The organism is Methanohalophilus mahii DSM 5219, from assembly GCF_000025865.1.
Lineage (GTDB): Archaea > Halobacteriota > Methanosarcinia > Methanosarcinales > Methanosarcinaceae > Methanohalophilus > Methanohalophilus mahii.
Window position 1 is genome coordinate 1,440,348 of the sequence record NC_014002.1, and the last position, 230,686, is coordinate 1,671,033.

Genomic DNA, 230,686 nt, shown 5'->3' on the forward strand with positions numbered 1-230,686 from the left:
AAATGAAATCAAATAGGTATATCACCTTTGTTGAACAAAATATCACAACTAATAGAACCGTATGTTGTTTATTTAACGGTTCATATATAGTGGAAGAAGATATATATACTTTACTGACTGGTTCCGATCAATTATTTCATCAGATATTCAAGTACTCTGAAATCCTGAAATAAATGATAAGATAACCAAATACCAGCATCATAAGGGATATTAACCATGCCCAGCGCAAAATACGCGCAAGGTTATTGGGTTGGGTGATTTTTAAAAAAAGTCTGTCGGCCATCCCTGGCCGATCAGGTTCTGTGTTAGGCATTATGCCTTAATCCTCTTTAAGCGGAAGGTATTTTCACGTTCCATCTCATCCAGCCGGAAACGGATGAAATCCATTGCTTCCTGCATTTCGGGAATTACTTTGAATTCAAGGGCATTTACACGTCTTTTTGTTTTCTCGATGTCTTCAAGTAACCTTTTCATAGTGGTCTCGATCTCTGCTGCAAGAATAATCTTGTCAACAAGAATCTCATATGAATCGACAGCTTCATCGATATAGGAGCTTGTCCCGAGAATACCGTATCCCCTTTTGTTGATGGGTTTATGCACACTGGATGCTTCAATCTTAGGGACCACCACACCCATAATGTTGTGGCTTTCGAGACTTATTTCAGGTCCATCTTTGAGAGCAAGAGCAGTGGATTTTATTACCATTCTGCCCTCGACCGCCTCAGCAATCCCTATTTTTTCAGTGGCATTGTTATAGGCGTCATCCAGTTCGTTCCTTACACCCTTGGCCTGGTTCAAAATCTCAAAGAATTCCAGGATAAGACCATCCCTTTTCATTTTCAGCAGTTTATGACCGCTCTGGGACAGTTTTATCTTTTTCTTCAGTTCAATGAGTTCGGAACGAGTTGGTTTAACATCCTTTGTGCCCATAGTGGATCACTCTTTGTTCATTCTGCATTTTGATGTGCAGGATGGTATTTATCGATATACTTGTTGTCTATCCTGGTGAGCTGTGCTTCCGGAAGTTCGGAAAGGATTTCCCATGCTATATTCAGGGTATCTTCGATATTCCTATCTTCATCTTTTGCCTGTCTTACAAAGCGATCTTCGAAAAGATCGGCAAATTCCAGGATTCTCTGGTCTCTTTCGGAAAGGGATTCCTTACCGACAATTGCAACCAATCCACGAAGGTCACGTCCTTCTGCATACCCGGCATACAACTGGTCAGATACTGCTTTGTGGTCTTCCCTTGTTTTTCCTTCTCCGATACCGGAGTTCATTAGGCGGGAAAGGGATGGGAGCACATTGATTGGTGGATAGATACCCTTCCTGTGAAGTTCACGGGATACTACAATCTGGCCTTCGGTAATATAACCGGAAAGATCAGGGATTGGGTGGGTAATATCGTCACCTGGCATGGTCAGGATAGAGAACTGGGTCACAGATCCCTTGTTACCCTTGATGACACCGGCACGTTCATAGAGGGATGCAAGGTCAGTATACATATAACCGGGATATCCACGTCTACCGGGCACTTCTTCACGGGCTGCACCCATCTGACGGAGTGCTTCACAGTAGTTTGTGATATCAGTCAGGATTACAAGTACATGCATATCGTGTTCGTATGCAAGATACTCTGCTGCTGTCAGTGCCATCCTCGGGGTAATGATACGCTCGACTGCAGGGTCATCTGCAAGATTAAGGAAAACTGTCGCTCTTTCAAGAGCACCTGTCTTCTCAAAGTCTTCCATGAATGACTGGGCTTCCTCATTGGTAATACCCATTGCAGCAAATACCACAGCAAAATCTTCTTCAGAACCGGGTACTTTTGCCTGTCTTGCAATCTGAAGAGCAATCTCATTGTGTGGCAGACCTGATCCAGAGAAGATAGGAAGTTTCTGTCCTCTTACAAGAGTATTTGTACCGTCAATAGTGGATATTCCTGTCTGGATAAATTCATCAGGTGGTCTCCTGGAAAAAGGGTTCATTGAAGCTCCATTCACATCTACCCTTTTTTCGGGGATAATTCTTGGACCACCGTCAAGGGGTTCTCCAGAACCGGAAAGGATACGACCAAGAAGATCTTTTGCAACAGGAAGTTTGATGGTTTCTCCACTGAATACTACACCGGATTCATCATTAAGTCCCTGTGTACCTTCGAAAACCTGGATGACAACCATGTCTGCAGAGGTATCAAGAACCTGACCTCTCTTGGTGGTCCCATCAGGAAGGTTTACCTGAACAAGTTCCCCATATCCTACAGGCTCGGTTTTTTCAAGAAATATGAGTGGTCCTGCAATATCTACAATGGTTTTGTATTCTTTGGTCATTTTCAGTTGCCTCCAATCTGTGTGAACTCTTCATCCATCTTTGCCATGATTGCTTCAAGGGCTGCATCAAAGTCTTCTTCATATTTGACCTTGGCAAGTTCATCCTTGGACTTCATTTCCATGATCTTGGTGATGGGGACACCATTTTCCATCTTCTCGGTTGCTTTTTCCCCAAACGTGGATACGGATTTCAGAAGTTTGTATTGCCTATCAAATGGGCAGAATGTGTCCACAGGATGGAAAGCGTTCTGCTGCAGGAAGTATTCACGAAGCATCCTGGCAATTTCAAGAGTAAGCTGCTGGTCCTCAGGGAGTGCATCCGAACCCACGAGTTGCACGATTTCCTGAAGTTCAGCTTCTTCCTGAAGAATATCCATTGCATTATCCCTTAGTTCATTCCAGTCACTTCCGACATTTTCTGTAAACCAGCCTGCAAGCCTGTCATTGTAAAGACTGTAACTGGTAAGCCAGTTAATTGCAGGGAAGTGTCTCTTCTGGGAGAGTTTTGCATCCAGTGCCCAGAATACCTTTACGATACGCAGGGTATTCTGTGTAACTGGTTCGGAGAAGTCACCACCAGGAGGTGAAACTGCACCTATGACAGTAATGGAACCATCAAGGCCTGCAAGGGAATGAACTGCACCTGCACGTTCATAGAATTCAGAAAGCCTGGCGGACAGATATGCCGGATATCCTTCCTCACCAGGCATCTCTTCAAGCCTGGAGGAAATTTCCCTCATTGCTTCTGCCCATCTGGAGGTTGAATCTGCCATGAGGGAGACATCATATCCCATGTCACGGTAATACTCCGCGATGGTAATTCCTGTATAAACAGATGCTTCACGGGCAGCCACAGGCATATTGGATGTATTTGCGATAAGAACTGTCCGTTCCATCAGTGGCCTTCCGGTCTTTGGGTCTTCCAGTTCCGGGAATTCATTCAGTACATCGGCCATTTCGTTTCCACGTTCCCCACATCCGATGTAAACCACAATATCAGTGTCACTCCACTTTGCAAGTTGCTGCTGGGTAACAGTTTTTCCTGATCCGAAAGGACCGGGGATCGCTGCTGTACCACCTTTTGCCACAGGGAACATCCCATCAAGGATCCTCTGTCCTGTTACAAGGGGTCTTGTTGGAGAGAGTTTCTTGCCCACCGGCCTGGGACCTCTTACAGGCCATTTCTGCATCAGAGATAGTTCAGAGCCGTCAGAAAGTACACAAACCGTTTCATCCACTACAAATTTACCACTTTTGATATCTTCTACAGTTCCTGACTTTCTTGGGGGGACCATTATCTTGTGTTCGAGGTTGGGTGTTTCCTGTACAACACCGATTATATCTCCACCTTTAACACTGTCTCCTTTGGATACTGTAGGGGTAAATTCCCACTTCTTCTCCCTGGTAAGACCGTTTGCTGTTACTCCTCTTTCAATGAAATCTCCCATCTTTTGCTGGAGAACTTCCAGAGGTCTCTGTATACCATCGTAAATACTTTCCAGGAGGCCTGGACCCAGTTCTACTGAAAGAGGCATTCCCGTATTTTCTACAGGCTCTCCCGGTTTTATGCCGGATGTGTCTTCGTATACCTGAACTGTAGCTTTTTCACCCTCGATACGGATTACTTCACCCATCAGTCCTTCATGACCTACTTTTACCACATCATACATCTTCGGCTTGATACCGGTGACTGTGACAACAGGTCCTGCCACTCGATAAATTTCACCATTCATTTCCACAAATCTACACCTACCGCTTGTTTTATTTTATCCCGTAAGTTAGAGCTTTGTCCGGTTCCGCCCAGGGTTACCAATGTTGGTTCGACGGATTCACTCAGAGTATCTCTCAAGGTCTCCGGTAGCTTATCAAAATCATTACTATGCATTACAAGGATACCTATGGAGGAATCGTTGAAGATCTCTTTTACTGTTTCCTCCAGCTTAGGTTCATCATTAACCTCATACACTTTCTGCACACCGGCTAATCGAAAGCCGGTAACAAATTCGCCATCTCCTACAACTGCCAGATCCATCAGATCACCAACTGGTTTTTGATAATATCTTCTCCCAGATTAGCTGCCTTTCCTCTCGCAATTATCCTCAGGTTGTTGACCTCGTTTTTTTTGCTGATCATGTAATCCATGATCGGAACAATTGAAAGGGGATACACATGTGAAAAACTGGAAGCAGACTTTATTGTGTACTTGGTGAGGCTTGTTTCCAGATCAACAAGAGATTCCATTTCAGGATCAGCAAAATCTGATATCGAGTCCCAGTATGGATACTTTTCAAGTGAATTTATAAAATCTGCAAAAGGCAGAGGAACCAATGAATTTATTTCCTTCAGACTAAGCCGGAGCCCACCGTCCAGAACCAGATCTTCAAGTTCATCACCTTCGACACCTTCTTTCTTCATCCTGAACATTGTTTTAATATTCTTTATGTCAATCTCAGTACGAATAAGCTTGGAGAAAAGTTTACGATCACTTGACTTTGGTGTACCAATAGCATTGAACAGCCTCTGATAATATAACTTATCAAGCTGATTTTCTATATCTGGAAGGTTTGTACCGTCATAATTCATAAGAATTGGATAATAATCAGTATTGCTGAGTGCATCTATAACATATTCATAAGATTGTTTTTCAGCAATTTCAGACAGGAAATTGTACTTGAATTGACCTGCAGAAACAAGATTATCCTTTATCTCTTCGAGAGTTGCATTGTAGTACTTGCCCCTGAGAATTGTTTTGATATTCCAGATATCATAATTCTTCAGATATTCCGTGATGAGATAGTTAAGTTCACCCTCTGAAATATCAATCAATTTAGAGAATGTGACTGCAAGGTTCCTGTTCAATGCATGCTCTATAAGATCTACTCCGCTAAATTTCCGCGCAAGTTCATCTACATCCTGCTGATACTGGGTTTCTCCGATAAAACGAGTGATTTCGTCGAGATCCATGTTCATAAGCCGTGAATATGTCTCTTTTGGAAGCAGATTGCTCTTCATTGCACGTACACGCGCAGTGACATAAGCATAATTTGAGCCCCCGCTACTTGTTGAAGAGGAACTCTTATTCCGGAGTCTCTGGAAAAGCCTCATTTTGATATCACCCGAATAAGATATCTGAAATCTGTTTCAGGTTCTGCTCATACACGCTGTCAAGAATTCCTTCATAAGTATAGTCAAGCCTGATACTTCCATCCTCATTCTCTATAACAACGCCTCCAATACAATCGATGTTACCTGCATACTCTAAAGAGGACAGTTTTTTCACAATATCTTCTGATTCCTTATTGGAATAGATACGGCTACCTTTAGATTCATGACTTTCTATGATGTTCTTAAGAAGTGATTCCTGCTTATCCGCAGATAACCCTGCAATCTCATCGAATGCCCGGTTATAGGCCTTTTCAAGCACTTCTTTGCGCGCATTGAGCATTGTCCTTTTGACTTCGAGATTTGCACTGGATAATTCTTGCCTTTGCATACGCTGAATTTCATCTTCCGCTTTGGCAAGACGTTTCCCTTTGATTTCTTTGGCGGATTGCTTTGCATCCTCTATAATACGGGACGCTTCGGCATCTGCCTCTGCATTGATTTCAGAGACCGTCGCCTGCGCAACATCCATGACGTCTTTGATTACTGTTTCGAGTCCCATGCTCTCACACCTTAAAAAGAATTTAAGAGCATTTCTTTAATGCTCTTATACCGCGCTTAGCTTATCAACAGTGCAACCACAAGTCCGAAAATGACAATGGTTTCAGGAATTACAGTCATAATCAGACCCTTACCGAAAAGTCCTTCATTTTCAGCCATTGCTCCGATAGCTGCAGCACCAATGTCCTTTTCAGCAATACCGGATGCAAGTCCTGTAAGTCCTACTGCAAGTCCTGCTCCTATTGCTTTAAGTCCTGCCGGATCCATCATTGTTATTGCTTCTTCTCCTACCATATTATTATTCCTCCGTGTATTTTCTTATATATCCAAATGGACTGTACTTTTTGCCCCCACCTTCATAGAATTTATTGAAGAATTCGACATACTGAAGCCTTAAAGCATGTAAACCGGGGGCAATTATGCTTAAGACTGAATTTAATGCATGTCCGAATATGAATACTATCAGCGCAAAGATCGCCATTATGCCAAGAGAATCTGGCATCAACATCTCAAACGCTATCTGGTTTACGGTGTAGCCAATATATATTGATGACAATCCTACTGCACCTATACGTGTGTATGATAACACATTACTGAGAAGGGATGGAAGTTCAATAGGGCCTTTGATCCCTTCCCCTTTCACCAGCATTAAGACGCCAATCAGGAATATTGCTGCACCAATTGCTATCGGAAGGTAGTCGAGATATCCAAGTACTGTAAGTACAATACCGATTTCTATAACTATCCAGCTACCTTTTTCCAATAACGCAGCCATAAACCCGTGCTTATTATTCTCATTAATAAATCCAAGAATGTATCCCAGATTTATATGCATGACACCTATGATTGAACTAATCACCAAAAGTGTCATTACCGCATCAGGTCTATGGTATGGGAATGTAACCATTTCTCCACTTATAGGCGATTCGAAAAGATGTATCGTTTCAAATCCTGGTATTAAACCTGGTGCGTATCCCGGGTCTAAATGTACAGTGTTTGCTAGAGATATACCAAACACGTCATTTAATAGCGGCTCTGGTGACCATGGTGGGACGCCTATATGAGTGGTTGCAAGTGAAATTGCAAAAGCTTCCCCATACAATATACCAAATATAAGAGCTGATATCTGACAATATATTAAGATATCCATCAGGGGCCTTAATGACTCTATATTCACGTATTTCTTTATTCCAAGTGCTAATGCAAGAAGCACCAATGCATATCCTACATCACCTAGTATCATTCCATAGAAGAGGGGGAAAAAGATAAAAATTAATGAAGTGGGATCGAGCTCTTTATAATTTGGCCTTGTGTACAAATTCATTATTGATTCGAAAGGCTTTGTGGTCCCTGAGTTATTATACTCTACCGGGACGTCCTCTTCCTCCTCTTCTGATACTTCCTGCTTGGAAACAAATACTCTTCCACCAGTAGAGGATTCGAGTGTCCGGGTCAATTTGTTATACTCATCAGATGGAACCCATCCGTCGATTACAAAAGTATGCTCTGATGTGGCAATCCTCAGAGGTACTTCGGATTTCTGAGATTCGATGGACAGAATTTCATCACTTGCAAGTATGAAATCAGAATAACGTTCTTTTATGTCAGAAATACTCTTTTCAAGTGAGGAAATTTTCTCATTGATAGTGTTTTTTTCACTTTCTAAATCAGCGATTATTTCCGAAGATATGCCATCCATATCGGGAACACGGATCTCACGGAACTCGTTATCAGCCAACATCTCAGCCACGATATCTTCTTTGTCTTTCCTGACAAACAGGGCAATGGCGAGTGTATCTGGATCAAATTCGAGTTCATAATCATTTGTAATTGCAGATAGTTCAGAACTAATATCTCCCTTTACAGTACCTGCAAAAACAGATAGATTCTCGTAACCTCTGTAATTTTTAAGGTCTATGGGGATTGAAACAAATGGTTTGAGATCTTTTATGAGGGAATCCAGTTCCTTTAATCTTGTTTCATAGCTGTTCTTCTCTTCGGTCTTTTCATCAATCTCATTTTCCAGGGTAGCCAGTTTTTCATCGAGTTCAGCCCACAGAACTTTTGTGTCCTGTTTTGGTACTTCTTTTGGCTTGATACCAAGAAAACTGGAAATTGACCTCAGTTGAACAAGTTTTTTGGAAACATCCCCTGCATTCTCAAAGGGCTTCCCTATCTTAAAAGTAGAATCTTCTTCATTATATTCTTCAATATGGAAGATATTGATATCGTGAAGTGTCTCTACTGTTTCATCCAGGACTTCTTTGTGTCCGACGATAACAGCACGGGTCATACTTTTTGGCTTAAGCATAGATCGCCCTCTCGAATTCCTCCACAAGCATTGCAACAGCTTTATCGACATTGGATTCTGCGTTGCTTATCAGCTCTTCTGCATCCTTCTTGCCTTTATTGACGATTTCTTCGTGCTCTTTCTGGAGGTCTTCCTGTGCAGATTTGAGTGCATTATTTGCAGATTTCTCTGCATCTAATTCTGCCTCTTTAATTATTTCTCTGGCTTCTGCACGAGCCCTGGCGATTTTGTCCTCCTTCTCCTTCAGGCCTGCTTCCACCTTTTTGGCAGCACTTTGTTCTGCTTCTTTTATCTCGGATAAGATTTTGTCCTTGGCCATATGAATCCTCATCGCGTCTGTGAATTATTAAGCAGCGTGATTTTATGCCCCTTATAGCAACCTCGCATATAAGTTATTCGGTTTCAGGCGATTGCTATTGAATAACCATAATGAATAATCATTCGGATAGGGGTTCAAGTTACCAGCAGGTACTCATAAACAACTTTACATATAAGCCATTCGGTTCTTATCGGTTCGCAATCTGTCGATTATAATAATTATTCATGAAAAATACGATCGCTTTTAGGAATATGACACAAATTTATTCATTTCTTACTCTATATGGTAATATCTCATCTTTGGGTATCGTATGGATGTATTTTTCCCTGAATTCAGGATTCCTCATCATGCAATAATCGGAATTGGACCGATATGCCTGATGTTTGCCCATATTATCCCATATCGACGAAAGTCTTTCTTCCTTTATATTCCCAAAGGACAGCGGTGTATATGCACAGGGCATGACCTCACCTGCAGGTGTGACATGCATCCATCGTCTTCCGGCAAAGCAACCAAACATATCCGGACCCATGAAATACGGGAATGAAGTAACACGTGGTCCGTCCCCTCCACTGTTCATTCTTTTTTGGAAACGTGCCGTGGCCTTCACATCCTTTTGAGTGATGACTTCATCTTCATGTTCAAGCCAGCGACCCACAGCAACTATCTCATAAATAGACATTTCCTGCATACCCATATCTGCAGCAAGACCATAGAAATCTTCAAGGTCATCTATATTATCAGGAGAGACAACCACAAACATATCTGCCAGTATATCAGCTCCCAGGGTGTTCTTAATACCCTCAATAGCATCCCTGTATGCCCCATCCCTGCCACGAATGCGGTCATGTTCCTTTTCGAAAGGACTGTCTACACTTATTCTCATGGCATACATGCCCGCATCCTTCAACTGTGCAGCCCTTTCAGGTGTAAGCCCAAAGCCAGAAGTAAAACAGGTTGTAATGCACCTTTCTTTATCGACCTCCCTTACCATTTCGGGGAGATCTTTTCGAAGCATTGTTTCCCCGCCATCGAAAGAAATTAGATAGGCTCCAAGGTCAAGGGACTGCTCGATAGCATTGTTGATTTGCTCGGTAGTTAGTTCTTCCTCAGTAAGGAAACCCGCAGCTCCGCAGTGGATACAATTATTCGGACATCTATCGGTAATAGCTATTGAGAATTGATCAGGTACACGTTTTTTCATGATGGCTGCGATCTGGGAACTGATCATCCTGTTGAATGCATTGCTGGGAATCGGGGGTGTCCATGTCGAAAATATGATCTCTTCTTCATTAAATGCAATAGGTTTTTCTTCCTGAAAAATCCGGTTAATACGTTTCAGAATTGGTTTTGCAATGGTGGAAAATGGACCCTCACTGGTGAGTACAACTTTATCATCTTCCACATTTGCATCAACTTTTATCATAGGTTTTTCATATACTCTCATAAATTCACCTTTTTAGCATTTCCTTGTTCCAACTTCAGGAAGGAGGTCACTTGTGGCATGGTTGGTAATCTCATGTAATTTATTTCTGGATTGGGAAGAAGGGAATTGATTGATGATTTCATGTGCCTCAGAAACAAGTTGTTCAACAACTCCCCTGGTTTTTTCTATTGCTTTTGCATCCGCCATGTCCTGTCTGTATATGTCTACCAGCGAAGGGGATATGTGTATTGATTCCTTGTTGTTTACCTTAGTGGTGTATTCCAGCATATCATCAACGATTTGATAGGCAGTTCCGAGTTTATTGCCAAATAGTCTGAACTTAGAAACTGTATCCTCGTCTGCTCCTGCAACATAGGCCCCCATTACTGCCGAAGCAGCAAAAAGTGAAGCGGTCTTCTTTTCAATACAGTTAAAATACTCGACACGGTTGTTGATGTTCTTTTCCAGCAAATCTACATCCATAGCCTCGCCTTCGGCCATTTCCATACCTGCCCTGCCAAATTCCGTGCCTATTTCTTTGCCATATGAAGATATTAGTTCAATGGACTTGGATATCAGGTAATCTCCCGCAAGCATTGCTGCAGCGGTGCCATATACCTCATGGGCAGTCTTAACTCCCCTTCTCAACACTCCCCTGTCAAGCAGGTCATCGTGTATAAGGGATGCAGAGTGGATAAGTTCAATTGCCAGGGCAGCATCAAGGGCATTTTCAATTTCGCTGCCGCATATACGGGATGACAGCAGGAGGATCACAGGACGTGTTTTTTTCCCGCCGGATTGACATATGTGGGCAACTACTTTTTTCATATTGGAACCGTTGTCAATTTCTTCCACAAAGTCAATTAATGCTTTGTTTATACTCCGGCATTCATCCCATTTTTCAAAATCCATCGATGGCCTCTTTGAGATAGACATAGGTCATTCGGAGTATTTGGAAGGGCAACCCATAACAATTTTTTCCGCTTTGAGATTGCCCTGTCTATCTATTTTTCCTTCAATACTCAGTTCTTTACCTTCTTCAAGATTGGGTGGCAGGTCACCGGTATATTCAACTTCAATGTACTTTTCAGGTTGCTCTATGTCCTGAAGCATGAAAGTTATATTACCGGGTTTTACATCCAATGTTCCTTGCTTGATAGCACCCATTGTGTTGATATCATTCCCTTCAAAATCATCTATATTTTCCTTAATTTCAGATACCATGTAATAATTCTGGCCGGTATCTATGCCCCACAGGCCCAGGATAGCAAAGGAAAGTATTGTAATAACTGCAAGAATTTGTTTTTGTTTTTTATCCATCAATGTCCCTTCATTCAGGATTTAACCTTTTAAATTCACGAAGAAGCTGTGAACGTTTTCGAATCAGGAATATTGTATATGAAACTATTGCCATGATCACAATCAAAAATGCTGTATTCAGTGGATCCATATTTCACACCACAACTCATTTACAAATAACTAAATTGCCCATCTCTTATATGTGTCATGTGGTCCTTACAAATTATCTATATATTTGATTTATGGTACAATCAGTATACCATTACTTAAATAAATTGAAATGACTGTGATATGACTATGTCAGAAAAACCCAACCCACCAAGATTAATTGCATGGGAGTTGACATCCAGATGCAACCTTTCCTGTGTGCATTGCAGAGGTGCATCCACCGATGAAGAAGCTATTGGTGAACTTGACACATTCGAGGCAAAAACATTCATTGACCAGGTCGCTTCCCTCGGGTCACCAATATTAATTCTCAGTGGAGGCGAACCACTTGTTCGCCCTGATGTATATGAACTTGCCCACTATGGCACAAATAAAGGCCTCAGAGTGGTACTTGCTACCAATGGAACACTGCTTGAAAGGGAAACTGTAAGAAAACTCAAAGAAGTGGGAATAAAAAGAGTAAGTATAAGTCTTGATGGGGCAGACTCTGCAACCCATGATGGATTTAGAGGAGTTGAAGGTGCCTTTGACAAAGCCATGGAAGGAATTGAAGCTCTCAAGGCAGAAGGCATGGATTTTCAGATCAATACTACGATAACCAAAAGAAACCTGGGAGAGATTCCACGTATCCTTAAAATGGCTACTTCCCTGAAAGCCGATGCCCTACATATTTTTTTGCTTGTACCTACAGGCAGAGGGGAAAACCTTGCAGATGAGGAGATACCTCCGGCAGAGTATGAAAGGATACTGCACTGGTTCTATGAACAGAAAAAGCATACTTCCCTTGAACTCAAAGCTACCTGTGCACCACATTATTTCAGGATCATGCGCCAGTGTGCGGAAAAAGAAGGCATGGAAGTTTCAATCAACACCCATGGTTTTGATGCTGTAAGCAGAGGATGTCTGGGCGGGACTGCCTTTTGTTTTGTTTCAAGTACTGGTGATGTGCAGCCCTGCGGCTATCTTCCTGTGATTGCCGGCAATATAAGAAACCAGTCATTCGGGGAAATCTGGAACAATTCAACTTTGTTCAATGAACTCAGAGATTTCAGTCTCCTAAAGGGAAAATGCGGCAAATGTGAATACAAGAACGTGTGCGGTGGCTGCCGTGCCCGTGCATATGCAGCGACCGGGGATTATCTGGAAGAAGAGCCTTATTGTATCTACCACCCGAGATAAACTTTAATCCGTTAGTATGACTTTTCCATACCTCTTTTTTATATTTTATGCCGGCCAATATACCCTTTTTTTCTAAAAGCATAATCGTAAATATTTGCTCAATCCCAAAAGAAAACATTATAATCCATGATTACATCTCGTAACCTATTCTATTCTCAGTAATGAATGTGATTGCCTATGATTGATCTTGATGAAACGGACAAAAGGATATTGAACGAAATCCAGCTTGGATTTCCCCTCTCGATACATCCCTATGCTGCTCTGGCTGAAAGGCTGGGTATTCCTGAAGAAGAATTACTGAAACGTCTCGAGAGGCTTAACAGGCAGGGGGCTGTAAGGCGCATAGGTCCTGTGATAAATACGCGCAAAGCCGGAGGCACAAGTACTCTCATAGCCCTGAAAGCTCCTGACTCAAGGATTCATGAAATAGGAGAAATCATTAGCAGGCATCCGGAAGTCTCTCACAATTATTTGCGCCCGGCGGAGTATAACATATGGTTTACCATCTCAGCAGCAGATCGTGAGCGCCTTGATACCATAATCAAACAGATTGTTGATGAAACCGATTGTCCCATCCTGGACCTGCCCACAAAACGTCTTTTCAAGATTGGGGTGAAATTCGATGTACGATAAACTTGATCCACTTTCTCGCAAAATCCTGGAATTGACACAGCAGGGGATTGAATTTACACATTCTCCGTTCAAGAAAATAGCAGAAGAAACGGATTTAAGTGAACAGGAAATTGTAGATCGGCTAAAGGAGATGCAAAGACAGGGAATCATACGTCGTTTTGGTGCATCAATAGGCCATCGTACCATCGGCATAACTGCCAATGCCATGTGTATCTGGAATGTACCGGATGAGCAGGTCGAAGACGCAGGCAAAATTATGTCCGGTTTTAACGAAGTAACTCATTGTTACGAGCGACCCAGATATCCCGATTGGCCGTACAATCTTTTTACAATGGTCCATTCTTACAGTAAAAAAGAGTGTGAGGAAATTGCCGGAAAAATTGCAGATGCAACCGGGATATATGACTATCGTCTTTTGTTCAGTGAGCACGAGTTCAAGAAAACAGGTGTAAGGCTGTAAATGTAATAAGAGGTTCCTATAATGTATGATCGCCGATATATGCCACTTTTTCTTGATTTATCTTCCCAGAAGGTGGTAATTTTTGGAGCAGGGAATGTAGGACAACGCAAAGCATCACTGTTTTACAAGTTTGCTGAAGTGACCATTATAAGCGAAGAATTTTCCGAAGACATCCTTGCTATGTATGAATCCAATAAAATCGATATTGTGCAAATAAATATAAGGGAAATATCTTCTGATATGATTCGCAATTATCTGGATGGAGCATTTTTGGCCATACCTGCCACCAGCGACCGAGACCTGAACCTGAAGATACACCTGATAGCCTCTGATATGGATATATTCGTTAATTCTGTAGATTCGAGAGGGGATGTTATAGTTCCTTCTGTAATAAAACGCGGACCGGTTACAATAGGCATTTCCACACTAGGGCACAGTCCAGCTCTCTCAAAATACACCCGCATAAAGCTTGAGCATACCATTACCCCGGAATACGGGAAAATGGCCTATCTACAGGATGAATTGCGCACTGAATTGAAAAAGCATATTGCCGACCAGTCACTTCGTAGACAGATCTTATGGAAAGTACTGGACAGGAGAGAAATATGGGATGCTTTTGAGGAATCCTACGAAAAAGCGTATAATATAGCATACGATATAATGTTGGAGCAGATTGAGAATAGCGCAGATGAAGATTCAAAAGAACAGCGGGATCACTGCTCGAATAATGGAGGATAACATTGACTGAAATATCTAGCATGGTTATTTCCCATGCAAAGGCAACAGTGGAGGAAATGGAAGATGCCTGGCAGGGTGAAATCGAGGATATACTTTCCCAGCTAAGTTCCCATGAGCTCGTATACGAATGTGCAGTCCTCAAGACATGCAACCGACTGGAAATGTATGTGGTATCCCCCAGAGGAAGCAGTGTCCTTTTTCATTTTGCAAAAAGCATGGGTGTTTCTTCCCGAATTGTCGAATTTTATGACCATGAAGAATCCTTATATCACCTTTTAAAACTCTCCTGCGGCCTTGAATCCATGATCATAGGAGAAGACCAGATCCTGGGACAGATAAAGGACCTGTTCACTTTCTCCCGGAATGCAGGTACCATGGGCAAAATCCTGGAGACCGCTTTTAGCAAGGCAATCCAGGTAGGTAAAAGGGCCCGTACGGAAACAAACATCAATAGGGGTTCCGTATCGATTGCGTCTGCCGCAGTGGATCTTGCCGATGAAATGTTAAAAGGTCTGCAAGGACGTAATATACTTGTAATTGGCACCGGTGAGATGGGCACTCTTGTGACCCGGGCATTATCGCACAGGGACATGAATGTTGTGTATCTGGCAAACCGCACATATGAAAAGGCAAAGGTACTTGCAGACGAGTTGGGAGGCGAGGCCGTGGATTTCATGAGCCTTGATCGCTATACACAACAGGCCGATGTCATAATCAGTGCTACATCTGCTCCGCATTATGTCCTGAAGAAAGCAACAGTGGAAAGATCCTTAAAGAACAGGAGCGATAATCTTCTGCTGATAGATATCGCCAGCCCCCGGGACATAGACCCCGAGGTTGAAATCCTTCCCGGAGTTATCCTGCGTAACATCGATAACCTCAGGGTTATTAATGAGCGCAATCTCCAGATGAGAATGGAAGAGGCAAAGAAAGTTGAAACTATAATTGATGAAGAATATAAAATGCTGATTAACCAGTATAAGAGACAGAAAGCAGATGCTCTTTTATCCGAACTTTACAGCCAAATATATACCCTCCGAAAACAAGAGATGGATAGGGCTGTGAACAGGCTGGGAACTTATCACACGATCGGGGATGTGGAATGCAAGGTCCTTGATGACCTGACAAGGGCCATAGCAAACAAGGTCCTGGCGGAACCTACCAAGGTGTTGCGTAATGCAGCTGAATACAATGATGAGGCTTTCCTTGATTCGGCCTGCAAACTTTTTAACATCAAACCCTATGCTAAAAAAGAAAAGGAAAATTGCAAATAAGGACTTGTGATACCAATGTACCCAAATACTCGAATGCGCAGGCTCAGGAACGGAAAGATAGGTAATCTTATACGTGAAACTTCCCTGGGGCTAGATGACCTCATATACCCCATGTTTGTTGACGAAACCGCAGAATCCACAGTCGAAGTACCATCCATGGAAGGTGTCCTGAGGTTGCCCCTTTCCGAGGTTGTCAATGAGGCCAGGAATGTGGCGGACCTGGGCATCAGTTCATTGATCCTTTTTGGAATTCCTTCAAACAAGGACGAAAAGGGAAGCAGTGCTTGTGGGGACGAGGATATTGTCCAGCAGGCCACGCGTGCTATCAAGGAGGAACTTGGTGACGATATGGTTGTGATTACGGATGTCTGCATGTGTGAATACACATCCCACGGCCATTGCGGCATTATTGATAATGAAACCCATGATGTGATTAATGATGAGACCCTGCCCCTTTTGGGTGAGATTGCGGCAAGCCATGCCAGGGCAGGCGCAGATATGGTAGCCCCCTCGGGTATGATGGACGGCATGGTGGGTGCAATCAGGCAATCCCTGGATCAGGAAAATTTCAGTGATGTGCCCATTATGTCCTATGCTGCAAAATACTGTTCCGCATTTTACGGCCCCTTCAGGGATGCTGCTGATTCATGCTATTGTTTCGGAGATCGCTCTACATACCAGATGGACCCTGCAAATTCGGATGAGGCCCTGAGGGAAGTAGAACTGGATATCATGGAAGGTGCCGACATCGTCATGGTAAAACCGGCTCTTCCCTACCTTGATATCATCTACCGGATAAAACAGGAGTTTGGTATGCCAACTGCAGCTTACAATGTCAGCGGGGAATACTCCATGTTAAAGGCAGCCGCCCAGCAGGGTTGGCTGGATGAGAAAAAGGTCATGTACGAATCCCTTATGTCAATAAAAAGAGCTGGAGCGGATATGATAATTACTTACTTTGCCAAGGAAATGGCACAATTACTGAATGAATAAATTTTATTGGTGTGATTACATGGTCAATCTGGAAAAATCAAAATCAATGTTTGAAAAGGCCAGGGAATATCTCCCTGGTGGTGTTAGCAGTCCGGTACGAGCAATCAAACCCCATCCATTCTACACCGAGAAAGCTTCCGGATGCCGTATTACAGACGTTGACGGTAATGAATACATCGATTACTGCCTCGGTTACGGCCCAAATATGCTGGGTCATGCAAATCCCGTGGTCAAGCAAGCAATAAGTGATCAACTTGAAAAGGGATGGCTCTATGGAACCCCTACCGAATCCGAATTCAAACTGGCCGAAAGGATTGCAGCCGCATATCCAGGCATCGATATGCTTCGCTTTGTATCCACAGGTACCGAGGCCACAATGAGTGCCCTGCGGGCAGCACGTGGTTACACAGGAAAGAACAAATTCGTTAAGATAGAAGGTGGTTTTCACGGTGCTCACGATTCGGTACTTGTCAAGGCTGGTTCAGGTGCTTCCACATTAGGTAAACCCGATTCCCTGGGTGTACCACAGGATTTCACCAAGCACACTCTCCAGACACCCTATAATGATATCGAGGCCATGACAGAACTGCTTGAATCAAGCGATGATATAGCAGCTGTCATCATGGAACCGGTAATGGGTAATGTCGGACCGGTATTGCCACAGGAAGGTTACCTGGAAGAGGTCAGGAAACTTACAAAGGAATACGACACCCTGCTCATATTCGATGAAGTAATTACCGGCTTCAGACTTGCAATGGGCGGCGCACAGGAGTATTATGGTGTGACACCTGACCTGACAACGCTGGGTAAAATTATCGGTGGAGGAATGCCCATAGGGGTTTTCGGAGGCAGGAAGGATATTATCGAAATGATTGCACCTTCCGGTTCGGTATACCAGGCAGGGACTTTTAGTGGCCATCCGGCATCTGTTGCTGCAGGGCATGCAGTGCTTGATGTACTTGAGAAGGAAAATGCCCATGATAAACTCAATGCCATGGGACAAAATGTACGCAGCAGACTTTCCGAGATTGTCACGGATAAGGGACTGGATTACAGTGTTTCAGGCGTTGGTTCAATGTTCAAGATCTTCTTTGGGGATATGCCAGCAAATTATCAGGATGTTCTCAAATGTGACAAGGAAGGCTATTTTAACTTCTTCCATAAAATGCTGGATCAGGGAATTTTCATACCGCCTTCCCAGTTTGAGACGAATTTCCTCTCTCTGGCACATACCGAAGATGATCTGGAAGCGACCTTTGAAACTTATGAAGCCTGCCTGTAATAGGATGTGTTGATTTGATAATTGGTACAAGGGGAAGTGACCTGGCTCTTGCACAGGCAAAAACCGTAGAGGGCCTTCTGGATAGCCGGGGTTTCCCCACTACCCGCAAGATCATAAAGACAAGCGGTGATACCTTCACTGACCGCCCCCTCCACGAGGTAGAGGGTGTGGGTGCCTTTGTGCGGGAACTGGATGACCGGATGCTTTCCGGGGAGATCGATATTGCAGTCCATTCGATGAAGGATCTGCCCACTGAAAGACCCGCAGAACTTTCCATCGCAGCAGTAATTGAACGTGATTCCCCTCATGACTTACTTCTTACGAATGATGGTTCAACCCTTGACGAATTGCCTGAAGGGGCGATTGTAGGGACAACATCCATGCGCAGGCGGGCTCAGTTCTTGCGCTATCGTCCGGATCTGGATGTCCAGGACCTGCGTGGCAACATAAATACCCGTCTTAAAAAACTTGAATCCGGGATGTATGACGCAATTATACTGGCAGAAGCGGGCTTGCAGCGAATGGGATGGGACATTGAATGCCACAGGCTGGATGGCGATAACTTCTGTCCGTCGGCAAATCAGGGAACCATTGCCGTAGTCACTCTGGCAGGCGGGGAAGCGGAATTGCTCTGCTCTCAGATCGATCATACAGAATCCCGCATCGCTACAGAGGTAGAGAGACTGGTGATCAGGGATGTGGAAGGTGGATGTATAGTACCGGTTGGCTCCTTTGCAGAATTTGTGGATAACGGCAACAAGATACACATACGTGCCGAGATATTATCCCTCGATGGAAAAAGGGACATCCGTCTGGACGAGATTATTCCGGTGGATAATTATCGGGAGCATGCTGAGAAACTGGGCAAGAAACTTGTTGCCATGGGTGGAAAAGAACTGGTAAAAGAAGCCGTTTCACAATTATCTCCCAAAAATAACTGATCATACATGAAGATAGCAGGCATAGAACTAAAAAATCCTACAATCCTGGCTTCAGGTATAATGGGAACCACAGGAGCAGCCCTTGCAAGAATGAGCCGCAACGGTGCCGGTGCAGTGGTTACCAAGTCAATTGGGCCCGTTCCCAACAAAGGCCATAATAACCCTTCAATGGTGGAGCTGGAATGCGGATACATTAACGCGATGGGACTCCCCAATCCTTCCTACTCAGGTTTCTGTGAGGAAATCGGAATTGCGAAAAGCAAAACGGATGCACCGTTAATTGCCAGCATATTCGGCGGAGATGCTGCAGAATTCACCGAAGTTGCGAATGGGTTGCTTTCCTCAAAACCTGATTGCTTTGAACTTAATGTAAGCTGTCCCCATGCTGAAGGTTATGGGGCTTCGGTGGGAACTGATCCTGATCTTGTACATGAAATCACAGCCTCGGTAGTTGATGCTGTGGATGTACCCGTATGGGTGAAACTCACACCCAATGTTACGGATATCACTTCCATCGGCAGAGCAGCAGAATCCGCAGGTGCCTCGGCAGTAGTTGCTATCAATACGGTCCGGGGAATGGCTATTGACATCCATTCCGGGTATCCCATACTAGGCAACCGTTTTGGAGGGCTGTCCGGTCCTGCAGTAAAACCTGTGGCCGTAAAATGTGTTTATGACCTGTATGAAGCACTTGATATACCCGTGATTGGCGTGGGAGGTATTACCTGCCCACAAGACGCAATTGAAATGATACTTGCCGGGGCAAGTGCTGTTGAGATCGGATCTGCCGTACATGATGATACGCAAATTTTTGAAACAATAAGCAAAGGTATCGATACATACCTGCAAAAATACGGTTATTCAAAAACTGAAGATATAACAGGCCTATCACACGAGATGATCTGATGCGCCCCATTCATTCAAAAATCACTGAAATTACCGAAGAATCACCCAATGTGCGTACTTTTTTCTTTGACACACAATTCAATGAAGCCACTCCCGGCCAATTCGTAATGGTCTGGGTACATGGCACCGATGAAGTCCCTATGACCCTGTCCGGGAAAAACTCGATTACCGTCCAGAAAGTAGGGGATGCCACATCCCGTATGTTCGAACTTGGAATAGGTGACCATATGGGGCTCAGGGGACCTTTTGGCAGAGGTTTCACCATACCCAGAAATGATGAAAACGTGCTTTTCATTGCAGGAGGAGTAGGAGCCGCGCCGATTGCCCCCCTTGCAGATATTGTTAAGGCAAGAGGAATTGAAGGCCGCACAATACTGGGCTCCAGATGTTGTGATGAAATTTTGTTCAGGGAACGGTTTGCCTGTGGCAGGGTGGATATTACCACTGATGATGGTTCCGAAGGCAGGGGCGGTTTTGTGACCGACCAGCTTGCAGAAACGGACACCTCTGATTATGACAGGATATATGTGTGTGGCCCGGAGATTATGATGTATAAGGTCTTTGAAATTTTGAAAGCACGCGACGGTCATGTGAAGACAGAGTTCAGTCTGCACCGCTATTTCAAATGCGGTATCGGAGTTTGCGGAGCCTGCAGTATGGATCCTGAAGGCCTGTGTGTCTGCAGGGACGGCCCCGTATTCAATGGCGGTGAACTTGAAGGATCTGAGTTTGGACATTATGAACGTGATTCTTCAGGTTGCAAGTGCCGTTTTTAATATTCAGGCAGCAGGAATTTGTGCCTTTACCTTTTCATAGAGCAGGTTAAACAGAAACAGCAATTCCCCCTCCAGAAAAATAATTCCTGAATTGGTCCTGTCTTCTTTTTTGGCAAAAAGGATTGTTAGTTCAAGATCCCTTTCCGCTGCCTGTTTTACCGACATATCAGATACATCGTTTGTACTTGAAAGGCGTTTTTCAACATTTTCTTCATCAAGATAAGTATTTATCCATCGTACCAGTTCGGTCCGATATCTACCCGAAATCGGAATGTTATTCACATACCTGAGTACATGACTTTTTTCTTCTATGCAGTAAATATCGTTCATATCCACTCCCCAATAAAGTATTCTTTCCAAACAGTAAAATAAGTTTTCCCTATTGGTCATAATCTGGCAAACCGGCGCTCATTTGCCGGAATTGATAAGAAAAAGGATTTATATTTATACCATATCTTCATAATTTGTCTGCTAGGACAATGCATCTCCTTATTATCAGCAAGTGGATAACATGATCGGAAAATTCAAACACGGTACTGAGATATTTGAGGGTAATGTGCAGGATGAAAGAGTAATATCTCCCGGGGGAGATGTTTATGATGTTAATTCACTTGATATACTTCCGCCCTCAAGTCCTTCCAAAATTATCTGTGTGGGACTTAATTATATTGATCACGCCAAAGAACTGGATATGGACATCCCGGATGAACCGATAATTTTCATGAAGCCCCCATCTTCTGTAACCGGTCATGGAACTAAAATAATCTATCCTTCCTGCAGCAACCGTGTTGATTATGAAGCAGAACTTGCTGTTATCATAGGAAAGCAATGCCATGGCATTCATGCCGAAAGTGCACAAAGTGTCATTGAAGGGTACACATGTTTTAATGATGTAACAGCCCGTGATATTCAGCAAAAAGATGGACAGTGGACCAGGGCAAAGAGTTTTGATACTTTTTCTCCGATTGGCCCTTTCATATCTCCTGCAGATGATTTCGATGCCTCTGCAGCAAATATTAAGTGCAGTATTAATGGCATGAGCAGACAGAATTCATCAACTTCCAGATTGATATTCGATGTTGATTTTCTGATAGAATTCATATCCTCCGTCATGACCCTTGAAAAAGGGGACGTAATTGCCACAGGTACCCCTCCGGGTGTGGGTGAACTTAATTGCGGTGATTGCGTAGATGTAACCATTGAGGGCATAGGCACATTATCCAATGAGGTTTCATAATGCTTTTTGATCAAATTTACAGGGAACTTGAACTAACTGAGAGACATCTCATCGTTCTCAGGAAGGTTCTTGAAGAAGGGCCGATTGGTATCCTTAAACTTTCAGATGAAACCGGGATGCCAACCCATAAAGTGAGGTATTCATTGCGGGTACTTGAACAGGAACATCTCATCAAGCCTTCATCACACGGAGCGGTTGCCGGTGAGAATACAGAAAAGTTCCTTGAAGAATTTGACGGGCAAATATCCGACATCATTGCAAAAGCATCTCACATCCAGCAGATAAGAAATTCAATTTAATTGTATTTGTGTATTTGTATCAGTTTTACTTTTATAGAGGTCAGCCAGATGACATTAGAGGATGAAGACATAAAAACGATTGAAAAGTTTGCATTGCAGAATGCTGTAAAATATGGACAACCCCCCCAGGTTGGAGCTGTCATGGGTCGAGTGATGGGACAGTGTCCCCATCTGCGTCCCAAAGCCAAAGACGTTACGGCAGAAGTACAGAAAATCATAGACCAGGTTGCAGAAGGCAAGCCGGATGTATGGCAGCAGAGACTTGAGGAGATCGCACCTGAACTTATTGAAGAACTAAATACAAAGAAGGAACCTGAAAAAGGTCTCAAACCCCTTGATGTTACAGAAGGGGAAAGGGTTGTTATGCGTTTTGCCCCAAATCCCAACGGGCCCGCTACCCTGGGTAGTGCAAGAGGTATGGTAATCAACTCCGAATATGTCAAAATGTATGGAGGGGATTTCATAATACGTTTTGACGATACCGATCCCCAGACCAAGCGCCCCCTCCTTGAAGCCTATGAATGGTACCTGGATGACTGTAAGTGGCTGGGTATCGAGCCTGACAGGGTGGTAAAGGCCTCAGACAGAATAACCCTTTACTACGAGTATGCCCGCAAACTTATCGAAATGGGGCATGCTTATGTCTGTTTCTGTGAAGGGGCTGATTTCAAGAAGTATAAAGACTCATGTACCCCATGTCCTGATCGTGATAGGAACCCTGCTGAGAATCTGGAACACTGGCACAAGATGATTGAGGGTGCTTACGAAGAAAAATCTGCTGTATTGCGTATCAAGACAGATATCAACCATAAAGACCCTGCACTGAGGGATTTCGGTGCTTTCAGGATAGTAAAAGCCACACATCCCAGACCGGAAGTGGGTGATAAATACGTAGTATGGCCGCTTCTTGACTTTGAAGGTGCCATCGAGGACCATGAACTTGGCATGACCCATATCATCCGGGGCAAAGACCTGATGGACAGTGAAAAGCGCCAGAAGTATATCTATGATTACCTGGGCTGGGAATATCCAAAGACCACCCACTGGGGCCGCATTAAAATGCACGAATTCGGCAAATTCAGCACCAGTGCACTCAGGAAGTCTATAGAAGAAGGCGAATACACCGGCTGGGATGACCCACGGCTTCCAACAATAAGGGCAATTCGCAGACGTGGCATCAAACCACAGGCCCTGCGTAAATTTATGGTAGACATGGGTGTTGGGGAAACCGATGTCAGTATAAGCATGGATTCCCTTTATTCTGAAAACCGTAAACTCATTGACTCAAAGGCAAAGCGTTTCTTCTTTGTTCCCGACCCTCAAAAGATTGAGATTATAGACGGAAAACACACTGTTGCCAACCCACCTCTGCATCCCGTGGAAAATATGGGAAACAGGAGTATAAAGGTGGACAATATCGTATATATTAGTCGTGAGGATGCAAAGGAACTATCTATAGGGTCTCTATTAAGACTCAAGGACCTGTACAACATTGAAATTGTGTCAACCCAACCTCTCCGGGCAAAACATATTGGTGATTCAATGGATGAAGCCAGGGAAAAACGTCCTCCTATTGTCCAGTGGGTAGCAGAAGACAACCTGCATGTGGAAGTCCTGTCTCCTGAAGGTGTATTCACAGGAATAGGGGAGTTACAAATTGCAGATGAGATTGATAAAGTTGTGCAGTTTGAACGCTTTGGCTTCTGCAGGATAGATAATGTAAAAGAAAAGGAAGTAGTAGCCTATTTCACTCATAAGTGAAAGGCTACTTTTTTATTTTTAATTTCAGGCTGCTGCGGAAGCATTAGCCTTTACAGGAAGAACTTCGGTCTTGCGTATTTCTACCCTTCTTATTGGATAGATGGTTTTTGCATTCCTGTAAATATTGGCTGCAAGTTTACCGGTTACGATTTCCTCGACAATGTGTTCAAAGTCAAGTTCTGCAGCTCTTTCAAGGACGATTTTTGCCATGATTTCCCGGATTGCTCTTATCTGGCTGCTTCTTGCCCTCTTTACAGTAAATGCAATGGGCTTGATGCGGAGCTTACGTCCGTCCTTGGTAGTTACTTCAAGATTGTTATCAATACGGGATGTCTGGCGTTTTACAATGGAACGCAGGTAATCTGTAGTGATCTCGTGACCAATGAAAGCAGTGTTTGCAGTGTCGCCGGTTACGCTGTCGATAGCCAGACGCAGTTTGATGTTCTGTTTTGAGAAATCATTGGTAATGTCCCCTACAGTAGTCTCAATCGTCCTTCCAACCAGTTTCTCACTTTCATCAGTAGTGGTAGTTCCAATAACGGTCCTGCCAATAAATTCAGGGGTCTCAATGTTATACCAGGTTTTGTTCTTCCATTTATCCAGTTTTCTCTGTACTTTTCTTGCCAATAAATTTCCTCCAGTGTGAGTGTGATATTTCTCTGTCGGTGATCAATGTAATTAATAAATTCTATAGTATAGGCTATTAGTGGCCCTCTATACTATACATGTCCATATATAAACAAATCGGTTACCCATTTTAGAAGAAACTTATTCCATCGGGCATTTCTCCAAAACGCTTACGGAATTCTTCCGGCCAGTTTTCCGGGTCCAGGCCTTTCTGGGCAAGGAAAGCCGAGGTCCATCTTTCCAGTCCAACACCCGAACATCCGGACCAGAGCTCCTCTCCTGACTGATTTTTCACATTAAAACCGGAAGGATATTTATTCCCGTTGACACTCACGTTCTGGAACTCAAGCCATTCGCCGTCCTCTCCCCTGTATGGCAGGGGCGCCTCATAGTCTGTAGTGCCGGCACTTTGTTCATCCGATACACCTGCAAGCCCCTCCTGTGCCATGAACCATGGTGTGACCCAGGCTTTTCTCCATTCAAGGTCCAGGATCTCATTGAAGATATGCATATAACGTTCATGGAGCTCTTCTGAGGCTTTGACTACCTGTTCCTTTGTACCCAGCCAGACAATCTCGATACGATGGAATTCATCAACACGCTCCATGCCGTGGATGCCGCCACTTTCATACCTGTGGGATGTCCCGGAGCGGTCAAAGACTTTCAGGGGGAATGATTCTGTAGGTATGGTTTCGCCCTGTAAATACATCCAGAATGGAGGGCACTGGGCATAGCACAGGCCACCTATAGGATCACCGATCTTTTCCTTGATTAGTTCAGTAGGTACTTCTTTTGTAACCTTGTAGTGGTCAGCGACCTCTTCCCAGTATTCAGGATCGCGGGTCTTCGGGGGACATACATAGTATATTTCGGGATAGACCCCTTTGGCATGGCCGGATTTCTTCCATACATCCCAGGGAACAAGTTTCGGGAAAATCATTTCCTGGTATCCCAGCGGTTCAAGAAGTTCTTCAAGAACTATCTTTTCAAAAGTGCGGAACAATTTCGTAGACTGTGGACCGTGAATCCACTGGCCTCTGCTGGCTCCTCTTTTGATCCAGCCTTTTTCTAACATTTCCTGGGTAGGGTCCTTCTCAAATGGGTGTGCTTTTTTTTCACTCTGCCATAGAAGGTTCCAGTGTTCGGTCTTGCCGCCATAGACCTTTTCCCTTATCTTATCCTCCATAAGGGTCAGTATTCTGTCAGGAACACGGTTTTCAAGTTCTGCCTCTCCAACATCCAGATTGAGTGTGATGCATTCGCCGTCATAATCCATTGAACGGACATGAGGTAACTTCAGATCTCCGACTGATTTTTCGGAAGGCATTTTTATGACAAACTCATCAACATCAATACCCCGGATACCCAGATGGTATTCCTTTCCAATTTTGCCAGCAAGAGGTTTACGCAGCCGGATAAGTGCATCGTGGGATCGAACATACCTGCCGGAGACAATCTCAATGTCTATCCGGTTATCCTTTACATTCCAGCTCTTAATTTTTGCCTCTTCGCCTTCCGGTGCCCCCTTGGCAAGTACCTTTAAGGCTTGTCCCTCAAGAAACTCCTGAATAGCATCCATGGCGGGTGTGGGGTCCCCGCTTGTCCTGAAGGCAGCTTTTAACCTGAATTCCAAATCCATTGTATTTCCTCGAAATGATTAAATAATGATTAATAAAGTCCTTACAGCGACTCAGTTATTGTTACTAATTATTATAAGTTTTACCTGATGGCACAAACCAACGTGTTGGAAGGAATAATTGTCTTACCATAGTGCACTGTTTTTTTCTATAAACTCTTGCTGTTCAGGCTGGCGGCTTTTGGTATATATAAGGGCTGCTGGGTGATAGAATTTTACCACATTTTTCCCATCTATATCCCTGCATTCCCCCCACTGAAGTTGCCTGTTTCCCAAAAAAGCTTCCTCAGCAGTATTTCCGAGCAGGATTATCACATCAGGCTCAAGCATTTCTATTTGCTGCTCAAAAAAAGCCCGGCATGCAGCAAGTTCTTCTTTACGGGGCCTGCGATTATTGGGAGGTCTGCATTTGACTGTATTAATCACAGCCCAATCGCTCTGCTGGAGATCCATATCTTCTATCATACCATCCAGGATTTTGCCGGCCCTGCCACAGAAAGGTATTCCGCTTGCATCCTCTTTCTTGCCGGGGGCTTCACCTATGAAAAGTACTTTTGGATTTTGCCCCCCTTTCATGATTACTTTGTGAATTGCGGAATCATGGAGCTGGCATGCAGTACAGGAATTTATTTCCTCCTCTAAATCTTCGAATGAATCAACCATTTCTTGCTCCTTTGATATCCAGGTCTTCGGCAATTTTGGCATTCATAAGAAGATCGTCCATAACAGATATCAGGGAAGAAAGTTTTTCTGTCCTCAAAGTTATGGAATTTTCATCGGAGAGGGTTTTACTTTCCATATTCGCAAGATTGTCCGGTCTTAATGACTCAATAATTGTTTTGCCCCTTTGGTCGGCAGGCAGGTTAAGTGTACTTTTAATTTTCATCTGCATTGTTTCCCATCTGTTTTGCGATAATAGTATCCAGGGCTTCCAGGAACTCTTCTTCACTTCCCGGAGGTATAGCTGCACCTGATGCTATGTTATGTCCCCCTCCGTTACCTCCTACTCCGGATGCTGCCTCTCTTAAGGCAACTGCAAGATCCAGTCCGCTGTCTACAAGTTTGCGGGTTCCTCTTCCTGAAATTTTAACAACATCGTCAACTTTGTTCAGGGCAATGAAAGGCAGATCAGGGTGTATGTACCTGATAACAACACCTGCGATCATACCTGTGGCTTCCATGTCTTCTCCCTGAATATACCTGAGATGCTGCCGTTTTTGAACCTTTTTCTCTGCCTTTTTGATTTGTCCCATCAAAACTTTTTGGTATTGTTCCGCAAGTTTCCAGCCTTCTTCTGCAGCCTTTTTGTCCCTCAGACAGGCAGTAAGGGCAAGACCGCCACGTTCAAGTTTGCCACAACAATTGAGGAGAGTTACCATATCGTAAACATTCGGTATTGCCTCATGATTGAGGATGCAGACTTCACCGATGCTGGCATCAATGGCTTCAGGACTGGCTTTTTTTGTCAGCTTAAGTGCAACTGCAGAAGTCAGTTTTTTCATCTGGTTTTCATCAAGTTCTTCGATTGGGCCACTGATACCCAGGATATTAAGGAAGTTTGCGATCTTTTCTTTTTCACCTGTTATGTCGAGGTAGGGTTCAGGTGTTCTTTCCAGCACTTCTGCCAGCTCACCATCTCCGATCTTTAACCCTTTCCTTATGGAAACAGAGCCGCTTTCAATTCCTTCTTTCAGAATCAGGCCATTTTCCCTGTCAAAAAGTTGTTTATCCCCTATAGCACCTGCAATTGCAAGTCCTGCAAGCTCTTTATTTTCGGGATTCATTTCTGTTGCGACCACATAAGCAGTTGTTGAGGCGCACATATAATAAGCACCATCTATGTCTGCAAGATGAGGGTTTACCATTACATATGCCGTTGTTTCACCCACGGGTGCGTGATGGTCTATTATAATGGTGTCATTTTTGACTTTTTCAATCAATTCAGGCTGGCCGCTCCCCATGTCACAGAAAAGTACGAGATCACCATTATCAGTGCTGTTGTTAACTGTTTCCACAACATTTTCATCCAGCCGGCTTACAATGCTTGCATGGAAAACTATGTCTTCTCTCAGCAGGGCATGGCACATTACAGCTGCTGCGGTAATCCCGTCTGCATCATTATGGGATATGAGTCTTACACGTGAGTATTCACTGATTTTTTCAGATGCCATTTTTGCAATGGGTCGCAATTTTTCCAAAAACTTTCACCTGCCAGTACACATATGCTAATTATAGATGGAGTGATTTTGATATTAAAGGATTCATTATGTAGCACACATTTATACTTCTATTGATTTGTGTGAGTTTGTTTTCATATTGCCTTAAGTAAATGGCAATAAACAAAGATATACAGCAGGAAAAAAGAACTAAATTAAAAAAGTTGGGGAATTATGCAAATCCCCGTTTACTTAGTAATAAGCATTTCTGCGGTTTCTGGTTTATATTTCCATTCGGCTGGAAGGACTTTGTTTGCCTTATAATATTTAACCAGTCTGCGAATTTTGGATTCGGTAAGCTGAAGAGGGCGCTTGTTATGTACATCCTTGTTATTGGCTGCAACATGTTTTCTCAGGCCAATAGCTTTTACGATAAGATTGTACAGGTCTTCAGGAACACCAGGTGATACTTCATTTTCTTTCAGGATAGCAGTGAGCTTCTTTCCTGTCGCGAGTTTGACATCAGGAACTCCATAGTTATCCCTCAACTTCATTCCGATGACACAGGTGGGATTGCCTTGCTTCCACAAGTCAAGGACCACCTTTTCGATCTCTTCTGCATCCTGCAAAGACCATGCGGGTACTTCTGTACGAATGGGTTTTGTGGACCCTGCCTGGCCTTTTCTGCGAGTGTGCATTTTTGCCATTATGATTACTCCTTATTATTTTAATTTGAATTTAAAGTGGCGATAAAGTTACAGGTATGAACGTTTGGGAGATTTCCTGTATTGGCGAATTGATGCTAATTAAAGGCACATGGGTTATATATTTTGTGCCATTACGGCCGTATGCATGGAAAAATAGGGGCAATAGATTACCCATTTTGTGGTCTTACCCTGGCAACTTCACATGAACTGTTGTCCCCACGTTTTCTTCACTTTCTACCCAAATATTCCCATTATGAGCATCAACAATTGTCTTGCAGATATACAGCCCCAGTCCGGTTCCTCCATATTTGCGCCTTATTGACGGGTCTACCTGGTAGAACTTCTGGAACAGCTTTGGGATCACATCTCTGGCAACACCTATTCCAGTGTCTGAAACTTTTATGTGTATTCCATCCTCCACTTCATGGGCTTCAACAGTTATTACACCAGAGGGAGTGAACTTGACCGCATTATCGATAAGATGAGTGAAAAGATCGGTCAGTTTATCTCTGTCTCCTTTTATATCAGGCAGACCATCAGGCACATCTTTCCTAATAGTCAGATTCTTCTCATTTACCAATGGAATCATGTCTGTGATCGCATCATCTATGATCTCTGCGATCTGAACGGGTTTAAATACATATTCAATAGCCCCTACTTGCGCAAGGCTCATGTGCAAAAGGGAGTCAACAAGACGTCTTAACCGCTTAGAATTTCGCAGGACCGTCTCCAGAGCCAGCTTCTGCTAATCATTCACCCCTCCAAGCGTGCCTTCGTTAACAAGTTCACTGTAACCTATAATGGACACAAGAGGTGTCTTAAGTTCATGGCTCACATTTGAAATGATATCATCTTTCATCTTATCAAGGGATTTTAGCTCTTCATTTGCCCGGGTAAGTTCCGTGTTTATCCTTGAAAGCTCATTTGAGTACTCTTTAAGTGAATCAGCTGCCAACTTGCGCTGGATATGTGACCACATGCCCTGCATCAACAATGTCAATTGGCGCACATCAGATTCGTCGTACTCCTCTTCCTTGTTCCCGACCCCTGCAACAGCAACAATCCGATCACCATCAAATACCGGAACATTCATGTGTCTTGTCAACTTCACGTGCCCTCGTGGATACCCTTTTTTAAGAGGATTTGCTTCCTGATAATTGTTGGTTATTATTGGTTTTCTCTGCCTTACGGCTTCTCCCCAGAGACCTGTAGTCTCCAGAGGATATTCTATGGGTTTGTCCCTGATCTTGCACCCTTCCATTGCAACTTTGGACCAGGAATGCATAGTAAGAACCGTTTCGTCCTCATTTAAAAATGAAAGATAGCCCACCTTGCTCCGGGTGAGTCTAACACCCTCTTCACGGGCAAAATCTGTAATCTCAAGCATTGATGCATCCATCATCTGATTGAGTTTCAAAAGCCCTTCGAGTCGGGATTCATCAAGAAGAAGGGTCTCTTTTTCCATCTTGAGTCCGGTTATGTCCTCAACAATACCAATGCCACCAAGAAGAGAACCGTTTTCAGTGATCTCTGGTTCCAGATCAACTTTTATCGGAATAAGCTTGTCATTTAAAACAGAGAGGTACTCACCCTCATAATGAACAGACCGGCCAGAGAGGGTTGCCTCAACAGCAGCCTTCATTTTTTCATCCCTGATAGAGACAAGAACATTCGAACCGATGATTTCCCTTTTTGTTGACCCTATGATGTCAAGAAAATTATCATTACAACAGGTTATGGTCCCATTCTGGTCAAAATGAAACATCCCTATCTCCGAATTTTCAAATATGGGACAATTCTCGTTCTCAGAACAATTCCCAATCCCATGATCGGTCTTCTTAATAGCTATCCCCCCAATCCAATATAATATATGTAATCATTGATCGCTTATGTAAATTTTGAATCATGCAGAGACCACAAACCCACACAGCAAATATTCAAATATCCTTGTAAGCCGGTGAATCAAAATGATGATTCTATGTTGTTGGCCCATGAATCCTTTTAGACGCATCTTCAACCAGCTTACGCTTAATATGGGTCCAAACCCCCTGCATGAGCAGGACCAATTGACGGACATCTGAATCATCATAATCTTCCTTTTTGTTCCCGACCTCTGCCAAAATAACGATCCTGTAAATGCCAATAATCGGAAAGTAGAGTAATCATTGGTAATCACTGGCCTCTCTAAATTTGGTCAGTATTCTGTAATCCAAGGTGAAAACTTTGTGTCCTTTTCCTTCAAAATATCTGTCAAACTTTGCCCGAACACGTTCAAGATCATCTGGATGTATGATACCAACATAGTAAACATTTCATAACCTACGATGCCCAAAGTACAATATGAACCCCTTATATTCAGATAAAAGATATTTATACTGGATTTTCTAATTAGAGTTTTAAAGTCTATGGGTTTCCGGAGCTGGTTTTGATCTCAATCAGATATTTCCCATTACGCCCTCATTTACAATCCTTATTCATAATTTTCTTAAATTTTTCGAAAGGTTACCCTGAAAAGCTTTCTTGGAAGCTCTCCTTCTTCAAATTCCTCCATATCAACGATATCATACCCTTGTGAAATGCGCTCCACCTTTTCCATGCTCAGGAAATGAACAATGAATCCACCCTGTATCTGCCACATGTCCTCTCCTCTGTGAACTCCTGTTCGATATTGAGGATCGTCTGTGTGTCGTGTAGTGAATATGTTCAGACCGCCTGGTTTCAGGACCCTCCTGATCTCTTTTGAAATGAATGCAAGTTCAGATGTTTTTAGGGGCATACAGTAGAGCATATGAGAATAACAGGCATCAAAATAACCATCATCAAAAGGCAGAGGTTCCCTAACATCATGCTGCAAGGGTGTTATCGATCCAGATAGTCCCATATCCCGGGACCTCTGATCTATACATTCAATTCCCTGTCTGGAGTAATCAAGAGAATATACCTCGAAACCATTATTTGCAAAGAACAAAGTGTCCCTTCCCTGACCTGCTCCAAGTTCAAGAATCTTTGTTCTACCCTCTTCCTTGAAGAGTTCTGCTGCTTTCATGGCAGGACCACTGCATCTTTCACCGAACATCGAATTGTTCTTTAAAAATACATTTTCCCAATGACACTGCTGCTTATTCAATATTTCTTCGTCCATACATGCTTCTTCATGATTCATGGGACCATTTCTCCAATAATGTTCAATTCATTGCGAGATTGAATTTGAATATAGATCGTCCATATGACCCTTTTCACAAGCGAGAACTTATCGATCTCCAGAGGGTTTCCATTTCCTCGATCGGTGTGCTAAGAGGGATTTCACAGCCTGTAGAGAGTATAAAACCTTTTTCAGGTGCGGCGTCCATACAGCTTTTTACCTCGTGCTCAATATCATCTAACGAATCCCTGCAGAAGGCATTGGGATTGATGTTACCCATAAGGCAGATACCATGCTTTTCAAGTTCCTTAAAGCAGTATCTTGGGCTGCATCCGGCCTTTTTATGGATCTTTGTACATTCAACACCATATTTCTTGCCCAGGGCTTCAACATCACCTAAAGCGAAGTTAAGGGCATCTGGTTTTAGAGATGCTTCCATCTCATGGAATGCATGTTCAGCACAGTTATGGGATATCACATAAATGCCATTATCTTGGATGTGGTCGTAGAGCTGTTTTGTATAAGGGAGCATGAATTCCTCAGCCATATCAGGACTGAAAAGATCTGCCGTGTTCTCCCCGTTCTCAACAAAGATACCGTCAACCCCTTCTTCAATAAGCCGGTCAGCATAAAGGATACAACTTTGTGTGAGTCTTTCAAGTAACTCATGAACATTCTCTTTTTCAGTGAGCATTTCTATGCAAAGACTGCTGGCCTCAAGTACCTGGGAAGCAAGCATCAAAGGGGAGAGCATGGCACCTTTGATGAAGACCTCGTCCTTGAGCTCCTTTTTTAGTATCCCGATAGAATTTGCAACAGTCTCTATCCTGTGGGACCTTTCAATGTCCAGGGGATCAATCCGATCATATTCATTGGCAGAACTTAGTTGATAACCGGCTATCGTGGGATACCGATCGTCCTTGATGTTCAGCCGGGTGCCAAGTGCTTCTGCCTCAACTAGCAGACATCCCCAAGGAGACATAACATTGTCATGATGATACATCTGCCTTGCAAGTATCTGTGCCCTGGCGATCCCTTCTGCAGAATAGTAGACATCGCTCATGCAGGCATCCATGCGCCCCAGGACGCCGTTGCCTGCCCCAAACCAGAGATACCCATAAGGCATCCTATCCACATCCTTCATCTCAAGAGCATTAACAAACCGCTCCTTGGATGTCATTTCCTCTGAAAATATATCGCCCCCTCGGATCCAAAAATCATTCAAATTCTATACGAACATCCCCTGTCTTCTGGACCAAGGATTCCGACATCATACCTGCTTCCAGACAGCATACATGGAGGACAGCACAGGGAACAAGGCATGTAACACTGCATTTTGCTTCCTGGGCCTTTTGCATGACACAGTTGTCCTTTATATCGAAAAGGTCCATCATAGGAACTTCTAGATGGGACATCTTCTTGATCTTTTCACAGGGTGTATCGATATCGACGATGATCTTGTCACCATCCAATTTCCCATTTATTTTATGTGTAAAATTACATACATTCGAATACACAGTTAATTCTGTCATTTGCTTTCCTCCTTACAAATAGAGTAATGAAATTTTACAAAAAAATATTATTAGTAAAGGCCATAAATTGTTGTAATTGCATTGTTGGTCTATTTTTTGAAACGGATTGTTTACATTTTTGTAGAATTGAGTTTTTTGGCATAGTACTCGTCTCTTGCTCGAACAAGTGCCTTTACGTTCTCAAAAGGAGTTTTGGGATTTATTTCACTTCTTGGAGAAAGCACATCGATTCCATCTGCCAGATATTTTTTCGCCTCCTTTTTCACCTGATTATAACTTCCATTCTACATTGTCGTAGAAGTTGAGATATTTCCAATAAGACAGGACTTGTTTCCAACCATTTTTTTAATCGCCTGGAAATCTTTGACTTTTTCTTCAATACTTATGCCTTGAAATCCGCATTCTGCCAAAGAGTCTAACATTGGGTTTGCATTTCCACACATATGTACAATTTTTATACCTGTTGTGTTTTCACAAAATCTATGATATTGTGGTTTTACGAAGAATTCAAACATGTCTGAATTTAGTAAATCAGAACAAACATTACCTTCTGAAACACAAATTACATCAGCTCCATGTTTGATTAGCTCATTCGCATACTCAATACATGCGGTTGTGGCAATATTCAAACATTGTGTAGCATAATCAGGGTTTAGTGTGGACCATTTAATGTAGCTGTCCACACCCGTAAGATGAGAAAAAAGGGTTAATGGTCCTTCAATTCCTGCTATTATAGGCACATTTTCACCCACCTTTTCCTTCAATAAACCTGTAGCTTTTAAAACAGCAGGAATTCTCGCTTTTTCAACAAGATTCTTTGGAGCCTCTATATTATCGGTGTCTTCTGAAAAAGGATGAGATATTACATGGGGCTGAATGAATTTTGAACCGAGGTTAACTTTACAGCCCATTGCTTCAGCAAGAACTGTTGAGCAATATGGATATCTCACAGCTTCTAATCTTGTGAGGTCGTAAGCTGCAAAGGCTAATTCTGCCATCTTCTCAGGATCACTATGTGCTTCTGGCCATGAAGCACCTGTTGCATCCATTAGTTCAATAATACCTGTTTGTGTTATGGAAATCACCGGAACTCTATCCACAGGTTTGCCTTTTAAGGTATTCAACAACCTTTCTTTAAATCCTAAACCACTCATGATGAATCCTCACTTTTAGAATCATTTTCAATTTACCACCCTGCTATATCGTAATTTTTATTTTACTAGACTTATATTAATCCATGATTTCACATGTTACCATAACTTTTATAATGTCATTTCTTCAACAATATTTTATCGATTCTCAGCACACTGGTTGCGGTTTCAGTAGCAGAGATGACCGCTAATTTTTTGATGCTAGCTGAATCATAGACTAAAGGATTATTTTCTGTGACAGATCTGGAAGTATCAATTCTTGGATTCAATCCTTTTTTATAAAAATTTGACATTTTTACCATTGAATCTATAACATTCATTCCTTCATTACTTGCCAGTATTCTGGGAATTTCTTCAAGTGCATTGGCATACTCGATAACCGCAAGCTGCTCCTTTCCTTTTATTGTGGTTGCATAGTTCTTCAGCATCTGCGATAATACAAATTCGATTCCGCCTCCTCCGGTAACTAACTTTTTATTCTTGAGGATAAATGCTGCAGTGTTCAGTGCGTCATCTGCAGCTTCTTCTACCTTTTCAAGAGCATATTTGAAAGGTTCCCATATCAAGATCGTCGAAATCATTTGATTTTCGACATTTATAAAAGCAAAATGTTCACCACATTTCTTTGTAACTTCAACGTCATTTGCTTTTCCAAGATGATCTGGCTCCAGATTGTCCTTTATGGACATAATTTGGGCACCTGTTGCCTTAGAAATATTTTCCAGGTCCTTATTTTTAAGTTTCTTGAACATTAGTATGTTTTGTTCCACAAGGCGTGATTCTATCTGGGAGTCTACATCACCTTCACAAAACACAACATTAGCATTACAATTTATTATTTTATCAGCAAACCCGTCAAGTATTCTTTTATTCTCTTCATTGAACATATGAGCGGTTTCAATGCTATCCATACTGATGTTACGTTTTGAATTTATAAATTCACTTTTGACTTTCAAATCATAATTTAGAATGAGAATATTTGGATGGGATACTGATTCTGGCATATCAAATCTTGCGGGTGTTTCATCAAGAATGACACCATTAAGATGCAATATATCAGGCCCGCCAACTTTCTTCATTATTTTTACATTTTCATCGAGATCCAGATAACCATCAGGAGATATTGTTGCCAAATGCTCGATCACATTAACAACCATTGTTGAAAGCTTCTTTGCTTGATCAAGTTCTATACCTTTGGCAAATGAAGCACTGAGGATTGCAGCGTAGGTCTCATCATATGATTTAGCAGTTATACTGTTGAATTCGATAAGTTCATATGCCTTATTAAGAGCAATTTTATAACCCTTTATGATGGTGGTAGGGTGCACACCCATTTTTATAAGTTTAACTGCATTTACAATAAGGCTAGATGCCAGTATAACTGCGGTTTTTGTACCATCACCACATGATCTATCCATTGATTTTGAAAGATCATTCAAAGAAGTAACTATAGGATGTAATACATCCATCTCTTTTATTATGGTTTTTCCATCGTTAGTTAAATACACGTCACCAACATGATTTGTAATTAATTTATTTAGTCCCCAGGGGCCAAATGAAGTACTCAACAATTCTTTTATCTCAACAGATGCTTTTTCAAGGTGGTCGATAAGTTCTTTGTTCTCTACATCATTTTTCAGACCGATTTTTCTGTAAACGTTCTGCATAAGCTGATACATGTCATCTGCATTGTTCTGTTGTTGTCCTATATTATTTACCGCTGAGTTCATCTAAATTATCTCCTTGGACTTCCAATTCCTGTTGCCACGATTTTAGTTTCAAGCCTTGCACCATATCCGTTTTTCATGTCATTTCTGGCTATATCTAAATTTATTTTAGACATGTCCAGACCATACCCTGCCATATATCCTTCAATAAGTTTTTTACTTATACTATAAGCATAATTTACAGAGTCCTCATACTCATCAAAAATGTTTCTTCCGTTTTCAGAAAAAACAACATACTGGTTAGTCCCAGTCCTGTCTATCCTTACAATGGATTCAGTTCTGTAGATAACATCTCCAAGGAGAGCACCAACCGCATTTCCAACTTCATGATACTCAGGAACTATTATGTCAGCATTGAGTATTTTGCAAATATCTTCCTGATATGCTTTTACAGGTCCTCCAACAAGAACTATGGGTTGATTTACTTTGAAATTCAAAGAAGATGGGGATTCAATCATCTTTTCTATGTCTGATTTTTTGATATCCTCTACTAAATAAGACACTATATTTACGGACATATTCTTTACTACTTGTGCTTTTATATGTGAGCAAAAACTATCTTTATCCATACCCACGTATTCACCTAGTAGCTGAGCTCCAATATCTGATGCCTCTGCATTATATCCGGTATAATCCCTCAAAACGTGAAGGGCATCTGTAGGAGTAAAACCAATTTGCTGAACATATTTTTTCTTGACAAGAGATTCAAGGTGACCGGAAAACATCAAAATGTGTTCATCTAATTTATTCGATATCTCATACAGGGATAGCGGTTTAGAATCTAACACATCGAAGATTCGTTTCTCATTAGAGTTCAATTTAAAGTTATCTGATTCATATTTATTCAAATCACTTTTTATAAAGAAGGTTGTAGGCTGTATTATATTATCCATAAGGCGTACGTTAGGTTTGTCAACGTTGCCAAGTTTTTCTATCAATTCAGGATGATTATATGCTGCAAGACACAGGGGTATGACCCTATTCGATCCTATTGTTGTACGTGTCTGAACCCATACATGACTATCACCGCCAAGAGCAGACGTGTCCATCTTTATGGCTTTTACCATCGTGCTCCATCCCCCAACTTTAGCACCACTTTCACTTATCTCGGGAATTCCATTGGATATCATTGACACATCAGTGCTTGTGCCACCAACATCCATAGTCAGGCAGGTCTCAAGATTTGAAAGATGAGACGCACCAACAAGGCTGGCTGCAGGCCCTGAAAATATTGACTCAACAGGTTTTTTCAGTGCATCTTCTATTCTTACAAGGGAACCATCACATTTCATCATCATTAGATCTGCATCAATTCCCTTTCTTTCCATTACCGAAAGAATAGATCTTATAAATTGATCAGTTACCGGGATTAATTGTGCATTTAATAATGCTGTGACAGCTCTTTCATAAGCTCCAAGATTCATTGAAAGTTCATGTCCACATACAACTGGTTTGTCGGTCAATTTTCCAATAATATCTTTTACTGTCATCTCATGTTCAGGGTTCCTTACTCCAAAATAAGATGATACTGCAAAAGAGGAGACTTTATCTTTATTTTGCATTACAAAATTTTCAATCAATTCAGGGTCATCGAGATTTTCTGCAACATTGCCATCAGCATCATGACCACCTTTTATGGATAGGATTTGATCGGTTGAAAGGGGTCCATTAATTGAATGGCCGATAAGGATAAGTGCAGCAGGATGCCCATTTTTTTCAAGCGTGGTATTGGTTGCAAGAGTGGTTGAAACGGATACAAATTCTATACTTTCCAGGTAACTATCATTGAGTCCTTCAAGAGAATTCTCTATTCCCTGTATTAGATTGGAATGAGTAGTTAACGATTTATAAGCGTCCACTACATTTCCGGACGAGATGTCCATTATAATAGAATCAGTATATGTGCCTCCTGTATCAATTCCAAGTCCAAGGTACATCTTATAACCTCCTGTGTTATAATTTAATTTGAAAGTATATTTTCATAATTTGCACGAATCAACCGTCTCAAAAAAAATAGGGTTTAATATCACCCTATTATGTCTTTTTGAAACTGTGGGCCAAGTTCCTTGACCTTGTCCACCATTGCCTTGATAGGTGTCATTGGGCCTCCTGGTGGCGTCTCACATCCAGTAGACATGACATACTTAGACTGCATACCATTTTCCTTCAGGCTTTCATGAACTCCCTTCAGTAGCACTTCTGTATCGTTTTCAATTTTCTGTATGCCTTCTGGGGAGTTGTCCATCATATCAATAGGATTTATTTCTCCCATCATACAGCACATGTCACCATACTTTGGAATAAGGTCTGCATAGTTTTGTGAGCCTTTTTCCCTTTCACTTTCATAGTATGCATAGCTGAACAGAGCTGTTCCGAATTTCTTGATCTGAGTATCGAAATGAACAGCATCTGCACAATTGTGGATGATGTATGGTTGATCATATTTTTTGAAAACTGGAATGTGTTGATCATATACAAACTTCCCATCAAACTTCCAATAGTCTTCTTCATCCATAATTATATTATTTGACCACAGGTTGTCAACACAAAGAGCATCACAGGCATCTTCTTCAAAGAAGGCCTCTGAAACCTGGCAGACGTAGTCGGTACATTTCTGAAGTGCTTCAAGAACAACATCCGGGTTGGTTTTCATGTCCATAAGCACACGATCTGCACCCATAAGTTGTGTCAAAGTCAGGAGAGGACCTTCATGGAACCCAACAAATGGTGTACCAAGTTCCTTGTTTAACTTATCTTTGGCAAGTTTTGAAGCCTCAATCAATTCATAGGCACGTGTGCCTTCTTTGACTTCTGGGGTCTCAATATCTTCATAGTCCTCAAGGTGTCCTTCTGAGGAAGGTGTATCTTCTTCAGGATATTTGATAGTACATCCAAAGTCAGCTGAAGTAGCTGAAAGATCAATCAAACCTACAAACATGTCAAGGTCCATGTATTTACAACCAAGGAAAGCGCTTTCTGCAAACTTATTGGGATCTATGGCATATTCCTTGTAAGTCGCGTCTGCAAATTTTCTCAGAGCACCACATGCAAGTGGATATACTGGAAGACGGTCAACTTTCTTGTCAGCCATAGCCGCAAGAGTCCTGTCAGCATGACTCATTTCTTCCTTAGACTTGACACCAACACTTTCGAATTCTTCCATGATCTGCTTTGCAGTTTCACGCCCGATGTCTTTCTTTGATTTCACCTGTTTCTTTGCCAGAATTTCCCGATATTTCACCTTAGCAAGGTTGATTTTCTCGTCACTCCATCTTTCCTTTGAAGGTGAAAGTTTACTTACGGCATCTATTGCCCAGTTTGAGGCATGCAAAGCATCAGGTGCTGTTTTATCTGCACCGATATTCTCGGCAAAATCTTCAGATATGGGTGCTCCTCCTACCATTACGATAAGGGAATCCCTGAGTCCTTCTTCCTGAAGCATTTCGATGACTTTTTCCATTCCGGACATTGTAGTTGTCATCAGTGCACTCATAGAGATGACATCGGCCTGGTTTTCTCTTGCTGTTTCAATGAATTTGTCCAGAGGAACGTCATTTCCAAGATCTATAGTATCAATTCCTCCTGCTGACATCATTGTTTTGACAAGGTTTTTACCGATGTCATGCACATCACCTTCTACAGTACCGATTACCATGGTTGCGGGTTTGGATGATTCTTCTGTTTCAATGTGGGGTGTTAGCACATCCATTCCAGCATACATTGCCTGTGAAGCGATCAACAGATGTGGAACGAAAGCTGTTCCTTTCTCATAGTTATCGCTAACAATTACCATTCCTTTGGCCAATCCATCAATAATAGCTTTATGTGGATCCAATCCTTCCTTTAACGCCTTTTCGGACAATTCTGCTGTTAGGTCTTTGTTTCCAGAAACCACAGCTTCCGCTAATTCTTTTAATATGTCTTGCGCCATCTAATGTTTCCTCCAACATTATGTTGCTGTATATTTTTAGAGGAAATGGACAAATTATGTCCATTTCTCAATTTGCACATATATAGATGGAAGTCAGAAACATATAACATAACCTGTGAAATCAGATTTACAAAAATGATATCAATAGAGATCTATTATTATATCATACACATCAATTATAGGAGAAGGTGCTGCTAAGTTAACATCGTTAACCGTGAATGAATGTGTTATTGTGTTAACGCTGTTATCATGAAATATTGCATATCTGAATATCAAAAGATTTGATCAAATCAAAGCCTCTGATTACATTTGCACTATTCAGAATCTAACTGTAAGTTACATTCATAACTAGTAAAAAATAAAATATTTAATCCACAAATTAAGTGTATGTATATATGAGAATTATTTATGACAGTCTGGTCCTTTATATGTCTTTGTCTGTGATTGGAGTTGAATTATTAAGATAATATCTAAATAAATCCTCCCCCCATTTCAAAGCACTATTATCAAAACTCATGATTACATGGTTGTGATAAATTCCTGTATTATAAAAGAGTGAGATTGCTGTGAATTTATCCGTTACAGTACCTGATGCAATTTCAATCTTGTCTCCAAAAACAAAAAGATTTCCACACTCCATATTCACAAATTCTCTTGTTTCTTCTTGATAGTCATTTTGAAGTCTTTCAAATACTGGTTTTGTTATTATTACTGAAACGTCAACGCCTTTTTTCGCAAGTTCAATATAGACTTTTGGGTATGCTGGACTGAAATATGAAGAAACTTCATGTACGTAAGTCGATTGATTAAGATATTCTACCATTTTTTCTGGTAACTCATACATCCTATTAAGGCTAGGTTCGAGCAATTCACAGTTTCCCATTTCTTCTATTCTTTCTAAAAGACAAGAAGGTATTGCATTGAGGTTGTGGTTTTCCCAATAATTTTTATTATCCGTATATACGGATAATACATCCAGTAGTGGTTGCATCTTTTTTACAATTACTCTGCCCATGCCTGATAATTTATATACATCATCGTCATAAACGATTAACCCATGACTTAAAAGTATCTTAATTTGGGTCATTATTGCACTTGAATTCACATCAAGTATATCTTTTATCTCATCAATGTCCCTGGGTTTTTTTACCAGCAAAAGAAGGAGATCTTTTCTTTTTTCTGATAGGAAGAGGGTTCCTAATAACTCAGATTTCATACTCTTCACCCAATTGTTTTTTTGAGGAGAAATCTATTTTTGGAATCCAAATGTGGACTTCTGTCCCCACATCTATTTTGCTCTCAATCTTTATGCTGCCTTTATGAGCATCAGCTATCTGTTTACATATATAGAGGCCGGATTCTATACCTTCCGAATTGTTTTTTGTTTGGGAATCAATCTCATAAAAACGCTGGAACATATGGGGAATTATATTTTCTGGGATACCGGCCCCATTATCTTTCAATATAACATGAATATAATTCATTTCTTCATCAACAATTATTGTCACTTTTCCTCTATAAGGAGTAAACCGAATGGCACTATCCATCAAAACTGTAAACATATCAGTCAGCTTTTCTTCATCTCCATTGATTAAAGGAAGAGATTTTGGTATTGTTTTTTCCAATACTATTTCTTTTTCTTCTATCATGAAAATGGTGTCTACAAGGGAATGTTCCAGTGGCACAGAAATATCAATTGGCTTAAAATTGTATTCTATCTTGCCTGCTTCTTCCATACTCGTATAAATGAAAGAATTTACTATACGCCTTAATCTTTGAGAATGATGTATTACATTTTCAATGGCTTTTTTTTCAAGGTCATTGATAATCTCAAGAGTTTCATCATCGATCATCTTTCCTTGTTCATTTGCAGGTTTAGTCCCCTTATTGTCTGATAGGATTTCGGCTTTCATTCTATCAAAAGATTTAAGTTCCATTTCTGCCATTGAAAGCTCAGTTGAACTTTTCTGAAGAGCATCTTCCATTTGCTTACGTTGGATTAGCCTCCACATTTCCTGTATGAGTAGAATCAATTGTCTCAAATCTGCTTCATCATAATCTTCTTCTTTATTACCAACCCCCGCTACAGCCACAATCCTGTTCCCATCAAATATTGGAACATTCATGTGTCTTGTCAACTTCACATGTCCTCGAGGATACCCTTTTTTAAGAGGATTTGCCTCCTGATAATTGTTGGTTATTATTGGTTTTCTCTGCCTTACAGCTTCTCCCCAGAGACCGGTGGTCTCGATAGGATATATGAATTTTCTATCTTTTACATTACATTCTTTCATCGCATGATTTGACCACGAATACATGATAAGGGAACCCTCATCTGGACTCATAAAAGCAAGATAACCCAATTTGCTTTTAGTTAGTTTGACTGCCTCTTCATGAGCAAAATCTGTAATTTCCTGTAATGATGAACCCGTCATTTGATTGAGTTTCAAAAGGGCCTCAAGCCGAGATTCGTCAAGATACAAATTTTCTTCTGCCTTTTTGCGTTCTGTAATATCTATTATGATTCCCTGGTAATGCGTAATCTTATTGTTATTATCACGCCGGATAAATGTCCTGTCATCTACCCACCGGACATCACCAGATTTTGTTAGTACTCTATACTCCTAGGTATATTCTGTATTTCCTTCTTCTGAATTCCTCGAAACCTCGGAGCGTACATAGTTTAAATCCTGTGGATGTACAATATCAGCATATTTTATCGATCCCGACTCAAAATCTTCTACAGTGTAACCTAACTTTACAACATTATCTGATACAAATTCCACAGGCCAATCCTGTTCAGTTTTGCAGAGAAATACTATGGCAGGACTGTTGTTGATGACTTTTTCTAATTCTGCCTTATCCTCGAATTGTGCCATAAATCCTCTTTCCTGCGTTTTTTAGTAAAGTATAAATATTATTTATGCCCGTTTTCCATACATAAAATTCATTTAGATAGTAAACAGCGTGAAAAATAGCTTGGGACTTCAAGCTATTTATTATTTTGCTTTTTTACTATCGGTTTTGCGTAATATTTAATTGGTCACCATTACTGCTTTTCTATGAATTACAAATATTCCAAAAGGTAATTTGCAGTATTTACAACTTATGATACTATATTTCAAAGTTAATGGAATTAGTATTATCAATACAATACATAATCAGTATTTGTTATCATATATTAGGTGATAGCAGTTACCATCCACTTTTGAGAATGTGCTCTCTGGCCTCTTCAACGGTCAACTGGTGTTGTTCGCCGGATCCCATATCCTTCAGAGTGACTTTGCCAGCCTCCATTTCCCTCTTGCCCACTATTACCACATACCTGGCACCGATGTTATTGGCGTGAGACAGCTGGCCCTTGAAGTTTCTCTTCATTATATCGAGATATACCGGCACTTTCCGACGTAACTCACGCGCAATCCCTATTGCATCCAGACGGGTGTCATCTGTTGCCACAAGCACAACTTCCTTTTTTTGTTCAGGTTCAAGTTCGCATATTTCCATTATACGATCAAAACCAAGTCCAAACCCAGTTGAAGGAACATCCCCTCCACCGAAAAGATGTATCAACTGGTAGGAGCCACCGCCACATATCTGGTTCTGGGCACCGAGATTGCTGGCATATATCTCAAAAACCATGCCTGTGTAATAGTCAAGACCCCTGGCAATGCCAAAGTCCATGGAATACTCCACATTATAGGCATCCAGTATTTGAGTCAGTTCTTCAAATTTATGGAGTTCTTCAATATCCCCCACAATTTGCCTTGCCTTTTCTATTGCATCTTCTCCGGTGATGCTGACAAGTTCAAACAGCTCATTGCGAAGCTCTATTGATGCATTGATCTGTTCAAGATAATCATCAAGCCCGGTGTCATCCTTTTTATCCACAAGCCTCATGATTTTTGTCTGCTGCTCTGCCTCGAGTTCTTTTAGAATATGACGAATTATCCCCAGATGCCCTACACGCAAATCTCCCTTAATCCCCACAGATTCGATCATTTCTTCTGCAAGAGCTATTACTTCGGCATCAGCATCAGGACGGCTGCTACCAATGGTCTCAACCCCAAATTGCCAGAATTCCCTGAAACGCCCTTTTTGGGGTCTTTCATAACGGAAACAATTCTCGAAATAGAAGAGTTTTAACGGACGAGGGGTTGCCTGCATTTCGTTTACATACATCCGCATGACAGGTGCGGTGAGTTCCGGACGCAGGGCAAGCTCCCTGTCACCCTTATCGGAAAAATTGTATATCTCACCGGTAACTCCCTCTCCGGACTTGAGGGTGAAAAGTTCGAGATTTTCGAAGGTAGGAGTGATTATTTCATGATAACCCCATCTGGAAACTACATCTCTCATTCTGTTTTCAACAAAACGTCTCAATCGCGTATTCTCAGGAAGGAAATCCCTGGTTCCTCTTGGTCTGCTGATTTTCATCGTATCTAACCTGATATGAATTAATGATTGTAATGAATAGATTGAGTAGGTTACATCATTGTTAAATATATTTTTTGTTTTAGATGCCTGAATAACAGATTGTTAATTTCAAATAAGAAAAAAGCCAATCTATCTCACATGAGAATATGGGATTTACCACCATCTGACCTTTGCAGACAGCATCTTCTGGGAGAACACAGGGAATTGCATGCTCTCTGGTCCATTCTAACTAATAACAAGAAGGCTTATTCCAATCATCCTGAAACACTTCGCTGGAAGGGCAAATTACACGCCCTGTACCTGCGACATGAAGCCCTTGTCAGGGAAATGCAGACGCGGGGATATAAATCACCACAGCCCCCTTGACCCTGTCCTTGCAGATGGTGAGTCCAGACAGGACACTCTTGTAACATCCATTGATGGGCAAAAAGACGCTCTCAGGAAAAAGGGCTGTAACTGCAAAATTTAAATAAGATATATCCAGCGTTAATTTTTTAATTATTAATACATATGGATAAAGGATTATGTCCTCAATGGCCCATGAACAGGTTATTTATGGCAACATCCTCTACGGTGAGGATTTGTCATTGGTTAAAGGTTATGTATGTATCCGGGATGGTATAATACATGAAGTGTGTGAGGAGCCGACATCTTCTGAAAACATTATTGCTCCCTGTTTTACCAACTGTCACACCCATATCGGTGACTCGGTTTGTAAAGACCCCTGCATAGGCCCGGCCGAGGATTTTGTGGTAAAAAGAGACCTGAACAGTCTGGTCAGGCCGCCTGACGGTCTGAAACACCGCATTCTTGCAAAAACTTCTGACAGGGAACTTGTAGAATACATGAGAACTTCCATCAGGGACATGCTTGCCACAGGAACCACCGGTTTTGCAGATTTCCGGGAGGGGGGATACAGAGGTGTGTTGGCACTGAAGGATGCATTAAAAGCTATGGATATTGATTCCAGAATATTTGCAAGACCTGACAGCAGGGAATACAATATGCCTGTGCATGAGGGAATTTCCTTACTCCTTTCCCAGGCCGATGGTATAGGAATGAGCGGTGCACATGATATCGATTTGAATCTATTGACACAGATTGCTGATAGCTGTCACAAATCCGGACGCCCTTTTTGTATACATGCCGGTGAAAAATCCCGCCACGATATCAAAGATGCACTATCTCTGCAGCCGGATATGCTTGTCCATCTGACACAGGCAGTACAGTCAGACCTCAAAAACGTTGCCGATGCATCTATCCCGGTGGTTGTCTGCCCCAGATCCAATTTCCTTACAGGGGTGGGGATTGCACCTGTTGCTGAAATGTTGAAAGCCGGTATAAATGTGGGCGTAGGTACTGACAATGTTATGCTGAATTCTGTAAATATGTTCTCTGAGATGGAGTTCCTTTCAAAGGTATTTGGACTTGAGGATAGACAAGTATTTAAAATGTGCACACTTAATGGGGCATCAATATTGGAGATGGAGGGAAAAGGCCCTCTGCTGGAAGGGGATAAGGCAAACCTGATGGTATTGGATGGCACGTCAAATAATCTAAAAGGAATACAGGATGTATTAAGTGGTCTTGTTCGTCGGGCAAGGCCAGACGATATTTTATCAATAATCCATTAATCTATTCATTTATTCGAGAGATCAAATATGGCAAGTGAAATCTACAAAAAGATACTGATCGCTACCGATGGTTCCACAGAGAACAAAAAAGCGGTCTCTTACGGAATTGAACTGGCAAAACTCAGTGGTGCCAGAGTATACGTGACCTATGTCGTGGATACCGCATCATTTGATTCCATTCCCATGGATGGCGGATGGGAAATGATGTATGAGCTTCTTGAAAAGGAAGGGAAAGAAATAACCGATAAAGTGATATCTGACACCGGAGAAGATATCGAAATAGAATCAAAATTGCTTGAAGGCCATCCAGGTCATGAGATAATTGATTTTGCTGAAAACAATGGAATTGACCTTATAGTCATGGGTACCCACGGTAAAAGTGGACTTGACAGATTCCTTCTTGGAAGCGTTGCAGAAAAGGTCACCCGCAACTCACATGTTCCTGTTATGGTAGTAAGGGGAAATGGAGAAGAATAAAAATCAATAAAAGATTTTATTGAGGTTATTTAAAAATGCCAGAAAAAACCCTTATAAAGGACATCATGGTGACTGATGTCGCCGCAGCCACTCTGCCCGGTTCACGAGATGAAGTGCTGAATATCCTGAAAGATAAAAAGGTATCCGGTGTGCCGGTGCTCAAAGATAATCGGGTGGTTGGTATCGTTAGTAGAAGTAATCTTCTGAGCAATCCTGAAGAAGAACAGATTGCTTTGCTCATGACACGGGACCCTCTAAAGATTAAACCTGAAGATAACATCAAAAAAGCCGCGCAATACCTGATGGAATATGGTTTCAGAAGGTTGCCGGTTGTGGATGATGACGATAAACTTGAAGGTATGATAACAGTTGCCGATATTGTTGCAAGTATGGCCTCCCTACAACTCGATGACCCAATAAGTAAATATCTGGGCAGGAAAGGCATTGGTCCGGTATGGTGTGAAACACCTTTGCCATTAGTTGCCAGGAATATGGAACTTGCACACATAAAAGCAGTTCCGATTCTGAATTCTGAACTTGATCTGGTAGGTATAATATCCGACCGTGACATTATCAGTGCAAGTGTCATAGAAGATTCCCTTGAAATGTCTGATATGTCTGCTGGTTCTGGCGATGACGAATGGACCTGGGAATCCATGCGAGATACTCTCAGCATATATTATAGTGTGTCCAGAATAAAAGTTCCGGATGTGCCTGTAAAAGAAGTGATGGTCACCGATCTGATCAAGGCGTCCAGTAATATGAGTGTTAGTGAATGTGCTCTTAAAATGAAAAGAAACAGGGTCGATCAGGTTCCTGTGGTGGATGCAAACGGTACATTCATTGGTCTGTTGAGAGACCGTTATCTCATGAAAGCACTGATAGATAGCTGATCTTATAATTGAAACTGAAGGGATTTCATGCCCACTCCCTTTACATTTATAAATGCTGCAATGTCCATTGACGGGAAAATATCCACCCGACAGAGGCGCCAGGTAAGGATATCAGGTGATGTGGATTTTGAAAGAATGGACGAGTTACGAGCAAGTTCTGATGCAGTAATGGTAGGTATTGGAACTGTTCTTGCTGATGACCCCAGCCTCACTGTCAAATCCGATGAAAGGCGGGCTAAAAGGCTTGCAAAAGGACTTGATGAAAATCCCGTACGAATCGTGGTAGACAGTAAAGCACGTATTCCAACAAATGCTGACATATTCAGGAAGGGTGCTGGCAAAATAATAATTGCAGTTTCTGAAAGTGCAGCTTTTGACAGGGTCGAATCACTGAGAAAAAAGGCTATGGTCATAATGGCTGGCGGAAATCAGGTGGACCTTCCTGAATTGTTATCCATACTTGATGAAATGGGTATACACAGGCTTATGGTTGAAGGTGGTGCAGGCCTCAACTGGGGACTTGTCAAAAACGGGCTTGTGGATGAAATATATTCTTTTATAGGAAATCTCATAATAGGAGGGGGAACCGCTCCTACTCTTATTGATGGAGAAGGTTTTGATGAAGCAAACATGCCCACATGTTCTCTTATAAGTGCCGAAAAGATGGAGGGTGGGGTGCTGTTGAAGTGGAAACTCAAAAATGCCTGATTTTTTACATCTGGGTTTTGTATAAATTTGGGGATACCATGCATAACACTTATATTTTAATGTACCACTCTCTTAATGGATGATAGCAGGTAACAGAATTATGTATGGATTTGTGCTGATTGTGATGTTACTGGCATTTATGGCTGCTGGCTGCACGACTCCTGAAGTTAACCAGCAACAGGAAACTATTGTACAGGAATCAAACACTAAAGATATCGAGCAACTGAACACCATATTGGAAGAGGAACCTGTGCTAATCAAGTTCGGTTCACCGACATGTGCCCCTTGTAGGGACCAGGATATTATTCTGGATAGCATTGCAGATGATTATGAAGGAAAGGCCTCTGTGATCATGGTCAACATTAATGAAGAGCGTGATGCAGCCTCGTTTTTCGGAGTGTATTCAATACCCGATATGAGTGTCATTGCAGGAATCAAGGATGACAGGTACCTGTTCATGGGACCTGATGGCAATGTTTCCTTTGACCGGAGATCCACGCGCTATGTGGGGTTGACGGATGGTAATATCCTCAGGCAGACACTGGACAATGCTATAGCCTACAGGCAGAATAATACATCATAATATAAAGGCGGTTTACAGGTGATTACCGATAACATAACTCCCATTGCAATCTTTGTTGCAGGTATTGTTAGCATTGCCTCCCCCTGCATCTTTCCCCTGCTACCCGCCCTCTTCGCCTCCTCCACAGACAGAGGTCGTTTCAGGCCCCTTGTCATTGTTCTGGGATTGTGCATATCCTTTGTATTGATGGGGATTGTAACTTCTGCATTTGGTTATGCTCTGCGCGACTACCTTACCTACCTGAATATCCTGGCTGCTGCTGTCATTATTGGTTTTGGCATCGTTATGGTAAGCAATGTAGAAATATTCAATATCTTTTCAAAGATTCCTGTACCCGCCATTGCAAATAGGGGAGTAGCCGGGGGATTGCTCCTGGGACTATCCCTGGGGGTTTTGTGGCTTCCCTGTATCGGCCCGATTCTCGGCGCAGTGCTCACCAGGATAGCAGTTGAAGGCAATATATACTATGGGGCAGCGATGCTTTCCATTTATTCCCTGGGCTTTGCGATACCGATGTTATTGGTTGCCTATTCCGCCCATTTTACGGGTAGCCTTGGCAACGTTGCAAAATATCAGAATTATATAAAAAAAGGAGCAGGATTGGTGCTGATTATCGCAGGTATCTGGATGCTCAGCATCAACCCTTTTGTGACCTTCTGATCAGTCACAGTTTTCTTCATCCCTTTTGATTGCCACAATTTCATTCACACAGGCCACAGCTATAGGCGTCCCACCCCGTGTACCTACACAGGTTATTGAGGGAACATCCCGTTTACGCACTTCTTCCTTGGATTCGGCGGAATTGACAAATCCCACAGGCGTTCCAATTACAAGAGCTGGTTTTATTCCGTGATCAATCATGCGGCATACTGCAAATGCAGCGGAAGGAGCATTTCCTATGGCTACAATTGCTCCTTCAAGCCTGTCACGACAATTCAAAAAACCGGCTGCTGTTCTTGTAATGCCATATTTGTGAGCGGTTTGTGCATCTTTATCTTCATCAAGAACGCAGATTACCGGGCAATCATGACCCTTTTTGGTAACACCGGCTTTTACCATATTGATATCAACAAAGATGGGAGCGCCGTTTTTGATCGCCTCAACACCTGCTTTTATTGGATCATTCTTGAAGCGCATTATTTCGGCAACTTCAGGGTCTCCTGTGGATATCATGCATCTCTGTCTGACTCGCCCCTGGGGAGAATCATCTCCAACCAGTTTGCTGGCAATACGCCTGCTGGTCATGTAAATGGCTTTTGCTTCTTCGGTCTGAGCCCCCAGGTCCTGGCACATATCCACGAGTTCAGGTTCAGCTTCCATTGTGATTTCCACAAGGTTCTCAAGTTCCTTGCCGCTTTGTTCTTCAGTAGTCATATTTCCTCTGATACCCCCTGGGTGTTATTATCTTTTCCATACCATTCCCACCCCATATGCGGGATTCGGGGGTTGTGATCAATATCATTGTCCTCATATCCACCCAGTCGTCATAATCCAGCACCTTGTCAAGGGTGGTTACCTTCATTTCCTGGGAATCTCCGCGCAGTGCATTCTTCACAAGTCCCACAGGAGATGACCCATCCCTTGTTTTTTGGATTATTTCAATGGCCCTCCGGAAGTTGGAATTGCGTTGTCTGCTTTTCGGGTTGTAGAGGGATATGATAAAATCCGCCTCAGAGGCAGCCATGAGCCTTTTTTCGATACGTTCCCATGGTGTTAACAGGTCACTGAGGCTTATCACTGCAAAATCATTGACAATGGGTGCACCCAACACACTTGCTCCTGCGGTGATGGCGGTAACACCGGGCAGGACTTCGATATCCACATCCAGTTCATGATGTTCGGCAACTTCCAGCACAAGACCGGCCATGCCATATACATTGGCATCTCCACCGCTTACCATTGAGACAACATTGTCCTCTGCAAGTTCCACTGCCTTTTTGGCACGGTCAACTTCCTTTCCCATATGACTCCTGATAATTTTCTGGTCATTGAGGAGCTCCTTGACCTGATCAAGATATGTGCCATTACCAATTATATAATCAGAATTCAGGATAGCATCCCTGGATGCAATGGTTAGTTGTTCCACCGAACCGGGTCCGATTCCGATTACATAGAGTTTTCCTTTTTTATCAGTCTGCGATTGCAATTGTAATCCTTCCATATACTTTCTTTTTCATTATCAGATTTTGGTTAGTAGAAAGTGCAAGTGCACAGGGTTCTGCCACACCTTTAAGACCAAACTTTGATGCTCTGGATTTAGAGGGTACATCTATTTCGTTAAGTTTGGAATGGGGCAGGAAGTGAATTGGCACGCCAATGGTTTCGGCTGCGCTTTTAAGTCCCTGTTCATCTTTTTTGAGTTCCGCTGAGGCCAGTGCTTCGATATCTTCCTTTCTGGTATTTGTTGTTTCCAGTGCCTGAGAAATGGCTTCTAGGACTTCTTCCTCGTGAATTCCCCTGCGGGCACCGATTCCTATAATCATGTATCTTCCTGTTCACTTTTAAGTACGGACACATCATTGTCCACGATAACAATTTTCGGTCCTTTTATTCTCAAAACCTCAACATCCTGATCCAGAAGTGCACAATTCACATCCTTTGTGGATTCCTTATTCACGATATCGCACCCCATTTTTTTGGCAATACCCTCAACAGAATTGCGGTTATGGACCTCGGTGGCAGTTGTAATAACCGGGGTCGCACCAATTTCAGCAATCTTTCTGACCAGTTCATTGCCTCCATGATGTCCCCCCAGAACAGGGATTGCAAAATTGAGATTTGAATCCACCACCACAACCGCCGGATCTGTCCACTTATCTTTAATTAGAGGAGCAATATCCCGGACGACTATTCCTGTAGCAAAAACAGCAATTATCCAGTCATATTTTTCAAAGGCTTCCCTGAAGATGTTCTTGCTATAGATAAGCAGGTCTGCTCCCACATGTTCTGCGATCCTACGAGCCACATCCATATTGCGATTGAAGGTTATTACAGCGGTGGCTGGTGTACTCCGTATAGGTGTGACCTCCTGTAATTTTTCGGATCCACCACACCTCCGATAATAATCATGGCAGAGCGCTGGATTCCCGCTTCTTTGACTTTTTGGGCAATTGTTTCCACGTTTCCGAAGATCACCTGTTCATCATCCCATGATGCATGGTAGATTACAGCAACAGGAGTGTCCGAAGGACATTCCAGTTTATCCATGATCTGTTCAATCTTCTGGGTTCCCAAAAAGATTGCCATGGTCTCACCGTGTCTGGAAAGAGCAGGTATTTTGTCTTCTCCCAGTGTTTTGCCTGCGGGCCGGGTTATGATGAGCGAGTCGGAAACACCGTTTAATGTCAGCTGGGTGTTAAGAGCTGAAGCAACAGCAAACACAGAGGATACACCCGGGACTCTTTCGACTTCAATATTGTATTTTTTCAGTTCTTCCATCTGTTCGATGATAGAACCATAAAGGGATGGGTCTCCACTGTGCAGCCGGACAACTTTCTTGCCTTCATTAAGTGCATCCACCATCACTTTGGTAGTTTCTTCAAGGGTCATTCCATAGCTGTCTACCTTTTTCCCTTTTGAATATTCAAGCACTTCAGGATTTACCAGTGAACCGGTATATACCACAAGATCGGCCTCTTCCAGTTTTTCCTTGCCAAGTACAGTGATCAATTTGGCATTTCCCGGACCAGCACCGACAAAAGCGATTTTGTCATCCATTTATTTCTCTCCCTTTTCTGCATAGAGAATACTGAAATAATTACCTTTCCCGGGAATGTTCTCCTTGCCCTTAATAATCCTTTCCCGGTCCAGGAACAGTCTTTCTGCAAATATGAAATTATCATATCCTTCTTCGGTCAGGTTACGGATAATGTCATGTGTATGTTTTGCCTTCAGTACAATCTTTGATTTTTTGTCAGAACCATCCGATACTTCAAAAGATGAATCGATTTCTGAATCGGTACGTGAGGCAAAAGAAGTAATTGAACTGATACCAGGTATTGTTGCAGTTTCAACGTCCGGGTAGTATTTATTCATGACTCTTTTTAAATGTGTAAATGTGGAGAAAAAGTTAGGATCCCCGATCAGACCGAATACAACGGTTCCATTTCTTGCTTCATTGGCAATGATGTCAGCATTCTTTTTCCATATTTCGTTCAGCACATCATAATCACGCAACATCGGGAAATCCAGAATCTGCGAATCTGTATATGGTTTTACCAGTTCTTCTGCCATTTTTCCAGGCACGTATACCTTATCACTGTCTTTTAGTGCATTTACAGCTTTCAGCGTGAGAAGATCCGGGTCACCCGGTCCAAGTCCTACTCCTATCAACATTTTTTATCACCTTGAATATTACTGTATTTTCCGGATATCATGTACACGGGGTTTTCTGGTTTAAACATAGTTTCCCCGGTAATTGGATATCCTCTTGAGATTGATATATTAGTAATAGTGTCAAAAATTCCAAGTTCTTTCATTTGGTTCATTACAGAAACCACAGTTTCAATCCTTACTGCATTGACTATAATGCTTCCTGCTTCATGTTTTACAAGAGATTTGAGTATAGCACCAATATTCTTTGTACCGCCTACAAAGGCACAATCAATTTTTTCCTCGGGAGGTAGTTTTTCCAGAATTTCCGATGATTCACCGTGTATGAGCTTTACACGATCTAGTCCGAAATTCTTGAAATTCTTTTCTGCAACCTCAATGGCTTCCTGGCGTGCATCAATGGCAGTGAATTTTATATTATTTGCCATCTTTGATGCAGCAATAGAAACTGCACCTGTCCCACATCCTATATCATAAAAGGTGCATCCTTCACTCAAGTCAAGTTTAGATAATGATACAGCTATTATTTCGGGTTTCGTAGGCCCGCCGCTTATATGTAGTAGCTCAGACATTGTTCTCCCAAGTAAAGTTTATTGGAATTGATTGGATATTGTACCTATACAATATCACTAGCTACATAAAAGGTTGTTGTAAATGAAAGGAGATGATATTTCCAAAAGTGTACTTGTTCTGGGTACGGCATCGCATGTAGGCAAGAGTGCAATCGTCACCGGACTTTGCAGGATATTTTCCCGCAAATACAGGGTTGCCCCGTTTAAGGCACAGAACATGAGCTTGAATTCATGGATCACAACGGATGGCAAGGAAATAGGAATAGCACAGGCAATACAGGCAATGGCTGCAGGTGTTGAACCCACAGCTGAGATGAATCCCGTGCTTCTGAAACCAAAAGGTGACAGGGTTTCCCAGGTCATACTTATGGGCAAACCTTATGCCGACAAAAGTGCGGGTTCCTACTACGATTCAATAGAAGAAACTCATGGAGTACTTCGTCAGGCACTCGAAACACTGGGAAACGATTATGAAGTAATCGTAATGGAAGGTGCAGGCGGAGCGGCTGAAATAAATCTTTATGAGAGGGATATTGTAAACCTGGGTACTGCAAGGATAACAAATGCGCCAATAATACTTGTCGGTGATATCGAAAGAGGCGGGGTCTTTGCAAGTCTTTATGGTACTATCCAGCTTCTGCCTGAAGATGTCAGGCAAAATGTCAGGGGAATGATAATCAATAAATTCAGGGGAGACCCCACCATACTTCAGGCTGGTGTGGAAGAACTGGAACAGATAACCGGCATTCCCGTACTGGGCGTCATGCCATATTCAAAACTCGGTATCCCTTCCGAGGATTCGGTATCCATCGGGGACAAATCATCTCCATCAGGAATGTATGATGTCGATGTGGCTGTGATCCGGCTTCCCAGAATATCCAATTTTACAGATTTTGAACCCCTGGAGCGCCTTGTAAATATACGCTATGTGGACCTGGATGAAAAATTAGGTACGCCTGATGCTGTTATTATTCCCGGTACTAAGAACACCATAAGTGATTTGCAGGATTTGCTTGATAGTGGCATGGCTGAAAAGATCCAATCCCTGTACAGGAAGGTACCTATCCTGGGCATTTGTGGCGGCTACCAGATGCTGGGTAAACAAATAGAAGATGCTGCAATTGAGGGCGAAGCAGATGCGACTTACGAAGGACTGGGCCTGCTGGATATCCATACCATATTTGATGCATACAAGAAAAAAACCGTTCAGGTGACAAAGAAAGTAAACAGGGCAAGTCCCTTTTTTGATTCAATAAAAGGTGAAACCATAGCTGGTTATGAGATTCACATGGGAGATACTGGTTCAACGGCTCCTGTATTTGGAGACGATGGTTGCGTGGATGAAAGTGGTATGGTAGTGGGAACCTATCTACATGGTTTGTTTTCCAATGCCAACATAAGGAAAGCCTTTGTTTCCTATCTTCTGGAGAAAAAGGGGATCGAATACAATGAAGAAGACCTCGAAGATGACCCCTACGAAGAATTGGCACAGTTGATGGAAGAGTTCCTGGACATGGAAACTATATATTCTATTCTGGGTCTGGAAAGGAATTGAATGTGGATATACAAAGATAGCTTTTGGTTTGCCATGTTCTTTTTTTTGGATTTGTCTTTGAAAAGCGGCTGCAATATCCAAAAATATCCAATATGAAATTATTATATAGATTAAATACCACTTTCTTCCTGAGAGAGTGAGATCGGATGGATATACTCGATATATATGAGGATGTACAGAAGGATGTGCAGGCTATCTATAGATCAAGATTGCAGGCACAAATGCTTTTGTCGCTCTATGTGGATAACAACACACTGGCAAGACTACGTGAAGTTACAGGAAGTACTTCACAGGCCCTGCTGCCAAAGATAAGGATTCTTGAATCCAATAAGTTGATTGAAAGTGTGGAACATGAATACAGGCTAACACCCCTGGGTAAAATTGTTGCCTCCAGAGTTGCAGATTCGGTCATGACCATGGGTACGATATTGGAACATAAAGAATTCTGGCAGTCCCATTACATGGAAGCTATACCACAACCCCTACTCGAGTCAATAGGTAGTCTTTATGATTCGAAGATCGTCAGTGATACGAACGTGGAAATTTTCAATGTGTACCACCACTTTCTGGACATGATCAAAAATGCAAATCACATATATGGAATAACCGCGATTATGAGTTCGGGACATGCTGAGATCCTTGGAAACAGGATACATGAAGGCATCCCTGTAAAATTAATAGTCACAAAAAGTGTGGTTGAGGAATTAAGACAACAGCCATATATTGAGCAAATTCACCAGCTTCAAAAATCACCCAATTTCCAGGTTTTCATGGTCGACAATAATATAAATCTCGGTTTTACTGTCACTGATAAATGTCTTTCTCTTGGTTTGTACAAAAGTGATGGAGTTACATATGACACTACAACAGACCTTTTCAGTTATGATGAAACTGCCATCAAATGGGGTGAAAAATTATTTGAATACTATCTGGATGATGCAGTTGAATTGGATTTAATCTAACTGTATTACCTTTGTAGTATCAGCCTATTGGCAGGAACGCTACATTCAAATGCTTTTTTTTTAAACAAAGTCTCCTGCACCTTTGTTTCAAGTTCACAGGGATGGATTGGTTTTTTCAGGTACTCGTCCGCACCGGCCTGTAATCCTTTTTTAATATCAGAACTATCAGAAAGTGCTGAGTACATAAAAACCGGGATGTTTTGCGTAGAGGGATTCTGCTTAATTTCCCTGCATAATTCATAACCATTCATCTGAGGCATCATCACATCAAGTATAATTAAATCAGGATGTTCAGTTTTTGCAATCTCAAGTCCCTCTAACGGAGAAGGGGATGACATTGTCTTGAATTTTTCAAGAAAAATTTCCAGTAATTCGATTATATCGGGTTCGTCATCGATTATCAAAATTCTGGGGTCTTCTTTTAGCATGTTTTTTACACACCTGTCGTGTTTGAAGGAACCTCCGGAAGTTTACATGACGTAAATCTCCCGGATGAACTTTGACCTGTAAAATATAATATAAGCTGAGAACTATACATATATTATTATGACTAAGATTAATCAGATCGATTAATATTAAGAGCCGCAACTAACGTTTACCCCTACTATAAACATTACATGCATGAGTGAATATAAGTCGCTTGCATACAGGGTGAATCTCGATGGTACAGTTGTTAAAAGAATTCTTGATTTCCTTACCTACAGTTCGGTTTATCTTTCGATAGCCGGAGCTGTAATGGCATATATGGCCTGTCAGTTACAGGGGCTTGCCCTATCCTGGCAGACAATGGCTATAATGTTCCTTGTCACATATTCTGTCTATAACATCGATCGTAAAGCAGACGAGGATGAAGATTCAATAAACCACTCCGAACGCTATTCTTTTACCAAGAAATATGAGAAGTTCTTGTTCCTGTCCTCAATTCTTGCTTATCTCTTTGCTTTCCTGCTTGCATATCCCTACGGATTTAAAGCTCTTCTTGTTACTGCCATTCCTCTTGTCAGTGGCTTGCTTTACAGTTTTGCATGGCTTCCTTCAGGTTTTCGTTATCGTCGGCTTAAGGAAATCCCATCTGTAAAAAACCTGGTAATAGCAACGGCATGGGCATCAACTCCTGCCTTTCTTCCTTCACTGGTATATGGGCAGGCAATGGGAGATCTGGTATTTGTGACCTTTATTTACTTTTTCTCTCTGGTATTTGTCAATACTGTAATTTTTGATATGAGAGACATCGAGGGTGACAGTATTTCAGGAATAGACACCATACCAGTGCTGCTTGGTGCAGAAAAAACCCGCATATTATTAATATGTCTTACACTGGCATCAGGTTATTTCATGATAAATACCGGTATGCAACAGTTGGGTACTGCATCTTTGTTAGTGCTGGCAGCAGGAGTTATCTATGCCCTCTGCTATGTTATATTCTTTGGGAGGATTACAGGAAATAATTCCCTGTGCGACCTGATGGCAGATGGCCAGTTTATAATACTCGGTGGGCTGTTGATAGTTACAACCGGTATGGGTGTAGCCGCTTAACGATCATTTTGCAGGGGGAGGGTGAACTTGAAGGTGCTTCCCTTTCCGGCTTCACTTTCAACCCATATCTGACCACCGTGCATTTCTATAATATTCTTTACCAGAGCCAATCCCAGACCTGTTCCCTGATATTGCCTGTTGGAATCAGAATCAATTTGTCTGAAGGGTTGGAACAGTTTGTCCTGTTCTTCTGGAGGAATACCAATCCCGCTATCAGACACACTAATAGTGATTTCTTCTTCCCCGCAATCAATATCAATTGCAATCTTTCCTTTTTCAGGTGTAAACTTGATTGCATTGCTAAGTAAATTGTACAGTACCTGTTTGATCTTCAGCTTGTCTGCATAAACAGGATATTCCAGACTGGTATCTAAATCCAAAATCAGTTGTTTCTTTTTTACAAGAGGCTCCAGTGTGTTTTTCAATTCGGATATTATTTCTTCGAGTCCAAAATTTTCAGGATTTAATTCCATTTTTCCAGCTTCTATTTTTGAAAGATCCAGTATATCATTGATTATATCAAGAAGATGGTGCCCACTGGTGTTTATGTTATGAGTATATTTCTTTTGTTTTTCATTTAGTTTCCCAAATGCCTCCTCTAACAGCACATCTGAGAAACCGATTATAGAGTTTAGGGGTGTGCGCAATTCATGGCTCATATTCGCCAGAAACTGGCTTTTGGTCTGGTTTGCCGCTTCTGCCATCCCTTTTGCTTCAATAATTGCTTTTTCAGCTTCCTTCTTTTCAGTGATATCAAGAATGATTCCCTGCAGATATTTTATTTTACCTTTTGCATCCCTCTTGATGAGTGTCCTTTCGTCGACCCACTTGATCTCTCCGGATTTGGTGATTATCCTGTATTCCTGTGTGAAATCATTCTGTCCTTCTGCCATCTGTTTATCCAGATTATTCTGAACCCTGTCGAGGTCATCAGGGTGTACAATATCACCATACCACAGATGACCTGAACTAAATTCTTCTGGTGAATATCCCAGCAAACTGATGTTATCGGATACAAGCTCTACTGGCCAGCCGGGTGTAGCTTTCCATTTGAATACAATAGCTGGGCTGTTGTCTATAACTGTTTTCATTTCCTGAATAGAAGCATTTGATTCCTCAAGGGCATCAAGTATGCTGTTTAATCCCTGTGGAATTTTCCGGAAATCAATGTCTACATCGGTATTTGCCCGTGTGTCCAGTTTCCCTTCGATTGCTTCATCCGATATCTTATTAAAATTGCCAACTATTCGTTTTATTGGTTTTGTTATGGAGCGGGCTATTAAGAGTGCCCCTCCCCCCATGAAACAGATTGCTACAAAGGAAATACCTGCAAGTTGTTTTTGGAGTGCATTCGCTCCCGCAAGCATTTCTTCTTTGGGTACAATCAACAAAAATGAAAATTTGCCTGTTTCCACAGGTTCATAGAAAATTATTACTTCTCTTCCGGTAATCGGGTCAAGGGTTTCAATATGACCGCTTTTCCCATTATATACGTCCACTTTCAATTTCTGTATGTTTGGTATGTCGAATGAGTTCAATGATTTATGACCGACCCATTCCTTTTCGGTAGGGTGAGACATCAGGATTCCTGTCCTGCTCACCACAGAAGCATAACCGGTGTCAAATATCTCTATATCACTGACAATATCATCAATATAATTCAAAGAAACATCCACACCAGCAATTCCCTGAAAGTTTCCTCCTTTCATTATTGGTGAGACAAAACTGACAATCAATGCCCCTTCATAAAGATAGGGTTCGGTAACTACATCTTTTTTCAGTTTCTTTGGCAACTGGTAGTAGGAAGATGTCTGGTAATATAAAAGTGGATCGAGTTTCACCTCTCCACCAATTGTATTCCAGTACGGAATGAAACGACCGGTCTCATCATGGCCGGTTGCGTTTATATATGTTGCATCCATCCCGTCGAAAGCATTTGGTTCAAAACAGGCGTAACTACCTATCAAATCTGGATTTTGCCGCAGTATTTGTTCCAGCATAGCATTGGCTTCAGTCCGATTTCGTGTCTCATATTTTTCCAGACTGCTTGCAAGGGTATGGGCAATGGACATACTTGATTGCATATCCGTATTGAACTGACTGGCATAAGTTTCTGCAGTCTTGATCGATTTGTCGTATGCAAGGTCCCTTTGCTGATCCGTAACTGTAGAAGTGATAACTAGGGTAGCACCCATCAAAATAATAATAGTTCCGATTGTAATCAGAAATACCAGTTTGGTTTCAAGGTTTATGTTTGTCCACTTTATGCTAAATGCCCCTTCTACAAAATTAAAAAAATATATTTCAATTGATTTTATTTGATATGTATTGATATATGTCCTATTTAGTATTATTTATGGTACATATTTATATGTAGATTCTCCAAAGAGTTTACAGCCAGGTCTTTTTTTTGAAATAATACAGCATAATTACAGCCATAGTGGCCATAAAAATCATAACCGCGGGATAACCCCATTCCCATTTCAATTCGGGCATGTACTCAAAGTTCATTCCGTAGATGCCTGCAATAAAAGTGAGAGGGATAAAAATGGTAGCAATGATTGTCAGTACTTTCATCACTTCATTCATCCGGTTACTGACAGTTGAAAGATAAAGGTCCAGCATGCCGGATAACATTTCCCTGTAAGTTTCCACGGTTTCGATGACCTGTATCGAGTGGTCATAGAGGTCGCGCAAATATATATCAGTACTTTCCTTGATTAAACCGGATTCATCACGTTGCAGGGATGCAATTGTTTCCCTGAGTGGCCATAGGGACCTGCGTAAAATGATCATTTCCCTTTTAAGCTCATGGATATTTTGCAAGGTTGCAGGTGATGGTTCATTTATTAATTCGTCTTCCAGCCTCTCAATTTCTTCTCCAATGTCTTCCAGAAGCAGGTAATAATTATCCACAATAGAGTCTATGAGGGAATAGGTAAGGTAATCTACCCCCCTTTTGCGAATGATTCCTGCAGGCCTTTCCATTCTCTGCCTGATCTTCTTGAATAAATCAGTCTCCATTTCCTGAAATGAGAGAATGAAATTATTACCCAGTATTATGCTTATCTGGTCTGAGTTGACCGTATTTTCCAGACGTTCATAAAACAGAGTCCGAATTGTAACATAGATATAATCTTCATAGGATTCGGTTTTGGGCCGCTGATTGGTATTCAGAATATCTTCCAGCACAATTGGGTGAACCCCAAATAATTTTCCCAGACTTTCAATTAATTCTGTCTGGTGCAGACCATCTACATTGATCCATATTTTCCTGTCTTCTGCAAATTCCAGATCTTTAATTATGTCGATGTCCTGACTGACATGTACTTCCAGATTGTCCCCATTGTACTCCACCAATGTCAGTTTAGGTTCTTCCACCCTTTTATCCCCAACATGAATCAGTGTACCGGGGGGCATACCTGTCTTTTTGGATAATTCAGAATTATAATCTCTCACTCATTGCCCCTCTGTTTATCATTCGTTTTATTGTATTTTTATTTTGGGTGTTGCATTATGAGAGGTATATATTTATACTATGAAATACCTGTACATAAATGTACAACTCAATACATTGAAGTATGGTGATTATATGCAACGGTGCCTGCAAAAAATAGTAAACGGAGAAGACCTGACTGCTACTGAAGCAAAGAAAACTCTGAAATATATCCTACAGGAGGCAACGGATGCCCAGATAGGAGCTTTTCTTGGAGCTCTGAGTGTCAAAGGGGAAAGTGTTGAAGAAATAAGTGGATTTGTAGAAGGAATGCTTGATGAGGCTGTCATAATAAAACCCGCAATTGCCGGACCACTCGTGGATATTGTTGGAACGGGTGGAGATCGTCATAACACAATCAACATTTCCACATCCGCAGCCATTATAGCTGCAGCTGCCGGAGTGACAATCGCAAAACACGGAAACCGTGCCGTAACATCTCTTTCGGGAAGTGCTGATGTGCTTGAATCTCTCGGTGTTGACCTGAACTGTTCACCGGTAGAAGTGAAAAAATGTATGGAGTCTGCAGGGATTGGTTTTCTCTTTGCGCCATATTTCCACCCTGCTATGAAAAGAGTTGCGCCGGTCAGGAAAGAACTTGGATTTCGGTCTATCTTTAATCTGCTGGGTCCCCTCTCAAATCCAACGCTTGCTTCCAGGCAGGTTGTTGGTGTATACGATAAGGGCCTCTGCAAACCCTTTGCGCAGGTCCTCAGGAAACTTGGCAAAGAAAGAGTACTGGTGGTCCATGGTGACGGGATGGACGAAATATCCACCCTCTCGGAAACCTATGTAGCAGAACTAAAGGATGGAGTAATAACTACCTATGAAATCAAGCCCGAAGATATGGGTCTTAAAAGGGCATGTGCACCTGATATTGTAGGTGGGACTCCTGAAGAGAATGCAAAGGACATACGTTATATCCTGCAAGGGGAAAAGGGACCCAAAAGGGATATAGTGGTAGCTAATGCTGCTGCTGCTATCTATGTTGCAGATAAGGCTTCGTCTCTCAAGGAAGCCTCAAGGATTGCTGAAAAAGTAATCGACAATGGCAAAGCTCTTGAAAAACTCGAAGAACTTGCACAATTCACAAATTCCAGGGGATCAAATGCAACCTGCCACAAGGGTGAAAATCTGCGGAATGAAGTCTGTGGATGATATAGATATTGCAGTAAAGTGTGGTGCTGATGCAGTAGGTTTTATAACAGAAGTGGCGGTGGACACACCTCGCAATCTGGATATGGAGTTCAGCACTGAACTGATAAACGCCACCCCTCCCTTTGTCACTACAGTTATGGTAATAATGCCAGAATCGATTGCACATGCCAAAAAACTTGTAAGCAATGCAAGACCGGACATGGTGCAGGTGCATTCCACTGCTGACACGGAATTACTCACCGCACTGCGGACAATGCATGTCCGGATAATACAGAAATTTTCGATTTCTGATAAAACAATGGTTCTGGAAACGATTAAAATCATCAATGAACTTGCAGAATGTAACCTTATTGATTCGGCAATTCTGGACACTGCCTGTAGCAGTGGCGGAGGTAGTGGCCTGACACATGACTGGAAGATAAGCAGCGAAGTGGCAAAAAACATCCCTGTTCCGTTGATTGTGGCAGGTGGACTGAATCCGCAAAATGTGGGGAAATGTGTGGACATTGTGTCCCCTTATGGTGTGGATGTTGCCTCCGGGGTTGAAGTGAAAGGTAAAAAAGATTTGAATCATGTTTGCGATTTTATAAGAGCTGTGAGGTGTAGTAATTGATGGAATTTGACATTGGAAGGGATGAATTCATTTCACTTGTAAAAAGGGAAGATGGTCCGGCCCTTGTACAACTGGTAGCCGAAGTGGAAACATCCCTATCCCCGCTTGACCTCTATACTCTTCTTGAAAATCATTTTGATTACTCCTATATTCTGGAATCTGTAGAAAAAGAGAGCAGACACGCACGTTTTTCTTTTGTAGGTGCAGATCCCCTCGCCTTACTTTCCATGAAAGGCAGACGTGTTTGCCTGACAATGTCACATGAATCATCCCTGACAGATTTGATGGAAAAAAGGCTTGGAGATGTCTGCGATTCTCTTGAATCCAAATCCTGTCATTTTGAAGGAACCATAAAAACAGGATATGAAGTATTAGATGCCCTCAGGAAAGTATTTGTGGCTGATGATTCGCTGCCTCTTCTCAATGCAAATAGATTTGACAGGCAGACTTTCCTGGGTGGTGCAATGGGATATGCCGGATATGACATTATTTATGACTGCTGGTTGAAACAGGATATTCCAGCAGGGGCAAAGGAGCCTGACATGCAGTTCATGTTCACTACAGGTACCTTTGTTTTTGACCATCTTGAAAAGAGGACTTATTACGTGAAAACTCCACTTGCAAATTCTTCAAATGCAGCACAGGTTTATGATGATGTACTTGAAGAAGCCCGCAGCATGCAGGTAGTACTTAACCGGCCGCCATTTATCGAGGACAATGAATCAGCGAGAAGTGCTAAGAATGAAAATATTTCCTGCACAATGACCGGGGCAGAATATGAAGATGCAGTAAGCAAGGCAAAGGAACATATTCTGGATGGTGATATTTTTCAGGTGGTTCTTTCGCGGCGCTATGAGTTACCCTACCACAATAGTCCTCTTTACCTTTACAGAAAACTACGCTCTATTAATCCGAGTCCTTACATGTACGTGCTTTCGTTTAAGGACATGGCTGTGGTAGGTGCAAGTCCCGAAACCCTGATGACTGTGGATAATGGGCGTGTGATCACCAATCCTATAGCAGGGACATGCCCCAGGGGTGAAAGCGAAAGTGAAGATTGCAGCTATGCCGAAATAATGCTTCATGATGAAAAAGAAAGGGCAGAACATGTGATGCTTGTTGACCTGTCCCGCAATGATGTACGTATGGTCTGTGAAGGCGGTTCTGTAAAAGTATCCGATTTTATGAAAGTGGTACGTTATTCCCATGTCCAGCACATCGAAAGTACAGTGGAAGGTAAATTAAGACCGGAATGTGACCAGTTCGATGCCATTAAGGCACTTCTTCCTGCAGGAACCCTTTCAGGTGCGCCCAAAATACGGGCAATGGAGATCATAAGAAAACTTGAAAGACTTGGCAGGGGTGTCTACGGAGGAGGGATCGGTTACTTTTCCTGGAATGGGGATGCAGATTTTGCAATTGCAATACGCACGGTTGTTATGAGAGAGGGAAAAGCAATGATACAGGCAGGTGCCGGCATAGTTGCAGATTCGGTACCTTCAAAGGAATACGAAGAAACCGAGCGCAAGATGGCTGCAATGCTTAAAGCAGTAAAAGGTGAATGATATGAAGGTACTGTTTATAAACAACCGGGATTCCTTTGTATGGAACCTTGTGGATGCCTTTTCAGTACTGGGTGTTGAAACCGTAGTTGTTCCAAATACAGTGGAAATGGAAGAAGTCAAAAATATAAAACCAGATGCAATTGTCATATCACCCGGCCCGGGCATTCCTGAACGACCTGAAGATATCGGCAACTGCCTCCAAATTATTAAGGAATACGGATCAAATACACCTATACTGGGAGTTTGCCTTGGCCATCAGGCTATAAATCGGGCTTACGGTGGCAGTACTGGCAGATGTGCAAATGGCCCGGTCCACGGCAAGGCTTCATCAATAATTCACACCGATTCCCTTCTTTTTGAGGGATTTGACAATCCTTTTGAAGGGGGGAGGTACCATTCACTGGAAATTAAAGAGCTTGCCCCACCCCTAAAATCCATTGCCCATACAGAAGATGGCTCAATAATGGCAATTAAGCATACGGAATATCCTGTTTATGGCATCCAGTTCCATCCTGAATCTGTCCTGATGAGTGATGGTTTGAAAATTATTGAAAATTTTCTGGCGCTGGTCATTCGGAAGGATTAATCCTTAATAATAGAGGCAATTGTAATCAGGACATATGTTTATTGCTTTAACCGGCACCCCTGGATGCGGGAAAACATCTGTATCCAGGCTGCTTGAGAATGAATTTGGGTATCGAGTGGTTCATCTGAACGAACTCATAAGATCCGAGAATCTTTTCGTAGAAGAAGATAAACAACGGGACTGTGTGGTTACTGACCTTGATGTGGTTAAAAAACGGCTGTCAGTCATGGAAGAATCTGAAAAGCCTGTAATCATTGACAGCCACATGGCCCATCTGATTGCAGATGTTTCCATCGTACTACGTACGGCTCCCAATGAACTCAAAAACAGGCTTGAAAAAAGGGGATATCAACCTGCAAAAGTGGATGAGAACATAGAAGCAGAATGTCTCGATGTTATACTTGTGGAGTCAGTAGAAAACTGTGAGATGGTATTTGAAATTGGTACCACGGACCGAAGTATAAGTGAAGTTGGTGGGGATGTAAGAGAAATCATCGATGGCATATCCTCAGGACATCCGCCCATTGATAAATTCAAACCCGGCTCTTTTGATTGGAGCGGAGAAATTTTTTGATCATTTTTTCTTTTCCGGAGGTATTTCCTCATCAGGTGTTACGCCGTAGTATCTGGTCCTTGCTTTTCCCCATATGCAACCTTCCTTGCCAAATATCCTGAGTTCAAGATTCTGGATTGTCTTACAAATAGGGTTTCCAGCTCTTGCTCCCCTGCATACAATACAATATTTTTCACAAAATACCGGTGCTTTCTCGGTCATTAGATACCCCCTGAATATTCTTTACACTATACAATATTCAACGGACGTACTATAAAAAATTAAGGACAGGAGTTTGTCAGAAAGTCTGATCGCTGCCGGAGACATTTTTTAATCTCCTGACGCCATCGATTTCTTCAATAACCTCTGTTACAGCTTCAGGAACGAATTGCTCCCAATCTTCACCGGCAATCATCTTTTCGCGGATAAGAGTGCCTGAATACTTGTCCCGATGATACATGGGAGGTTGCTTGGTTTCGATGCCTGCTTCTTCGAAAAGCTCGAGGATTAGAGGATTGTTGGAATAAACTATGTCAAAGGGAGGAGTCCTTGCAGTGACATAGGACACCCAAACTGCGTTTTGCTGGATGTCATCTATGGGAACTGCATAATGTTTGATGTCTGTATCTGCAAGAGAATGGCGAATCATCATTATGCGTTCACCGGCAGTAAAGGGATTAGGTGTCTCGTGGCTTCTCTGAGCGCTTCCGACACCTATTACCAGTTCATCAATATCTTTCCCAATCGTTTTTATGACCGAATAATGGCCTTTGTGGAATGGCTGGAAGCGCCCTATGTAGAATGCCCTTTTGAGATGCATGTTTTATCTGATGCCACATTCATCGAAGCTGAACTTCTCACAAACTTCAAGATAATGTTGTGAATTGTTGTTGTGTTTCATGGTTGCCAGTTTTTTGACAAGATCCATTCCAGGTTTTGGATCATCCATAATCTCAAGCTCATCTTCGGCCATCTTGAAGTATTTTTCACCTTCGTCTGTACGGATCAGGACACTGTTCCATCCGTCCGGTGCACCTACTGAACCTATTGATATATCTGCTGAAACTGATGTGTAATCACAGCAGTGGTGGCAGGGGTTCCTGGCATGCGGACCAACTTCTGGAATCTTGACACTGTGGCTTTCGCCATCCTTTGTATATGCCCAGAACTTACCCTTTGCGAAGTCGAATTTTACAACATCTTCAGGATTGAGTCCCATTATCTCTTTTATGATTTTTTCGGACATAACATCATGATAGAAACTTTCCATACAAAGAAGCCCTATAATAACCACGATCTTATCATTGACATTTTCGGATATCAAACGTGCACCGTGAGCCTGGCAGGGTACACCGATTACACCGATTTTATCATATTTTTCGAAGGGGTCCCTCAGAGCAGAGAGTACGGAATCATATGTGTATTTGGTACCTTTGGCTCTTTTGATTTGTTCTGAATCGGTGAAGACTTCCAGTTCGGTTTCCCATTTGTCATTGCGGGTAATTCCCACAAAGCAGTCTACTTCTCCCAATTCAAGCAGTTTGCTTGCGATTGCAGTTGTTGCACCGCCGTCCTGTCCTTCGATGTCACTTTTTGCACCAAAGAAACTCCTGACATTTGCGAATTCGTCCTCAAAATAACCATCTACTACAGGACAGATGCGCCCACAGGTATAGCAGCCTTCACAGACATTTGGAGCAGCACCTTTGGTGTAAAGCTCCAAATTGTCCGGATCTCTTACTTCGGCCTTTTTGTTCATGACGATAGCACCGGCAGGACATGCTGAAACACATGCCCCACAAGCGGTACAGACGTCATAGTCAATGACCTCTAGTATCTTCGGATGAACCATCAGTTTCCTCCGATGATCTCCTTACCGATGAGTTTGATTGCTTTTTCTTTGTTAGGTCCAAGAGGTGATCCGGCAACAATCTGGGTAACACCAATGTCCTTCAGGTCATTGATCCTTTGCTTACAATCTTCAGGGGTTCCACAGATACAGAAAGCATCCATCATTTCGTCGGTTACAAGGTCACCCATAAGTGCTCCGAAATCACCTTTGGAGATTGCAGCGCCAATGTCCTTCTTGGCTGCAGGGTCGATTCCGTGACGTTCAAGTACCATGTCAGGGGAACCTGCAACGATGAAAGCAACGACTACTTTTGCAGCGCTCTTGGCTTTTGCTGCGTCCTTGTCTATAGAGAAGCATGCATAAGCTGCAACATCGATCTCATCCATGCTGCGGCCTGCCTTATCGGCACCTGCTTTTATTTTTTCCATTGCGACTTCAAAGTCTCTTGGATGAGATGCATTGATCAGTACACCATCTGCGACCTGGCCTGAAAGTTCAAGCATCTTAGGACCCTGTGCACCCATGTAAATCGGTACATCGCCGGTCTTGAATGCCATCTTAGCGCCACCGAATTTGATCATCTCACCGTCCATTTCAACCTTTTCACCACCCAGGAATCCGCGAAGGGCTTCAATGGATTCTTTGGTTGTGGTCAATGGTTTGTCCCATGGGATCCCCATTGCATCAAAGGTTGCCTTGTCTCCGGGTCCAAGACCAAGGATTGCACGGCCACCGGAAATCTCGTTGATTGAACCAATGCTGGACGCAGTGATAGCTGCATTTCTGGTGTATGGGTTTGTCACACCTGTTCCGAGTTTTATGCTGTTAGTGTTTATAGCCAACACTGCAAGGGTGGTATAAACATCACGATTGTTGTAGTGATCTGTAACCCAAACATTGTCAAATCCCTGTTGTTCAGCAAGCTTTGCATAGTGGGCGATTTTGAGAACTGGGTCTCCTGGTACGAACTCTATTCCAAATGACATTTGAATCCTCCTATTATTCAATATTTTGACGCTATTGAGGATTGCATACATATATTAAAACCTTATTGATTTTGAACGGTATTTTCCTGTTTGCCTTTAGATTGGTAATCTTCCAGACTTATTTCGAAAGGCACGGATATTGATACAGACTGCTATATTTTCCCAGTCACCGATATGCATAAATAATCATCTCTCCTCTTTTATTATGCAAATAAATACAAGGAGTTAAATCGATGGGAGTTCAAAAAGTAGGTGAAAAATACGTCTGTAATATCTGTGGCAATGAAGTTGAAGTCACTGAGGTTGGCGGCGGAGTACTTATTTGCTGCGGGGAAGAAATGGAACTTATGGAGTAATCATCCTGTTTATGTATATTTTGGAATCAATAAGGGAGTGAATCAATAATGAAATGTTATGAATGTGAAAAAGAAAATAAAAGTACTGATACAGTCGGTATTTGTATCATATGTGGCAGAGGCGTCTGTGAGAATCATCTCGTAAGAGAAAAGATTCCCGTATTGGAAGGGGAATATGAAGCGCGACTTAAATGTATGGGAGATGCCTGTGAGTTAAAGGACATGCAACCTCTACTCAAAATACTTTGCAAACCATGCCATGAGGCTTTGAAGGAAAATTTCTGAGGTGAGTTCTATGATGAAATGTTATGACTGTGTTGAAGCAGGGAAAGATGTAGAAGCCACTGCAGTATGTATTGTTTGCGGGAAAGGGCTGTGTATGGATCACTCTAAAGAAGTAAAGCTACAGGTTTCAGTTGGAAAACCACCCGAGGTTAAGCGCCTTCATAAGGGCCTTCCTCACTTTATGTGCAACTACTGCTTCGATAACACGATGGAAGATTCCTTTGATTGATTATACATAGGAGGTTTAATTAATGGCAGAACATGAGAAAGTAGTAAAGGATATCGAAGATAAGATGGGGTTTGCCCCAAATATTCTCCATACACTAAAAGAAATAGATCCCAATTTCGTTAAGAAGTACAGGAGATGTCACGACAAATTGTTGTCAGACGGAGCCATGCCTGCTAAATACAAGATACTTATGGCACTGGCAGTCGTTGCGTCCAAACAATGTGAGGCATGCACTGTCTCCCAGATGAAGAGCGCTCTTAAAAATGGCGCCACAGCAGAGGAAATAATGGAAACAATGGAAGTGATCTCTATCACTTCAGGTGCACCTGCAGTTGCAGCATGCAGGGAGGCACTTAAGTTACTGCAGGAGTAAGGCAGAAAGGAGGTGTATAGCCTTCTTCTGATTAATATTGACGGGGATTTCAAGAAGGGGTATGTAGTGAAAAATATATCCATATTTATCATTTTGACATTCTTTTTTGCCTGTGCAGGTATTGTAGCAGATGCTTCTCCCACTGAAGCAGATTCCTTATCGCATGAAGATTTTACTTCATATTCTACATGCAACAGATGCCATGCCATCACGACCAGCCAGTGGGAAGGCAGTATGCATTACCATGCTTTTGACGACCCATTTTATCAGGAAGAGCTAAAACTTGCAAGTGAAGAAACAAATGGCTCTCTTGATGTTTTCTGTACGCGCTGTCACATACCTGTCAGTGTAGTTTCGGGACAGGTCCCTCCTATAGATAACCCCGATATAAGTGAAGAGGCTGATGAAGGAGTGGGCTGTGATTTTTGTCACAGTGTAAAGGAATCCTCCGAAATAGGCAACGGAGGTTATGCAGTGGCTCCTTCTGAGACAAAATATGGCCCCTTCGATGATTCAGAATCTACTTTCCATGAATCACAGTACAGTGAATTCTATACAAAATCAGAGTATTGCGGAATGTGTCACCAGATCACCCATCCAACATCAGGTGTAGTGCTGGATGACACCTACCAGGCATGGAGTGAAGGCCCCTATGCTGAAGAAGAGGTCCAATGTCAGGATTGTCATATGACACCTGGAATTACTGAATTTGAGGCAAATCCCGGGCGTGCTGGATCAGGCGCACCCAAAAGAGACCATATATCGGTGCACAACTTCGCTGGAGCCAATGTTTTTGTTACAGGGATACTGGGAGAGGATGATCATAAGGAGATGGCAATCAAAAGACTTCAGGAAGTGGCTACACTGGAAGTAAACATTCCCGAAAATGCGCAACCCGGCGAAGAAGTTGCCATAAAAGTATCAATTACGAATTCCGGGGCAGGTCATAATTTGCCTACAGGACTTACTGAAGCCAGGCAAATGTGGACACAGGTGGATATAAAAGACAGTCAGGGACGCGAAATTTACAGTTCAGGAAATCTGGATGAAGATGGCAATATCGAAAATGGAATTATTTACTGGGCCTTATATTCCGATGCTGACGGAAATCATACTCAAAAATTATGGGAAATTACAGATGTAATATCTGATAACAGGATTGCTCCTGAGTCAACTGCTGTGGAGGTTCATAATTTCACGGTACCAGAAGGTGTAGTCGACCCCATCATTGTGGATACCAAATTGCTCTATAGGTCTGCACCCCAACACCTGATAGATGAACTTTTCGAAGAAAAGGAGTATGAGGTTCCGACTGTAGAGATGGAGTCCGTTAAAGGCGGAATAAACGGTGAGGTAGAGTCTGAAGGAACACCAGGATTTGGAAGTATTGTTGGCTTGATCTCATTATTAACAGTTTATTTGTTTAGAAGGAAAATGTAAGGAGGAAGAATATGCCACCAGTTGTAGACAAAGATAAATGTATAGGAAGCGGTGAATGTGCTGAAGTTTGTCCCACAGAAGTTTTTGATCTGGAAGAAGATTCCAACGGGGATACAAAGTCAGTAGTTTCACGGCCTGATGACTGCATAGAATGTGAGCTGTGTGTGGATGCCTGTCCGGCTGATGCCATTGTACTTGAGTGAAAGGAGTGTGAATTGATGTCCGACAAGGACATTGTGAAAATACTTGGTATTTCGGGCAGTCCTCGTAAAAAAGCAACTGCACATGCCGTACAATATGCACTGGATTATGCAAAGGAAAAATACAATGCTGAAGTAGAGTGTTTTTCTGCAAGCGGGAAAGAATTGAAATTCTGTATCCATTGCGATTATTGCATAAGGACCAAACAGGGATGTATACACAAAGATGATATTTCAGACCTGTATGAGAAAATGCTCTGGGCAGATGCCTGGATAATAGGCACACCCGTATACCAGGGAAATCTCAGTGCACAGACCAAAACCATTATGGACAGGTGCAGGGCAGTTGTAGCTGCAAATCCCAAAGCATTTCAAAATAAAGTTGGTGCTGCACTGGCAGATGGAGGAGACCGTGTTGGAGGACAGGAACCCGCTCTCCAGACTATATTGAATTTTTATGTAATCAGTGAAATGTTCCCTGTTGCCGGAGGCTCCTTCGGGTCAAATCTGGGAGGTACGCTGTGGTCCAAGGATAAAGGGGCAGAAGGAATAGATGAGGATGAGGAAGGCCTACGCAGTCTGCGTCGTACAATGAAAAAACTTATTGAGACATCCCGGCAAATGAAAAAACTGGAACAATAAAGGAGAGGATAAATTGCAATTCAATGCAAGGCTGATGGAAACTATTCCCAGGACCGAAGATGTGCTAAGTTTCCTTTTTCCCCGGCCTGATGGTTTTGAGTATCTTGCAGGCCAGTACATAATGATAGAGCTGGAAATCAACGGCAATAAGGTACGCAAACCTTTTACCATCTCAAGTGCCCCCTCCAATAAGGAAAATATAGAATTCACCAAGAAATTGACCGGCCATGAATTTTCCAATGCCCTGGCCTCACTTCAACCGGGTGATCCGATAGGCATTGAAGGCCCTTTCGGGAAAATGACCTATTCAGGAGAATATGACAAAATTGCCCTTATTAGCGGAGGGATTGGCATTACTCCGATGATCAGTATATCGCGATATTGTACAGATACGGGCATGGATACAGATATTGTTATGATATCCAGTAACAAAACTGAGCAGGACATTGCCTTTGAAAACGAGCTGGATATTATGCAAAAGCACAATCCCAATCTGAAAGTTGTACATACCTTAACCAGGGCTTCCGATGATTGGGCAGGTTGCAGGGAGCGTGTCTGTGAAAGCATGATATTGCGTGAAATTCCGGATTACAGGGACCGTATTTTCTACTTATGTGGCCCTCCGCCAATGGTGAAGGCTGTCAGGGAAATATTATATGAAATGGCTATCGATAAAGCAAAAGTAAAATATGAACTATTTACAGGTTATTAACTTACAGGAGTGATAATATGAAAAGAATCGCATGGGGTATTACAGGCTCAGGTGACCTTATAAAAGAGACGTATGACATAATGGTTGACATAAAGAAAAAAACTGATATCGAGTTTATGGTATTTCTTTCAAGAGAAGGGGAAACTGTAATGAAATGGTATCGTATGTGGGATGACATACAGAAGGATTTTTCTAACTTCAAAACAGATGCAGGTCCCAACTCACCTTTTATTGCCGGCCCACTGCAGGTTGGTCACTATGATGCTTTAATAATCGCACCAGCCACAGCCAATTCTGTTGCCAAGATAGCACACGGCATTGCCGATACTCTTGTAACGAATGTAGTGGCCCAGACAGCAAAGGGGCAAACACCAATATATGTCCTGCCTGTCGATCAGGTGCGTGGCGATGTTACCACCTATGCACCCAGTGGAAGAAAAATGAAGTTGAAGATGCGGGACATTGATGTTACCAATTCAGAAAAACTGGCCGAAATGGAAAACATGAACATATTGACAAAACCTGATGATATTTATGAACTGTTGAATATAGGAGCAAAAGAGGATTAATAATAAACATCCCCTTCTCTTTTTTCAAGTTCATCCGGATTTTTTCCTTCCAGTATTTGCATATTTCTAAATACGGCATACGCTGCCAGAATACTGTCCAGAGCGTCTCCTTGAATGTTTGAGATACATATCTCTTTTATTTCATCATCAAGCACAATATTGAGTTCTTCTAACTTATCCACAATAATTTTCCTGTTAGTTTCTCTACCACTCTTTTTTCCTTTATACGGCACATATAGACCCTTTTCTTTCAGGGTGCAGGCCGGACATATCTCAATTATCCAGGGGTTTTCAGGATTCGGAGTTTGTATAGGGAGAACGCAGGCAAGGTTATTCCTTACAAGTGGATTAATTATCCTTGAGATACCATGATAAGTCTGTTTGTACAACCAGAGATTATATGCAGCAAATGGTGCGCCTTTTTCATTTTCCTTTTTACGCTTGAATTCTCTTCCATCTGTTTTCTGGCGATAGTAATCCCTGAAACTTTCTGCAGAATCATGCTTGAAAGGGAAATTGATTATGAAATCCTTCCAGTTGTTTTCTTCTGTGAGGGAAAATGGTAATGCGAAAGGAAAATCCATTCCAAAAATAGCATGTTTTTCTCTGACGATCATGCTATAAAGAGTAGCAATACAACTCTGAGTATCATGGTTTTCAGAAAAAAAGAGAGCAGGATGACAGGCGTGGATTTTAAGGAATTTATCGTAAACGGTGCCTTCACTTACCCATATTTTATTGCAGGCTTTTTTAGAACCGCTAAAATCCACACCAAATATTTTCCTTATTTGATAAGGCATCTTGTATTTCAGTTATCCCTGTTGCCTTCGATGAAATCATTTGTCATGAGGAAGGCTTCATCATCGTTGTATTGTTTAGGCGGATGTTTCATGAAATAAGATGCAGGGGAATAGAGAACTCCTCCGGTGTCTCTTTCAAGTGCAAGCTTGCAACAGCGTATAGCATCGATTACAACACCTGCAGAATTAGGAGAATCCTCAACTGAAAGACGTAGTTCGATATTCATAGGAACATCGCCGAACAGTTTTCCTTCCATTCTCAGGAAACAAATTTTGTTGTCCTTTTGCCAGGGCACATAGTCACTTGGACCGACATGTATATTTTCATCATCCAGACGGTCCTTGAGTACGGATTGTACAGCCTCAGTCTTGGATGTTTTCTTGGAAGACAACCTGCTGCGATTGAGCATATTGAGGAAATCGGTATTTCCACCTGTGTTTAGCTGGTAAGTTTTTTCCAGTTTAACCCCACGTTTGCTGAAAAGGTCTGCCAGTGTCCTGTGAGTAATAGTGGCTCCAAGCTGGGCCTTTATGTCATCACCAATTATCGGCAGGTTTTTCTCTTCGAACTTTTGAGCCCATTCAGGATTACTGGCAATGAAAACCGGCATATTGTTAATGAAACCAATTCCTGCCTCCAGAGCACAGTCCGCATAAAAACGTGCAGCCTTTTCTGACCCTACAGGCATGAAATTCAAGAGCATTTCAGCACCGGACTCTTTCAGAACCTGCACCACATCATCTTTTGTGGACTCATTTTCATCACTGGTTATGAACTTGTATTTATCTTCATAATCCGTCATGTGCTCAGAAACACCGTCAAGGATGCTGCCCATAGTAACTTTTACGCCTTTTACAGGAATGTCGGGACAGAATACATCAGTGCAATTCGGTTCTGCAAAGATGGCTTCTGATATGTCTTTCCCCACTTTTCTCTTATCAATATCAAACGCAGCTACAACCTCAATATCAGAGGGTTGGTATCCTCCAATGGTCCAATGCATTAGACCGATAGCATCTGTCTCGGTTTTATCCCTGTAGTAATCCAGACCCTGAATGAGAGAGCTAGCGCAGTTGCCAATCCCTGCAATTGCGATCTTTATATTCTCCATAACACTTCCTCGTAAATGTGAATGCAATATGTTACCGTAACTATCATATATAATTAATCATCGAGCCATCCTCTTAATGTCGGCATTTGAATAAAAATGTTTCTGAGAATGATTACAGAAAATTACTTTTTTATCTCAATTTGGCTTTCCTTTGAGCGCAGTTTGTTCATAATTCAAAGTTCAAATCCTTGTATACAAATGCAACCCACAACAAAAAGGGAAATGCTGTCCTGCCGATAGCATAAATATAGAACAATTCTCCGGCTACAGAGAGGAAATTGAATTGCAGTGCTATGACCACCAGAGTAAATAAGAGGATCAAAACCGACCCCACAACGATGAGTTTCAGCCTTCTTTTATTATCTATCGGAGTAGCCATGATAAGTGCAATAAAAGGTACAAGATTCAGAGGCAGATAGAATGTGATAAAATCAAATGTATTCAATGCATGGCTCGGGGAGGCAAGATATGCCCTGATCGCCGGTATACCCAGGATGAACAAAATTGTCAGGTATAACAGGAATTTGCCTATAAATACCGAAATCCTCATCTTTTCACTACTTTCTCTATCCATATCAGAACAACCAGTACTATAATTAGAATCAATGTGACCTGCCATAAGTAATAGTGGACATAGTCGAATATTTCGGGAAACCAGAGCCCTACAAATCCAAGACATACCAGACGCACCATGTTTATACCTAATATTACTGGCACACCAAAGGCTATTCCCATAAGTTTTTTCTGATAAGTTGTGGAGTATGCCATCACACAGCCGGAATAGACAAGCACCTCGTATATGCCGGTACATTCATCCACGACTTTCATGGCTGTTATTCCATTGGTAAAATGTAGTATATTTTCATCAACCGAATTTGTGACACCCAGAAGGCTCATGCTAAACGAGAACACTTCTGCTGTTAAGTTCCTCAAAAATCCCAGGTCTTCTTTGAAGAAAAGATACATGCCTGTAAAAAGCCCTATATAAAACAGATAGAGAGCAACAAACCTTGCTACCCGGTTATCCGCAAGTTCTTTTATTCTATATTTCAATGATTTGGAATTATTTTTGCGGCTTATATTTTATTCCCCCGGAATTCCCCGTAAAAAGAATGCTTTTACGTTATTTATACTTAGTGTCAAAAAAGAAAAAGGAAAGGGATCAGTCACGGCGTCTCAGCGCGACAAATCCAAGCATTCCAATAAGGGCAACCAGACCAATTGGTGTCATTGCAGGAACACCATTTGGAGGTTTTTTCTCACAATTGTAGTGAGCCGGGTCACTATCATTAACTGGAACACCGGATATCAATCCGATTCCATTGGTAGTACCCACATTTGAGTAAGGTACACATGTGTCTGGAACAGTACCACTGTAGTAGCAGACCTCAGTTTCAGATACTGCCAGGTCACCGATATCACAGATAAAGCCTTCCTTATTGTCTGTGACATTCACATCGACGAGTGGTTCGTCCCCTACGTTGGTCACATTGTACCTCCAGTAAACATCACTTGAATTGTCAAGTATTGGCCCTGATGCTTGTGTTTGTGCATCATACCAGGTTGAATTGTCGGGAGATACATACTTCTTGATCATGATATCAGGACATGGAAGACGTATAAATGCAGTTGCAGTGTCTTCCCCAGGGGCATCATCCAGACCACCAGCATATACTTCAACTTTCAGATCTGGCTGACAGGGACCAACATCCCATATTTCACTGACACCGTTTATTGAAATTTCATAGACACCATCTTCTGTTGGACTAAATACAGCTTCTACATCATCGTAAGCCAGTGGTCCCTGCTCTACTGTCCAGTTATTATTCTGAATTCTGAGTGTGACAGCGGGGTTTCCATCCTGACTAATCCTGATCTTCCATGTTTCAAGGTCACCCATTCCTGTACCTGCAGGGCCCTCATCTCCAACACAGTCACCATACTCGCTACAGTCTGTGTCTATGCTGCCATCACCGTCAAGATCTCCTGGGATTCCATAGACCGTGCTCATACCGTATAAGGTATCATTGGCTGCATCGTAGTGACCATAAATCTGTTTTACATCGTAGCCACTTGAGTCTCCAAGCTGGGCCATTGAGTCATCATGACCGGTTCCTGAATCGTTCTTAGGGTCTTCTTCATACCATGTATTGGTATCTTGACCGAATGCACCCTGTCTTATTTCCAGCCTGTCTCCTACGTCATATATGTCATAGCCAGTACCATTAACCTGGCCATAACTCCAGTTATCGTTCCATTCATCCGTACTTTTTTCCCCATCCACCGTTATAGCAGATGCTGCGGGAATAGCTATCATTAACATCAATGCTGCGCACATAGCCAGCACTATCTTCATTTGCTTCATCGTATCCACTCCATTTATACCACCTATTGTAGTAGGATAATATAAACTATGAATTGGATGATTTATAGTTCTGTAGTAAACTTAGTTTCTAACTATCCGTATACTTTGTTTCTAAACAAAAAGTTGAACTTTAAAAAGGAGCATCAAAGAGATAATTCAAACAATACGTGTCAATATTAATTATCTTTTTATTAGTTAGAATTCGATCTAGTATTTCTGCCATATTAAAGGTATTTTGGAATCTTATTTTCAGTAGGTTTTTACAGTGATGATTACGTTATTCAGCAAAACATAGTTTCTAAATATAAATACGTATTTTCGTTAGAGGCAAAAAGAAGTTTAAAATCCATATGTTGTACAAGATAATATGTCGTTGCAAAATAATAACATTGTAGTGACTACACCTTAAAAAGGGATTATTTTAAATGACCAATAACATAAGTTACCAATAAAAATAAAGAATGGATTTTTACAAACCCATCCTCACTCTTCTTTTCTTCTAAGGAACAATACAATTCCCATTCCTATGAGGGACACTGTTAGCAGTGGATGCGCAGTAGGCACATCTTTCTCCTCTCCGTAGTAGTGACTTGGATCACTATCTTCTACGGTTTCTCCCTCATATTCACCTGTTGCAGTTGCATTGTTTACATACTGGCCGAATTCTGCTGTTCCATTGGCTGTATAGGTCCATGTTTCTCCGGGTTCCAGAATATCATCATTGTTGAGATTACTGCTCTGGAATACAGGAATTACACCCTGATCATCAGTTACATTGATGTTAGTCAGGTTAGCACTTCCAGTGTTAGTAACAACATATTCCCACTCAACTGTTGATCCAACTTCAACCTTAGGACCTTTTGGATCATCAGCATCCTGGCCATTTGTCGACTTTTCGATATCAATAGACAGAGGTAGATACATTCCAGCATCCCATGTCCGATCGACTTCACCTGCAAACAGTGAAATTGTGGCAGTCCTTCCGGTTGCTACATTTGCATCACTGTCTACTGCGTCGTCAGTTCCCTGATCAGCAGGACTGAATTCATAACCATCCGGCAGCACAAACTCGACGAAGTAATCTCCTGCAGCAAGGTCTGTGAATAGGTAATACCCTGTTTCATTGGTGGTTGTACTGTCTACAAACACCTCCCCTCCTGTGTAGAGATTGACGGTTACATCAGCAATTCCAGTGCCAGTTTCGTCCTGGATACCATCTCTGTTAAGGTCTTCCCAGACATAGTCACCCAGAGTGGCCCGAGGCGGTTCCTCACCAAAGTAGTGGCTTGGATCTTCATCAGTAACCTCTGCACCGGTTGGATCAGTTCCTGTAACATTACCGATATTGGCGTACTGACCTTCAGTTGCAGTACCTGTTACATTGTACATCCAGACTTCATCAGTTTGGAGTATATCGTCACCGTTTGTATCTCCACTTACGTATGCTGGAGTTACACCCATGTCATCCTGTACATCAATGCTGCTCAGATTGACATTACCGGTGTTTGTGACATTGTACGTCCATACAACATCTCCACCAGCTGTTACATACGGTCCGGTTGGATCATCGGCATCTTCTCCATTGGTTGCCTTCTCAATATCGATTGAGGAGTTTACACCGAAGTAGTGGCTTGGATCCTCATCGGTAACCTCTGCACCGGTTGGATCAGTTCCTGTAACATTACCGATATTGGCATACTGACCTTCAGTTGCAATACCTGTGGCATTGTACATCCAGACTTCATCAGTTTGGAGTATATCGTCACCGTTTGTATCTCCACTTACGTATGCTGGAGTTACACTCATGTCATCCTGTACATCAATGCTGCTCAGATTGACATTACCGGTGTTTGTGACATTGTAAGTCCATACAACATCTCCACCAGCTGTTACATAGGGTCCGGTTGGATCATCGGCATCTTCTCCATTGGTTGCCTTCTCAATATCGATTGAGGAGTTTACACCGAAGTAGTGGCTTGGATCCTCATCGGTAACCTCTGCACCGGTTGGATCAGTTCCTGTAACATTACCGATATTGGCATACTGACCTTCAGTTGCAATACCTGTGGCATTGTACATCCAGACTTCATCAGTTTGGAGTATATCGTCACCGTTTGTATCTCCACTTACGTATGCTGGAGTTACACCCATGTCATCCTGTACATCAATGCTGCTCAGATTGACATTACCGGTGTTTGTGACATTGTAAGTCCATACAACATCTCCACCAGCTGTTACATAGGGTCCGGTTGGATCATCGGCATCTTCTCCATTGGTTGCCTTCTCAATATCGATTGAGGAGTTTACACCGAAGTAGTGGCTTGGATCCTCATCGGTAACCTCTGCACCGGTTGGATCAGTTCCTGTAACATTACCGATATTGGCATACTGACCTTCAGTTGCAATACCTGTGGCATTGTACATCCAGACTTCATCAGTTTGGAGTATATCGTCACCGTTTGTATCTCCACTTACGTATGCTGGAGTTACACCCATGTCATCCTGTACATCAATGCTGCTCAGATTGACATTACCGGTGTTTGTGACATTGTAAGTCCATACAACATCTCCACCAGCTGTTACATAGGGTCCGGTTGGATCATCGGCATCTTCTCCATTGGTTGCCTTCTCAATATCGATTGAGGAGTTTACACCGAAGTAGTGGCTTGGATCCTCATCGGTAACCTCTGCACCGGTTGGATCAGTTCCTGTAACATTACCGATATTGGCATACTGACCTTCAGTTGCAATACCTGTGGCATTGTACATCCAGACTTCATCAGTTTGGAGTATATCGTCACCGTTTGTATCTCCACTTACGTATGCTGGAGTTACACTCATGTCATCCTGTACATCAATGCTGCTCAGATTGACATTACCGGTGTTTGTGACATTGTAAGTCCATACAACATCTCCACCAGCTGTTACATAGGGTCCGGTTGGATCATCGGCATCTTCTCCATTGGTTGCCTTCTCAATATCGATTGAGGAGTTTACACCGAAGTAGTGGCTTGGATCCTCATCGGTAACCTCTGCACCGGTTGGATCAGTTCCTGTAACATTACCGATATTGGCATACTGACCTTCAGTTGCAATACCTGTGGCATTGTACATCCAGACTTCATCAGTTTGGAGTATATCGTCACCGTTTGTATCTCCACTTACGTATGCTGGAGTTACACCCATGTCATCCTGTACCTGTATTCCGGTCAGATTGACATTACCGGTGTTTGTGACATTGTACGTCCATACAACATCTCCACCAGCTGTTACATAGGGTCCGGTTGGATCATCGGCATCTTCTCCATTGGTTGCCTTCTCAATATCGATTGAGGAGTTTACACCGAAGTAGTGGCTTGGATCCTCATCGGTAACCTCTGCACCGGTTGGATCAGTTCCTGTAACATTACCGATATTGGCATACTGACCTTCAGTTGCAATACCTGTGGCATTGTACATCCAGACTTCATCAGTTTGGAGTATATCGTCACCGTTTGTATCTCCACTTACGTATGCTGGAGTTACACTCATGTCATCCTGTACCTGTATTCCGGTCAGGTTGGCATTACCGGTGTTTGTGACATTGTACGTCCATACAACATCTCCACCAGCTGTTACATAGGGTCCGGTTGGATCATCGGCATCTTCTCCATTGGTTGCCTTCTCAATATCGATTGAGGAGTTTACACCGAAGTAGTGGCTTGGATCCTCATCGGTAACCTCTGCACCGGTTGGATCAGTTCCTGTAACATTACCGATATTGGCATACTGACCTTCAGTTGCAATACCTGTGGCATTGTACATCCAGACTTCATCAGTTTGGAGTATATCGTCACCGTTTGTATCTCCACTTACGTATGCTGGAGTTACACCCATGTCATCCTGTACATCAATGCTGCTCAGATTGACATTACCGGTGTTTGTGACATTGTACGTCCATACAACATCTCCACCAGCTGTTACATAGGGTCCGGTTGGATCATCGGCATCTTCTCCATTGGTTGCCTTCTCAATATCGATTGAGGAGTTTACACCGAAGTAGTGGCTTGGATCCTCATCGGTAACCTCTGCACCGGTTGGATCAGTTCCTGTAACATTACCGATATTGGCATACTGACCTTCAGTTGCAATACCTGTGGCATTGTACATCCAGACTTCATCAGTTTGGAGTATATCGTCACCGTTTGTATCTCCACTTACGTATGCTGGAGTTACACCCATGTCATCCTGGACCTGTATTCCGGTCAGATTGACATTACCGGTGTTTGTGACATTGTAAGTCCATACAACATCTCCACCAGCTGTTACATAAGGTCCGGTTGGATCATCTGCATCTTCTCCATTGGTTGCCTTCTCAATATCGATTGAGGAGTTTACACCAAAGTAGTGGCTTGGATCCTCATCAGTAACCTCTGCACCGGTTGGATCAGTTCCTGTAACATTACCGATATTGGCATACTGACCTTCAGTTGCAATACCTGTGGCATTGTACATCCAGACTTCACCAGGTTCGAGAATACTGTCACCATTTCCATTATCGACTAGATTATCGATTTCTCCTGTCACGTTATCCTGTACATCAATGCTGCTCAGGTTGACATTACCTGTGTTAGTGACATTGTAAGTCCATACAACATCTCCACCAGCTGTTACATACGGTCCGGTTGGATCATCTGCATCTTCTCCATTGGTTGCCTTCTCAATATCGATTGAGGAGTTTACACCAAAGTAGTGACTTGGATCCTCATCAGTAACCTCTGCACCGGTTGGATCAGTTCCTGTAACATTACCGATATTGGCGTACTGACCTTCAGTTGCAGTACCTGTTGCATTGTACATCCAGACTTCACCAGGTTCGAGAATACTGTCACCATTTCCATTATCGACTAGATTATCGATTTCTCCTGTCACGTTATCCTGTACATCAATGCTGCTCAGGTTGACATTACCGGTGTTTGTGACATTGTACGTCCATACAACATCTCCACCAGCTGTTACATACGGTCCGGTTGGATCATCGGCATCTTCTCCATTGGTTGCCTTCTCAATATCGATTGAGGAGTTTACACCGAAGTAGTGGCTTGGATCCTCATCAGTAACCTCTGCACCGGTTGGATCAGTTCCTGTAACATTACCGATATTGGCATACTGACCTTCAGTTGCAATACCTGTGGCATTGTACATCCAGACTTCACCAGGTTCGAGAATACTGTCACCATTTCCATTATCGACTAGATTATCGATTTCTCCTGTCACGTTATCCTGAACAAGGATGTCAGTCAGGTTGGCATTACCGGTGTTTGTGACATTGTAAGTCCATACAACATCTCCACCAGCTGTTACATACGGTCCGGTTGGATCATCGGCATCTACTCCATTGGTTGCCTTCTCAATATCGATTGAGGAGTTTACACCGAAGTAGTGACTTGGATCTTCATCGGTAACCACAATTATATCAAATTCACCTGTGACATTGCCGATGTTGGCATACTGACCCGTTTCAGCAGTACCTTCTGCAGTACATATCATAGATTCACTGACATTGAGTGTTGTTTTTGGGCAATCTACAACAACACCCTGATCGTCAGTTACAACAATATTGTTAAGAGGTACATCACCAGTGTTTGTGACATTATATGTCCATGTAACTTCATCCCCGACAGGGATGAACGGTCCTGTAGGAGTATCGGCATCTTCACCATTGGTAGCCTTCTCTATCATGATATTTGGGCATGGCTGACGTATAAATGCAGTTGCAGTGTCTTCTCCGGGACCATCATCCAGGCCACCAGTATATACTTCAACTTTCAGATCTGGCTGACAGGGACCAACATCCCATATTTCACTGACACCGTTTATTGAAATTTCATAGACACCATCTTCTGTTGGACTAAATGCAGCTTTTACGTCATCATAATCAAGTGGTCCCTGCTCGACTGTCCAGTTGTTGTTCTGCATTCGAAGTGTAACGTCGGGGTTTCCTTCCTGACTAATTCTGATCTTCCATGTTTCAAGATCACCCATACCGGTACCTGCCGGGCCCTCATCTCCAATACAGTCGCCATAATTGGTACAGTCTGTACTTATGCTGCCATCACCGTCAAGGTCTCCAGGGATTCCATAGACCGTACTCATACCGTAGAGGGTATCGTTGGCTACATCGTAGTGACCATAGATCTGTTTTATATCGTAGCCACTTGAATCTCCAAGCTGGGCCATTGATTCATCATGACCGGTACCTGAATCATTTTTAGGGTCTTCTTCATACCATGTATTGGTATCTTGACCAAATGCACCCTGTTTTATTTCCAGCCGGTCACCTGTGTCATAAATGTCATAGCCAGTACCATTAATCTGGCCATAACTCCAGTTATCGTTCCATTCATCAGTATTTTTTTCCCCATCCACCGTTATAGCCGAGGCTGCGGGAATTGTAATAATTAACATTAGTGCTGCACATAGAGCCAGCGCTATCTTCATTTGCTTCATCGTATCCACTCCATTCCATACCACCGTTATTATTGGATGACTAAATCTATGAAGTGGATGGTTTATACTTATGTAGTAAACTAAGTTTCTAACTATCCGTATATTTCTTCTAAACAAAAATTGCAAGCAAAAGTAGGCAAGTTGAAAGATGATTCAGGTCAGAAAGGCCAATCTTAATTGATTATACTTTGGTGAAAATGGAACCATCAAAAATTTGGCTCATAACTTTTATAGCATTATCCGGTATTTGTGTCTTTTTCCCTTTATCTCCGTATTCCATGTTCAAATAATCCGAAGGATTTTTACAGACACCATTTTTGGGATCAGAGGGGTCATAGTCCTCAATGAAAATAACACACCCTGTAAATCCCAGATCTTTTTCCACATGATCCAGTGCATAGTTTACTCCATAAGGGCAACCCACGCCGGGCATGAAATATTTGTATCCTTCTTCTTTCTTCTGTTTAAGCCAGGGAAAGAGGTTTGAGTCGCTATCAATAATAAAAATCCTGTCGCTTGTAAATTCATATTCCTTAAGAACATCAATCATTTTTCCCAGAGAACATGGAATATTACATTTTTTGTCATTTAATTTAAGGCAATCCTGACTTTTCCTGCCATCAGAGGGATTATTTAGAGGACATGAATTTTGTCCCAGAGGTTTTGCACAGTAAGGAAGGAATGACACACATTTATCCAACTCTTCTTCAACAACTCTGCTTATGTCCATTGATGGAGGATAAACAGCAACATTGGGGTTTTTAGGTATTGTTTTTTGCCTATTCAATCCACATTTCCTTGCCACCATGAATTTGTTGATTGAATAGGGAGTCAAAGCATACACTAATTCTCTGAAAGAAGGGGAACTTTGTTGTTTCGTGCAGTCTGAGGGAGTAGATTGTGTCATGCTCATAATTATAATAAGTATTATTATATATCTATTTCTATCTAAAATATTATATATTTGACGGTTTTATTCTATACATGCAACTGTACTTTTTTGTTACTAACACAGGTTTGACTAATAAAATCCATCGTAACAAAGATTAGAAACACAGTTTCTAAACATTGTTTTTAACTTTGGTTTTTGCTATTAACACATCTTTAAAGTTTCAGTATCATTGCAAGATCGTGGAAGGTTTTTCCTTTTTCAGTAGTCACATATTGGTCTCCTTCCTTACGTATCAATTCTTTTTTTTCCAGCATTTCCAGATATTTTTTTGCAATACTGAAGTTTAAATTTGCATTATATACAATCTGGGTTTTGTTTGCCCCACTCATTGCTGCGTCTAATATCTCAGCCGAAATATCGATTCTGCTTCTTCGTTTAATGGCCACCACCTCCACCATTTACTCTTTCAAAGGGGACAAACAAATCTCAATAAACCCCACAAAGTAAAGGCTGAGCATTTCAGACTCCCCATATATTTCATTTTGACCGGTACCTGAGCACTACAAATACGGCTATTATAATTATTAATCCCAGCAAAACAAATTGGAACATTGAGTTATCCTGAAATGTTTCCATGTTGTCTTTATTCACATTAAGATCCAGTTCGATAGTATCGCCGGGGTTTGCATTTACAAGTTTATTCCCGTCATATTCTGCTTCATTTCCGTTTACATAAATTGCTATATCTTCGAAATCTTCAGGTTCAGCTGTCACAATCAGGCCATTTCCCGAAAGATCACCATAAACCCCTGAGTTACTGGTTTGAACGCTTCCTATAATCTGGTCGTTTATTTTTGCTGTAATGTTTGTACCAGGATCTGCCTGTGAACCATCAATTGTTACATTTCCTTTGATAATTAATGGTAAAGATGGCATTTGTGGGCTTTCTTCCGCTGTTGCTACTGATATTGCTGATACTGAAAGTAACATGAATACTTGTAGTATTATAACCAGCACTCGCCCGGTTCCAGTACATTGCATGGTATCACATCACTTGATTGGGATCAGGCCGATCATTAAGGATCGGCCTTTTTAGCTAATAAGAGGAGCTATTCTGTCTGGCTGAATCTCTTTGTTTTACTCCTCTTTTTTGTATTTCAAGAAGGCAATTATTCCCAGAAGTGCCACCAGTACTATTGCCATAACACCGATTCCTGTCATTGAAGTGACCGGTGATTCAGGTGCTGGCACATCTTCTCCTGCAGTTTCCCCGGAAGAACTGACTCCTGCAGAAGCGGTACTGTCTAACTCGCTCTCATCACCTGTGCTTTCACTTGTTGTTGCCTGATCCACACCACCGGTTGAAGTTGATGAACCTGCCATTGCGCCACTTGATCCATCTGATGATCCTGTATCTTCACTGCCTGTAGACGGTGCTGTAAGACTGAGTTCAATAACGTCACCTGGTTGGGAATCAGCCAGTTCAGCTGTAGCATATAGACCTGTTTCCATACCGCCTACATAGAACTTCAGATTTTCGTAGTCGCCGGGTTCACAGGTTATTGCAAGCTGATTTTCTTTGCTAATAATTCCATCTGATTGCAGGGTGGTTGAACCAACTTCTTTGCCATCAAGTTGTGCTGTTACTTCTGTTCCGGCAGGTGCTGCATTATCTCCCTGGTTTACTTCTCCCTCCACTATCAGGGGTAATGAAGGAATACTTCCTTCTGAAGCGCTACATGCCGGAATCATTGCTATTGCTAATAATACTATGAATACCTGTAAGATTGATTTGTATCTGTTAAAGCTCCCCGTTTCGCTCATCTAATCACCTATTTAATCTGTATGATCATAAAAATAAAAAAGGTGAGTTGATTAACCCACCTTTACTTTTCGCTTTTTTTTCTCAGTCTTCAATCAGAACCCGTTAAGGTTGTCTTCCTGAGTCACGTAGACCCAGTAAGCCTCGTATTGTTCCATCTCAAAGACGTCTGTTCCTACATGGTTGCCAGAGATTACTCCAGTTTCACCGTTGTGTCCTACCATCTCATATGACATTGTTGCAGGATCGTATGGCCCCTTTACCAGAGTGTAAGATTCATCGATCGAAGCAAGTGTCACTTCGGCAGACAGAGTGTTCAAAGCTGTGTAACCAATGGTGTTCCAGCCTTCATAGACTGTCATTGAGGCAGGTGCTGAAGGTACTTCTGGTTCAAGCACGTCCTCGGCAATTACCTGAGTGCAGTCATCGGAACTCTTGATCCAGTATCCCTTGAGTGGTTCGAAGTCAGTGACAGTGTCCCAGGTGCCTGAAGATGCATTGTAGTATACAAGTGCATCATAGTTGACATCTGCAAGGACATAGCCAACACTGCTGTTGTTCAGTTCAAATGGTACTGACATGAAGTTCCAGCCGGGCTGGATTGCAATTCCTTCTGGAAGGACCACATCGATTGTGGTTTCCCCACCAACTGGATACTCGTTCATCTCGGTGTCAACAACCACACCGTCAAAGGTGTATGTACCTTCTTCATTTGCAGCACTGACAGTGTATTCGAAGCTTGTTTCACCATCAAGGATGAAGGTTACTTCGTTACCATCTACAATGCTGTTGGGTACACCGAGTGTGGAACTGACGTACTCGAAGCCCTCAGGAATCGTCTCAACAACACTGGAACCCACGCCGTCTTCCTCAACTGTGACGCTTACGTTGAACTCATCACATGGCCCGACTTCTGCCGGATCAGGCATGATGTCCCTGGTTGCGTTGACTACAGGTGGTATTTCAACCTGTGTGTCACAGCTGATATCCTGTACATTTACACCCGGTCCCATATCGAACTCACCGGCAAAGTCAAACATGCCTGGTGTAGCGTCTCCGGGGATCTGGACAGTGTAACTGTAAGTACCATCTGCGGGAGCAGAAAGTTCTACCCATCTGACCATGTCACCATCTGGAGTACCACCATTGTTTGCACTGGTTACGGTCCAGCCTGCTGGAGCAGTATCCTCAATGATGAGTTTGGTTGCATCATCGCCTGCTGTGATATCCAGTTCGACGGTAATTTCGTCACCTGGTGCGGCAGTTGCTGGCAGGTTTCTGCAGACATCTGATTCACCGTTTACTGGTGCTTCACCTGTCACTTCAACCTGTGTGTCACAGCTGATATCCTGTACATTTACACCTGGTCCCATATCGAACTCACCGGCAAAGTCAAACATGCCTGGTGTAGCGTCTCCGGGGATCTGGACTGTGTAACTGTAGGTACCATCTGCGGGAGCAGAAAGTTCTACCCATCTTACTGAGCCATCATCTGGAGTACCTCCATTGTCTGCACCGATTACGGTCCAGCCTGCTGGAGCAGCATCCTCAATGATGAGTTTGGTCGCATCATCACCTGCTGTGATATCCAGTTCGACGGTAATCTCGTCACCTGGTGCGGCCGTTGCTGGCAGACTTCTGCAGACATCGGATTCAACGACAGGTGCTCCGCCTTCTACTACTTCAACCTGTGTGTCACAGCTGATGTCCTGTACATTTACACCTGGTCCCATATCGAACTCACCGGCAAAGTCAAACATGCCTGGTGTAGCGTCTCCGGGGATCTGGACAGTGTAACTGTAGGTACCATCTGCTGGTTTTGCAAGTTCAATCCATCTGACCGTGTCACCATCTGGAGTACCTCCATTGTCTGCACCGGTTACGGTCCAGCCTGCTGGGGCAGCATCCTCAATGATGAGTTTGGTCGCATCGCCAGCCGCAGTGATATCAAGTTCAACGGTAATTTCGTCACCTGGTGCGGCAGTTGCTGGTAGTTGCCTGCACACATCGGATTGTGCTGCAGCCGATGAGATCATCGGTATTGCGACTACCAACACCAAAGCCATGATGCCGAGCAATCTTAACATATTGTTTATTTTCATAATGAACCCCCTTGAGTTAAAGTTGGGAGGGGCACTCCCAACTTACCATGTTCTTTAGCAATACTCCTCACCTGACAGGAAGTAGTCAATCAGTTCTGAAATTTCACTGATAGACATCTGTCCACCGAGGTAGTCATCTACTGCTGCGGAAATCTCACTGAGTTCAATTATGCAGTTCTCGTTTGCATCGTACTCATTGTACTCTGGTGTTGGCTCCTGTGGTTCTTCGCCATCATCAATCATGTCCGGTGGGATGAACAGCCTGATGTCACCGTGGGTGACTGCAAGGTTGTCAGTGCAGAACTCATCATCGATCTGCAGGTACAGTGCATCCACACAGGTCCAATCTCCACTGCAGTCAGTGTCGAAGTGACCTACTGTAAAGGTATCATCAGATGGGTGTGGTACAACGCTCAGCAGATCGACATTTGACCACATCAGATTTTGATCTGCAGGTTTCAGGGTCTGTCCAAGATCCAGAGCATGCTGATCCATTACCTTGGTGTTGTTTGGATAGAATGCTTCCTTTATGGAGACATCAGTCAGCCTGACATCGTAGAGTGTTACAACATCGTTTGCATCCATGTCGATGTATGCGTGGTCTACACCTTCAGTGAACTCTCCATCGTTGTTTCTGTCAACGTATTTTATGAGGTCATAGTTTGAGAACACCTCAGTGAGTGTATACTCTACATCGATGTTACACAGGCTTACCTTGGTACCGCATTCTGGCCACTCTTCCATTTCAAAGAATGGACTGTTCGGGTCGTTTACAGGTACATACAGTCTGTGATCTCCAACTGTGACAGCCTTGTCATAATGGAATTCATCTGTCATCTGCTGGAAGTAAAGCTTGTCTGGACAGGTCCAGTCTCCGGTGCAGTCAGAATCGATGTAACCCAAGCTTTCATTCAATGGCCCGAGTACTCCAAGTACGTCACCTGTATCTGCATCGTTAGATGCGACAACAGACCATGCATCATACATGAATGGATCTTCAAATCCTGGCAGGGATGCTTCAACATCCACCAGTCTGATATCTCCCTCATCGACAACAGTGTTACCATTTGCATCAAGATAGAGGTCGTCTCCAAGGGTGTATCCTGGAAGTCCGTCGTTGTCGACATACCTGATAAGACTCTGGTCACTCGGTGTGAGGTCGTGTCCGAGATCGAATTCATCACAAATCTTTACCTTGGTGTTTGGACCATAGTTTGTGGAAACTTCAGTCAATCTTATGTCGCCAAAGGATACTTTTGAGTTATTATCCATGTCAACATACCATTCAGTGTCACCACCATAGGTGTAGGATGCAAGTTGTGCATCAAGGTTTGTCATTAACATGTAGGTTGCATCGTGGTCACCCTGTACGACCTTGGTACCACATTCAGGTACACATTCATCACCTGGTGGGATGTAGAGTCTGGTGTCACCAATTGTTACAACTTCATCGAACCACCATGAGTCTTCACCATGTGGCTGAATGAGGTAGAGCTTGTCAGAGCAGGTCCAGTCACCGCTGTTGTCGGCATCAACCCATTTTACAAGGTCGCCGGCACATCCGCTTCCGATTGCTTCAACTTCCATTCCAAATGCGGGATGGCTACTGTTAATCCTGTCCCATGACTGTCCATCTACTCCCTGTGCCTGTTCAAATTCACCGGCATTAGATTCATCAAGGGAATAAACATCCACTGCGGGCAGGTCTGTTAAAAGTATGTCCCCTCTTGAAAGTTTTCCGTCATTGTCAAGATCAAAAGCGACACCATCATAGAGGTCATACTTTTCGTTGTCATTGACATCAACATAGACGATTGGACAGTTAATTACTTCCTCGATAACATCCTGATTGTCCATGTCTTCTGGTGCAACCTTTGTGTTTGGATCATAATTTGTGTGCCAGTTAGAAATACGTATGTCACCGGCTGTAATAATCAGTTCTTCCTGACCATTGTAATCGGGCTCCATGTCAACATAGTAATAGCCGTGTAGTGACTTTACTATAGTAGCATTTGGAGCATCATACAGGACAAACGTAGTCTCCTGATCACATTGTTCTACTTCTGTGCCGCAGGGTTTTTCCCAGCAGCCTTTTACGTCCTCTGCTGCAGCTGCGCCTGTAAAGGCCAGGCATAACATTGCCACAAGCATAAGAACACTAATCTTCCATTGCATTCCTTTTTACCTCCGTTGAGATCTGATCTTATTTTCATTTCATAGCGGTCAAAAGGGATGCAGTTAACCGGAACAGCCCACTTGCTTTAAAGGGAAGGAATTAACAGTCCCGATAACAATCGGGAGGTCAACACCTTCAACAACAAACGCTCTCACTTCCTTCCCCTGCAAGTGAAGCTGTTCGGGTACCACCACCATACCCCTTACCACTTCACATTAATCTACATCACGAATCCTTATATACTCTTAAGAACCGCTGATTAGTACCATAAGTAAGAATCTATAATAGGTGGATCAAAAAAAAGCAGATTCAGAAAAACACAAGCATTAACCTTGCAGCATTGCTTTTTTGGTTCGTCTATGTCTGCCTATATAATATCTATATGATTATGATTATATTCTACAGGTAAATCTTCAGTTCTTGCTAATAAATATTCAGCAATTGCCGAATATTATATTTCATATGTTACAACAACCTCGCAGCAATGCTTTTTTCCAATAAGCATGCAATATAATCCTTTTTGCTCAAAAAAACAATGTTTCTAAACTCATTTCTTCATTTTGTTTTAGTATAATCAATAAAAATAGTATAAAGGAGCCTGGGAAAAGTTATTTACATACTAAAAGAGAGTTTATTTGCAGTCATTATCATGGGGGTATTTAATGGAAGTTTTTGAAGCAATAGAGAAGCGCACCAGCATTCGGCAGTTTCTTCCCCGCGAAGTCCCTGCCGATACCCTGGATAAAATACTTTATGCAGGCACCCAGGCACCGAACGCCTTTAACAGCGAACCCTGGGAATTCATACTTGTCAAAGATGAAAAACTAAGGGCTCGTCTTGCTGATATGAGAAAAAAGGCACCCGAGCAGCAGAAGGCCATTGAGACAGCGTCCGTTATTGTCGTGGTCTGTTATGACAAGAAATTCGGGGACGAGGCTGTAGGCTCAACATATGCCTGCATAGAGAACATGCTGCTTGCTGCAACTGCTGAAGGACTGGCAGGTGTAACCCTTACATTCCATGGTAAAAAAGCAATGGACATGTTCGGTATTCCGGATGGTTTTGATATAGCATCCGTAATTCCTATGGGATACCCGGCAGAATCTCCTGAAAAACCTACTCGTGTGGCAGTCAGGGATAAAATGCACATAGATAAGTTTTAATTACTCATATTGTCAAATATAATAGCTACTGATTGTGGGAGTTGAATAAATTGCAAGATATACTCAAAGATGTAGATGTAGAACTCGAGAACATTAGTACGCTTGAAGAGGCAGTGGAAATGGCGATTGCTCTGGAAGACCAGGGTTATGATTTCTATCTTGAAAGAGCCAAACTTTCCGGCAATCCCGGGGCAAAGAAAACCTATGAGTTTCTTGCCGAGGAAGAAAAACATCATGCCCAGTATCTTCACAAATTCCTTGAAGGAAAAGAAGTCGAAATACCTGAATCCAGAATCCCTGATTTCCGGGGATCTTTGAATGTGGAATTCACAGAAAACAATCTGGAAGAGATTGGCATTATGCTTGGTGCACTGCGTTTTGAAAGAAAGAGTGAATATTTCTACCATGAACTCGAAAAGAAAACCACCGACAGGGCAGAACAGGAATTTTTCAGCAAGATTGCCAAAGTTGAGCGTGGCCACTATGAACTCATTGATAGTTTGCTGGATGAAGCCACCGGTTTCAGGATGCAGACATAAGTTTGGCAGGTGAATTTTGTGGATACTCCCGAAGAGCCACTTGAAATTGCCAAAGGGGTTTACTGGGTTGGCGTAATCGACTGGAACCTGCGGGATTTCCACGGTTATGAGACTCCCAGGGGTGGCACATATAATGCTTATCTTATAGTCGATGAAAAGATCACCCTCATAGACACTGTAAAAGCATCCTTTGCAGACGAGATGATCGAAAGGATCAGCAGGATAGTGGACCCTGCAAAGATCGATTATATCGTGGCCAATCATGTGGAGATGGACCATTCCAGTGCCCTGCCAAGGATACTGGAAGTTGCTCCGAATGCCAGGATATTTGCTACCGAGAGGGGCAAAACCGGACTCAATGAATATTATGCCGAATCCGGGTGTAGTGGCTGGAACTTTGAGACCGTGAAAACCGGGGACGAATTAAACACCGGCAAAAGGACCCTGATGTTTATTGAAGCAGTCATGCTCCACTGGCCTGACAGCATGCAGACTTACCTCAAAGAGGATAATATTCTCTTTTCCAATGATGCATTTGGCCAGCATATTGCCACTTCAAAGAGGTTCGATGATCAGGTAGAAGACGTCATGGAAGATGCCGCTATTTATTTTGCCAATATACTGACACCCTTTTCATCCCGAATACTCAAACATCTTGAAACTGTCGGGAAACTAGGATTACAGATCGACATGATAGCTCCTTCCCACGGTGTTATCTGGCGCAGTGATCCGCAAAGGATAATTGATGCCTATGCAAAATGGGCTTCTGGGGCAAGTGAGCAAAAGGTGCTTGTTATCTATGATTCAATGTGGGGCAGCACAGAGATGATGGCAAAAGCAATTGCAGAAGGAGTACGGGCATCAGGCACTGATGTTGGCCTGTTCCACCTGCGTAAAAATGACTGGAGCATGCTCATCAAGGAATTAATGGAATGCCGGGTCTTTGCCCTTGGATGTCCCACAATGCACAATGGGATGTTCTTCACAATGGGTGGTTTCCTGACGTACCTGAAAGGTTTGCGCCCAAAAGACAAAAAAGTATCATTCTTCGGGTCCTATGGCTGGGGTGGCGGTGCAATCAGGCAGATGGAAGAGGCACTCAAGAATACCAAAATGGAATTTGTGGAAGACCCCTATAAAGTGAAATTCAGACCTGAAAAACAAGATTTAGAGGGATGCAGGCAACTGGGAATAAAACTGGGTGAAATCGCCCGGTCCTGATTGTGCCCAAATATTTTTATTTATATTGAACAAAGACTACAAGGAGTGATATAATGAAATTCGAAGATGAACTTGAGATGGAATTCTATGAACGTTCCAAGAAAAACGCCGAAACTACTGGATACAGACTTAATTCGGACTATGATGTAATCACCACAGCGGTGAAAAATATCGCTAACAATAAACGCCAGTATGGTGAATGGTATTGCTTCTGCCAGAAAAGAACAGGGGATAAAGAAAAAGATAAGAAGATAATCTGTCCTTGTGCACGCCGTTCCCGCGATGTCGAGACACGCGGTGCATGCAAGTGTGGATTGTACATTAAGTAATAAAATATTAGAAAATTGCAAGTATGAACAGATCATAATTGAACTACCTGTTTGATCTTGCAATATTTCTGCTTTTTATGATTGTTACCTAATCGGCTTTTACATGTACATTTTTAGTTCTTCGGGGAATTTCACAGAGCGGTTATCAGGCATATCTGGAGCTGACAAAAGCAAGTTGTTTCCTGATTCATAAAAATTTCAACCTTACTGGCAATTGCTGTTTGAGTACTCACAATATTTCGCTATAAACAGACATTATTCCTGACTCATAATAAGGTAGAAAGTCTGAATGAGTGTGGAAAAATAAACTGTTTATGATGGTTAGATATATTTATATGGGTGGTTCAATCTAAAGTCAGTGTTTACCGACGATTGTCAAACTCATCGGTGTATTACATTATTGTTATCACATGGAGAATATTAATATGAAGGTACTAGTCAGTGATTCGTTATCAGAGGAAGGAGTGGCAAAACTTGAAGAACATTTTGATGTGGAGGTTTCAACAGGTCTTTCCGAGGATGAGCTTGTTGAGAAGATAGGAGATTTTGACGCCCTTGTAATACGCAGTGGAACACAGGTTACTGCCAGAGTAATAGAAGCCGCGGATAAACTCAAGATTGTGGGGCGTGCAGGAGTAGGAGTGGATAATATCGATATTCCTGCAGCTACAGAGAAGGGAATCATTGTAGTGAATGCACCGGAAGGAAACATGCTTTCAGCTGCGGAACATACAATAGCAATGATGCTTTCAATGGCACGCAACATTCCGCAGGCAACTGCTTCACTTAAAGCAGGCAAATGGGAACGCAAGAAATTTTTAGGTGTCGAAGTAAATGGAAAGACCCTTGGAGTGATAGGCCTTGGCAGGATTGGTGCTGAAGTGGCCAAAAGAGCGCAGGGACTTGAAATGAATATCCTTGCCTATGACCCGTTTGTAAACGAAGACAGGGCAAAAGAACTGGGTGTGGAACTGGCATCTGTAAAAGACATTGCAAAACGTGCCGATTTCATTACCGTACATACACCACTGACTAAGGAAACCCGCAATATTCTCGATACTGAAGAATTTGATCTGATGAAGCCTACTGCAAGGGTAATTAATTGTGCCCGTGGCGGAATCATCAATGAAGATGCACTTGGAAAGGCTCTTAAAGATAATAAGATCGCAGGTGCTGCCATAGATGTCTTTACAAATGAACCACCTGTAAACTGTTCTTTTGTTGGATTGGAAAATGCTGTTGTCACCCCTCATCTTGGTGCATCTACCGAAGAGGCACAGGTCAATGTGGCCGTATCCGTAGCAGAAGAAGTAATATCTGTATTAAATGGCGGACCCGCCCGCAGCACTATCAATATCCCCTCCATTAAACCGGAAATAATGTCCACCATCCGTCCGTATCTTGAACTTGCAGAGACCCTGGGAAGTGCAGTATCCCAGCTTATGGACGGCAACTATGAAAAAGTGGAAATTGCCTATAAGGGAGATGTTGCCGGCAAGGATACCCGACATCTTACACTTGCAGCCCTCAAAGGTGTGCTGAAGACCATAATGGGTGCTTCTGTAAATTATGTAAATGCTCCTTCTATTGCTAAATCCCGGGACATTGAGGTCGTGGAAAGTAAATCCGAAAGAGTAGAAGAATACACATCCAGCGTAACGATCAAACTCAGCAAGGATTCAATTTCCAAGAGTATTACCGGTACGGTTGTTGAGGATGACCTGAGGATAATCATGATCGACGGGCAGCGGGTAGACCTTGCACCTTCCGGTTACATGATCGTTTCCAACCACATCAACAGGCCCAATGTAATCGGCCCCTGCTGCATGATACTGGGAGATCATGAGATCAATATTTCCGGCATGCAGGTCGGCCGTGTCCAAATATGCGGGAAGACCATTATGGCACTGAATGTGGATTCCGAAGTATCAGAGGATATCCTGGAACAAATTCGCCACGTTGATGGTATTATAGATGCCAAACTGGTGTCCCTCTAAGTAAAATCGAATTGATCCAAAAACATGATGAAGAAAAGGATTTACCACCGGTTCCCGCGCAGGGAGGTTCAGTTTGAACAAAAGAACCGCTATTATGCGGATTTGCCCTATCTTGTAAAAGTAATGGCTAATACGGATGGCAGATTCGGCATGTTCGTTACCGAATCTGTTACAAGAAGAGGTTACCGAATACAGGCAAAACGTGAAATCAAAGTTGAAATCGTCATGAATGGTATTGATTTTTCATCATTGAATTATCGTAATGCTGATTCGGTTGTTGGCACAATTGAACCGGAAGGGATGGTGGATTTCCGTATCTCACTGAAATACAGTTACCTTGATGGCGAATATAGCAGGGTTCCTTTCAAGGGTGACGTCTTCCTGGTAAGGGCAATTCTTGAAGGGGATGTCCTTACTCTTCGTATCAATCATATTGATGGGCCCGGCAGAACCGAATGTGGGAGAATTGCTGATACAATCGTTGATGAATTAAGACGTGGCTCCTGATGGATGAATTGAAGTGTGTGGTAGCGGGCCCCTTCAAAAGGAATGAAGGCGGTTCGATGCTACCACAGGATTTTGAATTTTCCCTCTCCTTCGACCTTAAATGGATGACACCCGAACAGGCATCCAAAATACTGGATATTGCTTTGAATTCTCATCTACTTTATGTGGAAGACGAACAATTACACCCTGCATTTGATCCATCGACAGTTGATATCCCGAGAGGATTCATCCCTTCAAAAGATATCCTGCACCAGATAACCCTTGTTGATCAGATTCTGGAATACATCGCATCCTGCAGTAATATGGACCTAAAACAGGTTGTATCTCTTGTGAATAATCGGCATGAGAATCTTTCAGGCATGGTGGATGTTGAAGTTGCCGCCCTTATTATCGGAAGAGAGCTTGGTTGTGATTTGGACAAATTCTATGAAAGGGTCCTGCAGAACGTTTCAAGTAACGGTTGACTAATGCACAATCTTTATCTATTAGTAATTTAATTACACCCCACACTCCCTATCTATTCACCATGTTCGAACGCAAATTGTGCGTGAGTGAGAGATATTCTTGCAGAGGGACATCATGAGTAAAAAAACACAAAACAAAATTGAAAGGAAATCAGATCCTAGGGTTCCTTCTCTGATCGTCAGCCTTAAGGAACAGGCACGTCAGGAAGATGCTGCGATCTGGAGAGATATAGCCAGAAGACTTGAAAAACCAAGGAAAAACTATGCCGAGGTAAACCTGAGTAAACTCAACAGGAACGCCACAGACGACGAAATTGTTCTTGTTCCTGGAAAGGTACTTGGTGCCGGCATTTTGAAACGCTCCGTAGCTGTTGCAGCGCTTGGTTTCAGTGCATCTGCAAAGGAAAAAATCGCAGAAAATGGTGGCAGATGTATCACTATTGAAGAGATAATGAAAGAAAAACCGGCAGGCTCCGGTATCAGGATCTTGATCTAAAGGCAGGTGTTCTATAATGACAGTTATCAATGCAGATGGACTTATTATGGGAAGGCTTGCAAGCAAGATTGCACATAGACTTCTTGCTGGTGAAACCATATCCATAGTCAATGCAGAAAAAGCTATAATCTCTGGTGCAAAAATAGCGACCTACGAAGATTACGAGCACAAAAGATCCCTTGGAAGCCATGAATTTGGCCCATTTTTCCCAAAAAGGGCAGACAGGATTCTTAAAAGATCTGTCAGAGGAATGCTCCCATATAAAAGAGCACGCGGGAAAGATGCTTTATCACGCCTCAGGGTTTATATTGGCATGCCTGAAGAGTTTGAAAATGCTGAATTAGAGGTTGTAGAAGGAACAGATATCGACCGCCTGAGTACTGCAAAATATATTACCATCGGGGAATTAAGCAGAAAAATGGGTTCGAAATTCTAAGGAGAATCATAAATGACCAACAAAGTTTGTAATACTTCAGGGAAGAAGAAAACAGCCATTGCTCGCGCAACTGTTCGTAAGGGCGTTGGCAAAACCCGTATTAACAAGAAACCTCTGGAAGTTTTGGAGCCAGAGTTTGTAAAACTTAAAATAATGGAACCCCTCATGCTTGCTGAAGATGCCGTATCAGGAATTGATATCGATGTAACAGTAAATGGAGGCGGAATCATTGGCCAGGCAAATGCAGTGCGTACCGCTATTGCAAGGGGTATTGTAGAGTGGACAAATGACACCGCTCTTCGTGATGCATACATGGCATATGACCGCAGTCTTCTGGTAAACGACTTCAGGCAGAAAGAATCCAAGAAATTTGGTGGACCTGGTGCTCGTGCCAGATACCAGAAATCTTACAGGTGAAAGTATAAATGTTACCAGTTCGCTGTTTCACATGTGGCAAGGTAATTGCAAATAGCTGGGAAGATTACAAAAGGCGGGTTGATCAAGGAGAAGCACCTGCTGCAGTACTTGATGATCTGGGTATCAGCCGGTACTGTTGCAGACGCATGATCCTTGCACATGTTGAGCTTATCGATGTAGTTGCACCATACCAGTAAGGGACCGTAGGGTAGGCTGGACCATCCTTCGGCGTTCGGGACGCCGGTACCTGAGTTCGAATCTCAGCGGTCCCATCCTTTTATACTAAAGGAATTGGTAAGTGTATGAATAGTTAGCAAACCACATTCGGAGGGACTCCGAATATCCCTATATTTCCGATTAATATTGATAAATGGACTTTTCTAGATCCAGTAAATCCCACGTCATCCATCCTATTGTAACTTCTGCCAGGGTGATTAATTGAGCAATGAGAAATTTACAAAGTATGAACGTGCGAGGATCATTGGAGCCAGATCCCTACAGATTGCAATGGAAGCTCCTGTGCTGATTGATATCGACAGCAATGATTCCTTACAAATCGCTAAGGTTGAATTTGAAAAGGGTGTCATCCCTATTACAGTAAAAAGAGATATTTCATCATGAGGTGAATTTTATGGAAGAAGATCAGGTTATTGAAGAAACATTAGATGAACAGATTGAACAAAAGGTGGAGGAGGCCCCTGTAGAAGCAGAGACTCCAACTGTCGAAACTACAAAAGAGGAAACAACACAAGCAGATGATCCGGAAGGTCCGGCACCGGATTCAACTTCCCTTGTTCCGATAGACGAGTATCTTGCATCCGGAGTACACATCGGTACCCAGCAGAAGACACAGGATATGATGAAATTCGTATATCGTGTGCGTACAGATGGTCTTTATGTCCTGGATATTCAGGCTACAGACAGCAGAATAAGACAGGTATCCCATTTCCTCTCAAAATATGATCCTGCAAAAATCCTGGTCGTATCCGCAAGGCAGTACGGTCAGTTCCCTGCCAAAATGTTCTCCAAAGCAATCGGGGCAAAGTCAATGGTAGGACGTTTCATCCCGGGTACCCTAACCAATCCTTCAATTGAAGGATTCTTCGAGCCCGATGCAATAATGGTAACAGACCCTGCCGGGGATGCCCAGGTAATCAAAGAAGCTGTCAACATCGGAATTCCCGTTATAGGACTTTGTGATACCAATAACATGATATCAAATGTTGATCTGGTAATTCCGACAAACAATAAGGGACGTAAAGCACTTTCCCTCATATACTGGCTTCTTGCAAGGGAAATCTCAAAAGAAAAGGGCATTCCATTCAATTATACCATGGAAGATTTCGAAGCAGGCCTGTAAGTCTCCCGGTTAATTCCGGGACTTACTTCCCCCACCCATATTACTTATATAATTATTCCCTCCTATCAATAAGAGGGGTATTATTATGAGACAGCCAACAGTAGCAGGCCAGTTCTATCCTCTGGGTATCAAACCCCTTAAGAAAGAGCTGGGCCATTGTTTCAGGGATTTGGAATTGAGCAGCGAAGATGCATATGGTATAGTTGTTCCTCATGCAGGTTACATGTTTTCAGGCCCGGTGGCGGCTTATGCCTATTCTAAGTTGCCAAAGGCAGATACCTATGTGATATTCGGTCCCAATCATACGGGATATGGCTCTGCAGTGGCACTATCAACTCAAGCCTGGTCCACTCCACTGGGAGATGTGGAAGCCGATGAGAAAATGGGAGAAATGCTTGCTGGATCAATAATCGATATGGATGAAATTGCTCATATGTATGAGCATTCAATCGAGGTCCAGTTGCCTTTCCTGCAATATCGTTTCGGTGATTCATTCAAAATTCTTCCAATCTGCATGGGTTTGCAGGATATAGATACTGCCCGGGAAGTCGGTTTGGAAGTTGCAAAAGCTGCGGAGAAAACCGGTAAGAAAGTGGTGTTTATCGCATCAAGTGATTTTACCCATTACCAGCCACATGAGACCGCAAAAGAGACGGACATGTATCTGATAGATGCCCTGCTAAATATGGATGTAGAGGAATTTGACCGCAGACGAGAGGAACGTTCCGCAACTGCATGTGGATATGGGCCCATTATAGCGATGTATACTGCAGCAGAATATATGGGAGCAAACACTGCAGAATTACTAAAATATGCTACAAGCGGAGATATGACCGGTGATTATTCAGCAGTTGTTGGATATGCAGCCATACTCGTGAAATGATCCAATAAAGGGAAAAAGAGTTCGTATGATAACCTGTTCAGCACCGGCAAAGGTGTACCTTTTTGGGGAACACGCCGTGGTTTATAATGAGTCGGCTATTTGCTGTGCTATAAGTATTCGTACCAGGGTGAATATTGAATATTCTGAAAATATTGTGATCAATTCATCCCTTGGAACTACAGGTATTGATTATGAAATCCACCCTTACGTATCTGCCGTTGTGGAAAAAATAAGAAAAAAATCGCCATATAGAGGAGTTTCAATATCCATTGAATCGGATATCCCTGTGGGCTCGGGGCTTGGCTCCTCTGCGGCGGTTGTTGTGGCAACTATTTGTGCTTTTAATAACTTGTTAAAACTTGGAATGGATAAGGAATCCATAGCATCTCTTGGGCATTCAATCGAAAAAGAAATACAGGGATCTGCAAGTGCTGCGGACACCTATGTTTCTACAATGGGAGGGACTATTTCAATACCTATGCGGCAACATTTGAAAAATCCCCGATGTAATCTGGTAATAGGTAACACCAATGTATTTTCCTCCACAGGCCAACTTGTAGCGAAAGTCGCATCTCTTAAAACTATATATCCGGAAGTAATCACCCCCATTCTCTCTACTATAGGAAAAGCGTCTTTGAGAGGAGAAAGCCTTCTGGAAAATGAGGATTACAGGGCACTTGGAGAACTTATGGATGTAAATCAAGGTTTGCTTGAAGCAATTGGTGTGAGTTGTAATGAACTTTCCAGACTGATCCACTCAAGCAGAGCTGCCGGTGCACTTGGTGCCAAGATTACTGGAGCAGGAGGCGGTGGATGTATGGTTGCCCTTGTGGGTAACGAGAATATTGATGCCATATCCAGGGCGATCAAAAATGCCGGTGGAGTACCAATTGTAACAGGAGTTACTGATTCAGGTGTAAGGGTGGATTTTGATAATGAATGAGAAAAACAGCGATATTACCATATTGAAGATCGGCGGCAGTGTCATTACAGATAAGAGCAGTAATGAAGGAATAGTCAGAGAAAAAGCTATAATTCGAATTGCCCGTGAAATTTCATTCTTTGAAGGACCCCTGATTATCGTACATGGCGCTGGTTCATTCGGCCATCCCCAGGCAAAACGTTACTCTCTTGCATACAAATTTTCAGCGGAAGGCTCCGGGGTCACCCATCGATCGGTCGCCTCATTAAATGAATTGTTCGTAAATGCCCTTGCACAAAGGAATGTTAATGCAGTAGGAATACATCCAATGGGATGTTTGGTAGCAAAAGAAGGGCGCATATCCAAATCATTCCTCCTTGCAATTCAAATGATGCTTGAAAAAGGAATTACACCGGTACTACATGGCGATGTTGTAATGGACACGGTAAAAGGTTCTTCAGTAATCTCCGGGGACCAGATAGTTCCTTATCTTGCTTCAAAACTCAATGCATACAGGATAGGCGTGGGGAGTGCAGAAGATGGTGTACTTGATGAACATGGTCATCCCATTCCACTAATTACTCCGGATAATTTTGAAATTGCCAGTATGCACATAGGAGGATCGGAAAATACCGATGTAACCGGTGGAATGCTGGGCAAGGTAAAAGAGATGCTTGATATGTCCCGGCAAACAAAAGTACCTTCTTATATCTTCAATGCCAATGCCGGCGGTAATGTAATGAGTTTTCTGAGAGGGGAAATGATAGGTACTGCAATTAAAGACAAGGCTTGAATAATTGGGATTTTTATGAGTACTTCCAGCAGAAAACTAGAACATATGCAACTTTGTGCCCAGCAACAGGTTGAATCCAGAAAAGCCGGACCAGGATTTAAGGACGTGACACTTGTTCATCGTGCACTTCCAGAAATGGACATGGATTCAGTAGACATTTCCACGAGTTTTCTGGGGAAAAAACTGGATGCACCTTTCATGATAGCCTCTATTACAGGTGGTCACCCCGATACGACACCGATAAACGCGGCACTTGCAGAAGCTGCCGAAGAAACCGGTATTGGGATCGGTTTAGGAAGCCAGAGAGCTGCTATAGAAGACCCGGTTCAGGAAGAATCATTCAGTGTGGTAAGGGACAGGGCCCCTAATGCTTTTGTATATGGTAATATCGGAGCAGCTCAGGTAAAGGAATACGGCATAGAAGGTGCGGAAAAACTTGTTGAAATGCTCGACGCTGATGCTCTTGCTGTACACCTGAATTTTCTTCAGGAAGCAATTCAACCCGAGGGAGACAGGGATGCCACTGGTTGTATTGACGCAATAGAAGAAATCTGTTCAATCAATGTACCAGTCATAGTAAAAGAAACCGGTGCAGGTATTTCCAGAGAAGATGCCCTGCTTTTGAAAGAAGCAGGAGTAGCAGCTATAGACGTGGGTGGCGCCGGCGGGACCAGCTGGGCCGGTGTGGAAGTTTATCGTGCAAAACAAAGAGGAGATCGTATTTCCGGCCATCTAGGGGAACTTTTCTGGGATTTCGGGATTCCGACTATCCCCTCCCTGATAGAATGTCGTGTGTCCCTTCCCCTCATAGCTACAGGTGGTGTACGCACCGGACTTGACATTGCCAAATCCCTGGCACTTGGAGCAAATATGGCCAGTGCAGCCCTGCCTTTTGTAGGCCCAGCCCTTAAAGAAGGAGATTCTGTAAAACAACGTCTTGAATTAATGTTTGAGGAACTGAAAGTTGCAATGTTCCTCTGTGGCTGCCCTGATATTGAAAGCCTGCGGACCTCGTCGTCTGTGGTACTACAGGGTGAGACCCTCCAATACCTGGACCAGCGCGGTTTTGATATCCGGGATATTGAATTACGTTCTAACTTACTTTAAGATTATTACAAAATTGGGATCATTTAACTCAGAAATTGAAAATCATTAAAGAGGACTATATATGACAGAACTAGGTATTGTTGCAGTAGGCGGTTACAATGAAATGGGCCGTAACATGACTGCCATAAGAGTTGATGACAAGATCATCATAATTGACATGGGACTACGTCTTGACAGGGTGCAAATCCATGAGGATGTAGAAATCGATAAAATGCACTCTCTTGAATTAATTGAGATGGGTGCTATCCCTGACGACACAATAATGAAAGAGATTGACGGGAATGTATGTGCAATTGTTTGTACACACGGCCACCTTGATCACATCGGTGCGATCTCTAAACTGGCACACAGATATGCGGCTCCAATAATCGGAACGCCGTACACCTCTGCCCTGATACAACATCAGATCGATTCAGAACGCAAATTTGGTGTGAAAAACAGGATAATATCCGTAAAGGCCGGTGGCACATATCAGGTTAGTGATGATGTCTCAATCGAAATGATAAGGACACAGCACAGTATAATCGATGCGGTATTTGTTGCAATCCATACCCCCAGAGGTGCCATTTTGTATGCATGCGATTTTAAACTCGATCGTACACCTACCCTCGGAGAACCTCCGGCATTTGACAGGTTAAGGGAACTTGGCAAGGAAGGGGTTGTGGCCATGATTGCTGAAAGTACAAATGCGACACGTGCAGGTAAAACCCCTTCCGAAAGAATAGCCCATGATATGGTTCGTGATGTATTACTTGGAACTGAAGAATCCGATGTGGGCATGATAATAACAACTTTCGCATCCCATATTGCCCGTCTGAATTCCATAATGCAGTTTGCGACAGAAATGAAGAGGACCCCGATCCTGCTTGGACGCTCTATGGACAGGTATGTCAATACCGCCCGTGAACTGGGATACATCGAACTTCCGAAGAAAACAGAAATATACGGTAACCGGAAAGATATTGACAAGGCATTCAGGAAAATTATGGATAAAGGTAAGGACAAATACCTCCCAATCGTTACAGGACACCAGGGTGAGCCAGGGGCAATTCTTTCCCGGGTTGCCAATGGCGATACTGCCTACAAAATAGAATCCGGAGATAAGGTCATTTTCTCAGCAAACACAATACCTACCCCGATGACACAGGCTAACAGGTATGCTCTTGAGACAAAACTCAAAATGAAAGGAGCACGTCTGTATGACAATGTCCATGTTTCCGGACATGCATATCGTGAAGACCACTGGGAATTAATCAGACTCGTAAATCCTGAAAATGTAATTCCTGCACACGGCCACATCGATATGCACAGTGCCTATATTGAAATGGCTGAAGATGCAGGTTATGAACTCGGTCACACCCTTCATCTCTTGAGAAACGGAGAAGAATTATATCTTGAAGATTAACCTGCAATCATAATTGGTTGGGATAATATGGATTTAATTGATGAATTAAAAAAACGCAGTACACTGGTCGATGAATCTATACAGGAATTCCTGCCCATCGACCACCCGGAGGAATTGTACCGTGCAACACGGTACCTTCCGGATGCTGGAGGGAAAAGACTTCGTCCGGCAGTCCTCATGCTTTCCGCTGAAGCAGTGGGTGGGGATTCTGATTCCGTTCTTCCTGCTGCTGTTGCCCTTGAACTTATCCATAACTTCACACTTATACACGATGATATTATGGACAGGGACGATATTCGCCGCGGAATGCCGGCACTTCATGTAAAATGGGGTACTGCAGGAGCAATTCTGGCCGGTGATACCCTTTATTCCCGTGCCTTTGAGATCATTTCAAAAATGGATGCCGATCCACAAAAATTACTCAAGTGCGTGGCCTTATTGTCCCGTACCTGTACCAAAATCTGCGAAGGGCAGTGGCTGGATGTTGATTTTGAAAAAAGGGATATTGTGGATGTGGATGAATATCTGGAAATGATAGAAAACAAAACATCTGTGCTTTATGGGGCTGCTGCCAAGGTGGGTGCCATCCTTGGAGGGGCATCCGATGAAGTTGCTGATGCAATGTATGAATTCGGCCGTCTTACAGGTATAAGTTTTCAGATACATGATGATGTGATCGACCTGGTTACTCCGGAGGAAATTCTGGGCAAATCAAGAGGTAGTGACCTGAAAGAAGGTAAAAAGACGCTTATTGCACTTCATGCCCTGAATAATGGCGTTGAACTGGAATGCTTTGGCAAAGCTGATGCGACCCAGGATGAGATCAACAATGCAGTCGCAAAACTGGAAGAATCAGGAACGCTTGCCTATGTCAGGGAAATGGCTGATAACTATCTTGAAGATGGTAAAAGCAAACTTGACTTGCTGGAAGATTCCCCGGCAAAAGAAACATTGATTGAAATTGCCGATTATATGGTCAGTAGAGAATACTGACCACCTTTTTTGTGAAAAATACATATATATTATTCTCCCCATATTAACTTGAGTTATACTTTATTCTTTCAAGGAGAATGGTATGAAAGATTTGGCGCATAGTATAGAAGATTATAATCAGGCATGCCTATATAACAGGTCTTTTCTTGATAAATTACAGTTTTGGAAAAAGGACCCTGAATCAATACCTGCTTATAAGCCTGAAATCCATGGTGATCTGGTATATTTTGAGATTCCAGAAGGATATGAGGAAATTGAACGCTATTGGGTCGATGAACCCTATGTATTCGTAAGCATTCTCAAAAGACTGGGTATATGCCGTTATGTGGTTGTGGAACCTTCGCTTTCTGTATATGAAAAGGAAATTCTGGAGCGCACCTATAGCGATCTGAAAGACGTCCTCACAATCGATGAAACAACGTATGCCGATTATGACAGAGAGATTATCCTTGTTTCAAAGGCACTTTCTCTTTTCAAACGTTACCATATTCCGCTGGAAATCGCTTCTAAGTACAAGATTCTCTATTATTTGAGGCGTAATTTTCTGGGATTTGGAAAAGTCAACCCTCTTATGATGGATTCTGATATCGAAGATATTTCATGTGATGGGATAGATATTCCCATATATCTTTATCACCGTAGATATCTGAATATCGAGACAAATATTTCATATACAGAGGACAAACTTAACTCTTTTGTGATCACTCTCTGCCAGAGATCAGGGAAACACATCTCAGTGAGTGAACCCCTTGTTGATGCTACTCTTAATGACGGATCCAGACTGCAGGCTACCCTGGGAAAGGAAATTACTACCAGGGGTAGTTCTTTTAATGTACGTAAGTTCAGGGGGGACCCGATTACTCCTGTAGACCTTATCAATTTCGGAACCTGTAATCTGGAAATAATGGTATATTTCTGGCTGGCAATTGAAAACGGTTTCAGTGCCATTTTTGCAGGAGGAACGGCGTCGGGTAAAACCACAATGCTCAACGCGATCTCATTGTTCATACCGCCGCTTTCCAAAATTGTGTCCATCGAGGATACCAGAGAAATCATGATGCATCATGACAACTGGATAGCAGGTGTCAGCAGGGATTCTATAAGCAGAAGTGGAGCGGGAGAAGTTTCAATGTATGATCTTCTCAAATCTTCCCTTCGTCAGAGACCAGAATACCTGATTGTAGGAGAAGTCAGAGGCAAGGAAGCCCTTACGCTTTTCCAGGCCCTTTCAACGGGACATACAACCTATTCAACTATGCATGCAGGTGATGTGCAGACGGTGGTTAACAGACTTGAAAATGAACCTATCAATGTACCGCATGTAATGCTCCAGTCCCTTGACATCCTCTGTATACAAAGACAGGTATACCTGGATGATAAAAGAGTACGCAGACTGGACAACCTGGTCGAATTTACAGGAATTGATCCCAAGAGTGGGGATATAAGAATCAATGAATTATACCAGTGGGATTCTACCAAAGATGAATTTTACAACAATGGCCAATCCAATGTATTAAAACTCATCGTGCAGAAAAAAGGTTGGTCTCCCAAAAAATTGCGAGAAGAAACGCAGAATCGTCATATGATCCTTGAATATCTTCTGGATCATGATATCAGAGACTACATAAGTATTTCACTACTGGTGAAAACCTATGCTACATCTCCTGAAATCGTGCTGGATGCAATTGAAAATGATGCCCTTTTAGACCTGCTGCAGCAGGAAAGGTGATTCTTGATGATGCCTTTTCAGGATATTGCATACAGGTTATTCGGCAAACATGCATACCAAAAAAAGGATGAGTATCCGAAATTATATCATTCCCTGAAAAGTGCACGTTTTCCTATTCCTGCAGATCAGTATATCTCAACAGGATATTTCTATTCACTAATTTCTTTTTTTATCACGGGTATTATATTTTATTTTATTGCATCGCGCCTTTTCAAGATTCTTGATATATCCATCATCGATGATATGCGCATAATTGCTATTCTATCATCCCTGATCATAGCCCTGTTATTTTCCACAATTCTGTTTAATATCCAGATGAAACTCCCGCTCCTCTGGGCAAGCACTCGCAAGGCTTACCTTGACCAATCATTAACCCATGCTGTGGCATACCTGTATGCATTGAGCAAAGGCGGAGGAATGAGCCTTTTTGATATATTTAAATCTTTGAGCCAGCAGAGGCATATTTATGGAGTCGCTGCAGATGAATTCGGATACATAATCAGGGATATGGAATACTTTGGCTATGACATGCTCACAGCACTGAAAAATGCAAATGACAATTCTCCCTCTGAAAAATATAAGAATTTCCTGGATGGCATGCTTTCAATTGTATCCAGTGGTGGGGATGTTACCTCATACCTCAAAAATAAAAGTGAAGAATATCGTTTTCTTGCAAGCAGAGAACAAAAGACCTTCCTTGAAACACTAGCAATACTTGCAGAAGTTTATATTACAGTATTTGTAGTGGGCCCTATTTTTCTCATAACGATACTTATCGTATTGGGCTTTATGGGATCGAACTCATTAGACGTACTGTACACTTTAGTTTACGTCCTCATACCGATAGGCACAGTTTTATTCATAGTTTTCTTATCCACAATATCGGATAATCTGGAAGGAAAAAGTATTCAAACTTCACAGCAAATTCTCAATGAATTCGACAATGTAAGAGTTAATGAATATTCAACTTTCGATGAAAAGATGTTGAAGAAAATTTCCTGGTACTACAGGATAAATAATATTATTGACAAGGTTACCAATCCTATTAAGTGGTTGACCAGTAAACCTCATTATTCTCTTATATTAAGTATTCCTGCAGGCCTTATTTGCATTTTATATGGTATCCGGGAAAACCTGACCGTATTGTCGTCACTCGATTTTTCAAGCATCAGTTTAAGTTACATCAATGTAGAAGCAGCGGCTGCGATCGATGATTACATTGTTTTTTCATTTTTCATCATAAGTATCCCTTTTATTGTATTTTATGAAATAAAGAGAAGATGGGTTTCAAAAGTTGAAAGTGAAATGCCTGAGTTCTTAAAAAAACTTGCAAGTATCAATGAAGCAGGAATTCGCCTCTCCAGCGCAATAACCCTGGTTTCACGTTCAAAAATCGGAGTCTTGAATATAGAAATTAAAAAAATGGCCTCCCATCTTTCCTGGGGTGGCAATCTTGAGGAAGTTCTCAAAAAATTTGAATACAGGGTCAGGACTGAATTTAACAGTCGAATTATTACTTTTATCATAAAAGCCAGCGAATCAACAAGCGATGTTATCAGTGTACTCAATATAGCTGCATCAGAAGCCGAGATGCAGAGTCAGCTTAAAAGGGAACGTTCAGCTGAAATGACAGTATATGTATTCATAGTTTATGTGGCATTTCTGGTGTTTCTTTTCATCGTTTATGTGCTTGCTGCCTACTTCCTTCCGGCAGTACCCTCTTCTGCAGCAGATGCAGTGGCAGGCATGCCACTGAATATTCAATTTGACATGGAAGCTTATATATTGCTGTTCTTCCATGCATCCCTTATACAGGGCGTGTGTTCCGGGCTGGTTGCCGGGAAGATGGGATCAGGCAGTGTCTTGGCGGGCGTGAAACATTCACTGTTCCTGGTATTGATAGCTTATATCACATTTACGCAATTCATCTGAAAACAGGGTTACATATAATCAGGAGTAATGAAACTATATGAATTCAGTAAAACAGTTTTTCAAATCCGAATCTGCAGTATCAACAGTAGTTTCATTTGTCCTTTTGTTGGGCCTTTTTGTGACAGTCCTGGCTGTTTTTAACGTTCATTACATACCAGAATGGAAAGCAGATGCTGAAAAAGCCCATATGGATGATGTCTATGATGATATGTCCCAGTTAAAGGCCAGGGCTGATATGCTTTCCCTTGCCAGTCGCCTTTCCAGTTCCCTTAATGAAGATATCACTGTTTCTTTGAGTATACCCATCAAGATGGGAGGAGGAGATATCCCCATAGTGGGCCCCACCAAATCAAGTGGTGTACTTTCGGTGAATGATAGTATTTACAAGGTAGATATTACGGGAACAAATTCTACAGACTCTTCCATACCACTTGGCTCATATGATCTTGGTACCATTAGTTATACTTCAAATAATGGTTATTACATTGACCAAACCTTTACCTATGAAAACGGTGCAGTGATCCTTTCGCAAAGAGACAAATCCCTTATGAAACTGGACCCGTCCATTTCAATAAAAAACCAATCTGGAAACCTATTAGTTGATTTAACTTTAATGGAAATTGCCGGGGATAGGGTAGTGATTACCAGCAACGGTCTCGAAGAGATAAAACTTACAAGTAATGATTGGGTAGAAGAGTTTACTCCAACTAAAAATGAATCACTTACCAACCTTACAATTTCTATGAATACCAGTTATCCTTCAGCATGGGCGAAATATCTCAATAACTCTGCTGAAGATGCAGATCTTGTTCATTCCGTTGATTACAATATTGATGAAAGAGACGATTATGTAGTCTTTAATCTGAATTCATCAGATGGAAATATCGATTTTTATCTTAACAAGGCAACAGTGGATGCAAAGGTTGGAACATTCTAATCTATTGTCAGATAGTTTTTTATCATTCAAAGTACCCATTTAAACGGGGGTATAAGTTTGTTAAAAGAAGCTATGTTCTATGAGCAACTTGAGGATAAAAAGGTACGTTGCAATTTATGTAATCACAGGTGTCATATAGCAGAAGGTAAAACCGGAATTTGCAGGGTGCGACAGAATAAGGAAGGAAAACTATATAGCCTGATCTATAATACGATTTCAAGTGAAGCCGTTGATCCGATCGAAAAGAAACCCTTATTCCATTTTTATCCGGGCACTTACTCATATTCACTCGGAACCATCGGATGTAATTTCCGCTGTAAATATTGCCAGAACTGGACCATCTCGCAGGTCAACCTGGATGAAGCGCAATCGGTGGAAATCACCCCTGAGCAGGCAATCGATCGAGCTCTTGCAGCAGGTTGCAAGAGTATTGCCTGGACCTATAATGAGCCGACTATATGGTATGAATATACATATGACAGTGCAAAACTTGCTAAAGAGGCAGGTATGGCTACGGTTTATGTGACAAACGGCTATATCACACCTGAGGCATTGAAGCATATATCTCCTTATCTGGATGCTTTCAGGGTCGATATCAAGGCATTTACAGAAAAATTCTATCACGAACTCACTTCTGCACATTTGCAACCCGTTCTCGATTCAGCCAAACTGGCCCGTGAACTGGGAATGCATGTGGAAGTGGTGTATCTGGTGATTCCCACATTCAATGATTCAAGTGATGAATTGAGGGATGTTTCCAGATGGGTAGTTGAAAACCTGGGTAAAGAAACACCGGTTCATTTCACACGTTTTCATCCAAACTATAAACTCCAGAATGTTCCTCCAACGCCTCTTGAGACTCTCGACATGGCCCATGAAATAGCAACGGAAGAAGGTCTGGAATACGTATACCTGGGCAATGTTTTGTCCTCTAAATATGAGAATACATTCTGCCCTTCCTGCGGTAATATGATTATAGGCAGGGGTGTTTTTGATGTGGAAGAAAACCATCTGACAGAGGATAACAAATGTGAATACTGCGGTGCATCCATTCCTATCTCTGGTAAATACGGGGGCTACCTGTAAAATCCTCTGATGTACCCCCTTTTTGCCGGCTTCAAACAAAAAGTTTAAATCAGATTAATGCATTAGAAGCGCTCGCGACAAGTCGCATGCAAGGTGCCGCCATAACTCAGTTGGTAGAGTGTCTGGCTGTTAACCAGAATGTCACAGGTTCGAGCCCTGTTGGCGGCGCTCCTTTCATCATTTTTTATGGGCCTATAGCTTAGTCTGGTTAGAGCGCTCGGCTCATAACCGAGCGATCACCGGTTCGAATCCGGTTAGGCCCACCAAAATATTTTAGATTTTCCTAAACGTTCAAGAAGTATCCACTACAATATTTTTATGAAGTTTGACCGACAGACAGCGGTAGAGCGTATTTTTTAATTTACTGAGGGTTCTTCATACCTATCAGATAATAAAATGACCACAATGCGCGCCTATGTGTTTTTATGGATGATCTTTTGTCTGCCCAACCCAACTGTGGCAGTCTTCTTTTTGATATACTGAATATCTCTTTTTTGTGATCATTAAAATCGAAGTATCTCTTTATTTTATCTCTCCTCGTTTTTACAATTTTTTGGCTAAAAATTTGACAGCCTTTTCAGATCTTCTAACTCGGTACACAATTGTATTTTATATTGTTTTCAAACAAAAGTATCCACAAATATCTTAATGGAATTTGACAGACGAACATTATTATTCAAAAAATAAGGCTTCAATAGGTAAATTCAGGCCCAATTTACTTAATTACATCTATTTGAAGCAAAAAGAGAGAATCTCATAGAATGTTATATGAAATAGTTGATACTGTTCAATGGGGTTTGCTGACAAAAATGCAAAACTTTTTAGGTTGATGAAAGTGGAGATGTTTTCTTTAACAAGGGGTGGATACTGTCAAACTCGGGTTGTTTCAACGGAATAGTGAACATAAAGGTACTGCCTTTACCAATCTCACTTTCAACCCAAACTTCTCCGCCATGTTTCTCAACATATTTTTTGACAAGGGCAAGCCCAAGTCCTGTACCCCCGTATTTCCGGGACGTTGAAGCATCCACCTGCATGAAGGGATCAAATATTGTTTCAAACTTATCCTCAGGAATACCAATCCCCGTATCTTTAACCGCTATTTCCACCCGATCTCTATCAACTTTTCTGGCAGACATGGACACTCTGCCATTTTCATCGGTGAATTTAATAGCGTTGCTTAATAGATTGAAAATGATCTGTTTAATCTTACTTTTATCGGCATTGATTTCTATATCCACAGATTTACTTATTTCAAGGTCAATGGATTTTTTCTGTGCCTGTAGTGAAATGATGGATTCAATATCAGAAAAAACAGAATTCAGTTTGAAATCATCACAAACAAATTCCATTTTACCGGCTTCTATCTTCGAAAGATCCAGTATTTCATTAATCAGATAAAGAAGATGTTTGCCACTTTTGTTTATGTTGGCTGTATATTTTTCCTGTTTTTGAGTTAACTTCCCGAACGTTTCACCATTTAATATATCAGAAAAGCCTATTATTGAATTTAAAGGTGTACGCAGTTCATGACTCATATTTGCCAGGAATTCACTTTTGGATTTATTTGCGTATTCAGCCTGAGCTGCCAATTCGTTGGCTTTTAGAACGGTATCTTCCAACCGTTTATTGGTTCCTTTTAATACATCAAAATTCCTGCTGTTTCGCAGGGCTATGGCTGCATGTTCTCCAAAAGTTTTTGCAAGCCATGCGTCATGTATTGTGAAATCGCCGTCTTTATAGGCAAATCCCAGTACTCCTACTGTTTTACCTTCTATGTTTAATGGAGAGAAAAGAACGTTTGGCAAAACCATATGCCCCTCAGGCATGTATTTGACCCATTCACTTGCCATGAAGTCATTTTCAAAAACCACTTCTCCTGTCTCATATGCTTCATTTCGCAAACCTCTGACTGGCATAGGCAAATCGGGATCCACAGAACAAGGCATGCCTCCATCTTCCAGAAACAGGAGTTCGTTTTCTTCTCCTGTATCTGATAATAGAGCCACATAACCTGCTTTTGCACCTATGACCCGTGCACATGCATCAAATATATGCCGTGCCACCACCTCGAAATCGTCAATTTCCAGAATAGCCCGGGTAGAATTCAAAAGTTCAGTAATTTCTTTTTCTCTATGTTGGGAACGATTTAGTGCTTCAGAGAGATCTGATTCTGTGCTTTTTTGTATGGTTATATCTTTTACAAAACCAATTACCCTACCTTCGGGCAAAGCAGCAGCTGTAACCCTCCACCACTTTCTGTCTCCCTCTTTAGTCAAATATGGGATTTCAATATCAATTTTACCTTTATTTATTACATCTTCAAATTGATCAATTACATGTCTATGAATATCATGTGGCAGTAGTTCCAGTAGATTCATTCCAAGTAATTCATCTTTTGAATAACCTGTCATCTCGCAGGCAGCAGGATTGACATCTACATAATAACCATTTTCATCTGCAATGAAAATACCAGCAGGGGCCTGAGTTATATAGCTCTTGAATTTCGCTTCACTTTTTATTAATGTATTTTCAGTTTCTTTACGTTCAGTAACATCACGGGTATTGATCAGTACCCGTTTTTGACCATTTTCATCAACATAAGAAGTGGCGACAGATTCCAACCAGATATAACCTTTTTCGGGATGCAGATACCGGTATTCAGCATGGTGTTGCTCTCCGGTTTCAACAATTTCTCCAAATATGCCGGCAACAAAATCAATATCATCAGGATGCAGGTCCTTCATACAGTTTTTTCCCAGTAATTCTTTGCCCCTGCCAAGAATTCGTTGATGGGAAGGAGAGATGTATGTATAGCGACCTTCGACATCTGTTTCAAGTATAACATCATTCATATTCCGGCTCATCAGATGCAGATGGGTTTCATATTGGTCTCTCTTTTTTTCCATTTCGATCTTATAGAGAGCAAAGCCCAGATCATCTGAAACTTCTCGGAACAGGTCGTGTATTTCATCCATATCGGCATATTTTCGAGGAACTGCAACCGATAATATACCATACACCTTTGAATTATATTGCAGTCGATAACATAAAGATGCACGGTCGGAATACTTAAATGAGAGTGGACATTCAAAACAATTTCCAGCAGGATCATCCATAATCAAAATTTCGTCTTTTGCCAAGACTTGCTGCATGCATTGTGGAAATATACCTTCTTTTAATTGCCTGTCCAATCGGTCAAAACCACTGGCAAAATCGGAAAAAGAAGATGCTGTTGATATGACATTCTTCTCATCATCAACAAGTGCAATCCAGGCACTGTAGTACCCCAGTGTTTCTGTCAGGTTGCTGCAGGCTTTCTGGATAAGTCGCTCCGGATCGTGCTCCTTTACAATCATCTGGTTGATATTGCGGATTGCAAGAAGGACATTTTTGATATGTTCCTCTCGCTTCTGTGCGTTTTTTATGTCAGTTATATCCCTGCCAATACCCTCCAGTGCAATAAGATCACTGTTTCTGTCATAGACAGGGGTATTTCTTTGTTCAATCCATACAACCTGCCCGTCTTTATGGATCCAGCGAACTTGGATTGGTTTGTCTATTGGAGTTTTACCCTCAATATAATCCAAAAAACGTTGTTTGTCATCCGGATGGATTATTTTTACAGCCAGTTGTGGATCCAGATAATGTTCTTCGGGTGTGTATCCAACAAGTTTAGTTGAAGCTTTGTTTACATGTGTAAAACCGGGTGTGGGAGTAAATTCATAACGATAGATCAGGTCAGAAGAACGTTCGGCAAACTCGTAAAACTTGGCTTCGTTTTGCGACAGGACTGAAAAAAGAGTAACAAAATATCCTTTTTCAGAAGATTTAGCATTTATCTGGTACCATTTTCCCAGTGGTTCAGAATACTGAACAAAACTTATATCCTCACCTGTCAATGCCACATGTCCAAAAAGTGCGGCCCAGTCAAAATCATCCTCCACAATTTTAGGAAGCACTTCAGTAGCTGTTTTGTTGAGAATATGGTCTTTTTTCAGGCCGGTCATATCCTCAAATGCAGAATTTACATCAAGAAACTGGTAATTTACAGGTTTGTCGTTTTCATCAAGGATGATTTTATGGCGAGCATAGGCGAAAGTATATTCCTCAAAATTTGTATATGCTGGAGTCGGCATGATAATCATATCTTATGCATAGATAATTGGATGGGCAAGACATTGTAGAAAAACAGTTAGGATATGGTATGTTGGTGGTGGTACGATATGAAATCTGTTTTCAATCTTGCCCATCTATATATTATATATAGTTAATACTATATTAAGATATGTAACCGCGTGAACTATAATTAATAGTGAATATATTTAACAAATAGAAATAATTATATATTTAATATATAAACAATGAATTATTGCTTTAAAATATTAAATCCGGTTAAAATTTTCAAGACAAATGTTTTTTATGTTATCATCTATATGCAGTAATTGCAACCCGTGTAGTGGTATACGAGTATAAGTAGGACTCCAATCAAAAATTCGGTGGTGGTATGAGTGGTACAAAAAACGCGGTATTGGAGTCTTACTTGGTCTTTAACATCCCTCAAAAAATAAAACGATTTTTCTATTTCAGTTTTCTCCAATTTGCTATAAGTAACTGATTCCAATCATAATGCCTTCTGATACGTTATACAATTGAAATTATTAACTTCATCCAGTCCCTATGGATTTCTCAAATATCTTATCTCTCCTTTACAAAGCCAACTTTTCTTTCTCTTAATAATTAACATCGATATTTTTAGAGGAAACATGTTATATCCATGCCATCCCAATTACTAATAGTCTAATTTGGGCGAGTAGGAGAAACATGATTCATCATGATAAAGTGTTTGATACAGTTATACGATATGTTACTTTTTCCATCCTTTATGTACTATTAATAGCAATAATTGTGGGGTTACTAAATCTTATATATAATGTTTTATATATACTGTATGAATTTCTTGGCGGCAATTTTATCCACATAAATTTCATCGAGATAGTTGTTGGCGTTCTTACAATTTTTATCCTTATTGACCTTTTCAAGACTTTCGTTGATTATCGTGAACATAAACGAATCAGACTTGTATACATAACAGATGCTACTATTTTGATAGTTATGCGTGAAATAGCAGTGGGTGTTTATGTAAGTCGAATCGAATATGAATTTATTTTAAGTTTATCAATATTACTACTTGTATTGGGTATAATACGACTATTATCTGTAAAATATCCTACTGATAATGTATGATCTTCTATCCCTGTCATTTGCAATGAATAGACAAGTATAGAGATTTCCAATTAAATTTCTCCGAGTTTCCCACACACGTGGGGATGAAACGGTTAGGCCCACCAAAATATTATACTAATCCCAAACATCCAACGATTTTTAATTATAACATCTTTTTATGTACCCAGGAGCAGACACTTCTTATTTCAGGAAACATGCCAGTCACTGTAGACATACTCAACACCAGTATTTGATCCAACAACCCGGATTCCAATCCGATACGTCTCTCCCACAGGAACCTTCAGGTTCGAAACCTCATAAGAGACTGCTTCATCCACATCAATATCGGGGATCTGGTCGCTTGCAACCTGGTCCCAGACCATGCCCTCCTGTGTGGCTTCAAGGGCAGTGTAAATAATGACATCTTCGGCTTTTGCAGAACCAACATTCTCTACCTCGATATCAAGGTCAATGTAGGAAAAACGGGAATCGTGTCTTCCACCGCCTGCAAAGTCAACTGCAATTTCTGGATAGCCGGCAGTAATGGGAATTATCCGAGCATCGGAATTCCTATATACAGTGGGAATCCTGCCCACTTCCCAGCCTGAATTTGTTGTTTCAAGGTAGAAATATTTCACTCCCAAGTAATCATAATAACTTCCGGGAAAGTCATCGCTGCCCCTTACCCCCACAGCCATATGACCGGGCAATTCAATCAGCGACACGCCATATCCCATGTCATACAAAAGTGCCGCAAGGAGGATAGAGGAATCTTCACAATCCCCGCCTCCGTGGTACATTGTTTCAAAAGGGAACCTGGGATATTCATCATAACCTGCAGAAACACTGTCACTGACATAAGGAAGGGACTGGACAAAAAGCATGGTTATGTAAGGAATTTCCTCCCGACCGTAACCTGCCTCCTCTGCCAGATTTTCCATTTGTAATGTGATCTGTGATATGAATGCGTCATCATAAGGGTCATTTACAAAATGCACCCAGTGACGATAACGGGTTCTCTGTGAATATAATTCATAAGCTTCTGTGTCATATCTGGCCTGGAGCTGGAATTGCCTGTCGTCATACTCCCATACATAATTCCTGGTGATTGAGTCTTTTTCAATTCTGACCGTTGGTTTCCTTTCACTAGCCGGGGCAGGAAAATCTACATCCAGATATATTTCCGGTTTCAAAGTGTATGATAAGTCGATGACAAAGCTGTTATCGTATATACTGTCCAGTTTGATTGAATAGATTATGAACTGCTCTTCAGGGTCCCATACATCATAACTGCGGCCAGTAAATATCTTTTTAGTACCATATTCATAGCCATCTTTCCTCAAAGATAAGATCGAATAGCCGTCTTTTCGGTTTATATCCAGTACCTTCAAAGAATAACCATTATCAATATCAAGTATCGCAGTTTTCTTCAGGGTTGCATTGTACACTTTTACATCAGTTTCCGGTGAATCAGGTGTAGAAACATCATCAACAGAGGTTTGATCCTCTGGAATTTCAACGGTTGAGTTTGCTTCTTCTGTGCAACCCATAAAGGAAAGGGACAGAAAGACAATTACAAAAACAGAAGTCAATTTACTTTTTTGCATGACACATCCTGATTGATCTCAAAATTGAAATATACCATTGACATTGGTTTACCAAAGCCTAAGATTCAGCTTATTTCAAAAAACCATTCATACCTATGTACTATTTTTCAGACACCATATTCAACCACGCGAAGAATCGTTCTATTCTATGTGCCTCTATTCTGATATGAGCCATAATCTATTCTTGTAGGTCTGCATCTTTATCCAGGATTTTTATTCCTGATATTTATTGGAATGATCAATACCTGACTATTTTTTGAATTATAATTCTTTGCAGAGTCCCGATTTTCTAATGGTAGAATAATCAACTCTAAAGTAAATGAATGCTGCGTTACATCCATTGGGTATATCCCATGAATATACTTGATATTATGTGATTCAAGGATACATAACGTCCTTATTCTCAAATTTTTCGAGTGGAAACCAAGGTGATGTCGGATTTTTCGACCACAATTACCCTCCATTTCATACTGCCAAAAAATCCGATAAAGACATGAGGAGAACTATAATTCCCCCCTCTCCTCAGAATTGCTTTCTGCTAAAAATAGGCTTATTTTACTTTTCCTTCTGGTCAACATGTCGCAGTCCTGACCCCAGACGAACCAGTGATGCTACCAGAATTGCTTCTTCGATTTCGGAATCTTTTAAACCTGCATTGCGAGCAAAATTTTTGTGGTGGGATACACATTCATCACATCCCACAGCCACAGCACTTGCAAGAGCCAGCAGTTTTTTAGTTTTATTATCGATGGCACCATCCTGCATGATGGTATCTTTTAAGTTCGAGAAGTCCTTTTCCCAGTTCGACTTTTTGTCATCCATAGAAATAGTCATTTATGTCCTCCGCTTTTTACATTTTCCATATATGCTTCTGCCCGGGGAGAAGGAAAATACACGATAATTCCGTTTTTCTCCTCTTTCTCAACGTAAAGGGCATTTTCCAACATTCCTATATGGAACTTGGCCTCCATTTTGTTCAGCTCCATTTCATTTTGCAAATCCTCGAGACTCATGGGTGATTCAAGTAAAAGAGATAGTATTTTTCTGCGGATGTTATTCTGAAGTGTTTTTAGCCCGGTGCTGTGATCTTCAGTTGGGTTGCGGTTGAGTTTACCTTCTTTTCTGACTTTACTAAGCCATTCCTCTTTTCTTTTCTTCAGATCTTCATCAGACATAGCAATCAATCATATGCATCCATCATCAACTATATTTTTTGTGGTATTTTGCATGAAATTAGCATTCAGCTAATTTTCCCATCTTCTAGATGTCAAGCAGAGTGTATCAAGGATCAGGAATCGTGTTATTGCCAGAGTCTTCAGAGAACTTGACCTAATAGATCAGTAGGGTAGTGGTTTCCGCCTTATCCTGAAGGAAGCTGAAGAACCTGGAAGGCCTTATAACCTATCTCTTTGACAAATTCAATAATACAGGTCTGCTCGATCCAAAAGAAGACGATGGTTTTGAAATATTCCAAGACTTATTTATAAGAAATAAACACGAATCGATATACAATGAAGTAAGATATAGATTAAAGAATGCAACTATCCCTCCACAGAACTTTGATCTAACAACATATAAAATCATAGTCACCAAATGAATCAATCTGGTTCTTGATAGGAGTGGAACCAAAAAGTCATACATATTCAACTTGCTTATCCGAATGAAAAAGGATTTGATGAAATGAAATCTAAGTAAATGAGCAAAGAATCAGGGAAATACACCTAACCATCACTCCTTTTCATATTCGTGCTTTCCCTGATTCATGTGGGTTTATTCTTAAAAATATAAGTCCAAGAACTTATACCCCTTCAGTCCTTCCGCTTCTTTTCTTCTTCAAGAACAAACTTCTTTCCACAAAGGTCACATTTCCCATCCTCTGTTACATTTGGTTGTCTTGGTGCATCACCACCACAAACTCCACATTTTACCATTTCCATCACCTCCCACAAACTATATACGGCTAAAAGTTTGGGCGACAATGGATATATAATTGATCATCCTCAAAAAAAGATTATTATGTAGAAGTATATTATGAATTTGATACATCCATATAAATCTCATTGGACAATGTGTCAAGATATATATTGGCCTGAAAATAGAAAGCCTCGGGCGGGATTCGAACCCGCGACCTCGTCCTTACCAAGGACGCACTACACCCCTAAGCCACCGAGGCACGCTTTTCTTGACTGCGACCCCTCAATAGGAGTGATACCATAATAAGTTTTCGGTTTTCCGGATGTGGTTCAGAGCGACCAGCGACCATCTGCAGGGAAGCGTTCTTTGATCCACATGAGTGTGTCATTGTGGTGCACAATACGATAGGTCCTTGAGAGATAATCGGGACTGCCGAAAAGAGGGCCATCAGCCTCCATCTGTATGGTATCAAAGTCCCTGCGGGTTTCCATGCCGTAATTGCGCAGGATCTTACCAATCGGTATATCGGCACGCATCATGTCCCTGCGAACCTCTTCTGGCATTCGGCCTATAGGAGAGAGGGAAACCGCATGAACATAAGGGACACCATCCGCCACCAATCGCACGGTGCGATGATTCACTTCTTCGCCAATAGCCACATCCAAAAGCCCGGCCATTTCCTCATCTGCTTTTACAAGATGCTGATCCTCGGTAATTACCTCAACTTCGTGGCGGGTCATAATCTCCAGCAGGAAGGTGACAGAACCATCGGTACCTGCACAGACACGCAGGCATGTGGGAATCTCAAAAGCCTTGAGATCCCTGAGAAAGTCACGATTGACAAACACGTATGAACCTATTATTTGGAAACTGCCTTCTTGGCATTCTTAACTCTTTCCTTGGCAGTGTAACCAGTAGCCTTATAGAGAAAATTGCGGAATCTCTTGTTAGTATCAAGAATTACCTCATCCGGGACACCTTCAGCTTCAGAATTCGTGTCAACTACAAGTTTCTTACCGTTCATCCACACAGAAAGTTCTTTCATGACACCGTATGAAGTAACCAATTTATCCCCTTTTCTGGATATATCGGAAGGGAAACATTCCTCAAGCACTTCATAGATACGTTCAATATCAGGTGAATGACCACGTTTTAATTTGTATTCCTGCATGTCAATCGATTAATTACATACCGGCAGACATGGATAAATGTTTTGGTCTAAGAAAATGATTCGAAGTTGAACCGTATAAAAAACAAACAAATAAAGTATAATCATTCATATATAGAAATAATATTTAAATACTTTAATATCATAGGTCCATTTCGTAATGAGCAAGGCTGAAAAGCAGCTTTCATATCGTACCACCACCATACCACCAATCTGCTTTTTTTACGATACCTTGCTCATTACCTGATCGTAAAAATTACCCATTAGCAATTATCTTGCGCCCTTTTTCTCCCACAATTATTACACGGGGCACCTGTTCTACAATAATATTGGCAAGGCTTTCCATATCCTCCCATGCAGGCACAGGCGAGGTGTATCCTGCAAAAGGAAGATCAAATTCAGGATTGCTTAGGAATTGATAAAGAAGTACCTCAGAAGCTCCTTCCATAACAGGCAACATCCTCTTCACGGATTCTTCAGTAACATAGCCGGGAATTACACGAACCCAGAGCCGCAACCATCTGGTTTTAGCAATATCTATCGATGTTTTGAGATTTTCAACATATTGTTTTACCCTTTTGGAGGAAAGTCCTGTAAGTTCCTCAAGTGCAGCCGTATCTTCAAGTGGAGCTTTTAATTCCAGAACAAAACCTTTTACAAAGGGAAGTGATTGTTCCATTACTTCAGGTTTCATTCCATCTGACTTTAGAATAATCTCCACTCCCATTGAATACAACCGCTCAAGCAACGGGATTAGATCCTTCTGGAGAGTGGGTTCGGCCCCTCCGATAAAAACCTTCTTTACAGCCGAATTGCTAACAAAGTCCACAACTTCATCTATACTGTATTCCTCAAAGGGTTGCCTGATATGAATACAATAGGGGCATTTCAGGTTACATCCAAAAAAATCCAGATGTACCTGTTCTCCCTTTAAACTCATATTAATAAGGCGCATTTTATATTCCCACTAATAACAATAAATGTGAATATATATCAAACTTTCTAAAATCGAATTACGCCCGTAACCATGGACAAATTATAATACCAGAAAAACCAATTTAGCCTCAAGATATGCGTTACGGGTGAACTTATGGTAAAAAAACTGACCATCGAAGACCTAAAACTGAGCAAGGAGAAAATGGAAGATGAGATGGGAGCTGAAATCGAAGGGCTGTATGACCTAGTAATCCCTCCGGGCACTCCTTCATACCTGGTCTATGACCTTGTTGAAGAATTCGATCTTGAACCCCTTGAGAGAAAGATAGGTGTAAACATTGTTGAATGTGATGAAAGGGAAGTTATAGTACTCAGGGGAGAATTGGAAGCCGTTCAGGCAGCAGAACAGTATCTTTATGATGAATTGAAAGCCTACGTGGGATCCGAATGAAATTACTCTTTGATCCCCGTTATTAAATCCTTGCTGAAATCAAAAACATCTGCTAAATCTTTACCATCGGTTACTTTCACACAACAACTATCATCAATTTTCCCGATGACTGCAGCAGTGATACCCACTTCTTCGAATACATTCAGGCATTCATCAACATTTTCCGTTTTTGCGGTCACAATGTAACCGGTTGCGGGATAAATCATCAGCCACTGGTCCAGGGCAACATCTGCAGGTTTAGGGATTTGCCGCAGGTCTACCTCTGCACCCACCATGCTGGTCTCACAAAGCATTCCAAGTGTACCTATGGTTCCCGGATTACTGATGTCCTTGCCGGCGGTCACAAGGTGCTTTTCGCCGATCTTTTGCATTATCATGAACCGGGAGCGAACGGTTTCAGAATCCTTGAAAGAAGTTGTATCCCAGCTATAAGGAGAATTTTTCCCCACACGACCATCCATATCATAGCCGACAATAACTGTATCACCCACACAGGCGGTGTCACTGCGGATGACACAATCCTTCTTTGCGATTCCTATAATGGAGACTGACAGTGAATTGTAAGGTGTGTCAGGATGCAGATGGCCTCCAACCATAGGCACACCAAATTTTCTCACACCGTCTTTCATACCTTGCAACATACCGTCACATACATCCTTGTGAGAAGAAGACATCACATTAACCATGGCAAGCGGCCGTGCCCCCATAGCAGATATATCGTTAATATTTACAACAACAGAAGTATAACCCGTCCACCACGGACTTGCTTCTGTGATCCTGCCCCATATCCCATCAGCCGCAAACAGGATGACTTCATCGCCACCAATATCAATTATTGCAGCGTCATCACCCATATCAACGACAGTACCCCCATAACTTTCCCTCACGTCATCAAACATACGTGCAATGTCTGCGATAGGTGCTTTGCGGGATACACCCTCAAAGTCGTGCAACTTTTGGGCAAGGGTATGTACATCCAATTGAAAAACTCCTCATTTATTCAGACGCATCATCAGAAGATTTTTTTTGACGGATTCGGCCTTTTTAAGAGCATCGACTTTAACCATATTACGACGTTCCTCGCTCATTTGAGAAAGATCTTTACCCAGAAGCCCATAAGCATCGGACCGACACTGGCGACAGTGGCGCATTTGTTGAACATATGGTTCACAGGAATCCTGTACAGCTTTGCGTTCCTGTGGAGTAGGAGCAGTCCAGTCAGCAAAATCGGCCTGACATATAAGAGGCATAACATTCATGATATACACACCCATGTCATTGAGTTTCTGTGCAATCTCGATAATATGATCCTCATTGATACCCGGAACAAGCACCGTGTTGATCTTAACAACCAGTCCTGCTTCCACAGCCTTGCGGATACCTTCAAGCTGGTTTTCAAGAAGAATGCTGGCTCCTTCGACACCCCGGTAGGTTTTACCATTATAGTTTACATGATCCACAATTTTTGCCCCTATTTCAGGGTCAATGGCATTCAAAGTAACAGTTAATGTGGAAACGCCGGAATCCAGGACATCCTGTATCCTGGCAGGCAGAGCCAGACCATTGGTACTCAGGCAGAGAGTGACATCCGGGAAATGTTGTTTTATAAGTTTGAAAGTCTCAAAGGTTTCCTCATTTGCAAGAGGATCACCCGGACCGGCGATACCCACGACTTTAATGAAAGGATATTCTTCCAATACCTTTTGTGTTTTTTCAAGTGCCTGTTGTGGATTTAAAACTTCACTTGTGACTCCGGGCCGACTTTCATTTACGCAATCATATTTACGGTCACAGTATTTACATTTAATATTGCATTTAGGAGCCACCGACAGATGAATCCTTCCAAATTTATGTTGTGCATCCTTGTTATAGCAGGGATGCTGGGCAATAAGCCTCTTTATCGAGTCCCGGTCTTCTTCCGACAGACATTCCTCAGGGTCCTTTCCGCTCTCTGTGGCCAAAATATTTCCTCCACTCTAGACAAATCTTATGTTGCTATTGAGTCACATCTAGATATAGGTTTTGGAATTCTGCTCAGTCAATCTCACTTAACTGGCACCACTTGCCGTGTCCTTCCCAGACCTTCACAGAGAGAGGGAAATCCAGCTGCTGGGATAGGCGGTTATAGATATGCTCACAGAGATTTTCCGAACTTGGATACTCCAGGATATCATTGAGCATGCAATGATCATACTCTTTCAAAGTCGAACGGACAGTCTGTTTTACGTCATAGAAATCAATGACCATCCCGGATGGCTTTTTCTCTCCTTCAAGGACAACTTCCACTTTATAGGTATGACCGTGAACTATACCACAACTTTCATGCCCGGGCAGATAATGGGCACTGTCAATATATTCCTCTACTCCAAGTTTCATTTTTGTCATTATAGGCACCCCCACATTTTGTGAGTCTGAGGGATTATTAGAGTGTTTTTGATCTCGAGTAAATTTTCCTGCAGGGAAAGTATTGTCCGTATATCTGTAGCCCCTGTGTGCTGTGTGACCGGCTGTAATACCACACAGCTTATGTAATCGGATATCTGCTCTACAACATCCATCACTTCAGCCGGTTTAGTTGAAGAAGTTACTACTATTTTACAGAAACAATCCCTGTGTTGATTGCTTTGAAGTGTGCGGAAACACTTGTATGTACGTTCGAGGTGTTCAACAAAATTACTCCCTTCAAATTCTTCGGGTAATTTCACATCCCCGGCCACATAATCCACCGAGTCCTTCACAATCGCCGCTTTTTCAGGCAGGGTCATGTTAGTTTCAAGATAAACAGGGGCAGGCAGATCCAGACCCCTGATGAATTCTGCATGTAAAAGAGGTTCCCCTCCTGTCAGGGATACCGAATGCAGATTAACAAATGCTCTAGTCCTCTCCTCAATGTCTGAAGCGCAAAGCATGGGTGAGAGTTTCTCAAATTCACCGCTTCCAGGCACTTTTTCAAAAAGACAATGATCCGGCTCATCGAGAGGAGTATCACAGTAAGAGCAATCCAGATTACACCCAACAAATCTGACAAAGGCCTGCCGCACCCCTACATAAGGACCCTCTCCCTGTACCGCACAGAATATCTCGGACACCGGTTTCGTTTCCACTTAAACCACATCCAGAGGCCGGGATTTGCGAAGATCTCCTTCGATATCCTCCATCTCTTTAATGTATCTGCCTGTGATAGCTTCCAGCAATTGCCGGGTATTTTCTGCAGCAATACCACATTCTTCCAGGTTGCCATAAAAATCATGGGATACGTTGATGCCAAAATGTATCTTCTGTGAGACAGCAGATGTGCTTGCAATGGATACCGTCAGTTTTTTCCCATTGAAAAAAAGATCATCCCCTTCCCTGTTAGTCATGATTCCCATAGAAGAAAGAGTTTCAGCAACAAGAGCTGTGAAAAGCCGCTGCCTGTTGTAGATCAATTTAAGGTCGGTGGAATCGAAATGCTCAATGATGAAATGAAGCATGTCCGCAGATACAATGGATTCGTTTTCCCTTTTGTCCTCAAGATCTATCATGTGTGCTAGTTGCACATCACATTGTCCTCTGAATGCCACCACAGAATCGGCCTGTATCCCGAACATCTGGTAAGCCCAGAGAGAGGATATCTGGCTGCCGTCATAATCATAAGTCTCATCCATTATATGCGCTTCAATTCCCATTATATGTCCTCCACTGCCGGATCCTGTACACCTGCTTTCTGGAAAGCCCGTGCCCGCCTGACACAACTTTCACACAATCCACAGGGTTTTTCTTTGCCCTGGTAGCAGCTCCAGCTTAAACCTAGAGGAGCCTGCGCCCGCACTGCTTCCTTTACAATGGCCACTTTATCCATTTCAAGCACAGGAGATATCAGTCGTACTCCATTGAGAGTGGAATAAGAAAAAGCCCTGTTGATACAGTCCACAAATTCCGGGGAATTGTCCGGGAAAGTAGCGGCTTCCTCGGCATTGAAACCGGCAACAATATAGCCACAACCCAGGGCTTCGGCAAAAGAGGCAGCAATATTTGCCATCAAGCCGTTCCTGTTGGGAACCCAGACATTTGCGGCAGATTCAGAAGTCACTTCCCTCTTCCCAAGGTCTGCCCCGGCCATATCCGGTAAACACCCTTGCCGGTTTACCAGGGATGTTGTAGTAATATCTTTCATCCAGTCCAATGAAATTACACGATGTGGAATGCCATAATGAGCACATATCTGCCGGGAGTGGTCAATCTCTGCATCCGCAGCCAGCTGCCCATAATCAAAGGTCAGACCAATCTGTACATCGTATTTTGCAGAAGCTATCGCAAGGGATGCGAGAGAATCCAATCCACTGCTGAGTAAACAAACCGCTTTCATTAACATACACCGGTATTCTTCCAGTACTCCCGGAGTATTATTTATAGATATCCCGTCGGAAATAAAAAATATAATACATATAATATAATATTATATAATATAATAATATAAAGGGTGAATTTTGTGACCGGCTTTAAAGATAAAGAAACTCTGAAATCCCAATTACAGAAAATGTACTGGATAGAAACATAAATGGAACAACTTGTCATATGGGAGTCATGCATCGAACTCATGGGAGAAGATCTGGATGCCCTTGAAAGACTTGCAAATGATTCAAACAAACACGGCCTGAAACTCAAAAACTGGATGGAAAAGACAGATATCCCACTTCCAGATAAAATACCAAGAGGGCTTCCTCAAAAAATATTTGATTTTGAGAATATGGATAGTCCCGAAATGTTCAAAGCAATAATGAAATATGAAATCCTTGCACGAGATGTTTACAAGAATATCACTGAGACCGAGCCCCATATAATTGAAGAACTGCTTCCTGATGAAAATGACCAGAAGGCTTTCATCAAGGACATGGAACATATCTCTAAAGAGGAAGAACGTCACAGGCAGATCTGTGAGGAAAGAGTCGGCGGATTTAAGACAATAAGGGGCAAAAGGTGAGGGGCTACCTGCCCTTACCAGACATAATCAGAACAATTTTGCCTTCGAGCCTATACCTTTATTTTTTGCTTTTTTATAAACCAGATTGGCGGTCACAATATCCTGTATCGCAAGTCCCGTTGAATCAAAAACTGTGACCTGAGAATCCGATTCACGGCCCTCATGCAGACCGGCAACTATCTGACCCAGCTGGGTGAAGATATCTTCTTGTCGGATGTAACCCTCTGAAAGGGGAACATTCACTTCCCCGGAATGGGTAGCCTGTGCCATATCATCGACCACAACCCTTGATTTCCGGAGGATGCAGGGATCCAGCTCTTCCTTGCCCCTGGCATCAGCCCCGATAGCATTGATGTGGATACCCTCCGCCAACCATTGTGCTTTGATGATTGGCTGTCTTGAAGGAGTGGTGGTTACCAGAATATCCGCATTGCAGGCTTTCTGGATACTATCAACCACTGTTATGTCACAGCATGCAACTGGTTCCATTCCTTCTTTGAATTTTTCCGCCCTTGAAGTGTCCAGATCAAACACATATACCTGCTCAAGATCGAAAACATTCGATATAGCCTCTAATTGTGTCCTGGCTTGGTTACCTGCTCCCACCATCCCCACGACACTGCTGCTTTCACGTGCAAGATATCGAGCTGCCACACCTCCTGCTGCGCCGGTGCGTATATCCGTGAGGTATGTACCATCCATCATGGCAAGGGGCGCACCAGTAGACGTGGAATTAAGTATAACAGTCGCCATAACCGTAGGCAAGCCTACCTTACGGTTTTCAGGATGAACATTTACTACCTTGACACCTGCAACATCCTCTTCCTCCAGAAAGGCGGGCATTGTGCGTAAATCACCATTATGTTCGGTAAAATAAAGATAGGATTTGGGTGGCATCTGTACCTTATTCCTGCCATGCTGGGCAAAGGCCATTTCCACTGCCTCCAGAGCTGAAGGCATGTCCAGCAGGGATTTCACATCATCCTGATCAAGCCATAGTATTTCCAAAAAATCACCATTAAAGGGTGGTTGCCAACAGGTATAAAACTTATCGAAAGAGATTTTCAGGTATGACATCTGCCGCAGGTAGCGCATCAGTCGAAAAACTCAAAAATAAACTGAAGGAACCTGCAGCCGACATAAGGTACCTTCTCTGCCGGGGATACAGGAGAAAAGGTGCAATCAGGTTTGTCAGCAACCATTACCGCCTGGCAGAGGAAGAAAGACACATCCTCACAAGACTTGTATTTGACCCGGAGACCGCAGCCAAGCGCAATGAGAAAAGGCTCACATGCTCTCAACTTAAAGGATGTGATATCTTCATAGACGGATACAATGTACTGATAACAATGGAAAGCGTGCTTCAGAATGAGACAGTATGGTTTGCAGACGATGGATTCCTGCGTGACACCCGCGGAATTTTCAAGAACCACACCAATACAACTACAACCTATCAGGCGGTCGATGAGATGCTGACCACACTCTCGGTACTGGCAGTAAATTCTGCAACAATCCTTCTTGACAGCCAGATGAGCAACAGCGGTAAACTTGCACAATATATCCGCAGGAGAGCAACAAAATACCCTTTCACGGTAGAAGTCAGGACATCAAAAAATGTGGATTTCGACCTCAAACAGGCAGGCCATCTTGGAGTTATCGCAACCGCTGACAGCGTCATTGTGGATGCCGTGGAAAGGGCGGCCGACCTAACTGCATGCTGGATGAAGATAAAAGGCATCCAGGGAGAGAGCATTGGGGATAACTGATGATTTGATCGCAACAAAATATTGTGATTATATACCCAAAAGTAGCCTCAAATAGAATACAAATATAAACTTAATTTCATATTATGTATTATGTATGAATTGGTATCTCCCATCAACACCTATGCTGTAGCCAAATACATAGGTTACCTGTTGATGATATTTGCCTTGGTTTTAACCGTACCGGTGGGAGCGGCATTACTGCTGGGCGATTTTTCATCTGCCTATTATTATGCACTCACATCTATCATTACAGGAATGTTAGGGTTTGCAATCTATAAGGTACTCCCGGAATATGAGCTGGAAACAAAGGATGCCATTGTACTTGCAGCTCTTGCATTCCCACTTATATCTGTCGTTTCATCCATACCAATGTCCCTTACAACGGGTATGCCTTTTATTGATGCATTCTTTGAGAGCGTTTCCGCAACTACCACCACAGGACTCAGTGTGGCCCCCACTGATGCAGGACCTGTTTTCCTGTTTAGCCGGGCATGGTCCCAATGGGTAGGTGGTATAGGCATCATACTGATAGCCCTCTCGGTATTTGTCAACCCCGGAGCCTCTGCTTTCAGGATATACAAAGCATATTCCGGTGAAAAACCGATAAAACCAACCGTGGTTTCAACCACACGCCTGATTGGGAAAATCTATGTGGCAATAACGGTTATTGCAACAGCCATTCTTCTGCTGAGTGGTATGTCACTGTTCGACGCGATAGCACACGGCCTGAGCAGTGTCTCAACAGGTGGCTTTTCCACAAGACCAGGCAGTGTCGGGGAATTCGGGCATATTCTAGTCCCCCTGACTATCGCCATAGCCTGTATAATGGGGGCAATCAATTTTGAACTGTACCCAGAGGTCCTCAAAAATCCCAAAAAAATAGCAGAAAACCTTGAACTCAGGTATTTTTTCATCATTGCGGGCATAGGGACTCTTATCTTCACTTTTTCTATTTTGCAAGACCCTGGAATACAGCTGGGGACTACTGAAATCGCCTTTCAGGTCATATCTGCCCTCACAACAGCAGGTTTTTCAACCCTTGACATGTCGGTTTTGCCCGATTCATCAAAGGCAGCCCTAAGCGGTCTTATGTGGATAGGAGGAAGCATAGGTTCCACAGCTGGCGGAATCAAGATATTCCGACTAATAGTACTTGCGGGGCTTATCCGGTTTGTATTCCTGCGCTTCTTTCTGCCCAAAGAAACGGTCACACCATTCAGGATCAGAGGCCGCATTATAGAAAACGATGAAATGTACCAGATAACAGTTTTCGTGGCCCTTTATGTGGTCATCGTTATTGTTTCAACATATATCCTGATGCTTCATGGCATTGGTACGGAAAATGCCATATTTGAGGTTTCAAGTGCACTTGGTACAGTCGGCCTTTCTGCAGGGGTAACAGATGCAACTATGCCTTCAATACTTAAACTTGTGTTGTGTTTTGACATGCTTCTTGGAAGGATTGAAATCATACCAATACTAATATTGTTTATGCCGAGGACCTGGATACAGGGAGCAAGATAAGGAGTAATATAAATGAGAGTCATAATAGTAGGCGGTGGGGCGTTGGGACAACATTTGACCAAGAACCTGATCGAGCAGGGATACGAAATCATCCTGATAGAACGGGATGCTGAACATGCCAAAAAACTTGCCGAGTCATTTGATTGTACGATCATCAATGCCGAAGGAACCAAGCCCGACATACTTGAAAAAGCAGAAATCGAGAAAGCTGATGCTGTTGTCGCCTGTACAGATAACGACCAGAACAATATCCTGATAGGCTTGATAGCCAGAAGTTCCAATACTGAAAAAATTATTGTCAAAACAAATGAAGAGCAGTTCATGGCAGTGGCAAGGAAACTGGGATTCCGTCATATCATTAATCCTTCGAACACTTCTTCCATGATAATATCGGATGTACTAAGAGGTGTGGACACAATGGAACTAAGTAACCTTGTACGTTCCAATGTACGTTTCATCAGTACAATCATAGGCGATAAAACTGCTGGAAAGCATCTTTCAGAACTCTCCCTTCCCTCAGAAAGTGCATTTGTAGGCCTCTACCGAGAGTCAAATTTTATTCTGGCAGGAGAGGATCCCAAAATTAAGAAGGGAGACGAGTTAGTGGTAGTCACAAATAGTGACCAGATGAACACAATATATGACCAGTTCGATGAAAGCGGGGTATGATAATTTACTTTGTTATACATTTTTCAGAGGCAACAGTTAGATACATAAGAGACATAGATCATATATTCTATGATTATAAAATATAATAGGGAGTGTAATGAATGCCAGAAGAAATGAGTCCTGAGGAAATGGAACAAAAGAAAGAAATGGTAATATCCATGTGCATATGCCCAAGCTGTCCCTCGTGGGTCGAATGCGGGGAAAAGGGAGGCTATTGCTTCCCAACCATCGGCAAAAGTGACTGTATTAATGAAGAGAGTGGCTGTATCTGCGGAGGATGTCCGGTAACCGAAGAGATGGGGCTTACTAACGTCTATTACTGTACCAGGGGATCCGAGAAGGAACAGCTTGGGAAGTAATCCTTCCATAATATCTTTTTTTGAACATACATATTCCGTGCAGTACGTCAGGGAAAATATATTGTAATTTTATATGTGCCCACATTGAACCTGCATATCCCGCAAATCCCTCCTGGAAAACAAAAGTAAGATAGCAAAATGTGATACAATGTCCAAATACCGATGCGAGATCTGTAATGTTTTTGAGTACGACGACGATAGGGGAAATTCACTTACGGATATCAAGCCGGATACAAAACCCGAGGATTTCCCTGATGACTGGGAATGTCCTATCTGTAAAGCGAATAAGACCCACTTAAAACCCATAAAAGAGAAGAAGGCTCAGACCCATGTCGATGAAGTTGTAACCTGTCCCCACTGTGGTGCAAAAAGCAGGATGTCAATAACCACCCTCGACAAGGAGCTGGGTGGGTATCTGGGGGAGTGGAAAAGGGAATCAGATGAACTGGAAAGCCATATGTCAGATATCCACCAGATATCCGTCACAGGTGAATCCATAATCGAACCCATGAGAACAAAAATGGACGTGGTCTCCTGGGACGATATACTTATAAAAGGGGCCCAACTTGCAAAACTTCCTTTAAACCACGAAGAAGCAGTGAATACTGGTACAACAATCGGTCCAAAAGCAAAACAACCCCCTATGATAGATACTCCTCTTTACATTACCCATATGTCATACGGAGCACTCTCCAGGGAGGTCAAGATCTCCCTGGCAACCGGGAGTGCTGCTGTGGGAACCGCCATGTGTTCAGGGGAAGGCGGAATCCTGCAGGAATCTTTTGAAAAGGCACACAAATACATATTCGAATACGTACCCAACAGGTACAGTGTCACTGATGAGAATCTCAAAAAAGTGGATGCCATCGAAATAAAGATCGGCCAGTCAGTAAAACCCGGGATGGGAGGACAATTGCCGGCCGAGAAAGTAACTCCTGAAATTGCAAAAGTCAGGGGATTTCCTGAAGGAGTGGATGTTATATCTCCGTCCCGGTATGAGGACATTAAGAACAAAGATGACCTCAAGAACAAGGTTTCATGGCTCAGGGAAAAATCCGGGGGCAAACCAATCGGCATCAAGATAGCAGCAGGCAATATCGAAGCAGATCTTGAGGTTGCAATCCATGCAGAACCTGATTTTATTACAATCGACGGGAGACCAGGAGCAACCGCGGCTGCAAAGAAGTTTGTCAAACAGGCAACCTCAATGCCTACACTGTTCGCCCTGTACAGAGCCAGGAAATTTCTGGATGACAGGAACATAAAGGACATCTCACTGGTAATCACAGGTGGCCTGAGGGTTTCCTCTGATTTTGCAAAGGCACTTGCAATGGGAGCCGATGCCATAGCAATAGGTACTGCCGCTCTTATGGCATGTGCATGCCAGCAATATCGTTTGTGTGACACCGGACAGTGTCCTGTAGGGGTTACCACCCAGGATCCGGAGCTTCGAAAGAGACTGAAGATCGAATATTCGGCTAAAAAACTGGAGCATTTCCTGAGAGTTTCAACGGAGGAACTGAAGGATTTTGCCCGGTTGACTGGCAACGATGATGTCCATAAATTAAGCACAGAGGACCTGTGCACCACAAACACGGAAATTTCAGGAAATACTGATATCGGGCATGTCTGATAAAAGACATGTCACTTTTTTCCCACTTACGGGACAAAAACATAATTATCCGATCAGGATTACATTAAATCCGGATGAAAAAAATAGGAATACTCATAACCGATCCTGAAGACTGGACCACAAAATCTCTAATAGAAGCCGCGTCTAGCAACCGCATTAATCCTATCCCGATTAATCTTGCAGATGCAGAAGTGACTATCGGGACAAACATAACCTATCACGCAGGTAAAATTAACCTGCATGATCTTGATGCCATCATTGTGAGGGATGCCGGCGGAGGCAATGGGGAAGGAGTCATTTTCAGGTTTGACATTTTACGCCAGTTGGAAAGCTGTGGGATACCTGTTATCAATTCACCGGCATCAATCCAGAATGCAGCAAACAAATATCATGCTACATACCTTCTGGCAGAAGCAAATATACCGGTACCTCCTACAAAAGGTGTTCAGGATATAGAAAATGCCATGAATGCCCTGGAATCATTCGGGGATGCTATCATCAAGCCCTTATTCGGGTATAAAGGCATGGGAATATCCAGAATCAAGAATGGACAACTAATCCTTCCTGATGGGAATTTGGATGATACACCGGCAAGGGAATTTGTGAGCAGGATGATGAATGAGAGGAAGATGTTATACATCCAGAAATATATAGCAAATCCCGGCAGGGACATACGTGCCTTTGTTGTTGGGGATGAAGTAATCGGGGCCATCTACAGAAAAGCGGAAAAGGGATGGTTAAACAATCTCAGCCAGGGTGGAAATACTGAAAAATGTATGCTGGAAAAAGAGCAGGAAGAACTCTGTATCCGTGCATGTGAAAAAATAGGGGCCGAATATGCAGGAGTGGACCTGATAGAAGGAAAAGACGGTAACATGGTGCTGGAAGTCAATGCAACTCCTTCCGGGGCAGGTATTTATAGAACATGGGGAATAAATCCGGCAGAGAAGATAATAGACCACCTTATGGAAAGACTCTGACCTGATTTCCTAAAGAGGACGTTGAAATGTTTACCTACAAACAATGTATTGTGATCCGACAGGACCTGAAATTATCAAAGGGAAAACTTGCAGTACAGGTGGCCCATGCAGCAGTGTCAGCATCCGAGAAGGCAGATTCCAGAATATATTCAAAATGGAAAGCCGAAGGACAGAAGAAAGTAGTGCTCAAAGTGCCCGCCGAAAGGGACCTTTATGAGTTGAGGGAAATCGCCCGGGCCCAGAACATTCCAACCGCCCTGATACAGGATGCCGGCCTGACCGAGATAAAGCCGGGCACTGTCACTGCTCTTGGCATAGGGCCCGCAACAAACGAAGATATAGAACGTATTACCGGTTCCCTGAAATTGCTTTAAAGGATGATACAATGGGGAAAAAGGGGTTCATTTTACTGGTAGCCCTGATTGGCATACTTGTCTATATCGGCGGCCAGAATCCGGAAATTCTGCAGGAAAAAATTCCTATACCCGCTGACAGGAGTATGGAAACTGCCTACGAACTCGATACACAAACCCTGACATACCCACAGGTAAACATTCTTGATCAAAAATATGACGAAAAACCCACCCAAAGTAATATACTGTCCCCGGGCTACAGCATATCAAGTGCTTACAGTTATGGTGAACCTGTCCGGAAAAATACCGGTATGCTCAAAATGACCATCACAAATACGGGAAATAGTGAAATTTACGTATATGGATACGGCCTCCGGCCGGCAAGTGGAAGTGGCATATTCGATTTTGAAAGTGGATACCTGATACCTCCGGGAGAACAAAAAGAACTGGGATATGCCTGTTTTGACGTACCCGACAAAATGACAATAAAACTAGAGCCTTTTATAAAGATAATGGCAGCTTCCGAATCGGGTAAATGGCACGATTATGGGATGCAGAATTTTGACACAATTGAAATCAAAACCCGGGCGGCTGCAGCAGAAGTGAATCCACAATATACGTACAACCCGGCCTATCTTTTCGAAAAGATAAACTCCCTTGTCAATTCATCCGATCCACAGGTCAGAAGCAAAGCTGCAAAAGCAGCAAAAGAATATCCCGGCAAATACAATATTTACCAGGTATGTGCCCTCTATGATAATTTAATAGAAGATGTGGATTATATCAGCGATCCAAGGGGATCGGATTACTGGGTCGGGCCGGGTGAGACCCTGGAAATCGGGGCAGGAGATTGTGATGATTACGCCATCACAATGGCTTCCCTGGTAGAAGCAATTGGGGGCACATCCCGGATATACCTGACCGAAACACATGCCTATGCGGCAGTTTACATAGGAACAGAGGAAGACCTCGATCGTATCTCGGGGGCCATGGAGCAATACTACGGATGTGTGCCCATATATTATGCAACCGACAAATATGGTTGCTGGTTACTTCTTGACCCCTCGGCAGGCATGTATGCAGGAAGCCTGCCGGTGGAAACCGCTCCCACAGAAAACGGCTGGACATACACCAGGCAAACAAATGTAACAGTAATAGATATTGCCGCAAGATGAGGATTATCCATGCAAGTGCCTGATATAGAAAAACAAACCGGTATCGACCTTTATGTGACCGAAACAGAAGGTATCGGCGGAAAGTTGAAACAAATTAGTGAAGATTTTGTTGTTGAGGAAGTCACGGAGAGGGAGGAAGGCAAGGAAGGTAAATACCTGATCCTCGAACTTACGAAAAAGAACTGGGAAACCCACCACCTGATAAGGGACATGTCCCGAATTATGGGAATCAGTTCCAAAAGGTTTGGTTTTGCCGGTACCAAGGATAAAAGGGCACTTACCACCCAGCGTATAAGTATATACGACCTTGAGGCTGAAGATATTGAAAGGATAAAACTTAAAGATGTGAATTTGAAAGTACTGGGCAGCTCCAACAAAGATGTGGGATTGGGAGACCTTGTGGGAAATAAATTCAAAATCATTGTCCGGGATATTGACCTGCCAGAGGAGGAACTTGATAGCAGACTCCTGAGTATCACTTCCACAATAAGAAAGCTTGATGGAGTACCCAACTTTTTCGGGATCCAGAGATTTGGCTCCCGCCGTCCCATCACCCACCTTGTGGGAGAATCGATAGTAAGGGGAGATATTGAGAAAGCTGCAATCGATTATATTGGTTTGAGTTTTCCAGATGAGCATGAGAAAACAAGGCTTGTGCGAGACCGTTTCTATAAGGAGCGCAACTATATTGAAAGCCTGAAAGAATATCCGGTTCAGTTGCGCTACGAAAGGGCAATGATGCACTATCTTGTGAACAATCCGGACGATTTTGCAGGAGCATTCGGAGAATTGAGTTCCAATATGCGGAATATGTTTGTCCATGCCTACCAGTCATATATCTACAATCGGATAATCTGCAGGAGAATCCGGGAAAAACTGCCCCTCAATGAAGCAATTGAAGGTGATATCGTGTGCTTTAAGAATAAACAGGGGCTGCCCGATACCTCCCGGCTTGAAACTGTAACATTCTCCAAGGTAAAAGGAATCAATAATCTGATTCGCAGAGGCAGAGCTTTTGTGACAGCCCCACTGATCGGCACATCCACCGAATTTACGAACAGCGCACCGGGCAATATAGAAAAAGAAATACTCCATGAGACAGGTGTTGAACAGAAAGATTTCCGTATTCCCGAAATCCCTCGTATCACCTCAAAGGGCAGGCGAAGGGAAATCCTGTTGAATGTCAAACCGGCTTACACAATTGAAGATGATGAATTAAATGAAGGGAAGAAAAAAGTTATACTGGAGTTCTGCCTGCCCAAAGGAAGTTATGCGACCACCATCCTCAGGGAATACATGAAAGCAGAACCCGCAGATATGAGTTAATTATTTTTCTTAAACATTGCTTCCACAAAGGCCCTGAAAGGAGGAGAGGGCCTGCCGGGTCTTGAACGAAATTCGGGATGGAACTGGGAAGCAAAGAAAAAACTATGGGAAGGTATTTCGGCTATTTCCATACGATTGCGATTCTTGCCTGAAAATACCATTCCCTTCTCCTCCAGCCGATCTACAAAATTGGGATTTACCTCATAGCGGTGACGATGGCGCTCGACTATGGTATCTGTTCCATAGATTTTTTCTGCCAGTGAACCTTTTTTGAGAATGGCTTCATAATCCCCCAGTCTCATTGTGGCACCCATATTTACTATATTCTCCTGTTCCGGCAAGAGATCGATTACAGGATATGGGGTATTTTCATCGAATTCGGAACTGTTGGCGTTTTCCATATCCGCTACATTACGTGCAAACTCAATCACACACAGTTGCATGCCAAGGCACAGTCCCAGGAATGGAATATCATTTTCCCGGGCAAACTTTACCGCCTGGATCTTGCCTTCTACACCCCGTTCTCCGAAACCACCAGGAACAAGCACACCATCATACTCCTGAAGTGTATTGATTGCCGCGGGATCTTCATCAAAGGATTCCGAACTTACCCAGTCTGTCCTTACCTTGCATCCAACTTCTATTGCTGCATGTTTCAGGGATTCCCTAATGCTTAGATAGGAATCCTCAAGATTGGTATATTTCCCAACAATTGCAAGCCTGACATCCCCGGTCCCGGCATTCATTCTTTTGACCATATCTTCCCAGGCATGATCTTGCTGTTTGGCGACCAGATCGAGTCTTTGCATCATGTAACCTGTAAGTCCCTGTTCTTCCAGCAGGAGAGGGACATCATAAATATCATTTGAATCATGGGCACTTACTACAGCTTCCTTTGGAACATCACAGAAGAGGGATACTTTAGCACGGGTACTTTCATGCAGAGGGTTTTTACATCGCGCAACAATTACATCGGGAGATAAACCAAGCTGGCGCAGGTCTTTGACCGAGTGTTGTGTGGGTTTTGTTTTCTGATCACCCTGAGCATCAATAGGAACAAGGGTTACATGAAGGAATATAATGTCCTCCTCAGCTTCCTCCCTGTGCATCTGCCTGACCGCTTCAAGGAACGGCATACTTTCAATGTCACCCACTGTACCTCCGACTTCAATCAGACAGATATCAGCACCACTTTTGGCTGCAACCCTACGAATACGGTCCTTTATTTCATTGGTTATATGAGGAATGATCTGCACTGTCTTACCAAGATATTCACCCCTTCTTTCCTTTTCAATAACAGACTGGTATATCTTACCGGTAGTCAGGTTATGGTCCCATGTTAGTTCAGTATCAAGATACCGTTCGTAGTTACCCAGATCAAGATCTACTTCACCGCCGTCTTTCAGCACATAAACTTCACCGTGCTGGAAAGGACTCATAGTACCAGCATCAATATTGATATAAGGATCTATTTTGATGGCGGTTACCTTATGTCCCTTGTTTTTCAGGTTCCGTCCTACAGAAGCAGCAGTAATCCCCTTACCGAGACCACTCATAACACCGCCTGTGATTATAATATATTTCATTCTGAATACCTCGTTATTTCCTGAAAACAGGTAGTTTGGTTAACATATAAGCAAATAATAAAGTCAGAAGAATAGCTATCGCCAGAGATGTATAAAAACTGGTTGAAAAACCAGCAGGATTTAGGTTAACAGATGATATTACATAATAGGCACCAAAGAGGAAACCAATTAACATGAACAGAAGGATGACTAATTTAATATCATCTGGAGTGATGGATTTCTTAAGGAACTGGCCAAAATCCATGCTCCATTTAGCCTTTGATGCAGAAGAAGGGGGTGAAGGAATATGGACAGATTCAATTTTCGATTCTTCCTCTACCGGAATTCGTACGTTGTCCTTCTGTCCTATGTTTATAGCAAATGATTCTGTTTTGGAGCCATATCCCATGGTAACAAAAATTGTGCCACTACTGAATACCCGGCCATCATGAGGAATCCTGACAACAACGGGCACGTATTCTTCATGGGTCACATAAGGATTGTCATCAAGGAAAGTTACATAACCATCCAGATTTTCTGAAATGGAAAAATTGACATGGGTAGGCGAACCATAGTTGATTATCACAATCTCAAAACTCTGTTCCCCACCGGGAGAGAGGGAAACCTCAACAGAAGGAATATCAAATTCAATGGAATTTACACCAAGTCTGTTGATATGTATCTGTTGCAATGCGGATTCACCTGTTTAGTCTCTCATTTCAGGAGGAAGCATATTGGGAATACCTTTCTCGATGGGATAATATTCGTCACATGCAGCACAATAGAGGGTACCACTAATAACCTCTTCCCCTTCATCACTACTTATATTTAGAACTAGCTCCCCTTTGCACAGGGGACAGGCAAGGATGTTCATCATTTCTTTTTTCATGACATTCACATCTCCAGATATTATTACTAATAATATCAAACTTCTGGTATTAATACAAACGGAGATAAATAGATTAATTTACAGGGATTCCTATCTAAAGTGATATGATTGACCTGCTATTAAGGGTTCTTGATTTTGCATTTCCCATACTTATAATGATCTTTATAGGATTATGGGGTGCCGGACTCCTTATAGAACTGGGGCTGATGAAAAAATTATCCCGCCTCGCAAGACCTCTGCTCAAGCACACCAATCTGCCCGAGTCCTGTGGAAGTGCTTTTTTAGTTGCTATCGGATCAACTGCTGCTGCGAACAGCATGGTAGTCCAGGCAAAGGATAAAGGGTGTGTTAATGACAGGGAAGCAATACTATGTGCCATCCTCAACAGTACACCTGCTTATGTAAGAGGGATCATAACGTATCAGATCCCCATAATAATACCTGCACTGGGACCTGTAGTCGGTGGATTCTACGTGATGGTATTCATTATATCAGCCGTTGTGAAGTTTTCAGTTGTTATAATCCTGAGTAAATTCTGGATAAAGGAACAAAATAACTGTACACTGGATGACGAACACAACGGGAATAGACCTCCGCTAAAGGAGGCAATGAAAACAAGTTTCAAAAAAGAAAAGAAACTTTTCTTCAAGATCGCCACAATATACCTGGGCATGACCACCCTTGTTTTTGCACTGAGGAAAAGAGGCTTTTTTGAAATATTCAGTGTGCTGCCTCTGGCTGACCTATTTGGTATACCCTCAGAAAGCATCATCCCCCTTACAACTTATATTGCCAGTCCAATATTGGGAGTGTCATTGCTTGGTCCCATGATAGGGGAGGGTAGTATATCCTACCTGCAGGCCATGATCGTCATAATGCTTGGAAGTATGTTCATGCTGCCGATATTCAGTATAAAGACTCTGCTGCCAAGATATATTTCTATATTCGGCCCGAAACTTGGCGTGAAAATAGTAACAATATCAACCGGAATGAGTATTCTAATACGATTTACGATACTGATTATACTACTCAGTATAGTTTAAAAAAAAGAAGAGAAAGGGGAAGATTCCCCTTTTAATGGTGTTCTCCAAAACACTCATCTTTTCTGTCATAGGCCTCATTGCAGCTTTCAAGACATCGCCTGCAGAGATGTCTTACCTCTTCATCGTATACATTCTTGAAAGAGGGAACAAAAACCTCTACATCATAGAGCTGGCATGTGGTTCCGCACAGGTCACATTTCTCGAATTTATTGCCGGGAACGCATTTACCTTCCTCATCACTTTTTTCGTCAAATGTGCCTTTTGCAGAATCAAGACATTTTTCGCATAGACCCTTCCAGATTCCTTCGGGATAAGAGTGTTCGAACCGGGGTTCAAACACTTTTACCGGACAAACGGTGGGTATTGACACACCACATAGATCACAATCTGCCATATTAGATACCTCCGACAAGTACACTGGCTGCTTGCATTGCAATTTCAACGAATGGCTCCGGCCATAAACCAATAGCCAGTACACCCACAAGGGAAATCAGAAGAGCTGCTACATAGGGAACAGGTTCAGATACTTTTTCACCTTCATGGGGCATTGCATACATGTATCTTACAAGCCTTGCATAATAATACAGGGAAAGCGCACTATTCAAGATTGCGATTACCGCAAGCCATACCATTCCTGACTGAATGGTCGAGGAGAACAGGATGAACTTGCTCATGTAACCTGCTGTTGGCGGAATTCCTGCAAGTGCAAATACAAATACAGTAAGACACAGTGCAGTTATTGGCATTTTCTTACCCAGTCCCTTGAAGTTGTCAAGGTGGTCCGGGATTTCAGTATCCCTCTTTTCCTTTATAACCATGTAGACTACAGCAGCAACAGCTATGAAAGCACCGGCCTTCATGAAACCGTGAGCCAGGGTATAGAGTATACCTCCGGTCAGTGCCATTGGGGTGAGGACCACAAATGCCATTGAAATGTAGCCTGCCTGTGCAATAGAGGAGTAAGCTAGCATACGTTTTACACTTCTCTGGGACAGGGCCACTACATTACCATATGTCATGGTAATTACTGCCAGTATCGCAAAAGCCATCCTCCAGTCCGCCTGGAGTGCCAGAAGGGCTATTATGAATACCTTGAATGCGGCAACGAATGCCATCTTCTTGGAGCCTGCGGCCAGAAGGGCCGATACAACAGAAGGTGAACCCTGGTAGGTATCCGGAGCCCACATGTGGAATGGTACAAGAGCAATCTTGAAACCAAAACCTGCTATCAGGAGTACTATTGCAAGTAATCCGATTGCGTTAGAGGTCAATACATCCATGTTCTGTGCGATACCCGGAATGGAAGTGGTACCGGTTGCACCGTAAACAAAGGATATTCCCATAAGCAACAGGGCCGCTGAGAGAGCACCCATAAGCAGGTATTTCATTGCGGCTTCGACAGAGCGGGGATTCTTCTTCTCAAACCCGGCAAGCGCATAGGTTGCTATACTTGCCAGCTCAAAGGCCACAAAAAGAACCATGAGGTCATTGGCAGATGCCACAAACATCATACCGAAGGTGGCAAACAGCACAAGGCAATAGAAGATTTCCGTGTCTGTATTGTTTTCAATGTACTTGATAGATGCAATGGATACAATAAGAGCAACCACCAAAAACACCAGTTTAAAGAACTGGGAAAGGGGGTCTACACTCAGGGTATCGGAAAACATCAATGCTGAGGCACTGAAGTTGCCGAGCACCATTGCAAGGGCTGCCAAACAGCCCGCTGTTGCGATATAACCTAGTATGTTTTTGGATGATGAACCCATAAAAATACCAATCGTGAGTACGATCAATCCAGTCAATGCAATTATAATCTCAGGTGCAAGTAACATCAAATCTACCATTCTTACACCCCCATTGCAGCCATAAGGCTGACTATTTCATTCGAACCTGTAATCATCATATCCAGCACCGGACTTGGGTTCAATCCGAAGTACAGTACCAGCAGGGCTATAACTGCCATGGAGAAGGTCTGTACATTGGACAGATCAAAGACCTCTCCGATCTTTCCATTATAGACACCAAACATAGTTCTTTGCATTGCCCAGAGATGGTAACCAGCAGTTATGACTACACCAAACAGTGCGAGTATTACAAACGTTGGCACATTTACATAACTGAAAGTGAAAACCATGAATTCGGCGATGAAACCGGTCAAACCTGGCAATCCGAGAGATGCCATGAAAGCCAGCATCATTATAACCGCCAGTTTGGGCATTTTTGTAGCAAGACCCCCAAGATCATTGATGACCCTAGTACCGGTGGATGCCTGAATTACTCCTACGGACATGAACATTATGCTCATTATCAAACCGTGGGAAAACTGCTGGAACATTGCTCCGGAGATAGACAATGCAACAAGTCCTGCAGCTCCCAGGGCCACAAATCCCATGTGACTTACACTGGAATAGGCAACCATTCTCTTGAGATCCTTCTGGGACAGTGCCAGGAATGCACCGTACACAATACTTACAGCACCAAGCAATCCCAGGATTGTAATCATCATATCCGGGGTTCCTGTAGCAGGAAGCATTGGCAGGATTACACGGAAGATACCGTATCCGGCGATCTTGAGCAGGATGAACAGTACACTTCCGGCAGTCGGTGCCTCTGCATAAGCATCCGGTAGCCAGGAGTGGAATGGCACTATCGGAAGTTTGACCAGGAAACCGAAGAGAAGTGCAAGGAAAATTGCATCTCTGGCAATACCTGATCCAATCATCGGGAAATGGCTCATGAGATGGGCAATGCCCATATTTGCCACACCGGTCTGATCCCAGGCAGCAAAGTAAAGTCCGAAGATACCCAGCAGCATCACAAGGGAAGCTACATGGGTGTAAATAAAGAACTTGATTGAAGCATGCCTCTTATTCGGACCGCCCCAAATGTTCACCATGAAGAACAGTGGGATCAGTGTAAGTTCCCAGAATACATAGAAGAGGAAGAAATCCAGGGAAACGAATACACCGATAACTGCCCCCTGCATTGCCAGGATCAAGCCATAAAACCTGTTGGGAGTTGATCTGACATCATCCCAGGTGAACAGTATTAGCAGTGGAATTACTATTGCATTGAGCAATATAAGAGGCATTGAGATACCATCGACACCAAGATGGTAATTTATACCAAGACTTGGAATCCAGCTTGCCAATTCCTCAAACTGCATCGCAGCTGATGAGCTGTCGAAGCTGAAGTACATGTAAAGGGTCAGTATCAGGGTGATAAGTGTACCCATAAGGGCCACCACACGAGCTTGCTCCCTTGTTTTCGTAAGGAATGCAAATGCTGAGAACAATAGCGGAATCAGCACTATTAGGGATAATACCGGCAACATTAGAAGACCTCCATGACGAGCTTGATCAATATTACCAGGAGACTTACTCCTGTAATGACAGCCATCGAGTAGTGTTGTATAACTCCTGTCTGTATCTTCCTGAAGGAATCCCCTGCCTCTATTGTCAGGTAACTGATGACATTGACAATACCATCAATAAACCTGTCTATGTGATAACCTGCCATGGCAAGACCTTCATAGACAAACTTGACAGCAAAGAGCTGGGTGAATATCTCATTCTGATAATAGCGGTTGTAGAGGAGTTTGTACACAGAGTTGTCTTTTGAAACAAACCTGCTCATGTCTATTGCTTTCTGATAGTAGATCACAAAGGCGATCAACAGACCGATCACTGCCACGATAACAGGCATCCACAGTATGAGCAATGGTTCGTGGCCTGCATGATGGGCAAGTTCATAGTTACCCACCTCTGCCAAAGCAGGGATGTCCATGTTAACAAAGTTGTTCACAAAGGTACCGCTTACAAACTTGTTGAATGGTTCAACAACGATAGCTCCGAAGATCAGGGCAAGTATACCCAGTATGGAAAGCGGAACTGTCATTGATGCAGGAGATTCATGCCCACCATAATTGGTCCTGGGCTTTCCGGCAAATGTCATGAACAGCAACCTGAATATGTAAAGTGAAGTAAGCAGTGCTGCCACGATTGCAAAGAGATATGGGAACCAGTTTCCTGCATGTTCCCCGAAGAGATATGCATTTTCAATTATTGGATCTTTACTGAAGAAACCTGTACTTCCTATAGAGGTTCCGGGTATACCGAAGCCTGCAAGAGCAAGAGATGCGGCTACCATTGTTGCAGCTGTTATAGGCATGACCTTTGCAACGCCACCAAGTTCCCTCATATCATGGGTTCCCACAGCATGGATCACACTACCGGCACAAAGGAAAAGAAGTGCCTTGAAGAATGCATGGCTGACCAGGTGGAATATAGATACACCGACTGCTTCTGCACCGATGACCGCTCCCATACCCAATCCCAGCATCATGTAACCAAGCTGACTGATGGTAGAATAGGCAAGTACCCGTTTCAAATCGTTCATCACAATTCCCATTGTTGCGGCAAACAGTGCGGTGAAGGCACCCACATATGCCACTATAATGAGGGATTGTGGTGCAGCGATGAACATCGGGAAGGTTCTTGCAACCAGATAGACACCGGCTGTAACCATTGTTGCAGCATGGATAAGAGCCGAAACAGTTGTTGGACCTTCCATTGCATCAGGCAGCCACACATGTAGCGGGAACTGACCGGATTTACCAACGGCCCCTCCAAAGAACAGGAGAGTGATTATCGTAAGGTGGCTTACCTCAAAGCCAAGAATCGTTGCATTCATGGCAGCTATTTCGGGGATGTAGGAGAAGATCTCATCGAACCGGAGCAGGTAGACACCTTCGGGGATACTGCCGTTTACCAGTTTGAAAAGATCGGCAAACAGGACAATAATACCTGCAAGGAACATCACATCTCCAATCCTAGTGGTGAGGAAAGCCTTCTTTGCCGCTGAAGCAGCGCTGGGTTTCTGGTACCAGAAACCAATTAGCAGATAAGAACACAGACCCACAAGTTCCCAGCTTATGAACAACTGGAGAATATTGTCGGACAAAATCAGACTCAGCATAGACGCAGTGAAAAGAGAGGTCTCTGCAAAGTACCTTGATTTGGCCGGGTCATGTGACATGTAGCCTACTGAATAGATGTGAATAAGCAGACTTACAAAGGTCACCATTGTGAGCATTACCGCTGCAAGCGGATCTATCAGAATACCCAGATTAAGAATTGCGAACCAGTGGTAGGACTGGCTAATTACCTGATCCGGGTTCTGCAGCAATCCTATAGTGATCAGTAGAGAGATCAAAAATGATGCTGCTATTGCAAATATCGGAATTAATGCACCGCCATATGGGGTTTTCTTACCTACAAAGAAGGTAATTACAAAGGCGAGTGCGGGTAAAAGTGGTATTAAAAACGCTAAATTTTCATAAGCCATATCATTACCACCTCAACAAGTTAAGCTCGTCAAGATTGATAGCATCCCGCATCCTGTAAATGGACACCATGATTGCGAAACCTATTGCTGCTTCTGCTGCTGCCAGTGCTATCGAGAAGAGAGCAAATACCTGGCCGCTCATATCATCATTGTAAGTGGAAAAAGCTACAAGATTAATGTTTGCTGCATTTAGCATAAGTTCCACACACATCAGGATACGAATACCGTTTTTCTGTGAAATGAAACCATAGAGACCTATGGCAAAGACTATCGCAGAAAGTGCAAGATACCAATTAAGGGGAATCATTGGTTATCCTCTCCTTTTGCCATGTAAATAGCACCCATGAGTGAAGATAGCAGCACAATTGAAAGAACTTCGAATGGTACTACGAAATCAGTGAATATCAGGGTACCGATGGCTTTAATGTTACTCTGGTCTTCCATGTTCTGGGGCAGCTGATCAACTGTTGTCCAGGATGTTCCGTAAAGGGATACAAGAACCACCGCAAGGAACAAACCTACAATTGACGCTCTTAAAATGGCCCTTCCAATTACTTCCAGTGGAGGGATTTCCATGTGTGCAAGACGGATAAGGAACCTGCGGGGATTGAACTGATGTACAAATGAATCCCAGATGTCTGGCTTATCAGTTGCCATTATCATCACTTCCCATTGTATTCTTTGTCAGCATCACGGCAAAGAGGATCAGCACACCGATTGCACCCACATAGACCAGGATCTGTACGACACCCAAAAACTGGGCATTCAGCGTGATAAACAGGCCGGCGACTGTAAACATTGAAAATACAAGTGCTAGTGCCGCCCTGACTATATCCTTAGACAGCACTGCTGCCAGGGAAAAGAAAATTACCACGGCTGCTAATATGAAAAAGACCAAAGCTTCTCCTATTCCAATCATTGTTCAGCCTCCGGGGCGTCAATAGGTTCTTCCCTTGCCAGTTGATCTGGTGTAAAGAGAAGATCCTCATGTTTCCACGTGATTATACCATCTGTATAAATCTTTGAACTTGAGAGGGCATCCTGTGGACACTGGTCAATACAAAGACCACAAAACAGGCAGTGCCCGACATCTATTTCGGGGAACCACCGGGTCTTGGTACTATCTTTACTTACCCTGGCCCTCACAATCTTAATTGCACAGTTGGGACAGGTATTTGCACATATTCCACACCCGATGCATTTACTTTTATCAAGTTTTTGCAGCCCTCTGAACCTTTCAGGCAATTCCGAGCGTATTTCAGGATACATTCTGGTAACACGGGGCTTTCGGATGTTCTTTAAAGCTCTTGTGATATTTTTCAGAACCATCTAATCACGCTCCCAGATACAAACCTAATGCAATAGCCCATCCAAGGTTCAACAGGGAGAGGGGCAGGAGTTTTTTCCAGCTAAGATCAACCACCTGGTCGATCCTGAACCTCGGAACAGCCCAGCGCAGCATGATAATAAACATCATAACGATCGTTGCCTTGGCTATGAGGAACAGTGTTGGAAGGATTATTCCGAGTACAATATTATCAGTTACAAATCCAGGGAGATTCCATCCACCCAGGAAAAGCAGTGAAATCAAGAATGAACCGAGAATCAAATGGAAGTATTCTGCGAAGAATCCCAGACCGAACCTCATGCCACTGTATTCAGTAAAAACACCAGCCTGAAGTTCTTCTTCGGCCTCATTCTGGTCGAAAGGAAGACGACCCATATCAGCCATCATAGCAATGAAGAATACTATGAAACCAATCGGTTGCAGGAATACATACCATATGGGACTCTGGGCATGGACGATCTCAACCACATCAAGAGAGCCTGCCATCACGGCAACACTTACAATGGTAATTCCCAGAGGAATCTCATAACCGATCATTCTTGCAAAGTTACGGAAAGTACCCATCATTGCATACTTGTTATTCTGTCCGTATCCAAGTACAAATATACCGATAACGGCGATCGCAGAAACGGCCTCAATGTAGAGAATACTTATGTCCATCTGGGTTGCTGCCAATACATACTCGACACCGTTTATGTAAACAGCCCCGAAGGGAATAGCAACAAGCATCAAAAAGACCGACATCATAATTACAATCGGTGCACCGATATACAGAATCTTGTCTACTTTTGCAGGAATTATATCTTCTTTTGTAAACAATTTGATTGCATCCGCAACAAGCTGCAGCAGACCCATTGGACCTACCCTGTTGGGACCATATCTTTCCTGTATATCACCGGCAAGTTTACGCTCAATCCAGATAGCGGCCATTCCGGCTCCGAAAAGAGCTCCTATAAGCGCAAGACCAACGATTGCTTTTACCCATGGAAAAATGTTTGCTGGAATATCGAACATGTTTTCACCTATCCGCCTCACTGGTACATGCGTCCATACTTCCCGCAATCGCTACAACATCTGCAAGCTGAGTGCCTTTTATAAGGGGTGGCAGTGCCTGCATTGTGGGATATACGGGACCTCTGATCTTTACACGATAGGGTTTGTCTGAACCATCGGAGATCATATAGAATCCCATTTCTCCTCTTGGATCTTCAACCCTGTAGAACACCTCGCCTTTTGGAACCCTCATGACAGGGGACCTGCGATCATACGGCAGGTTCTCCGGGAACAGGGGGCCGGAAGGCATCTGATCAAGCGCCTGCTCGACAATATACATACTTTCGTATATTTCTGCGATACGCACCCAGATACGTGCGTCAATATCTCCTGCAGTTTCGGTACAAACCTTGAAATCCAAGTCATCATAAACAAGATAGGGATCATCCTTCCTTATATCAAAAGCAACGCCTGTTGCACGCAATGGCGGACCGGAAACTCCAAGGTCGCTGGCTATATCAGGTGTGAGTACACCAACACCTACAGCACGTTCCCTATATATCATGTCAGTTTTCATCAACTCGCCCCATTCCTCAACACCTTTTCTGACGTAGTCGAATGTTTCCTTGCATTTTGCCTCGAAACCTTCCGGCAGATCATCACGTACACCACCAAAACGAAGGTATGAGTGCGTAATCCTTGCACCGGTGGTCATTTCAAGAAGTTCCAGGACTTTTTCCCTAACAGCTATCGGGTACATGAACATTGATACAAATCCAAGGAAAGAAGCGTATTCCGCATATCCAAGCAGATGGCTCTGTATCCTGGAAAGTTCTTCAACTATAACCCTGATATACTGTGATCTTTCAGTCGGCTCGACTCCGGCCAATTTTTCGACACAACCTACAAAAGCTTCCTCATTGGTAAGAGCTGCAAGATAACATGCCCTGTCAACCACAGGAATACCTTGAAGGTAGGTCTTGTTTTCCAGTATTTTTTCAATGCCCTTATGGATGAAACCAATCTCGACCTCAGAGTCCTGCACAGTCTCACCTTTCACTTTGACATTCAGCCTGAAAGGTCCGGGTTGTGCAACATGCTGAGGGCCCAGGTGGATAAGCATCTCATCAGGACCAACATTAGTATCCATATTTATCACTCACACCAGGTTTTTAGCAGTATTTTGGGGGAATCCTTCGTAATCCTTACGCAGAGGCCAGTCTCCCAGCAATTCATCCGGAAGGACAAGGTTTCTCAGGTCCGGATGATTCTTGTACTGTACACCGAATAACTCATAGGTTTCCCTTTCATACCAGTTGGCATTCCAGTAAACCGGCACCACAGATTCAATCTGAGGGTTATCCCTAGGAAGTCTTGCTTTCAATGTCAGTACTACCGGATGGTCATAGGAACCTATGTGATACACCACATCAATTTCGTTTTTCTGAATCAGATCTACCGCTGTTTCAGAACAAAGATGTCCAAACTCGAGTTCCTCTTTTAGATACTGGCATACTTCCACAATGCTATCAGCATCAGCATATGCAGAAATGCGTCTTTCAGACTCGGTAGTTGTATCTGAGATTGCTTCCGGGAATTTACTGCTCAGTGAATCAATAATCTTTTCCGCATCCATGATATCACCCGTCATATCCTGATCCTTTATCTTCCCTGGCTTCAATCTTTTTCTGGATTTCAAGGAAGCCCTGAATTAATGCTTCAGGCCTGGGAGGACAGCCGGGAATGAAAACATCAACCGGGAATATCTCATCTATATTCTGTACAGTACTGTAGGACTCGTAGAAGGGACCGCCACTTATAGAACAGTCACCCATGCAGATTACCCATTTAGGAGAAGGCATCTGATCATATAATTTCTTGAGAGCGGGGAGATATTTCTTTGTAACATACCCACTGATTATCATAACATCTGCCTGTCGGGGGGAGTTCCTGGGAATGATACCAAAACGATCGGTATCCATAGGAGACATACCTGTTACAATAATCTCTACACCACAGCATCCCATTGCCTGGGCCATAAACCATAGAGAGTTCTTACGACCCCAGTTTATGAAGTCCTGAGCCTTTGTCTTCTGAAGGAATTTGTTTATTTCCTGAGAAGTGGTAGTTACCACACCGGGGATATTTTCTTCCTCTGCAACCTGTTCTTCAACAGCGGGCTGTTCATAGGATTTTTCCTTTAATTCTTCAGCCATTTAAGGGCCCCCTTCTTCCATAAGAATGCATAACCGAACAGGAAAACAGATATGAATACAAACATTTCGACTATCGCTACCGTCGGATCCACTCCTGTGCTACCTCTGTATATCATAGCCCACGGATAAAGGAAAAGGACTACGACATCAAACAATACGAATGCGATCGCATAGAGGTAATACTCCACATTGAACTGAATACGTGCAGGGCCGGTAGGAACCGATCCTGATTCATAAGTGGAATATTTCTCCGCACCCTTGCTCCTTGGACTGAGCAATTTAACGATCAGCATCGTCATTGGTGGCATCAGTAGTGAGACGACAAGAAACACCGCAACCGGGATGTAACTATATATTATATCACTATTGACAATTCCTGACATATACTCACCTGATTATGAATATCAATAAAAGTGGACCAATTGACTTTATGTAACGTCACTGCATTTGTATAATAAATGGTCCACTGGATTTTATTTTGAATCTTCTAATGAATCATCACATAAAAACATATTGGATTTATCACGCTTTATAATCAAAATTGAAATTAAAAAAGGCATTACACAAGACGTAAGAAAAACAAAACACAAATATGACTAAAATAAAAAAAATAGTTAGAAAGGTATACATCAAAGAGTTTTTGGAGCGAAGTATTTCTTAATCAGCTCACCGCATTCAGAACAGGAAATAATGATCCAATCCCCTACTTCCTCTTTTATATACCTTTCAAAGATAGAAGCTCCGCAAGCAGGGCAGACATAATATTTCTTAAAATAATAATGGTAAAATGCCGGGTTATCCTCCAGCCATTTTACAACAGCCTGCATTCTTTCAAAATATCGCTGCTTTGAAGGGACTTCCACGTTTTCAATTGCATCCGAAGCTTTTTCAGAAATATGCCTTTCATATTTTTTTGAACGGGATGTGATTTTCTTGTAATCAGAAATGTACCTTGATGTACTATTTAAATAACTAAAATATGTTTCGTGGGACTGGGGCTTGGAACAATTGCAAATTGTACGGAGGAAAAATTCCCCCATCACATCTTCCATAACATCAGCACAGGTCGTGCAGATATTGTAATTACCATAATGTTTGTGATCCTGAACCTCACCACAAATCAAACAGGTCTCCATTTGAATACCCCTCAGTCAACTTCAGTGGGAGTCATTGCTTCCCTGGTAAACATTATCGGGAAAACATTCAAGACACCAAGCAGGTCGCCTTCCCTGATTTTTCCATTTGTCTGGCCGAATACATATGCATACCTGACAGTGCGCTCCTTATCCACCGGACATGCTCCCTCAGTGGAAGCAATCTTGAGAACAGAAGCAACTGCATGATATGTGAAAGCGCATGGCATGGCAAGAGTATCGGGGTCAAGAGTGATTTCCCTGACAGGAATCTTTTTGTATTCCCCTGCCCTGATTTCCAGGTCGTTATCCGCAATCACCATTTCCCACCTTGCACGGGTTGCGATAGTAAATTCATAGGGCGCTGCCTTAACTTTTTTTGAAACAATTTCCCCTTTTTTCCGGGAAACTACCTGTATTACCTCTGCAGACATCCAATCACCATTTAAGCATATATGAACAAGGAGATATATAACTACCACCATTGATAATTAACAATAATCCATTTCCACCATTACTACTTTTAAAGTAACGAAAACTAAATATTAATAAATTGTGTATTCATCCCATCCCGATTCACACCGGAAGTCAAAATATAGTACACCTACCTGAATAGCGGAGAATCATATGCGAGTCAATGAAAAATGTGTCGGATGCGGACAATGTACCGCTTTCTGCAAACAGGACGCCATTGTAGTTAAAGGAAATGCATACATTACAGAAAAATGTACCAACTGTGGCGTATGTGCATTTTACTGTCCCCTTAAGGCTATTGAGGCTGAAAAATGAAAATCAATATAATCGGAGCAGGGCTTGGCGGCCTTTTAAGCGCGGCTTCACTTGCAATCGAAGGACATGAAGTAGAGGTCTTTGAAAAATTACCCATTACAGGTGGCCGTTTTACGAACATCGAATATCACGGTTTTAGCCTGTCCACGGGAGCATTGCACATGATACCTCATGGTTCTACAGGCCCTCTGGGCAACCTGCTCAGGAAAATAGGTGCAGATGTGGAAATCGTACCCTGTAAACCAATGGCCATGATCCGTATACCTGCAAATGGGGCAAATGATTACAAATCCGGATTTAAAGATATATCTTTCAATCAGTATGGCTCGCAATTCTCCATGTGGAACAGGCTCAAGCTTTCAATCCTTTTAATTACCACCAGAAGGTGGCCTCCTAAAAATATTTCTTTTGAAAACTGGATTCGTAAATACCTGAATGAAGATAGCGCACACAAAACCGCCAACTCCTTCTGCGGCTGGGCACTGAGCCTGACAAACAGGGATGTACCTGCAGAGGAAGCTTTTGAAATATTTGAGAATCTCTACCGCTATGGAGGAACAGGCATCCCAATGGGTGGATGTAAAGGAGTTACGGATGCTCTTGTAGAAATAATTCGTTCAAATGGCGGGATAATCCATAAAAATACCGAAGTGAGCCGGATAATTGTGAAAGACAACACTGCCCGGGGAGTAATAGCAAATGGGAAAAAACATTACTCTGACATTGTAATAAGCAATATTGGCCACCCATTTACAAGAGATCTTTATGAATCAGGTACCATAGATAACGCTTATGAAGAAAAGATAAACAATGCCAAACCTTCTGCAGGAATTAAGATATGTCTGGCCGCAGATAAGCCATTGATTGGTCACAACGGGATTCTCCTGACACCTTACTGTCGCCGGATCAATGGAATCAATGAAGTGACTAACACAGACCCAAACCTTGCCCCCAGCGGGAAACATTTGGTAATGGCACACCAAAGTGTCCAGCAGGAAAATATCGATAAACTTGAAGAGGAGATCGAAATTGGCCTGCAGGATCTTAAGGAAGTCTTCCCCAATAACAAATATGAAGTAATCCTTACCCAGTCATATTATGACGGATGGCCCGTAAACAGGGCATCCTCTGGATCAGATATAGGCAATATCACTCCCATTGATAACCTTTACGTAGTTGGTGACGGGGCAAAAGGAGAGGGAGGTATCGAAGTCGAAGGTGTCGCCCTGGGGGTTATGAACACACTGGATATTATAAAGCAACTATATGTGGAGTGAACAGTGTTCCTTAAATAACTCTTCAACCAATCATTAAAGGGGTTATTATATGCAGATCAGAAGGTTCTCTGTCCTGTTACTGTTATGTGTACTGTTGAGCATCCAACCTGCTTTTGCCTTCACATCATACGATGGCGAAGGGGATATGGAAATCTTACAACAGATAGATGATGACGTTTATGCTGCAGGAGGTAATCTGCAGATTAACAGTGATATAAACGGTGACCTGGTGGTTACCGGCGGCACCATTACCATCAACGGAGATATTTCCGGAGACCTGATAGCTGCGGGCGGTACAATAGCAATACGAGGAAATATAGCCGATGATGTCAGGATAGCAGCCGGGAAACTGACCATATCAGGAAATATCGGAGATGATGTCATTGCAGGTTGCGGCCAAATAATCCTGGAAGAAAATGCAACAATCGGAGGAGACCTGACAGCAGGCACGGATAAGGCATACCTCTACGGGGATGTTGCGGGCGATGTGTCAGGAAACTTCGGGAATATAATACTTGGCGGAAATGTCGCAGGAGAAGTGGATGTTGATACCAATAAAATACAAACCTTACCTGACGCCACCATCCAGGGGGAAACTATCACCTCTACAGATAGATACGCGGGGCAAACCGAATCCGATGAAAATGGATACGGATTCATGGATACTGTATTCTGGTTATTGCGTTACATAATGTTACTATTGACCGGCTGGATAATTCTCTACCTGGCAACAAATAGCATTGAGGACATGACCTTTCACCTCACGGATAAACCGATTCACAAGACTATAGCCGGCCTTTTATCATTGCTGGGAATTGTCATGGGATCAATTGCACTTACAGTAACAGTGATCGGGATACCTCTGGCACTGCTTCTATTCCTGATACTGGTGTTTATGCTTTACTGTGCAAGGATAATAGCCGGCTTATGGCTGGGAAAAAAACTATTCGAGTTGCTGGGCAGGACTACCACACGATGGAGGGAGATGGCAGTCGGCATATTCATACTACTGCTACTGGGAAGTATCCCATACATTGGCTGGATAGTCTATATGGTCGCCACTCTCCTATCAACAGGTGCAATCTATTATCTATTAAAGGAAAAGGTCAGGCATCGGCCTGCATGAGTCCAAATACATCTACACCTTTATTTTTTAACATCTGCGAAAGCCTGAAAAGGGGAAGTCCAACCACATTACAGAAATCCCCTTCAATTTTTTCCACAAGCACTGCACCAAGCCCCTGTATGGCAAAGGCACCAGCTTTACCCATTGGTTCACCGGTTTTCACATACGCTATTATTTCTTCCCGGGAGAGATTCGTCATCTCAACTTGAGTGGATATTATGTCACTTTCCTCAATCCCATTTTCCGAATCGATAACAACAATACCGGTTAAAACTTCCACAGTTCTGCCACTCATCATACCCAGCATTGATATGGCATCTTCTTTACCTGCAGGCTTGCCCAGAAATTTCCCGCCACATGATATACCCGTGTCAGCTGCGATTATCACAGAATCCGGATATTTTGCCGCAACATCACGGCCTTTTTCCAGAGCGTGCTGAAGTACCCGGGATGCAGGGTCCAATCCCTCAACCATGAGCTCATTGTAAGCAGAAGGAATTACCTGAAAGTTATCCCCGATGAGCTGTGTAAGCAACTCCCTGCGCCGGGGAGAGGTAGAAGCCAGAATTATCCTGCGCATGATAAGGTCTCACTGCTGATTATAAATAAACCGTCTCTTTGCATAGCCTCTGTAACCACAAACTATGTAAATGCAGTCCACCTTCACAAAGTCTTCACAAGAGCGACACTCCGAATACAGTACATTCTTCCTGCCTGCACGGGGACAGTTTTCAATCCATGCTTCAAGCAATTATCCGGACCTCCCTGAAAAGAAATGTACATTCCATGATATAAACCCGTATTTGTGTTGCATTAATCTTATGTAGGATATATATCATTTCATTCTCCATCCATGCCAGAGTATGTCACATTCGCACGTAATGTATTCATTCCTGTCACAAACATCTGCAGGAACAATTGCCATTACTGTACCTTCCGTCGTGAACCGTCCCATCCTGATGCACAATTGATGGGGGAAAACGAGATAGGTGATATTCTAAGCCTCGGAAAAAAGGCAGGTTGTACGGAAGCCCTGTTCGTGTTTGGAGAATATGCCGAGGAAGTGCCCGAATACATGGAGTGGCTTGGACAAAGAGGCTATTCTTCAACTGTGGATTATGTCTACAAGTTGTGCGAAATGGCAATTGAAAGAGGACTGTTGCCCCATACAAATGCCGGTATACTGACCTATGAAGAAATGGAGTTCCTCAAACCTGTAAACGCAAGTATGGGCCTCATGCTTGAAACCACTGCACGCTTGTCTGCCCATGAGCTGTCACCTGGCAAGGAACCAGACATCCGCCTTGCCATGATAGAAGATGCAGGCAAACTACATATCCCGTTCACAACAGGCATCCTTGTAGGTATCGGTGAAACCCGCAAAAATCGTATAAATTCCCTTGAAGCCATTGCAGAGCTGCAATTCAAATATAGGCATATCCAGGAAGTAATTATCCAGAATTTCATGCCCAAACCTGGCACCCGGATGGAAAACATTCGTCCACCATCAAAGGAAGAGATGCTCGATACTGTACAACTGGCAAGAAATATCCTGCCTGCAGATGTAGAAGTGCAGGTAGCTCCAAACCTGATTGATCCTTACCTGTTGATAAAAGCCGGTGCCAAAGACCTGGGAGGAATATCCCCCACAACAATTGACTGGATAAATCCTGAAGCTGAATGGCCGGATGTTGAAAAATTGAAAACTATGGCAAGAGACATCCCATTAAAGGAAAGATTACCCATCTACCCGCAATACATAAGAAGTGAATGGTATAGTAAGCAACTTGATGGATTGATAAATTCCCTTGCAAATTCCGAAGGATATCGAAAATAACAGAAGGATCCCTATGAAAAACACGATACCTGATGATATAATACAGCAGGCATATGAAGGAAAAGTTACCAAAAAAAATGCCCTCAGGTTGCTGGAAGTTGCCCCTTTGCAACTGTTTAACCTTGCCGACAAATTACGCAAGCAGGCCGTCGGCGATGATGTGACATATGTTGTCAACAGAAATATCAATTTCACAGACCGATGCATAGGCAACTGTGGTTTCTGTGCTTTCAGGAACCAGGAAAATTACCTTCTGGAAAAATCGGATATACTCAAAAAAACAAAAGAAGCTATTGATTTGGGTGCTACAGAAGTCTGTATCCAGGGCGGGTTACTTGAAGATGCAAACTTGGAATTTTACCAGAATATTCTCAGTTCCATCAAAGAAAATTACCCCGACATACATGTTCACGCCTATTCCCCGATGGAAATTTTCCACCTTGCAAATAAAAATAGGCTTTCTATCGAATCCACAATAAAAAGGCTCAAAAACAGCGGCCTAGAAACTATGCCCGGTACTGCTGCAGAGATTCTTTCTGACAGGGTGCGCGAAATAATATGTCCCGGAAAACTGAACACCCTGCAGTGGGAAAATGTAATCACTACAGCCCACAGGCTTGGAATTGCAACTACTGCGACCATGATGTACGGGCATGTGGAAACAAAGGAAGAAAGGATAGATCACATACTGAAAATAAGGGAGATCCAGCAAAAAACCTCTGGTTTTTCCGAATTTGTACTTTTGCCGTTCATGCCCTACAACAACCCCATCGGCGAGAAGATGATACAGGAAGGCAAATATGCCACCGGTGGCATGGAGGATTTACAGTTTTATGCGCTCTCCCGGATCCTCCTGCATACCCACATCCCCAATATACAGGCAAGCTGGGTCAAGCTCGGAAAGAAACTTGCACAGGTAGCTCTTGCCTGTGGTGCCAACGATGTTGGAGGCACATTGATGGAAGAGAAAATCTCCAGCTCTGCAGGTGCAAAAAACGGGGAAAATATGGAAGTTTCCGAAATAAAATGGTTGATTCACACTGCCGGCCGCAAACCCGTACAAAGGAATACGCTCTATGAAACCATTGAGGCAGGGAAATGATTAATGAAGAGATTGAAAATCGGGCTGAAAATGGGTTGGCCACCAAAGAAGATGCCCTGCAACTCCTGAAAGAAAACCCCTTTGAACTTTTTGGCCTGGCAGACCGGCTTCGTAAGGAATCAGTCGGTGACGATGTAACCTATGTTGTGAATCGCAATGTGTACATCACCAATATGTGCAGGGGCAAATGTAATTTCTGTTCATACAATCAGCAGAACGGTTACATATTAACAATACAGGAAATCCTTGAAAGGGTGGAAACAGCATATCTTGCAGGCGCCACCGAAATTTGCATACAGGGAGGTTTCCTTCCAGAACTCAAACTTGATTTTTATCTTGATATCGTACGAGCAATCAAGGAAAAATATCCAGATATAAGCATTCATGGATATTCCCCCATGGAAATCAACCACGCTGCCAGAGTTGACGGTCTCTCTCTGGAAGAGGCATTCTCAAAATTGCTGGAAGCCGGATTGGGAACCCTTACAGGGACCTCTGCGGAAATCCTCTGCGAAAGGGTGCGAAATATTATTTGCCCTGAAAAGATTACTACAGAAGAATGGATTGATACAGTAACATCAGCACATAACGCAGGCCTAGTCACAAATTCAACCATCATGTATGGCCATGTGGAAACCTGGGAAGAAAGAATCGACCACCTACTTATACTCAGGGACATCCAACAAAAAACGGGCAAATTCACAGAACTTGTCCCTCTTCCATTTCTGCCCTACAATAACAAGTTGGGTGAAAAAATGATTAAAAAAGGAATATATGGCCCGGGAGGAATAGAAGATCTGAAATTCTATGCTATTGCACGCGTTCTTCTCAATAAACATATAACCAATATACAGGCCAGCTGGGTAAAGCTTGGAAATAAGCTTGCACAGGTAGCCCTGAATTGTGGTGCAAACGATTTGGGTGGTACACTTATGGAAGACCAGATCACCGTTGCATCAGGGGGGATAAATGGTGAATACCTGCACCCCGAAGAAATGCAATGGATCATCAAAGGAATCGGGCGCAGGCCTGTCAGACGTGATACATATTACAGGGAATGTAAATGAGAGCAGTGATACCCTACAAAAAGGAAAATGCCAAATCCAGGCTTTCAACCGTTATGACAAGGGAACAGAGGGAGACCTTTGTCGAAAAAATGCTCCTGGATGTTGTTGCAACCTTAAAGGAAGGCGGAATCCGGAATATAGATATAATCACCACCAACGCCTGTGACGTGAAAAAGGAAGTAAAAGCAAATATAATTGAGGATGACACAGACCTCAACGACTGCTTGAATAAATATCTCTCTCAAAAGGAAGAGCCGATACTGATCATTATGGCTGACCTGCCCCTTGTGAAATTCAGTCATATAGAAGACATAGTAGCAGGTAAAGCGGATGTAACAATCGTCCCCGGCAAGGGAGGTGGCACAAATATATTGTTTATCCGCAAACCTGAGAATTTCAGGGTCAAATACTACGGTTCAAGTTTTGAGAGCCACTGTATGATTGCCGCACAACAAAATCTCTCTATTCGAGTATACGATTCATTCCTTGCAAGTACAGATATTGATGAACCACAGGATATTACAGAACTCATATTACATGGACACGGAATTGCAAAGGATTATGCCGAAAAAAGATTCGGAAAAAAGGAAGGTAAAGGAAGGGTGAAAATAAGCCCCTTCAATGAGATACCGATGTACTGATCCATTCCAGGAATTCAGAATCGCCTTCAATATTCCATGAAACAATTGCAGGCAATTCATAACTGTGTATGCTGCGCACAAGTTTTCTTATAGGTTCAAAATTGTTCTTGGTAGTTTTGGCAAAAAGGACGACTTCATCATCCTCGTTTACTTCTCCCTCCCACATAAAAACCGACCTGATAGGATACATATTCACACAGGCTACAAGACCCTGGGAAACCAACTCGGAGGCTATATTGCGTGCCTCAACTGTATCTGAAGTTGTGATATAAACAATAATAAATTCCATAATGAATGATAACATACAATAATTTATAAATCTCCTCCATATATGATACTACAGGTAAATTGTAATAATTTTAAACCCTTACTGACAAAATATATATCTTTACATGTGTTATTAGGGTCAATTCATATCTTATTTCGGTGATTGGATGAGCATTAATATAAATCGGTACAAGTGCGGATACTGCGGTGCATGTGTGGGTGTATGCCCCAGCGGAGCCCTCGAGCTTGTAGAAACCTGGGTGGAAGCTAATGATTGCTGCACAAGTTGTGGTCTCTGTGCTAAGATCTGCCCGGTAGGAGCTATTGAGGTGAATAAATGAAAGAAATGTATGATTTGATAGTTGTAGGTGGTGGACCCGGGGGAGCAATCGCCGCAAAAAATGCTGCAGAACTCGGACTTGATGTACTCCTTATCGAAAAAAGACAGGAAATCGGAGACCCTGTGCGCTGTGCAGAAGGGGTTTCTAAAATCAGCCTCAGCGACCACATCGAACCTGACCCACGATGGATATGCGCAGATCTTACAGGTTCTCGCATATATTCCCCGGATGGAACAATGATCGAAATGAGTGAAGAAATGTCAGGAGGGGAAGTAGGTTATGTCCTTGAAAGAAAAATTTTCGACCGTGCCCTTGTGGACCAATGTGCCAAAGCAGGTGCAGAAGTTAGAGTCAAGACCCGGGCAACCGGACTTATAATGGAAAAGGGTGTTGTATGCGGAATTTATGCAATGCACCTGGGTGAGGAATACAAAATACGCTCAAAGATCGTGATCGGCGCTGACGGAATGGAATCAAAGGTTGGCAGATGGGCAGGAATCGATACATCCCTGAAACCAAGTGATATGGAAACCTGTGTGCAGTATCTTGTTACTGATATTGATATTGATCCAAATTTCTGTGATTTTTATCTCGGAAACGAAATTGCACCAGCAGGCTACCTCTGGGTATTCCCTAAAGGTGAAAATATGGCAAACATAGGCGTTGGCATCTTGGGAAGTAAATCAGGTGACAAGAGAGCTATCGACTATATTAATAAATTTATAGAAGATGTTTATCCCGATGGAAGGATTATCGAAATGGTCTACGGAGGAGTACCCGTTCGTGGCCCCATCGAGAAAACAGTTAGTGATGGTTTAATCCTTGTGGGTGATGCCGCACGCCAGTCTGATCCAATTACAGGAGGAGGCATTATCAATGCAATGGAAGCTGGAAAGATTGCTGCAGAAGTCACTGCAGATGCCATCAAAAGAGGAGATTACACCACAAATACCCTTAACGAATATGAAACTCTCTGGAGATCCACCATCGGGAAAGAAATTGAATATAGCCTGGTAGTAAAAGAGACATTTGTCAAATTTACAGACAAAGATCTCAATCACCTTGCACAATCCCTGTCCAATGTCAATTTTTATAGCCTCAGTCTCAAGGACTTGCTTTATGCTTTATTCAAAGCAAACAAGAAATTATTATGGGATCTGCGGGGCCTTTTCAGAGATGTTGTCAACAACAACTTTGACTTCAAATATAAAAAGAATCAGTTTGACTGATTATTTTATTTTTTCCAGAAGGCTGGAGTTTTCGACTTCTTTATCCCCTGGATAACTGAGTATGGAAATCCATAAATGTACCCTTACTTGAACAGTTTTTCTACAGCCTGATGTGCCCTGGGCAGGGAAAATATAAGCAGGTGATCTCCCTCCCTTATCCTGTAGTTACCCCGAGGGATAATAGTTACTCCTCCGTGTACTACCATGCTTACGAGGGAATCATCCGGGAAATTCACATCCTTTAGAAGTTTTCCCGCCACTTTTGATTTGCGAGACACGGTATATTCAATTATTTCTGCCTTTTCGCCTTCAATGGTCGTCAGGGCTTCGATTCCCGTTCCCATTGAAAGTTTGAGTACTTCATTAACTGTGGCTTCCCTGGGACTGACAGCACGGTCCACACCCACCATTTCGAAAAGTGGCACATAATCAAAGTGATCAGCTCTGACAATTACCTTCTTTGCCCCCAGCTGTTTGGCCATCAGCGAACACAATAAATTCTTTTCATCACTGTCTGTGACAGAGATAACTACATCCATCTCACCGACATCTTCTTCCTTTAGAAGATCCAGGTCGGAACCGTCCCCACGCAAAACAAGTGCCTTTTGAAGATTATCGGCTATCATTTCAGATCTCTGGCGACCTTTTTCGATGATCTTTACGTTCAGACGTGTATTTTCAAGCAACTGTGCCAGATAAAATCCGACTACCCCCCCGCCAATTATCATCACGCGGCTGCGTGACTTATTGATCCCACCAAAAAAGGAAGAAATATCCTTCATTGCATCTGCTTTACCAATAATTACGATGTGGTCGCCAGCCTGAATCATGTCTTCACCATGAGGAATGATCAGTTGCGAACCCCTGAAAAGAGCACTTACGATACAGCAATCGAGCAAATCTATATCCCGAAGATGTTTGCCTGCAATACTACTATTGTCCTTGACAACAAACTCCATCATTTTTACTTTTCCGTCTGCAAAGGATTCAGAATCAATAGCAGAAGGAATTGATAAAATCTCAGCAACTTCAGACGCAAGGGCAAGTTCGGGACACACCATTACATCAATACCAACCTGTGTACGCTTGGCTACCGGCCTATCTATATAATCAGGATTACTGACCCTTGCCATGGTCTTGAAGTTCGTGCTGGACTGCTTTATCAACTTAGCAGCCATACATGAAACGATGTTTATTTCGTCATCACCGCTTACAGCCACAAGAAGATCTGCACCGATCAAAACTTTTTCAAGAATTGCAGCATTTGCTCCGTTGCCCTGAATGACCTGAACGTCGAGTTCATCGACCCTCAGGCAAGCATCTTCATCTTCATCAATGATAACAAGATCATTTTCCAGGTACAGTGATTTAGCTATATGATAACCAACTTCACCTGCACCTATGACAACGATTTTCATAAAGGCACCTCAATCAAGCTAAATAATTAGACAGGATTAAACGGTAATCTATGCCATGGTTGTTAAAGCTTACTAAAAAAGAAAAACAAGGAGAATCAGGCAGGAGAATCACTCGGGGAGTCGTCAGGAGAGATTACAGATTCAAAAGCATTTTTGAATTTATCAAAAACTCCACCTTTACCTGAGCCGGCGGATCCTCCACCCAAACTGTCAAATTCCTTGAGGAGCTTTTTCTGTTCCTCATTGAGCTTTGTAGGGGTCTTTACGATGACCTTTACGAGCTGATCGCCCTGTCCATGCCCATGCAGATGGGGCATCCCCTTGCCTTTCAGACGCAATACTGAGTGTGTCTGTGTCCCGGGTTTAATGTTCATCTTTACATCACCGTAAAGAGTGGGAACCTGTATGCTGTCACCCAGAGCAGCCTGTGCAAATGAGATGGGAATTTCGCATACTATGTCATCACCCATTCTTTCAAAGCGTTCATGGGGTTTTACATGAAGTACAATGTAAAGGTCCCCCGGCGGAGCCCCTGGACTTCCGGCCTCCCCTTCTCCGGACATTTTCAAACGCAGACCGGTTTCCACACCTGTAGGGATGTTTACCTCAATAGTCTTTGTCTTTCTGACTTTACCGCTACCATTACAGGTTTCACAGGGTGATTCGATGATCTGCCCCATACCATGGCATTTGTCACAGGTTGTAGCTGTCACAAAATTACCAAGGGGAGTACGACGGGCATGGGTTACCTGCCCACTACCACCGCAGTTAGAACATTTGACCGGTTCTGTACCGGGTTTGGCCCCTGTCCCACCACAGGTGTCACAAGTATGGGCCCGCGGAACATCGATGTTAACCTTGTCTCCGAATGCAGCCTGTTTGAGAGTAATATCCAGGTCATACCGCAAATCCGCACCTCTCTGTGGCCCCCGGCGTGTGCTGCGTGAACCGCCGAATCCGCCAAAGCCACCGAAACCACCGAATCCGCCGCCAAAGATATGCTCGAGGATATCCTCGAAACCACCGAAATCGGCTGTGCGGAATATATCTTCTTCCGAATACTGGTTATCAATTCCCGCATGTCCGAAGCGATCATATTGTGCTCTCTTTTCCTCATCAGAAAGGACGGCGTAGGCTTCGGATATCTCCTTGAACTTATCTTCAGCATCCGCTTCCTTATTTTTGTCCGGATGGTATTTCATTGCAAGCTTTCGATAAGCTTTCTTTATATCACTGGCTGATGCGTCCTTGGAAATACCCAGTATTTCGTAGTAATCACGCTTTGTAGACATGGAAAAACCTGTAAAGATGTCTTTTGTTTATAAAATATAAAAAGCAGGAAGGAATCCTGCCTGAATACGATTACTTCTTGTCGTTGTCGTCTACTTCTTCAAAGTCAGCATCGACAACATCTTCATCTGATCCACCTTCAGAATCAGATGCAGAAGCACCTTCTCCACCTGCTGCCTGTCCGGAAGCTTCAGCTTCTTCCTGTGCCTTCTGGTAAAGGAGGGCAGATATTTCATACATTGCTTCCTGCAGGGTCTCGGTTTTACTCTTGATTGCTTCAATGTCACTGCCTTCAAGAGCAGTATTGAGATCTGAAATAGCAGATTCTACCTTGGTTTTCTGCTCCTCAGAAGCAATGTCTCCTGCATCCTTGAGAGCCTTCTCGGCAGAACTTACCAGGGTTTCCGCATTATTCCTTGCTTCAACCTCTTCTTTCTTTGCCTTATCCTCTTCAGCATGTGCCTCGGCATCCTTGACCATCTGGTCGATCTCCTCATCGGAAAGACCACCTGGTTTCTCGATGGTTATAGACTGCTCTTTGCCGGTTCCCTTGTCCTTTGCAGAAACATGGAGGATACCATTGGCATCAATATCGAAGGTTACTTCAATCTGTGGCATTCCCCGCGGTGCAGGAGGTATTCCGTCAAGGACAAAACGTCCTAGGGTCTTATTTGCAGAAGCGATGCCTCTTTCACCCTGCAATACGTGAATTTCCACAGAACTCTGGTTATCCGCAGCTGTCGAGAACACCTGACTCTTACGTGTGGGAATTGTGGTATTCCTCTCAATCAATGGTGTTGCGACACCACCCATTGTTTCGATACCAAGTGTAAGAGGAGTGACATCCAGCAGCAATACATCTTCAACTTCTCCTCCCATTACACCGGCCTGAATGGCAGCACCTACAGCAACCGCTTCATCAGGATTGATATTCTTGTACGGATCCTTACCAATGAATTCCTTCACAGTCCTGACAACTGCAGGCATCCTGGTAGAACCACCGATAAGCAGCACCTTTTCGATATCTGAAGTCTTAAGGTTTGCATCCTTTAGCGCCTGTTTCATGGATTGGAGGGTCTTATCGATGAGATCCTCGGTCATCTTTTCAAATTGTGCCCTTGTAATATCGATATCGACATGTTTTGGCTGACCGTTAGAATCGGCTGTAATGAAAGGAAGGTTGATGTTTGTGGTACCAACGCCTGAAAGTTCAATCTTGGCCTTCTCCGCAGCATCCTTGAATCTCTGCATTGCTGCCTTGTCACCGGAAAGATCGATACCTTCTTCCTTTTTGAATTCGCTTATGATGTGATTGACAATCCTGTCATCAAAGTCATCTCCTCCAAGATGGGTATCACCACTTGTGGAAAGTACTTCAAAAACCCCGTCTCCCAACTCAAGGATGGAAACATCAAAAGTACCGCCTCCAAGATCGTAAACAAGGATTTTGTGGTCACCTGTTTCCTTGTCCAGTCCATATGCCAGAGAAGCTGCTGTGGGCTCATTTATAATTCTCTTAACTTCAAGCCCTGCAATCTTACCGGCATCCTTTGTAGCCTGCCTCTGGGAGTCGTTGAAATAAGCAGGGACTGTGATTACAGTATCGGTAATTGTTTCACCGATATAACTTTCTGCATCCTCCTTGAGTTTGCGCAGTATCATTGCAGAAATTTCCTGTGGCGTATACTCCTTATCGTTGAGAGTTACCTGATAGTCCCCTTCGCCAATATGACGTTTGATTGAGCTTACCGTATTATTCGGATTTGCTACCATCTGTCTTTTGGCTACCTGACCCACAAGTTTCTCCCCCTTCTTTGAGAATCCCACTACTGAGGGAGTAGTCCTGCTGCCTTCTGCATTTGGTAATACAGTTGGTTCGCCACCTTCAATCACTGCCATGCAGGAATTTGTAGTTCCCAGATCAATTCCAAGTATTTTACCCATATAGATTACCTCTTTGTAATATTATCAGATTTATAGTTAATATTTCTTATCAATTCGTTTCAATGAACTTCACTTCTCCTCTTTGTCAGAAGAAGTGTTTTTGGAAACCGCCACCATAGCGGGCCGAATTACCCTGGAATTTAACTTGTATCCAGGTTTGCAAACATCAATGATAGTATTGTCAGGATGATCCGCGTGTTCAACGTGCATCATGGCTTCATGTTTGGAAGGGTCAAATTCCTCGCCTTCACATTCAATCCTTTTGAGACCCTCTTTTTCCAGGATCGATACAAATTGCTTGAACACCATTTCTACACCTTCGACCACCGAATTCACATCATCAGTATTGTGAGCTGACTCTATGGCCCTCTCGAAGTTATCATAGACATCAAGCAATTCCACCATTAGGTTTTCCACCGCAAAATTGCGGAATTCTTCCTGCTCCTTGCGGGTACGTTTGCGGAAATTATCAAATTCTGCTCTCTTACGTAAAAGGTCTTCCTTCAGAGATGCAATTTCCGCCTCCTTTTCCTGAACCAGCTGTTCCAGCTCTTCAGGAGAATTTCCCGCGTCTGAGGAGTTATTATCTTCTTGTTTATCTTTACCTACCATCACTGACATCTCCGCCTTTGTATTGAGCGGTCCAACTTATAATAGAAATTGCAAAGAATTGGATTGTATGAGGTTCTATAAATAATTTGCGTATGCCAAGTGGGATCTAATCAGGAATATTGATTCTGAACCCTGTAAGAGAAGAACTTGACAACCAGCATACTAACAATCATACAAATCGCCAGTGCGGAAACTAGCCTATTCCATCCTATGGAAAAAAGACCATCGTTAAAAGCAAAACTCAGTCCACCCAGAAAAGAGATGATTGAAAAGGTACTTACCGAGGAAACAAGAGCTGCACCCACAATTGATCCCACTTCGTCGGCCCCTCTCTTTTCAAAGAAAACAGAACCAAGAATGAATATGATGGCGAATACCAAGAGTATAATAGCATAAGGTACGGGGTTCGAACCGGTGGTTACTATTTGCATTATACCCATGGCCATACCTACCATAAAAATTGCCATTGCAAAAGATATTAACAGTGCCTGAATAAAAGGATTTTCTGACATTTCCAAATCCATCCCTCTCTGCAAAAAAGAGGTCCTGATAGTATATATTTATTGTCTCGTTGATATAAACCCAAAGCATATATTAAATAAAACATTTCTCGAAATATGAACATCTTAATTTGCGAATATGCCACAAGTACGGGAATGGGAGGTACCTTCCTGCTTGAAGGTAAAGCCATGTTAAAAAGCCTTGCAGAAAGCTTTGCCGCAGGCCATCATGAAATCAAATATACGACATCTGCAACCGAAATTCAGATCGGCACACCTGTATATTGTAACCATGAAAACATAAAGACGGTATTACAGGCCGAGGCCAATAAATGTGATTGCGCATTGATAATCGCTCCCGATGACCTGCTTGCAGGGCTTGTGGAAGAAATAGTAGAACATACCTCTAATATGGGATCATCCCCAGAGGTCATCCGCAAGTGTGCGGATAAATTCAAGTGCGGAAAAATTCTTGAAAGCAATGGCATACCTGCACCCCAACTTGTTGAAACGGTGGAAGATATCAAAAAAGATACCAATTATGTTGTCAAACCCCGTTATGGATGTGCTGCGGAAAACACGATCATTACATCTAATCCTTCAATATCCCAGGACATGGTTGTAACCGAATATGTGGAAGGAGAACACCTGAGTGTGAGTCTTGTCTGTGCCGATGTGCCCCTCCCACTGACAATCAATCGCCAGTACATAGAAATTACAGGAAGAGGAGATAAAACTGTCATCGATTACAGGGGAGGGATAACCCCCTATGAAACACCTGACAGGGAACTGATTATCGATACTGCAAAAAGGGCAGCCCAGGCGCTTGGATGCAGGGGGTACACAGGTGTTGATATTGTAATGGGTGACAGCCCCTATGTAATAGACATAAATCCCAGGCCAACCACTTCGCTTGTGGGCATCTGCAAAATAATCAAACCCCAAATAGGAGAATTGTTAATCGATGCCCTGGAAGAGAACCTACCACCAACAGTACATATTACAGGCAATTATGAATTCCGAAAGGAGGACCTTTTATGAAAAAACTCGGGATAGATATCGGAGGGGCAAACACAAAAATTGCCTCCTCAGACGGCTCTGTCTGTGAACTCTACTATGTACCTCTCTGGAAAGGAACAAAACTTCCAACGGTTCTGAAAATTATCTCTGAAAAACACAATCCTTCTCATGTGGGTGTTGTAATGACCGGAGAACTTGCTGATTGTTACGATAACAAAAAAGCAGGGGTTGTCGGCATTATGGATATTGTAAGAGACAGTTTCGACTGTGAGATTGATTTTCTGGACCAGGAAGGCAATTTTGTAAAGCACACACAAAATCCCGCCTCCCTTGCCGCAGCAAACTGGATGGCTTCTGCAAGTCTTGTTGCCAGAAAAATGAAAGATTGTCTTTTTGTGGATATGGGCAGTACTACAAGTGACCTAATCCCTGTCAAAGGCGGGAGGATCGTTGCACACAATACCGATACACAACGTCTTGCAAACAACGAATTATTGTATCAGGGTGTCCTGAGGACAAATATAGCGGCCCTGCTGGACAGTGTGGCGATAAGTGCGGGGAATTGTCGAATCGCCTCTGAACTATTTGCCACAAGCGCGGATGCTTACCTTCTCCTTTCAGATATCGATGAAGATGCATACACATGTGAAACTGCTGACGGGAATGGGAAATCAGAAAAAGAAGCTTCTAGGAGACTTGCAAGGATTGTCTGCGCGGACCTGAATGAAATTGACATGGCTGATGTTAAAAAGATAGCAATGGCTGTTAAGGATAAACAGAAAGAAAGGCTTGCAGAAGCAATCTCAGAACTTTGCCACAAACATGACATAAATACCGTCCTGGCAGCAGGACTTGGGGAATTTTTGATCAAAAATACATGTGAAGAACTGGGTATTGAATGCATTTCACTTGCAGGCCAATGGAGTCAGGATATATCAAAGGTATTCCCTGCCTATGCAGTAGCCAATCTGCTGGAGTGAAACTAAAGAAAACATGAAAGAAAAGGTCGTACTAAAACTGGGCGGAAGCCTGATAAAGCAGGGGCCTGAATTACTGCTGTCACTGAAAAATTGGGTCAAGGATAGAAAAATACAGTTGCTAGTGGTACCCGGCGGAGGACCCTTTGCAAATCAGATAAGGGACATGGAAGAGACGACAGGTTTTGATGATGATACCGCTCACTGGTTGGCAATCCTATCCATGGAACAATACGGCATATATCTCAGGGAAAAGACAAAAATTGAAACAACTGCTACCCTCAGTTCTTTTGAAGGGGTACGAATCCTGCTACCCTACAGGTTTCTTACAGATAACGACGATCTGCCCCATTCATGGGGTGTCACATCCGACACGATCGGTGCTAAATTTGCCCAAATGTCAGGAGCAAACTATATAAAAGTAACAGATGTTGACGGAATCCTGCAAGAGGGAAATTTGTTACGGGAAATTACTGCTTCTGATATCATAAAAATGGGACAGAGTTGTGTGGATACCTGTCTTCCAAACTATCTTATAAAACATGAAATGAATTGCACAATAGTAAACGGCAACTATTTTTCCAGAATAACAGAGACTATTATGGGAAACAGAGACACAGGTACCTACATCAGGGGGAAATTTTAAATTATATACGGATTATGTACTCAATCCGTCATACTTATAGTAAAATCACAATAAGGAGAAATACAATGGAGAAGGTCAATTACTGTACCTCCTGCGGTGTACATCTTTCGGACAAAGGTTTTGCACGTTTTGCATGCCCCGAATGTGACACCGAACTTGGAAGATGCATAAAATGCAGACAGCAGAGTAACAATTACGTCTGTCCTAAATGTGGATTTATGGGTCCATGAGGTGTAAATATGGGAGATGTTGCAGCTACTATTAAAATAATGCCCGATGGCGTAGAAAGAAATCTTGAAGAGATAAAAGAAAAGATTGCAGGTGTTTTACCTGAAGGTTCAGAACTCTTCGGAACTGTCGAAGAACCTATCGCATTTGGCCTCAAGGCCATTAAAGCTACAGTTCTTGTAGGCGATCTGGAAGGCGGTACAGAGCCTGTTGAGGAAGCCATAGCAACTATCGAAGGCGTCGAAAGCGTACAGGTAGAGGAAGTAGGAAGACCTGTCTGAAGGTCTTCAAATTTCTTTTTTTGGGCTTGTAGATCAGGGGAAGATCGTTACGTTCGCAACGTAAAGGCCGCGGGTTCGAATCCCGCCAGGTCCATCCCTTCAAGCCTTATTTTCACTCAAACTCATACAATATATTGGCATTTGCCAGGGAATCGGCAATAAGACCATCAATATCCAGTTTTGCTTCTTCTTCGACTACAGCATCATACATGGCCCTTACCTCCGGACGTTCCGGAACTGCTCCACATTCTGCAGAACTCAGAGTGGAAATTTCAAATGTACCTATCTTCCTGGCCATATCGATAATCTCAGTTTTATCAAAACTTATCAGGGGGTGGTATATAGGAAATCCCAGGCCATAAATTTCAGCATGCAGGTTGTAGGTTGTCTGGGAAGCCACCTGACCCAGGGATGACCCGGTAATAATGCCTGATGCTTTTTCTTTTTCCATAACTTCAAAAGCGATCCTGTACATCGTCCTCTTACACAATATACATGTATTTTTAAGTGAACAGTTGTCCCGAATTGCCTGCAGATTTTTCCCATTGGGAACTTCATACATTTTCATGGGGGTGCCGGCAGACCAATCGTTAAGCACTTTCACACATTTGATGGCTTTCTGCCGTGTTGCCTCATCGGAAAAGGGCTCATTGTTGCAGAATACAGGAATGACCTTTACACCCCTTCTCATCAGCAACCAGGCAGCAACCGGGGAATCGATCCCCCCTGATAGCAGAACTACCATTTTCCCCTGAGTACCTAACGGAAGACCACCCACACCTTTGGAGATACCAGTAAAGACATAAGCGGCGTTTTGCCTCATTTCCACAAAGATCTCTTTATCAGGGTTATCAAGATTCACTGAAGGGTTCCTTCCCAGTGATTCAAGTTTCTCATAAACTGCATCGCCACAAATTCTTCCTAAATCCGCGGAGGTAAAGGAATGATTTCCCGAGCGACGTGGACGGATTGCAAATGATTCGGATTCTGCGATGAAATCACCGGCCATTTCAGCACATTCCTCTGCGGCTGATTTCAAATTTGAATCTACTTTACGGGCAAAAGAGGTAGAGACTACCCCGAAAACATTCGAACACACCTCTGCGGCTACTGGATCATCGGATTCGACAAAAATACGGCCCCTGTCCCTGATAACCCTATTATATGAAACCGCCTCCTGCTCAAGCATTGCTTTAAGGTTATTAACCAGTGTACGTTCGAAAAAATTGCGCACACCCATACTTTTCAGGGACAGTTCACCGTATCTTATGATTACTACATTGCTCATAGGGAAGAAAATTCACATATGTTAATTAAAGCTATTCCATAAAATATAACAATACATATTTAATAGGGAAGATGTAAAAACAGGTTGATGCTCAGAAAGGTTCGCAGACACAGCAACCAATGAATTGGGAATCGCCGGATTTGTAGTAACCATCCTGCTTTTTGGATATTCATTCATGCGAAATGCCTGACAGTTCAAGGATACATGAAAAAAGTATTTGTGGAAAACAAGTTGAATTGTTCCACTACGTTTAAATACAAAAATAATCCTATATGTACAAACGGGATTTACTAAAAAGTGGGGTACAAATAATTTACTTTTAGTATAATCCTTTTTCAAAAATGTATGGGGAGATTAAATATGACAAGACTGAACATATGTCCAAAATGTCATTCTGAAATGGAAGTCAATGAAAATGGAATAGAATACTGCAATGTATGCGATTACTGGACAGTCAAGGGAACAGCACGCCTTGATTCGATAACTATACTTGCCTGAGGAGGTATTATGATGCAAGCAGCCTCCTCTAAGACATGCACCCAATGCAGGGAAAAGTTAAAAATAATGAAGATGAAATCCAATGTCCTTTACTACTGCCGCAAATGTGGCAGGACAACTTCTCGGGAATTACTTCACTAATACTGTTGTAAAACAGTATCTTTCATTTTTTTCATGTGGCTGTCAAGACTTTCAACATCTTTTATATCCTTCTGAACAAGGGACACCAATCTATTTCTGATAGAAGTATCCACAACGACATCCATATATTCCAGATCTGTAGAAATCTTATCCGCAAGCATGTTTCCCCTTCTATCCCAATCAGTCAGAATAATAACACAGCGATCCATTTCCCGCAGTTTTTCGGATAGCTCAAGCAGGGGAATATGAGTTACTTTTTTGATAGGACCATGTATGCCGAGGCTACGCAATGAAGAAACATCCCTTTTTCCTTCAACCAGAATAATGTCACCTTCATCAGAACATTTGATGAGCTCTTTCAGCAATTCATCAAGCAGTTCATATCTTCTCTTAATTTCATACATCGAAGAGGGTGTCAAGGAACTATTGTTCAAAAAAGAAAACATCAATAGCCATATAAATGGAAAATTTATAAAAATAACCCTTCCGTTGAGGGTCGAAAGTAATATATAGAAATCTTTTCAAAATATAATAAGAAGGAGGGGTTTTTTGAGCTGTATATTTTGTGGAAAAGAATGTATGGATTACGACATAGAGGGTGGATCCGAAAAAGACGCCGAACCAGGGAAAATAATAGGGAAAGTCCATATATGTATGGACTGTATCGAAGAATTGCGAGATGTATTGGGAGTCACCCCTCTTGAGAGAGAAGTTTCTTCCATAGAATATGAGATAGTTGAAGAGACTATCCGTTGATAAATAAGGAGGATGATTTTATCCCTTATTTTAACCCTGAAATGGAAAACTTAGGAAGAGAAGAACTGGATAACCTTGTTGATGAAAGGATTAAATATACTGTCAAGTATGCAGCAGAAAATTCGCCATTTTACAGAAAATGGTTCAGGGAAAATAATGTCACACCCGCAGACATCTCCACCCATGAGGATTTGCTGGAGTTACCAATTGTTACAAGTGACACCATAAGAAACAACCAGCCTCCTGAAACACCGGATTTTCGTTTCAAGAGTGTAGACTGGAAAGATGTCTATACCGTGCATGAGACCAGTGGAACCAGCGGGGTACCCAAATCATTTTTCCTTACATGGGCAGACTGGCAGAGGTACGCCCAGAAATATGGCAGAAGTTTTGTATCACAGAATTTTAATGAAGATGACAGGGTAATCATGTGCGCTTCCTATGGCATGAACGTGGGAGCAAACACGATGACCCTTGCAGCCCGGGATATTGGCATGGCAATCATACCCGAAGGAAAATGCACGTTCCCTCCCCGAATACTTGAAAGTTACCAGCCCACCGGTATTGTTGCAAGTGTATTCAAACTGCTACGTCTTGCAAAAAGGCTTAGAAAACAGGGAATAGAACCCCCCGAAACCTCAATTAACAAAATGGTGGTCGGCGGGGAAAGTTTTGCAGAAGAAGCCAGGACATATCTTGAAGAGGTATGGGACTGTCCGGTTTACAATACCTATGGAAGCACCGAAGGTACCATGTGCGGGGAGTGCAGAATGAAAAACGGATTGCATGTACCCGAGGATATTGTGCATCTGGATGTCTATGACCCACACAAAAAGACCTTTGTAAAAGATGGTGAATGCGGCAGGATCGTGCTAACAACATTACTTGCACCAGGGGAAAGGTGTGGAAGCCTGCTGTTAAATTACGATACTGAAGACACGACCGTAGTTGTCTCCAGGGATAAATGTGAATGTGGAAGGACACACATGCGAATATTAAATCCTCAAAGGGAAGCCGAGACATTCTGGGTGGAAGAGACACCTTTCAACCGTGTGGACGTCGAAAAAGGAGTTTTCCAGAGGGATAACATGGAATACCTGACCGGCGAATATGAGGCATTCCTTTACGGAGAAACAGGAAACACCACTTTACGGGTAAGTCTTGAATGTGAGGAACCCGAAATATGTGACCGTGAAAATGTTCAGGAGAACTTCCTGAAAAGTTTCCTGCAATACAAACCTGGCCTGCAGGATGCCTATAATGAGGAGGCCTTTGAGATATTATTCAATTTCCTTCCTGAAGGTGAGATGGATTTCTATAAAGTAAAGGGGCGCCCAAAAAGAGTAGTGGACAGGAGATGAATTATCTCCTGATACTGAAATCTTTAAATTCGCCTGTTGGTGGCTCCCAAACTATTTCGACATCTCTGACCTGGGATGCAGGAGGACCCTCTTTGAGAGCATCCAAAAGGGCATCTATTTTTTTCTTGCTGCCTTCGACAACAGCTTTGACCCTGCCGTCCGAGAGGTTTACCACATAACCGGTAAGCCCGATGTCGGATGCTTTCTGCATGGTAAAGGAGCGAAAGAAAACACCCTGCACAATACCGGATACATGTATTATTGCACGTTCCATATCCATAAATTAATTTTCGAGATGATATTATATGAATCTTGGTCTCATGCTAAGTTTTTGTGCAAGAGGCAGGTGACCCTGAGGCATCCCGGCAGTCTCTTTAAGAATGCGGCTGTTGAGTTCATCCACAGACATCTCAACCTTGGAAGGCTTCTTTGGTTTGGATTCTTCCCTCACAGTAACATTGACTTTACCGCTTTCGGCTTCCCTGTCACCAACAACTACCACATAGGGCACCCATTCCTGCCCTGCATTACGTATCTTTTTGCCTACTGTTTCTTCCCTGTCATCTATATCCACACGACACTGAATACGTGATGCAACCTCTTCGGCAAATTCCATATGTCGCTCTGCAATGGGTATGACCCTGACCTGTGTGGGTGATAACCAGACAGGAAGCATCGGGACTTCTCCCCCTTCGGCCTTCATCGAGGCTTTTTCCAGCAGGGAATAAATACAACGCTCAATTGCTCCGCTGGGCGAACAATGTAATACGACAGGTCTTTTGGCCTCCCCGGCCTGGTCGATGTACTTAATATCGTATCGTTCTGCATTTTCCACATCTATCTGGACTGTGGAAAGCGCACTTGCCTTTTTCAGGGCATCCACAAAATTGAACTCGAACTTGAGCACAAAGTAGAAGAAACGTTTTTCCCACATTTCCACAAGAACAGGTTTATTGACTTTCTTTGCAAGAGCAGTGATGAAGTCCTTGTTCTCCTCATAAAAGTCCCGGGTAAGTCTGATTGCAACTTCATAATCGGAGACATCTATTCCGACATCTTTCAGCACATCTATTGACATCTGGTACTGGCGGCCGAATTGTTCGACAGCCTGGTCCATATCCCCGCACATGGTATGCATATCCGGCATAGTGAAAGCCCGCAGCCTGCGCAGGCCCACCAGTTCTCCCCTCTGTTCCTTACGGAAACTGTAACGTGTAAGTTCCACCATCTTCATCGGGAGGTTGTGGTGGGAGATGGTCATATCATGACTCATCAAAAACTGACCAAAGCATGCAGCAAATCTCAAAAACATGTGGCGTTTATCGGATTCGATGGAATACTGACGTGCAGGGAATCTATCCAGGTACTTCTTGAGAGTTGGATGGTTCATATCGTACATCAAAGGTGTTTCTACTTCCATTGCTCCTTCCCTGGAAGAAGAATCCAGCACATAACGCTCAAGCAGGGATTTTATCAGCCTGCCTTTGGGATAATAACGCATGTTACCGGAATCTGACCCGGGTTCATAATCAGCAATCTCAAGTCTGCGCATCAATTCAACATGAGGGGGCACCTTCTCCACAGCCCTGCTTTTGGAGATTTCATGATCCACAAAGGTACCGAGATTCGCATGATCGTTGAAGTTGAAACCATCAACATCATGCAGCACACCGTCAGGAGTCAGGACCTTCCAGTAAGATCTGGCCGTACTTTCGGCTTTCAGAGCTTCAGATACAACTTCTTCCTCTGTATCTACGCCTTCACCACAAGATTCAGTTTCAGGGTTGATAGTTCGGGAAAGTTCAGATAGGGGATGCCCTTTGCAACTGATTTTGAATGCTTTGTACCACCCAAAAGGAGCACGTTTTACATTAAATGAATCAATAAGACTCTTTTCAATATCCTTCATTACAGAAACCGCAATCTTCGGAGAAGAAAGGTCGGAACTTAAATGGGCATAAGGATACAGCATTACACTGTCTGTATTTACCTGGGATGCAGTCTTTTTGATCTCAGCAACAGCCTTTTCAGCTACATCTTTCGGGTTTGCCTCATCAGTACCTTCCACCGCCATGAAAACGGTCAAAGCTTCATCTAGCCTACCTTTTTTGAAGGAATCCTCTATCTGCTCTGCAACAGGAGTACTTTTTTTCACTTCATATTCAATATAATCGGAATGGATAAGCAATAATTGCATAAACTCACCTCGGGTCTTCTGGATAAATTGGAACAATCCTTATTAACCTTTTTCAAATGGAATCATCTGTAAGGCATGCTTCATCCGAATCCTTGCCGGTATCTTCAGTATCCTGACTGTTCGAATTGTCAATATATACCCGGTAAGCCGCTACCAAAGCCCCCAGGAGTACCGGAGCGGCAAAGAATCCTGCTATTCCCCCTACAAAACCTCCACCCAGAAATACCACGACAAGTACGACCGGATGTATCTGGGATTTCATACTCACAAAATACGGACGCAGGAAAAGTTCAGGCGGGACGTATATTACTATAGATGACACAATGAAAAAGATAATTGCAGCCTCTGCGCCCATTTCTATGTACCTGATAACAGATAGAATCAGAAGCACCATATAACCTGCAAAAAAGGGAATCACAGAAGCAATAAATATCAGGGTCGCAAGTGCCAGTATATGAGATAAACCAAAGGCATAAAACACAACTACTGAAATCGTACTTACAGTCAGAGCAGCATAGGCATTACCTATAAATATTCCACTCAGTATCCGATCCAGCTCCCTAAGGTAGCGGCCTGTATTTAATTGGGTTCCCTTTGGGGCAATACACACTGCTGATGCATACAGTTTCTCACCTTCAAGCAACAGGAAATAGCAAACAAAGATTGCCACAACCAGATTGATCATAAACATACCCAGACTTTTGGCATATGAAACAAAACCCAGACTACCTGCAAAAGAAAGAATCGAAAGCGATGAATCCCAAACAAGCTGGTTGACACGTTCAAAATATGTACCAGGCAATATTGCCCTTATAAAATCAAATATGATCTCAAGGACCTGTGACTGGTTTTCGATTACCCAGATAAGCTGTCTGAATATCTCTACAAAACCGGTGCCTATGATGATAACAAGAGGAGTTACGATAAACATTGTCGCAATGAATGCCCCGTAATGGTTTTTCTTGTTTATCTTGTCATATATAGGCCTGCATATATAGGCAAAAACCAGACCCAACACGATACCGTCTGCAAGAGGCAAAAGGATTTTCACAAGAGCCAGGAAAAGAATGAAAAAAGCAAGTAAAGCAAGTATTTTCCACCTGTTTTCGATAATTACGGATACACCGTCTATATCTTTTAACTCCATGAAACTCCCTTACATTACTGATAATATTCTCTGAATAAACTACCTTACATTACTATTTCATTATATTAAAAGCAGCGCATCAAATGTCAGGAATGATACGATTAGCATACCGGATTACCACACAGGACTCGTTGCATTTTCCACATCCTGTACATGAATCATGAATTTTTATTTTGCCGTTTTTCAATTCGATGGAACCTTTATCACATGCGTTGAGACATACCCCACAGCCACTGCAACGGGCAATACGTAGCAACTGCAGGCATGCATTCCTGTACATCCTGTCTGCAAGTTTCCTGTCAGCAGCTGTAACTTTCAAGTTACCCGATGCAAAGAATTTAACCGTATATGAGCGGCCCTTTGCGAGGACAACACCTATCTCAGGGGAATATACGACATTACCCAGCATTCTCATTACATCCGCTGCTTCTGACAGCGACACCCCGCGTATCCCGGCCTCTACAGAAAAATCACCCCCGCTACAGACAGAATGCCCGGAAACTGCACTTATGCTGAAATCTTCTGTTTCAAGGGGTGTGATAGATATTCCCAGCTGTTTTGCCAGGGCAAGCATTTTAGGAGGGTGCTGCTGCCAGCGCCAGAAACCATATTCGGCATATTCAGGGGGCAGGCCCTTTGAAGCCGTCCATTTTTGCAGGTATGCCATCCATCTTTCATACAGGTCGGGGAACAATTGCCTGACCCTCTCGAATTCACATTCAAGGGTAGAAGGGCAAAGATAGCAGCCCACCCTTTCAAAGCCCATGTCATAGAGGGGGTTATAAGCAAGGTTTTTCCAGTAGATATACAACCAGACTTCAATAGCCCTCCACTGCCTGATTGGAAAAACATTCAGCTGGCCCGGCACAAAGGGATTGGCCTCTGTTGGTGCGGTCTCCTGCCTGGAAAAGGACTCATATTTGCGTTTCCCGTCAACTGCAAGACAGGGATTCTCTGCACTGCAGGACTCAAAAGCCGAATTCGCAGGGGCCAGTTTACAGACTTTACAACACCAGCGGAAATCCTTGCCCGGGGGACCGAAACTTTCCACATTATCCCAGAAATCATTCTCTGCCCTTTTTTCAATAAGTTCTATACTATTGTCATTGCAAAAATCATGTGCAAATTGCACGGTCTCAGGAAATTCTATACCCGTATTGAGAAAAATTGCCCTGAGACGGCTGACATCCAGTGCCCTTCTGGCAAGGTCCAGCACAACCAGACTATCCTTGCCGCCACTGAATGATACGTTGACCGGGAAGGAAGAATAGGCGGGGTCATTGCCAATTCCTTTTATCATGTTTATAGCATTGGATTCTATTTTTTTGAGAGAAGTGTGGTTGGCCCTGATGACAGAATCCATGGAAGGCGCTGGATGATTCAGGTTTGCAGAATTTTTTTTGATTTTCTTGACCCGGAGCAAAGGTTTGCCCGGCCTGAAATTAGCTGAATCCTCAAGAGAGGTCCCAATACCCACCATTTTTCCACATCGCAGCAATACCGGGTCACCTTTTTCAATATCCGCTGAAAAATGATCGATTCCCTCCATGGAAATTTTTTTACCATTAAGATGGCGCCCGGTATAATGAAGATGTGCCGTTTTTGAATGCGTATGGTTTACAAGGACGCCGGCACCCATGTACGTGGGTTCAAACCTGAATTGTTTTTGCAGTATATCAAAATACATATGACCGATAAGTATGCCATCAACCAGCACCTCATCATTGCGGTCATCCCCGGCAACCTTGTTCAACAGTATGATCCTATCAACAAAAGGATTACAACCATACAGTTGCCTTAGCAGGCCATCAAGTAAGTCCCTTTCATAAGCAGAAGCAAATCTCACATCTGAAGGAGAAGTAAGGGATAATTTCGTACCTTCACTGCCACAAGTGTCACAGACAGGACCTATTAAAGGCACATTGCAGGAGCTACACCAGAAAATATGGTCGGTTAGCACCTGCTTATTAGACCGATTTCGGGTCTTTCTGGTTTTTGGACGACTCTTTTTGCTTGCGGAAGCAAAGGTAAATGTGGAGCGTTTTTTTTGCATTTTATAGTTTTTATATGTGCTTTTTTCAATTAACCTTTCGTCAGGATTGATTAACCAGATACCGGTTAATAGTTGCAGCTGCCTGCTTGCCAGCACCCATTGCACTGATTACAGTTGCAGCACCGGTAACCACATCACCACCTGCACATAATCCTTCCAATGATGACATAGTATCCTCATCGACAACTATTGTGCCCTTTGAAGTAGTTTCAAGCTCTTCAGAACCTGTAAAGATAACCGGGTTTGGAGAGGTGCCTATAGCAACTATTACTATATCAGCATCGATCACATGCTCAGAACCTTCAATTGGGATGGGACGCCTCCTGCCGGAATCGTCAGGTTCACCGAGTTCCATATTTACGCATTCTACACCTGTAACGGTCTTATTCTCACCTTCGAGGATACGGACCGGGTTGGTGAGCAGTTTGAAAATAACACCTTCTTCCTTTGCATGTTCAACTTCTTCGACTCGCGCAGACATTTCCGCCTCGCTGCGCCGGTATACAACTGTTACTGCATCCGCACCCAGGCGAAGGGCACTGCGGGCAGCATCCATTGCAACGTTGCCGGCTCCTACTACAACAATCTTATTTCCGCATTTGATGGGTGTGTCATATTCAGGGAAACGGTAGGCTTTCATCAGATTGACCCTTGTGAGGAACTCATTTGCAGAGTAGACACCGTTGAGGTTCTCCCCTTCAATACCCATGAACCTGGGAAGACCCGCACCTGTACCTATAAAGACTGCATCGAATTTATCACGGAGTTCATCAAGGGTTTTTATCCTTCCTATGACATAATCCAATTTTATGTCAACCCCAAGATTACGGATGTAATCTATTTCCTGCCTGACAATGTCCTTGGGTAGCCTGAATCCGGGTATACCGTAGGTTAAGACTCCGCCTGGTTCGTGGAGGGCTTCATAAATAGTTACACCATGCCCCGCTTTTGCAAGCTCTGCTGCTGCGGTAAGTCCCGCAGGACCTGCACCAATGACAGCAACGTTTTTTCCGCTGGATTTTGATTTTTCAGGGAATTTCACTCCTGCACCCCTTTCATAATCCGCACAGAAACGCTCAAGCCTGCCGATGGCAATAGGATCACCCTTTTTCCCAAGTACACAGAACTTCTCACACTGCTCTTCCTGAGGACAAACACGTCCACAGATTGCCGGGAGGGCATTGGAGTCCTTGAGTATACCTATTGCCCTTTCAAAGTCTTTATTCTTGATCTGTGATACAAAACCGGGGATATCAATATTAACAGGACATCCTGCCACACATTGAGGATTGTTGCACTCAAGACAGCGTGTCGCCTCAGTTACAGCCTGCTGTTCTGTGTACCCCAATGCAACTTCACCGAAGTTTCCAATTCTTTCCTTTGGTTTTTGCTCAGGCATTTCCTGTTTCAGTGACACCTACAATCACCCCCGCATTTTGTGTTGTAATTTTCAAGAGCTTGCTTTTCCTGCGGCCTGTAAAGGGAAAGCCTGCTCATCAGGAGGTCGAAGTCCACACCTGCTGCATTGAATTCCGGGCCATCCACACATGCAAATTTGGTTTCTCCGCCAACAGACACACGGCAACCACCACACATCCCGGTACCATCGATCATAATTGGATTGAGGCTTACAAGGGTTTCCACGCCATAGGAGGCAGTTACACCCGCCCCTACTTTCATCATTATAGGCGGACCTATTATAACAATACGGTCAACCTGCTGGTCACTATCAAGAATATCCTTGACAATATCGGTTACAAAACCGTGATGTCCTTTGCTCCCATCATCAGTAGCCACATAGAGTTCATCGCTTACCTCTGCCATTTCATCTTCAAGAATAAGCATTGCTTCATTGCGGGCGCCAATTATCGATATTACATGGTTACCTGCTTCACGATATGCACGTGCCTGTGGGAAAACAGGAGCCACACCGACACCACCCCCAACCATTAATACTGTGCCGATTTTGCGGATATCCGAGGGAGTGCCCAGAGGACCGACAAAATCCTGCAAAATTTCCCCCGTCTTGAGGGTTGTTAATTGCCTGGTAGTCTTGCCCATTACCTGATAGATTACAGTTATAGAACCCTCATCAACATCAAAGTCGGCTATTGTAAGAGGAATGCGTTCCCCGCTTTCATCAATACGTAATATTACAAATTGTCCCGCTTTCGCTGCTTTTGCTATATCCGGAGCTTCGACCTTCATGAGGTGCACATCCGGAACTAGATTGCGTGTTTCAAGTATATTATAAGACATATGATCACATCAACGATTATTGGATAAGAGGGAGAGATATACGTATAAAAGTCTATCCGATGGTTTCAATTTACTCATAATACTTGTAGCTTTTCAATTGTTCTGGAAACCATAAAATCACAATATTATTCATTTTTGCGATAAAGCAACAGTAAACCCACTATTGCAAAAACAAAAAGAGGACTAACCAAACCAACAAATGTAAACCCCGAAGATGATTCAGATCGTGGAATGTAGGAATTTAAAGAGAGAGGATAATTATCATCCCATATCTCATCTTCAACACATTCATCCGTGATATAGGGAGTGACAACAATAGAAGAATGCTCAATAGTTAACTCAGGAGAGTTTACCTGATTAATTGAATAGCGGAATTCAACCGGAACCGGAGCAGATGTCGTATTTTCTGCCTCCCTGATTATCCACCTATAAGTAAATGTTTCATTTGGGGCAAACTCACGCGAATGAGTTGAATTGAATCCACATGGGCCTGTCTGTATTTCCAGAGAAGCGCCAGAATCCAGAATATGCTGATTGAGATTGACATCGACAACACTTGCCTGCTGTACAGTCATCTCAACTGCCAGTGAGAATGACTCATTTGCATGCAGAACAGGAGAAGGAGTAAAATATTCTGGGTATAATTCACCATTACAATAGACCTCAGTAACTGCATAGGAATCATTAGCAAGCACGCCTGTAGAAAAAGATGCTGTGAAGATGAAAAAGACACAGAACAATCTGAATACGTATCGATCTGTGTTTCTGTTCCATGGCAATATTTTATCCGACATCCTGAAACAACTAAGGATGAGAACTACATAAAAATTATCCTATTTGAAATAATTAATTGTATATACACATGAGCAGGCGTGCTATTAAAACAGTAATGATACTACCCAGTGACAAAATTATAGAAAACAAAATTAGATGTGAGTTTTGGCCCCGGAAAAACCGGGGCCTTTCGGAAAAGTTTTGTACGCCCGAACCGGGATTCGAACCCGGGTCGGGGCCTCGACAGGGCCCCATGATAGGCCTCTACACTATTCGGACAATGTCCGGGCACACTTTTCCGCTCACAAGAGCAGCACCCTAATACATTTAATTGTATATAAGGGTTTTGTTTACGCCTCTTCTAAAGAGGTGTTTGGTCCCGCCTCCCAGACTCGAACCGGGGGCATCGCGGTAACCGCGCGGTATGTGGATAATCCACACAAACCATACTACAGCCGCGCACTCTACCAACTGAGTTAAGGCGGGACATTACTCAGCGAGATATTCTCATCCTCACAATCTTATATAGACTTTTCGCCGAATTCCCATTTCAGAAGTATATAAATCCAAAATACACAGGAAATTACACCAGCGCTTAAAAGCAAAAATGAAAAACAGAATTCAAATACCACTGAAAAGAATAAAAAGAGGGTATCTGCCCTCAGAAAGTGTCAATTGCCCCATTCATAACAAGATCGGTAATCTTGCTTATATTACCAAGCCACTCGTCGGCAACCGCCTCGGCATCATCCTGAAGCGTAGCAAAATTTGCCCCTTCTTCGGGAATTACCTGGATACTGGCAACCATTGGCTGATCAATAGGCTTACCTATCTGTGATAGCAGACGCACATATACTTCATCTACTTGAGGTACGGCTTCCACAATATCCCAGGCCATCTGAGTAGAAAGCAAATTGTAGATCTTACCTACATGGTTGATAGGATTCTTACCACTTGTTGCCTCCATACTCATGGGCCTGTTCGGAGTTATCAAACCATTACACCGGTTACCCCGACCAACAGAACCATCATCCCCCATTTCCGCAGAGGTACCTGTTACCGTCAGGAAGATACAGCCACAACCACCCCCGGTTTTATCGGCAGCATTGATATAGGCGTTAACGTCCCTGTCGGTGTATTTGCCAGCAAGATCCAGGATATAGTCCTTCATCTGTTCCTTGAAACTAACATAGGCATCCATATCATCAACATATTTGTCAACCATTCCACAGCAAACAGTCAGGGAAATATCATCGTTCTCACGCAATCCCATGACCTTGATGTCTTCACCTATTGCAGGTAATTTTCCTTTCATATCACCTATAAGCTGCTTCTCGGTGTCATACACTATACGCTCAAGTTCGGAAAAAGATGCATGCCCGACACCAAAAGATGTGTCATTGGCAGTAGGAACTTTTTCCCGGCCAAAAACATCTCTCAAATCAGAAGAACCCGTACCGAGTTTGCAGTCAAGGATAATATCCCTTTCAAGATCAAGATTTACAATATTATTCCTCAGGTAATCACGTGCTGCCGAGAGAGCCACTGTCTCAGCCGGGATTTCCACACCGTTAAATTCCTTTGTAGCCCGCCCCACAAGAAGAGTATAGATTGGCTTGATGACCTCCCCACCTCCAAAAGCAGGGGAAGAACGACCTGCAACAATCTGGGTTTCATCCGTATTATGATGAAGTACAGCACCGCATTTTTCAATATATTCCGCACAAAGGGCGCGGCTTACGGCCTCTGCAATTCCATCAGATATACTATCTGGATGTCCCAGCCCCTTACGTTCAACAAGCTCTATCTCCTGATTTTCCACAGGTGTCTGGACAAGTTGTTCAACTTTTATGTTCCGCATAAACAAACCTCATGAAAACACTGAAATATGAATTAAATGAGCCCCAATTATCAAATCTGTGATGAAAGGAAAAACCCATTCTATATAAATTGGATACTATAGGTAAATGAATTAATTACTAAAGGTAATAGATACCTGGCTGTTTTTCTTCATCAAACCTTTATATGCAATGAAAGTATTGGAAATGTTGACCCAGATTCCAGAGGCAACCAGGATGATACGCATTGCAATACCAAATAAAGGCAGACTCCACGATCCGACCGTGAAACTCTTCAAAGAAGCAGGTCTCCCGGTACTGGAAGGATCAAGCCGGAAACTTTTTGCAAAAACAACTGACCCAGAAATGACCTTTTTATTCGCCAGAGCGGCAGATATTCCAGAATATGTGCAGGACGGAGCTGCAGACGTGGGAATTACCGGGCTTGATCTTATAGATGAAACTGATGCGGAAGTTGAAGTTATGCTGGACCTGCATTTCGGGAGGGCAAAACTGGTACTTGCAGTCCCTGAAGAATCAGGGATTAAAACTGCTGAAGACCTGAAAAACATGCGGGTTGCTACTGAATTCCCAAATATTACAGAGAAATATTTTGAAAATATTGACATCCCAATTGAAGTAATCAAAGTAAGTGGTGCCTGCGAGATGACACCCCATGTGGGAATTGCGGATGCAATCGTTGATATATCCAGTTCCGGCACAACCCTTGTGACAAACCATCTCAGGAAAATTGCAGATGTGTTCAGCTCTTCTGTGTACCTGATTTCAAATGCTAAAAGTTCCCAAAGGGAAGAAAAGATCCAGCACATAAAAACAGCCCTTGAAAGCGTACTCCATGCAAAGCAAAAACGCTATCTTATGATGAATGTGCCATCAGGCAAACTGGAAACTATCAAAGACATCCTGCCCGGTCTTGCAGGCCCGACTGTTATGAAAGTAGAATCAAAAAATTCCACCCATGCAGTACATGCCGTTATTGATGCAGAACAGGTCTTTGCAATAGTCAGCGAACTGAAAAAAGCAGGTGCATCAGACATACTGGTTGTACCCATCGAAAGAATGATACCCTGAGGAGAGTAAATAATGGAATTTGAGGTCATCCCCGCTGTAGATATGAAAAATGGTAAATGTGTCCAGCTGATACAGGGACTGCCAGACCAGGAACGTATTTCACTTGATGATCCCGAAGCAGTTGCGATTAAGTGGATCGGACAGGGAGCAAAAACCCTGCATCTGATAGATCTTGACGGCGCCATCGAAGGTAAAAGGAAAAATGCCCCGATTATAGAAAAAATCATTATGCTATGTGAAAGGGAAGGAGTCGAAGTACAGGTAGGTGGTGGAATTCGCTCTTTTGAGGATGCTGCAAACCTGCTTCACATGGGAGCTAACAGGGTGATACTAAGCACTGCAGCTGTCCAAAATCCTGATCTGGTTGAAAGACTTGCCAGGCAATTCAAACCCGAAAACATTAATGTTGCCCTGGACTCAAAAAATGGTAAGGTTTCTACAAAGGGATGGACCGAGCAATCCGAGTATACTGCGGTACAACTGGGGAAAATGTTTGAAGAAAAAGGTGCAGGAAGCATTCTGTTCACCAACATAGACAAAGAAGGATTAATGGAAGGTGTGGACACAGAACCCACAACAGAGCTAGTTAATGAACTTACAATACCGGTGATTGCTTCTGGAGGAGTTACCACCCTGGAAGACATAATGACATTGAAAATGACCGGTGCCTGCGGTGTTGTGGTAGGGAGTGCCCTTTATGCAGGTAATTTTACCCTTACAGAAGCGATAAATACAATCAGAGTGGATACTTCTGGTGGAGAGTAAGTATGCCAAGATCTTCCACTGTATCCCGGACTACCAGAGAAACCAGCATAGAACTTACGATTGACATCGATGGCAAAGGGGATTCACAGATAAATACAGGAATCGGTTTTTTTGACCACATGCTGGTATGTTTTGCACGACATTCAGGTTTTGACCTTACAATAGATGCTAAAGGTGATCTGGAAGTAGACGGCCATCACTTGATAGAGGATATTGGAATAGTAATGGGACAGGCTTTTGACCGGATAATGGCAGAAAAATCAGGAATTGCCCGATTCGGAGAAGCAAAGATACCAATGGATGAGGCCCTTGCCAGTGTAGTAATGGACATAGGAGGACGCAGTTACCTCGTAATGGACGCAACCTTTGAATCCGAAAACGTAGGGGAATTCAACACCCAGCTAACAAGGCATTTTTTTGAATCATTCGTCTCCAATGCAAAAGTCACCCTACATGCAACTGTATATGGTTACAATGATCACCACAAAATCGAAGCCCTTTTCAAGGCATTTGCCCAAGCAATGAAAAAAGCGACGGTTATCGAGGGCAAAGGGGTCAAAAGTACAAAGGGATGCCTCTGATTAGCATCCTTTTTCGAATTTATTTTTCAAACGTCTGTAAAACTCCTTTTCAACTTCCCCCCCGCTTCTGAAAAGACGCTCCACGATTAATTCTGGAGTACTCTTTGCAATATGGTTATAAATCGGATTGCGATCAACAATCAGGTTCAATTCATTATCAAGTCCTTTTGCTTCAATTCCATCCACCCTGATGGAAGCGTCGGTATTTTCCAGTATCTGGTCGGCAAGATGGGAAACAAAAATAGCCATTGTATTGGATTCTTCAGAAAGGGTTTCAAGAATTCCGGCTATGATTTTTGCAGAAGCTCCGGGTTCGGTAATGGATTCAAGTTCATCGACAAGCACAAGTTTGGATCCCGCCCCTGCCAGAGCTGAAAATGAGCGTAAGGTCGTTTCAAAGGCCCCCGCATCAAGAGTGCCCCTGGATTTGCTGAAATAATACAAACTATCAACCGGCCCGATCTTTAATTCATCTGCCGGCACAGGAAAACCCATATGAGAAAGAATTGTACATTGAGCCACTAACTCCAGCATGGATGTTTTTCCTCCGGAATTCACACCACTTAACAGGACTACCGGAGAAGAGGGAACTTGTGAAGGGGGCATTATCGAGCCCAGGGAATAATTTATAGGTTCCACATCAATGCCCTTTTCACAAAGGAAAATATTTTTTCCATTCTTGAAGTTCATACCACATTCATCTTCAAAGCCGGCAAGTTGCATCTTCAGGGAATGACCAAAACGGGCCACTGCCAAACCCACATCCAGATCAAGTAACCTCATAACAAGTTGTTTCAGGGGTTGCCTGAAGCCGTGTAACTCATATGCAATATCCCTTTTATGAGTAACTTCCCTGCGGAATATCTGCTGTTTGATCTGTTCTTTGAATTTTTGCAACTGGGACGTGTCAGCTTCTACAGGATAACAAAGTTCACATGGGAAAAAATAATCCACAAAGAGGGATTCATTTTGCTTCATTGAAAGAGTTTCAATGAATTCTTTCCGGGCGTCATTAATTATCTGGCTGAAAGATGCTGATATATTACGTGAAAGAATATCTTTTAACTCCACCTCATCCCTGATAACACCCAACATGTCATTCCCGCTGAGTGTAATACTACTTTTTTGGAGGAGATCATTTATTTCCCGGTTGCAATGCCCTACATATTTTGTAAGTTCTGAATCCACACTGTCCAGAATATGATTTAACCGGTCTATTTCTCCGTCCCTTCCTTCAACAATATTTCCTTCCGGATTAATGGCAGCCATGAGGTTGCAAAGATCCGAAAGATCCACATTGACTATTGAAGGGATGCCCGCTTTATCCAGTGTAATTGCGAGATTCAATGCATTCATTATTCGTTCATGATTGAAAGCAAAAAAAGAAATTTGTTTTTCAGGTAAAATATGCCATTCTTCAATATCCCGGGAATTTGTTATTATTTCAGGATTAGTATCCTCTGGAAAATCATATTCCAGGAAAGGTTCTCCTATGGCAATTACATGGGGATAACTGCGTGCAACATCTGCAAATTCCAGAGGATCTTCCACCAGCTGGACCTCAATACTTTTACCGTATTTTTCCTTTAAAGTGCTGTAATCATCGGTATTTGAAGTGACAATTACCCTATCCCTGATCCGGGGAATTGAGGGAGAGTTTTTCAGGGGTTTTATCCTCGAGAAACTTGCTGAAATCTCGTCCATATCATCGAGCATAAAGAGATATCCCATATGGTTTTCAACCCAGTCCCGGTTTATGTCAATAAGGTCTTTCCTGCTTGAAGGATATGGGATATAGGTATGTAACTTATCCTTTGCATAAGGTGTAGAAGCATAATTTTTGATGGAATCGATTATCCTTTCATAGATATCGACTGAATCCCGGGTTTTCAAGAAAGAAGAGATATCAAGACCATCCTTCGTAGACCTCACATCGTGTACAAGGGATATGGCATACCTTCTTCCTACTCCTTCGATCTCCGATATACTGGCTATATCGCCTCTGAGAATTGCCGCCATGGCGTCCTCTTCACAGCCAAAATGAGATATAAAGCGCTGTGCCATCTTTTCTCCTATACGTGGAGCATCAACCAGTGACTGCATATTATTGACCACCTTGCCTCTCATTCCCAAAGTCAAGTAATGTAGATGTGTGGATACCCCGCTCTACAAAATACCTATCTTTTTTGGACATTGAACTATAACCTGAATCCGCTCGCGGCTGTAATTTTTTTGAAAGTGAATGGTTGCGCCTGTTGTCTATCATCTGGCTTTTGTAGTAAGTAATCCACAATTCTTCCAGATTAGCAGAATCTTCAGAAGGAACCAAATGTTGTATTGAATCCACCGATGTTTTCAGGAAGTGCTGCATCCCCAGGATTTCACCATTGCATACATAAGCAAACGTTCCATCAACAACAATTACAGCCCTATCCGGATTGCGTACTGCAAGCCACCTGCAAAGCATATCAGACACACTGTTTTTAGGAGTTACATGTGCATAAAGGACTGTTTCCCCGCAAACTGGCCGCACAAACATGCAAAGTCTGTGATAATTGTTCCTGACCTCACGCATGTAACTGTAATATCGCTTGCAAAGTCTTTCTTTACCACAATAAAGACCATCTACCTCCCCTTCACACCTATACAATAGTCTTACAAGCTCAGCAGGATTGCATTTTCTGTGCCTGAGCACCAGGTCTATATAATTCAAGGGAGGAGAATCAAAATTGGTTATTCTGTGCCACCCATTGGGAAAAATACTTTTGACCAACGGTTGCTTATCGACCTTTCCATCAAATCCAACCCGAATTACTTCAGATTCCGGATTGGACATTTTCAACTTAGCCTCCCCTTCTTTGGGATCACAGGCATAAATAAGATCTGCCTCAGGCCGTTTCCTCAATTCCAGACAGGCCAGTAAGACACCTGTTACATTGGCCTTAAAGAGAATAATCATGTGCATCCTCCTGCAAATTGTATAAGGTTAGCCTGCCCGGAACCACCAATTTTGATGAAAGGACGTGCACGACCTATAACAACACCCATACGTGCAAGTTCATCCTCCCCACAAATTGGCCTCCTGGATCGCAGGATACGGGAAGCACTTATGGGGCCTATACCAGGCACCCTGAGAAGGGAAGAGTAATCGGCACTGTTTATTTCTACAGGAAACATTTCCGGGTTGACCCGGGCAAGTTCGAGTTTCGGATCATCATTCAAAAGGAAACCATCGTCATTATAGATTTGATCAATATGGCAGGAATCCAGCCCATAATCTTTCAAAAGATAGGATACCTGATAGAGCCTCTGTTCTCTCCATTTGGGAGAAGTTGAACCATTCTCAAGCGGAGTATCAGGTACCGGGTCAAAACTCATAAAATAGGGCCTACGTAACTGGTATTTTTCCATGAAATCATGCACGGTATTCACAATATCCCTGTCGGGTTCGTCAAGAGCACCCACCACAAACTGAGTATCGTTGGCACCTATGGTCTTGCGATCATATCTGTGCAGTTTCCTCTGTTTCCTTATCAATTTGCAGGTCCAGTTCAATCGCTGCAGGACATCTTTCTTATAATCGAAATTAGGACAGATTTCCGAATAGTTCACAGAACCCGTTGTTTCTGCATTTACCCCGAATTTGTTGGCAACCCCGGCTACCTCCTGCAGCAAATGCAAAGGTGTACCGGGCATGAGTCGAAGGTGGATATAACCATTAAACCCCTGACTTCTCAGGAGTCGGGCCACATGAAGTTGTTTTTCGGTTGTTGTTTCTGGATCCCCTATTATACCAGAGGAAAGGAAAAGGCCTTCAATCGCATTTTTCCTGTAAAAACCCCAGGTGATCTTAACTATCTCTTCCGGGGACAGGGAAACCCTGCGCACATCCCTATGGCAGCGATTCGGGCAATAAGTACACTCTCCGGCACAGTAGTTGGTCAGTAATGTCTTGTATAATTGTATGCAGCGCCCGTCAGGCCCAAAAGCGTGGCATACTGCACTCTGGTTACAGCTGTCATACTTTGTACCCGAGGAAAGGTATCGCATTCTTTCATGCAAAGTGAAATGATAGCCATCTGAAGGAATACTCATTACATGTAACTAGGTTCATCGCCTATATAAGAGACAAGAAAGTGGACTGAAAGTATTCATTGGATACCTGTCATTTTTTGACGTGAATATCCAGCCGAATCCTTGTTATTGGTTCCAGTTTTTTCCAGTCCACAATTGTGTCATCTTCCAGCACGCAATCATTCACGTTTTTATCCCCGAATTGACCATCAATCTCATAGACAAAAAGGCCTTCTTCACCATCAGTAGAAACAATCATCTCCCTATCTCCCTTTTTCCTGACATCAATATCTGCCACATTGCGCAGGGCTTCCATAAGGGAAGCACCTTTCTCAATTTCCACTTTTCTTGTGGGAGCAAACGAATCAACGGCTAGATGAATATTTTTCCTGTTGGGTTTTAATACGTGGGACTTACCGAAAACATGCCTCTCAAGAAGTTCAGATTCTTCAAGCACCTTTACATGTTTGGAAACTACAGGTACTGAAATATCCAGTTCCCTGGCAATTTCAGACATATGCATTTCTTTGTTGCTTAAGAGTTCCAGTATTTTAACCCGGGTTTCACTGCCAAGTGCATGAAATATCCTGCATCCCATAGAACTCATACTCAACTCAAGTGAATCGTAACTATATAAATTTAACTGGATTTGATCATTTGATACCCATATTTTTCAGAGCAGAAAGACTCTGAAGAGCATCCTCAGCTGATTTGTTCTCAATTATCTTAATGGAGTTACTTTGGCGGAGTAATCCCTCTATGACCGAAAAATCAATGTTTCCTTCACCAGGTGGCAAATGTTCATCGTTATCCCCGTGGTTATCATGAATATGAAAATGGGAAATCTCACGCTCAAGAAAAGCCTCCAGATTGCCCATTGTGTTGGCATGACCAATATCCAGTACAAAATCATTTGCACCTATATCAAAATCCGGTTCCCTGAAAAGGAAACATTCCCATTTTGGCATATTTTCCACACATATCCGTACACCGGCATCCTCACCAATCCTTTCCAGCACAGGCAACGATTTTTGGAATGCATTAAATGCAAAATCCATATCATAAGCAAAGGGGAAATAACCGGGATGGACAACCATTAATTCAGCATCAATTTCATTGCAAATGTCTGCCATTTCTTCCACAAGTTGAAGGGCTGCGTTCCTGATGGGCTCACGAATACTTGCCAGATTGAGGTCCGTACTGGGAGCATGGACCGTATATTTCAGGTCATAGGAAAAGGCGATTTCATTCAGCTTGAATAAATCATGTTTTCCTTCGGAAAAGATTTCTGCACAATTGACAACGTGTTCAATGTTTTGTAACGCTTCACCAAGAGATAAGTCGTGATAAGCAAACGAAGAGATACCGATCATAATAAAAATACTCCTGAGTTATAAAGAATAAACCTAATTATTTTAACTTATGGCAAGTGTACTTGAGACTATATTAATCTTATTTCGAATTCACCAGAATTAATAAAAAATAGTAACACGGAATGGTTAAATTAAAATTTAGGATTTGTTGCGTAATTCAAGCAATCGCAGGAAAGAAGATGCAGTAAATGTATCTCCCAATCCAACTGTCACTGCTGGTTCATTGACCACAAGTGTGGGAATTGCACAAAAATAATATTCATTGAAGATACCATAGATCCCAAAACCTTTCTGTTTGGCTCCAGTAATAGATTTTATTCTCTTGACCTGCAGGCTGCCATATTCGCTGCGCTTGAATTGACCGCACTTTTCCTCCAGCTTGGACCTATCAGGCAATGAGCCTGAAGAAGCAAAGTATGCCGCGCACTTCAAACCAAAATCAATAGCATCTATTTTCTCTTTATCCATATTATCTGAAGCAGAGAGACAAAAGACAAAATCCCTGGTATGGACAACAAGGGCTCTGGCCAAACTACTTTTAATACAATTGTGGGCCGCTTGAAACATTGCGGAAATATCCATTTCATGTATGCCTTCGATCCCAAAACCCATCTTCTGAGTCAAGGTTGCAAGTTCATCCTCATTCAACCCCATTGAATCAACCCTTCCTGCAAGTATAAGGAAAACATGTTTGGCAATATCCGATGTCGCAAAATGACCCAACTCAGCATGGATGAAAAACCCAGACATCGAGTTCCATTCATCAATCTGGGCAAGTACAGGGGATAACTTTTCCTCAAAAGAAGAACCGTCCGGATAGGAGGATTGGAGCATATGAAAACCGGATACAACTGCACCATCCATTTCCCCAATATGTTCCGTTGCATATTGCTTGAAAAAGTCAGAAATCGTCATTTGAGGGTTGAATTCATCAAATGTTGCAATGAACCTGTTTTCCCGGGATACAATTATCCTGCGTCCGTATAATTCGAAACTGTCTCCCTGACGGAAATCAAAAACAAAATGTATCGGCTCCTCATCGCCACTTTTACTTTCGAATTTGGGAGGGAGCACCATTCCCCTTTTTGAAAAAAGCGCCTCTTGTGCCCCGGAAAGATAAACAACGTTGGGTACAACCATATCAACATTGAGTCCAGAGAGTACATTGGCCATTATACCCATATTCCCCCCTATCCTGATCTCGGCCCGGTCAAAAAAACGTTTCTTGAGAAAATCAAGAACATCCTGGGAATAAATGAACCATTCTGCACCCCTGCCATATTCCATACAATGGATAAGTCCGGCAAGGAAATCTTCAAGGGAATTTATGATACGGGGCTGGTGCTCAATCTTCATCAGCAGTTCAATTTTATCCACCTCACCAATGATGGATTCCACCTCTCTTCCGGTTATCCTGTAAACTGCATCGATATTAGCATTGTAACCGCAAAGGATATTCATTCAATCCTCCCGCGTACTGCACATACCTGCCAGTACAGCTGCAAAGGCACTTGCTGAAATCGTATCCCCTATACCTACTGTATCAACAGGGTGATCCACCACCCTAGTCGGAATGATCAATACATCATGATTGCGGGTGCAGATACAACCTTTTTCAAAATCTTCCAGATTACATTTTCCCTGCCTGATAAGATAGGCACCCAGTTTATCGATTTGATCCATTCCCTGTGTGGATATAGGTACATCAAGACCTGCTTTTATATCCTCAAAACTGTTAATCCCGCCCTGGAGGGCCCGGGCAGCGGCTGTAGTGGATGCAAAAAGCAGGGAATCAAGATGTTGTTCAACATCAATAGGACAATCTTTGGAAACAACACAGATATAAAAGCCCAAAGAGTGTACATGGATCCTCTGCAACTTGAGCTCATGAAGCAATCGGACAGCTCCTTCATAAAGAGCTACTATAGCATCTTCTTCTTTTTTGATTACCGAATATGCAAGTTCTTCATAACCCAAAACATTCAGTGCATTGGCAACTTCCACAGTATCGAGACCCAGGGAATGGACATGATTGCGCACAATATCATTCAGAATTGCCGAGCGAATGAATTTATTCTGTATGGAAGTGAATTCCACATGTATGCAAATATCAGGATTGGCTTTTTTCAACTGCCCGATTGCCCCTACCGCCCGTGCTATGTAATCCCTGTAAGTCTTGCCATCTTCATATTCTTCTTTTATCATCTGGTAACCCGAGAGAATTGCCCCATCAACGGTTTTGCCCATCTCAGGGAGATGCTCATAGACCTCATCGGACATGTCAATACGAACCCAGGGCGGACGTGATGAAATGATCAGGCGATTATTGCGAGGAACGATTATCCTGTCTTCGGCATATTTAACAGAGAGTCCTTTATTGAATTCAATAATCCAGTTGACCTTGGCTTTATAATCGGGATTGCAGGCCTCTGCAGGAGGGAGCAATTCCATCCTGCCCTCCCTGACAAAAGGATGTAAAAGATTCGGTGAGGATACAAAGTAATCCGCCTGCTCAGGGGAAAGCCAGGGGATATAAGCAATCACATTATTCAGGTCCATGTTGGCAAGCAGGTTGGATATTATCCCGGCCTGCCCCCCCATCCTAGCTTCATCAAAAACAAGATTATCAGTCAACCATTCATGGATATCAGTTGAATAGGTAGGAATTTCCGCAGCTTTACCATCTTTCATCGCAATCAGGAGTCGTGCAAGGAAATCTGCAGGAGAATCTATCTGCCGGGGATAGGAATATATTCGCTGCTGAACAATATCAGCATCCACTTTCCTCAGCAGGTTTTCCACGTCCCCCGGACCAATATGCTTGATGGCATCCACATTACTGTTGTAGGCAACAAAGATTCCGTTTACACAGGGAATATTTCGTGCAACCGACTCATAACCTTCAATGTATCTCTTATCCCATTCCGATATATCCATTAAAATTCCCCTGAAACAATATCATGTAGTATATTCCGCATTAATACGCACATAATCATATGTAAGATCACAACCCCAGGCAACCGCAAAAGCTTCCCCAAGTGAAAGGTCCACTGAAATTATGACTGTGTCACTTTCCATTATGGATTTTAGCTGTCTGTTGGCAGAGGTATCCGCCACCTGACCATGATCTACCAGAGTAACTGCATTTTCCCCGTCCGAAAATTTCAGGGAAATCTTATCCTGATCAATAGAGGCACCTGAATATCCAGCAGCGGCAACAACCCTGCCCCAGTTGGGATCATGTCCGTATATCGCAGATTTTACAAGAGGTGACCGTACAATGGTTTTGGCAACCTTGCGTGCATCGGCCAGGTCAGAGGCACCGTTTACCTGTACTTCAATAAGTTTGGTAGCACCCTCCCCATCACGAGCAATTTTCTTTGCAAGTTCTACAAGGACATAATCAAGTCCTCTCTGGAAATTTGCTACATCAGGAGCTATTGAAGAAGCACCTGTGGCGGTCAGCAAAGCCATGTCATTGGTACTGGTATCACCATCGACTACCATCATGTTGAAACTGGAATCGTTGGCTTTTACAAGACATTCTTTCAGTGTATCGGCAGAAAGAATAGCATCCGTATAGATAAAAGCAAGCATTGTTCCCATGTTGGGTTCGATCATACCGGAACCCTTGGCAATACCCCCGATACGTACACCACATTCCAGTTCTACAGCCACTTCCTTTTCCATCAGATCAGTGGTCATTATGGCCTTTGTAGCATTGCGGCATCCCTGAGGATCTGCAGATAGTGCTCCGTAAACTTCATCCAGATGATCTTTTATCCAACCTACATCAAGAAAACGACCAATCACACCGGTGGATGCAACTGCGATGTGGGACTCCTGAACCCCCAGTTTGTTTGCAGCAGCCTTTGCCATCTCACGAGCATCGGCCATTCCCTGTTCACCGGTAAATGCATTGGCATTTCCGCTGTTTACAATTGTGCCTGCAATATATTTATGGTTTTCAAGATTGTCCCTGGTAAGAACCACCGGCGCCGCTATAACTTTATTGCGTGTAAAAACACCTGCGCAAGGACCTGCACCTTCAATCAGCGCAAGGCCCATGTAATCATCCTTCAGACCTGAAGCATGGACACCACGTACCGCACATATACCACCGTCAATTGCTCTCATGACCGTTAACCTCACAGATTACCTATACCCCTGATGATATCCCCTCTGGTGATTATGCCTGTAAGTTTGTCATTTTCAACCACTGGCAGACGGTTTATCTTGTGTCTGGACATCAGGTGGGAAGCATCCTCAATTGAATCTTCAGGAGAGACAGTGAATACACCGTAGCGCATTATTTTACTAACCGGCATTGAACCTACATCCGAAAGCATTTTTTTGGTATCTTCCCAGCTGATAAATTCCCGGATAGGAATCTCTATCACCTCAAAGGGGCTGGGGAGCCAGAAATCACCATGTTCGGGAATTTCTAGCAGAGCCAGCAGGTCAACCTCTGAAAGTATACCTACAATATTGCCGTTGTCCACTACAGGCATACCACTTATGTCATTATCCTTCAACGATCTGGCAGCATCACTCACTTTGTCTTCGGGACTGCAATAAATCACATCACTGTTCATAATTTCTTTTACAAGCATAAATCCACCTCCAAATATATCAGGGCGCAAGGCCCGCGTTCCATAGGCCATCGGTTTCCCTGAAGCCACACATTAGATTCATATTCTGTATAGCCTGTCCGGAAGCTCCTTTTACAAGATTGTCAATTGCCGAGATAACGACAAGCCTGTTACTCTTTGCGTCAATCTCAAAACCAATATCACAGAAATTGGAACCACGTACATTACCCAGCGCAGGTATATCATCGACAAGTCTTACAAAGGGACAGTCGGAGTAAAAAGAGTCGTATATCTGCCGGATATCTTCTTTTGAACACTCTTCATTAAGAAAGAGATGAGCTGTAGTCAGTATCCCGCGGATGGCAGGGATCACATGGGGAGTGAAATTAACACTATCAAGGCCACCAAGAGCATTCAATTCTTGCCATATTTCCGCCCGATGGCGATGATTTGTAAGCTTGTAGGGCTGGATGTTTTCCGCCATATTCGGGTAGTGGGATGCCTGGCTTGGATTCACACCGGCGCCTGTTATGCCGGATTTGGAATCAAAAACCGCAACATCTGCAAGCCCTGCTTTCACAACAGGAGCAGCCGCGAGGGTGGCTCCTGTGGGATAACAACCCGGATTGGCAACAAAAGTTTCGCCCTTTACCTCGGGATGCAGTTCCACCAGCCCAAATACTGCCTTGCGAGGGTCACGGTGTTTAAGGCCGTAGACCTTTTCAAACTCGTCCATACCCAGACGATAATCCGCACTCAGATCCACAATACGCAGGCCACTGTCAATAAGTTGAGGTACAATGTCCATAGCACTGCCATGAGGAACCGCCAGAAATACCACGTCACACCTCTGCCTTACAGCAATTGGATCAAACTCTTCAAATTCAAGGTCTGTCATGCCGGCCAGATGGCCATGTTTTTTGGATACTTTTTTTCCGGCAAGTTTCCTTGAAGTCGCCATTTCAAGATTTACATGAGGATGATTGAGAAGAAGGCGCATCAATTCTCCCCCGGTATAGCCGGTGGCACCGATTATGCCTGCATTAACCTTATCTTTCATGTCTTAGTGTTATGTTTTACCACTAATTAAAGTTATTACCATACAGGCAGACAAGGGACACAATGAATTACAAAAAAATATACCTGGCAGGCCCTCTTTTTTCCGAGGCTGAGAAGAATTTCAATGAACAACTCACACAGAGAATCGAAGGTGCAGGATATGACGTATTCCTGCCACAGAGGGATTCAACAGACACAGAAAGTATGCGCAAGAAACAGGATTCTGCAGAATTGTTCCGTAAAAATTCAGAAGCAATAGACAGAGCTGATCTCATCATAGCTATACTGGATGGAGGCAGTGATGTGGATTCCGGTACAGCCTGGGAAATCGGCTATGCTTATGCTAAAACCATCCCGGTAATTGGGCTGAGAACTGATTTTCGCACACTTGGAATCGAAGGTACGGTCAACCTGATGATAGAAAAAACCCTTCTTAAACTCATGTATTCAACCGATAAACTGCTTACAGAACTTGAAAATATGAAAAAATAAGCAGTTTAGAACTGCTTTTCCACAACTTGACCCTCAGGGGAATCCTCGGAAAAGACCTGTCCTTCAAACCAGTACACTTCTGCACCTGTAAGCCATGCGTCCGGTGCAAGTCCGGCTTTTATGCAGGTGTGATTCAAAAATTCCATAGCATCAAATCCCTGCTCTGGGGCCACCTGTGGTAGGAGTAAACCCTGATAGAAACCCTGTTTGACTATAAGCCCATGTCTGCCTATCTCTATAAGATCGGGCAAATATGCAGGAGCCGCGTCAATTTTTTCTGGTGGCGTCAGGACGGTAACTTCGACCGTTATTAAATGCATCTCCTCTGGCTTTACAGGAGGAAAACGCGGGTCTCTTGTTGATGCTGAGATCGCAGAATCAACAATTGCATCCTTGAGGGATGAATCTGGATAGGGATGACCTATACAGCCCCTCAAATCTCCTTTCATAGAAAGAGTTACGAAAACTCCACGTTCCTCTTCAAAAACAGTAGTTAGGGACACAGAATCCGGATCCAGCTTAGTACCGTTCTCAAGAAATTCAGTGATTGTATTACGGGCAAGGCTTACCGCCATTTTACCTTCATCTAGGCTAAGCATAATATTACCTCCACTCAATCGTCCTTTGAGATTAGGACAGCAGCTTTTTTAAGGGCTTCGATTGCTGATAAGGGAGTTCCTGCGAGGTAGTCGATGCATGAGCCGCCTCCTGTGCTTATATGGGAAAAGCTGTGGTCAAAACCCATGTTCCGCACCTCTGCAGAAATATGGCCCCCGCCTGCAATGGAGTAATCGGCTTCTGTGGCAGCTTTTATAATTTCATAGGTCCCCAGTTCAAACCCATCCAGTTCGGAAACCCCGGCAGGACCATTGAGAATCACAGTGCCTGCCTGACTGATTTCCCTGGAAAAAGCAACAATCGTTTCAATTCCTATGTCATTGATCGAAAGTATTGAATCCCCAACTTCATCGATTGATACTTCGACCCTGCTGCCGTTATCATTCAATGCTACATCAACAGGTAAACCCACCTTTCCGTCAAAATCATCAAGAATTTGTTTTGCCCTGTCAATCTGTTCAAGATAGCCCTGGGATTCAATGAAATCCTTATTTGCCTTGCCTATATCAAAACCTGATGCTGCCAGCATTACATTTGCAACAACACCTGTCACAAGGACGCGGTCAGCACCACCGTTTGAAAGCACATTTTCAGCAACCATAAGGGAATCGTCAACCTTGGAACCGCCCAGTACGAAAATACAGGGTCTGCCCCCTCCCTTAATTCCCTTGTCCAGAGAAGTAATCTCTTTTTCCATTAAACGGCCTGCGCCACAGGGAAGAAGATGTGTAAAACCCATTAAAGAAAGATGGGAACGATGGGATACTGCAAAGGCATCATTCAAAAAGATGTCTGCAAGGGGAGCCAGATTTTTTACCATGTGTGTTCTGGCATGCTCTTTGGCAGGTCTTGAAATGGTTTCCTCGGAATAGAAACGTACATTTTCGAGCAAAAGCACATCCCCTTTTTCCATTGCTGCAATCCTTGAACGTGCATGCGAGCCGAAAATATCATCTACATATTCCACTTCCCTGCCCAGATAGTGACTCAGTCTTTCTGCATGAGGCTGCATCGTTGTGAAATCACTTTTTCCAGCCCGGCTTTGATGGGCAAGCAATACTACCCTTGAATCTTCAAGACCCTGTATTGTGGGAATGTGGCTGCTTATCCTCAGGTCATCCAGAATATTGCCCTCGGGATCCATCGGGGTATTGATATCGACTCGTACCAGAATTGTTTTGTCGTCAACATCAAAATCATCAATAGTGAAAAAATCCTTGTCCTGCACGGTATCCATCACCAGTCAACCTTTCCATTAACATAGGCTACTTCAGCCAAGCCCCTATATACATATCCATATTATATATGTTCTTACAAACCTGCTGAATCCAGTACAGAGTCAACATCCACATTCTCTTTAATCAGTCTAACGATTGTTTCAATCTTTGTCTTCTGCTGTATCCGGGCATGTCCGATTAAGTTTTCCATTCTTTCTATCGTGGAAAGAGTATCCCCCCTTACAAGTACAACAACCACGCCTGCTTCATCAGCACTTCCAAGTACAGCTTCACTGGGCCGGAGATTGCCCGTCAGGATCAATGCCCTTGCCCCGGCCTCTATAGCCGCCATCTGTATATCAGCACGATCCCCTCCTGTCACTACAACACTGTTTGGTGTGCGCCGGAAATATTTGATCGCCGAATTAACTTCCATAGCACCCACAAGATAATGCTCAACAAGTTTGTCCATTTCCTGACCAGCCGTCAGGACATCTCCTCTCAAATCGTCCACTATTTCTGCTATAGAAACCGCTCTAAGGGTGTGATCACGGGGAATTACACCAAATACCTTCACTCCCTTCTTTTCAAGGAAGGGTACGACCATATCCCTTACCATTCCAAGTTTGTCTTCTTCCACCTCATTGAGAATAACACCTGAAAGCATATTCCTATCAGCTATTAATTCAATGTCACAGAGAATCCGGTCCACTGCACTAACCGAATCAAAACGGGTGATCAGCAAGATCTTACTGTCCAGTATGGAAGCTACCTGGGGATCTGACAAATTGTACATTGCACCACTGCCGATACCTCCTTCCCCCTCTATGATCACCATATCTTTATCCCTGGAAACTTCCGAGTACGCTTTTTTCAGGGTTTCATCCAGATGTTTTTCCACACCAAGCAAAGCATCATTGGTAAGATTCTCGGTCAGCATAATCGGGGTGATGCAACTGCGTGGGGTTTCAAGAGCCAGCAGATCTCGCATTTGTTCTGCATCCTCATCGGAGAGAACACCATCTACATCCACCAACAGATTACCCACCGGTTTCATGTAACCTACACTTTTTCCACGTTCTTTAAGTATCAAACCAAGGCCACTGCATATCGAACTTTTACCAGAATAATTTTCAGAAGAACTTACAAGTATTGAAGCCATACAAACCCTCCCTGTTATCAATTTGATTCTTTCAATGTAAGACGCATATCCATAGCAAAACAACCGTCACCTTCCGGAAGGACCATCAGCGGATTGATCTCAAACTCAAGGATCTGCGGAAAATCCTCCACAAGTCTGGAAACACGTATGAGGACATCTGCCACCGCATCCACATCATATGCTTTTTCTCCCCTCACACCTGTAAGTAAAGGATAGGAACGGATGGAAGAAATCATTGAGTGAGCATCCTTTTCATTGAGTGGTGCGAGCCTGAAAGACACATCTTTAAGGATTTCTACATATGTCCCACCCAGACCAAACATAAGAAGCGGACCGAACTGGACATCCCTGTTCATGCCTATTATCACTTCCCGGCCGCCTTCGATCATTCTCTGTAATTGCACACCTGCAATTCGTGCAGATGGCATGTAGCGGCGTACATCCGACATCATTGTATGATATGCACGCCTGACATCCTCTTTATTCATCAGTGAAAGCCGGATACCTCCAACATCGGTCTTATGCGAAATGTCAGGAGACAGGACTTTCATAACTACAGGATAACCAATCCTTTCACTTTCCTCTATCGCTTCTTCCACAGAGGAAGCCTTCCCGATTTCCACAACCGGAATACCATAGGCTTTCAGAAGATCAAATGATTCAAGCCCCAGGGTTTTTTTATCCTTTGCTGCTGCTTTGCCGAGCAGTGCTGATGCCATTTTCCTGTCCGAATGAACTGGTTCGGGTAAAGGAAAGATCATATTTCGCCTTTTTCCATAATCGCACAGGGCACCCATACTGGCCACTGCTCTTTCAGGGAAGATGTAATTGGGCACCCCCCCTGCTACAAGGATGAAATTGCCTTCCATGACCCGTGTACCCCCTACAAAACTGCAAAGTACAGGTTTATCAGAATATTCCACCTTTTGGATTACGATCCTTGCGATGCTTGTCACATCAGTCATGGCCTGGGGAGAAGTCAACAGGATAACACCATCCACATTTGGATCTTTTAACACAATTTCAAGGGCATCACCGTAGAGTTTTGCACTTGCATCCCCCAGTACATCCACAGGATTGTAGAAACTGGCAGCATCCGGCAGAAACTCACGTAACCCTTCAATTGTTTCAGCAGAAAATGAGGCCAGTTCCAGGCCTTCATAATAACATGCGTCTGCCGTGAGAATACCCAGGCCGCCTGCATTTGTGAGTATGGCAATTCGCCTGCCTGCGGGGATTGGCTGGGTCGAAAATGCCCTTATGTAATCCAGCATGTCTTCCAGTGTATCTGCACGCACCACCCCGGCTTTATCAAAAGCGGCATTATAGGCCTGGTCTGAACCGGCAAGGGTACCGGTATGGGAGGATACAGCCCGGGAACCGGCAGCTGTACGGCCAGATTTGACCAAAACCACAGGTTTTTTTCTGGAAACATCCCTGGCAATTTCAATGAATTGAGATCCATTTTTGATACCTTCCAGATAGGCTGCAATAACCGAGGTCGACGGATCATCCCGGAATTCGGCCAGAAATTGGTTTTCCCCCAGATCAGCCTTATTCCCAAGGCTTACAAATTTGGAAAAACCCATACCGTTGGCTTCTGCCCAATCAAGGGTAGAAGTACATATGGCACCGGACTGGGACATCATTGCAATATTGCCCTCATACGCCATCGATGCGGCAAAAGAAGCATTCAGACCTGCAACCGGATCCATGATACCCAGACAGTTGGGACCTACCATTCGCATATCGTGTTTCCTGCATATTTCCAGGGCACTACGTTCAAGTTTTGCTCCCTCAACACCTGCCTCCTTGAAACCCGCAGAGATCACCACCACATATTTCACTCCTGCCCTGCCACATTCTTCCAGGGTTGAAGGTACTATTTTTGCAGGTATTACTACTACCGCAAGATCTACATCATCGGACACATCATTAATGGAAGCATAACATTCAAGACCCTCAATCTCTTCATTGCGGGGATTGACAGGGTAGATATTACCCCCGAAATCCTTTATTAAGTTGGAAAGGACAGCATTACCCACTTTCCCTTTTTTGTTCGATGCGCCGATCACAGCCACTGATTTAGGATTAAAAAGACTGGATAACATGATTATTCCCGAATCCCTCTCTATAATAAGGAGAAGTTCCTATGATTAATAAATTTATACCAAAGTCACCCAAAAGCTAATATTAACATAAAACCAATACGAGCAGATAGGTGATCTTATGAAAATTCTTGGCATATCAGGCAGTCCTAAAAAGAACGGAAACAGTGAACAGATGATAGACAGGGTCCTCGCAATGGCTGAAAAAAGAGGATTTGCCACCGATAGCGTATTCCTCTCAGAGATGGAAGTCAAACCCTGTATTGCATGTGGCAAGTGCAGGGAAAGCGATGAATGTCCCATCGACGATGATATGGAAAAGATCTATCCAAAACTGGATGAAGCGGATGCAATTATAGTGGCTTCCCCGGTCTATTTCGGAAGTCCCACTGCCCAGCTGAAAGCCCTCTTTGACAGAAGCGTCCTGCTCAGGAGACATAATTTCAAGCTCAGCAATAAGATTGGTGCGGGTATTGCTATTGGTGGCTCCAGGAATGGAGGACAGGAAAAGACAATCCAGGTAATCCAGGATTGGATGCACATTCACGGAATGGTTGTTGTGGGAGATGGAGGACACTTCGGCGGCATTGTCAAAAAGCCCTTTGAAGAAGATGAGGTAGGCACCAAGACCGTTGATGACACCATTGGAAAAGTGTGTGACTTACTCGAAATGATGAAGAAAAAATAAATGAGGACTTGTTTCCTCATTCCTTCCTTATTCATGAAGGCGACCTTTTTTGAATGAATTCAAAAACGAGTTACAGGATCGGTATTACACCGAAGGGTTCATTTCTAATTTCCTTGCTATAATAATTGGAATAATAACCCGCAGTGATGTCGTGAAATCCTATGACAGGGAAATCGTCAACATAATGCAAACAGAGAAAAATCTTAAACAGGGTGGCCGATAAAGTAACCCGGTGTTGCTTCCTCTATCTTTACCCTGCAACGCTGACCGGGGCAAAGTTCACCTGCTTTCGGGATCACAACCGGTTTATAGGAATCAGTGCGGGACATCAATCCCTTTACCTTTGCCTTTTGTGATATGAACACTTCAACTTCCCTGCCTACCATATCTTCCTTTTTTCCGAGTTTGATTTGATTGCAGAGCCGATGGAGTTTGCCCGAGCGCTCCACAACGATACGTGTATCGATGTTTCTGAATTGCAATGCTTCAGTGTGCGGTCTCGGTGTGTAACGTGAAATATTCACCTTATCTGGGTGATAGGTTCGAATCCAGTCCAGCGTAAGTTCGAAGTCCTCTTCATCTTCGCCGGGAAACCCCACAATAATATCTGTGAAAAGGGTGCTTTCGGGAAATGCATTCCTGAATTTTTCGACGATAAAATTTGCCTGTTCCATTGTATGTTTGCGCCTCATCTTCTCAAGAATTTTGTCCGACGCTGACTGGATGGGGAGGTGTAAAACTTTGTAGACCTTTTCACTGGAATAAGCCCGTAACAACTCATCCAGTATCCCGAGAGTGGAAGCCGGATTCATCATCCCCACCCGGACCCTGAAATCTCCGGGAATTGCAGTGATCCGCTCAAGCAGGGCAGGCAGATGGATTTCTTTATCCATACCATACTGTGCATTATCCTGGGATGTCAGCCAGACCTCACTGCAACCCTCATAAACAGCCTGCTCGATGTCTGTAACAATCGAATCGGCATCAAAGGAGTAAAGTGGACCCCTGGCAAGTGTAACAATGCAATAGGAACAACGATTATTGCAACCCTGTGAAATCTGACAGATATGGATGTTCGGACTGAATCTCTTGCGGGGAACATTGAGTAAACCTTCAGGAGAATCTTCAAAGACACTCATGGGCCTCAGGGAGTATCCTTCCAGCCTTTCATGAACCCGGTTGAGAATTACTCCAAGCTTAAGAAGGGAATTCATACCCAGAACATGAACCTCGGGATTATTTTCTAATATTTCGTCCAGTTGAACCTGAGGCATGCAACCTGTAACAATTACTTCCCTGCCCTGAAGGCCCCATTCCTTGATCTTGTGCAATATCTTCTGCTCTGTAGTATCCTTGACTGTACAGGTGTTGCATATGATGACTTTAGCTTCTCTTTCAGAAACAAGGCGGTGGCCCAGGTCCACCGCTTTAGCCTCAAGAATTTCGGAAGAGGACTGGTTGGCAGTACAGCCAAAGGTTGCAATGTGTATGTTTAGCAGGACAAAATCTCCATATTATAGCCTGAGAGGCGTATTTTCCTTATCATGTATATAAATCGAATCTGAGAACTTGACAATACCGGAACTACCCATTGATATACTGTGTACCCTTGCGTCCCCATAACCAAAAAGGTTGGTGCCTTTGAGGAAATGTCCGGAGGTCACACCGGTTGCAGCAAAGATTACATCTTTCCCGGGTACAAGTTTTTCAGTGTCAAGAACATCATTCATGTTGTCTTCGGTAATGCCCATCTTTTTAAGGCGGGGCATCTTTTCCTCTACCTCCCGCGCAATTACATCATCGGGTTTGCGATTGGCAACTGAAGGCAAAATCAGGCGTGCAAGTACCTTACCACCCAGGATCTTCATTGCAGAGGCTGTTAGTACAGCTTCACCCGAACCACCCGAACCCATTACCACATGGATACCTGAGCCACGTATAGCCGTTGATACGCCGGGCATGAGGTCACCGTCTGAGACCAGATTTACTCTGGCACCGGTTTTCCGGATTTCTTCGATTTTATCCTTATGACGCTCACGGTCCAGAATCACAACCACAAGTTCCTCTACACTACGGTTTAAAGCACGGGCCACTATCTCAAGATTGTCAATTGCCGGGGCGTCCAGATCAATTTCCTCTCCCGGGTGCTCACGTTCATACTTTACGACTTCCGGACCTACCACGATTTTATCCATATAGACATCGGGACCGTGGAACAAACCATTGGGTTCGGACATAGCCATTACTGAAATGGAACCCGGTACACCATCTGCACAGAGGTTGGTACCTTCCAGCGGATCAACGGCGATATCTACCTCAAGGTCACCATTACCAGTACCGACTTCTTCACCAATATAGAGCATTGGTGCCTCATCCCTTTCTCCTTCACCGATCTTGATGACACCCCTGATGTCCAGGCAATTGAGCATTCTGCGCATTGCTTCCACAGATACCTGATCGGCATAATTCTTGTCACCCTTACCTATCTGATGAGCAGCAGCAATAGCAGCCGCTTCTGTGACATGGATCAGTTTGGGGAGTAAGGCACTTTCTATCGGACCGGCATTTTTCATAATATTCTCTGCAGTCTGTGGGTGTGGCATTAATAATCCTCTCATTTGATAGATATATAGACGAATAATCTGTATGTACTTATTAATAAGTTTACCAATGGACTTATTTCAGGATGTCCACCAGTGACACTCGCTCCAGCACGATGTCAGGTATCCGCGATACTCCGATGGCATCTGTCTCTGCAAAACCGATTCCGAAATGAGTCCTTATATCCTCTTCCTTTTCACTTGAATAATCGGTCACTTCACTCCTGCAGACCATTGAATCAAGCTCAGGTAAAACAGCATTTACTTTATCTTTTTCACCAAGGACAAGAAAAACAACAGAAATATCCCCTTCCTTCATACCCATGGAAAATGCTTCAACAATCTGCCGTTTTCCGGAAACATACCTGAGAATTTCAACACCCAGGTCCCTGGCAACATTGCTGCCGGCTTTAAATGCTCTTTCAGCTTTTTTTATTGCAAGTTCGATATGGGGTGTACCTGCTATTTTACCTGCATTCATTGCCTGTATGGTAACATCATACTCATCTGCAAGGGCATTCAGTTTCTGCAAAAAAGCATTCAGATCATCGATAAATAGGGTACCCTGAGATGTTTTCCAGTACATGTGGGATTGAAAGGGGTTTCCCTACAATAAAGATAACGGTGGTCTTTCAACAGATTTAATAACAATTACATAATAGAACGGGTCAGGCGCCATTTCCGAGTACTTTATTTATATTGGAATTGATTAGGTTATAAGATTCACCCTATTAAAGCTTTAAAACTATCAGGAGAACTCCAATGTACTATTTAAAATGCATCGAATGCGGTAAGGAATATCCTAAAACAGAGGTCCTGTATACCTGTGAATGCGGCGGTTTGCTTGATGTAATTTATGATTATTCTCAGATTGATATCAAGAAGGAAGATTTCGAGGGAATTGCACTTTCTGTATGGAAATATGCAAAACTTCTTCCTGTTGACAGAAAACCTATAACGATACAGGAAGGTGGCACACCTCTCTATAAATGTGACAGATTGGCCGAAAAGGTAGGTGTCAGGGAACTTTATGTCAAACATGAAGGCATGAATCCTACCGGTTCCTTCAAGGACAGGGGTATGACCGTAGGTGTAAGCAAAGCCCTGGAACTAGGGATGAAAACAATTGCCTGTGCATCTACAGGTAATACTTCCGCAGCCCTTTCCATCTACGGTGCAAAAGCGGCAGTTCCTGCCGTGGTCCTGTTACCGGAAGGGAAAGTTGCACTGGGCAAGGTTGCACAGGCCCTGATGCACGGTGCAAAGGTGCTTAGCATACGCGGCAATTTCGATGATGCTCTGGAACTTGTAAGGGAGCTCTGCGATGAGGAAAAGATCTACCTCTTAAACTCCATTAATCCTTACAGGCTGGAAGGACAGAAAACAATAGGTTTTGAGATCGCAGACCAGCTGAATTTCCAAATGCCTGACCGGCTGGTACTTCCGGTAGGCAATGCAGGCAACATTACTGCCATCCATAAAGGTTTCAAAGAATTCAATCACCTGGGACTTACTGATAAAGTCCCAAAGATGATGGGAATACAGACCGAAGGCTCCTGTCCAATAGTAAAAGCCGTAAGGGAAGGAAAAACTGACATCACCCCCGAAAAGAACCCCGACACAATCGCAACAGCAATCCGGATAGGGAATCCGGTTAATGCCAGAAAGGCCCTTATAGCCATTTCCGAATCAAACGGTGGTGCGGAAAGTGTTACTGACGATGAATTGGTGGAAGCCCAGATAGACCTGGCACAACTTGAAGGAATAGGCGTTGAACCTGCAAGTGCCACCTCAGTTGCCGGCTTGAAAAAACTTGTAGAGACCGGAGTAATAGGTGCAAATGAATCCGTGGTCTGCGTGACTACAGGACACCTTCTCAAGGACCCGGAAGAAGTAATATCTGTTGCACCAAAACCCATTGTGATTGATGCCACAATGGAGGCTATCAGAAAAGTCCTGTACTGAGAGGAAATGATAATGGAACAGAACTACAACCCTGCAAGCATTGAAAATAGATGGCAAAATATCTGGTCTCAGGACAAAGTCTTCGAGGCCGAACCTGACAGCCGGGATAAATATTTCATAACAATTCCCTACCCATATCTCAATGGGAATTTACATGCAGGCCATACACGGACATTCACCATCGGGGACGTTATTGCAAGGCACAAGAGGATGCAGGGGTACAATGTGCTCTACCCAATGGGATTCCACGTAACCGGTACACCCATTGTGGGACTTGCAGAGCTAATAGCCAACAGGGAACCCCAGACGATGGATGTCTACTCCAATTACCACGGAATCCCCAAGAATATCCTCGAAGGACTTAACACGCCGGAAAAAATCGTGGAATATTTCAGCGTGGAAGCAGAAAAAGCCATGCGATCCATTGGATATTCCATTGATTGGAGAAGAAAATTCACCACCACAGATGAAACATATAAAAAATTCATCGAATGGCAATACAACCTACTTTACGAAAAGGGACTGATTGTAAAAGGCTCACACCCTGTCAAATGGTGCCCCAATGATGACAATCCTGTGGAAGACCATGACATCCTCAGGGGAGAAGAAGCCACGATCGTGGATTATACCCTGATCAAGTTCACCTACGATGGTATGGTATTACCCTGTGCGACCCTGCGTCCGGAAACCACTTTCGGTGTCACCAATCTCTGGATAAACCCCGATGTGGAATATGTCAAGGTTAAGGTGAAAACCGACGAGAATGAAGAGACCTGGATTGTAAGTGAACAAGCATACAACAAACTTACCTACACCGACCGCAAAGTCGAATTCCTGGGAAAAATCAGTGGTCTGGACATCATCGGAATAAAGGTCAAGAACCCGTTGACAGGTTCGGAAGTAATCACCCTTCCGGCATCTTTTGTCAAGGGAGGTAACGGAAGCGGAGTTGTAATGAGTGTACCAGCACATGCACCTTATGATTATCTGGCCCTGAAGGACCTTTATGATAAAGACCTTTCAGAATATGGTATTACAGAAAATCTGCAGGACATCAAGCTCATATCCCTTATCGATGTTCCGGAATACGGAGAGTATCCGGCAGTTGAAGTGATAGAGGAATTTGGAGTCCAGGACCAGAATGATCCAAAGGCCGAAACTGCAACAAAAATGGTCTATCGTCGGGAATTCCACGGGGGAGTCCTGAAAGAAAATACTGGAAAATATGCAGGTACGAAGGTCTCAAAGATAAAAGACCTTCTTACACAGGATTTGATCGATGAGAACATCGGCGAAATATTCTATGAATTCAGTGAACCTGTGGTCTGCAGGTGTGGAACCCCATGTGTGGTTAACATGGTTAAGGGTCAGTGGTTCCTCAATTATTCCAATCCTGAATGGAAGGATAAAGTATACCGTTGCATAGAGAATATGGACATCATCCCCGAAGAACTGAGGGTGGAGTTCAATAATAAAGTGGACTGGCTAAAAGACAAGGCCTGTGCCCGTAAAAAAGGACTCGGAACACGCCTGCCTTTTGATAAGGACTGGTTGATCGAATCCCTGGGAGATTCCACGGTATACATGTCCTACTACATAGTTGCAAAGTTTCTCAGTGAAGATATTAAGACCGAGCAACTAATTCCTGAACTCTTTGATTATGTGCTTCTTGGAAAGGGAAGTGTGCAGGATGCAGCAGAAAAAAGTGGAATTGAGGCCTCTGTAATTGAAAACATGCGAGAGGATTTCAATTACTGGTATCCCGTCAATCTCAGGTCCTCAGGAAAAGATCTCATACCAAACCACCTCCTGTTCTTCCTGTTCCATCATGTTGCAATATTCGGAGAAGAGAACTGGCCTCGTGCCATAGCCATCAATGGTTTCGTATCCCTTGAAGGACAGAAAATGAGTAAGTCCAGGGGACCACTGCTGACACTCAGTGAAGCAGTGAAAGATTATGGTGCGGATATTTCAAGAATGTATATCCTGTCCAGTGCCGAACAGACACAGGATGCTGACTGGAAGAATAGTGGAATCGAGTCCGCCAGGAGACAGGTAGACAGGTTCTACCATTTTGCAAAGGATACTATCGATACCAAATGTACCTCTGGGGCCTGCAGGGAAAAACAATTGATAGATAGGTGGATACAGAGCCGCCTGCAGCAACGTATCAGTGAGACAAACGAGGCACTTAAAAGTATACGTACCCGGCAGGCCCTACAGAATTCTTTCTTCCTGCTTCTTAATGATGTAAAATGGTACCAGAGAAGAGGTGGAAAGACTCTCCAGTATGATATACTCGATACATGGGTACGCCTGATGGCACCTTTCACCCCACATATATGTGAAGAGATCTGGAGTGAAATGGAAGGAACCCAGGGTTATGTGTCCCTGGAAAAATATCCTGAGTATGAACCGCAACTTATCGACAGGGATGCAGAAGCTGGCGAAGAGCTGATCAGCAACACTCTTTCAGATGTAGAGGAAATAATAAAAGTCACCGGTATAAAACCGCAAAAACTTGTCCTCTATACAGCTTCCCAATGGAAATCAGAAGCTTTTAAGCAGGCTCTTGAACTACAGCAACAAGGAAATCTCAACCCGGGAATTCTGATAAAGAATCTCATGCAGAACCCCGAAATGAGACCTTATGGTAAAGAAGTACCAAAGTTTGCAAAGAAAGTTGTTGACGATATAAAGGCCATGAAAGAAGAGAAATTCGAGATGGTATGCGGTTTCAACCTGGACGAAAAAGAAACACTTCAAGAAGCAATAAGTTTCTTTGAAAAGGAAATTGGTTGTGAAGTGCTGATCGGCAGGGAAGGGGAAGAAGCATATGACCCCGAAAAGAAAGCCCGCTTTGCAGCACCAATGAGGCCAGCTATTTATATTGAATGAAATAAGGAATCGGGCGGATACTGATTATATTTTAGTCATTATCCGTCTGTAATTTTGTCAGCTGTTTTATGTTTTCGTAAGCAGAACTGTTCATATTCAATTGGATAAGATTATTATTTTTTTCCATTGTGTAAATGAGATTTTCTGCTGCTTCATTCACAGACAATGGATGCTGGTTGCACCTATAACCAAGATGTGCCAACATGTGGAATAACTGCAGGGTATCAGGCGACTCTAGATTGTGTCCGGCTAACAATTCCTTGTTGGAGAATATTTCATAAGGAGTGCCTTCAGCAACCACTGTTTGATTCAATACATATATCCTGTCAGCAAGCCGGGATATTGTATTCACATCATGGGTTACAGTAATAATCGTTGTGTTTTTATCTTTATTAAGTTTTTCAAGTAAATTGATTAATTCTGATTTGCTTTTGGGATCAAGGTTTGCTGTAGGTTCATCAAGCACTATTATGCGAGGGTGCATCGATATAACTGCAGCTATTGCAACTTTTTTCTTTTGTCCACTACTCAGATGATGAGGGACATGTGCTCCATATCCTTCCATACCCACTCTTAAAAGGGCATCCCTTACCCTTTCATCCACTTCATCCTTATAAAGTCCCATATTTGCGGGCCCAAATGCTACATCATCATAGACAGTTGGCATAAAGAGCTGGTCATCGGGATCCTCGAATACCACACCAACATTTTGGATCTTTTCTACAATATCCATTGAAGAAATAGATTTACCGAATATCGATACAGATGGGGAAGGATTTTTCACTGTTCCATTGATATTTAACAAAAGCGTGGTTTTTCCGGCTCCATTTGGCCCCATTATGGTAACTTTCTCGCCTTCAAATATCTTCATATTAACATTATTCAATGCTTTTTTCCCATCCGGATATGAATATTCAAGACTTGATATTTGTATGGCTTCTTTTTTCATGGAATCACCGAATGAATATGGAATAAAAGAGCTATCAAAATAAATGAACTACCCATAAAATAATCCTTTGCCTTCATATTATATTTGAAAAACATTTGCGGAGCACCACCATACCCTTTGGAAATCATAGATTTGTGAACACGGTCCCCGCGTTCATAGCTCCTTATAAGTAACCCTCCCATCATATTTCCTATTAAAGCTAAACTATGTTGATTGAGCCCAAAGACAAACCCTCTCGAAGACAGGGCTTTTTTCATATTATGAAATTCATCAATAATTACAAAAATATAACGATAAGAAAAAGCAATCATCTGGACAAAAATATTGGGGATTTTCAGCATATAAATAGCTTTGATTATTGCATCGAACCTGCTTGTAGAAAATATCAAAAATGCAAGTAACAAAGCTGCAACACCCCTGAGAAATATCAAAAATCCCAGATACATCCCTTCTAGGGTTAAATCTAAGAAAGGCAAATTGAGGATATCATTTCCTTTTATTGTAAAAGCCATTACAATAAAAATCGAAAACAGAAATAAAACGGGATATTTCAAGTGTTGATATACGAATTCTGTTGGCAACTTTGATATTGAAACCAGAACAATGGAAAACAATATAGCTAATATTGCCAGAGGGATATTTTCAATAAATGCAAAGGAAAAAATAAGGGCTGTAAAAGTAATTATCTTGGCCCGTGGATCAAAATTGTGTATTATTGAATCTAGCCCTGAATACTCATCAACCCTTGGATAATTCATTATCGTTTCTCTCAAATTTCAATTATTTTTCTTCATACTTCTTTTTCATTCTTCTGGCACTTATCATCATTGCTACCCCGGCAATACCTGCAAGGTAGCCAAAACCAGCAACTATACTGACAGGTAGTGGCAGGTTGGAAGATGTACCGGAAGATGATTGAATAGATGATGTACTACTTAGATCTATCTCTTTTTCTGCCTTATGACCAAAATCAGAAGCAACTACCCTGTATTGATCCTGATCTTCTTCAGGACTGAAGGAATAGAAGCCATCCGTGTCAGTCGATGCATCTTCGATATAAAGGGTTTCTCCGCTTTCATCAATGATGTACACTGTGACCTCGGCATTCTTCATCGGATCGTCGCCTCCATAATATGCCTTCACCTTTATATTACTATCCGACTTTTCTACTACATCCATAAAGACGCTATGTGCCGAAGCAACTGGCATTAATACTAATGATAGAACCAGTACAAAAAGTATAATCTGATGTAATCTGGAATTCATTTTTATCACACTTTTCATTTATTTAATTTAACAGGTAATAATTCTGGTTTTACTTTTGCCAGATAAGTTACCGCTGAAGCAGTTACGATTCCTTCAATTATCATTACCGGGACATGGGCTGCTGCTGCTACTCCCGCTACGCCTAAAAATTCCTCGCCGGTGGTCAACAAACTTATGGAGAGAAGGATTGTAGTAAAGAAAACTGCGAGACCTCCACTTATGCCCCCAATTATTTTTTCAGATAAGCCGTAATCTACCCCTTTCTTGAAAATGTAAAAGCACAACAGAGCAGGGATTCCGACATTCATAGTATTGACACCAATGGTTGTTACTCCACCGTGCTGGAAGAGGAAAGCCTGTAAAGTCAAACCAACCAACATTGCAACATACGCAAGAGGACCCAAAATCACACCTACAAGACCATTAAAAATCAGATGTACGCTGGTAGGTCCCAGGGGTATATGAATAAGGGAAGCGACAAAAAATGCTGCTGTCATTACTGAAAACTTAGGAATTTCCTCGACCACGTCAACTTCCCTGTATCTCCACCAGAAAGACAGTATGGCTATGACTATAGTTATAACCCAACCACCTGTAATGGCAGTGGTGGATAGAATACCATCTGATATATGCATTATTTAGTTCACTCCTGAATTAACATATATTTGAAAGGAGAGAGGATAGGTTAAAGATACCTATAACCTCTCCTGAAAGTTTACTGTCTCTTTAGGTACCCTACAGCAAGCAGTCCACATGCTGCCATCAAAATTCCAAAACCTGGTGTCTGATTGGCTGTGGCGGAAGATTCCTGTTCGCTTTGTTCTTCATTCGCTGCATCACCAGATATTGTAGTATCTTCTGTTGCCATACTTTCCTCGAGTTCATCCGTGTATTTTACAAGATGGCTGCCGATGTGCCCAACCTCATGGAAATTTTCGTGAAGGGCTTCAGCATATTCCTGATGGGATGCAGGAGTATTGGATTCAATAGAGTGAACAGCATCAGCATTGGAATTGACGATTTCCTTGAGTTCATCTATTTCAGATTCGATGGCTGCAATTTCGGAATTTATTTCATCGGCATTTGTTTCAGGGTCGGAGTACAGGCCTTCCAAGGTTTCCACATGAGATAGAATATGTTCACCGATATGCTTCATATCATGGGTTTTAAGGTGGAAAGATTCCGCAGTGGCACGCAGGTCCTCATCCAGGGATTCATCATCTGCAATCTGGGCTGAGTCAACATGCAGAGTATCGGAAAGATCAACAAGTTCGTCGGCATGTTCTTCGATTTCCATCAATGCATTGGAGCTGTCATGGTCAGCTTGGGACTCTTCACCGCCAAGTTCATCTGTGTATTTTACAAGATGGCTGCCGATGTGTTGAATCTCATGGAAATTTTCGTGAAGGGATTCAGCGTATTCCTGATGGGAATCAGGAGTATCGGATTCAATAGTGTGTACAGCATCAGCATTGGAATTGGCTATTTCCTCGAGTTCATCAAGTTCAGATTCAATGGCTGCAATCTCAGAATTTATTTCATCTGCATTGTTTTCCGGATCAGAGTACAGGCCTTCCAAGGTTTCCACATGAGATAGAATATGTTCACCGATATGCTTCATATCATGGGTTTTAAGGTGGAAAGATTCCGCAGTAGCACGCAGGTCCTCATCTAGGGATTCATCATCTGCAATCTGGGCTGAGTCAACATGCAGAGTATCGGAAAGTTCAACAAGTTCACTGGCATGTTCTTCAATCTCAGCAAGGGCATGAGGAGCATCGGAGTGTGATTCATGGGCCGTTGCGGTCAAGCATGTCGAAAAGACAAGCAAAAAGGATACAAAAAGGATTCCATATTTTCTATTTAAAAATCTCATACAATCACCTTTAGAGTTTTTAGAGTTATATTAACCAAACTTGTTCTACAGATGTTGGTGATACAAAGTGTTATAATAAAAAAACGAGGATTTGGGTAATACATGTTATCCAAATGGGTAACATAGAATTTTTGAAAAGTCAATGCAACAGATATACTAAGAATTAAGAAATAAAGAATGAACAATAATCGACATCAAGCAAAATTTAATGAAGAATTACATAGTCAATTTCAGTTGTTTTGTCTTGGGAACCAGCCCATCCAGATTTACAAAAACCTTGAGTATTGGTAAAAGAACTATTCCAGTATATTGAAGATAACTATCGTCTTCATCCGTTAACTCATAAGCAGGGTCCGGTGAAGGTATTGTAATCCGCGTTATGGAATTGCGAAAGGATTTAATATCTTTTTCAGGTACTTCTTTTATATGATTGCCATGTTGCACCGCATCCATGATCGTATTTTCATGAAAACCCATTGATTTTAGCTCAGCTCTGAAAACCGGTCTTTCCAGCAGATAAGAAAATATATAGATCGCTACGTAGATGCGTTTGGATGCAGGGACATCTTTCAGATGATGGCCTATAAGAGAATAAATGTTCTCTTCTTCTTTCCCGGCATTCTCTGAAAGTTTATAGGTCTTTGACGGAGGTACCTCTATTTCATCAAGTTTTTTCAGATCTCTTAATGCCCTCAAATAGCCGGTCATGATTAAACGATGCTCATCGATACCTTCCGATTTGAGGTCTCTGGTGATGCCACTAATCGAAAGTTGTCGATTATCAAGCAACTTGAAAATTTTAGAATACAACGCCTCTGTCATAATAACTGAACAGTATTGTTAACAGGATTGAATAAATGTAACGGTATAAAATGTATGACGAAAAACTTCGATAATTATCAATATCAATACTACAACACATTTATTAATCTTAAGACCATATTAGTATAGCTGTATTAGCCTTTTCTAAATCAAATCAATAACCTACATATGAGGTTTTGTGATGCCCAGGAGAACCCGAATAATAAACGACCCATCTGAAATGGTACCCCTCCTACAAACATTCAGGTCAAAGGAGCATAAACATGTCTTCAACGCACTCAGTACAGAGTGGATGACAAAAAGCCAGCTTGACGAAAAAATGGGAATTGACACAGAGGAAAGTATCGATATACTCCAGAAATGCGGGTTACTGGAAAGCCAGTGGCGCATGCCCAAACCTGGAGATAAACCGGATAAGGAATATCACTCATCGTATTCAAAAGTACAGGCTAATTTCCAGTGTTCTTTTGATGACCTTAGTGAAATAATTACTTTAACGTTCACTCCTTACGAAGAAATAAAAGACCTGATAGGAGAACTGGAAAAGGAAGTAGAAAGTGGTAACCATTCCATGAGTGCTCTTACGCGTAAGCTCAACAGAAGTGCATTGTACATAAGATCTCTTGCCAGAAGAGCCAACAGGTTAACTGTTATGGGCCAGAGGCTGAAAATGAATGAGGAAAAGAAATGATTGACATTCTCCAGAGTAAAAGCGGTATTACCAAGTTCCAGATACTTATCGAAGTTGCCGCCCATCAGCCCAATGTCAGACAGAAAGAAATAGCAGAAAAAGTCGGTGTGACTCCTCAGGCAGTTTCAGAATATATCAAGGAACTTACATCTGAAGGATATATTTATTCTGATGGAAGGGTACGCTACAGAATTACAAAAAATGGAGTAGAATGGGTTCTGGAAAATGCTGCCGACATGAAAAGGTATGCCAAATTCGTAATGAGTGACATTATAAGCCATGTATCTACCTGGACTGCTATTGCCGATGAAAATCTGGAAAAGGGTGAAGATGTCTATCTTCATATGAGAGACGGTTTGCTATATGTTGATACTAAGGTAGAAGCAGATGCCCGGGGTGTCACCATATCTGATGCAGAAGAAGGAGAAGATGTAGGTGTCACAAACCTGACCGGGATGATTGACCTGGAAACAGCAAGTATTACGGTCTGCAAGATTCCCCGCAGCGAAAGGCAGGGCTCCAGAAATGTAGATTTGGAACGATTGAAAAAACTCACCGAGTCAAAGGACTATATAGCAGTGATTGGAGTTGAATCCCTAGTGGCACTCAAAAAAATTGGAAGTCAACCCGATGTTATGTATGGTGCCAAGGAATCAGTCGTAGAAGCTGCATTCCATGGGCTTTCCTCCCTTGTGCTTGCAATCGATGAGCAGGTCCCCACTATAATGAGCAAACTTGAGATGGAAAACCTGGAATACGAACTTGTAGACCTGAGTCTTCATTAAGGTAAAAACATGAAGGTACTTGTTATTTCAGATACACATCTCAAAGGTGGAGAAATTCCTCCCGGCTTGAAAGACCTGATTGACAAATATGACATGGTAATACATGCCGGAGATTTTACTACACCAGAATGTTATAGGGCTTTCAATGATACAGGGAAACTCAAATCAGTACATGGAAACTCCGATACAGACGAATTAAAAGATCTTCTGCCTGAAACCCTGCATCTAGACCTGGACGGTATAAGTGTCGGCGTGGTCCACGAAGCCGCCCTTTCAATAAACGATACAACAGCCCTGCGCTACAAAGCCCTTGAAATGGGTGTTAATGTACTGATATTCGGCCATATTCACAGGCCACTGATAGAAAAAACAGATGTAATGGTATTGTGTCCCGGCTCTCCTACATCCCCACGTATGTCAGACCCTATGGCCGCTGAACTAAATATCGAAAAAGGTGAAGTAAAAGCAAGATTTATAGAAATAAAAGGAAAATCTTGTGGTTTTGTCGGATTTACAAGAGAACTTGAAAACGCAGACAATTAATCTTTTTACTTTTTCCCATCAATAGTTTCTATTTTAAAGATAACTCCAAGCCCATTAAGGCTCAGGTGTACTTTATCTCCGAACTGGAGGATTTCCTCAACATGAACATTATTGCCCCATTCATAGACATAGTCATAATATCCCTGAATTGGTTTAAACCCCAGAGACAGAAGGCGGCGGTTAACTTCAGAGGGACTTGCACCTTCACTGTTAAACCATACCAACAGGTAAGTTTTCACAAATATCACCTAACTAAAAATAGATTTAATTATTTATTATACTTATGCAAAAAAATGTGTGCAAAATGCACACATCAAATCTGTTCTTTCAGGGATTTCAAAGCATCCAATACCATGGATGAATAACTTCCCTTATCGGTATTGTAGTGCTCTCTGGCACGAACCACATATGTATCTGAACCATCCAGATTATTTAATCTGTTAATTGTCTGAATAGCAGCATCAACAACCCACATGTCTCGTGTGTTACCATCAACTATGCTTATGGATTCAGATCTTATGGAAGTAATAGTATCCCCATCAGGAGTCTCATAAACACTGGGTTTGCCTGCAACAGCTACAAATGCGGGCGTTTCACATTCTGACAACAGTTGTGCTGCTTCCGGCTGGTACTGACCTGCGTATATTGTGAAAGTACCTGTAGGATCAGTAACCCGACCTCTCCAGTATTCTGCTTCATTGCCTATATTTTCCTTTTCGATAAGAGTCCCTACGATAAAAAGGCGATTTACCCTGGCCCCGGTTGGTGTTAACAGATACTGGGGAGAATAAACATCGTCACCTTCCCTGAATGAGAGATCCGAATTCCTGAACTCTTTTGCAAACATTCGTTTTGCTACTTCACGTACATAGGTAGACATTCAGGCCACCTCCAGATCTGCAATAAGCTCGTCAACCTTTTCCATATCAACATTGGATAATGGTTCAATGGATTTTGCTATTAAGTAACGATCAGCAAGCGATCCTTCCACATAATAATATTTCCCCACAAGGTCCTCACGCATTTTACTTATCACAACTGTTTGATCAAGAGCATCCGCTGCAAGATTAATTGCTTCCTCAAGCGTGATACCGGTCAATTCTTCGGTAATTTCCCTGTTCAAAAGAACATCCTGCACAATTTCCCCGTTATCAAGCACAGCTTTGATACGCAGATCATAAGTCCCATCAACCTTGCCGTGCTCCATACAGGCTCCTTTTGTAAGTGCCCGGTTACATTCAGGACAGCGTTTTATAAGACCGGAACCATCCTGAATATCAATCATTGCACCCTGGAAACTATTAGCTCCAACTTCTATTTCTTCAAAAAGAGGTTCAACTGTAGTAGTACGATTGAGAATTACTTCATAATTTCCATTCCACTCATTGACAACAATATTATTGAAACGATAAACATGTCCTTCTTCTACATCTGGCAGATCATCACGAGACCACTTGATAAATTTGATAGTGCCAGTTTTGTCACCAAGAATCCCGACCTGGGATATCGCATCATTGGAATTGTCCCATAATTGGACAACCTTGGCTTCAATGTTGGCCCACATGTTTTCCTGCCGCAATTCTGAAAGTAAACGATCTTCAGCCGACCCCTGTGGCTGGAATGAAGTATCAATATCCTCTTCCAGAGGTTCAATGCTGCTGGTGCGGTTCAGGGTTACTTCATACTTACCGTTCCATTCGTTGACAACCACATTACTGAAAAGATAAGATTTACCTTCTTCTACATCAGGCAGATCATCACGAGTCCATTTGATGAATTTGATCGTACCGGATTCATCCCCAAGAATTCCAACCTGGGAAATTGTTTCATTGGAATTATCCCATAACTGGACAACTTTGGCTTTGAGATTGGCCCACATATTTTCCTGATTCAGATCTGAAACCTGACATTCTTCAGGAGAACCGGCGGAAGTTGAACCTGCATCAATATCTGTTGCAAGAGGTTCTATGGAACTGGTACGATTCAGGGTTAATTCCAGTTTACCATTCCATTCGTTGACAACTACATTACTAAAACGGTATGATTTACCTTCTTCAACATCAGGAAGATTGTCCCTGGCCCATTTGATAAATTTTATTCGACCGGTAGAATCACCAACAAGACCTACCTGGGAAATTGAACTGTTTGAATTGTCCCATAATTGTAATACTTTAATGTCGACATTAACCCATTGATCCTGTTTCAAATCCGCAATATTAGACATGGTTGCGGGTTTTGATTGGTTGAAAAATTCATTTTTGTCGACATCATACTGCTTAAGCAAAACATTTACAGTATTTTTTCGTGCCTCATTTGCGGGAACTTTGAACTTGTTAATCAGTTTATCAAGCCGTTCTTCAATTTCTTCCAGAGGAACTTCTATTCCCATATCCTTAAATTGGGTCTGTATACCCTTTGCAATGTCTTCCATAAAATCACCTTGACCTCTTGTTTTTCCTTCTAGAGAGGCAAAGGTGAATATGCCGTTAGGGTATATATAGATGTTTGAAGTGGAGTGAAAGTAATCAACGCTCAAAAAGGTCTGCAACCTTCTGTGCTGAATCATCTTCACCAATTACAGTTATGATATCATCATATTCAAGTACAACACTCCCATTAGCGATAAATGATTCGTTACCTCTGCGGACCATTAACAAAAGGCTGTTTTCAGGCAATTTAAGTTCACTTATAGCTTTGCCCACAACTTTGGGATTACTTACATGTGCTTCTATGATATCAGCTCCTTCCCCCACTTCACACATAGAGAACATATGAGGACGGCCAACCATGTTGTCCAGCACAAGAGCAGTTGTCATTGCAGGACTCATTGCTCTTATTTCGAGGTCCCAGAAAGCATGCAGGTTTTCAATATTATTAACACGTGCAACGATCTGATCCTTATCAAAGTTAAACTTGGTCTTGGCAATCTGGCAAATTAGAAGATTAGTATTGTCCTTGTCAGTAGTTGCAACTACATATTTAGCATGATCGATTCCTGCTTCCTTAAGAACATTAATATCTTCCGCATCACCATGCACAACCCTTATATTAGATTTCATAAGTTTCTGGCAATTTTCTTCTGAAGGGTCTACAACTACTACATTTTCTCCTCTCTTTTCAAAACGCTCGGCGAGAATCTTTCCAACCTCACCGCCACCTAATAAAAGTATCTCCATTGGAATCACTCCTAAGAATTTAGCAATACGATTGGCAAGAGAACCAGTCATTAAAACCGTAATAATGATGGTAATAAATATAAGTCCTACAAGGGCATCACCGCCTACCATCCCCATTGAATTTAACTTTACTGCAAAATAGGTTGCAATCGAAGCAGGAACCACTCCCCGTGGACCTACAAACGAAATAAATAATTTTTCATTCCGATTAAAAGACGTGTCATGTGTAGAAAGAAATACAGAAATTGGCCTGGCCACGAAAATCAGGACCATTACAACCGCTACACCCACAAGTCCTATCTGTATAATGTAATCAAACTGCAGTAATGCTGCAAGTAACAGGAAGATCAAAGACAACATCATCAATACAAGATCAGCCTTGAACTCTTTTAATGCAGATTTATAGGGAACATTGGATGAACCCACCATAATACCAAATATTGCAACAGCAAGAATTCCCGATTCATTGGCAAGAGATTCAGCAATCACAAAGGTGGCAATCACCATTGTAAAGGTAATGAATCGTACTGTTTGTTCAGTAAGAAGCATTTTGCCAAGGATATTTCGCAACAAAAAACCACTGGCCATACCAAAAATCAGTCCCATTCCTACTCGTTGTATAAAAAAACCGACAAGTTCCAAGCCTGAAAGAGGTGAAACAATCAATTCAAAAATAAGTGCTGCTAATATAACACTTGCAGCATCATTGAGAACACCTTCAAGTTCAAGTATCTTGCTGACTTTATGGGGCACATTGACATTCCTTACAAGCGGAGTTATCACTGTTGGACCGGTAGCTGTTACAAGTGCACCAAAAAGAGCAGCAATACTCAGAGGTAGTCCTGCAATATAATAACTGGCTGTCGTGGCTAGTATAAATGTTACAATAACCCCAAATATAACAAGCCTTAATACACTCTTTTGAATACTACGTATAGAACGAAGGTCAATGTGGAGGCCACCATCAAAAACAATGACAGACACACAGAGAGCAACAATTGCTGTGAGTCCTTCACCCAAAATCGAGGGATCCAATATATTGAGAACCTCCGGGCCTGCAATTATTCCCTCAATCAGAAGGAAGATCAAAATAGGCATACGAAAGCGTATACTCAAAAGATGAGCTATAATCGTCAGAAGAAGCACAGCAAGTGCGACCTGTAAAAAATATATTGAATCCACCTTGTCATCTCCACTGAGGTTAATAGGATAACCAGAAAAAAGGTTTCCATATATAAATCTTTTATGAAGATATTGAATCCATAAAAAGAATCGTTGATATTTAGTTTAAAAAAGAAGAAAAATCCTATCTGCAAAAGCAGACAGGAAATAATTAATTTTAGCCTGTGATTTGCCTGAATTTATCGCAGCAGTTGATTTCAATATCGAGAAGTTTCTCAATATTCATCTTGGATGCGATACCCTTGGCACATCCTGGTACGGATGTAAGTACACCAATGTCAAGGTCTTCACGGATTTCCCTCATGACATATTCGTCTCCCAGGTCAAGTGATTCAACACCGAGTTTCTTGGCGACATAGTCCTTGGCTTCATTTATGCGCATGTTCTCGGAGAACTGCATCCTGGCAACAAGGTCACCGGCTGCACGCATTCCTGTAAGACCGGATGCCATGATATGTGAGATTGGCATACCGATTGGGTCGCCAACTCCTATCTATATACCATCGACACCTGCAATCTCGACCATCGCCTTGCTGGCACGGGTTACTGCATCGATTGGTGGAGTCTCGAACATTGGGATACCGCCGACACCCATACCCATGTCAACATGACAGGGGATGTTTGCAGCTGAAACGGCTGCCTTGGTGAAGGTTACTGCACGAGCAAGGTTCCATGCGGAGGACTTGCTGGTGTTGGTGTTACAGACCGGACCGAACACATTTGCACCGGCTTCCTCAGCAAGTGGCACCTGTTCATGTGGCCACAGCCCTGCAAGAGCCTTACCTTCGAACTCAAGTTCACCGTGCATACCCAGGGTACATTCTCCGGCCATACCTGCTTCGATGTAGATGTTGGGGAATTCTTCCCTGAGTGCTTTCATTGCGTACAGGGATGCATATACGTCTCCGTCACCTGCTGCACCGATAGTATCGAAGTTGACACCGTCACAACCTACTTTCTGCAGGTGCTGCATGATCCAGGTAATGTCACGGGTTGCATGGTCACCTGCATGCTCGATGGATTCACGGGCTTCATTGATCTTGAAAGCCTTCATGAGGTCACCAGGGTTTTCGAAGGGACCATCTGGTGTATAATAGAGACCGAGATTTGGCATTGCACCGTAGAGAAGGGGGACAGTCATGTTCTGCTGGCAGACTTCCATTGCCTGCTGTTCCTGGGCAATGACCGGTTTGACTGGTTTGAAACTGTAGTCGATGTGACCCAGTTCCATTGTGTCTGCACCAAAACCTCTCTCGTGCATCATACAGCCAGTAAGACGGCTGGATGGAATGCCCACACCACTGTTACCCTGATCACCGTCGATCCTGAGAGTACCAATGTCATGGGTTACCGGGATTTCCATACCTGGTTCGACACTGACAATGCGGTTGGAATCCATAATGATATCTGCGAGCTTGTCAAGTTCATCCCCGGAAAGTTCAGGAATGTCACCAAGGTCTGCTGCATCTGCACTACCTTCCTGTAGGTCTGCAATGATCTGCTCCTTGGTCATGGAGATACGCTCGCCGTCTCCCATCCTTACAAAATATTCATTTGCCATTAATAATCACCTTATAAGAGAAGCTCTTTTGCTTTGTTGACAGCTTCTGTTGCGTTTTCTGCATAGCAGTCTGCACCGATCTTTTTGGCCCATGCGCTGGTTGCAGGTGCGCCGCCTACCATGACTTTTACCTTGTCACGGAGACCTTCTTCTTCGAGGGCTTCGATTACTTCCTTCTGGCCCTGGAGAGTGGTGGTCATAAGTGCGGAAATGCCGACCATGTTTGCATCTGTTTCCTTGATCTTGGCAATGAAATCCGCTACAGGTGCATCACGGCCAATGTCATGAACTTCGAAGCCTGATGTCTGGAGCATGGTGGATACAATAGCCTTACCGATGTCGTGGACATCTCCCTCTACTGTACCATTGACGATTACACTGGCAGCCTTTTCAGATGCTTCAGGCATATCGTCTTTGAGTTCATCCACACCGGCCTGCATGGCTTCTGCAGCCATCATGACATGTGGAAGGAAAAGTTTACCTCTTTCAAAAAGAGTACCGACTTCGTTCATACCTGCTGCAAGACCATTCTCGATGATGTCGGGAGCCTCGAGTTCACCACGGGCTTTTTCGACAGCGGCAAGAACCTGATCTTTCTTGCAACTTACAATAGCGTCAGACAATTCTTTGTATAATTCTTCTTTTGTCGTTGTTACAACCTCCTTAAAAAGTTCTATAGTGAAACTATAGAAAAAAACAATCAGCGATGGATATTGGCATGTGTATACCCACCTGCCAACTCCATCAACTGCTTAATATCTATATATATTTTCCGTTTTAAAGTTTAGAATTTATATACCCATACCCTTGCCTGCCAAATTGCAAGGAAAGCAATAATTAATACAACAGCTGGCCATACATAATTGGCAGCCGGTACATAGGCGCTTGCGAAATATGCATCATAAGCTTGCATTGCAGCTTCTGTTTGAACCATTATTAAACCTCCTTAAATTGCATACATACATGCATCCGAAAGTCTGGCTTTACCTACATCCGTAATAACATACTTGTGGAGCAGAAAACCTTTCTTATGCACACCTTCGTCATCGACTTTAGCATCAATTTCCTTGATAAAAGCTACTGCAGCGAGTTCAATCAAATCCATATTGAAAGTATCACGTGCAAAGTCGCTGTATGCATTATAATCCTCCTGAAGCTGTTTTATCACTTCATAGTTCCAGTATTCATTGCCATCCCGCATAATTTCCAGCATTCTGACCTTTCGTGGTAAATCTGACATAACTTATACCTCCTTAGTCCCTCAAAGTTTCCAGCTCAAGGCTTTCTTCAGAGAACATTACGAAACTGCCTATGATACATAGAGCACCACCAACCAGAACTGTCCACTGTGGTACATCACCAAAGAACAAAATGGTGGAAATCACAGCAAACATACCGTAAAGGTTTGCAATACCCTGTCCACGTCCTACACCGATCAGTGGGAAGGACTTGTACCAGGACACATAACAGAAACCGAATGTAATTCCTGCAAATGCGAACATAAGCATTGTCAGTGGCTCAAATGCCTGGACAGCATATGTAAATACATTATAGCCTGCAAGATAAAGCAGTGGCAAAGCAACAATTAGCCAGATACAAAGTTCTGCAATAAATCTCAGATGAAGACCGACATCGGCACTGGAAATATCCAGTCCCTTATCAGCAACAGCACCTTCGATACCCCATCCTGTTGCAGCCATCAATCCACCAAGATATCCGATCCAGCCAACACTTCCGGCCCGGAGTTCAGTAATCACACCGCCACCGAAAATGGTGATACCACCAGCAATAATTACAATGATACCCATTGCTGCCCTTTTACTGATCTTCTCACCGTGCCATACATTGGCAAGTGCCGCACCAACAACCGGGTACAGCAAGGCAGCTACAGCTGCGAAAGCTCCTCCTACAAAACCCATTGCCATATAGGAACCCAATATTGCTATTGGACCTCCGAAAAGGGATGCAAGCAGGAACCATTTTGAACATGGCTTGAAAGCCTTTGCGGTTCTTACCATCTCACCATAATTACCTAATACACCATTCCATACAAGAAGTGCAATAACCACAGTTACAGCATTTATCGCGGTAATTAATACAGCCGTAACTACAAGTGCCATAGAGTCACCACTTGTAGCTGCGACATCGGCATACATTTTATCAAATGGGTTCAATACCCATACAACGGTACCTGGTATGTACCAGAGACCCCAGAGAACTGCACAGAAAAGTGCCCACATATATCCATGGCGGATACGTCTTCCGTGTTCTGCTGTTTTTAATGCTTGTATATCTACCAATAATATTCCTCCAGTTCATTTACAATTGTTTATAGTTACTATAGCAAATATATATAGATATTAGAGAGGTTATAAATTTGTGGGTGTATTAAACAATACACCCACGCAAATCAACGGAATTATTCCATTGCTGCTTTACATTTTACAACTGCGTCAGTTGCGTTCTCGGCGTAGATGTCTGCACCGATCTTGGTTGCCCAATCCTGGGTAACGGGTGCTCCACCGACCATTGTCTTGACGCTGTCACGTACACCAGCTTCCTTGAGCTGTTCTTCTACCTGGGTCTGAAGGACCATTGTGGTGGTCATCAGGGCAGAGGAACCAAGGATATCTGGTTTCTGTTCTTTTACAGCGGTGACGTAGTCAGCGATTGGTACATCTCTTCCGAGGTCGATGACATTGAAGCCAGCGATCTTGAGCATGGTTGCAACGATGTCCTTACCGATGGTGTGAATGTCACCTTCGATGGTACCGATTGCGATTGTACCCTTGTTTTCGGATTTTGTGCTGAGTTTCTCAAGTTCCGGGGTGAGAACTTCAACGCCTGCGCTCATTGCTTCGGATGCAGCAATGACGTGTGGAAGGAAAAGGGTACCCTGCTCGAACTGGTCACCAATCTCGTTCATTCCGGCAGTGAAACCTTGCTGAATGAGTGCAACGGGGTCAAGTCCTGCAGAAATACATTCTTCTGCAACTTCTACAACTGCTTCGTCATCAAAGTCCATAACTGCAGCTTTTCCTTTCTCTTGTAACTCTTCCTGTGTAGCCATTTTTATTCTCCTAAAAATTTAAATTGAAATTAAATTACATTGCGTTCCTGACATCTTCGTCTGCCCTGTCCATGACAGCCTTCATGTCTTTCATGATGTCAGCATCGATTGGTTTAACTTCATGGTTCTTCATGACGTCAACAACCTTTTCATGAGCAACAGTTGCAATTTCCTTGGAACCTGCTGCTTCCCAGTCTCCGAACATATCCCTATTGATGACTTTTGGATCGGAGACCCTGTCGATGTAGTTCCTGGTCTGCTTGTGTGCAAGGAAGTTCTTTCCTACTCCAACCTTCTGGATGGATTCTACACCAAGGGTCAGTTCGTCAACCGGAATTCCACGCATTGCAGACTTGGTCATCTCTATGATGTCGTTGTCGAATACGAGCTGCTCAAGGGAGAAGGTCATACCGAGTTCAAGCATACCCGCACCATAAAGGGTGTTACATCCTGAAAGCGCTGGAAGCAGGGTTGTCATGGTCTTTTCATGACCTGCCTGGCCATCTGGGACCTTGGCATCAGCCTAGGTACCTGCAACAAAGGAAGGGAGGCCATAGAACTGTGCAAGCTTACCAACTGCCCCACTGATCAAACCGAGTTCTGGTGCACCTACTGGAGCTGTACCTCTCTTCAGGTCGAAGGTTGTGGTAGAACTACCGTAGAGACATTTTGCACCTGGAACTGTGAGCTGTGCAAGGACAATACCTGCGAGAACTTCTGCGTTGTGTGTAACGAGGGTACCTGCACGGAATACAGGGGAAGAACCTCCAGACATTGCCATACTCAGGACGTTCAGTGGAAGGCCAAAGCGTGCACCTTTGATGATGACCTGGCATGCATTTACACTGAGTTCAAGTGGGCTGGTTGGGCAGAGAAGCATGGACATCGTAGGTCTCTTACGTGCCATTTCTTCGTCGCCACCATAGTACGCAACAACCATGTCCCTGTAGTATTCCACACTTTCTTCGACAGGGTCGATGTGGTGGAAGTGCTTTGAGGTATTGGTCATTGGTGTGAATGTTTCGTGGACATCCTGTGCACCCTTACCTGCCCAGTCTCTGGCAGATACTGCGAGGGAGTAGTAGTCAATGTTGTCAGCCCAGTCACAGAGTTTGGCAGTATTTGCGACGTCTTCCTCTACGGAATCGACCGTTTTGTACTTGCCAGGTGCTTCATAGTTGCACATCTTGACACCGGTACCAAAGCAGGTCCAGTTGACCTTACCTTTGTGTGACTGCTTTACATCTTTCTTCTTATCACGTGCATTGAGGTAGAAGCTGGATGGACAGTCACGAAGAGATCTGTTTACAAGGAATTCAGGGATCTTTACGATCTGAGATTTTTCGTCGACGTCACAGCCGGCTTCCTTGAATATCTGTCTTGCTTCAGCATCAGAAACCTGGACACCAGGGTTCTGGAAGACTTCCATTGTTGCGGAATGGATCATCCTTAAATCCTCTTCAGAGAAGAGGTTAAGTTCAACGCCATTCAATGGGCGTGCACCTGGATAATAGTGTTCTTTCATTTTCCTTTCACTCCTATATTTATTCGATATTTCGCGGTTTGGTGGATAAAACCACCAGCACAGGTTTACATCGGACCAGGAGAT

Annotated in this window: 243 protein-coding genes, 7 tRNA genes and 4 pseudogenes; 106 read left to right on the plus strand and 148 right to left on the minus strand. The window is 42.8% G+C overall.

Features of this window, described 5'->3' with window-relative positions:
* Positions 1 to 312: 312 nt before the first annotated feature.
* The 13 genes from MMAH_RS07160 to MMAH_RS10370 all read right to left on the minus strand — a co-directional run bounded on the left by MMAH_RS07160 (position 313) and on the right by MMAH_RS10370 (position 11,499).
* Complete coding sequence (locus tag MMAH_RS07160) at positions 313 to 930, minus strand: V-type ATP synthase subunit D (RefSeq protein WP_013037882.1); 618 nt, start codon at positions 928 to 930, stop codon at positions 313 to 315.
* 17 nt (positions 931 to 947) lie between these two features.
* Positions 948 to 2,330: an ATP synthase subunit B gene (locus tag MMAH_RS07165; RefSeq protein WP_013037883.1), complete on the minus strand. Its 1,383-nt coding sequence runs from the start codon at positions 2,328 to 2,330 to the stop codon at positions 948 to 950.
* A 2-nt stretch (positions 2,331 to 2,332) separates the two neighbouring features.
* Complete coding sequence (locus MMAH_RS07170) at positions 2,333 to 4,069, minus strand: ATP synthase subunit A (RefSeq protein WP_048902166.1); 1,737 nt, start codon at positions 4,067 to 4,069, stop codon at positions 2,333 to 2,335.
* Complete coding sequence (locus MMAH_RS07175; protein WP_013037885.1) at positions 4,060 to 4,362, minus strand: V-type ATP synthase subunit F; 303 nt, start codon at positions 4,360 to 4,362, stop codon at positions 4,060 to 4,062. The genes MMAH_RS07170 and MMAH_RS07175 overlap by 10 nt, the downstream gene beginning before the upstream one ends.
* A complete protein-coding gene (locus MMAH_RS07180) occupies positions 4,362 to 5,435 on the minus strand; it encodes a V-type ATP synthase subunit C (RefSeq protein ID WP_013037886.1) in 1,074 nt (357 codons plus the stop codon). Before MMAH_RS07180 ends, MMAH_RS07175 begins: the two co-directional genes overlap by 1 nt.
* A 7-nt stretch (positions 5,436 to 5,442) precedes the next feature.
* A complete protein-coding gene (locus MMAH_RS07185) occupies positions 5,443 to 5,994 on the minus strand; it encodes a V-type ATP synthase subunit E (RefSeq protein WP_013037887.1) in 552 nt (183 codons plus the stop codon).
* A 56-nt stretch (positions 5,995 to 6,050) separates the two neighbouring features.
* A complete protein-coding gene (locus MMAH_RS07190; protein ID WP_013037888.1) occupies positions 6,051 to 6,287 on the minus strand; it encodes a hypothetical protein in 237 nt (78 codons plus the stop codon).
* 4 nt (positions 6,288 to 6,291) lie between these two features.
* Positions 6,292 to 8,304, minus strand: coding sequence for a V-type ATP synthase subunit I (locus MMAH_RS07195; protein WP_013037889.1), 2,013 nt, complete (start codon positions 8,302 to 8,304; stop codon positions 6,292 to 6,294).
* The gene (gene ahaH, locus MMAH_RS07200; RefSeq protein ID WP_013037890.1) at positions 8,297 to 8,623 is read right to left on the minus strand and encodes an ATP synthase archaeal subunit H; all 327 of its coding nucleotides are present in this window, start codon (positions 8,621 to 8,623) and stop codon (positions 8,297 to 8,299) included. Before ahaH ends, MMAH_RS07195 begins: the two co-directional genes overlap by 8 nt.
* Before the next feature lie 262 nt (positions 8,624 to 8,885).
* Positions 8,886 to 10,070 carry a radical SAM protein gene (locus MMAH_RS07205; protein WP_013037891.1) on the minus strand — a complete coding sequence of 395 codons (1,185 nt, stop codon included), beginning with the start codon at positions 10,068 to 10,070 and terminating at the stop codon, positions 8,886 to 8,888.
* Positions 10,071 to 10,082: 12 nt separating this feature from the next.
* On the minus strand, positions 10,083 to 10,961 hold the full coding sequence (locus MMAH_RS07210) for a polyprenyl synthetase family protein (protein ID WP_013037892.1): 879 nt from the start codon (positions 10,959 to 10,961) through the stop codon (positions 10,083 to 10,085).
* 27 nt (positions 10,962 to 10,988) lie between these two features.
* Positions 10,989 to 11,369 carry a cytochrome c maturation protein CcmE domain-containing protein gene (locus MMAH_RS07215; protein WP_013037893.1) on the minus strand — a complete coding sequence of 127 codons (381 nt, stop codon included), beginning with the start codon at positions 11,367 to 11,369 and terminating at the stop codon, positions 10,989 to 10,991.
* A 10-nt stretch (positions 11,370 to 11,379) separates the two neighbouring features.
* A complete protein-coding gene (locus MMAH_RS10370) occupies positions 11,380 to 11,499 on the minus strand; it encodes a CcmD family protein (RefSeq protein ID WP_083774848.1) in 120 nt (39 codons plus the stop codon).
* Positions 11,500 to 11,645: 146 nt separating this feature from the next.
* Here MMAH_RS10370 and ahbD point away from each other — a divergent pair, with 146 nt between their 5' ends.
* From ahbD to MMAH_RS07265, 10 genes are all read left to right on the plus strand, one after another.
* On the plus strand, positions 11,646 to 12,695 hold the full coding sequence (gene ahbD, locus MMAH_RS07220; protein ID WP_048902167.1) for a heme b synthase: 1,050 nt from the start codon (positions 11,646 to 11,648) through the stop codon (positions 12,693 to 12,695).
* Positions 12,696 to 12,872: 177 nt separating this feature from the next.
* Positions 12,873 to 13,328, plus strand: a complete 456-nt coding sequence (ahbA, locus tag MMAH_RS07225; RefSeq protein WP_013037895.1) for a siroheme decarboxylase subunit alpha — start codon at positions 12,873 to 12,875, stop codon at positions 13,326 to 13,328.
* A complete protein-coding gene (gene ahbB / locus MMAH_RS07230) occupies positions 13,318 to 13,788 on the plus strand; it encodes a siroheme decarboxylase subunit beta (protein WP_013037896.1) in 471 nt (156 codons plus the stop codon). Before ahbA ends, ahbB begins: the two co-directional genes overlap by 11 nt.
* A gap of 21 nt (positions 13,789 to 13,809) precedes the next feature.
* A complete protein-coding gene (locus tag MMAH_RS07235) occupies positions 13,810 to 14,526 on the plus strand; it encodes a precorrin-2 dehydrogenase/sirohydrochlorin ferrochelatase family protein (protein ID WP_013037897.1) in 717 nt (238 codons plus the stop codon).
* A 2-nt stretch (positions 14,527 to 14,528) separates the two neighbouring features.
* The gene (gene hemA, locus MMAH_RS07240; protein WP_013037898.1) at positions 14,529 to 15,800 is read left to right on the plus strand and encodes a glutamyl-tRNA reductase; all 1,272 of its coding nucleotides are present in this window, start codon (positions 14,529 to 14,531) and stop codon (positions 15,798 to 15,800) included.
* A gap of 15 nt (positions 15,801 to 15,815) precedes the next feature.
* Positions 15,816 to 16,793 (plus strand): porphobilinogen synthase, encoded by a 978-nt coding sequence (gene hemB, locus MMAH_RS07245; protein ID WP_013037899.1) that lies wholly within the window; start codon positions 15,816 to 15,818, stop codon positions 16,791 to 16,793.
* 19 nt (positions 16,794 to 16,812) lie between these two features.
* Positions 16,813 to 18,075 (plus strand): glutamate-1-semialdehyde 2,1-aminomutase, encoded by a 1,263-nt coding sequence (hemL, locus tag MMAH_RS07250; RefSeq protein ID WP_048902289.1) that lies wholly within the window; start codon positions 16,813 to 16,815, stop codon positions 18,073 to 18,075.
* A 14-nt stretch (positions 18,076 to 18,089) separates the two neighbouring features.
* Positions 18,090 to 19,016 carry a hydroxymethylbilane synthase gene (hemC, locus tag MMAH_RS07255; RefSeq protein ID WP_013037901.1) on the plus strand — a complete coding sequence of 309 codons (927 nt, stop codon included), beginning with the start codon at positions 18,090 to 18,092 and terminating at the stop codon, positions 19,014 to 19,016.
* A 6-nt stretch (positions 19,017 to 19,022) separates the two neighbouring features.
* A complete protein-coding gene (locus tag MMAH_RS07260; protein WP_013037902.1) occupies positions 19,023 to 19,922 on the plus strand; it encodes a dihydroorotate dehydrogenase in 900 nt (299 codons plus the stop codon).
* Positions 19,922 to 20,698, plus strand: coding sequence for a dihydroorotate dehydrogenase electron transfer subunit (locus MMAH_RS07265; protein WP_013037903.1), 777 nt, complete (start codon positions 19,922 to 19,924; stop codon positions 20,696 to 20,698). Before MMAH_RS07260 ends, MMAH_RS07265 begins: the two co-directional genes overlap by 1 nt.
* A gap of 3 nt (positions 20,699 to 20,701) precedes the next feature.
* On the opposite strand, the gene MMAH_RS07270 is transcribed toward MMAH_RS07265, so the two are convergent.
* On the minus strand, positions 20,702 to 21,028 hold the full coding sequence (locus MMAH_RS07270; RefSeq protein WP_013037904.1) for a hypothetical protein: 327 nt from the start codon (positions 21,026 to 21,028) through the stop codon (positions 20,702 to 20,704).
* 181 nt (positions 21,029 to 21,209) lie between these two features.
* Here MMAH_RS07270 and MMAH_RS07275 point away from each other — a divergent pair, with 181 nt between their 5' ends.
* Genes MMAH_RS07275 through MMAH_RS07285 form a run of 3 tightly spaced genes read left to right on the plus strand, consistent with a single transcriptional unit; the run spans position 21,210 to position 23,995 of the window.
* Positions 21,210 to 21,935, plus strand: coding sequence for a fumarylacetoacetate hydrolase family protein (locus tag MMAH_RS07275; protein WP_013037905.1), 726 nt, complete (start codon positions 21,210 to 21,212; stop codon positions 21,933 to 21,935).
* Positions 21,935 to 22,234 carry a hypothetical protein gene (locus MMAH_RS07280; RefSeq protein ID WP_013037906.1) on the plus strand — a complete coding sequence of 100 codons (300 nt, stop codon included), beginning with the start codon at positions 21,935 to 21,937 and terminating at the stop codon, positions 22,232 to 22,234. The genes MMAH_RS07275 and MMAH_RS07280 overlap by 1 nt, the downstream gene beginning before the upstream one ends.
* Before the next feature lie 48 nt (positions 22,235 to 22,282).
* Positions 22,283 to 23,995 carry a glutamate--tRNA ligase gene (locus tag MMAH_RS07285; RefSeq protein ID WP_013037907.1) on the plus strand — a complete coding sequence of 571 codons (1,713 nt, stop codon included), beginning with the start codon at positions 22,283 to 22,285 and terminating at the stop codon, positions 23,993 to 23,995.
* Positions 23,996 to 24,019: 24 nt separating this feature from the next.
* Here the strand turns inward: MMAH_RS07285 and MMAH_RS07290 are convergent, their stop codons facing one another.
* The 20 genes and pseudogenes from MMAH_RS07290 to hisS form a co-directional block, all read right to left on the minus strand.
* Positions 24,020 to 24,622: a 30S ribosomal protein S3ae gene (locus MMAH_RS07290; RefSeq protein WP_013037908.1), complete on the minus strand. Its 603-nt coding sequence runs from the start codon at positions 24,620 to 24,622 to the stop codon at positions 24,020 to 24,022.
* Positions 24,623 to 24,752: 130 nt separating this feature from the next.
* Positions 24,753 to 26,261 (minus strand): serine--tRNA ligase, encoded by a 1,509-nt coding sequence (locus MMAH_RS07295; RefSeq protein ID WP_013037909.1) that lies wholly within the window; start codon positions 26,259 to 26,261, stop codon positions 24,753 to 24,755.
* 123 nt (positions 26,262 to 26,384) lie between these two features.
* Positions 26,385 to 26,921: a uracil-DNA glycosylase gene (locus MMAH_RS07300; protein WP_013037910.1), complete on the minus strand. Its 537-nt coding sequence runs from the start codon at positions 26,919 to 26,921 to the stop codon at positions 26,385 to 26,387.
* Complete coding sequence (locus tag MMAH_RS07305) at positions 26,914 to 27,150, minus strand: KEOPS complex subunit Pcc1 (RefSeq protein WP_245526208.1); 237 nt, start codon at positions 27,148 to 27,150, stop codon at positions 26,914 to 26,916. Before MMAH_RS07305 ends, MMAH_RS07300 begins: the two co-directional genes overlap by 8 nt.
* Positions 27,134 to 28,429: a DHH family phosphoesterase gene (locus MMAH_RS07310; RefSeq protein WP_013037912.1), complete on the minus strand. Its 1,296-nt coding sequence runs from the start codon at positions 28,427 to 28,429 to the stop codon at positions 27,134 to 27,136. The genes MMAH_RS07305 and MMAH_RS07310 overlap by 17 nt, the downstream gene beginning before the upstream one ends.
* A 233-nt stretch (positions 28,430 to 28,662) precedes the next feature.
* Positions 28,663 to 29,121 carry a 30S ribosomal protein S15 gene (locus MMAH_RS07315; protein ID WP_013037913.1) on the minus strand — a complete coding sequence of 153 codons (459 nt, stop codon included), beginning with the start codon at positions 29,119 to 29,121 and terminating at the stop codon, positions 28,663 to 28,665.
* A gap of 184 nt (positions 29,122 to 29,305) precedes the next feature.
* Positions 29,306 to 29,794 (minus strand): sensor histidine kinase, encoded by a 489-nt coding sequence (locus MMAH_RS10690; RefSeq protein ID WP_245526210.1) that lies wholly within the window; start codon positions 29,792 to 29,794, stop codon positions 29,306 to 29,308.
* 72 nt (positions 29,795 to 29,866) lie between these two features.
* Positions 29,867 to 30,991 (minus strand): GAF domain-containing protein, encoded by a 1,125-nt coding sequence (locus MMAH_RS10695; protein ID WP_342626795.1) that lies wholly within the window; start codon positions 30,989 to 30,991, stop codon positions 29,867 to 29,869.
* Positions 30,992 to 31,283: 292 nt separating this feature from the next.
* Positions 31,284 to 31,415, minus strand: a complete 132-nt coding sequence (locus MMAH_RS10865; protein WP_083774864.1) for a PAS domain-containing protein — start codon at positions 31,413 to 31,415, stop codon at positions 31,284 to 31,286.
* Positions 31,416 to 31,606: 191 nt separating this feature from the next.
* On the minus strand, positions 31,607 to 32,284 hold the full coding sequence (locus MMAH_RS07325) for a class I SAM-dependent methyltransferase (protein WP_013037914.1): 678 nt from the start codon (positions 32,282 to 32,284) through the stop codon (positions 31,607 to 31,609).
* A 73-nt stretch (positions 32,285 to 32,357) separates the two neighbouring features.
* Positions 32,358 to 33,443, minus strand: a complete 1,086-nt coding sequence (locus MMAH_RS07330; protein ID WP_013037915.1) for a methylcobamide--CoM methyltransferase — start codon at positions 33,441 to 33,443, stop codon at positions 32,358 to 32,360.
* A 37-nt stretch (positions 33,444 to 33,480) separates the two neighbouring features.
* Positions 33,481 to 33,795: a DUF6951 family protein gene (locus MMAH_RS07335; protein WP_013037916.1), complete on the minus strand. Its 315-nt coding sequence runs from the start codon at positions 33,793 to 33,795 to the stop codon at positions 33,481 to 33,483.
* Between the two features lie 110 nt (positions 33,796 to 33,905).
* Positions 33,906 to 34,949, minus strand: a pseudogene (gene mtaA / locus MMAH_RS07340) (methylcobamide:CoM methyltransferase MtaA).
* A 116-nt stretch (positions 34,950 to 35,065) separates the two neighbouring features.
* Positions 35,066 to 36,676, minus strand: coding sequence for a TCP-1/cpn60 chaperonin family protein (locus MMAH_RS07345; RefSeq protein WP_013037918.1), 1,611 nt, complete (start codon positions 36,674 to 36,676; stop codon positions 35,066 to 35,068).
* Positions 36,677 to 36,681: 5 nt separating this feature from the next.
* A complete protein-coding gene (locus MMAH_RS07350) occupies positions 36,682 to 38,610 on the minus strand; it encodes a hydantoinase/oxoprolinase family protein (protein ID WP_013037919.1) in 1,929 nt (642 codons plus the stop codon).
* Between the two features lie 89 nt (positions 38,611 to 38,699).
* Positions 38,700 to 40,604: a uroporphyrinogen decarboxylase family protein gene (locus MMAH_RS07355; RefSeq protein WP_013037920.1), complete on the minus strand. Its 1,905-nt coding sequence runs from the start codon at positions 40,602 to 40,604 to the stop codon at positions 38,700 to 38,702.
* 424 nt (positions 40,605 to 41,028) lie between these two features.
* On the minus strand, positions 41,029 to 41,820 hold the full coding sequence (locus MMAH_RS07360) for a helix-turn-helix transcriptional regulator (RefSeq protein WP_013037921.1): 792 nt from the start codon (positions 41,818 to 41,820) through the stop codon (positions 41,029 to 41,031).
* A complete protein-coding gene (locus MMAH_RS07365) occupies positions 41,810 to 43,087 on the minus strand; it encodes a sensor histidine kinase (RefSeq protein WP_052293847.1) in 1,278 nt (425 codons plus the stop codon). Before MMAH_RS07365 ends, MMAH_RS07360 begins: the two co-directional genes overlap by 11 nt.
* A gap of 48 nt (positions 43,088 to 43,135) precedes the next feature.
* A pseudogene (locus MMAH_RS10700) lies at positions 43,136 to 43,483 on the minus strand (PAS domain-containing protein); the annotation flags it as partial.
* Positions 43,484 to 43,799: 316 nt separating this feature from the next.
* Complete coding sequence (gene hisS, locus MMAH_RS07375; RefSeq protein WP_013037922.1) at positions 43,800 to 45,041, minus strand: histidine--tRNA ligase; 1,242 nt, start codon at positions 45,039 to 45,041, stop codon at positions 43,800 to 43,802.
* A gap of 138 nt (positions 45,042 to 45,179) precedes the next feature.
* Between hisS and MMAH_RS07380 the strand changes: the two genes are divergently transcribed.
* The 7 genes from MMAH_RS07380 (at position 45,180) to MMAH_RS07410 (ending at position 49,996) form a co-directional block, all read left to right on the plus strand.
* The gene (locus MMAH_RS07380; protein ID WP_245526212.1) at positions 45,180 to 45,407 is read left to right on the plus strand and encodes a pyrimidine dimer DNA glycosylase/endonuclease V; all 228 of its coding nucleotides are present in this window, start codon (positions 45,180 to 45,182) and stop codon (positions 45,405 to 45,407) included.
* Between the two features lie 158 nt (positions 45,408 to 45,565).
* On the plus strand, positions 45,566 to 46,675 hold the full coding sequence (locus MMAH_RS07385; RefSeq protein WP_013037924.1) for an amidohydrolase family protein: 1,110 nt from the start codon (positions 45,566 to 45,568) through the stop codon (positions 46,673 to 46,675).
* A 27-nt stretch (positions 46,676 to 46,702) separates the two neighbouring features.
* Positions 46,703 to 47,152, plus strand: a complete 450-nt coding sequence (locus tag MMAH_RS07390; protein WP_013037925.1) for a universal stress protein — start codon at positions 46,703 to 46,705, stop codon at positions 47,150 to 47,152.
* Positions 47,153 to 47,187: 35 nt separating this feature from the next.
* Positions 47,188 to 48,045, plus strand: coding sequence for a CBS domain-containing protein (locus MMAH_RS07395; RefSeq protein WP_013037926.1), 858 nt, complete (start codon positions 47,188 to 47,190; stop codon positions 48,043 to 48,045).
* A 27-nt stretch (positions 48,046 to 48,072) separates the two neighbouring features.
* Entirely contained in the window at positions 48,073 to 48,753 is a 681-nt protein-coding gene (locus tag MMAH_RS07400) for a 2,5-diamino-6-(ribosylamino)-4(3H)-pyrimidinone 5'-phosphate reductase (RefSeq protein WP_013037927.1), read from the plus strand.
* A 79-nt stretch (positions 48,754 to 48,832) separates the two neighbouring features.
* Entirely contained in the window at positions 48,833 to 49,336 is a 504-nt protein-coding gene (locus tag MMAH_RS07405; RefSeq protein ID WP_083774849.1) for a thioredoxin family protein, read from the plus strand.
* 18 nt (positions 49,337 to 49,354) lie between these two features.
* Positions 49,355 to 49,996, plus strand: a complete 642-nt coding sequence (locus MMAH_RS07410; protein ID WP_013037929.1) for a cytochrome c biogenesis CcdA family protein — start codon at positions 49,355 to 49,357, stop codon at positions 49,994 to 49,996.
* Here the strand turns inward: MMAH_RS07410 and MMAH_RS07415 are convergent, their stop codons facing one another.
* Genes MMAH_RS07415 through cbiT form a run of 7 tightly spaced genes read right to left on the minus strand, consistent with a single transcriptional unit; the run spans position 49,997 to position 54,240 of the window.
* The gene (locus MMAH_RS07415) at positions 49,997 to 50,710 is read right to left on the minus strand and encodes a precorrin-8X methylmutase (RefSeq protein WP_013037930.1); all 714 of its coding nucleotides are present in this window, start codon (positions 50,708 to 50,710) and stop codon (positions 49,997 to 49,999) included.
* Complete coding sequence (cobJ, locus tag MMAH_RS07420; protein WP_013037931.1) at positions 50,700 to 51,497, minus strand: precorrin-3B C(17)-methyltransferase; 798 nt, start codon at positions 51,495 to 51,497, stop codon at positions 50,700 to 50,702. Before cobJ ends, MMAH_RS07415 begins: the two co-directional genes overlap by 11 nt.
* Entirely contained in the window at positions 51,466 to 51,819 is a 354-nt protein-coding gene (locus MMAH_RS07425; RefSeq protein WP_013037932.1) for a cobalamin biosynthesis protein, read from the minus strand. Before MMAH_RS07425 ends, cobJ begins: the two co-directional genes overlap by 32 nt.
* Positions 51,816 to 52,307: a cobalamin biosynthesis protein CbiG gene (locus MMAH_RS07430; protein ID WP_013037933.1), complete on the minus strand. Its 492-nt coding sequence runs from the start codon at positions 52,305 to 52,307 to the stop codon at positions 51,816 to 51,818. The genes MMAH_RS07425 and MMAH_RS07430 overlap by 4 nt, the downstream gene beginning before the upstream one ends.
* A 17-nt stretch (positions 52,308 to 52,324) precedes the next feature.
* Complete coding sequence (locus MMAH_RS07435) at positions 52,325 to 53,053, minus strand: cobalt-precorrin-4/precorrin-4 C(11)-methyltransferase (RefSeq protein ID WP_013037934.1); 729 nt, start codon at positions 53,051 to 53,053, stop codon at positions 52,325 to 52,327.
* Positions 53,054 to 53,671: a cobalt-factor II C(20)-methyltransferase gene (locus tag MMAH_RS07440; protein ID WP_013037935.1), complete on the minus strand. Its 618-nt coding sequence runs from the start codon at positions 53,669 to 53,671 to the stop codon at positions 53,054 to 53,056.
* The gene (gene cbiT, locus MMAH_RS07445) at positions 53,665 to 54,240 is read right to left on the minus strand and encodes a precorrin-6Y C5,15-methyltransferase (decarboxylating) subunit CbiT (RefSeq protein WP_013037936.1); all 576 of its coding nucleotides are present in this window, start codon (positions 54,238 to 54,240) and stop codon (positions 53,665 to 53,667) included. The genes MMAH_RS07440 and cbiT overlap by 7 nt, the downstream gene beginning before the upstream one ends.
* Before the next feature lie 82 nt (positions 54,241 to 54,322).
* Here cbiT and MMAH_RS07450 point away from each other — a divergent pair, with 82 nt between their 5' ends.
* Together MMAH_RS07450 and MMAH_RS07455 are read left to right on the plus strand one after the other, a co-directional pair.
* Positions 54,323 to 55,795 (plus strand): cobyric acid synthase, encoded by a 1,473-nt coding sequence (locus MMAH_RS07450; protein ID WP_013037937.1) that lies wholly within the window; start codon positions 54,323 to 54,325, stop codon positions 55,793 to 55,795.
* A gap of 146 nt (positions 55,796 to 55,941) precedes the next feature.
* A complete protein-coding gene (locus tag MMAH_RS07455; protein ID WP_013037938.1) occupies positions 55,942 to 56,757 on the plus strand; it encodes a helix-turn-helix transcriptional regulator in 816 nt (271 codons plus the stop codon).
* Positions 56,758 to 56,762: 5 nt separating this feature from the next.
* Here the strand turns inward: MMAH_RS07455 and MMAH_RS07460 are convergent, their stop codons facing one another.
* Positions 56,763 to 57,185: a response regulator gene (locus MMAH_RS07460; protein ID WP_013037939.1), complete on the minus strand. Its 423-nt coding sequence runs from the start codon at positions 57,183 to 57,185 to the stop codon at positions 56,763 to 56,765.
* Positions 57,186 to 57,378: 193 nt separating this feature from the next.
* Between MMAH_RS07460 and MMAH_RS07465 the strand changes: the two genes are divergently transcribed.
* Complete coding sequence (locus MMAH_RS07465; RefSeq protein ID WP_013037940.1) at positions 57,379 to 58,293, plus strand: UbiA family prenyltransferase; 915 nt, start codon at positions 57,379 to 57,381, stop codon at positions 58,291 to 58,293.
* On the opposite strand, the gene MMAH_RS07470 is transcribed toward MMAH_RS07465, so the two are convergent.
* Positions 58,290 to 60,488, minus strand: coding sequence for an ATP-binding protein (locus MMAH_RS07470; protein ID WP_013037941.1), 2,199 nt, complete (start codon positions 60,486 to 60,488; stop codon positions 58,290 to 58,292). The genes MMAH_RS07465 and MMAH_RS07470 overlap by 4 nt on opposite strands.
* Before the next feature lie 196 nt (positions 60,489 to 60,684).
* The gene (gene corA, locus MMAH_RS07475) at positions 60,685 to 61,752 is read right to left on the minus strand and encodes a magnesium/cobalt transporter CorA (protein WP_013037942.1); all 1,068 of its coding nucleotides are present in this window, start codon (positions 61,750 to 61,752) and stop codon (positions 60,685 to 60,687) included.
* Positions 61,753 to 61,885: 133 nt separating this feature from the next.
* Here corA and trpD point away from each other — a divergent pair, with 133 nt between their 5' ends.
* From trpD to MMAH_RS07500, 5 genes are read left to right on the plus strand one after another with little or no spacing between them, the layout of a single operon-like run.
* Positions 61,886 to 62,947: an anthranilate phosphoribosyltransferase gene (gene trpD / locus MMAH_RS07480; protein ID WP_013037943.1), complete on the plus strand. Its 1,062-nt coding sequence runs from the start codon at positions 61,886 to 61,888 to the stop codon at positions 62,945 to 62,947.
* Positions 62,898 to 63,560, plus strand: a complete 663-nt coding sequence (locus tag MMAH_RS07485) for a phosphoribosylanthranilate isomerase (RefSeq protein WP_013037944.1) — start codon at positions 62,898 to 62,900, stop codon at positions 63,558 to 63,560. Before trpD ends, MMAH_RS07485 begins: the two co-directional genes overlap by 50 nt.
* Positions 63,560 to 65,125 (plus strand): anthranilate synthase component I, encoded by a 1,566-nt coding sequence (trpE, locus tag MMAH_RS07490; RefSeq protein WP_013037945.1) that lies wholly within the window; start codon positions 63,560 to 63,562, stop codon positions 65,123 to 65,125. The genes MMAH_RS07485 and trpE overlap by 1 nt, the downstream gene beginning before the upstream one ends.
* Before the next feature lies 1 nt (position 65,126).
* Positions 65,127 to 65,711 (plus strand): anthranilate synthase component II, encoded by a 585-nt coding sequence (locus tag MMAH_RS07495; protein WP_013037946.1) that lies wholly within the window; start codon positions 65,127 to 65,129, stop codon positions 65,709 to 65,711.
* Between the two features lie 34 nt (positions 65,712 to 65,745).
* Complete coding sequence (locus tag MMAH_RS07500; RefSeq protein ID WP_013037947.1) at positions 65,746 to 66,285, plus strand: adenylate kinase family protein; 540 nt, start codon at positions 65,746 to 65,748, stop codon at positions 66,283 to 66,285.
* On the opposite strand, the gene MMAH_RS07505 is transcribed toward MMAH_RS07500, so the two are convergent.
* The 4 genes from MMAH_RS07505 to mer form a co-directional block, all read right to left on the minus strand.
* Positions 66,286 to 66,486: a hypothetical protein gene (locus tag MMAH_RS07505; RefSeq protein ID WP_013037948.1), complete on the minus strand. Its 201-nt coding sequence runs from the start codon at positions 66,484 to 66,486 to the stop codon at positions 66,286 to 66,288. It lies immediately after the preceding gene.
* Between the two features lie 76 nt (positions 66,487 to 66,562).
* Complete coding sequence (locus MMAH_RS07510) at positions 66,563 to 67,084, minus strand: nicotinamide-nucleotide adenylyltransferase (protein ID WP_013037949.1); 522 nt, start codon at positions 67,082 to 67,084, stop codon at positions 66,563 to 66,565.
* 3 nt (positions 67,085 to 67,087) lie between these two features.
* Positions 67,088 to 68,116, minus strand: coding sequence for a F420H2 dehydrogenase subunit FpoF (fpoF, locus tag MMAH_RS07515; protein ID WP_013037950.1), 1,029 nt, complete (start codon positions 68,114 to 68,116; stop codon positions 67,088 to 67,090).
* Positions 68,116 to 69,102, minus strand: a complete 987-nt coding sequence (gene mer, locus MMAH_RS07520; RefSeq protein WP_013037951.1) for a 5,10-methylenetetrahydromethanopterin reductase — start codon at positions 69,100 to 69,102, stop codon at positions 68,116 to 68,118. Before mer ends, fpoF begins: the two co-directional genes overlap by 1 nt.
* Before the next feature lie 233 nt (positions 69,103 to 69,335).
* Between mer and MMAH_RS07525 the strand changes: the two genes are divergently transcribed.
* From MMAH_RS07525 to afpA, 9 genes are all read left to right on the plus strand, one after another.
* A complete protein-coding gene (locus tag MMAH_RS07525; RefSeq protein ID WP_013037952.1) occupies positions 69,336 to 69,458 on the plus strand; it encodes a desulfoferrodoxin in 123 nt (40 codons plus the stop codon).
* Positions 69,459 to 69,506: 48 nt separating this feature from the next.
* Positions 69,507 to 69,743, plus strand: a complete 237-nt coding sequence (locus tag MMAH_RS07530; RefSeq protein ID WP_013037953.1) for a DUF2180 family protein — start codon at positions 69,507 to 69,509, stop codon at positions 69,741 to 69,743.
* A gap of 10 nt (positions 69,744 to 69,753) precedes the next feature.
* On the plus strand, positions 69,754 to 69,972 hold the full coding sequence (locus MMAH_RS07535) for a DUF2180 family protein (protein ID WP_013037954.1): 219 nt from the start codon (positions 69,754 to 69,756) through the stop codon (positions 69,970 to 69,972).
* A gap of 22 nt (positions 69,973 to 69,994) precedes the next feature.
* Positions 69,995 to 70,345 carry a carboxymuconolactone decarboxylase family protein gene (locus MMAH_RS07540; RefSeq protein ID WP_013037955.1) on the plus strand — a complete coding sequence of 117 codons (351 nt, stop codon included), beginning with the start codon at positions 69,995 to 69,997 and terminating at the stop codon, positions 70,343 to 70,345.
* A 66-nt stretch (positions 70,346 to 70,411) separates the two neighbouring features.
* Positions 70,412 to 71,785 (plus strand): multiheme c-type cytochrome, encoded by a 1,374-nt coding sequence (locus MMAH_RS07545; protein WP_172632582.1) that lies wholly within the window; start codon positions 70,412 to 70,414, stop codon positions 71,783 to 71,785.
* 11 nt (positions 71,786 to 71,796) lie between these two features.
* Positions 71,797 to 71,988 carry a 4Fe-4S dicluster domain-containing protein gene (locus MMAH_RS07550; RefSeq protein WP_013037957.1) on the plus strand — a complete coding sequence of 64 codons (192 nt, stop codon included), beginning with the start codon at positions 71,797 to 71,799 and terminating at the stop codon, positions 71,986 to 71,988.
* A gap of 15 nt (positions 71,989 to 72,003) precedes the next feature.
* On the plus strand, positions 72,004 to 72,627 hold the full coding sequence (locus MMAH_RS07555) for a flavodoxin family protein (protein WP_013037958.1): 624 nt from the start codon (positions 72,004 to 72,006) through the stop codon (positions 72,625 to 72,627).
* 13 nt (positions 72,628 to 72,640) lie between these two features.
* Positions 72,641 to 73,339, plus strand: a complete 699-nt coding sequence (locus MMAH_RS07560; RefSeq protein WP_013037959.1) for a ferredoxin--NADP reductase — start codon at positions 72,641 to 72,643, stop codon at positions 73,337 to 73,339.
* Positions 73,340 to 73,356: 17 nt separating this feature from the next.
* Complete coding sequence (afpA, locus tag MMAH_RS07565; RefSeq protein WP_013037960.1) at positions 73,357 to 73,908, plus strand: archaeoflavoprotein AfpA; 552 nt, start codon at positions 73,357 to 73,359, stop codon at positions 73,906 to 73,908.
* Here afpA and MMAH_RS07570 read toward each other — a convergent pair.
* The 12 genes from MMAH_RS07570 to MMAH_RS07625 all read right to left on the minus strand — a co-directional run bounded on the left by MMAH_RS07570 (position 73,905) and on the right by MMAH_RS07625 (position 91,665).
* Positions 73,905 to 74,708 (minus strand): hypothetical protein, encoded by an 804-nt coding sequence (locus MMAH_RS07570; RefSeq protein WP_013037961.1) that lies wholly within the window; start codon positions 74,706 to 74,708, stop codon positions 73,905 to 73,907. The two genes, afpA and MMAH_RS07570, sit on opposite strands and share 4 nt — an antisense overlap.
* 8 nt (positions 74,709 to 74,716) lie before the next feature.
* Positions 74,717 to 75,820 (minus strand): inositol-3-phosphate synthase, encoded by a 1,104-nt coding sequence (locus MMAH_RS07575; protein ID WP_013037962.1) that lies wholly within the window; start codon positions 75,818 to 75,820, stop codon positions 74,717 to 74,719.
* A gap of 166 nt (positions 75,821 to 75,986) precedes the next feature.
* Entirely contained in the window at positions 75,987 to 76,394 is a 408-nt protein-coding gene (locus MMAH_RS07580) for a hypothetical protein (RefSeq protein WP_013037963.1), read from the minus strand.
* Positions 76,367 to 76,873, minus strand: coding sequence for an archaeosortase B (artB, locus tag MMAH_RS07585; RefSeq protein ID WP_013037964.1), 507 nt, complete (start codon positions 76,871 to 76,873; stop codon positions 76,367 to 76,369). Before artB ends, MMAH_RS07580 begins: the two co-directional genes overlap by 28 nt.
* A gap of 109 nt (positions 76,874 to 76,982) precedes the next feature.
* A complete protein-coding gene (locus MMAH_RS07590) occupies positions 76,983 to 78,185 on the minus strand; it encodes a VPXXXP-CTERM sorting domain-containing protein (RefSeq protein ID WP_013037965.1) in 1,203 nt (400 codons plus the stop codon).
* 483 nt (positions 78,186 to 78,668) lie between these two features.
* The gene (locus MMAH_RS07595) at positions 78,669 to 84,674 is read right to left on the minus strand and encodes a DUF7507 domain-containing protein (RefSeq protein ID WP_013037966.1); all 6,006 of its coding nucleotides are present in this window, start codon (positions 84,672 to 84,674) and stop codon (positions 78,669 to 78,671) included.
* A 181-nt stretch (positions 84,675 to 84,855) separates the two neighbouring features.
* Positions 84,856 to 85,581 (minus strand): hypothetical protein, encoded by a 726-nt coding sequence (locus MMAH_RS07600; RefSeq protein ID WP_157198716.1) that lies wholly within the window; start codon positions 85,579 to 85,581, stop codon positions 84,856 to 84,858.
* A gap of 197 nt (positions 85,582 to 85,778) precedes the next feature.
* Positions 85,779 to 86,012 (minus strand): winged helix-turn-helix domain-containing protein, encoded by a 234-nt coding sequence (locus MMAH_RS07605; protein ID WP_245526214.1) that lies wholly within the window; start codon positions 86,010 to 86,012, stop codon positions 85,779 to 85,781.
* A 91-nt stretch (positions 86,013 to 86,103) separates the two neighbouring features.
* Positions 86,104 to 86,502 carry a hypothetical protein gene (locus MMAH_RS07610; protein WP_157198717.1) on the minus strand — a complete coding sequence of 133 codons (399 nt, stop codon included), beginning with the start codon at positions 86,500 to 86,502 and terminating at the stop codon, positions 86,104 to 86,106.
* A 201-nt stretch (positions 86,503 to 86,703) separates the two neighbouring features.
* The gene (locus MMAH_RS07615) at positions 86,704 to 87,390 is read right to left on the minus strand and encodes a hypothetical protein (RefSeq protein WP_013037970.1); all 687 of its coding nucleotides are present in this window, start codon (positions 87,388 to 87,390) and stop codon (positions 86,704 to 86,706) included.
* A gap of 93 nt (positions 87,391 to 87,483) precedes the next feature.
* Entirely contained in the window at positions 87,484 to 89,490 is a 2,007-nt protein-coding gene (locus MMAH_RS07620) for a COG1470 family protein (RefSeq protein ID WP_013037971.1), read from the minus strand.
* A 54-nt stretch (positions 89,491 to 89,544) separates the two neighbouring features.
* Positions 89,545 to 91,665, minus strand: coding sequence for a hypothetical protein (locus tag MMAH_RS07625; RefSeq protein WP_013037972.1), 2,121 nt, complete (start codon positions 91,663 to 91,665; stop codon positions 89,545 to 89,547).
* Positions 91,666 to 92,328: 663 nt separating this feature from the next.
* Between MMAH_RS07625 and MMAH_RS07630 the strand changes: the two genes are divergently transcribed.
* From MMAH_RS07630 to MMAH_RS07755, 26 genes are all read left to right on the plus strand, one after another.
* On the plus strand, positions 92,329 to 92,829 hold the full coding sequence (locus MMAH_RS07630) for a nitroreductase family protein (protein WP_013037973.1): 501 nt from the start codon (positions 92,329 to 92,331) through the stop codon (positions 92,827 to 92,829).
* A gap of 50 nt (positions 92,830 to 92,879) precedes the next feature.
* The gene (locus MMAH_RS07635) at positions 92,880 to 93,368 is read left to right on the plus strand and encodes a ferritin family protein (RefSeq protein ID WP_013037974.1); all 489 of its coding nucleotides are present in this window, start codon (positions 92,880 to 92,882) and stop codon (positions 93,366 to 93,368) included.
* 18 nt (positions 93,369 to 93,386) lie between these two features.
* Complete coding sequence (locus MMAH_RS07640) at positions 93,387 to 94,589, plus strand: FprA family A-type flavoprotein (protein ID WP_013037975.1); 1,203 nt, start codon at positions 93,387 to 93,389, stop codon at positions 94,587 to 94,589.
* Between the two features lie 53 nt (positions 94,590 to 94,642).
* Positions 94,643 to 94,918, plus strand: coding sequence for a ferredoxin-thioredoxin reductase catalytic domain-containing protein (locus MMAH_RS07645; protein WP_013037976.1), 276 nt, complete (start codon positions 94,643 to 94,645; stop codon positions 94,916 to 94,918).
* A 425-nt stretch (positions 94,919 to 95,343) separates the two neighbouring features.
* A complete protein-coding gene (gene serA / locus MMAH_RS07650) occupies positions 95,344 to 96,915 on the plus strand; it encodes a phosphoglycerate dehydrogenase (RefSeq protein WP_013037977.1) in 1,572 nt (523 codons plus the stop codon).
* Positions 96,916 to 96,939: 24 nt separating this feature from the next.
* Positions 96,940 to 97,422, plus strand: coding sequence for a hypothetical protein (locus MMAH_RS07655; RefSeq protein ID WP_013037978.1), 483 nt, complete (start codon positions 96,940 to 96,942; stop codon positions 97,420 to 97,422).
* Positions 97,422 to 97,886, plus strand: a complete 465-nt coding sequence (locus MMAH_RS07660; RefSeq protein ID WP_013037979.1) for a DUF2240 family protein — start codon at positions 97,422 to 97,424, stop codon at positions 97,884 to 97,886. Before MMAH_RS07655 ends, MMAH_RS07660 begins: the two co-directional genes overlap by 1 nt.
* Positions 97,887 to 98,001: 115 nt before the next feature.
* Positions 98,002 to 98,382 (plus strand): 50S ribosomal protein L18e, encoded by a 381-nt coding sequence (locus MMAH_RS07665; RefSeq protein ID WP_013037980.1) that lies wholly within the window; start codon positions 98,002 to 98,004, stop codon positions 98,380 to 98,382.
* A 16-nt stretch (positions 98,383 to 98,398) separates the two neighbouring features.
* Entirely contained in the window at positions 98,399 to 98,818 is a 420-nt protein-coding gene (locus MMAH_RS07670) for a 50S ribosomal protein L13 (protein ID WP_013037981.1), read from the plus strand.
* Positions 98,819 to 98,830: 12 nt separating this feature from the next.
* Positions 98,831 to 99,235, plus strand: a complete 405-nt coding sequence (locus MMAH_RS07675; RefSeq protein WP_013037982.1) for a 30S ribosomal protein S9 — start codon at positions 98,831 to 98,833, stop codon at positions 99,233 to 99,235.
* A gap of 8 nt (positions 99,236 to 99,243) precedes the next feature.
* Positions 99,244 to 99,432, plus strand: a complete 189-nt coding sequence (locus tag MMAH_RS07680) for a DNA-directed RNA polymerase subunit N (RefSeq protein WP_013037983.1) — start codon at positions 99,244 to 99,246, stop codon at positions 99,430 to 99,432.
* Positions 99,433 to 99,507, plus strand: a tRNA-Pro gene (locus MMAH_RS07685). It begins immediately after the preceding gene.
* 166 nt (positions 99,508 to 99,673) lie between these two features.
* Positions 99,674 to 99,856 (plus strand): DNA-directed RNA polymerase subunit K, encoded by a 183-nt coding sequence (locus tag MMAH_RS07690; RefSeq protein WP_013037984.1) that lies wholly within the window; start codon positions 99,674 to 99,676, stop codon positions 99,854 to 99,856.
* Between the two features lie 10 nt (positions 99,857 to 99,866).
* Complete coding sequence (gene rpsB, locus MMAH_RS07695) at positions 99,867 to 100,595, plus strand: 30S ribosomal protein S2 (protein ID WP_013037985.1); 729 nt, start codon at positions 99,867 to 99,869, stop codon at positions 100,593 to 100,595.
* A 79-nt stretch (positions 100,596 to 100,674) separates the two neighbouring features.
* Positions 100,675 to 101,478 carry an MEMO1 family protein gene (locus tag MMAH_RS07700; protein WP_048902174.1) on the plus strand — a complete coding sequence of 268 codons (804 nt, stop codon included), beginning with the start codon at positions 100,675 to 100,677 and terminating at the stop codon, positions 101,476 to 101,478.
* Positions 101,479 to 101,503: 25 nt separating this feature from the next.
* The gene (locus tag MMAH_RS07705; protein ID WP_013037987.1) at positions 101,504 to 102,421 is read left to right on the plus strand and encodes a mevalonate kinase; all 918 of its coding nucleotides are present in this window, start codon (positions 101,504 to 101,506) and stop codon (positions 102,419 to 102,421) included.
* Entirely contained in the window at positions 102,414 to 103,193 is a 780-nt protein-coding gene (locus MMAH_RS07710; protein WP_013037988.1) for an isopentenyl phosphate kinase, read from the plus strand. Before MMAH_RS07705 ends, MMAH_RS07710 begins: the two co-directional genes overlap by 8 nt.
* A 9-nt stretch (positions 103,194 to 103,202) precedes the next feature.
* Positions 103,203 to 104,300: a type 2 isopentenyl-diphosphate Delta-isomerase gene (gene fni / locus MMAH_RS07715; RefSeq protein ID WP_157198718.1), complete on the plus strand. Its 1,098-nt coding sequence runs from the start codon at positions 103,203 to 103,205 to the stop codon at positions 104,298 to 104,300.
* Between the two features lie 61 nt (positions 104,301 to 104,361).
* Entirely contained in the window at positions 104,362 to 105,705 is a 1,344-nt protein-coding gene (locus MMAH_RS07720) for an RNase J family beta-CASP ribonuclease (protein WP_013037990.1), read from the plus strand.
* A 27-nt stretch (positions 105,706 to 105,732) separates the two neighbouring features.
* Positions 105,733 to 106,698 (plus strand): polyprenyl synthetase family protein, encoded by a 966-nt coding sequence (locus tag MMAH_RS07725; RefSeq protein ID WP_013037991.1) that lies wholly within the window; start codon positions 105,733 to 105,735, stop codon positions 106,696 to 106,698.
* An 82-nt stretch (positions 106,699 to 106,780) separates the two neighbouring features.
* Complete coding sequence (locus tag MMAH_RS07730; RefSeq protein WP_013037992.1) at positions 106,781 to 108,427, plus strand: type II/IV secretion system ATPase subunit; 1,647 nt, start codon at positions 106,781 to 106,783, stop codon at positions 108,425 to 108,427.
* 6 nt (positions 108,428 to 108,433) lie between these two features.
* Entirely contained in the window at positions 108,434 to 110,359 is a 1,926-nt protein-coding gene (locus MMAH_RS07735; RefSeq protein WP_013037993.1) for a type II secretion system F family protein, read from the plus strand.
* A 37-nt stretch (positions 110,360 to 110,396) separates the two neighbouring features.
* Positions 110,397 to 111,296 (plus strand): DUF7289 family protein, encoded by a 900-nt coding sequence (locus tag MMAH_RS07740; protein WP_013037994.1) that lies wholly within the window; start codon positions 110,397 to 110,399, stop codon positions 111,294 to 111,296.
* A gap of 57 nt (positions 111,297 to 111,353) precedes the next feature.
* A complete protein-coding gene (gene amrS, locus MMAH_RS07745; RefSeq protein WP_013037995.1) occupies positions 111,354 to 112,382 on the plus strand; it encodes an AmmeMemoRadiSam system radical SAM enzyme in 1,029 nt (342 codons plus the stop codon).
* A 95-nt stretch (positions 112,383 to 112,477) separates the two neighbouring features.
* Positions 112,478 to 112,550 (plus strand) — tRNA-Asn (locus MMAH_RS07750).
* Between the two features lie 20 nt (positions 112,551 to 112,570).
* A tRNA-Ile gene (locus tag MMAH_RS07755) sits at positions 112,571 to 112,648 on the plus strand.
* A 555-nt stretch (positions 112,649 to 113,203) separates the two neighbouring features.
* Here MMAH_RS07755 and MMAH_RS10705 read toward each other — a convergent pair.
* Positions 113,204 to 116,521 (minus strand): PAS domain S-box protein, encoded by a 3,318-nt coding sequence (locus MMAH_RS10705; RefSeq protein WP_245526215.1) that lies wholly within the window; start codon positions 116,519 to 116,521, stop codon positions 113,204 to 113,206.
* A 685-nt stretch (positions 116,522 to 117,206) separates the two neighbouring features.
* Between MMAH_RS10705 and MMAH_RS07765 the strand changes: the two genes are divergently transcribed.
* Positions 117,207 to 117,629, plus strand: a complete 423-nt coding sequence (locus MMAH_RS07765) for a phosphate-starvation-inducible PsiE family protein (RefSeq protein WP_013037997.1) — start codon at positions 117,207 to 117,209, stop codon at positions 117,627 to 117,629.
* 185 nt (positions 117,630 to 117,814) lie between these two features.
* Here MMAH_RS07765 and MMAH_RS07770 read toward each other — a convergent pair whose 3' ends face one another.
* The 8 genes from MMAH_RS07770 to MMAH_RS07800 form a co-directional block, all read right to left on the minus strand.
* Positions 117,815 to 119,215, minus strand: coding sequence for a hypothetical protein (locus MMAH_RS07770; protein WP_013037998.1), 1,401 nt, complete (start codon positions 119,213 to 119,215; stop codon positions 117,815 to 117,817).
* Between the two features lie 555 nt (positions 119,216 to 119,770).
* On the minus strand, positions 119,771 to 120,049 hold the full coding sequence (locus MMAH_RS07775) for a carboxymuconolactone decarboxylase family protein (protein WP_013037999.1): 279 nt from the start codon (positions 120,047 to 120,049) through the stop codon (positions 119,771 to 119,773).
* A complete protein-coding gene (locus tag MMAH_RS07780) occupies positions 120,046 to 120,390 on the minus strand; it encodes a winged helix-turn-helix domain-containing protein (protein WP_013038000.1) in 345 nt (114 codons plus the stop codon). The genes MMAH_RS07775 and MMAH_RS07780 overlap by 4 nt, the downstream gene beginning before the upstream one ends.
* 633 nt (positions 120,391 to 121,023) lie before the next feature.
* Positions 121,024 to 121,146 carry a hypothetical protein gene (locus MMAH_RS10780; protein WP_013038001.1) on the minus strand — a complete coding sequence of 41 codons (123 nt, stop codon included), beginning with the start codon at positions 121,144 to 121,146 and terminating at the stop codon, positions 121,024 to 121,026.
* A 170-nt stretch (positions 121,147 to 121,316) separates the two neighbouring features.
* Positions 121,317 to 121,388: transfer RNA gene (locus MMAH_RS07785), tRNA-Thr, on the minus strand.
* 70 nt (positions 121,389 to 121,458) lie between these two features.
* Positions 121,459 to 121,977, minus strand: a complete 519-nt coding sequence (locus MMAH_RS07790) for a chorismate--pyruvate lyase family protein (protein ID WP_013038002.1) — start codon at positions 121,975 to 121,977, stop codon at positions 121,459 to 121,461.
* A gap of 11 nt (positions 121,978 to 121,988) precedes the next feature.
* Positions 121,989 to 122,300, minus strand: a complete 312-nt coding sequence (locus MMAH_RS07795; protein WP_013038003.1) for a DUF5611 family protein — start codon at positions 122,298 to 122,300, stop codon at positions 121,989 to 121,991.
* Between the two features lie 253 nt (positions 122,301 to 122,553).
* Positions 122,554 to 123,252, minus strand: a complete 699-nt coding sequence (locus tag MMAH_RS07800; protein WP_013038004.1) for a radical SAM protein — start codon at positions 123,250 to 123,252, stop codon at positions 122,554 to 122,556.
* A 135-nt stretch (positions 123,253 to 123,387) separates the two neighbouring features.
* Between MMAH_RS07800 and MMAH_RS07805 the strand changes: the two genes are divergently transcribed.
* Complete coding sequence (locus MMAH_RS07805) at positions 123,388 to 123,684, plus strand: hypothetical protein (RefSeq protein WP_013038005.1); 297 nt, start codon at positions 123,388 to 123,390, stop codon at positions 123,682 to 123,684.
* Between the two features lie 2 nt (positions 123,685 to 123,686).
* Here MMAH_RS07805 and MMAH_RS07810 read toward each other — a convergent pair whose 3' ends face one another.
* The 6 genes from MMAH_RS07810 to queC all read right to left on the minus strand — a co-directional run bounded on the left by MMAH_RS07810 (position 123,687) and on the right by queC (position 128,032).
* Positions 123,687 to 124,664: a methanogenesis marker 2 protein gene (locus MMAH_RS07810; RefSeq protein WP_013038006.1), complete on the minus strand. Its 978-nt coding sequence runs from the start codon at positions 124,662 to 124,664 to the stop codon at positions 123,687 to 123,689.
* 12 nt (positions 124,665 to 124,676) lie between these two features.
* On the minus strand, positions 124,677 to 125,645 hold the full coding sequence (gene nifB / locus MMAH_RS07815) for a nitrogenase cofactor biosynthesis protein NifB (RefSeq protein WP_013038007.1): 969 nt from the start codon (positions 125,643 to 125,645) through the stop codon (positions 124,677 to 124,679).
* Positions 125,646 to 125,718: 73 nt separating this feature from the next.
* Positions 125,719 to 126,069, minus strand: a complete 351-nt coding sequence (queD, locus tag MMAH_RS07820) for a 6-carboxytetrahydropterin synthase QueD (RefSeq protein ID WP_013038008.1) — start codon at positions 126,067 to 126,069, stop codon at positions 125,719 to 125,721.
* Positions 126,069 to 126,788 (minus strand): 7-carboxy-7-deazaguanine synthase QueE, encoded by a 720-nt coding sequence (locus MMAH_RS07825; RefSeq protein ID WP_013038009.1) that lies wholly within the window; start codon positions 126,786 to 126,788, stop codon positions 126,069 to 126,071. Before MMAH_RS07825 ends, queD begins: the two co-directional genes overlap by 1 nt.
* Complete coding sequence (locus MMAH_RS07830; protein WP_013038010.1) at positions 126,789 to 127,352, minus strand: DUF366 family protein; 564 nt, start codon at positions 127,350 to 127,352, stop codon at positions 126,789 to 126,791.
* Positions 127,352 to 128,032 (minus strand): 7-cyano-7-deazaguanine synthase QueC, encoded by a 681-nt coding sequence (gene queC / locus MMAH_RS07835; protein WP_048902175.1) that lies wholly within the window; start codon positions 128,030 to 128,032, stop codon positions 127,352 to 127,354. Before queC ends, MMAH_RS07830 begins: the two co-directional genes overlap by 1 nt.
* A gap of 192 nt (positions 128,033 to 128,224) precedes the next feature.
* Here queC and MMAH_RS07840 point away from each other — a divergent pair, with 192 nt between their 5' ends.
* Positions 128,225 to 128,647: a hypothetical protein gene (locus tag MMAH_RS07840; protein ID WP_013038012.1), complete on the plus strand. Its 423-nt coding sequence runs from the start codon at positions 128,225 to 128,227 to the stop codon at positions 128,645 to 128,647.
* A 27-nt stretch (positions 128,648 to 128,674) separates the two neighbouring features.
* Here the strand turns inward: MMAH_RS07840 and ala are convergent, their stop codons facing one another.
* Positions 128,675 to 129,655: an alanine dehydrogenase gene (ala, locus tag MMAH_RS07845; protein WP_013038013.1), complete on the minus strand. Its 981-nt coding sequence runs from the start codon at positions 129,653 to 129,655 to the stop codon at positions 128,675 to 128,677.
* A 62-nt stretch (positions 129,656 to 129,717) separates the two neighbouring features.
* On the opposite strand from ala, the gene MMAH_RS07850 reads away from it, so the two are divergent.
* The 9 genes from MMAH_RS07850 to truD all read left to right on the plus strand — a co-directional run bounded on the left by MMAH_RS07850 (position 129,718) and on the right by truD (position 138,432).
* On the plus strand, positions 129,718 to 130,413 hold the full coding sequence (locus tag MMAH_RS07850) for a DUF434 domain-containing protein (protein ID WP_013038014.1): 696 nt from the start codon (positions 129,718 to 129,720) through the stop codon (positions 130,411 to 130,413).
* Between the two features lie 90 nt (positions 130,414 to 130,503).
* Positions 130,504 to 131,937 (plus strand): TrkH family potassium uptake protein, encoded by a 1,434-nt coding sequence (locus MMAH_RS07855; RefSeq protein ID WP_013038015.1) that lies wholly within the window; start codon positions 130,504 to 130,506, stop codon positions 131,935 to 131,937.
* A 12-nt stretch (positions 131,938 to 131,949) separates the two neighbouring features.
* Positions 131,950 to 132,606 (plus strand): potassium channel family protein, encoded by a 657-nt coding sequence (locus tag MMAH_RS07860; protein WP_013038016.1) that lies wholly within the window; start codon positions 131,950 to 131,952, stop codon positions 132,604 to 132,606.
* Positions 132,607 to 132,707: 101 nt separating this feature from the next.
* Positions 132,708 to 132,965: a DUF2769 domain-containing protein gene (locus tag MMAH_RS07865; RefSeq protein WP_013038017.1), complete on the plus strand. Its 258-nt coding sequence runs from the start codon at positions 132,708 to 132,710 to the stop codon at positions 132,963 to 132,965.
* Positions 132,966 to 133,113: 148 nt separating this feature from the next.
* Complete coding sequence (locus tag MMAH_RS07870) at positions 133,114 to 134,598, plus strand: glutamate synthase-related protein (RefSeq protein WP_013038018.1); 1,485 nt, start codon at positions 133,114 to 133,116, stop codon at positions 134,596 to 134,598.
* 74 nt (positions 134,599 to 134,672) lie between these two features.
* Positions 134,673 to 135,578, plus strand: coding sequence for a tetrahydromethanopterin:alpha-L-glutamate ligase (mptN, locus tag MMAH_RS07875; RefSeq protein ID WP_013038019.1), 906 nt, complete (start codon positions 134,673 to 134,675; stop codon positions 135,576 to 135,578).
* A 26-nt stretch (positions 135,579 to 135,604) separates the two neighbouring features.
* Positions 135,605 to 135,952 carry a peptidyl-tRNA hydrolase Pth2 gene (gene pth2, locus MMAH_RS07880; RefSeq protein WP_013038020.1) on the plus strand — a complete coding sequence of 116 codons (348 nt, stop codon included), beginning with the start codon at positions 135,605 to 135,607 and terminating at the stop codon, positions 135,950 to 135,952.
* Between the two features lie 11 nt (positions 135,953 to 135,963).
* Complete coding sequence (locus MMAH_RS07885) at positions 135,964 to 137,106, plus strand: transglutaminase-like domain-containing protein (protein ID WP_013038021.1); 1,143 nt, start codon at positions 135,964 to 135,966, stop codon at positions 137,104 to 137,106.
* A 9-nt stretch (positions 137,107 to 137,115) separates the two neighbouring features.
* Positions 137,116 to 138,432, plus strand: coding sequence for a tRNA pseudouridine(13) synthase TruD (truD, locus tag MMAH_RS07890; protein ID WP_013038022.1), 1,317 nt, complete (start codon positions 137,116 to 137,118; stop codon positions 138,430 to 138,432).
* Here the strand turns inward: truD and pyrG are convergent.
* Genes pyrG through MMAH_RS07905 form a run of 3 tightly spaced genes read right to left on the minus strand, consistent with a single transcriptional unit; the run spans position 138,429 to position 140,886 of the window.
* Positions 138,429 to 140,018: a glutamine hydrolyzing CTP synthase gene (gene pyrG, locus MMAH_RS07895; RefSeq protein ID WP_013038023.1), complete on the minus strand. Its 1,590-nt coding sequence runs from the start codon at positions 140,016 to 140,018 to the stop codon at positions 138,429 to 138,431. The two genes, truD and pyrG, sit on opposite strands and share 4 nt — an antisense overlap.
* A gap of 13 nt (positions 140,019 to 140,031) precedes the next feature.
* On the minus strand, positions 140,032 to 140,688 hold the full coding sequence (locus tag MMAH_RS10225; protein ID WP_013038024.1) for a DUF7524 family protein: 657 nt from the start codon (positions 140,686 to 140,688) through the stop codon (positions 140,032 to 140,034).
* Positions 140,689 to 140,703: 15 nt separating this feature from the next.
* Entirely contained in the window at positions 140,704 to 140,886 is a 183-nt protein-coding gene (locus MMAH_RS07905) for a methytransferase partner Trm112 (protein ID WP_013038025.1), read from the minus strand.
* 104 nt (positions 140,887 to 140,990) lie between these two features.
* Here MMAH_RS07905 and MMAH_RS07910 point away from each other — a divergent pair, with 104 nt between their 5' ends.
* Positions 140,991 to 141,929 carry a nucleoside recognition protein gene (locus tag MMAH_RS07910; RefSeq protein ID WP_013038026.1) on the plus strand — a complete coding sequence of 313 codons (939 nt, stop codon included), beginning with the start codon at positions 140,991 to 140,993 and terminating at the stop codon, positions 141,927 to 141,929.
* A gap of 31 nt (positions 141,930 to 141,960) precedes the next feature.
* Here the strand turns inward: MMAH_RS07910 and MMAH_RS07915 are convergent, their stop codons facing one another.
* The 15 genes from MMAH_RS07915 to MMAH_RS07985 all read right to left on the minus strand — a co-directional run bounded on the left by MMAH_RS07915 (position 141,961) and on the right by MMAH_RS07985 (position 153,402).
* On the minus strand, positions 141,961 to 142,323 hold the full coding sequence (locus MMAH_RS07915; protein ID WP_013038027.1) for a F420H2 dehydrogenase subunit FpoO: 363 nt from the start codon (positions 142,321 to 142,323) through the stop codon (positions 141,961 to 141,963).
* A 1-nt stretch (position 142,324) separates the two neighbouring features.
* A complete protein-coding gene (gene fpoN, locus MMAH_RS07920) occupies positions 142,325 to 143,776 on the minus strand; it encodes a F(420)H(2) dehydrogenase subunit N (RefSeq protein WP_013038028.1) in 1,452 nt (483 codons plus the stop codon).
* Between the two features lie 2 nt (positions 143,777 to 143,778).
* Entirely contained in the window at positions 143,779 to 145,266 is a 1,488-nt protein-coding gene (gene fpoM / locus MMAH_RS07925) for a F(420)H(2) dehydrogenase subunit M (protein WP_013038029.1), read from the minus strand.
* Positions 145,266 to 147,278 carry a F420H2 dehydrogenase subunit FpoL gene (gene fpoL / locus MMAH_RS07930; RefSeq protein WP_013038030.1) on the minus strand — a complete coding sequence of 671 codons (2,013 nt, stop codon included), beginning with the start codon at positions 147,276 to 147,278 and terminating at the stop codon, positions 145,266 to 145,268. Before fpoL ends, fpoM begins: the two co-directional genes overlap by 1 nt.
* A gap of 4 nt (positions 147,279 to 147,282) precedes the next feature.
* A complete protein-coding gene (gene fpoK, locus MMAH_RS07935; protein WP_013038031.1) occupies positions 147,283 to 147,585 on the minus strand; it encodes a F420H2 dehydrogenase subunit FpoK in 303 nt (100 codons plus the stop codon).
* A complete protein-coding gene (fpoJ, locus tag MMAH_RS10785; RefSeq protein WP_281033883.1) occupies positions 147,582 to 147,941 on the minus strand; it encodes a F420H2 dehydrogenase subunit FpoJ in 360 nt (119 codons plus the stop codon). Before fpoJ ends, fpoK begins: the two co-directional genes overlap by 4 nt.
* A complete protein-coding gene (locus tag MMAH_RS10790) occupies positions 147,925 to 148,197 on the minus strand; it encodes an NADH-quinone oxidoreductase subunit J (RefSeq protein ID WP_013038033.1) in 273 nt (90 codons plus the stop codon). The genes fpoJ and MMAH_RS10790 overlap by 17 nt, the downstream gene beginning before the upstream one ends.
* Entirely contained in the window at positions 148,194 to 148,607 is a 414-nt protein-coding gene (gene fpoI, locus MMAH_RS07950) for a F420H2 dehydrogenase subunit FpoI (RefSeq protein ID WP_013038034.1), read from the minus strand. Before fpoI ends, MMAH_RS10790 begins: the two co-directional genes overlap by 4 nt.
* A gap of 4 nt (positions 148,608 to 148,611) precedes the next feature.
* A complete protein-coding gene (fpoH, locus tag MMAH_RS07955) occupies positions 148,612 to 149,640 on the minus strand; it encodes a F420H2 dehydrogenase subunit FpoH (RefSeq protein ID WP_013038035.1) in 1,029 nt (342 codons plus the stop codon).
* A 4-nt stretch (positions 149,641 to 149,644) separates the two neighbouring features.
* Positions 149,645 to 150,769 (minus strand): F420H2 dehydrogenase subunit FpoD, encoded by a 1,125-nt coding sequence (gene fpoD / locus MMAH_RS07960; RefSeq protein ID WP_013038036.1) that lies wholly within the window; start codon positions 150,767 to 150,769, stop codon positions 149,645 to 149,647.
* A 9-nt stretch (positions 150,770 to 150,778) separates the two neighbouring features.
* Positions 150,779 to 151,255, minus strand: a complete 477-nt coding sequence (gene fpoC / locus MMAH_RS10715; protein ID WP_048902300.1) for a F420H2 dehydrogenase subunit FpoC — start codon at positions 151,253 to 151,255, stop codon at positions 150,779 to 150,781.
* A 4-nt stretch (positions 151,256 to 151,259) separates the two neighbouring features.
* The gene (locus MMAH_RS07970) at positions 151,260 to 151,835 is read right to left on the minus strand and encodes an NADH-quinone oxidoreductase subunit B (RefSeq protein WP_013038038.1); all 576 of its coding nucleotides are present in this window, start codon (positions 151,833 to 151,835) and stop codon (positions 151,260 to 151,262) included.
* Positions 151,820 to 152,218, minus strand: a complete 399-nt coding sequence (gene fpoA / locus MMAH_RS07975) for a F420H2 dehydrogenase subunit FpoA (RefSeq protein ID WP_013038039.1) — start codon at positions 152,216 to 152,218, stop codon at positions 151,820 to 151,822. The genes MMAH_RS07970 and fpoA overlap by 16 nt, the downstream gene beginning before the upstream one ends.
* Positions 152,219 to 152,464: 246 nt before the next feature.
* On the minus strand, positions 152,465 to 152,971 hold the full coding sequence (locus MMAH_RS07980; RefSeq protein WP_013038040.1) for a hypothetical protein: 507 nt from the start codon (positions 152,969 to 152,971) through the stop codon (positions 152,465 to 152,467).
* Positions 152,972 to 152,982: 11 nt separating this feature from the next.
* Positions 152,983 to 153,402 (minus strand): DUF22 domain-containing protein, encoded by a 420-nt coding sequence (locus tag MMAH_RS07985; RefSeq protein ID WP_048902176.1) that lies wholly within the window; start codon positions 153,400 to 153,402, stop codon positions 152,983 to 152,985.
* Positions 153,403 to 153,595: 193 nt separating this feature from the next.
* Here MMAH_RS07985 and MMAH_RS07990 point away from each other — a divergent pair, with 193 nt between their 5' ends.
* The 3 genes from MMAH_RS07990 to MMAH_RS08000 are packed head-to-tail and all read left to right on the plus strand — an operon-like array spanning position 153,596 to position 156,160.
* Positions 153,596 to 153,757, plus strand: a complete 162-nt coding sequence (locus MMAH_RS07990; RefSeq protein ID WP_013038042.1) for a 4Fe-4S binding protein — start codon at positions 153,596 to 153,598, stop codon at positions 153,755 to 153,757.
* Positions 153,754 to 155,034, plus strand: coding sequence for a phytoene desaturase family protein (locus tag MMAH_RS07995; protein ID WP_013038043.1), 1,281 nt, complete (start codon positions 153,754 to 153,756; stop codon positions 155,032 to 155,034). Before MMAH_RS07990 ends, MMAH_RS07995 begins: the two co-directional genes overlap by 4 nt.
* A 49-nt stretch (positions 155,035 to 155,083) precedes the next feature.
* The gene (locus MMAH_RS08000) at positions 155,084 to 156,160 is read left to right on the plus strand and encodes a bactofilin family protein (protein ID WP_013038044.1); all 1,077 of its coding nucleotides are present in this window, start codon (positions 155,084 to 155,086) and stop codon (positions 156,158 to 156,160) included.
* On the opposite strand, the gene MMAH_RS08005 is transcribed toward MMAH_RS08000, so the two are convergent.
* On the minus strand, positions 156,141 to 156,740 hold the full coding sequence (locus MMAH_RS08005; protein WP_013038045.1) for a Maf family nucleotide pyrophosphatase: 600 nt from the start codon (positions 156,738 to 156,740) through the stop codon (positions 156,141 to 156,143). The genes MMAH_RS08000 and MMAH_RS08005 overlap by 20 nt on opposite strands.
* A 9-nt stretch (positions 156,741 to 156,749) precedes the next feature.
* A complete protein-coding gene (locus MMAH_RS10535) occupies positions 156,750 to 156,911 on the minus strand; it encodes a hypothetical protein (protein ID WP_157198719.1) in 162 nt (53 codons plus the stop codon).
* A gap of 102 nt (positions 156,912 to 157,013) precedes the next feature.
* On the opposite strand from MMAH_RS10535, the gene cofG reads away from it, so the two are divergent.
* From cofG to cofC, 4 genes are read left to right on the plus strand one after another with little or no spacing between them, the layout of a single operon-like run.
* Positions 157,014 to 157,997 (plus strand): 7,8-didemethyl-8-hydroxy-5-deazariboflavin synthase subunit CofG, encoded by a 984-nt coding sequence (gene cofG, locus MMAH_RS08010; protein ID WP_013038046.1) that lies wholly within the window; start codon positions 157,014 to 157,016, stop codon positions 157,995 to 157,997.
* 13 nt (positions 157,998 to 158,010) lie between these two features.
* On the plus strand, positions 158,011 to 159,099 hold the full coding sequence (cofH, locus tag MMAH_RS08015) for a 7,8-didemethyl-8-hydroxy-5-deazariboflavin synthase subunit CofH (protein ID WP_013038047.1): 1,089 nt from the start codon (positions 158,011 to 158,013) through the stop codon (positions 159,097 to 159,099).
* Complete coding sequence (gene cofH / locus MMAH_RS08020) at positions 159,096 to 160,166, plus strand: 7,8-didemethyl-8-hydroxy-5-deazariboflavin synthase subunit CofH (protein WP_013038048.1); 1,071 nt, start codon at positions 159,096 to 159,098, stop codon at positions 160,164 to 160,166. The genes cofH (MMAH_RS08015) and cofH (MMAH_RS08020) overlap by 4 nt, the downstream gene beginning before the upstream one ends.
* Entirely contained in the window at positions 160,163 to 160,807 is a 645-nt protein-coding gene (cofC, locus tag MMAH_RS08025) for a 2-phospho-L-lactate guanylyltransferase (RefSeq protein WP_013038049.1), read from the plus strand. The genes cofH (MMAH_RS08020) and cofC overlap by 4 nt, the downstream gene beginning before the upstream one ends.
* Here the strand turns inward: cofC and cutA are convergent.
* Positions 160,785 to 161,096: a divalent-cation tolerance protein CutA gene (cutA, locus tag MMAH_RS08030; RefSeq protein ID WP_013038050.1), complete on the minus strand. Its 312-nt coding sequence runs from the start codon at positions 161,094 to 161,096 to the stop codon at positions 160,785 to 160,787. The genes cofC and cutA overlap by 23 nt on opposite strands.
* A 145-nt stretch (positions 161,097 to 161,241) precedes the next feature.
* On the opposite strand from cutA, the gene MMAH_RS10380 reads away from it, so the two are divergent.
* Both MMAH_RS10380 and MMAH_RS08035 read left to right on the plus strand, forming a co-directional pair.
* Positions 161,242 to 161,415 (plus strand): 4Fe-4S binding protein, encoded by a 174-nt coding sequence (locus tag MMAH_RS10380; RefSeq protein ID WP_083774850.1) that lies wholly within the window; start codon positions 161,242 to 161,244, stop codon positions 161,413 to 161,415.
* Positions 161,412 to 162,644, plus strand: coding sequence for an NAD(P)/FAD-dependent oxidoreductase (locus MMAH_RS08035; RefSeq protein ID WP_013038051.1), 1,233 nt, complete (start codon positions 161,412 to 161,414; stop codon positions 162,642 to 162,644). The genes MMAH_RS10380 and MMAH_RS08035 overlap by 4 nt, the downstream gene beginning before the upstream one ends.
* 83 nt (positions 162,645 to 162,727) lie before the next feature.
* Here MMAH_RS08035 and trkA read toward each other — a convergent pair whose 3' ends face one another.
* The 5 genes from trkA to MMAH_RS08060 all read right to left on the minus strand — a co-directional run bounded on the left by trkA (position 162,728) and on the right by MMAH_RS08060 (position 168,432).
* The gene (gene trkA, locus MMAH_RS08040; protein WP_013038052.1) at positions 162,728 to 164,062 is read right to left on the minus strand and encodes a Trk system potassium transporter TrkA; all 1,335 of its coding nucleotides are present in this window, start codon (positions 164,060 to 164,062) and stop codon (positions 162,728 to 162,730) included.
* 95 nt (positions 164,063 to 164,157) lie between these two features.
* The gene (dnaJ, locus tag MMAH_RS08045) at positions 164,158 to 165,354 is read right to left on the minus strand and encodes a molecular chaperone DnaJ (RefSeq protein WP_013038053.1); all 1,197 of its coding nucleotides are present in this window, start codon (positions 165,352 to 165,354) and stop codon (positions 164,158 to 164,160) included.
* A gap of 70 nt (positions 165,355 to 165,424) precedes the next feature.
* Positions 165,425 to 167,296, minus strand: coding sequence for a molecular chaperone DnaK (gene dnaK, locus MMAH_RS08050; RefSeq protein ID WP_013038054.1), 1,872 nt, complete (start codon positions 167,294 to 167,296; stop codon positions 165,425 to 165,427).
* Positions 167,297 to 167,365: 69 nt separating this feature from the next.
* Positions 167,366 to 167,908: a nucleotide exchange factor GrpE gene (grpE, locus tag MMAH_RS08055; protein WP_013038055.1), complete on the minus strand. Its 543-nt coding sequence runs from the start codon at positions 167,906 to 167,908 to the stop codon at positions 167,366 to 167,368.
* Positions 167,909 to 168,018: 110 nt separating this feature from the next.
* Positions 168,019 to 168,432, minus strand: a complete 414-nt coding sequence (locus MMAH_RS08060; protein ID WP_048902177.1) for a hypothetical protein — start codon at positions 168,430 to 168,432, stop codon at positions 168,019 to 168,021.
* Between the two features lie 93 nt (positions 168,433 to 168,525).
* On the opposite strand from MMAH_RS08060, the gene MMAH_RS08065 reads away from it, so the two are divergent.
* The 6 genes from MMAH_RS08065 (at position 168,526) to MMAH_RS08090 (ending at position 171,654) form a co-directional block, all read left to right on the plus strand.
* On the plus strand, positions 168,526 to 169,449 hold the full coding sequence (locus MMAH_RS08065; RefSeq protein ID WP_013038057.1) for an ATP-grasp domain-containing protein: 924 nt from the start codon (positions 168,526 to 168,528) through the stop codon (positions 169,447 to 169,449).
* Complete coding sequence (locus MMAH_RS08070; RefSeq protein ID WP_013038058.1) at positions 169,446 to 170,408, plus strand: hydantoinase/oxoprolinase family protein; 963 nt, start codon at positions 169,446 to 169,448, stop codon at positions 170,406 to 170,408. Before MMAH_RS08065 ends, MMAH_RS08070 begins: the two co-directional genes overlap by 4 nt.
* Positions 170,409 to 170,421: 13 nt before the next feature.
* Entirely contained in the window at positions 170,422 to 171,051 is a 630-nt protein-coding gene (locus MMAH_RS08075) for an amino acid kinase family protein (RefSeq protein ID WP_013038059.1), read from the plus strand.
* A gap of 65 nt (positions 171,052 to 171,116) precedes the next feature.
* On the plus strand, positions 171,117 to 171,281 hold the full coding sequence (locus tag MMAH_RS08080) for an HVO_2753 family zinc finger protein (RefSeq protein ID WP_013038060.1): 165 nt from the start codon (positions 171,117 to 171,119) through the stop codon (positions 171,279 to 171,281).
* A gap of 9 nt (positions 171,282 to 171,290) precedes the next feature.
* Positions 171,291 to 171,560, plus strand: coding sequence for an elongation factor 1-beta (locus tag MMAH_RS08085; protein ID WP_013038061.1), 270 nt, complete (start codon positions 171,291 to 171,293; stop codon positions 171,558 to 171,560).
* 22 nt (positions 171,561 to 171,582) lie between these two features.
* Positions 171,583 to 171,654, plus strand: a tRNA-Ala gene (locus MMAH_RS08090).
* Positions 171,655 to 171,672: 18 nt separating this feature from the next.
* Here MMAH_RS08090 and thiI read toward each other — a convergent pair.
* On the minus strand, positions 171,673 to 172,848 hold the full coding sequence (gene thiI / locus MMAH_RS08095; RefSeq protein ID WP_013038062.1) for a tRNA uracil 4-sulfurtransferase ThiI: 1,176 nt from the start codon (positions 172,846 to 172,848) through the stop codon (positions 171,673 to 171,675).
* 360 nt (positions 172,849 to 173,208) lie between these two features.
* Between thiI and MMAH_RS10605 the strand changes: the two genes are divergently transcribed.
* Both MMAH_RS10605 and MMAH_RS10795 read left to right on the plus strand, forming a co-directional pair.
* Positions 173,209 to 173,346: a hypothetical protein gene (locus MMAH_RS10605; protein WP_013038063.1), complete on the plus strand. Its 138-nt coding sequence runs from the start codon at positions 173,209 to 173,211 to the stop codon at positions 173,344 to 173,346.
* A 9-nt stretch (positions 173,347 to 173,355) separates the two neighbouring features.
* Positions 173,356 to 173,487 (plus strand): hypothetical protein, encoded by a 132-nt coding sequence (locus MMAH_RS10795; RefSeq protein ID WP_281033884.1) that lies wholly within the window; start codon positions 173,356 to 173,358, stop codon positions 173,485 to 173,487.
* On the opposite strand, the gene MMAH_RS08100 is transcribed toward MMAH_RS10795, so the two are convergent.
* Positions 173,484 to 173,933: a toprim domain-containing protein gene (locus MMAH_RS08100; RefSeq protein WP_157198721.1), complete on the minus strand. Its 450-nt coding sequence runs from the start codon at positions 173,931 to 173,933 to the stop codon at positions 173,484 to 173,486. The two genes, MMAH_RS10795 and MMAH_RS08100, sit on opposite strands and share 4 nt — an antisense overlap.
* A gap of 103 nt (positions 173,934 to 174,036) precedes the next feature.
* Here MMAH_RS08100 and MMAH_RS08105 point away from each other — a divergent pair, with 103 nt between their 5' ends.
* Positions 174,037 to 174,243, plus strand: a complete 207-nt coding sequence (locus MMAH_RS08105; protein ID WP_048902178.1) for a hypothetical protein — start codon at positions 174,037 to 174,039, stop codon at positions 174,241 to 174,243.
* Positions 174,240 to 175,604 carry a coenzyme F390 synthetase gene (gene ftsA / locus MMAH_RS08110; RefSeq protein WP_013038066.1) on the plus strand — a complete coding sequence of 455 codons (1,365 nt, stop codon included), beginning with the start codon at positions 174,240 to 174,242 and terminating at the stop codon, positions 175,602 to 175,604. The genes MMAH_RS08105 and ftsA overlap by 4 nt, the downstream gene beginning before the upstream one ends.
* Before the next feature lies 1 nt (position 175,605).
* On the opposite strand, the gene MMAH_RS08115 is transcribed toward ftsA, so the two are convergent.
* The 10 genes from MMAH_RS08115 to MMAH_RS08160 form a co-directional block, all read right to left on the minus strand.
* On the minus strand, positions 175,606 to 175,878 hold the full coding sequence (locus MMAH_RS08115) for an acylphosphatase (RefSeq protein ID WP_245526216.1): 273 nt from the start codon (positions 175,876 to 175,878) through the stop codon (positions 175,606 to 175,608).
* A 27-nt stretch (positions 175,879 to 175,905) separates the two neighbouring features.
* Entirely contained in the window at positions 175,906 to 177,801 is a 1,896-nt protein-coding gene (locus MMAH_RS08120; RefSeq protein WP_013038068.1) for a threonine--tRNA ligase, read from the minus strand.
* Between the two features lie 52 nt (positions 177,802 to 177,853).
* Positions 177,854 to 178,948, minus strand: a complete 1,095-nt coding sequence (locus tag MMAH_RS08125) for an AI-2E family transporter (protein ID WP_013038069.1) — start codon at positions 178,946 to 178,948, stop codon at positions 177,854 to 177,856.
* A 79-nt stretch (positions 178,949 to 179,027) separates the two neighbouring features.
* Positions 179,028 to 181,001, minus strand: a complete 1,974-nt coding sequence (locus MMAH_RS08130; protein ID WP_013038070.1) for a phosphoadenosine phosphosulfate reductase domain-containing protein — start codon at positions 180,999 to 181,001, stop codon at positions 179,028 to 179,030.
* A 40-nt stretch (positions 181,002 to 181,041) separates the two neighbouring features.
* Positions 181,042 to 182,418, minus strand: a complete 1,377-nt coding sequence (gene gltA, locus MMAH_RS08135) for an NADPH-dependent glutamate synthase (RefSeq protein ID WP_013038071.1) — start codon at positions 182,416 to 182,418, stop codon at positions 181,042 to 181,044.
* Positions 182,409 to 183,260 carry a sulfide/dihydroorotate dehydrogenase-like FAD/NAD-binding protein gene (locus MMAH_RS08140; RefSeq protein WP_013038072.1) on the minus strand — a complete coding sequence of 284 codons (852 nt, stop codon included), beginning with the start codon at positions 183,258 to 183,260 and terminating at the stop codon, positions 182,409 to 182,411. Before MMAH_RS08140 ends, gltA begins: the two co-directional genes overlap by 10 nt.
* Before the next feature lie 125 nt (positions 183,261 to 183,385).
* On the minus strand, positions 183,386 to 184,054 hold the full coding sequence (locus MMAH_RS08145; protein ID WP_013038073.1) for a sarcinarray family MAST domain-containing protein: 669 nt from the start codon (positions 184,052 to 184,054) through the stop codon (positions 183,386 to 183,388).
* 186 nt (positions 184,055 to 184,240) lie between these two features.
* Positions 184,241 to 184,313 (minus strand) — tRNA-Asp (locus tag MMAH_RS08150).
* 95 nt (positions 184,314 to 184,408) lie between these two features.
* Positions 184,409 to 184,520 (minus strand) — tRNA-Tyr (locus tag MMAH_RS08155).
* 175 nt (positions 184,521 to 184,695) lie between these two features.
* The gene (locus MMAH_RS08160; RefSeq protein WP_013038074.1) at positions 184,696 to 185,895 is read right to left on the minus strand and encodes a methionine adenosyltransferase; all 1,200 of its coding nucleotides are present in this window, start codon (positions 185,893 to 185,895) and stop codon (positions 184,696 to 184,698) included.
* Between the two features lie 214 nt (positions 185,896 to 186,109).
* On the opposite strand from MMAH_RS08160, the gene hisG reads away from it, so the two are divergent.
* From hisG to hisB, 3 genes are read left to right on the plus strand one after another with little or no spacing between them, the layout of a single operon-like run.
* Positions 186,110 to 186,964, plus strand: coding sequence for an ATP phosphoribosyltransferase (gene hisG, locus MMAH_RS08165; RefSeq protein ID WP_013038075.1), 855 nt, complete (start codon positions 186,110 to 186,112; stop codon positions 186,962 to 186,964).
* 12 nt (positions 186,965 to 186,976) lie between these two features.
* Complete coding sequence (hisA, locus tag MMAH_RS08170) at positions 186,977 to 187,729, plus strand: 1-(5-phosphoribosyl)-5-[(5-phosphoribosylamino)methylideneamino]imidazole-4-carboxamide isomerase (protein ID WP_013038076.1); 753 nt, start codon at positions 186,977 to 186,979, stop codon at positions 187,727 to 187,729.
* A 2-nt stretch (positions 187,730 to 187,731) separates the two neighbouring features.
* The gene (gene hisB / locus MMAH_RS08175) at positions 187,732 to 188,310 is read left to right on the plus strand and encodes an imidazoleglycerol-phosphate dehydratase HisB (protein WP_013038077.1); all 579 of its coding nucleotides are present in this window, start codon (positions 187,732 to 187,734) and stop codon (positions 188,308 to 188,310) included.
* Here hisB and MMAH_RS08180 read toward each other — a convergent pair whose 3' ends face one another.
* The 10 genes from MMAH_RS08180 to argC form a co-directional block, all read right to left on the minus strand.
* Positions 188,311 to 190,413 (minus strand): MutS-related protein, encoded by a 2,103-nt coding sequence (locus MMAH_RS08180; protein ID WP_013038078.1) that lies wholly within the window; start codon positions 190,411 to 190,413, stop codon positions 188,311 to 188,313. It lies immediately after the preceding gene.
* A 1-nt stretch (position 190,414) separates the two neighbouring features.
* Positions 190,415 to 191,269: a DUF4130 domain-containing protein gene (locus MMAH_RS08185; protein WP_013038079.1), complete on the minus strand. Its 855-nt coding sequence runs from the start codon at positions 191,267 to 191,269 to the stop codon at positions 190,415 to 190,417.
* Positions 191,266 to 192,405: a radical SAM protein gene (locus MMAH_RS08190; RefSeq protein WP_013038080.1), complete on the minus strand. Its 1,140-nt coding sequence runs from the start codon at positions 192,403 to 192,405 to the stop codon at positions 191,266 to 191,268. Before MMAH_RS08190 ends, MMAH_RS08185 begins: the two co-directional genes overlap by 4 nt.
* Before the next feature lie 70 nt (positions 192,406 to 192,475).
* Positions 192,476 to 192,991 (minus strand): ArsR/SmtB family transcription factor, encoded by a 516-nt coding sequence (locus MMAH_RS08195; RefSeq protein WP_013038081.1) that lies wholly within the window; start codon positions 192,989 to 192,991, stop codon positions 192,476 to 192,478.
* Positions 192,992 to 193,037: 46 nt separating this feature from the next.
* Positions 193,038 to 193,757, minus strand: a complete 720-nt coding sequence (locus MMAH_RS08200) for a sugar phosphate isomerase/epimerase family protein (RefSeq protein WP_013038082.1) — start codon at positions 193,755 to 193,757, stop codon at positions 193,038 to 193,040.
* Between the two features lie 138 nt (positions 193,758 to 193,895).
* Positions 193,896 to 195,218, minus strand: a complete 1,323-nt coding sequence (locus tag MMAH_RS08205; protein WP_013038083.1) for an ADP-dependent glucokinase/phosphofructokinase — start codon at positions 195,216 to 195,218, stop codon at positions 193,896 to 193,898.
* Positions 195,219 to 196,694 (minus strand): ADP-specific phosphofructokinase, encoded by a 1,476-nt coding sequence (gene pfkC, locus MMAH_RS08210; protein WP_013038084.1) that lies wholly within the window; start codon positions 196,692 to 196,694, stop codon positions 195,219 to 195,221. It abuts the gene before it with no gap.
* Between the two features lie 21 nt (positions 196,695 to 196,715).
* Positions 196,716 to 197,894 carry a bifunctional ornithine acetyltransferase/N-acetylglutamate synthase gene (argJ, locus tag MMAH_RS08215; protein WP_013038085.1) on the minus strand — a complete coding sequence of 393 codons (1,179 nt, stop codon included), beginning with the start codon at positions 197,892 to 197,894 and terminating at the stop codon, positions 196,716 to 196,718.
* Positions 197,895 to 197,905: 11 nt separating this feature from the next.
* Positions 197,906 to 198,370, minus strand: coding sequence for a CBS domain-containing protein (locus MMAH_RS08220; protein WP_013038086.1), 465 nt, complete (start codon positions 198,368 to 198,370; stop codon positions 197,906 to 197,908).
* A 19-nt stretch (positions 198,371 to 198,389) separates the two neighbouring features.
* The gene (gene argC / locus MMAH_RS08225) at positions 198,390 to 199,409 is read right to left on the minus strand and encodes an N-acetyl-gamma-glutamyl-phosphate reductase (protein ID WP_013038087.1); all 1,020 of its coding nucleotides are present in this window, start codon (positions 199,407 to 199,409) and stop codon (positions 198,390 to 198,392) included.
* A gap of 62 nt (positions 199,410 to 199,471) precedes the next feature.
* On the opposite strand from argC, the gene MMAH_RS08230 reads away from it, so the two are divergent.
* Entirely contained in the window at positions 199,472 to 199,900 is a 429-nt protein-coding gene (locus tag MMAH_RS08230; RefSeq protein ID WP_013038088.1) for a nucleoside 2-deoxyribosyltransferase, read from the plus strand.
* 5 nt (positions 199,901 to 199,905) lie between these two features.
* Here the strand turns inward: MMAH_RS08230 and MMAH_RS08235 are convergent, their stop codons facing one another.
* From MMAH_RS08235 to acs, 4 genes are all read right to left on the minus strand, one after another.
* Positions 199,906 to 200,499: a TIGR00296 family protein gene (locus MMAH_RS08235; RefSeq protein WP_013038089.1), complete on the minus strand. Its 594-nt coding sequence runs from the start codon at positions 200,497 to 200,499 to the stop codon at positions 199,906 to 199,908.
* Positions 200,500 to 200,513: 14 nt separating this feature from the next.
* Positions 200,514 to 201,758, minus strand: coding sequence for a phosphoglycerate kinase (locus MMAH_RS08240; protein ID WP_048902181.1), 1,245 nt, complete (start codon positions 201,756 to 201,758; stop codon positions 200,514 to 200,516).
* A gap of 71 nt (positions 201,759 to 201,829) precedes the next feature.
* Complete coding sequence (locus MMAH_RS08245) at positions 201,830 to 202,897, minus strand: phosphotransacetylase family protein (protein ID WP_013038091.1); 1,068 nt, start codon at positions 202,895 to 202,897, stop codon at positions 201,830 to 201,832.
* Positions 202,898 to 202,914: 17 nt separating this feature from the next.
* The gene (gene acs / locus MMAH_RS08250) at positions 202,915 to 205,008 is read right to left on the minus strand and encodes an acetate--CoA ligase alpha subunit (protein ID WP_013038092.1); all 2,094 of its coding nucleotides are present in this window, start codon (positions 205,006 to 205,008) and stop codon (positions 202,915 to 202,917) included.
* A gap of 118 nt (positions 205,009 to 205,126) precedes the next feature.
* On the opposite strand from acs, the gene MMAH_RS08255 reads away from it, so the two are divergent.
* The gene (locus tag MMAH_RS08255; RefSeq protein ID WP_013038093.1) at positions 205,127 to 205,693 is read left to right on the plus strand and encodes a flavodoxin family protein; all 567 of its coding nucleotides are present in this window, start codon (positions 205,127 to 205,129) and stop codon (positions 205,691 to 205,693) included.
* A gap of 49 nt (positions 205,694 to 205,742) precedes the next feature.
* A complete protein-coding gene (locus tag MMAH_RS10540) occupies positions 205,743 to 205,916 on the plus strand; it encodes a hypothetical protein (RefSeq protein ID WP_013038094.1) in 174 nt (57 codons plus the stop codon).
* Here the strand turns inward: MMAH_RS10540 and MMAH_RS08260 are convergent.
* From MMAH_RS08260 to cgi121, 3 genes are all read right to left on the minus strand, one after another.
* Positions 205,897 to 207,192: a tRNA (N(6)-L-threonylcarbamoyladenosine(37)-C(2))-methylthiotransferase gene (locus tag MMAH_RS08260; protein ID WP_083774852.1), complete on the minus strand. Its 1,296-nt coding sequence runs from the start codon at positions 207,190 to 207,192 to the stop codon at positions 205,897 to 205,899. The two genes, MMAH_RS10540 and MMAH_RS08260, sit on opposite strands and share 20 nt — an antisense overlap.
* Positions 207,193 to 207,207: 15 nt before the next feature.
* Positions 207,208 to 208,296, minus strand: a complete 1,089-nt coding sequence (glpX, locus tag MMAH_RS08265) for a class II fructose-bisphosphatase (RefSeq protein WP_013038096.1) — start codon at positions 208,294 to 208,296, stop codon at positions 207,208 to 207,210.
* 73 nt (positions 208,297 to 208,369) lie between these two features.
* A complete protein-coding gene (gene cgi121, locus MMAH_RS08270) occupies positions 208,370 to 208,879 on the minus strand; it encodes a KEOPS complex subunit Cgi121 (RefSeq protein WP_013038097.1) in 510 nt (169 codons plus the stop codon).
* Between the two features lie 176 nt (positions 208,880 to 209,055).
* Here cgi121 and thrC point away from each other — a divergent pair, with 176 nt between their 5' ends.
* Complete coding sequence (gene thrC, locus MMAH_RS08275) at positions 209,056 to 210,258, plus strand: threonine synthase (RefSeq protein ID WP_013038098.1); 1,203 nt, start codon at positions 209,056 to 209,058, stop codon at positions 210,256 to 210,258.
* 12 nt (positions 210,259 to 210,270) lie between these two features.
* Positions 210,271 to 213,156, plus strand: a complete 2,886-nt coding sequence (leuS, locus tag MMAH_RS08280; protein WP_013038099.1) for a leucine--tRNA ligase — start codon at positions 210,271 to 210,273, stop codon at positions 213,154 to 213,156.
* A 31-nt stretch (positions 213,157 to 213,187) separates the two neighbouring features.
* On the opposite strand, the gene MMAH_RS08285 is transcribed toward leuS, so the two are convergent.
* The 6 genes from MMAH_RS08285 to MMAH_RS08310 all read right to left on the minus strand — a co-directional run bounded on the left by MMAH_RS08285 (position 213,188) and on the right by MMAH_RS08310 (position 218,069).
* Entirely contained in the window at positions 213,188 to 214,105 is a 918-nt protein-coding gene (locus MMAH_RS08285) for an energy-coupling factor ABC transporter ATP-binding protein (protein ID WP_013038100.1), read from the minus strand.
* Positions 214,102 to 214,863, minus strand: a complete 762-nt coding sequence (cbiQ, locus tag MMAH_RS08290) for a cobalt ECF transporter T component CbiQ (protein ID WP_013038101.1) — start codon at positions 214,861 to 214,863, stop codon at positions 214,102 to 214,104. Before cbiQ ends, MMAH_RS08285 begins: the two co-directional genes overlap by 4 nt.
* 22 nt (positions 214,864 to 214,885) lie before the next feature.
* Positions 214,886 to 215,314 (minus strand): C2 domain-containing protein, encoded by a 429-nt coding sequence (locus MMAH_RS08295; protein WP_245526217.1) that lies wholly within the window; start codon positions 215,312 to 215,314, stop codon positions 214,886 to 214,888.
* Between the two features lie 71 nt (positions 215,315 to 215,385).
* The gene (gene cbiM / locus MMAH_RS08300) at positions 215,386 to 216,006 is read right to left on the minus strand and encodes a cobalt transporter CbiM (RefSeq protein ID WP_013038103.1); all 621 of its coding nucleotides are present in this window, start codon (positions 216,004 to 216,006) and stop codon (positions 215,386 to 215,388) included.
* Between the two features lie 80 nt (positions 216,007 to 216,086).
* Positions 216,087 to 217,247: a PGF-CTERM sorting domain-containing protein gene (locus tag MMAH_RS08305; RefSeq protein ID WP_013038104.1), complete on the minus strand. Its 1,161-nt coding sequence runs from the start codon at positions 217,245 to 217,247 to the stop codon at positions 216,087 to 216,089.
* Between the two features lie 216 nt (positions 217,248 to 217,463).
* Entirely contained in the window at positions 217,464 to 218,069 is a 606-nt protein-coding gene (locus tag MMAH_RS08310) for a hypothetical protein (protein ID WP_013038105.1), read from the minus strand.
* Positions 218,070 to 218,250: 181 nt separating this feature from the next.
* On the opposite strand from MMAH_RS08310, the gene MMAH_RS08315 reads away from it, so the two are divergent.
* Genes MMAH_RS08315 through MMAH_RS08325 form a run of 3 tightly spaced genes read left to right on the plus strand, consistent with a single transcriptional unit; the run spans position 218,251 to position 220,088 of the window.
* The gene (locus tag MMAH_RS08315; protein ID WP_013038106.1) at positions 218,251 to 218,760 is read left to right on the plus strand and encodes an ArsR family transcriptional regulator; all 510 of its coding nucleotides are present in this window, start codon (positions 218,251 to 218,253) and stop codon (positions 218,758 to 218,760) included.
* On the plus strand, positions 218,757 to 219,545 hold the full coding sequence (locus tag MMAH_RS08320) for a DUF7839 domain-containing protein (protein ID WP_013038107.1): 789 nt from the start codon (positions 218,757 to 218,759) through the stop codon (positions 219,543 to 219,545). The genes MMAH_RS08315 and MMAH_RS08320 overlap by 4 nt, the downstream gene beginning before the upstream one ends.
* 9 nt (positions 219,546 to 219,554) lie before the next feature.
* On the plus strand, positions 219,555 to 220,088 hold the full coding sequence (locus MMAH_RS08325) for a metallophosphoesterase (protein WP_013038108.1): 534 nt from the start codon (positions 219,555 to 219,557) through the stop codon (positions 220,086 to 220,088).
* A 5-nt stretch (positions 220,089 to 220,093) separates the two neighbouring features.
* Here the strand turns inward: MMAH_RS08325 and MMAH_RS08330 are convergent, their stop codons facing one another.
* From MMAH_RS08330 to mttB, 11 genes and pseudogenes are all read right to left on the minus strand, one after another.
* Positions 220,094 to 220,327 carry a hypothetical protein gene (locus MMAH_RS08330; RefSeq protein ID WP_013038109.1) on the minus strand — a complete coding sequence of 78 codons (234 nt, stop codon included), beginning with the start codon at positions 220,325 to 220,327 and terminating at the stop codon, positions 220,094 to 220,096.
* A gap of 74 nt (positions 220,328 to 220,401) precedes the next feature.
* Positions 220,402 to 220,968 (minus strand): RPA family protein, encoded by a 567-nt coding sequence (locus MMAH_RS08335; RefSeq protein ID WP_013038110.1) that lies wholly within the window; start codon positions 220,966 to 220,968, stop codon positions 220,402 to 220,404.
* Complete coding sequence (locus tag MMAH_RS10230; protein ID WP_013038111.1) at positions 220,969 to 222,519, minus strand: nucleic acid-binding OB-fold tRNA/helicase-type; 1,551 nt, start codon at positions 222,517 to 222,519, stop codon at positions 220,969 to 220,971.
* A 94-nt stretch (positions 222,520 to 222,613) separates the two neighbouring features.
* Positions 222,614 to 224,446 (minus strand): cation:proton antiporter domain-containing protein, encoded by a 1,833-nt coding sequence (locus MMAH_RS08345; protein ID WP_013038112.1) that lies wholly within the window; start codon positions 224,444 to 224,446, stop codon positions 222,614 to 222,616.
* A gap of 157 nt (positions 224,447 to 224,603) precedes the next feature.
* Positions 224,604 to 226,007, minus strand: a pseudogene (mtbB, locus tag MMAH_RS08355) ([dimethylamine--corrinoid protein] Co-methyltransferase).
* A gap of 11 nt (positions 226,008 to 226,018) precedes the next feature.
* Positions 226,019 to 226,630 (minus strand): dimethylamine corrinoid protein MtbC, encoded by a 612-nt coding sequence (mtbC, locus tag MMAH_RS08360; RefSeq protein WP_013038113.1) that lies wholly within the window; start codon positions 226,628 to 226,630, stop codon positions 226,019 to 226,021.
* Between the two features lie 161 nt (positions 226,631 to 226,791).
* The gene (locus MMAH_RS10610; protein WP_013038114.1) at positions 226,792 to 226,941 is read right to left on the minus strand and encodes a hypothetical protein; all 150 of its coding nucleotides are present in this window, start codon (positions 226,939 to 226,941) and stop codon (positions 226,792 to 226,794) included.
* A 12-nt stretch (positions 226,942 to 226,953) separates the two neighbouring features.
* On the minus strand, positions 226,954 to 227,247 hold the full coding sequence (locus tag MMAH_RS08365) for a hypothetical protein (protein ID WP_013038115.1): 294 nt from the start codon (positions 227,245 to 227,247) through the stop codon (positions 226,954 to 226,956).
* 13 nt (positions 227,248 to 227,260) lie between these two features.
* Positions 227,261 to 228,247, minus strand: a complete 987-nt coding sequence (locus tag MMAH_RS08370; protein WP_048902304.1) for an EamA family transporter — start codon at positions 228,245 to 228,247, stop codon at positions 227,261 to 227,263.
* Between the two features lie 179 nt (positions 228,248 to 228,426).
* Positions 228,427 to 229,077, minus strand: a complete 651-nt coding sequence (locus MMAH_RS08375) for a corrinoid protein (protein WP_013038117.1) — start codon at positions 229,075 to 229,077, stop codon at positions 228,427 to 228,429.
* A 34-nt stretch (positions 229,078 to 229,111) separates the two neighbouring features.
* A pseudogene (gene mttB, locus MMAH_RS08385) lies at positions 229,112 to 230,602 on the minus strand ([trimethylamine--corrinoid protein] Co-methyltransferase).
* Between the last annotated feature and the right edge of the window lie 84 nt (positions 230,603 to 230,686).

Excerpts from the sequence above, each read along its gene's own strand:
- MMAH_RS08305 (WP_013038104.1), bottom strand. The coding sequence starts at position 217,247 with ATGAGATTTTTAAATAGAAAATATGGAATCCTTTTTGTATCCTTTTTG.
- ahbD (WP_048902167.1), top strand. The coding sequence starts at position 11,646 with ATGTCAGAAAAACCCAACCCACCAAGATTAATTGCATGGGAGTTGACA.
- MMAH_RS07655 (WP_013037978.1), top strand. The coding sequence starts at position 96,940 with ATGATGAAGAAAAGGATTTACCACCGGTTCCCGCGCAGGGAGGTTCAG.
- MMAH_RS07630 (WP_013037973.1), top strand. The coding sequence starts at position 92,329 with ATGGAAGTTTTTGAAGCAATAGAGAAGCGCACCAGCATTCGGCAGTTT.
- thiI (WP_013038062.1), bottom strand. The coding sequence starts at position 172,848 with ATGAGCAATGTAGTAATCATAAGATACGGTGAACTGTCCCTGAAAAGT.
- MMAH_RS08295 (WP_245526217.1), bottom strand. The coding sequence starts at position 215,314 with ATGCCAGTTGCTTCGGCACATAGCGTCTTTATGGATGTAGTAGAAAAG.
- MMAH_RS07840 (WP_013038012.1), top strand. The coding sequence starts at position 128,225 with ATGGAACAACTTGTCATATGGGAGTCATGCATCGAACTCATGGGAGAA.
- MMAH_RS07180 (WP_013037886.1), bottom strand. The coding sequence starts at position 5,435 with ATGAGGCTTTTCCAGAGACTCCGGAATAAGAGTTCCTCTTCAACAAGT.
- MMAH_RS07595 (WP_013037966.1), bottom strand. The coding sequence starts at position 84,674 with ATGAAGCAAATGAAGATAGCGCTGGCTCTATGTGCAGCACTAATGTTA.
- MMAH_RS07570 (WP_013037961.1), bottom strand. The coding sequence starts at position 74,708 with ATGCCTTATCAAATAAGGAAAATATTTGGTGTGGATTTTAGCGGTTCT.
- MMAH_RS08185 (WP_013038079.1), bottom strand. The coding sequence starts at position 191,269 with ATGATTATTCTCTTTAAGGCCAATGTAACAGGTGTCTTACTGGCCTGT.
- MMAH_RS10795 (WP_281033884.1), top strand. The coding sequence starts at position 173,356 with ATGATGCAAGCAGCCTCCTCTAAGACATGCACCCAATGCAGGGAAAAG.
- MMAH_RS07740 (WP_013037994.1), top strand. The coding sequence starts at position 110,397 with ATGAATTCAGTAAAACAGTTTTTCAAATCCGAATCTGCAGTATCAACA.
- trpD (WP_013037943.1), top strand. The coding sequence starts at position 61,886 with ATGCAACGGTGCCTGCAAAAAATAGTAAACGGAGAAGACCTGACTGCT.
- MMAH_RS08190 (WP_013038080.1), bottom strand. The coding sequence starts at position 192,405 with ATGAGTATTCCTTCAGATGGCTATCATTTCACTTTGCATGAAAGAATG.
- MMAH_RS07575 (WP_013037962.1), bottom strand. The coding sequence starts at position 75,820 with ATGGAGAATATAAAGATCGCAATTGCAGGGATTGGCAACTGCGCTAGC.
- queC (WP_048902175.1), bottom strand. The coding sequence starts at position 128,032 with ATGAAAGCGGTTTGTTTACTCAGCAGTGGATTGGATTCTCTCGCATCC.
- dnaK (WP_013038054.1), bottom strand. The coding sequence starts at position 167,296 with ATGGGTAAAATACTTGGAATTGATCTGGGAACTACAAATTCCTGCATG.
- MMAH_RS07505 (WP_013037948.1), bottom strand. The coding sequence starts at position 66,486 with ATGACCGAGAAAGCACCGGTATTTTGTGAAAAATATTGTATTGTATGC.
- pyrG (WP_013038023.1), bottom strand. The coding sequence starts at position 140,018 with ATGAAATATATTATAATCACAGGCGGTGTTATGAGTGGTCTCGGTAAG.
- cofH (WP_013038047.1), top strand. The coding sequence starts at position 158,011 with ATGAAAAACACGATACCTGATGATATAATACAGCAGGCATATGAAGGA.
- MMAH_RS07440 (WP_013037935.1), bottom strand. The coding sequence starts at position 53,671 with ATGTTGATAGGAGTAGGACTTGGACCGGGTGACCCGGATCTTCTCACG.
- MMAH_RS07390 (WP_013037925.1), top strand. The coding sequence starts at position 46,703 with ATGGCAAGTGAAATCTACAAAAAGATACTGATCGCTACCGATGGTTCC.
- MMAH_RS08060 (WP_048902177.1), bottom strand. The coding sequence starts at position 168,432 with ATGGATTTGGAAATGTCAGAAAATCCTTTTATTCAGGCACTGTTAATA.
- pth2 (WP_013038020.1), top strand. The coding sequence starts at position 135,605 with ATGTTTACCTACAAACAATGTATTGTGATCCGACAGGACCTGAAATTA.
- MMAH_RS07425 (WP_013037932.1), bottom strand. The coding sequence starts at position 51,819 with ATGATTATAGGAATCGGTGCCCGCAGGGGAATTCACGAGGAAGAAGTC.
- MMAH_RS07315 (WP_013037913.1), bottom strand. The coding sequence starts at position 29,121 with ATGGCAAAAATGCACACTCGCAGAAAAGGCCAGGCAGGGTCCACAAAA.
- fpoC (WP_048902300.1), bottom strand. The coding sequence starts at position 151,255 with ATGGATGCGGAAAAGATTATTGATTCACTGAGCAGTAAATTCCCGGAA.
- MMAH_RS07330 (WP_013037915.1), bottom strand. The coding sequence starts at position 33,443 with ATGACATCCAAGGAGCGGTTTGTTAATGCTCTTGAGATGAAGGATGTG.
- hisB (WP_013038077.1), top strand. The coding sequence starts at position 187,732 with ATGCCAAGATCTTCCACTGTATCCCGGACTACCAGAGAAACCAGCATA.
- MMAH_RS07360 (WP_013037921.1), bottom strand. The coding sequence starts at position 41,820 with ATGAAATCTGAGTTATTAGGAACCCTCTTCCTATCAGAAAAAAGAAAA.
- MMAH_RS07660 (WP_013037979.1), top strand. The coding sequence starts at position 97,422 with ATGGATGAATTGAAGTGTGTGGTAGCGGGCCCCTTCAAAAGGAATGAA.
- fpoD (WP_013038036.1), bottom strand. The coding sequence starts at position 150,769 with ATGGATACTAATGTTGGTCCTGATGAGATGCTTATCCACCTGGGCCCT.
- MMAH_RS07970 (WP_013038038.1), bottom strand. The coding sequence starts at position 151,835 with ATGGCTGAAGAATTAAAGGAAAAATCCTATGAACAGCCCGCTGTTGAA.
- cofG (WP_013038046.1), top strand. The coding sequence starts at position 157,014 with ATGCCAGAGTATGTCACATTCGCACGTAATGTATTCATTCCTGTCACA.
- MMAH_RS08115 (WP_245526216.1), bottom strand. The coding sequence starts at position 175,878 with ATGGAACGTGCAATAATACATGTATCCGGTATTGTGCAGGGTGTTTTC.
- MMAH_RS07210 (WP_013037892.1), bottom strand. The coding sequence starts at position 10,961 with ATGGATTTTGAAAAATGGGATGAATGCCGGAGTATAAACAAAGCATTA.
- MMAH_RS08370 (WP_048902304.1), bottom strand. The coding sequence starts at position 228,247 with ATGTGGGCACTTTTCTGTGCAGTTCTCTGGGGTCTCTGGTACATACCA.
- hemB (WP_013037899.1), top strand. The coding sequence starts at position 15,816 with ATGTACCCAAATACTCGAATGCGCAGGCTCAGGAACGGAAAGATAGGT.
- MMAH_RS07905 (WP_013038025.1), bottom strand. The coding sequence starts at position 140,886 with ATGAAAAAAGAAATGATGAACATCCTTGCCTGTCCCCTGTGCAAAGGG.
- MMAH_RS07295 (WP_013037909.1), bottom strand. The coding sequence starts at position 26,261 with ATGGATTTGGAATTCAGGTTAAAAGCTGCCTTCAGGACAAGCGGGGAC.
- MMAH_RS07615 (WP_013037970.1), bottom strand. The coding sequence starts at position 87,390 with ATGAGCGAAACGGGGAGCTTTAACAGATACAAATCAATCTTACAGGTA.
- MMAH_RS07335 (WP_013037916.1), bottom strand. The coding sequence starts at position 33,795 with ATGACAGAATTAACTGTGTATTCGAATGTATGTAATTTTACACATAAA.
- MMAH_RS07645 (WP_013037976.1), top strand. The coding sequence starts at position 94,643 with ATGAAATTCGAAGATGAACTTGAGATGGAATTCTATGAACGTTCCAAG.
- cgi121 (WP_013038097.1), bottom strand. The coding sequence starts at position 208,879 with ATGTACTGGAAAACATCTCAGGGTACCCTATTTATCGATGATCTGAAT.
- MMAH_RS07165 (WP_013037883.1), bottom strand. The coding sequence starts at position 2,330 with ATGACCAAAGAATACAAAACCATTGTAGATATTGCAGGACCACTCATA.
- MMAH_RS08085 (WP_013038061.1), top strand. The coding sequence starts at position 171,291 with ATGGGAGATGTTGCAGCTACTATTAAAATAATGCCCGATGGCGTAGAA.
- leuS (WP_013038099.1), top strand. The coding sequence starts at position 210,271 with ATGGAACAGAACTACAACCCTGCAAGCATTGAAAATAGATGGCAAAAT.
- MMAH_RS07610 (WP_157198717.1), bottom strand. The coding sequence starts at position 86,502 with ATGCCATCTTTACCATTAATTATCAAAGGAAATGTAACAATTGATGGT.
- MMAH_RS08120 (WP_013038068.1), bottom strand. The coding sequence starts at position 177,801 with ATGCAATTATTGCTTATCCATTCCGATTATATTGAATATGAAGTGAAA.
- hisA (WP_013038076.1), top strand. The coding sequence starts at position 186,977 with ATGGAATTTGAGGTCATCCCCGCTGTAGATATGAAAAATGGTAAATGT.
- MMAH_RS07780 (WP_013038000.1), bottom strand. The coding sequence starts at position 120,390 with ATGTCTGATGAAGATCTGAAGAAAAGAAAAGAGGAATGGCTTAGTAAA.
- MMAH_RS08100 (WP_157198721.1), bottom strand. The coding sequence starts at position 173,933 with ATGTTTTCTTTTTTGAACAATAGTTCCTTGACACCCTCTTCGATGTAT.
- truD (WP_013038022.1), top strand. The coding sequence starts at position 137,116 with ATGCAAGTGCCTGATATAGAAAAACAAACCGGTATCGACCTTTATGTG.
- MMAH_RS07435 (WP_013037934.1), bottom strand. The coding sequence starts at position 53,053 with ATGGATGACAAAATCGCTTTTGTCGGTGCTGGTCCGGGAAATGCCAAA.
- cofH (WP_013038048.1), top strand. The coding sequence starts at position 159,096 with ATGATTAATGAAGAGATTGAAAATCGGGCTGAAAATGGGTTGGCCACC.
- afpA (WP_013037960.1), top strand. The coding sequence starts at position 73,357 with ATGAAAAGAATCGCATGGGGTATTACAGGCTCAGGTGACCTTATAAAA.
- ahbA (WP_013037895.1), top strand. The coding sequence starts at position 12,873 with ATGATTGATCTTGATGAAACGGACAAAAGGATATTGAACGAAATCCAG.
- MMAH_RS07620 (WP_013037971.1), bottom strand. The coding sequence starts at position 89,490 with ATGAAAATAAACAATATGTTAAGATTGCTCGGCATCATGGCTTTGGTG.
- MMAH_RS07830 (WP_013038010.1), bottom strand. The coding sequence starts at position 127,352 with ATGGGAATTGAAGCGCATATAATGGATGAGACTTATGATTATGACGGC.
- MMAH_RS07345 (WP_013037918.1), bottom strand. The coding sequence starts at position 36,676 with ATGAACTCAGCGGTAAATAATATAGGACAACAACAGAACAATGCAGAT.
- MMAH_RS07850 (WP_013038014.1), top strand. The coding sequence starts at position 129,718 with ATGACATCTGCCGCAGGTAGCGCATCAGTCGAAAAACTCAAAAATAAA.
- MMAH_RS08145 (WP_013038073.1), bottom strand. The coding sequence starts at position 184,054 with ATGTCGGATAAAATATTGCCATGGAACAGAAACACAGATCGATACGTA.
- MMAH_RS07535 (WP_013037954.1), top strand. The coding sequence starts at position 69,754 with ATGATGAAATGTTATGACTGTGTTGAAGCAGGGAAAGATGTAGAAGCC.
- MMAH_RS07710 (WP_013037988.1), top strand. The coding sequence starts at position 102,414 with ATGAATGAGAAAAACAGCGATATTACCATATTGAAGATCGGCGGCAGT.
- fpoK (WP_013038031.1), bottom strand. The coding sequence starts at position 147,585 with ATGATTCCCCTTAATTGGTATCTTGCACTTTCTGCGATAGTCTTTGCC.
- argJ (WP_013038085.1), bottom strand. The coding sequence starts at position 197,894 with ATGAGAGCAATTGACGGTGGTATATGTGCGGTACGTGGTGTCCATGCT.
- MMAH_RS07160 (WP_013037882.1), bottom strand. The coding sequence starts at position 930 with ATGGGCACAAAGGATGTTAAACCAACTCGTTCCGAACTCATTGAACTG.
- MMAH_RS07720 (WP_013037990.1), top strand. The coding sequence starts at position 104,362 with ATGACAGAACTAGGTATTGTTGCAGTAGGCGGTTACAATGAAATGGGC.
- MMAH_RS10370 (WP_083774848.1), bottom strand. The coding sequence starts at position 11,499 with ATGGATCCACTGAATACAGCATTTTTGATTGTGATCATGGCAATAGTT.
- fpoA (WP_013038039.1), bottom strand. The coding sequence starts at position 152,218 with ATGTCAGGAATTGTCAATAGTGATATAATATATAGTTACATCCCGGTT.
- MMAH_RS07310 (WP_013037912.1), bottom strand. The coding sequence starts at position 28,429 with ATGGCATCTGAAAAAATCAGTGAATACTCACGTGTAAGACTCATATCC.
- MMAH_RS08125 (WP_013038069.1), bottom strand. The coding sequence starts at position 178,948 with ATGGAGTTAAAAGATATAGACGGTGTATCCGTAATTATCGAAAACAGG.
- MMAH_RS08365 (WP_013038115.1), bottom strand. The coding sequence starts at position 227,247 with ATGTCAGATTTACCACGAAAGGTCAGAATGCTGGAAATTATGCGGGAT.
- ahaH (WP_013037890.1), bottom strand. The coding sequence starts at position 8,623 with ATGGCCAAGGACAAAATCTTATCCGAGATAAAAGAAGCAGAACAAAGT.
- MMAH_RS07265 (WP_013037903.1), top strand. The coding sequence starts at position 19,922 with ATGCGCCCCATTCATTCAAAAATCACTGAAATTACCGAAGAATCACCC.
- hisS (WP_013037922.1), bottom strand. The coding sequence starts at position 45,041 with ATGAAAATCAGCAGACCAAGAGGAACCAGGGATTTCCTTCCTGAGAAT.
- MMAH_RS08375 (WP_013038117.1), bottom strand. The coding sequence starts at position 229,077 with ATGGCTACACAGGAAGAGTTACAAGAGAAAGGAAAAGCTGCAGTTATG.
- MMAH_RS07855 (WP_013038015.1), top strand. The coding sequence starts at position 130,504 with ATGTATGAATTGGTATCTCCCATCAACACCTATGCTGTAGCCAAATAC.
- MMAH_RS07385 (WP_013037924.1), top strand. The coding sequence starts at position 45,566 with ATGTCCTCAATGGCCCATGAACAGGTTATTTATGGCAACATCCTCTAC.
- MMAH_RS07990 (WP_013038042.1), top strand. The coding sequence starts at position 153,596 with ATGCGAGTCAATGAAAAATGTGTCGGATGCGGACAATGTACCGCTTTC.
- MMAH_RS07870 (WP_013038018.1), top strand. The coding sequence starts at position 133,114 with ATGTCCAAATACCGATGCGAGATCTGTAATGTTTTTGAGTACGACGAC.
- MMAH_RS07550 (WP_013037957.1), top strand. The coding sequence starts at position 71,797 with ATGCCACCAGTTGTAGACAAAGATAAATGTATAGGAAGCGGTGAATGT.
- rpsB (WP_013037985.1), top strand. The coding sequence starts at position 99,867 with ATGGAAGAAGATCAGGTTATTGAAGAAACATTAGATGAACAGATTGAA.
- trkA (WP_013038052.1), bottom strand. The coding sequence starts at position 164,062 with ATGAAAATCGTTGTCATAGGTGCAGGTGAAGTTGGTTATCATATAGCT.
- MMAH_RS07495 (WP_013037946.1), top strand. The coding sequence starts at position 65,127 with ATGAAGGTACTGTTTATAAACAACCGGGATTCCTTTGTATGGAACCTT.
- MMAH_RS08255 (WP_013038093.1), top strand. The coding sequence starts at position 205,127 with ATGAAAATTCTTGGCATATCAGGCAGTCCTAAAAAGAACGGAAACAGT.
- MMAH_RS08235 (WP_013038089.1), bottom strand. The coding sequence starts at position 200,499 with ATGCTTAGCCTAGATGAAGGTAAAATGGCGGTAAGCCTTGCCCGTAAT.
- cbiT (WP_013037936.1), bottom strand. The coding sequence starts at position 54,240 with ATGTCTGAGCTACTACATATAAGCGGCGGGCCTACGAAACCCGAAATA.
- MMAH_RS07190 (WP_013037888.1), bottom strand. The coding sequence starts at position 6,287 with ATGGTAGGAGAAGAAGCAATAACAATGATGGATCCGGCAGGACTTAAA.
- trpE (WP_013037945.1), top strand. The coding sequence starts at position 63,560 with ATGGAATTTGACATTGGAAGGGATGAATTCATTTCACTTGTAAAAAGG.
- MMAH_RS07355 (WP_013037920.1), bottom strand. The coding sequence starts at position 40,604 with ATGGCGCAAGACATATTAAAAGAATTAGCGGAAGCTGTGGTTTCTGGA.
- fpoH (WP_013038035.1), bottom strand. The coding sequence starts at position 149,640 with ATGTTCGATATTCCAGCAAACATTTTTCCATGGGTAAAAGCAATCGTT.
- hemL (WP_048902289.1), top strand. The coding sequence starts at position 16,813 with ATGGTCAATCTGGAAAAATCAAAATCAATGTTTGAAAAGGCCAGGGAA.
- MMAH_RS07350 (WP_013037919.1), bottom strand. The coding sequence starts at position 38,610 with ATGTACCTTGGACTTGGAATTGATACAGGAGGCACATATACTGATTCT.
- MMAH_RS07530 (WP_013037953.1), top strand. The coding sequence starts at position 69,507 with ATGAAATGTTATGAATGTGAAAAAGAAAATAAAAGTACTGATACAGTC.
- fpoI (WP_013038034.1), bottom strand. The coding sequence starts at position 148,607 with ATGGTTCTGAAAAATATCACAAGAGCTTTAAAGAACATCCGAAAGCCC.
- MMAH_RS07980 (WP_013038040.1), bottom strand. The coding sequence starts at position 152,971 with ATGGAGACCTGTTTGATTTGTGGTGAGGTTCAGGATCACAAACATTAT.
- MMAH_RS07305 (WP_245526208.1), bottom strand. The coding sequence starts at position 27,150 with ATGCAGATGAAAATTAAAAGTACACTTAACCTGCCTGCCGACCAAAGG.
- MMAH_RS07705 (WP_013037987.1), top strand. The coding sequence starts at position 101,504 with ATGATAACCTGTTCAGCACCGGCAAAGGTGTACCTTTTTGGGGAACAC.
- MMAH_RS07215 (WP_013037893.1), bottom strand. The coding sequence starts at position 11,369 with ATGGATAAAAAACAAAAACAAATTCTTGCAGTTATTACAATACTTTCC.
- fpoL (WP_013038030.1), bottom strand. The coding sequence starts at position 147,278 with ATGGCTTATGAAAATTTAGCGTTTTTAATACCACTTTTACCCGCACTC.
- MMAH_RS07665 (WP_013037980.1), top strand. The coding sequence starts at position 98,002 with ATGAGTAAAAAAACACAAAACAAAATTGAAAGGAAATCAGATCCTAGG.
- MMAH_RS07380 (WP_245526212.1), top strand. The coding sequence starts at position 45,180 with ATGAGAATATGGGATTTACCACCATCTGACCTTTGCAGACAGCATCTT.
- dnaJ (WP_013038053.1), bottom strand. The coding sequence starts at position 165,354 with ATGTCTACAAAGCGTGATTACTACGAAATACTGGGTATTTCCAAGGAC.
- queD (WP_013038008.1), bottom strand. The coding sequence starts at position 126,069 with ATGACAAAAATGAAACTTGGAGTAGAGGAATATATTGACAGTGCCCAT.
- MMAH_RS08220 (WP_013038086.1), bottom strand. The coding sequence starts at position 198,370 with ATGCTTGTAAAAGAAATTATGAACAGTGATGTGATTTATTGCAGTCCC.
- MMAH_RS07800 (WP_013038004.1), bottom strand. The coding sequence starts at position 123,252 with ATGCGCCTTATTAATATGAGTTTAAAGGGAGAACAGGTACATCTGGAT.
- cutA (WP_013038050.1), bottom strand. The coding sequence starts at position 161,096 with ATGGAATTTATTATTGTTTATATCACAACTTCAGATACAGTTGAGGCA.
- MMAH_RS07590 (WP_013037965.1), bottom strand. The coding sequence starts at position 78,185 with ATGAAGCAAATGAAGATAGTGCTGGCTATGTGCGCAGCATTGATGTTA.
- MMAH_RS08140 (WP_013038072.1), bottom strand. The coding sequence starts at position 183,260 with ATGTCTTATAATATACTTGAAACACGCAATCTAGTTCCGGATGTGCAC.
- MMAH_RS08315 (WP_013038106.1), top strand. The coding sequence starts at position 218,251 with ATGCCCAGGAGAACCCGAATAATAAACGACCCATCTGAAATGGTACCC.
- MMAH_RS08320 (WP_013038107.1), top strand. The coding sequence starts at position 218,757 with ATGATTGACATTCTCCAGAGTAAAAGCGGTATTACCAAGTTCCAGATA.
- cbiM (WP_013038103.1), bottom strand. The coding sequence starts at position 216,006 with ATGCATATATCAGATGGTATTCTATCCACCACTGCCATTACAGGTGGT.
- MMAH_RS07205 (WP_013037891.1), bottom strand. The coding sequence starts at position 10,070 with ATGAGAGTATATGAAAAACCTATGATAAAAGTTGATGCAAATGTGGAA.
- MMAH_RS07915 (WP_013038027.1), bottom strand. The coding sequence starts at position 142,323 with ATGGCAGATTGTGATCTATGTGGTGTGTCAATACCCACCGTTTGTCCG.
- MMAH_RS07300 (WP_013037910.1), bottom strand. The coding sequence starts at position 26,921 with ATGGTTGATTCATTCGAAGATTTAGAGGAGGAAATAAATTCCTGTACT.
- cbiQ (WP_013038101.1), bottom strand. The coding sequence starts at position 214,863 with ATGAATTATCCAAGGGTTGATGAGTATTCAGGGCTAGATTCAATAATA.
- MMAH_RS07725 (WP_013037991.1), top strand. The coding sequence starts at position 105,733 with ATGGATTTAATTGATGAATTAAAAAAACGCAGTACACTGGTCGATGAA.
- MMAH_RS08065 (WP_013038057.1), top strand. The coding sequence starts at position 168,526 with ATGAACATCTTAATTTGCGAATATGCCACAAGTACGGGAATGGGAGGT.
- MMAH_RS07460 (WP_013037939.1), bottom strand. The coding sequence starts at position 57,185 with ATGCTAAAAGAAGACCCCAGAATTTTGATAATCGATGACGAACCCGAT.
- MMAH_RS07860 (WP_013038016.1), top strand. The coding sequence starts at position 131,950 with ATGAGAGTCATAATAGTAGGCGGTGGGGCGTTGGGACAACATTTGACC.
- MMAH_RS10610 (WP_013038114.1), bottom strand. The coding sequence starts at position 226,941 with ATGGTTCAAACAGAAGCTGCAATGCAAGCTTATGATGCATATTTCGCA.
- MMAH_RS07735 (WP_013037993.1), top strand. The coding sequence starts at position 108,434 with ATGATGCCTTTTCAGGATATTGCATACAGGTTATTCGGCAAACATGCA.
- MMAH_RS08130 (WP_013038070.1), bottom strand. The coding sequence starts at position 181,001 with ATGCAAAAAAAACGCTCCACATTTACCTTTGCTTCCGCAAGCAAAAAG.
- MMAH_RS07195 (WP_013037889.1), bottom strand. The coding sequence starts at position 8,304 with ATGCTTAAGCCAAAAAGTATGACCCGTGCTGTTATCGTCGGACACAAA.
- MMAH_RS07805 (WP_013038005.1), top strand. The coding sequence starts at position 123,388 with ATGGTAAAAAAACTGACCATCGAAGACCTAAAACTGAGCAAGGAGAAA.
- MMAH_RS07280 (WP_013037906.1), top strand. The coding sequence starts at position 21,935 with ATGCTTTTTGATCAAATTTACAGGGAACTTGAACTAACTGAGAGACAT.
- MMAH_RS07275 (WP_013037905.1), top strand. The coding sequence starts at position 21,210 with ATGATCGGAAAATTCAAACACGGTACTGAGATATTTGAGGGTAATGTG.
- cofC (WP_013038049.1), top strand. The coding sequence starts at position 160,163 with ATGAGAGCAGTGATACCCTACAAAAAGGAAAATGCCAAATCCAGGCTT.
- MMAH_RS07415 (WP_013037930.1), bottom strand. The coding sequence starts at position 50,710 with ATGACTACTGAAGAACAAAGCGGCAAGGAACTTGAGAACCTTGTGGAA.
- MMAH_RS07730 (WP_013037992.1), top strand. The coding sequence starts at position 106,781 with ATGAAAGATTTGGCGCATAGTATAGAAGATTATAATCAGGCATGCCTA.
- MMAH_RS07765 (WP_013037997.1), top strand. The coding sequence starts at position 117,207 with ATGATTCATCATGATAAAGTGTTTGATACAGTTATACGATATGTTACT.
- MMAH_RS07885 (WP_013038021.1), top strand. The coding sequence starts at position 135,964 with ATGGGGAAAAAGGGGTTCATTTTACTGGTAGCCCTGATTGGCATACTT.
- fpoF (WP_013037950.1), bottom strand. The coding sequence starts at position 68,116 with ATGGTTCATCCGAAGATACTAGAGGTCATTGACTATGACGTCTGTACC.
- ahbB (WP_013037896.1), top strand. The coding sequence starts at position 13,318 with ATGTACGATAAACTTGATCCACTTTCTCGCAAAATCCTGGAATTGACA.
- MMAH_RS08080 (WP_013038060.1), top strand. The coding sequence starts at position 171,117 with ATGGAGAAGGTCAATTACTGTACCTCCTGCGGTGTACATCTTTCGGAC.
- fpoN (WP_013038028.1), bottom strand. The coding sequence starts at position 143,776 with ATGGTAGATTTGATGTTACTTGCACCTGAGATTATAATTGCATTGACT.
- serA (WP_013037977.1), top strand. The coding sequence starts at position 95,344 with ATGAAGGTACTAGTCAGTGATTCGTTATCAGAGGAAGGAGTGGCAAAA.
- MMAH_RS07985 (WP_048902176.1), bottom strand. The coding sequence starts at position 153,402 with ATGTCTGCAGAGGTAATACAGGTAGTTTCCCGGAAAAAAGGGGAAATT.
- MMAH_RS08205 (WP_013038083.1), bottom strand. The coding sequence starts at position 195,218 with ATGAATATCCTTTGCGGTTACAATGCTAATATCGATGCAGTTTACAGG.
- MMAH_RS07470 (WP_013037941.1), bottom strand. The coding sequence starts at position 60,488 with ATGGGTGCTACCCTAGTTATCACTTCTACAGTTACGGATCAGCAAAGG.
- MMAH_RS07555 (WP_013037958.1), top strand. The coding sequence starts at position 72,004 with ATGTCCGACAAGGACATTGTGAAAATACTTGGTATTTCGGGCAGTCCT.
- MMAH_RS10790 (WP_013038033.1), bottom strand. The coding sequence starts at position 148,197 with ATGATTGGAATAGGAGAAGCTTTGGTCTTTTTCATATTAGCAGCCGTG.
- MMAH_RS08285 (WP_013038100.1), bottom strand. The coding sequence starts at position 214,105 with ATGAAAAAAGAAGCCATACAAATATCAAGTCTTGAATATTCATATCCG.
- MMAH_RS07430 (WP_013037933.1), bottom strand. The coding sequence starts at position 52,307 with ATGGATGTGGCTCGTAGGATCGCAGAACATGTGGGAGCAGACCTGCTT.
- MMAH_RS10705 (WP_245526215.1), bottom strand. The coding sequence starts at position 116,521 with ATGCCGACTCCAGCATATACAAATTTTGAGGAATATACTTTCGCCTAT.
- MMAH_RS10690 (WP_245526210.1), bottom strand. The coding sequence starts at position 29,794 with ATGAGCCTTGCGCAAGTAGGGGCTATTGAATATGTATTTAAACCCGTT.
- MMAH_RS08070 (WP_013038058.1), top strand. The coding sequence starts at position 169,446 with ATGAAAAAACTCGGGATAGATATCGGAGGGGCAAACACAAAAATTGCC.
- hisG (WP_013038075.1), top strand. The coding sequence starts at position 186,110 with ATGATACGCATTGCAATACCAAATAAAGGCAGACTCCACGATCCGACC.
- MMAH_RS08245 (WP_013038091.1), bottom strand. The coding sequence starts at position 202,897 with ATGGCTTCAATACTTGTAAGTTCTTCTGAAAATTATTCTGGTAAAAGT.
- thrC (WP_013038098.1), top strand. The coding sequence starts at position 209,056 with ATGTACTATTTAAAATGCATCGAATGCGGTAAGGAATATCCTAAAACA.
- pfkC (WP_013038084.1), bottom strand. The coding sequence starts at position 196,694 with ATGGATATATCGGAATGGGATAAGAGATACATTGAAGGTTATGAGTCG.
- MMAH_RS07865 (WP_013038017.1), top strand. The coding sequence starts at position 132,708 with ATGCCAGAAGAAATGAGTCCTGAGGAAATGGAACAAAAGAAAGAAATG.
- MMAH_RS08200 (WP_013038082.1), bottom strand. The coding sequence starts at position 193,757 with ATGATCGGTATCTCTTCGTTTGCTTATCACGACTTATCTCTTGGTGAA.
- MMAH_RS07175 (WP_013037885.1), bottom strand. The coding sequence starts at position 4,362 with ATGGATCTGGCAGTTGTAGGAGATGGCGAATTTGTTACCGGCTTTCGA.
- MMAH_RS07670 (WP_013037981.1), top strand. The coding sequence starts at position 98,399 with ATGACAGTTATCAATGCAGATGGACTTATTATGGGAAGGCTTGCAAGC.
- MMAH_RS07260 (WP_013037902.1), top strand. The coding sequence starts at position 19,023 with ATGAAGATAGCAGGCATAGAACTAAAAAATCCTACAATCCTGGCTTCA.
- MMAH_RS10605 (WP_013038063.1), top strand. The coding sequence starts at position 173,209 with ATGACAAGACTGAACATATGTCCAAAATGTCATTCTGAAATGGAAGTC.
- MMAH_RS07795 (WP_013038003.1), bottom strand. The coding sequence starts at position 122,300 with ATGCAGGAATACAAATTAAAACGTGGTCATTCACCTGATATTGAACGT.
- MMAH_RS08195 (WP_013038081.1), bottom strand. The coding sequence starts at position 192,991 with ATGAGTTCTATGGGATGCAGGATATTTCATGCACTTGGCAGTGAAACC.
- fpoM (WP_013038029.1), bottom strand. The coding sequence starts at position 145,266 with ATGTTGCCGGTATTATCCCTAATAGTGCTGATTCCGCTATTGTTCTCA.
- MMAH_RS07525 (WP_013037952.1), top strand. The coding sequence starts at position 69,336 with ATGGGAGTTCAAAAAGTAGGTGAAAAATACGTCTGTAATATCTGTGGC.
- grpE (WP_013038055.1), bottom strand. The coding sequence starts at position 167,908 with ATGGTAGGTAAAGATAAACAAGAAGATAATAACTCCTCAGACGCGGGA.
- MMAH_RS08335 (WP_013038110.1), bottom strand. The coding sequence starts at position 220,968 with ATGTCTACCTATGTACGTGAAGTAGCAAAACGAATGTTTGCAAAAGAG.
- cobJ (WP_013037931.1), bottom strand. The coding sequence starts at position 51,497 with ATGGAAGGATTACAATTGCAATCGCAGACTGATAAAAAAGGAAAACTC.
- MMAH_RS07285 (WP_013037907.1), top strand. The coding sequence starts at position 22,283 with ATGACATTAGAGGATGAAGACATAAAAACGATTGAAAAGTTTGCATTG.
- mer (WP_013037951.1), bottom strand. The coding sequence starts at position 69,102 with ATGTCATTTGGAATAGAGTTCGTACCAGGAGACCCAGTTCTCAAAATC.
- MMAH_RS07625 (WP_013037972.1), bottom strand. The coding sequence starts at position 91,665 with ATGCAATGGAAGATTAGTGTTCTTATGCTTGTGGCAATGTTATGCCTG.
- acs (WP_013038092.1), bottom strand. The coding sequence starts at position 205,008 with ATGTTATCCAGTCTTTTTAATCCTAAATCAGTGGCTGTGATCGGCGCA.
- MMAH_RS08035 (WP_013038051.1), top strand. The coding sequence starts at position 161,412 with ATGAAAGAAATGTATGATTTGATAGTTGTAGGTGGTGGACCCGGGGGA.
- MMAH_RS08325 (WP_013038108.1), top strand. The coding sequence starts at position 219,555 with ATGAAGGTACTTGTTATTTCAGATACACATCTCAAAGGTGGAGAAATT.
- MMAH_RS07675 (WP_013037982.1), top strand. The coding sequence starts at position 98,831 with ATGACCAACAAAGTTTGTAATACTTCAGGGAAGAAGAAAACAGCCATT.
- MMAH_RS07400 (WP_013037927.1), top strand. The coding sequence starts at position 48,073 with ATGCCCACTCCCTTTACATTTATAAATGCTGCAATGTCCATTGACGGG.
- MMAH_RS10380 (WP_083774850.1), top strand. The coding sequence starts at position 161,242 with ATGAGCATTAATATAAATCGGTACAAGTGCGGATACTGCGGTGCATGT.
- MMAH_RS07680 (WP_013037983.1), top strand. The coding sequence starts at position 99,244 with ATGTTACCAGTTCGCTGTTTCACATGTGGCAAGGTAATTGCAAATAGC.
- MMAH_RS07405 (WP_083774849.1), top strand. The coding sequence starts at position 48,833 with ATGATAGCAGGTAACAGAATTATGTATGGATTTGTGCTGATTGTGATG.
- MMAH_RS07270 (WP_013037904.1), bottom strand. The coding sequence starts at position 21,028 with ATGAACGATATTTACTGCATAGAAGAAAAAAGTCATGTACTCAGGTAT.
- MMAH_RS08180 (WP_013038078.1), bottom strand. The coding sequence starts at position 190,413 with ATGCAGTCACTGGTTGATGCTCCACGTATAGGAGAAAAGATGGCACAG.
- MMAH_RS08075 (WP_013038059.1), top strand. The coding sequence starts at position 170,422 with ATGAAAGAAAAGGTCGTACTAAAACTGGGCGGAAGCCTGATAAAGCAG.
- MMAH_RS07910 (WP_013038026.1), top strand. The coding sequence starts at position 140,991 with ATGATTGACCTGCTATTAAGGGTTCTTGATTTTGCATTTCCCATACTT.
- MMAH_RS10230 (WP_013038111.1), bottom strand. The coding sequence starts at position 222,519 with ATGGAAGACATTGCAAAGGGTATACAGACCCAATTTAAGGATATGGGA.
- argC (WP_013038087.1), bottom strand. The coding sequence starts at position 199,409 with ATGAAAGATAAGGTTAATGCAGGCATAATCGGTGCCACCGGCTATACC.
- MMAH_RS10780 (WP_013038001.1), bottom strand. The coding sequence starts at position 121,146 with ATGGTAAAATGTGGAGTTTGTGGTGGTGATGCACCAAGACAACCAAAT.
- MMAH_RS07500 (WP_013037947.1), top strand. The coding sequence starts at position 65,746 with ATGTTTATTGCTTTAACCGGCACCCCTGGATGCGGGAAAACATCTGTA.
- MMAH_RS07185 (WP_013037887.1), bottom strand. The coding sequence starts at position 5,994 with ATGGGACTCGAAACAGTAATCAAAGACGTCATGGATGTTGCGCAGGCG.
- MMAH_RS08310 (WP_013038105.1), bottom strand. The coding sequence starts at position 218,069 with ATGACAGAGGCGTTGTATTCTAAAATTTTCAAGTTGCTTGATAATCGA.
- MMAH_RS07775 (WP_013037999.1), bottom strand. The coding sequence starts at position 120,049 with ATGACTATTTCTATGGATGACAAAAAGTCGAACTGGGAAAAGGACTTC.
- MMAH_RS07485 (WP_013037944.1), top strand. The coding sequence starts at position 62,898 with ATGCAACCTGCCACAAGGGTGAAAATCTGCGGAATGAAGTCTGTGGAT.
- MMAH_RS07395 (WP_013037926.1), top strand. The coding sequence starts at position 47,188 with ATGCCAGAAAAAACCCTTATAAAGGACATCATGGTGACTGATGTCGCC.
- MMAH_RS07235 (WP_013037897.1), top strand. The coding sequence starts at position 13,810 with ATGTATGATCGCCGATATATGCCACTTTTTCTTGATTTATCTTCCCAG.
- MMAH_RS07770 (WP_013037998.1), bottom strand. The coding sequence starts at position 119,215 with ATGCAAAAAAGTAAATTGACTTCTGTTTTTGTAATTGTCTTTCTGTCC.
- MMAH_RS08005 (WP_013038045.1), bottom strand. The coding sequence starts at position 156,740 with ATGCGCAGGATAATTCTGGCTTCTACCTCTCCCCGGCGCAGGGAGTTG.
- MMAH_RS07325 (WP_013037914.1), bottom strand. The coding sequence starts at position 32,284 with ATGAATCATGAAGAAGCATGTATGGACGAAGAAATATTGAATAAGCAG.
- glpX (WP_013038096.1), bottom strand. The coding sequence starts at position 208,296 with ATGCCACACCCACAGACTGCAGAGAATATTATGAAAAATGCCGGTCCG.
- MMAH_RS07600 (WP_157198716.1), bottom strand. The coding sequence starts at position 85,581 with ATGACACAATCTACTCCCTCAGACTGCACGAAACAACAAAGTTCCCCT.
- MMAH_RS07510 (WP_013037949.1), bottom strand. The coding sequence starts at position 67,084 with ATGCATCTCAAAAGGGCATTCTACATAGGGCGCTTCCAGCCATTCCAC.
- MMAH_RS07465 (WP_013037940.1), top strand. The coding sequence starts at position 57,379 with ATGAGTGAATATAAGTCGCTTGCATACAGGGTGAATCTCGATGGTACA.
- MMAH_RS07540 (WP_013037955.1), top strand. The coding sequence starts at position 69,995 with ATGGCAGAACATGAGAAAGTAGTAAAGGATATCGAAGATAAGATGGGG.
- MMAH_RS07995 (WP_013038043.1), top strand. The coding sequence starts at position 153,754 with ATGAAAATCAATATAATCGGAGCAGGGCTTGGCGGCCTTTTAAGCGCG.
- MMAH_RS07450 (WP_013037937.1), top strand. The coding sequence starts at position 54,323 with ATGAAAGGAGATGATATTTCCAAAAGTGTACTTGTTCTGGGTACGGCA.
- MMAH_RS07580 (WP_013037963.1), bottom strand. The coding sequence starts at position 76,394 with ATGGATAGAGAAAGTAGTGAAAAGATGAGGATTTCGGTATTTATAGGC.
- MMAH_RS07455 (WP_013037938.1), top strand. The coding sequence starts at position 55,942 with ATGGATATACTCGATATATATGAGGATGTACAGAAGGATGTGCAGGCT.
- fpoJ (WP_281033883.1), bottom strand. The coding sequence starts at position 147,941 with ATGATAATGGCAACTGATAAGCCAGACATCTGGGATTCATTTGTACAT.
- mptN (WP_013038019.1), top strand. The coding sequence starts at position 134,673 with ATGAAAAAAATAGGAATACTCATAACCGATCCTGAAGACTGGACCACA.
- MMAH_RS08160 (WP_013038074.1), bottom strand. The coding sequence starts at position 185,895 with ATGCGGAACATAAAAGTTGAACAACTTGTCCAGACACCTGTGGAAAAT.
- MMAH_RS08230 (WP_013038088.1), top strand. The coding sequence starts at position 199,472 with ATGAATTACAAAAAAATATACCTGGCAGGCCCTCTTTTTTCCGAGGCT.
- MMAH_RS08000 (WP_013038044.1), top strand. The coding sequence starts at position 155,084 with ATGCAGATCAGAAGGTTCTCTGTCCTGTTACTGTTATGTGTACTGTTG.